This window comes from Natronomonas halophila (genome assembly GCF_013391085.1).
In the GTDB taxonomy this organism is placed as follows: domain Archaea; phylum Halobacteriota; class Halobacteria; order Halobacteriales; family Haloarculaceae; genus Natronomonas; species Natronomonas halophila.
Map to the genome: position 1 here is coordinate 115343 of NZ_CP058334.1, position 220917 is coordinate 336259.

Here is a 220917-nt window from a genome sequence, read left to right on the forward strand (position 1 = left end):
CAATGCACGCTCGATGACCTCTCGATGGACCCCGACGAGGAGGAGGTCGCGGGCCTGATGTGGGTGCCCTACGAGCGCCTCTACGAGAACCCGAAGTGGTACCGCCAACTGCGCCTTTGCCCGTGGTTCGAGATCGCGATGCGCCGCGATTTCGCCGAAGAGTAACCGACGGTACCGCTTTTTCGCCCCGTTTTCGACGCTCCTGAGTGCCGTATCCCACACCACAACAGCAATTATTGCCGTGTCTTTTTGACAAACGTACGTTTTGATTGTGGGTAGGACATGGCGTAACACGTCAATAATAGCGAGAAAAGCTTTACATATTTTCGAATAATACTCGAAATCGACCACTATGTCCACAGACCAGGTTCGGGACGCGGTGGCAATGTATCTGAACGAGTCCCTGACCGAAGCGGAGGCCGCCCGACGTGCCGGCCTCTCGCGGGCACAGTTCCGACAGTACGCCCGTACCTGTGGACTCGCCCTTCAGGCCTCGGAATCCGACGTCAACGCGGCGGATGCCGACACAGAGGCGGCCTCGCTACGGGGTTAATCCAACAGTCGCGAGAGTTCGGCGGCCGTTTCTGCTTCCAGTGACCGGACGGTATCGACGATAGCCGTCCGTCGCTCGGCGTCGTAGGCATCGGCCAGCACGTGGAACTTCTCCTCGACGACGCCCCACGAGGCCGGCTTGGCGGGATGGCCCGTCGGCCATTGGACCTCGGCTTCGTGTTTCGCGCCGTCACGCGCGGTGACAGTCACCCGGGACGGGAGTTCGCCGATGCCGACCCGCTCGTCGAAGTAGTCGGTGCTCGTTATCTCGACGGCGTCGGCGACTGGCCGGAGGTCGGCCCGCTCGCCGGGGTGGACGGTTACGTCGCGGTCGACCAGCGCCGCGGCGATGGCGCGGGCGTCGATTTCCGGAACGGCCTCGGCGTATGTTTCGACCGATACGTCGTCGATATCCGCGGGGTCGAAGGCCGTATCCTCGGCCACGTCGAGAGCGGCTTCGGTGGCCGCCTGTGCGTGCGGGTGGCCGGCGTGAGGTCGTATCGCAGCGTCGCGCACGCGCTCGCAGCCGGGGTCGAAATCGAGGTCGAACTCCCCGACAAGGTCGGTCCAGCCGCCCTCGGCGCTGAAAGAGTCCGGGCCGACGACGCCGCCTTCGGCGAGCAGGCAGGCTTCGAGGCCACTGCGGGCGGCCGACCCGACGGCGATAGGGTCGAAGGGGCGTTCCTCGATGCCGAGCGTGCCGCGACTCGCCGCGAGGCCGATAGCGCTCGTGAGTTTGTCGACGGGAAAGCCCATCGCGCGTCCGGCCCCGGCCGCGGCCGCAATCGCGGCATGGGTCGCCGGATGGAACCCGTCCAGCGGCGCGTTCCACGCCAGTTCGCCATGGACTTCGTGGGCAGTAGCGAGGCCGGCGAGCAGGTCCTCTCCGGGGGCGCTGCGAACCTCCGCGGCGGCCAGCACGGCCGGAAGGGGCGCGGCGGCAGACGAGAGCGTCGGTGCGAGATAGGTCGCGCGGTTGCCGGCCTCCGTGAGCGCGGCGTTATACATCGCCGCGTCGGCAGGGGCGGCCTGTCGGTCGGAACCCCACAGGCGGCTTTCGGCCGCGTCGCTGCGACTCGCCACCGCGCGTCGGATTCCACCGGTCGGTTCGACGTCGAGGCTGGCGAGCGCGACGCCGACCGTATCGAGGACCCGACGCTTGGCGGCCGCTCGGACCTCGTCGGGCAACTCCTCGTAGGATACCTCCGCCGCGAACCCCGCGATGTCGACTGCCGATGGCATGACCGTAACCCACACAGCACGCGGGCAAAAGCGTTCGGTGGCACCGCCTGCCGCCGAACGTTCGGGCACCGCCGCAACCGCAGTCGCCCGCTACGGTCGCGTCGTCGCCCACACCGCGAGGATTCCGAGCACGACGGCCGGAATCATCGGCAACGCGAGATAGGTGTCCCAGAACGTGAGGCCGAACACGGACGGAGCGTAGGGGTAAGCGTAGATGATGCCCGGAATAAGCAGGAAGGCGACGAACACGGCCCCGACAAGTGCCCAGCCTCGCCAATCGAACTCCCGGTCAACGTCATTCGGGTGTGGGTGCTCATCGGGGGCGTCCGGCGACTCGTTGCCGGCGGGGCCGCTATCCGCCCCCGTCGATTCGCCGTCCGGCGCGTCGCCGTCGGCGTCCGGTTCGTGGACGTAGGTATCACTCATGCACGTCGGGGTCGTATTCGCTGTCCGGGACGACGACGACGGACCCGAAGCCCTCTCGGCCTTCGAGCATTTCGTGGGCGCGCACGACTTCGCTCATCGGCAGGACCTCGCGGATGCGCGGTTCGAAGGTCCCGTCGAAGACCTTCGCCATCACGTCGTCCATCTCGCCGGGCGTGCCCATCGTCGACCCGAGGATGTCGAGCTGCTTCCAGAACACCTTCGGGATGTTCGTCTCCGGGGAGATGCCGGAGGTGGCACCGCAGGTGACGATGGCGCCGCCGCGGGCCGCCACCGAAAGCGAGCCGTCCCACGTCGCTTCGCCGATGTGGTCGACGACGACGTCGACGCCGCGGCCGTCGGTAATCTCCTTGATTTCGTCGACGAAATCGTCCTCCTCGTAGTTGACGAGGTGGTCGGCACCGATGTCGCTCGCGTAGTCGAGTTTCTCCTCGGAGGACGCGGTGGCGAAGACCTCACAGCCCTCGTTAGCGGCAATCTGGACCGCAGCGTGGCCGACGCCGCCGGAGGCGCCGTGGACCAGCACGCTGTCGTTCTGCTGGATTTCAGCACGGGTAATGAGCATCCGCCACGCGGTCTGGAAGACCAGCGGGGCCGAGGCCGCCGTGACGAAATCGACGTCCTCGGGCAGGTGGATGAGGTTGTCCTCGTGGAGCGCCGTCTGCTCGCTGTGGACGCCGCGGACGTGCTCGCCGATCATCTTGAAGTCGACACACAGCGACGTCTCGCCTTTCCGGCAGAACTCGCATTTCCCACAGAAGACGTTCGGGTCAACGACCACCCGGTCACCCTCCTCGAAGCGGGTGACGTCCTCGCCGACCTCGTTGACGACGCCCGCGCCGTCGCTGCCCTGGATGTGCGGCAGTTCCTCCGGACTGGGCATCCCCTTGCGCGTCCAGACGTCGAGGTGGTTGAGACCGCCGGCTTTGATGTCGACGAGTACCTCCTCCGGGCCGATTTCGGGGTCCGGGAAATCGCCGTATTCCAGTACGTCGGTCGAACCGTGCTCTTCGTAGAATATCGCTTTCATAATCCCCCCTGTGTCCGCACCGTGCAAAACACTAGCGGAGAAAGCAAAGTGGACGGTGGACTTTACTCCGCGGCCATCGCAGTAGGCCTCATGGGCGATAATGCCACTCCCGCCGGCGGGAGTGAATCCGGACACGACGCGGGATATCACGAGCATGGTGACGAAGAGCACGAACACGATAGCCACGACCACGAACATGACCATGAACACGACCACCATCACCACGACCTCGAAGAACTGGGCATCGCCGTTCTAACCATTTCCTCGAGTCGCAGCATCGACGAGGATTCGGCGGGTGATACCATCATCGACATCGTCACCGACGCGGGCCACGAGGTGACGATTCGGGAACTCGTCGCCGACGACTACGACAAGGTCCAGGGCACCATCGACCGGTTCGTCGACCGCGAGGATACCGACTGCGTCATCACGACCGGCGGCACCGGCGTCACGCCCGACGATGTGACTGTCGAGGCGCTCGAACCGCTCCTCGAAAAACACCTTCCCGGCTTCGGCGAACTGTTCCGCCGCCTCTCGTACGACGAGATCGGGACGAAAGTCGTCGGCACCCGAACGGCCGCCGGCGTCGCCGACGGCGTCCCCGTCTTCTGCCTCCCCGGCAGTGAGGACGCCGTTCGACTCGGTACCGAGGAGATCATCATCGAGGAGGCGCCGCATCTCGCCGGACTGGCGAAACGCGAGGAGGAAGCGGACGAGGGGGACGACGCCGAGGACGACAGCGATGTCGACGAGGGCGAGAACGCGGACACCGAGGAATAGCTATTCGGAGGTCAATCGGTCGGCGTCCCCGATACCGTCGCGTCCGTACACGCGACTAACGTGGAGAACATCTGTGATTCGATGCGGCCGCCCTCCAGAATACTGACCTGCGTCCCGGAACTGTTACAGTCGAACCACGAGCGCGGCACGTCCGCCGTTTCAGCAGCCTCCATCTCCGGAACCCGAACGCGGAGTCGATACGTCGACGGTTCGAGCAGGGAACACTCGATGGCGGCGTCGGCCGCCAATTCCGAGGTGAGGTCGAGGACGGTTCGGTCGGCCGCCGCGTCGACGAGTCGAACCTCGACGGATGTGGTATCCGACGTCGCGTTCCACACGGACACTCCGTGCGGTTGGTTGTCCTCCGGGTCCGTGACACCCTCGCGACTGCCGACATCGAGTTCGGTCTGCACGCGGTCGGGGTCGAAGGACACGGAATCGTCGGCGCCGGGCGTGTCGTTCCCGTCGGTCGCGGAGTCCGGCAGCACCGGAAGCCGACCGACGAGCGGAGCGGACAGCACGGCCCCGCTGCCGGCGAGGAAGGTTCGGCGGTTCATATCCGGTCGTTCCGGCCGACAGGGCATAAGCTATCTCGAAGGTCAAAGAGCGGTTTGAACGGGTCGGTCGCGCCGGCCTCAGGGCAACGGACAGAGACTCGCCGTCAGAAGGGCGCGCTCGTCGCTTTCGTTCCGTGCGCCGTGTTCGACGCCGCGGGTGTTGTGGACGACGGCGGGCGCCGTCACGGTCTCCTCGGTGCCGTCCTGCGTGACGACGACCTCGCCTTCCAGCAGGTGAAAGACGTTCTCACAGTCGTCGTGGACGTGCGGGTCGAAGGCTCCGCCGGGACCGAGCGCGAACAGTTTCACCAGAACGTCGTCTTCAACGACGAGTTCGGCCGTCTCCACCTCGCCTTCGTCGGGCCGTACGTCGGATAGTTCGTTCATCGACATACCGGCCGTTTCGCCGCGACCCTTATAAATCGGTCCGCGCGTGGTTTTATCGGGCCGGCGGCCGACGTATCGGATATGAGCGACCTACTTTCCGACGACGAAATCGAGGCACAACTTCCCGACGGCTGGCACCGCGAGGACGACGAAATCGTCCGCACCTTCGGCTTCGAGTCGTATCTGGAGGGTGTCGGCTTCGCCGCCGGCGCGGGCGGCATCGCCGAGGAGGCCTTCCACCACCCCGAGATGACCATCGGCTGGCAGGAAGTCGAGGTGCGGCTGACGACCCATGACGCCGGCGGCATCACCGAGAAGGACATCGACCTCGCCGGGCGGTTCAACGAACTCGCCGACTGATGAGCGACGACGCTGAGGCCGGGGCGGATGCCGAGGCGGCCTACCTCTTCACGGTCCAACTCTACCTCGACGCCGAGGCCCCCGACGTGTGGCTCGACCCCGCTATCACCGAGACGACGATGCACAAGGCCGCGGCCGAACCGGGCGAGGAGGGCTGGATGTTCTTCCGGGACAACCTCTGGCGCGGGGAGATAAACAACTACGAGCACACCCGCCGGTTGGCCGAGGAAGCCCTCGGCATGGAGGTCCGGTCCATCGAGTTCCGCGAGTTGCGGGCCAGCGAGGCGTATTACGAGGACCTACAGGCCGAAATCGGCGAGCATCTCGACGCGTTCAAAGCCGACGACGCCGCGGAAGTGGTCAAGAAGTACCTCGGGTCGCGCGTCCACGTCCGGGAGTAGCGGTATGGCTTCTCAGGAGTAGTCCCCGACGCCGACGAGGCGCCGGCCCGATTAGACGGGGCTTACCAGCTCATCGGACCGAACTTCACGGATAGCGGCCCCGTCGTCGCTGAAAAGGGAGACATCCGACTGGAGTGGGACGCCCGTTCGTCGCCCGCAGAAGCCGTCGACTAATCGGAGATAGTCCTTCAACAATCCCGAAAGCACTTAACAACAAATGCCCTACTCACGTCCCCTATGACCGCATCGCCATACGACTACTGGGCGTTCGACCTCGACGGCACGCTCGTCGACGTGGAACCCGACTACGTCTACGACGTCTTCGGCCGCGTCGGCGACCGCATCGGCTACGGGTTCACCGACGAGCAGGCCGACGCCATCTGGCACGGCCTCGGCGGCTTCCGGAACGACCAACTCGACGCGTGGGGCGTCGACACCGAAGCGTTCTGGGACGCCTTCCACGCCGAGGAGGACCCGCAGGCCCGCGCGGAAGCGACCTTCCTCTACGACGACGCGGCGGTCGTCGGGCAACTCGACCAGCCGACAGTGTTGGTGACCCACTGTCAGGAATACCTCACCGACCCCGTCCTCGATAGTCTCGACATCCGTGATTGGTTCGATGCCATCGTCTGCTGTACCGAGGAAACCGGCTGGAAACCCGACCCCGAACCGGTCCACATGGCGCTCCGTGAGGCGGGCGCCGACGACGGCGAGGGCGTCCTCGTCGGCGACGGGCCACAGGACGTCGGTGCCGCGTGGAACGCCGGCCTCGACGGCGCCCACATCGAACGCCACGGCCACGAGCGCCGCGGGATGTGCGTCGTCGGCGACCACCGCCTCGAACGCGTCGACGAACTCGTCTCCGGTTCCTGACGAAATTTTAAGGGCACCGCCGTCGGTGGGTTTTGACGTGCCCTCCACGTCCGACCTGACAGCGGAGTCGCTGGATACGACCGTCGAACCGCTCGCCGACCGTATCGTTCTCGCCGCCGTTGCGGCGGTGTCGCCGATACTGCTGACGAGCCTGCTCATCGCCGGCTACGTCGGCCTCGCTGGCCCCGACACGGATATTCCACGAACGGTCATCGATACCGCCTACGGCGTCTCCGCGCTGGTGGTGCTCGGCGTGGTCTACGCCGCGCTCGGAAAGGCTGAATGGCGTGCGGCCATGCCGCTGACGACGCCGACGCGGGCCGAACTCGGCTTGACGGTCGTCTGCTTGCCGCTGGCTATCGGCGCCTTCGTCCTCGGCAGCACGGCCGGCGAACTGCTCGGATTCGAACTCTCCGGAATCAGCTACTCGCTGTCGAACACGCCGACGCTCGCGGCGGTCGTCTTCGGCGGTATCCTCGTCGCGCCGCTGGTCGAGGAACTGCTCTTTCGAGGATTGTTACTCGGAAGCCTGCTCGACCGCGGCCTGTCGCCGCTTTCCGCCGGCGTAGTCTCAGTGGTTCTCTTCGCGGCGATTCACCTCATCTCGCTCGGGCCCGCGGGCGTTCTCGCCATCGCCGGGTGGGCGATTTTCCCCACGCTGCTGCGACTCAAGTTCGACAATCTGGCGGGTGCGTGGCTACTCCACCTCGTCAACAACGTCTGGGCCTACGTCATCGTCGTCGCCCTCGGGTGGGCCTAGTCGTAGAGTTCGTCCGACAGCGGCAGTTCGAAATCCCCTTCCTCAACGGTATCGACGCCGAGGTCGAGTTCGAGCGCCTCGCTACAGTCGGGACACGGGAGCGCGAGCGTCGCCCGGAGCCCACCGTCGGCCTCGTAGAACTCGAGGATGTCGGCATCGCCCGGGTGCAGGTACTCGGCGTCCAGGTCGTGGTCACAGGACATACCCGAAGCGAGACGCCGGAACGCGTTAAAAGTATAGGCCAACTCGGGTTGGGCCACCTATCGGGCCTCGTAGCCCGGCAGGTCCGCGAACACGGATTCGGCGTCGGCGATGGCGTCGGCCAGCGACTGGACGCCGGGCTTGTCGGCGCGCTCGTCGGCCGCGAAGACCCGGACGGTCTCCTCGCCACAGAGGACGAAGTCCATTCCGAGGCGTTCGGCTGTCGCCCGGAGGCCGAGGCCGGCGTCGGCTTTCCCCGCGAGCACTTTTCGGGCGGGCGACTCGTGGGCGCGCACCGCGAAGTCGAAGCCGTCGATGGCCTCGACGAGGTCGTGGCGGTCGACGCCCCGCTCGTCGGCGAGTTCCGCGACGGCATTGCCGAGCGTCGTCCGCAGGCCGGCGTCGGTCGTCCGATTGACGAACCGCACCTCCTCGTCCACGATGTCAGCGAGGCCGTCGATGCCCTGCGGGTTGCCGGCGGGCACGACGAGCCCCCACTCGCGGGTCCAGCCCCCCAATTCGACGCCGTCAGCGGGTTCCGTGTCACCCGTCGTGACCGCGACGTCCGTAACCCCGTTCCGAAGTCGGCGGAGGCCCTGCCGCGCGCCGACCGAGAGATACCGCGGCCGGGTGACATCGTCGAGAAGCCGTGAGAGTGCAGGGTCGTCCTCCCCGGCACCGAAGACTGCAGGCGCGCGCACGTCCGTCGAGAACAACTGTACCTCGACGCGTTCGCCCTCGTCGAGGTACTCGACGTCCGGCGGGACGGCGACGACGCCGTCGGCCTCTACGAGACTCGTCGTCGCGCCGCTGCCCTTGTCGACGGGGTAGACGAGCGTGTTTCCCTCGCGTTGGGCGGCTTCGCCGCCTCCTCGGGCCGACTCCGTCGGCCCGCTCTCCACGAGGCCGGCCGGCATGTACCGCAAGCGCCCCTCGCTGTACCGTTCGCGGACCGCCATCGACCCTTCGACGGTCGCCGTCTTGGGTTCGGGCAGGCCAGCGGCCTCCCGAATCGCGGGCGCGACGAACGTCTGGAAGATGGTCAGCGCCGAGACGGGATACCCCGGCAGGCCGACGTACGCGGAGCCTTTGAGTCGGCCGACCAGCATCGGCTTGCCGGGCTTGACCGCGACACCGTGCAACAGGAGTTCGCCCGTCTCCTCGACGACGCGGTAGATGACGTCGACCGCGGATGCGGAGGTCGACCCCGAGGAGAGCACGAGGTCGCATTCCTCGGCGGCCTCCCGGAGCACGGATTCCATCGCCTCGTAGTCGTCGCCAGCATGGGAGTAGAGTTTCGCCTCGCCGCCGGCCTCCTCGACCGCCGTCGCGGTCGTGTAACTGTTGACGTCGTAGATTTCGCCCGCGTCGCTGTTCAGCGAGTCGCCGGGCCGGACGAGTTCGTCGCCCGTCGATATGATGCCGACCGTCGGCTTGCCGCGAACCGGCACCTCGTCGACGCCAAGCGCCGACAGCAGGCCGATTTCTCGGGGCGTCAGCACCGTTCCGGGGCCGAGCGCGCGCTCGCCGGCCGCGACGTCCGCGCCCGCGAACATCACGCGGTCGCCCGGCGCGAGCGACGTGCGCACCAGCACCGTGTCGCCGTCGGTGTCTGTTCGTTCGACCATCACCACCGCGTCGGCTCCCGGCGGGAGGACGGCGCCTGTCGATATTTCTGCACATTCGCCGGCGCCCACCTCTACGTCGGGTTCGGCACCGGCGTGGACCTCACCGACCAGTTCGAGTCGGTTCGGGTCGGCCTCGTCGGCGCCGAAGGTATCCTCGGCTTTGACTGCGTAACCATCGACGCTTGCGCGGTCGAACCCCGGCACGTCGAGTTCGGCGTCGATGCGCTCCGAAAGGACGCGGCCTCGTGCTTCGCGCAGCGGGACGGTCTCGTCCTCAGGTCGGAGGTCCAAATCCGCGATGACCTCGTGGGCTTCCTCGGGGTCGGCCAGGTCGCGGAACTGCTTTCTATTCATGGTACTCCCAGTTTTGGACCGCAACGGTTTCGCCTTCGGGAACCCCCTCCCGGCTTTCCTCGACGACGACCCAGCCGTCGGCCAAGGCGACGCTTGAGAGGACGCCCGAGCCGCTGGCGCGAGTGGGCGTCGCTTCGAGGCCGGATTCGGGCTCGTCTAATTTCACCCGCACGAACGTCCGAACGCCGGGTTCGCTTCGAATCTTTCGGGTCAGCGTCGCCTCCCGCGTCGGCGGCGGATTCAGCGGCATCCGACCGAGATGCTTGATAAGGGGCCGCAAGAACTGGACGGCGTTGACGATGGCCGCGACGGGATAGCCCGGCAGCATGACGACGGTGGTGTCCTGTACGCGGCCGAGCGCGACCGGATGACCGGGCTTGAGGGCGACGCCGTGGACGAGTATCTCGCCCAGTTCGTCGACCACCTCGGGGATGAGGTCCCGCTCGCCAACGGAGGAGCCGCCGGTCGTGACGACCACGTCGCGCGTCAGGTCCCGCTGGACGGCCGCCCGCAGGGCCTCGTGGTCGTCGGTCACGATGTTACGCCGCTTCACGTCGGCGCCCCAGCGCTCGGCGAGTCGCGAGACGGTAAAGCGGTTCGTCTCGATAACCTCGCCGGGGTCGGGGTCGGCCTGCACGAGTTCCTCGCCGGTCGGAATCACGGCGACTTCGGGTTCGGCGACGACTTCGACGGTGTCGATGCCGGTGGCCTTCAGCAGGCCGAGGTCTGAAGGGCGCAACTGATGGCCGGGGTCGTAGAGCCGCTGGCCCTCGTCGACGTCCTCGCCGACCGGCGCGACGTTTTCACCCTCGGCGACGGCGTCGAACACCTCCAGTTCGCCCGCGAGTTGTTCGGTCTGTTCGACCATCACGACGGCGTCTGCGCCCTCAGGCAGTTCGCTGCCGGTGTGGACCCGTGTTGCGGTGTCGGGGCCGACCGATTCGCCGGGGCGTAGGATGGCGGGCGAGCGGTCGGAAGCGCCGAAGGTGTCCTCCGCGCGGACCGCCCACCCGTCCATCGCGGCCCGTGGATAGTGGGGGACGTTCCGGGCGGCGTCGACCGGTTCCGCCAGCGTCCGGCCGTCGCAGACGGACAGCGACACCCGTTCGGTGCGGTCTATCGGGGCGATATCGAGCAGTTCCTCGCGGGCGGCGGCGACCCGCGTCCGCTCTTTGAATCCCGATTCGCGTACGTCGCTCATACCCCACTCTGGGGATGCAGGGGTGAAAAAGGGTGACTCCGCGGCACGCCGTCACACTCAGTTCGGCGCGACCAGAACGCTGCCGTCCCGGATGACGAAAAGCGGGTCGTGGCCGCCGAAGGCCGTCGCCATTCCGTCGCTCGTGTGTACCTCGACCGGGGCTTCGACGGCTTCGTCGAGAGCGTGTGTTTCGCCGGCCGCGAGGGTGACTGACTCCGTCCGAACGCCCGCACCGTGGACGACGACGTGGAGAGTCTCCGTCGAGGGCCCCTCGTTGTGGACGACGGGGCCACGCGTCGGTCCTGCAGTCGGGCGACTGGCTCCAGCCATCGTGTGAATAGTTACCACGACATTATAAGTGTCTTCGGGCTGGTTCGGCTCCCGATCCCGACGGCCGATTGGGACTTTCGCTCCGGTACGTGCAGTTGTCCGCCACCGGGGATTTTAACGCTCCAGCGGCCCTAGCCATGGGTATGCAACTTCGTGAGGCGTTGGGCGAACTCCCGGAGACGGTTTTTGCCGACCTGCTGGAGAACGAGGAGGCCTATCTGCTCGTCATCGACCTGCCGGGGTCGACGTCGGAGACCGTCGACGTCCGCCTCGAGGACGGCCGCCTTCGCATCGAGGCCCGCCGCGAGAAGGACGTCCCGCGGTCGTTCCGGTACGTGACCGAGGAACGGTCCCTCTTTCTGGATGCTGAACTCCCGCTGCCGTCGGACGTCTCCGGCGGCGGTGCCGAGGCGGAAGTCGAGAAAGGCGTCCTCACGATTCGCCTGCCGAAATCGACCGACGAGGGCGGCCAGCATATCCCCGTCTCGTGAGCCGGGACACGCGGCCGATAGCCGGCGGGATATCCACCCCGAGTGAGGTGTACCTGTGACGCTCCGCGCCTATCGACGGTTCGTCGTCGTCGCCTACCAGTTCCTGCCGCTGCTGCTCGCTTACGCCCGCGACCGCAACCGGTATTTCCTCTTCGGCCCCAGCCGGACGGTCTCGCCGGAAAAGCGCCGCGAACGGGCGGACTCGCTGCTGGAGTCGCTGGTCCGTCTCGGCCCCACGTTCGTCAAACTGGGCCAGTTGCTCTCGACGCGACCGGACGTCCTGCCCCCGGAATACATCGAGGTGTTCGAGAGCCTGCAGGACGACGTCCCGCCCGCGCCGTGGGCGGAGAGCCGTACGGTCCTCGAAAGCGAACTCGGCCCTGTTGACGAGGTGTTCGACGAGTTCGACACCGACCCGATAAGCGGCGCCAGCCTCGGACAGGTCTACATCGGCGAAATCGACGGCCAGCGCGTCGCCATCAAGGTTCGACGGCCGAACATCGAGGACCTCGTGGAGGCCGACCTCCGGGTCATCCGCTGGTCGTTGCCCATCCTGATGCGCTTCGTCAGCGAGACGCGCTCCTTTTCGCTGGAGACGCTGGCCGACGAGTTCGAGAAGACCATCCGCGAGGAGATGGACTACGAGCGGGAGCGCCGTATGCTCGAAGAAATCGGCGAGAACCTCGGCGACAACCCGGACGTCCGCGTGCCCGTCGCGCTCCCCGAGTTGTCGACTCGGCGCGTGTTGACGATGGAGTACGTCGAGGGGACGAAGATTTCACAAATCGACAACCTCGACCGACTGGGCGTCGACCGGACGGAACTGGCGACGACGCTCCAGCGGGTCTACCTCCAGATGATTATCGAGGACGGCGTCTTCCACGCCGACCCTCACCCCGGCAACCTCGCCGTTCAGGACGACGGCACCATCGTCTTCTACGACTTCGGCATGAGCGGGCGCGTCGACCCGTTCATTCAGGAGAAAATCGTCGACTTCTATCTGGCCGTCGCCCGTCAGGACACCGACGCCATCCTCGATACGCTCATCGAGATGGGGACGCTCAGCCCCGAGGCCGACCGCGAGGTCATGTCCAACGTCATGGAACTGGCCATCGCCGACGCCCGCGGGGAGGACATCGAACAGTACCGCGTCCAGCAAATCATCCAGCAGGTCGAGGACACCATCTACGACTTCCCTCTCCGCCTCCCACCGAACCTCGCGCTCGTCTTGCGCGTGGCGACAGTCGTCGAGGGTGTCTGCGTGACGCTGGACCCGGATTTCGACTTCATCGCCGTCGCGACCGACTACCTCCGCGACGAGGGCGTCCTCGAAGAGAGCGCCCGTGGCTACCTCCGGGGTCGCGGCGAGGAACTCCAGCACCTCGGCGAGTCGCTGGTTCGCGTGCCGCCAAAACTCGAATCGACGCTGGACCGGGTCGAACGCGGCGACGTCTCGGTCGGCGTCGAACTCGAAGACGACGAACCGCTCGAAAAACTGGCCAAACGACTGGTCGTCGGCATGCTGCTGTCGACGGGACTGCTGGCGACGACGGTCCTCTATGCCTTCGCCACCCTCGAAGCGACGGCTGTCGCGGCGGGCGTATCTGCCCTACTTGCGGGCCTGCTGTGGCGGTCGTTCCGCAAGCGCCGCGGCATCCGTGCCAAGCCGCAGTTCACGCGGCAGGCGATGCGCGAGCGGCAGGACGAGAAGTAACCGGGGGACGACGGGTTTTCACGGTGGTCTTGTTTAAAAGGATACGCCGGCCTCATGCAAGCGTCGTGAGAAGCAACACACGGAGGTTCCAGACGACGATGAGTGTCCCGAGGACCGCCAACCCCAGCGGCACGCCGACACAGTAGGGCTGGGGCGTGCGCCGCCAGACGACATAACAGCCCCCGAAAACGGTGGCTTTCAGCACGAGCATCGACCCGACGGCCGAATACTCGAAGAGGTACGCGGCGAGCGGCTGGAGTTCGACGACGCCCGTCAGTCGGAGTCCCACAGCCGTCGTCACCACGTCGCCGGCCCCGAAACAGAGAACGGCGATGCCCCACAACCCCATCACACCACGTCGAGGAATTGCCTCAACCCGCACGGGTTCGCCGCTCATGCCCCGGGATACGGCGAATACGACCATTGTAACATCCAGCTTACCCATGGAAATAGGCCGGTAAACAACGCCTTCCCGCGGCGAGTTCGGGCTGTCCACACGGGACTCGGACGGCGGCCTTTTGAGGCCGCCCGCCGACCTTCGAGTATGCAAATCGAACCGTTCGAACTCGAACGCTGGTTCGCCGAGGTCGAATCCGGCGCCGATATCATGCTCGCCGAAAGCGGCGTTCGCCCGCTCGAAGCGAGCCGCTTCGATACGGACCCCGGCGAGTTGGGCTACGTCATCCCCACCGCAGGCGACCCCGAATTCCGCGAGGCCATCGGCGCCCACCACGACCGAACCGCCGAGGAGACGATTTTCACCTGTGGGACACAGGAGGCCAACTTCCTCACATTCCTCTCGCTGGTCGATACCCACGCCGTCGTCGTGACGCCGACCTACGGGTCGCTCTCGGAGGTGCCGGCGGCGCTGGCCGAAACGACCGAAGTCCCCCTTTCGGACCTCGACTGGACGCTCGATGTCGATGCGGTCGCCGAAGCGATTCGCCCCGATACCGACCTCGTCGTCGTCAACAACCCGAACAACCCGACCGGCCGCTACCACGACGAGGACGCGATGCGTGCCCTCTACGACGTCTGTGCGGACAACGGAACCTACCTGCTCTGTGATGAGGTCTACCGCCTGCTGGACGAGGACCCACGGCCCCCCGTCGCGAGTTTCGGCCGCTACGGTATCTCGACTGCCGGCGTCTCCAAATCCTTCGGTCTCGCTGGCTTACGATTCGGCTGGCTCTGTGGCCCCGCGGCCGTCGTCGCCGCCGTCGAGAACTGGAAGGATTACACCACCATCTCGCCTTCGGCGTTCGGCCAGCATATTGCCCGACAGGCGTGGGACCGCCGGGAGGAATTACTGGCCGAGAACCGCGAGCACGCCGCGAAAAACCGCGAATTGGTCGTCGAGTTCCTCGACGAACACGACCTCGAATGGTCGAATCCCGACTGCGGGACCAACGCCTTCATCGAGGTGCCCGACGGCTTCGCTGGCGGAGAATCATTCTGCCGAAGCCTCGTCGAGGCCGAATCGGTCGTCCTCGCACCCGGCGAGGCCTTCGACCGCTCCGACTGGTTCCGCATCGGCTTCGGCCTGCCTCACGAGGAACTCGTCGAAGGGCTGGCACGCGTCGATTCGTTCCTCCAGCAACACGCCTGAGCGGACCTACACGCGCCGATAATCGCCAAGCCGCGTTCCGTCGAGCAAGTAAGCCTCGCCGTCGGCCAACCCCTCGGGCAGAAACGGTGAGAGGAACCCGTCGGCTTCGTTGACGAAGGTGCCACCCGAGCGGTCGTTAAACGCGGGGCAGACGACCATTCGGTCGCCCACCTCGTCGTACTCCGGAAAGCCCGCCGAGTCGATACCCCCTCGAAGCCAGACGCGCTCCGTTCGGCTACCGCCGACCGCGTCTTCGAGTCGGACCTGCGGGTGCTCGTGGGCGGTACACAGCGTCGGCGCGGCGGCGACTTCCTCGGCGGGCCACGTGTGGCCGTGACAGAACCCAACGTCGCCGATACGGGTTCCGGAGCCATCGACGACGTTCACGTCCGTGATGCCGTCTGCGACGGCCTCGATGTTTCCGTCGTGGTTGCCCTTCGTAATCGTGACCGGGACGCGCTCGGTGACCGTCTCCAAAAGCGTCTCCAGTTCGATGCGCTCGGCACCGGTCGGTTCGCCGATGGCGTCCGCGAGGTCACCCAAAAGGACGACGCGGTCGGCGTCGGTGTCGACCAACAACCGAAGAAGGCGCTCACGGCGTTGCTCGGCGTTGCTTCGGAGTTCGACGCCATCCAGTCGAAGGCCCACCTCGATGCCGGCGTGATAGTCGGCGACGACGAGGGCGCGCTCCGGCCCGCAGTCGGCGACGGCGGCCGGCCGGCCGGGCACCGGGTCGAGCATTCAGATGGACTTGAGCGTGCCGTCGGAGGGCTCGTAACACCGGCCGCTCATGAGGGCGTCCTGAATCGCCTCTTCGACGTCGTCGGCGGCGACACCGTGGGATTCGACGACTGCCTCGACGAGTTCGTCGTGGTCGGCACCGTCGCCCTCGTCGAGTTCTTCCATCGTATTCATGACGGCGTCTTCGAGGTCGACGTCTCCGGCGGCTTCGGCCTCTTCTTCAGTTCCCGTTTCTTCCTCGGCCTCCCCCTCGATGGGTTCGGCCGGCTCCTCGGTGTCTTCCGGTTCGGGTTCCGGCACTTCCTCGGATTCGGTCGCTTCGGGTTCCGATTCAATTTCACCCTCGGATTCGGGGGTCTCGATGCCGGCCTCCTCAACCTCGTCGGCCGTCGAGAACTCGGTGCCGTACTCCTCTTCGACCTGTTCGCGGGTCTCCTCGTCGAGGTCGAACTCTCCGGGGTCGAAGTCGTCCAGTTCCTCCTCGACTTCCTCGCGGACCTCCTCTTCGGATTCGAATTCGCCGGGTTCCTCGACGGTCTCGGATTCAGTCTCGGGTTCGGCCGCCGGTTCGGCCGTCTCTTCGGTCACTTCCTCGGTCTCCTCGATGGTCTCGGATTCGGCGGGTTCGGACGTTCCTTCGACTTCAGCAGGCTCTCCGGTCGCCGGTTCGGTTTCGACCTCCGTTTCCGCTTCGGCCGACTCCTCGGGTTCGGGTTCCTCGCTTTCCTCTTCGACCGTTCCCGGAGTGACCTCGGCCTCGTCTTCCTCGTCGACGCCGGCCGCGGCAGCCGCCGACGCCGGCGAGGGAGCACCCGACAGGTCGAGCGTCGCGAGGTCGCTGGCGTCGCCCATCCCCTCGTCGGGGGCGACGTCGAGTCGCCGGACCTCATCGCGCTCGCCCGCGACGACGCGGGCGGCATCGAGAGCGGTCTCCCGAAGCGCGTCGAGGTAGGCGGGCGTCGTGTCGTAGTAATCCAACGCGAGCGCGACGCCGTCGGCGAGGCGGTCGTCGATACCCTCCTCGACCAGCGCGGCGCGTAACTGGTCGCCGGAGAGTTCGGCCTCGATGGCCGAGGCCATGATTCCGATGCGGTCGATGGTCCGCTCGGCCGTCGTGACGACCCAGCGATCCCGGGTTTCGGCGTCGACCTCGCTGATTGATTCGGGCCGGACCGACGTGTAAATCTGGTCGCCGTCGTCTGGTTCGAAGGTTCGAGCCTTCCCGGAGAGGGAGACGAAGGTCGGCGGGTCGGCGCGTTCGAGAAAGGCCAGCGCTTCGGGTTGATACTGGCCGGCGTAACTGACGAAAGCGCCCGTCGGGTCGACGATACGCCCCCGAACCATCTCGGGGTTGACGTCGTCGACTTCAGTGAGGACGCCGACCGCGAAGAGGCGGTTGACCCGCGCGCCGGTCGGCGTGACGACGTAGTTCGGCGCGCGCTCCTCGTCGCTTTCGCTGTAGGAGAACTCCGCGTCGTCGAACTCGGCGGCGAAGAGGCGGTAGGCGACCTCCCGTCGTCCGGGGCCGGAGTCACTCATGCGCCCACCTCCGCCAGCAGGTCACGGGCGCGTGACTCGGGGTCGTCGTCGCTCTCGGCGAACTCCTCGGCGTCGAGGTTCGCACCGTATTCGTCGACCGACAGCGCGCCGCGAACGCGGTACTCGCCGCCGACCAGTTGCTCGCTGATGTCATCGGCGACGACTTCGCGGTCCATCGCATCGCGGGCGTGTTCCAGCGCTTCTTCGAGGGTGCCGCCGTAGATTTCCTCAGTCAACTCGCGGCCGAGGACGACGGTGACGGTGTCGGTGCCGTCATCGAGGATGGCCTTCACGCGCATGTCGTCCTCGGGGTCGACCTCGCCGTGGCTCCGACACTGGTCGTTCTGGACGACGCGGCCGCAGTCCGGACAGCGCTGGATGAGGCCGGAGCCGTCGCGGACGTCGATGACGTTGCCGACCAGTTCCACGTCGAAGACGCCGCCCGCGCCGACGGCCTCGCCGATGGTCATCCGGGTCGCCGAATCGCTGACTGCGACCTCGGAGGTCGGTTCGACCGTCGAGAACTCCGTGACGTTCACGGAGGGGACACCCCGGTACTCGCGGATGTAGACGTCCTCAAGCCGGACCGACTCGCCTTCGGCGATTTCGTCGTGGGGGTCCCAGTCAGTAAACGGGAGGCGGGCGGTCGAATCGCCCAGCACGCCGCTGAGGATTTCGGTCTCGCCGTCGCGGCCGTCGATGGTCTTGGATTCGACTTCGACGGCTTTCACTTCCAGCGTTCGGCCGCGGTCACCGGGTTCGAGGTCGATGAGGTCGCGTTCCCCGCCGATGTCGTAGGGGACTTCCAGCGGTTCGTCCCGCAGGGTGACCGTCGTCGATTCACCGAGGTTGAGTTCGGGGTCGCCCTCCCACTCGCGGACGCCGGCGTTGCCCGCGGTGATGGTGTCGCCGGGCGACAGCGAGAAATCGGTCCAGGCGGTGTAGGAGATGCGGCCGGTCTTGTCGGCCAACTCCCCCTCGAAGATGGTCTGGTCTTCGCCCTCGTAGCGAATCGAGCGCTTGCCGACCGTCAGCACGCGCGCGGTGACGGTGACGTTACCCATGTCGGGTTCGATGTCGTCGATGTCGGTTTCGGGCGGTTCGTCACTGCCGCCACCACCGCCGCCGCCGTCGCCGTACTTCCGGCGCAGGCTCTGTTTCGCCTCGTCCATCGGCACCGAATACGAGACGAGCTTCTCCAAGTCCTCTTTGACCTCCGCTTTGTCTACGCCGAGGCTGGAGGCGAGTTCCTCGGCAGCATCGTCTAAGCTCATCGAACGGACGTTGGTCAGGGGGCCCCAAAAGCGTTCGCGCCGAGCGCTGTAGCTACGGGTCTTGTCATCTAATCGGCCAGTGTATTTGAGTAATTACTGGCCTCGATCTTCGCGATTGTCTTGCATTATTGATAATGCTTAACACCCGGCAACACCGAGAGGGTAGTATGATGGACGATATCTTCGTCGCCCGACTGATGACTTCGGACCTGCAAACCGTTTCTCCCGACACACTCGTCGAGGACGCAGCCCAGTTGATGATCGACAGCGGCATCGGTTCCGTGCTCGTCGTCGACGAGGACAACGGACTGCGAGGCATCCTCACCTCGACGGACTTCGTTCATATCGTCAGCGAACGGAAGCCGAAAGACCAGACGCCGGTCTCGAAGTACATGAGCACCGACGTCGTCACGACCACCGCACAGACGCCCATCGAGGAGGCCGCCGACCTGATGCTCGAACAGGGGGTCCACCACCTGCCCGTCGTCGACGACACCGAGGGAGTCATCGGCATCATCACGACGACGGACCTCACCACCTACGTCGCCGGCCTCCAGACACAGACCGCCTGAATCCGGCGTTTTAAAGGTGAACCCTCAGGTGCCTGTCGAACGTCAGACGCCTGCCCGACGAGGCTTTTTGTAGTTCTGTAGTGAAGGGTTCAGTCCCTGACAATGTCGCCATCCGCGAGTGACCCCGAAGACGTGCCGATAGAGGTCAGTCTCGCTGCCGAGGAGACGGAGAACCCGCCCGTCGAGTCCGACACCCGTATCGATATCCTCGTCGAGAAGGAGGCCTATCCGACGGCCCGACTCGACGACGGCCGGTACGTCGCCTGGTGGTTCACGACCGATTGCCCGCCCGCGGACGACCCCGTAACCAGCGAGTGGGTCACGGCGCCGACCCGGTTCCTCGCGGCGGGTACGCTCCACGAACTCTGGGAGAACCCCGGCGTGATGGAGTCCCTCGACGCTTAATCAGGCGAGTTCGAACTCGATGCGGTGGACGTCGGCGCCTTTCGAGGTGTGGTCGATAATATCCACGCGCCCGATTTCGTCCAGTCGCTCGACGTGAGTACCGCCGCACGGACACATATCGAAGTCCTCGATTTCGACGACGCGAAGCGGGTCGACCGACTCCGGGATGAGGTCCAGAAGTGCCCGCCCTTCCGTGACGTTCTCCTCGACCTGTTCGCGCGGGCGGTTCTCCTTGGTAACCGAGTGGCCGCGGTCGATGACCTCGTTGGTCCGTTCCTCGATGAAGGCGATGTCCTCCTCGTCGAAGTTCGCTGGTTCGAAGTCGATGCGCGAGCGGTCCTCGTAGACCTGATTGCCCGCGGTCTCCGCGCCGTATTCGTCGAGGACGACCCGCGAGAGGACGTGCTGGGCGGTGTGCATCCGGGTCAGTTTCGCGCGGCGCTCGGCGTCGATTTCGGCATCGACGGTCGTCCCCTCCTTCGGGAGGTCGCCATCCAGCGATTCGATGCGGTGGCGAACGTCGCCGTGGTTCTTCCGGACGTCACCGATGTCGGCCCGACCACTGTCCCATTCGATGGTGCCGTGGTCCGCCGGTTGGCCGCCACCTTCGGGATAGAAGTACGTGCCGTCGAGAACGATATACTCCGGCGTCGCTTCCGTCACCGTGGCCGTAAATTCGGTCACATGGTCGTCGTTCGGTAGATACAGCAGGTCGGTCATGCGCGGGCGTTGAACCTGCAAGCGCAAGAAGCGGTCGGTCCAACTCGGGCGAGCGTACGACGCCTCCCCACCGCATCAAGGTCTGTTGGCACTTGACAGGGGCGTTTTATGTGGTTTCATGCCCAACGAATAATCGTATGCGAGAACTCAGCCGACGGCGATTCGTTCAGGCTACCGGCGCAACGGTTGCGGTTGGTGCGGTTGCCGGTTGTACCGGCGACAGCGGCAACGGGAACGGCAACGGGAACGGGAACGGTGACACGCCGACGCCCGGTGGCAACGGTGGCGACGTGCCGCAGGAAATCGCCGACCACCTCGACGGTGCGAACCTCTACGAGGGCTCCGTCGAGGACCTCACCGGTCAGGACGAGGTAACCGTGAACGTCGGCGCTGGCGACGGGCTGGCCTTCGACCCGCCGGCGATTCGCATCTCCTCGAGTACGACCGTCGTCTGGGAGTGGACCGGCGCGGGCGGCAGCCACAACGTCGCCTCCGTCGAAGGCTCCGAAAGCGACTTCACTAGCGACTACTCCAACGAAGAGGGATACACCTTCGAACAGTCCTTCGACAACACCGGCATCCAACTCTACGTCTGTGAACCCCACCAGACCCAGGGCATGAAAGGCGCCATCGAAGTCGTCGAATAATCGGACTAATCGGACTGCCGGCTTTCTTTTATACGTCGACCGCCTAGCCGTGGCCGTGAAACGAGTGACGGACCGGGTGTCGAACCCCTTCGGCATGCGAGCGCCCGGCGAACCGGCCGTCCACGGGTACGGCGACGCGAACGCTGATTTCCACGTCATCGGCGCCGATGCTGACACTCACGGCGGCGCCGACACCGGCGTTCCCTTCACGGACTCGACTGCCGGCAAGCGTCTGCAACGCGTCCTCCATTCGGTTGGCTTCGCGGCCGAACCGTACAGCGACGGCCCCGAGTTGACGAACTGCTACCTCTCCTATCTTCACCTCTCGCCCGGCGACCCCGCCGACCTCGAACGGTATCTCGACGCGGAACTCCGGGCCCTGAACGCCCACATCCTCCTGCCGGTCGGCGACGCTCCGCTGTCGTACGTTCTGGAGGAGTTCACGACCCAGGCGCGGAAACTCCCGCACGACGCCGACCGTCTCCACGCCAGCGAGGTCCGGGGCCGGGGCTTTCTGGTCGTCCCCGTCCGGGAGCCTGCCGACTGGGAACCGGGCGACGAGGAGGCCCTTATCGACCGATTGGCGGCGCTGCTCGATAGCGACTATCGACAGACGAAAGGCGTGGCGACGACGGTCGGCTAAGGAGAGCGTCCCTGCGATTACGCCCACTCGATGCGGAAGACTTCGGTATCGATTTGCTGGGATTCCTCGGTGTGGTGTTCGAACTGGCGCGGAATCTCGAACTCCGCGGCGAAAGCGTGGGTCACCTCGCCACCGTTGTCATCGGCGAAGGCTTCGACGAACTCCTGGCTGCCGGCGTTGTGGACGGAGTAGGAGACGGCCGCGACGTTGGCGGCGGTTTCGAGGAAAGCGCGATCGGCGCCCTCGCTGCCGGTCTGGGCGCCGAACGGCGGGTTCATGAGAACGGTCACTTCTTCATCGGGACACAGCGGCGCCCGCGTCGCGTCGGCCCGGAGCCACGCGACGTTGGTCATCGCGCCAACCCGGGTTTCGTTCTCGCAGGCGGTCGACAGCGGCGCCGGGTCGATATCGACGCCGAGAACGCGCTTCGGCCCGCGGAGGGCCGCCCCGAGTGCGAGCATCCCCGTCCCACAGCCGAGGTCGGCCACGGTCCGGTCTTCGATGTCGTCCTGCAGGTCCGCGACGTGGACGATGTGAGCCGCCAAATCGGGCGGCGTGTGGTACTGCTCCAGCGGCGCGCGTGGGTCCTCGAACCCCGCGACGACTGCCAACTCCTGTGCCAACCGTCGGCGCGTCGCGCCCGCCTTCCCGTCTGTCATGTCCCGCAATACTTACCAGAAATTCTTATAGGTTTGTGTATGTCTGTTGTTAATATCCCGGGGCGGGTCGGCCGACCGAGCCACGCGATAGTTTCTTTCTACCCCGTGTGTAACGACCAGTCATGGAGTGTCCCCGGTGCGGGGAGGACTTAGAGCGGTACGCCCTGCAGGGCCGGGAGGCGTTCGGCTGCAACGCCTGTGGCTACATCGGCGTCCCCGTCGAACACCGCGGGGAGTACGACCCGCCGGAATCGTGGGACGAGGCCATCTCCCGGTTCCACAACGTCGACCGCGTCGAATCGGTCACCATCGAGACGGCAGAGGACGACCCGACGCCGGAGTTCATCGACGAGGAGGGCGACACACTGGAACCCGCATTCATCCGCGTCGACGCCGGCAACGGGACCAACGGGGCACCCGACGCCGAGTTCGCGTGTGCAGTCTGCGGCGAGACGTTCGACTCGCGGGCGGCGTTGGATGGCCACAGCGCCGTACACACGGACGAAGAAAACGAGGCGTAAGGAAACGAGTTAGTCTTCGGCCTCGGCGGCCTCGGCTTCTTCCTCGTCGCCACCGCCGCCTTCCTCGGTTCGGGAGGCCACCAGCGCGCCACGGGCGACGCTGTAGAGCGGTTCGTCGGCCTTCCGGACGTCGCTGATGGAGAAGGGGATGTTGGCCTTCTCGAGGCGTTCCTCGAAGAGTTTCTCGAAGCCGGGCGGGCTCGCGGTACCGCCGGTGACGACGACGGGTACGTCGAGGCCCTCCTCGACGTCTTCCTCGTTGACCTCCTGGGCGACGTTCTCGATGACGTAATCGAGCAGGTTGTCGTAATAAATGGACAGCGCGCCCTCGACACCGCCGGCGTCGGTCGTGAAGTCCAGTCGGAAGTCGTCCTCCTTGATGGAGGTGACCTTGTCGATTTTCTCGCCGGTCGCGGTGGCGGTCTGTTCGTCGACCCAGTCGCCGCCGCGGGCCACGGAGAAGGTCATCACGGGGACCGCGTAGTAGGACAGACAGACGTTGGTCATCCCGGCGCCGAAGGAAATGCCCAGTCCCGTGAAGTTCGAGTCGGCCAACTCGGAGTAGATGACGGCCATGCCCTCGTTGATGGGTTCGGGGTCATAGCCCATATCGGCGAGGAACGATTCGAGGGTCTTCTGGTGGTACAGCGTCGAGAGGTCCGAGTCGATGGGGTCGGCGGGCGTCGAGAAGTGAATCCGCTCGTTGGGGCGGTCGGGTTCGCCGACCACCTGCTCGATGATGAGCTTGATCATCGGGATGGCCGACTGCTCCTCCGAAGAGAGGATACCGTGTTTCATCGGCCGGCGGGTTTCCTCGTTGAAGATGTTCGCGAAGTTCAGCGCGTCGTCGCCGACCACGTACACCTTGTCGTCCTTACGGATGTGGAGGACGTCCGACCGGGAGAGCATCCGCTCGGCCATGTCGCTGTATTCGATCTCGACAAAGGAGTTCCGCTGTGATACGAAGACGGTCTCGTTTCCTTCCTGCTGTGCCGAGACGATGTTCATCGTCCCGACGTCAATGCCGCGTGCCATGGAGGAAGGGGCGGTGGGTCGCTAATAAAGATACCTGCCAGTTCATACCATGCGTCTCGGGCACGGTTGTCGAAAATAGGGAGGAAAAGAACCGTTAGCCGCCGAGACGCTGCTTCAGACGTTCCCAGACGCCGTCGGGTTCGGCCTCGGCCTCCTTGCGCTGCTGCTCGCGGAGTTCCTGCAAGGCCGCCGCCTGGTCGTCGACGCTGTCACTCGTGTCGGTGCGGTTCTCGCCGCCTTTCAGGCCCTGTAGTGCGGAGAGTTGCTCGTCGACGCTTTTCGAGCGGTGGACGTTCGCCGAAGACTGGTCGAGGTTTTCGCCGTCCAGTTCGGCGTCGGGGGTGATGTTCAGCCGCTCGGTTTCGACCTTCTCGACGCCGCCCCAGTTGATTTCGGTGTTCGACATGGCCTCGTCGATGTCCTGCTGGACCTGCTCGTCGGTGACGTCGGGACCGGCGTCGGTTTCGGCCTCCTCGGCAGCGGTTCCGGGGCCGCCGCTGACTCGCTCGATGTGGTAACTGACGAGGGCGGCGCCCGTCGAGGCGAGGACGCTCACGACGCCGACCGCATAGATGGTGACGCCGCGGAGGCTGTAGTCGGCGCCGGCGTTCCAGTTGCTCGGATAGACGGAGACGAAGAAGGCGATAGCGGCGATGGTGACCACGAGGCCGACAGCGGCCACGTACAGCGCTCGGCGGTCGGCGGGCAACAGTACGACGACCGAAAACAGCACCAGCGGCAGGCCGAAGGCCCCGCCCGCGAAAGCGATTTCGCGGAGCCAGAACACCTCGCCCGCAAGGGCGGTTCGCTCGATGCCGAAAAGCAGCAATCCGATCAAGCCGAGGCCAAGGCCGCCGAAGAAGAGCGCGAAGCCGAGGTAAACGTCCGTACGCCGGTCCGGTTCCCCGATGTAGTTCCGATAGAGTGCGACGAGTCGGTCCTCGCCCGACCCGTCCGTGTCGGCGGTCGTCATTGGCACCCTCTTTCGAGCGGTGGCCTATGACTGTTTGGCCTCGAGCGACGCCGTGAGGTCGGCCCCACGGTCGACCGCTCGGGTCGTCCACTCGGCGACGCCCGCATAGAACAGATGGGCCCGTGCGACGGCACGGGTGTCACCGTCGCTCGACGAGGTACGGTCGGCCGTCTCCAGCAGCATCTCGCTGCGCTCGGCGAGATGTCGCTGAAGCGGCGTTCCGGAGGCCGCCGCTTCGATACCGTCGACGGCGTCCTCCTTGGCATCGATGACCGATTCGGCCGGTATCTCACCGTTCTCGAATCGGTCGACGGTTCGTGTGACCGCCGCATCGAAGGCGTTGAATTCCGTCAGATACGTGGCGATGTCGACGAGCAGTCGCACCGATGGCTCGCCGTCGTTGTCGTCGAGTTCGGAGAGCCAGCGTCGGCTTCGTCGGCCGACCTGAATCCGGATGTCCCGAACCCGGCCTTTCGGCGAGGCATCGTTCGGCGGGTCACGGTCGGCGTACGACTCCGCGATAGCTACGACTTCCTCACGGAGGTCCGCGAGGGCGGGCGGAATCGCGGTACGGAGCGACGGCGCCTCCGCGTCGGTCGCCGAGTCGTGCAGGGTGGCGATAGTCGACCGAGCCAGTCGGGTGCGTTCGACGCTCTGCCGAACCAACGCGAACGCCGTGTGTTCGTCCATACCGCCGTTGTCGGCGTCCGCCAGTTGCTCCCGTGCGTGGTCGAGATACCGAAACTCCGTCAGCCGGCGTTCCGCCTCGTAGAACATCGGCAGGTGGTCCCCGATGGGGCGTGCGATGCGGTAGGAAAACCGTTCGGTGAGCGCGTCGAGGGCGGCCTGCTCGTCTTCTATCATCGCTTCGATGGCCGCTCGGTCGACGGCGCCGGTCTTGGCCTCGATGTAGCCGAGCGCGAGGGCCACGTCACGGACCGTCGACTCGATTTGTCGTAGCGCGGCCTCGCCCCGGTCGGTCTCGCGGGCCGACTGGAGTCTCGCGTTCGCGTCCTCGACGATGTCGTTCGGGTCGTTCGGTATCGCCCGTCGCAGGCCGGTCAACTCGACATCGGGATTGGCTTCGGCCGCTGCGCGAAGGTCCGAAACGAGCGATTCCGCGTGTTCCAGTGCGTGGTCGAGTCGCTCATCGGAGACCGGCACGGCCGGCGGGAGGTCCGGCCACTCGATTTCGGCGGCTTCACGAAGGATTTCCGAACTGCTTCGGGGCACGTCCACCGGCGTGACCGTCGGGTAGTCGTCGCTCGTCGTCTCGTTGCAACCGGCGAGGGCGGCGAGCGTTCCCGCGGCACCGAGGAGGACGCGGCGGCGAGTGGAGGGCATCGGCAGAAACGTAGACAGCCGTCGATAAACGTTTTCTGGACGGAAGAAGGGCGTAGCCGCTTGACGGTTACCAGGTGCCGTGGAAGGTGTCGAATTCGAGGTCTTCGAGGTCCTTGTTGCCGACGGCGATTTCGTACTCGCCGGGCGTCAGCATCGGCTGTTTGAACTGCGGGCCGTCGTCGGTCGTAATCCGGGGACAGCCGGTGTTGACGTAGGCGTCCAGCCCGAAGTTGGTGAGGCGGTCCGGGGTCACCTCGTCCATCGTCAGCAGGTAAGCGTTCTCGTTGTTCTCGACGATTTCCTGGGCTTTCTCCCAGCGGCCCTGTCCGATTTTGGTGCAGTAGATGACGCCCCACTCCTCGGCGTCCATCGCCTTGTGGACGGAGGCGTATCGCTGCTTCATGAACTTCTCCGTGTCAGCAATTTTGACGACGTTGTTGACGGGGTCGGCGATGATGACCTTCTTGTCGGGGTGTTCCATCGCGAGGCCGAGGGGGTGGAACTTCCCGCCGCCGACGTAGAGAATCTGGTCGGCGTCGACGTCCGCGGAGGCGTAGTTACAGCCGAGGACCTGCCCCTCGTGGGTCAGGCGGTCGTCGCCACGGCGGACTTCGACCTCGTAGTCGCGCTCTTCGAGCCACGAGCGCATCTCGTCGAACTTGTTCATGTGCTGGGCCGTCGTCACGAGCCCGACTGCGGGGTCCTCGTCGGGGTCGGCGAGTTCCTCCAGGGACTCCTCCATGATGGGCGTGACTTCGACGTTCGAGAAGAGGGGGACGTAGATTATCTTCTCGGACTCCTTCATCGGGGAGTGGCCGAAGTGGACGAAGACGTCCGTCCGGCGCATGACCTCGGTGTCGAGGTCGCAGGCGCCGTAACAGGGCTGGCCCGAAATGAGGACGTTGACGTCCTCTGGAAGCAGTTCTCGCAGGTCGTCGGCGACGCGCGGGGCGCGTCGCTTGAGGCCTTCGGGGAACTGCAGACCGACGGTGCCGGCATCCCGCTCTTCGACCGCATCCACGATTCGGTCGAGTTCGTAGTCCCACGTCCGCTCGTGTCGGAGCGACATCCCGGTGTTCCGGAGGTCGCCCTCGGTTCGTTCCGAGGATTCCTGACTCATTGGACCTGAATAACCGTCGCGGACGTTTAATCTCCGCGCTTCGCCAACCGGAGTGATAGCTGCTCTCGTGGCCCGGCCGTCGGTTGTGGGTTCCGGCACCGCTGTATCCATCCGGCACCTCTTTAGGCGCGAGGCACAAAGCGCGGGTAATGAGCGTCGAGACGACTCCCGAAGGCGACCTTACGAGCGATGTCGACGAACTCGCAACGGAACTCGGCGAGGCCATCACGGACCTCCCGGCCTACCAGGAGTTCTGCGAAGCCAAAGCGGCCGTCGAGGCCGACGAGGAACTTCAAGAGGAGATTCGCGAGTTCGAACAGCTCCGCGAGGAGTTCATGATGGCACGACAGACGGGCGATGCGAGCAACGAGGATCTGCGTGAGCTTCAGTCGGCCCAGCAGGAACTCCACGAGAAGCCGAAGATGTCCGCGTATCTGCAGGCCCAGTCCGAAATCGAGCTGAAACTGCAGGAACTCAACGAAATCATCTCCGAACCGCTGGAAGTCGACTTCGGACAGAAGGCCGGCGGCTGCTGCGAGGACTAAGTTCGGTTCCGACCCCGAATCCGTATCGCCTTCCTTTTTGAGCAACCACCCTCAGTCACATCCATGAGCGTTCACTCCGACTGGGGCGATTGGCTGCCGCGGGCCGTCGAATCGGCCGACCCCGACGGCCTCGCGGTCTGGTATCTGGGCTGTAACGGCTTCATCCTGAAGGCCGACGACGGCACGACCGTCTTCATCGACCCGTATCTCGGGACGGGCGACCCACCGCGGACCGTGCGGATGATTCCGGTACCTTTCGCCCCCGAGGACGTCGCGGAGGCCGACGCCGTACTGGCGACCCACGAACACACCGACCACGTTCACGGTCCCTCGCAGGCGCCGATTCTGGCGGATACGGACGCCACCTTCTACGGGCCTTCGGCGTCGGCCGAAAAAGCGACGGCATGGACCGACGACTACGACGTCACCGACGACGATTTCGAGACCGTTTCGGAGGGCGATTCCCTCGACATCGGCGCCCTCTCTATCCACGTCGAACCGGCCAACGACCCCGACGCCGACCATCCGGTCGCCTACGTCATCGAGCACGACTCGGGGACCTTCTTCCACGGCGGCGACGCGCGGCCGAGCGACGGGTTCGAAGAAATCGGCGAGCGCTACGACATCGACCTCGGGGTCGTCGCGTTCGGTTCGGCGGGCATGATTCCGGACAAGCAGACCCGCGAGCCGAAGTACACACAGTGGTATGCCGACGAGAACATGGCCGCCGAGGCAGCGAATCAACTCCAACTGGACCGCCTGCTGCCGACCCACTGGGACATGTGGAAGGGCCTGACCGCCGACCCCGAATCGTTGCGGCACCACACGCGCAGTTTCGAGTACCCGCGGACGCTGGACGTCCTCGAAATCGGCGACTCGACGACCGTCTAAACGTGGTTTCTTTCGTTTCGATTATTAAGTCAGCCAATAGGGTTATTGAGGACCGTTCGCAGTACCCAGTATGAGCAACGTGGAATCCGAGGATATCGTCACTGTCTCCGAGGGTGGGGTCGTCGTCGAGAAGTCCTTCGAACCGGACGACTTCCCGGTGCCGGCTATCGCCTTCGTCGTGCGCTCCGAACGGGAAGAACCCGTTTCGCTAACGATGACCGATACCATCCCGGACCACATTCCGGGGGAGGACATCGGCTTTCACCCGAAGTACGGCTCCGAGTACTGGGAGGTCGAGGGGAACGAAATCGTCTTCGAGCGGGAGTTCGAGCCACACGAGGAGTACACCACGGTCTACGGCCTTCGAGCGGCCGATATGGACAACCCCGACCCGTTCATGTCCGAACCGACAATCGAGTCGGTCGACCCGCCGCTGGAGGAAGCCCCCGACGATGTCGTCGGAGATGTCGTCGACGGTGACGGTGAGGGCGACTCCGAGACGGACACGGACGCGAACGCCGACCAGTCCGGCGCTGATGACGTCGATATCGACATCGACGTTACCGGCCCGAACGACGAGGAGGGGGACGTCTCGATTCCCGACTCCGCAGTCGAGTCCGAAACGGACGCCGAAGCCGAAGCGGAAAGCGAGGACGACGATGACGACCCCGTCGAGCCGATAGACCTCGCCGAACCGGACGACGAGTCGGCGGATGGTACAGCAGGCGAAACGGCGGCCGAGGCCGACGCCGATGCGGATTCGGAGTCCGAGGGCGAATCCGACGACGAATCTGGCCCGGAGTCCGCAATCCGGTCGGTCCCCTCCGTCGGTAGCGAGGCGGCCGGAGCCGGTGCGTCGGCCGGTCTCGCGGCGACGCTAGCGGACGAAATCCGAAGCGGCGAGGTCGACGACGACGACCTCGACGTTCTTCAGGACGCCCTCGGCGTCGACCCGTCGAACAACAGCGTACAGACACGCATCGAACACCTCCAGTCCGAAGTCGCGGACCTGCAGGCCTACACCGAGGCCTTAGAGGAGTTCATCGACGAGAACGGCGACGCCCAGCAGGTCATCGAGGACATCCGCGAGGACTTCGAGTCGGCGACCGAGCGCCTCGACGAGATGGAAGAACAGACCGAAGAGGCGGTCGACATCGCCGAGTCCGTCGACGAGCGACTCGACGAGCGCATCGACGATACCGAAGCGCGCATCGACGAACTCCTCGAAGACGGCGAAGAGCGACTCGATACGCTCGCCGACGACGCCGAAGAACAGGTCGACGAGGTCGTCGAGTCCGCCGAGGAACGGGTCGACGACCTCGTCGACGAGGCCAAAGACCACATCGAATCGGAAATCGAGGAGACGACCGAGCGCATCAACGACATCGAGGACCGTGCTGAGGACGCGCTCGATGACCTCGAAAACGCGCTGGACGACCTCGAAACCACGGCCGAAGAGCGCGTCGAGGAGGAACTCGACGAACTGTGGATGGAAATCGACGAGGTCGCCGCGGAAGCGGCCGACACCGCCGACGAAGTCGAGGAACTCCGGGACGAACTCGGCGAGCAGGCCACCGAGCGCATCTCGGCGCTCGAAGCGGACATCGAGGACCTCGAAGACCAGATCGGCGAGGTCGCGGAACTCCGCGACCGACTGGCCAACGCCCTCGGACCGCTCGGCGGCGGTGGCGGTGGAGATGGCAGCGGTACCGACGACAGCGACGACGCGGAATAACGTTCCCGAACCAGTTTCGTTTTATCCGTCGACGGCGACAAGCCGATAATGACGACGATCCGTGTCGCCGTGCCGAGGAAGGGCCGGCCCCTCGAAGCCGTCCTCGAACGGGTCGCGGCCCTTGCGGATATCGAGGACCGCGCCGACGAGGTGGCCTCGACGCTCCGCTACGAGAAGGCGGTCACCAAGGACAAGCAGACCGCCGACCGAGACGTCTACGACCGGCTGGCGGCCTACAGCGATACAGACTCCTACGCCCCCGAATACACCCTCCTGCGGGACGCCCGCCCCGGGATGCCGCGACGGGTCGTCTTCGACAGTATGACCGTCGACATCGGCGAGCACGACCTCCAGTTGGTCGGCCGCGAGGAGCCGTTCCGCTCGCTGCGCAAACACGAGTTCGCACTCGGCTTCGACGCCGCCGACCTCGTCCTCGAGGAGGTCGTCCGCATCGACGCCGACCCCCTGTCGAGTCTGGACGAACTCAACGACCGCATCGACCCGAAGGACACCGACGTCCGCGTCGTCGGCGGCCTCGGCGATACGGTCTATCACACGCTGCTTTCGACGCCTGACGTCTGCGAGGACCCGACCCGCGAGTTCGTCGAGGACTACGAGGGCCCGCTCTGTATCTCACCGCGCTACGAGCGACTGGTGCGGGCGGTCCTCGGCAGCCGCGCGATGGAAGGCATCGACTTCCGCTATCCGGGCGACCGAGAAGAAGAAGCCGCCATCGCCTCGGTCGGCCTCGGCGTCTACCTGACGGTGACCGGGTCGACCGCACGGGACCACGGCCTCCGCATCGGCGAACAACTCTTCCCGAGTCAGACGGTCCTGCTCGAAAACCCCGCCGAAGCGGGCGACGGCGTCGAAGAAGTCGCCGAGAAAATCGTCGGCGGCGTCGAAACGACTGCGATTCAGTAGTCGGCTAGAGCGGCCCAGAACCCGCTACTCGAGCCGATATCGGAGCAGTGCCGCGACCCCGCCGAGGTTCGAGAGTTGCTGGCCGGGGTCGAACTCGTGGGAGAAGACGGTTACGTCGCCGCCTTGCCGTTCGACGGTGTCGATGAGTTCGTTGGCGTCGACGTCCCAGTCGCCTTCGCCCGCGCGTTCCTCACGGAGTCGCTTGTCGAGGATGAGCAGCGTCTCGACGGCGCCGTAGTCGGCGGCCTTCTCGACCTCCTCGATGCCATAGGCGGCCTTGGCGCCCTCCCCGATGCGCTCCATCAGTTCGTCGATGAGTTCTGCTTCCTCGGAGATGCGTGTCTCCGTCTGAATCCGGTCGACGGCCCCGCGTTTGAGCACCTCGTGAACGCCGCGTTCACCGACGGCGGCGGTGTCGACGGTCTGAATCTTGTCGACTACGTCAGGGGCGTTGTCCTCGACGTAATCCAGCGCGTCCTGTTTGGTGAATCCGGGGCCGGCGAGGATGATGGCAGGCGCGTCGAGCCGCTTCAGGACCTCGGTCAACTCCTCGAAGAGTTCGTCGCGGCCGCGGGCGTACTCGCCTTTGCCCGTCGTACCGGTAATCGTGGCGCGTTCCTCGACGCCGTACTGGGCGACGGTGTGGACGTGGGCTTCGCCCTCCTCGACGGTAGCGATGGCAACGTCGGGCTGTTCGGCGGCCTCGACGGCCTCCTGTAGTCGCTCCAGTTGGTCGACCTGCCAGACCTTCTCGATTTCGAGTTCGTCGTGTTCCTCGACATTGAATGTGTGATGGAACCCCAACTGGTCCTCGCGGGAGCAGTCGACGATTTCGCCGCCGACACGGAGGCGGTTTGCGAACTTGGCGAACTCGACGCTCTCGACGTCGATGCGGAGCCACATCGGTTCCCGCTGGCCGCCCGTATCCCGCATCTTGTCGTCGTCGCGCTGGATGCGGCGGGTCGTATCGCCCGAGACGAGGTCGCCGGGTTCCAGAATATACGTGAGGTGCCAGAGGTCGTCGAGGCTCTCGGGAACGACCGTAATCCGCTCCTTCCGCCCCTCGACGTCCTGGCGGTCGGCGATGCGCATACGGCTACTTCCGAGCGGCGGCGGTAAGTGCCCTGCTATTCGGTTGGCCGGACCGCCGACCTATTCGTTCACCATCGTACTGCCGCCGGGCGGACAGAATTCCTGAATCTTGTCGGCGCTGGCGATTTTCCGGACGAAACTCGTGTCCTCGAAGCGCTCGCGGAAGGTCCGATACAGGCGCTTCGCGATGTCGTTCTGGGCGTACTGGCCCGGTTCGATGCGAACCGACGTTTCGACCTTCGGTTCGATGGCCGACGGCGGGCCGCCGATGACCCGCGTGTCGGGTTCGCATTTGATGCCGATAGCGACCCCGACCGGCATGTCGCGGTAATACTCCCGGTCGCCGCGGATGACGAAACTCCCCTTCTCGATGTACTCGCCGCTTTCGGGCGTCTTCGAGACCTGTTCGGGGTCGACCTCGTAGACGTCGCCCTCGAACTTGCCGCTCTTCCAGACCGACGAGTAGGAGACGGCGAACTTCGCGGCCTCCCGTTTGCTGGATTCGGGGATGTCGATTTCCCGGGCGGCCTCGTCCGGCTCTGTGGCCTTTAGCACCGTCACGGGCGCGCCGTGGGCCTGCGCGTGGAAGAAGCAGTCCGACGGCTCCATGTACTTCTTGACCAGGTCCTCGTTCTGGTCGGCGTTGCGGCCGCCCAACACGAGGAAGCCGTCGCTCGTGCGGAACCAGCGGAACCGCTCGTACCACTTCTCGTCGTAGCGAACGGGCACCGACCCCATCGAGAGGTAGTCGCGCTCGACGTGCTCGGCTTCCTCTTCTTCGTCTTCCTCCTGTTCGCTTTCCTCCCACTCCTCCTTGCGCTGCTTGGCCTCTTCGAGGTCCTCGCGGGTGTCCTCGATTGCGGCCTCGGCACCCTCCATCTTCTCGCGAACGCGCTTCGACTCCTTATAGAGGCGGTCGGCGTTCTTCTCGACGCCCATCGCGGGGTCGATCTCGATTTGCTTGTCGTCGATTTCGATGGTGACGGTGCCTTCGGCCTCGTTGACGCCGACGACTGCTTCGGCGGCTTCGATGCCCTGCTCGGCACCCTGTTCGAACGTCTCCTCGATTTCCTCCCACCCGACGCCCTCATCGCGAGCGTTCTGGACCGTCGAGCAGATGTCGTCGACCAGGTCGTAGTTGCCGTAGAGGAGTTCGGCCTTCTGCTGTTCCTCCTCGGCCTGTTGTTCGTACTCCTCGATGGCGCCCTTCTGCTGTTCGATGATGCGCTTGTACTTCTCGATTTCCTGCTCGAAATCGGGGCGCTGGCTGCCGGGCTCCTCGGTGACTTCTTCGGCTTCCTGTTCGAGGCGATGGAAGTACTCGTCGATGGCGCCGTTGAAGTTCTCGAAGACTGTCTCGTCGTATCCTTCGGCCTGATGTTCTTCGAGCGGCAGCGGCGTCGCATCGACGACGTCGCCCTCGTCGTCCTCGTAAAGCCGGGGGTCCGTCCGACCTTCCAGAATCGGCTCTCGGAGGCGTTCCAGCGCGCCGAACAATGCCTCGTACTGCTCGTCGGTCGCGTCGGCAATGTCGACCGTTTTCTCGACGCCGGCGCGGATACAGAGTTCCTCGCCGTAGAGACCGCCGAAGTTCAGTTGGGTCGCCAGCGTCCGCACGAGGTCCGTATCCGACTGCTCCATCTTCGCCTTGAACGTCTCGTAATCGACCTCCATCGGATTAAACCGCTCGTCGGGATAGCCGTACTGGGATCCGGGCGCGACGGTTCGGGAGCGCAGACGAACGGTGTCGAGACAGTCGATGACCTCGCGGTCCTCGTTCATCACGGCGACGTTGCCGTCGCCAAACAGTTCCGCGACGACGAGCGTCGTCTGGTCCTCGCGCTCGAACCGGAAGGTGAGGATGCGGTCGAAGCCGTACTGCTCGACGCCCTCGAGGTTCGCGCCCGCGATGCGGTTTCGCATCATCATCGCGAAGTTCGGCGGCCGGCCGGGCGCGTCGGGGACGTGTTCCGGCGTCGCGACGTGGGCGCGCTTGGGGTCGCCCACCTCGATGATGAGTTCGATGCGGCCGCGGTCGTAATCCCGCATCTTCAGCCGCACCTTGTCCTCGCCGTAGAGATAGGCCTTGTCGACGACGGCGCCGGTGTAGTCCCGTAACTCGCCGACGAGGGCGGCGAGGTCGACGCTCGTCATCGCCCGCTTTCTGTCCATGTCTACGTCCTGACGCGGCCCGGAGAAAGGCCTGACGGGTTGCCGACGTGGTTCGCAACCGCTTAGGGGCCGCTGGCCGGACCGAACGGTATGGACGACCGTCTCGCCGCTCTCGCTGCCGTGCTCGTTGGTGCCTCGCTCGCCGTCGTCAGCCTCGCCGAGTACGTCCTGCCGGGTCGTTCGGTACCGCCGTACGAACCGCTGACGACTGGCATTCTCGTTCTTATTAGTGGTCTGCTGTTGCTCGCGGCCGGGGGGATGGCCGCTAAGGAGGCGCTGGATACTCTCGCGCTCCGGGCGGCAACCTCCGTCGGCCTGGTGACGCTGTTGCTTGCCGTGCTCCAACCTACGTCGTTGCTGTTCGGTGGCGTCTTCTGGCTGGGGCTGGTGTCAGCGACCCTAATCGGGGCTGGAACGTATCGAACGTTCGCAAAAGCAAATTGAGGTGGAAGTGGATCGTGCTCCTCAAAGAGCGTCGAGAATATTCAGGTACCCAGACCCGTAGAACGCTTTATCGTAGCCATCGGGGACCTCAGCTGCGCCTTTGAGTGCCGATTCAACCTGATTGGCGTTGTAATTCGGGTTTGCGCTTTTGACTAGTGCTGCGGCGCCAGCAACATTCGGTGCAGCCATCGAGGTTCCGGCCTTCCAGCCGTAACCGGGGGTCTGTGGAATCAGAAGCGCATCGCCTTCGAAATCCACTCCCGTATAAGTGATATCTACCGAATCATCTCGTCCGATGCCGCCACCGCTGTAGACGCCGACGCTTTGAACGAGTCCTTTACCGATGACATCTCTTGGATTCCCGGTCGGTGAGGATGGGTCGATGTCATTGTCAGCGAAAATCTCTTCGACGGAACCGGCTTCGAATACGCCACCGTACTCATCACCGAACGAGTCGCTTGCAGTCCATGAAACCGTTGTTCCGGAGTTTTCGTCTACCTGCCAGTCGATGACAACATAGTTAGTATCCTCTTCATCCCCATCACCGGGTACGACCACTTGCAGCGAAATCCAATCAGGGGCACCTCGTTCGTGGTCGGAACCAGTATTGTAGTCGACAGTCACGGTTTCCTCGCCGGTAAAGGTGGCTGTGCCGACACCGAAACGGACGCCACCGAACCCGACCGACGAGTACCAAGGGACATCGTCAGTCGTATACGGCGGGTCGCCTGAAACGGAGACCTCGCCGTAGAAATCCCCTCTCCACTCGGCTGTCACGGTCCCCGGATACTCGTCGGTTTTTGACCCGAACGTGCCCGAAACGAGTTCGCCGTTATGGGCGAAGACGGTATTGAAAACCAAATCTCGGAACCACGGAACACCCGAACCGATTGCACTGGGATCCGCGTCTCCTCCGGGCGCACCTAGTACGATGTCGTTCGTTCCGTAGTTGGTGTAGAATGCCGGACTCTCCGGAGGTTCAACGAGATCAGCTGTGTCACCATCACCATCAGCGTCCCATCCATATCCGATTGGGCCAGTCGCGGCGACGGAGAGGCCTTGGGCGCCTTCGTTCGGAAGGCTGATGAAGTTCTTGTCTTTTTGGAGGTCAGCACTGTCATTGCCTGCCGCGATTACCAGTAAGGTGCCTTCCTTGTTCGCATAGGTCATCACGCTGTTCAAAACCTTACCGTAGAACTGTCCCTGCCCTTGCCGAGGAACTGGATACGCACCCAAGCTTAGGTTCGCCGCGTCGGCGTTGATGTTCACGCTGTAGACGATCGCTGCGAGGATGTCCGCGAACGTCGCGCCTTCTCCGGAGAACACTCGACAGTCCACGAGTTCGGTCTTCGGTGCCGTGCCGTTGACACCGGTCCCTCCGCCGTTATCGGCAGCCACAATACCAGCAACGTGGGTACCGTGGTCACCGCCACCGACTGGGTTGTGGTCCCCCTCATCGTCGGTGAAGTTCTGCGAGAGCTTAGTATTAAGCGGTCCTTTGAGATCCGGATGCGTCTCAAGTACCCCCGTATCGATAATCGCCACTCGTGTCCCCTCGCCTTCCGTCGTCTCATGGGCCTTTGGCACGTTTAAATCGGCCTTGTCCCACTGGAGGAAGTCTCCGGGTTGTCCCTCGTAATCCGACGCATCGAAGGCCGGTACCTCGTCATTGACGTCCGGCTCGTTCAATTGAACCTCAATATCGGGCGCGTATCCCTTCACCCCACGAGCATCTTCCAACTCCGACTCGCTGCCGCGTACGACGGCGAAATCCACGCCGGGCATCTCGTGGACGACGTCCAGCCCCTTCAGGGCTTTTCTCCCCGAGGTTTCCACGATGAATCGGTCCGTCCGCGTACTGGCCACTACGGTCGAACCGGTTGCGATTCCACCCAATACGGCTCCACTAACTTTCAGAAAGGTCCGCCTGTTATGGTGTGTCATGCGATTACACCCCGAAATCTCAATCGGCCACGGCTTAGTTAAGCACTACGAAAAACCAGCTAATATCCGGTTTATTTTAAGTGAGGTGTGCCCTCGTCCAAGGCGAGAAATTTTGTGCGCTACCGTCGTTCATCCCGTATGCCGACCGAACTCCACGACGGCGTCTACGACATCACCTGCGTCGAACGGGAGACGAGCCGCATCCGTGCGTTCCTCTTCGAGGACGGCACGCTCGTCGACTGCGGCTTGCCCGATACGACCGAGGCGCTGCTGGACGGTATCGACGCCACGCCGGTCGAACCCGAACGCCTCGTCATCACCCACGCCGACGGCGACCACGTCGGCGGCTTCGACGCCGTCGTCCGCGACTACTGGGTCGACACCTACGTTCCCGAGGGAGTAGACCTCGATACCGAGTTCGACCCGGACCACCGCTACGGCGACGGCGACGAAATCGGCCCCTTCGAGGCGGTTCACGTCCCCGGCCACCGCGACCACCAGCACGCACTTATAAACGAGGAGGACGGTATCGCCGTGCTGGCGGACGCCGTCTCCGGGGCCGACCAGCGCGGGCTTCCGAAAGGCTACTTCCACCTGCCGCCGGGCGTCTACACCAACGACCTGAATCGGGCCGAAGAATCGCTCGAACGGTTGCTCGAATACGACTTCGATGTCGGATTAGTCTATCACGGCTCGTCGGTGCTATCGGGAGCCAGCGACAAATTGGACGACTACGTCTATCGGATACCTTGATTAAGGGCGAATCACCGCGACATCGACCCCAACCACCGCCATCCCTTAAGTATCGGCCCGAGAATACGTAACCGCTGAGCACTATTCCATGACCGCCACCACGAACACGATTTCTATCCTCCATGTCGACGACGAGTCGGAGTTCGCCGAGATGGCTACGACGTTTCTGGAGCGGGAGGACGACCGATTCGTCATCGAAACCGCTACGGGGGCCGACGAGGCGGTCGAGTATCTCGCCGACAACGATGTCGACTGTATCGTCAGCGACTACGACATGCCGGACCGGAACGGCATCGAGTTCCTCGGCACCGTCCGCGAGGAGTACGAGGACCTCCCCTTTATCCTCTATACCGGCAAGGGCAGCGAGGAAATCGCCAGCAAGGCCATCTCTGCCGGCGTTACCGACTACCTCCAGAAGGAAACCGGGACCGGACAGTACACCGTCCTCGCAAACCGGATTACGAACGCGGTCAAGCAGTACCGAGCCAAGCGCGAACTCGAAGCCAGCCAAAAGCGCCTCTCGCTTTTCATCGAACAATCGCCGCTTGGCGTTCTGGAGTACGACAACGAGTTCAATATCGTGGGCGTGAACGAGGCCGCCGAGGAGATACTCGGCTACTCGGAGGCGGAACTCCAGGGCGAGACCTGGGAGCAAATCGTCGCATCGTCCAGTTACGAGAACGTCGACGACGTCACGTCCGCGCTGGCCGAAACCGAAGGCGGCTATCACAGCGTCGACGAGAACGTTCGGAAGGACGGAGAGCACATCGTCTGTGAGTGGCACAACCGTGTGGTGACCGACGACGACGGGGAGGTGCTCGCCATCTTCTCGCTTTTTCAGGATATCACCGACCGGAAGGAACACGAGGAACGCCTCGAACGGAGCACGGCCCGACTCAAGGTGCTCTTCGAGAACTCCCCGGACATGATCGATATCCACACCGACGATGGAACCGTCATCGACGTGAACCAGCAGTTCTGCGAGGTCTTCGACCAGCCGAAAGAGGCCCTCGTCGGCCGGAAAGTCTGGGATATCGACCAGGAACTAAGCGCCGAGGAACTGCGGGACCTCTGGGATGGCATGGAAATCGGTGACCGAAGGGAACTCGAAACCGAGTTCGAACGCGACGACGGCAAGCGGTTCCCCGTCGAGGTTCACATTACCCGTCTCCCGGTCGAGGACGGAACCCGATTCATGGTCGTCTCCCGAGACATCACCGAGCGCCGGGAGCGACTGCGGGAGATTCAGACGCTCAACGAGCGACTCGAACTCGCCGTCGAGGGCGCCGGCCTCGGGGTCTGGGACTGGGACATGACGACCGATGCCGTGGAGTTCAACGAGCGATGGGCGACGATGCTCGGCTACACGCTGGACGAAATCGAACCGCACGTCGACGCGTGGGAAAGCCGTGTCCACCCGGACGACTTGGAGGGAGTCAACGAAGCACTGGAAGCCCACATCAACGGCGAGACGCCGCACTACGATACCGAACACCGGATGCGGACCGCGGCGGGCGACTGGAAGTGGATTCGGGACATCGGCAGAATCGTCGAACGGGACGAGGACGGTGACCCGGTCCGGGCGGTCGGTATCCACCTCGATATCGACGACCGAAAAAGGCGCGAACGGGAACTCGAACGGACGCGTGACCTGCTCGAACAGACCGAACACATCGCGGACGTCGGCGGGTGGGAAATCGATACGGACACCAAGGAGGTGTTCTGGACCGAACACCTCTTCGAACTCCTTGGTGGCCAATACGACGAGGAACCGCCGCTGTCGGAGGCCCTCGACGTCTACCACGAGGACGACCGGCCGGCCGTCGAAGCCGCCGTCGAAACGGCTCTCTCCGACGGCGACTCCTTCGACGTGAATGCACGGTTCCGCCGGCCCGATGGCGAGATTCGCTGGCTTCGGATTCAGGGAGAGCCGACGCTCGCGGACGACGAGGTGACCACACTCCGCGGGGCGGTTCAGGACGTCACCGAACAGCGGGCCCGAGAGCGTGACCTCCAGCGGGCCCGCGAGGAGTACGAGGAACTGTTCAACGGCATGAACGATTCCGCGTGGGTCATCGGCCTCGACGAAACGTTTCTGGCGGTCAACGAGGCTGCCGTCGACCGGACGGGCTACACCAGAGAGGAACTCCAGTCGATGGGGCCACACGATATCGACGTGGAACTCGAACCCGGCGAGATATCCTCTCTCGTTCAGGACATGCCGGACGACGGGGTGCAGGTCATCGAAACGGTTCACGAAACGAAGGACGGCAGACGAATCCCGGTCGAAATCAACTCCAGCCTGATATCCTATGAGGACGAGACGGCCGTGTTGAGCATCGCGCGGGACATCTCCGACCGGAAGCGGCGGGAACGGCAGTTGGAGGAGTTCGCCTCCATCGTCAGCCACGACCTTCGCAATCCGCTCACAGTCGCCCAAGGCTGGTTGGAAATCGCCCGCGAGGAAGGCGACGGCGACGCCGAATCCCTCGAACGGATAGGGGAAGCACACCACCGGATGAACCGGCTCATCGAGGACCTCCTCACGCTGGCACGCGAAGGCAACGACGTAGGCGAACGGGAGTCGGTCGATCTGGCCTCCTTCGTCGACCGATGTTGGAAGAACGTCGCGACGGCGGATGCGACACTACGGGTCGACATCGACCGAACGATTCGGGCCGACCCGACCCGACTCGAACAACTCTTCGAGAACCTCTTTCGGAACGCGGTGGAACATGGCGGCGACCAGGTAACGGTTACCGTCGGGGAACTCGATACCGGCTTCTACGTCGAGGACGACGGCCCGGGGATCCCGCCCGAGGACCGCGAGGACGTGTTCGGATACGGTTACTCGACCTCCGAAGACGGTACCGGCTTCGGTCTAAGCATCGTCAAGCAGATTGCCGAGGCACACGACTGGGATATCCGACTCACCGAGGGCACCGACGGCGGCGCACGCTTCGAAGTCATCGGCGTTCCCGCCGATTCGTGAGAACGAGAGTTCCGTAGAGCCAAAAAAGCCCGTCCGACGGGCGCGTTAAATCCCGAGCGTCGCTCGAAGCATGTCCCGCGTTCCGGGGCCCAGTCCGACCGCGAGGATGGCGATAAAGAGGATGTAGGCGTAGGTGGGGCTTTCCTCGAAAATCTGTTCGTCGAACACCCAGACGACGGCGACGGCAGCGGCGACTTTCAGCAGGAGGAACGGCCACGCCGTGCCGATAGAGTCGCTCAGCCATGCGGGTTGGACCGTGCTCGTGATGCGAACCGTCGCGGCGTTGATAACGTGTTTCGAACCGTAGGTCACCGGCAGGCCGAGCGCGTTGGCCCAATCGAGGCTCAGGACGTTCGCGATGCCGTCGACGCTGTGGCCCCAGACGACGAGGGCGCCCATCAAGCCCGTCCCGTCGTTGATGTACGGCGCGTACTCGTTGGAGGCCCACCAGAACAGCGCCGCGATGGCCGTCGCGCCCACGAGCGTGATAATCGAGACAGTCGGATAGAAGCCAACGACCTCCGAAGTCGCGGAGATATAGAGGAGGAAACCGACGGTCACCGCCAGCGTGAGGGCGCCGACACCGCCGAGGAACGGTTCGTACTCGTCGATGACGCCGCGGTTATCGAGGACGATGCCGACGATAAGCGCCGTCAGCGTGATGGCGAACATCACGAAGTAGATGAAGGGACTGATGATGACCGATACCTCGGGGTAGGGGATGAGCATCGGCAGGTCCTCGCGGACGAAGGTGGCGTTGACGTCCTCGACGACTCGGAGGGCACCGCCCAATAGCATGAACGGGAACAGCGCGAAGTAGAACCGCGGGGACATCTCCACGTCGAGGCGGTCCAGAAGGAAGTAGACGCCGACGAGCATGAAGATGAGCACGAGGGCGTAGCTAATCGTCGAAACCGTCGTATAGCCGGGCGTGACGACGATGCCGTCCGCCGAAGCACAGGCCGTCTGGCTGTAGAGTCGTTCGGTCGTGCCGCCGGAGCGGACCGCACACGTCGCCCCGTGGGCGTCGGCGTCCACCGGGCCGAAGAAGTAACGCCACAGGAAGCCGTCGTAGACGCGCTGGGGGAACGCGATTGCGGCACCGACGACGGCGACGAACGCGGTCACGAAGGCCGCCAGCCACGCGCGGGCGGGGTCGATTCCGTCGGAGGTGTTCATGTCCCATTGGCCGGACCGCGGTGGTTTCACGCTTCCGGTCGCTGTCGAGAGGCCCCGAGGCTACCGCTCGGCTTCCGCCTCGGCCTCGCGGGCCGCCTCCAGCACGAGGTCGTGGGCCTCCCCGTTCGAGGCCACGAGGCCGCGACTGTCGTGGCGCCACGACTCGCCATGGATGTCGGTGACCGTGCCGCCCGCGGCCTCCACGAGTCCCGCGCCCACGACGCTGTCCCAGGGGTTGGCTTCGACGTTCGTGACGACACCCTCCACCGCACCCGCCGCACACAGCGCGAGGGCGAGTTGTGCCGACCCGAACCGACGCATGTCGCCGAACCGCTCGACGATACCGCGGCAGGCCGCCGTATACTCCTCGCGGCGCTCGAAGGGCCACCAGACCGTCGGCACGACGGTGAACGCCTCGGGGTCGGCTTCGTCGCTGACCGAAATCGCCTCGCCGTTGCGGTAGGCCGCGCCGTCATCGAGCAGGTAGGTATCGTCGAGTGCCGGACAGACCGACGCGCCCGCGACGATTTCGCCATCGACCGTCGCCGCGACGCTGGTCGTCCACATCTGGATGCCGCGAACGAAGTTGTTCGTTCCGTCGATTGGGTCGATAATCCACGACGGTCCCGACTCAGGCACGTCCCGCAACTCCTCGTCTTCCTCGCCGACGATGGCGTCCTCGGGGTACTCCTCCCGAATCGCGGCGACGACCGTCTCCTGTGCGTCCCGGTCGGCCTGCGTGACCACGTCCGTCTTATCGCCTTTCGTCTCGACCGCAATTCCCTCCCGAAACGACCCGAGGGCGACGGCGCCGCCGGCCTCGGCCGCCCGGAGGGCACAGTCCGCGCGCTCGCTCATAGTCGGCCTGCGTTCGGCCCCCGGAAAGCGCCACCGATTTGCCGGACCGACGCCCACACGGAGTATGAACACGCTCGCGAAACGCATTCACAACCTCACGCCCAAAGACGTCGAACTGACCTTCGAGGACGGCGACTCGGTCCGCCTCGATATGCGCTCGGCGGAGTTCTTTCAGGAAGAGTTCCAAGGGGAGGGCACCGACCCTGAGGGAACGACCTACCGTCTCGTCTCGGACGGCGAGGACGACCCACTCGTGGCGGGCAAGGAAACCGACGAGGGGTGGGTATCGGTTGGCCAGGTAACTGACGTCGCTCCTGCCGAGGAGTAGCGCGGCGGGACCACGGTATTCTACTCGGGTGGGTCAGCACCGTCACCGAAACCGTCCCCGTAGGAATCGAGTACCTCTGTAATAGTGACCTCATACGCGTCGTACCACTCCGTCCATCGTTGCTTTGCCTTCTTGTGGTCTGCATCCGCGCCGAACGAATCGAGCGCGTCCAGTGACTCCCAGTAGTAGACGACGAGGGTTTCGTCGCTCTCCGGGTCGTTCCACGTGCGTTTGCCGCGATATTCGTCCATGTCTTCGGCGGCCGCCTGTACCCTGTCGTTCAATTCGTGGAACTCCTCGTCGTACTCCCCCGGGTCGATTCGAAAGGTGACAAGATACATCGATACCTGTTCAATCGTACAGGCGCAGCAAGAGGGTTCCCCTGTCGATGGACAGGCGGTACGACCGGCAGCAAAAAAGGCAGTTTCAGCCGACTCTACTTGCCTTCGAACTCGGGTTCACCATCACCCATGAAGGCCGTAATGCCCTCCATGAGGTCGTCGGTGTTGATGAGGTGGCCGAAGGCCTGCGCTTCGAGTTCGAGGCCGGCGTCGATGTCCTCCCAGCCACGGAGCATCGCGCGTTTCGTGAGTTTCTGGGAGATGGGCGGGCCCGCAGCGAGGTCGGCAGCGAACTCGTGGGCGCGCTCCTCGAACTCCTCGTTTTCGACGACTTCCGTGACGACGTCGTAGTCGTACATCGTCTCGGGGTCGTAGCGGTCGGCCGTGAAGACGATTTCCTTGGCGCGGCCGAAGCCGGCGATGCGCATCAAGCGCTGGGTCCCGCCCCAACCGGGCAGGAGGCCGAGGTTGTGCTCGGGCGTGCCGAGTTCGGAGCGCTCCGATGCGATACGGAAGTCGGAGGCGAGCGCGAGTTCGAAGCCGCCGCCGAGGGCGAAGCCGTCGATACCGGCGACGACGGGCATGTCGCACTCTTCGAGTTTGCCGAAGGTCTGCTGGCCCTTCCGGGAGAGTTCGATGGCTTCGAGCGGTTCGGCGTTGCCGGCCATCGAGGTGACGTCGGCGCCCGCCGAAAAGGCGCGGTCGCCCTTACCCGTGATGAGGAGGGCGCGCACCTCGTCGTCTTCCTCCAGCAGGTCGACGGCGTCGGCGAGTTCGTCCAGCAGGTCCGGGTTGATGGTGTTCATCCGGGCCTCGCGGTCGAGGACGATCTGGCCGACCATGTCGCCGGGGTAGCGAACCTCGATGTTCGTGAAGTCGACGCCTTCCTCTTCGTCGCCGCCGTGGAAGCCGCCCTCTTCGGCGGCCGCACGCAGGCCCTCGGAGGCCTCGTAGCGCGGGTGGCCGGTCTCCTCGGCGAGTTCGTCGAGGCGCTCGGCGAGGGCTTCGAGGCCGTGCTCGTCCGCGATTTTCGCGGGGCCGTCCGGGAAGCCGGCGCCCAGCATGACCGCCTCGTCGATGTCGGCGGGGTCGGCGACGTCGTTGCCGACGAGGTTGCCGACCTCGTTAGCCATCACGGCGATGAGGCGCTCGGCGACCTCGTCGCTGCCGGCGTCGGTCGGGATGTCGGCGCCGTCGCCGTCCTCGTAGTCGTAGACGCCTTCGCCGGTCTTCTTGCCGAAGCGTTCGTCTTCGACGAGTTCCTCGAGGAAGGGCGCGGGCTCGTAGGCCTCGCCCAGTTCCTCGTTCATGTATTCGAGGACGTGGAAGGTGACGTCGTGGCCGACCTGGTCGCCGAGTTCGAAGGTGCCCATCGGCAGGCCCATGTCGAACTTCGTCGTGGAGTCGATCTCCTTGACGGTGGCGACGTCGTCGCTGACCAGCCAGCAGGCCTCGTTCATCAGGGGCACGAGGATGCGGTTGACGATGAAGCCGGGCGAGTCCTTGCGGACGCGAACCGGCGTCTTGTCGAAGTCTTCCGCGAGTTTTTCGGTCAGTTCGAGGGTCTCCTCGTCGGTGTGGGCCCCGGAGATGACCTCGACCAGCTGCATCCGGACCGGCGGGTTGAAGAAGTGCATCCCGCAGAACTGTTCGGGTCGCTCGGTGACCTCCGCCAGTTCCGTGATGGAAAGCGAGGAGGTGTTCGAGGCGATGATGGCGTGTTCCGGCAGGTATTCCTCGACCTCGCCGTAGACGTCCTTCTTGATTTCCATCTGTTCGGGGACGGCCTCGATGACGAAGTCGGCGTCGCCGACGGCCTCCTCCATGTCGACGTAGGGCGTCACGCGGTCGATGGCGTTCTCGGCTTCCTCGTCGCTGATGCGTTCCTTCTCCGCGAGCTTCTGGAGGGACCACTCGATGTCCTCGTAGCCGCTCTGGACGAACTCCTCTTTGATGTCCCGCAGGTTAACGTTGTAACCCGCAAGCGCCGCAACTTCCGCGATGCCGTGGCCCATATTACCGGCGCCAAGCACCGCAATGGTCTCTATGTCGTCGAATTCCATTGTTACCGGGAGGATTGTCACTCTGAACCCGTTTCAACGTTTCCTTCTTTGCCCGTTTTCGCACGAACCACAACCCGAGACCGTCGATTCGGGGTTAACTAATATACGAAAACCGGCAATAGGAGGGAGAAGGGTTATGTGGCGCCATGCTGGCTTTCAATTATGGACTTTGCGCTTACCGACGAGCAAGAACAACTCAAAGAGGAAGTCAAGCGTTTCGCCGACAACGAGGTGCGGCCGAACGCCACCGAGTACGACGTCGAGGAGAAGTTCCCCCACGACATCGTCGACGAGGCAGCGAAGATGGGCCTGACCGGCGCGACCATTCCCATCGAGTACGGCGGTGCCGGCTACGGCGCCGTCGACTCCGTCCTCATCGCCGAGGAGCTGTTCGCCGCCGACCCCGGCATTGCCCTCTCCATTCTCGCTACCAGTTTCGGTACGGAAGCCATCCTCGAATACGGCACTGAGGAGCAGAAAGAGGAGTTCCTCGAACCCGTCGCGAAAGGCGACGCCATCTCCGGGGCCGCCATCTCCGAACCCGACACCGGCTCGGACGTCTCGTCGGTAAGCACGCGTGCCGAGAAGGACGGCGACGAATACGTCATCAACGGCAACAAGATGTGGATTACCAACGGCAGCGTCGGCGACTTCTTCGTCGTGCTGTGTAAAACGGACCCCGACGCCGACGGCCGCTATAACGGCTTCTCACAGATTATCGTCGAATCCGACCGCGACGGATTCGAAGCCGACAAGATTACCGGGAAGATGGGCATTCGTGCGTCCGACACCGCCGAACTAATCCTCGACGACGTGCGCGTCCCCGAGGAGAACCTCGTCGGTTCGGAGAACGCCGGCTTCTACCAGCAGATGAACTTCTTCGACGCCACCCGAACCGGCGTCGCCGCACAGGGTATCGGTATCGCCAAGGGTGCCGCCGAACGTGCCCTCGACTACGCCCAGGAACGCGAACAGTTCGGCCGCCCCATCGGCGACTTCCAGGCCATCCAGCACAAACTCGCCGACATGCACACCGAAACCGAGGCCGCCCGTAACCTCACCTATAAGTCCGCCTGGGAAGTCGACGAAGGCGGCTCGCCCAACACCATGCTCGCCTCGATGGCTAAGGAGTTCGCCTCCCGCACCGCCGTCAAGGCCGCCAACGAGGCCGTCCAGATTCACGGCGGGTCCGGCTACGTCAACGACTTCGACGTCGAGCGCTTCTACCGCGACGCCAAAATCACCCAAATCTACGAGGGAACCACCGAGATTCAGAAGATGATTATCGCCCGAGAGCTTCAGGGCAAGGGCTTCTAAACCCCGAACTTTTTGCACGGGCGCCTGCGGCGCCCGGCAAAAACTTCGATGAAAAAGACACGGCGGCCCTCCCGATTGTCGGGCCTTGGTCCCGCGCTCCCTCCGGTCGCGCGGTGAACCGCCTCGGGGGCCTTCGAAGAAGGCCCCGCTCGGCGGATGCTCCTCTCGTTTCCTGTTTCACTATTTTCAGCCAATCAGGTCGAAACCACTTTTAAACAGCCCCCGTATGTCCGACCATGACGCGGGTGTGTCTCGTCGGGAAGGAGGACGTCGAGTTGCGCTACGAACTCGTCAGTCGCGAGACTGCCCGGGAGGCGCTGGCCACTTACGAATTGAAAGAACCCTACCACAACACCGTCGCCGTCGAAACCGTCTCGCTCGGCGGCGCCGTCGCCCTTTTAAACGACCTCAACTGGTATCTCGTCCGCTTCGTCGACGAATCCCTCGTCCTGGAACCGTCCGTCAGCGACGAGGAGTGGCTCTCGCGGGAACTGGCCGAGGCCGTCCGTGACAACGAAATCGCCCCCGAAGACACCGGGCGCTTCCTGAAGGTCTTCGGCATTCGCGACGAGGAACTGCTCGAACCGATGTTCGTCACCCGAACCGGGCACGAACTCCCGGATTACGACCTCCACGAGGTCGACGAGACGCTCGTCGTTCGCGTCACCGAAGCCGAGTTCGGCGCCTGAATCGGAACTGGTTCCGAGGACGCAGTATATACGCGATGCGCTTTTGTACGGGATATGAACGCTTTCGCGTCCGCCGACCAGCGGAGCATCGAGGTCGACGGAACCCGGATTCGATACTACGTCGACGGCCCCGAAGAGGCCCGCCCGGTCGTCCTCGTCCACGGCGTCGGCATCGATTCGGCGACGGTTTCCTGGCGGGAAGCCTTCCACGAACTCGCCGAGGAATACCGCGTCTACGCGCTCGACTTGCCGGGGCACGGCGACAGCGACCCCGTCCCGGACGACGTGGTGCCAGATACGGACTACTACGCCGACGTTCTGGGCGAGTTTTTCGAGGCACTCGACGTCCTCGATGCGACGCTCGTTGGCGCCTCGACGGGCGGCGCCATCGCGCTCGATTACACCTTCGCGTCCCCGGCGCGGGTCGCCCGCCTCGTCCTCGTCGACAGTTACGGCCTCGATGACGAGGGGACGGGCGGCAAGCGCAGAGCCGCCTACGTGAAAACGCCGCTTGTCATGGAGGCGGCGTGGTGGCGACTGAAGCGCAGTCCGGAGTTCACCGAACGGACGCTTCGGGATATCGTCCATCCCGAGAACCTCGACGACCAACTGGTCGACGACGCCGTCGCGGAACTCCAGCGGCCGGACGCCGGCGACGCCTACCGCCGGTTCCAGCGCGCCGAAGTCGGCTGGTCCGGGTTCCAGACGAGTTTCGCCGACCGGATGGACGAACTGCCGGTGCCGACGCTGTTCGTCCACGGCAAGGACGACCCGCTGGTGCCCGCCGACCACGCCAAGCGCGCCTCCGACGCCGCGCCCGTCGCCGACCGCTTTTTCCTCACCGACTGCGGCCATCTGCCCTCGCGGGAGCACCCCGAGGCGTTCACCGCGCGCCTGCAGGCGTGGCTCGACCGGACCTAACGCAGCCGTCTAACAGCCGGCTACCGTCCGTATAACCGTATCGGCCAGCGGGCTTTTCCCTCCAGACCGGGAAGTGATAGTAATGAAAGACGACGACACCAGCCCGAGCCAGCGACGCGTCATCGCCCGACTACCGGAGGAGTATCGACGGCGGGAGGTCCTCGCCGTCGGCGGCGGCCTCGGTGCGACGCTGCTGGCAGGCTGTGTCGGCGATTCGCCGTCGAGCGACGAGGACGAACCGGGTACTGATTCCGGCGGGTCGGACGACGGAACCCAGAGCGGGGCCAGTTTCCGGCTCCTTATCAGCGACGCTCCGGCCGATATCGACGATTTCGACCGACTGGACGTCACCTTCGACAGCGCCCGCATCTTCGACGGCGGTGACGAGGACGACGATTCGGAAACCGAGACACCGGCAGAACAGGCGACAGAGACGCCGTCCGGAACGCCGGAGGCAACCGAAACGGAGGGAACAGCGGATGGCGGGACGACGGAGACAGAGGCCGAGGAAGACGAGGACGACGGCGAATCCGACGAAGACGGCGAGCGTGGATTCTACACCCTCGACCTCGATGACCCTACGGTCGACCTCACGCAGGTCGTCGGCGCCAAGGCCATGCCGGTCTTCGACGGCGAACTCGAACCCGGGACCTACCAGAAGGTGGAACTCAACGTAGCGAGCACCGAGGGCATCGTCGACGGCGAACCGGCGGCGGTGAAAGTCCCGAGCGAGAAACTCCAGATAACCAAACCGTTCGAGGTTCGCGCCGGCGAATCGCTCGATTTCGTCTTCGACATCAACGTCGTCAAGCGCGGCCAAGAGAACAGCTACATCCTGAAACCCGTGATTTCCCAGAGCGGCGTCGCCGGCGAGGACGTCGACGTCGAGGAAGTCGACGAAGACGACGACGATGACGAGTCGGAGGGAACCGAAACCCCGGAGGAGACGGAAACTCAGGAAGCGACGGAGACAACGGAAGCGACCGAAACCCCGGACGGAACCGAGACGCCGACTGCGACGCCGCAGGAAACGAGCGAAGGCGACAGTCAGTAAGCCGACGCAGTTGTCGTCCGAGGGCCGCCTCTATTCTTCCGGTTCGTCGAACATACCGGTCGACATGTAGCGCTCGCCGGAATCCCAGAAGACTGTGACGACGAGCGGGCACTCGTCGGGCACGGGGTCGTGGTCGACGGCCTCGCCTTCCTCGAGGATGTTCACGTCGTTGTCGGGGCCGGGACAGGCATCGGGGTCGATGCCCCGCTCCTCGGCGAGGCGTTCGGCGACCCGCTTCGCGGCGAGTAGAGAGCCACCGGAGGACTGGCCAACGAGGATGCCTTCCTCGCGGGCGAGGCGGCGACACTCGGCCTCGGCGGATTCGAGGTCGACGACCTCCACGTCGTCGAGCAGTTCGCGGTTCAGGTTCGGCGAGACGAAGCCGGGACCCATTCCCTGGAAACTGTCCTCACCGGTCTTCCCGCCGGTGAGTACCTCGCTGCCCTCCGGTTCGACACCGACGACTTCCATGTCGGGGAACGCCTCCTTGAGTCGGCGGCCGGTCCCGGAGATAGTGCCCCCGGTACCGATGCCCGCCACGAGGGCGTCGACGGTGCGGTCGCCGACCTGTTCGATGATTTCGGCGCCCGTCGTGTGGTAGTGTGCCTGCGGGTTCGCCGGGTTCTCGAACTGTCGGACCTGCACGAAGCCTTTCTCTTCTTCCAGTTCGTCGGCCCGATCCTTGGCGGCCGAGATATCGCCCTCGACGAGTTCGAGGTCGGCGCCGTAGGCGCCCATAATCTGCCGTCGTTCGGGTGATTTGGAGGCAGGCATGACGACGGTGATGTCGTAGCCCTTCGCGGCGGCGACCATCGAGAGGCCGATGCCGGTGTTGCCGGAGGTCGGTTCGACGATGGTATCGCCGGGTTCGAGTTCGCCGGCCTCCTCGGCGGCCTCGACCATGGCGAGGGCCGGGCGGTCCTTGGCGGACCCGCCGGGATTCTTCGATTCGATTTTCGCGGCGATGGTCGACCCGGGCGGGGATTGTACCTGTACCAGCGGCGAGCCAACGGTCTCGAGAATACCCCGTTTCATTGACCGGACGTTGGCAACCCCAATATAAGACCCCCGTGAAGGAGGGAACTCCTGCCGCCGTCGACACCGCGCCCCGGAGAAATCTCAGCCCCGGAGTTTGGTAAGCGTGAACACGTACATCGACTCACAGCTGTCGCATTCGATGTGTTTGGTGTCAGAGCCGGCGGGTTCGTCGGGATACCACCGGTTCTCGTGGCCACAGGAACATTCGAGTTCGAGTCTCATCGGCCCCTCCGTCGGCACACGTCACGACTGGATACAGCGCCCCGACGACCGACCGACCCGGCGACTGAAACGCCGGTTTCGATGGTCCCTCTCAACGTACCGACCCCATCAGACATATATTGAGACGTCGATACTCACCGATAAAAAGACAGGACTTGATAGACCATGTCGTCAGGTGGCAAATCACTGACGGACAGGACGGCCGCTCCACAACTTCTATTCGTCGCGGGCCGAAATCCCGGCTGAGATGGACGATGGCTCGGGGGTCGGAGCGACGCTCGCCGAACGCGTGGGCATCGACGCTCGTGCGCTGGCGGCCGCCCGCATCTATGTCGGCCTGCTGTTGTGTGTCGACCTGTTTTTGCGAGCGCGTGACCTCCGGGCGTTCTACACCGATTCCGGCGTCCTGCCGCGTAACGTCCACGCCGAACTCTATCCGACGCTCTCGCGAGTCTCGCTGCATACGCTGTCCGGGGAACTGTGGTGGCAGACGCTCCTGTTCGTCGTCGCCTTCGTGGTCGCCCTCTCGCTGGCGGTCGGCTACCGAACACGGCTGTCGACGGCCGTTTCGTGGGTGCTGCTGGCCTCCCTGCAGACTCGGAACTACTACGTCCTCAACGGCGGCGACAAGGTGCTGCTGGTGGTCCTCTTCATCGCCGTCTTTCTCCCGCTCGGTCGTCGCTGGTCGCTGGACGCGCGAGCAGGGCGGTCGACGTTCGATGGGGGCGACGGACAGGTGGTCGGCTTCGGGACGGCAGCCCTGCTGACACAGGTCGTCCTCATCTACGCGACCAACGCCGTCTTCAAGGTCCGAAGCGACGCCTGGATGGCCGGCGATGCCGTCCCGCGGATTTTTCAGGTCGAACGGTTCACGATTTTCCTCGGACCGTACCTGAACGAGTTCACGACGCTCCTCGTAGCCATCAACTGGCTCTGGATGGCGATGCTCGTCGCTTCGCCGCTGTTGTTGCTGACGCGGCGGTGGCTTCGCGCCGGCCTCGTCGCCCTCTATCTCGGCGCACATCTGGCGATGCGGCTGACGATGGACCTCGGCCTCTTCGCGGAGGCGATGTGGGCCGGGCTACTTGTCTTCCTGCCGCCAGTCGTCTGGGACCGCGTCGAAGCGGCCGTGATGCCGCTCGAAACGGGACTTTCGGATTGGCTCGACGACCGCCCGCGACTCGACGAGATGCTTCGACCCGCCGGTCCCGTAGTCCCCGCGCGTTTCCGCCGAGGCGTCGCGCGAGCGCTTCCCGTCCTTACCGCGACGATTCTCGTCGTCGGCCTCCTCTGGCAGGCGGCGGCCGTCGGCGTCGTGCCGACACCCGAAAACAGCCCCGCCGAACCAAAAGACCACAGTTGGAAGCTCTTCGCGCCGAACCCGCCAGATGGCGACGGCTGGTACGTCGCCACCGGTGAACTCGCCTCCGGGACTGAGGTCGGCGTCTACACCCACGCCGACACGAGTTTCGATCGGCCCGCCGATGTCGGCGAAACCTACCCGAACGCCCGCTGGCGCAAGTACCTCACCGACCTCCGATTCGGCAGCGACCACCGAATCGAGGCCTTCGCGGCGTACCTCTGTCGAAGCGGCGCCGAAACCCACGGCGAACGGATTACCGAGGTCGAACTCACCTTCGTCTACGAAGCCATCGAGACCGGCGACCGAACCCGACACGACCTCGGTACCTACCGCTGTCCGGGTGAATGACCGACCGCCGACGAGGGATTGAAGACGGCCGCGACGAACTGGCCGGTATGACCCAATCCGACGGCCGGGCGCCCGAGGCGCCACACGGCGTCGACCCGCTCTTCGAAGCCATCGCCGAGGAGATGGCGGCGTGGCTGGGCGACGATTCGACCGGCCACGACATCGCCCACGGCTGGCGCGTTTTTCATACCGCGATGGAGTTGGCCGACGATTACCCCCACGCCGACAGAGAGGTGCTCGGAGCGGCCGCCCTGACCCACGACATCCACCGCGCTATGGGTGCCGCGGCCGGTGAGTTCGTCCACCCCGAAGAGTCGCTGGACGAGGTCGAAGCCGTCCTCGCGGCCGTCGACTTCCCGCCCGAGAAGCGCGATGCCGTCCTCCACTGTGTCGCGCTCCACGAGGAGTACGAATTCCGCGAGGACGACCAAGGGGAGGCCTCGGAAGGTGCGAGTAGCGCGGAACGGAGTTCCGCGGACCGTTCGAGCGGGCGGGGCCCGCGAGAAGACGGGGAGGGTTGGCGACCCGCGAGCAGGGATGACAGGCGGGACGGCGACCGTATCGAGGTCGACCTCCTGCGGGATGCCGACAACCTCGATGCGATGGGGGCGGTCGGCGTCGCGCGCTGTTTCGTCTACACCGGCGCCCACGACCGGCCGATGTGGACGCCCGACTCCGACGAACCATCGGCTATCGACCATTTCCATGAGAAACTGCTGAACCTGAACGACGAGATGCACACCGACGCCGCCCGCGAAGTCGCGGAATCCCGCCACGACTTTCTGGAGACGTTCCTCGAACGATTCGAGGACGAGTGGTACGGTCGGGCGTAGTTTCCGCCTCGTGACCACCGGACGATTTCCGCCCGTAGCGCGGCCCTTAAGAAGCGTGCGACGAATCGATACGTATGGAACTGGAAACCATGCGGCCGAATCCCGTCTGGGATGCGGACTCCTACGAGGACGCCGTCGACACCTTCGAGGCTATCGCCGACGATATCGTCGTGAAGGTCTGGGGCGGCGACTGGTGTAAGGACTGCCGCTCGCAGTTGCCCGACTTCGGCGCCGCACTCGATGCGGCCGGCGTCGACAACGTCGAACACTACCCCGTCGAGAAGGAAGACGACGGCTCGAAGACCGGCCCGAAAGTTGATGAGTACGGCATCGAGTTGATTCCGACAGTCGTCGTCGAAAATGCTGACACTGGCGAGGAACTCGCACGGTTCGTCGAGGAAGAGGACGCCCCCATCGCCGTCTACCTCGCCGAACAACTCGAAACCCGCACCGTATAAGAACCCCTCCGAAGTAATTCCTCGACAACGGGAGTGAAAACTATGACGGACAGCGACAAGCCAACCATCTCGCGTCGACGGGTACTCGCCTCCGCTGGCGCGAGCGTCGCGGCTCTCGGGTCGATACCCGTCATCCATCAGGGCTCGGAGCTAACGAGCCCGGAAATCGTCGGCCACCGTGGCGTCGCTGGCCTTGAAGCCCCCAACACTATCGCCAGCATCCAACTGGCCGAACAACTCGGCGCCGACGGCGTCGCCCTCGACGTCCGACGGACCGCCGACGGGACGCTCGTGCTCTTTCACGACCCCGTCCTCGATATCTCGACGAACGCCAGCGGCCGCATCGAAACCACGACGGCCGAGGAACTGGCCGACGTGCGCGTCGACGGCGAGCCGATTCCGACGGTGCGGGAGGCCTTGCGCGTTATCGAAGACACGGAGATGTCGCTGTATCTGGAACTGAAGAAGGCCGGGTACACCGACCAGACGCTCGCACTCATCGAGGAGTTCAGCCTCGAATCCCGAACGACGCTGACCTCCTTTTTGACCGGCGCGCTGGCCGGGCTCGATACGGCACCGGTCGAGACCGGATTTCTCGGAAGCGCGCCGCATCCGGACCTCTTCGGGGACGCCCGGAAAACCGGCAGTTCCCTCGTGTTGAGCCACTACGTGCCCTACGGACTGGAATGGTTCGTCGAGGAGGCCAACCGCTGGGACCTGACGCCCGGCATCTGGGAGTTAGCCTCGACGGAGACCCACATCGAGGATTCCCTTTCCTACGACATCGGCGTGCTGATGACCAACCGCCCGGATATCGCGCTGGAGAAGGTGCGGTAGCGGGCCCGCGCTACAGGTCGGATCTCGCCCACGCCAGCGCCTCCGACAGGTCGTGTTTCGGTGGCGAGCAGGTAAAGTTCCGACACGCATAGACCGTCGGCCGGTCGTCGCGGGCCTCGCGGTTCGCCCAGATGGGCGGCACGTCATCGAAACCGAGTTCCTCAGTCCATTCCTCGACGCCCTCCTCGGTCGGCGGCCGGACGCTGATGAACCGCGACGGGAGATACGTCGCGGCGAGTTCGTCACGCCACTCGTTGGGCAGGCCGTCGGCGGCGACGGTCAACTCCAGCGCGCCGACCGCCCGGTCGTCGGCCGCAAGCACCAGCGCGGCGTGAGCCAGCGGGCTGGATTCGATTTTCGACGCGTGGGTTTCGAGGACCGATTCGGCCACCTCGGCGAAGCCCTCCTCGGGTGCAACGTGGGCCAGTGCCTCAAGCAGTTGTGCGGCCACGCCCGTGCTGGAGGGCGTCGAGGTGTCGGTCAATTCCTGCGGCCGAGCGACGAGCGACTCGCCGCCGGTCGGCGTGAAGTAGAGCGTTGCTTCCTCCTCGTCGTAGAAGGCATCCCGAATGACACGGCCGAGTTCGAGCGCGAACTCGAGGTACTCGCGGTCGCCCGTCGCCTGATACGTATCCAGCGCGCCGCGGCCGAGGAAGGCGTAGTCTTCGAGGTAACCCTCGATACCTACGTCACTATCCTTGAACCGCCGGTTGAGTCGCCTCTCGTCGGCGTCCCAGAGGTGCTCCCGGCAGAAGTCGACGGCCTCCTCGGCTGCTGCGGCGTATTCAGGGTCGAGCGTGATGGCGCCCTCGGCGAAGGCCGAGACCATGAGGCCGTTCCACCCGGCGAGAATTTTCTCGTCGCGGGGCGGTCGGGGGCGTTCCTCGCGGGCCTCGAAGACCTGTCGTTTCGCGCGTTCGATGCGTTCTTCGACGTCGTCGACGGCCATGTCGTATTTCGCGGCGAGTTCGTGCGGCGTCGCCGATTCGTTGAGGACCGTCTGTCCGTTCTCGAAGTTGCCGGCCTCGTGGACGCCGTAGCGGCCACAGAACAACTCGGCGTCCCGTTCGTCGTCGACGGCTTCGTGGACCTCGTCGGGCGTCCAGACGTAGAAGGCGCCTTCCTCGCGTTCGCCGGCTTCGTCCTCGCTTTCGGCGTCGAGCGTCGAGTAGAAGCCGCCGTCAGGATGAGTCATATCTCGCTCGACGAAGGCGAACGTCTCGCGGGTCACGTCGGCGTAGCGCTCGTCGCCGGTCAACTGGTAGCCGGCCATGAACGCTCGCGGGAGTTCCGCGTTGTCGTAGAGCATCTTCTCGAAGTGCGGGACTGTCCAGTTGCGGTCGACGCAGTAGCGGTGGAAGCCGCCACCGGCGTGGTCGTAGAGGCCGCCCGAAGCCATCGCGTCCAGCGCCTCGATGGCAACGTCGCGGTACTCCTCGCGGCCGGTCCGGTCGTAGGCCCGCAGGAGGATGTGGACCCGGCCGGGCTGGGGGAACTTCTGGCCGCGGCCCCAGCCGCCGTTGTCGCGGTCGGCCTGCTGGACGGCAGTGCTGGCCGCGGCGTCGACGAACTGGTCGTCGGGCGCCTCGCCGGGCTGGTCGGGCGTGTCTTCGAGCCGCCCCTCGACGGCATCAGTCCATTGCTGGGCGCGCTCTTCGAGACTTTCGCGGCCCTCCGGGTCCTCCCAGGAGGCGGCGACGTCGTCGAGAACCTGCCCGAAGGCGGGCATATTCTGTTTCGGTTCCGGCGGATAGTAGGTGCCCACCTGGAAGGGCTTGCCGTCGGGCGTGAGCCACACCGAGAGGGGCCAGCCGCCGCTTCCGGTGACCAGTTGGCAGACAGTCATGTAGACGCTGTCGACGTCGGGGCGCTCCTCGCGGTCGACCTTGACCGGGACGAAGTTCTCGTTGAGTTTCTCGGCGATGTCGGGGTCGGTGAAGCTCTCGTCTTCCATCACGTGACACCAGTGGCAGGCGGCGTAGCCGATAGAAAGGAAGATGGGCACGTCCCGCTCTTCGGCGAGTTCGCGGGCTTCCTCGTCCCACGGCTGCCACGCGACGGGATTGTCGGCGTGTTGCTGGAGGTACGGCGAAGCGGCCTCGTCGAGGCGGTTTTCCATATCGGTGCTACGGGCCGACCGTTACTAAACGCGGTGGGTCCGGCCAGCCCTGCTTTCGGGCTTACACCGGCCTGTTCTCGTCCGTGCCGAACTCCCGGCGGTAGACGTCGAGGACCGCCCGGAGCGAACTGATGACGACGGGGCCGATGAAGACGCCCATAAAGCCGAAGACGTAGACGCCGCCGAGGACGCCCAGAATGATGACCGCGGGGTTGAGCCGGGTTTCGGTGTACCGTTCGACGGCGATTGGCCGGAGGTAATCGTCGGTCAGGCCGACGACGATGGTTCCGTAGACGAAGAGGAAAGTGCCCGCGACGGGCTGGTTCGTGACGAGGAGGTACACCGCCGCCGGTCCCCACACCAGAAACGAGCCGATAATCGGCAGCACGGCGAGAAACACCATCACGACGGTCCAGAAGACGGCGTTCGGGATACCGACGGCGACCAGCCCGAAACCGGCGACGATGCCCTGAATGACGGCGACGAGGACATGGCTCACCAGCACCGCGTGGACGATGTCCTCGAACTCCGCGTACAGTTCCGTCTCGACGTGTGCCGGCAGGGGCATCGTCGCCCGGAGCCACGCGGCGAGGCGGTCGGCGTCCTTGAGCAGATAATACAGCAGAAACATCGTCAGGCCGAGGCCGATGACGATGTGCGTGACCGTTCCGAAAATCCCGAGGACGCCGTCGACAGCGCCGAACTGAATATCGCGGGCGACCGTCCGAAGCGTCTCCGCGAGGTCGACGTCGACGCCGGTCAGTTCCTCGACGCGCGCATCGAGTTGCGTGAAGCTGATTTCGCCGCGACGCACCCGTCCGAGAAGCGACGTGATGCTCCGGACCGTCGTCCGCAAGACGAACAGGACTGGAAGCACGACGACGACCGTCGCGCCGACAACGAGCGTCGTCGACGCGATTTCCGGGGAGACGTGTTCGGTAAGTCGGTCGTAGAGCGGTTTGAGCGGGTAGAACAGCAGTATCGCGAGGAAGACGAAATCCTGGAACGGCGAGACCAAAAGCACCGTAATCGCAAGCAGCAGGGCGACGAGTCCGAGCAGGACTGCTCGCGTCCGGTCCATTGTTGGTGGTAGATGCCGGCTATCCCCTAAAAGGGTTGGTGAGCGAGGGGTGTCGCGTGAGGTTCCGGCCCCGCCGCGTGATAGCGGGTTATTTGAGTCGCCGGACAGACGGGACGAACATGAAGCTCTCCCGCAGGGACGCGCTGCGTGCCGGTGGCGGCTTGCTCGCCGCGGCCGGCCTCGCCGGCTGTATCGAACAGCGTGTGACGCGCCGCGAAACGCGACTGGAGTCGAGCACGAACTGGGCGCTGAACCCCTCGGTCGAACGGTCGCTCGACGCCGAGGCCTTCGCGACCTACACCGACGACATGGCCGACCGCTACGGCGACAGCGGCGTCTGGGGACTGGAGGCCGAACAGCCCGACGACCTCGAAACGGCCTACGTCCAGCGGATGGTCGTCTCCCGGGAGACCCCCGGCCAGCCCGGCGGCACCGAATCCAGCCTCGACCCCGATGAGGTCGACCCCGACGCGCCGCTGCTCATCGTCGATGCCAGCGTCGCCGTCTACGCGGTCGGACAGAACCGCTATCGTTACTGGCTGTGGGCGGCCGCCGACGGCGGCGACGACCGACTCGTCCGGGACGTCTCCCTCTCGACCATCTCGACCAGCATCTCGCTTCGGGACGGCACCCTCACTGACGCCGCGACGGTTTCACAATCCGACGATGAAGGCGAGGTCACACTGGGCTCGCCGCCGTCGGGCCGGTTCCCGCTCAAGGAGACCACGAGCGCCATCGAGACCAACAGCGAGCGCCGCGAAGGCGGCTTCTACGACATCGAGTGGAGCGGCAGCGTCGACGGCGTTCAGTCGGTAAACGGCGTCTGCGAGGAGGAACGGCAGGGCGACCACGACTTCTTCTGGTCGGTCGGCGGCGGTTACACGCTCGAAGAACGCGTGTAGAACACACGTTCTTGCACAGATTCGTTCGCGAGAACAGCAACGTTTACACTTCTATGCGTGTCGGATACGCGTATGACCGAGACCGTGCTGCTCGTCGGTGGCGGCGGCCGCGAACACGCCATCGCCCGCGCCGTCGACGATTCGGCCGACGCGGAACTGTACGCCTGTGCCTCGAACCGGAACCCCGGCATCGCCTCGCTCGCCGAGGGCTTTTCCGAAATCGACGAGACGGACGCCGACGCCATCGTCGAGTACGCCGAGGACGTCGGGGCGACGCTGGCGGCTATCGGCCCGGAATCCGCGCTGAACGCCGGCGTCGCCGACGCGCTGGACGCGGTGGGTGTCTACGCCTTCGGCCCCCAAGAGGCAGAGGCCAGAATCGAGACGGACAAGGCCTTCCAGCGGGAATTCATGGCCGACCACGACGTTCCGGGGTGTCCCGACTTCGCCACCTTCGAGGACCCCGAGAAGGCCGCTGATTACATCCGCGAGTACGACGGCGACCTCGCTATCAAGCCCCGCGGCCTCACCGGCGGCAAGGGCGTCCGCGTCATCGGCGACCAGATTACGGAAGAGGAGGGCATCGAGTACGTCCTCGAGAGCGACTACGAGGAGTTCGTCCTCGAAGAGCGCCTCGTCGGCGAGGAGTTCACGATTCAGGCCTTCGTCGCCGACGGCCAGTATCGCGTCACCCCCGCCGTACAGGACCACAAGCGCGCCTACGAGGGTGACGAGGGGCCGAACACCGGCGGTATGGGCTCGTATAGCGACGCCACCTTCGAGTTGCCGTTCATGACGGAAGCCGACTACACCGAATCCGTCGAAGTCATCGACGCCGTCGTCGAGGCCATGCCGGACTACAAGGGCATCCTCTACGGCCAGTTCATGTTGACCGCCGAGGGCCCGAAGGTCGTGGAGTTCAATGCCCGCTTCGGCGACCCCGAGGCGATGAACACCTTGCCCGTGCTGGATACCGACTTCATCTCCATCCTGCAGGCCGCCCGCGACGGCGAGGAGTTGCCCGAACTCACCTTCTCGAATCAGGCGACGGTCTGCAAGTACGCCGTCCCCGACGGCTACCCGACCGACCCCGAAGCCGGCGCGAAGGTCAAAATCGACGCGGAGTCGGCCGGCGACGCGCTGCTGTTCTACGCCAGCGTCGACGCCCGCGAGGACGGCATCTACACGACCACCTCCCGCTCCTTCGCCGTCGTCGGCCTCGCCGACACGATTACGGGTGCCGAGGCCATCGCCGAGGAAGCCCTCGGGAAGGCCGGCGAGGAAGGCCTACGCGTGCGCCACGACATCGGCAAGGCCGACCTACTCCAGCAGCGCATCGACCACATGAACGAACTCCGCGGCGAGTAACTCGGGCGTCAGCGTCTTTCTGATGCGCCAGTCCGCCGAAGATAGGCGGTGACGGCGTTTGATTGCTACGTCTCAGTCGTCTTTTTCGGCGTCATCCTCGGGAAGAAGGTCGGTAGCATCCCGCTCGTATCGTGGTTTTTGGAGATACTGCTGAATCCGTTCTTGATCCGCCGATGTCAGTCTTGACTTGCTCACGGATGCGTTGGACGGCCGCTCACAATAGACGTTAATGCTTGGTATACCAACTACACGCCGGCATCGTGGCGGTTCGCGTACGACGGCACGGCGGATTCGAACGGCCCTTGCCCGCCTCAATCGTCGCCAGCGGCCCCGGAGCGGTCCGCACCCTCGATTTTCACCAGTTCCTCGACGGGCGGCAGTTCCGCGTCGGCGTCGGTGATGATTTCGATGCGGCGGGAGAGTTTCTCTTGGGCGTACTCGATGAGCGGCGCGGGGTCGGCGTCGGTATCGAACTCCGTCTGGACGGTGCCAGCCACAAGCGGCAGGAGGTCCGTCAGGGTACCCTGAACGATGGCGGGGTCGACGCCCTCCTCGGCGATGAGCTCTTGGACCTTCCGCATGCCGAAGCCGACGTGCCGCCCCTCGTCGCTGCGGATGCGGGTGATTCCTTCGATGAGGCCCTCCAAAACTACGTCTTCGGTGTCGTCGTCGTCCATCTCGCTCCACCCCTCGGGGCCGTCCTCGCCGAAGGTGGCCTGAAAGCCCCAGTAACCCGTCTGGGCCAGCACCGACTCGACGACCAGATGGTAATGACAGAACGCCTTCGCGCGGTTGGTCGGGGTGTCCTCCTCCAGCAGGCGGTGCATGGCGTCCTCGGTGCGGTCGAACAGTTCGACGTACTCCTCGGGGAAGTACCGCTGGTCGGTGGGGTTAGTGACCTCCCAACCCTTCGCCTCAGCGGCAGGATTGATGACGTTGCGCCAGTAGCGGTCGAAGAACTGGGTGTGTTTGGCCTCCTCGTAAATCTGGGAGGAGACGAACATCTGGTCGTTGATGTCCTCCAGCGTCAACATCAGTGGTGCGAGGTCCTCGGTGACCGCCTCCTCGCCCGCGCCGAACTTGGCGACCGACGCCCGGAAGGCCTCGAACTGCTCGAAGGACATATCGGAGTCGATAATCCGTTCGCGGTCCTGTTCCAGCAGTTCCTCGGGGATGTCCTCGTAGGGGTCCCAATGCCGATAGACGGCGTTGCGGAAGTAGCCACCCGAAAAGGACTCGGGGTCGATGCGCATCTCCCGGTCGGTGTCTCGTATCTGGGTCATAGGACTATGGTAGGGATACCCACGCTTGTCAGTTCCGCCTTCTTTCGACGCCCTATTTATAAACTGGCTGCGCCCCATATTTAAGCCGCGCCGCTCCGAGGCGGTGATATGCCAGCGAAAGCGAGCGGCCTCGGGTCGCTCAACGTGGTCGACGACTTCGACGGCGGCTTCGGCTGGATTTCCCATCCCCACGAGACGATGGAGCGGACCAGCCACGCCCTTGCCGGCGACGACGGCGTGTGGGCTGTCGACCCCGTCGACGCCGAGGGTATCGACGCCCGCTTCGAGGAGTGGGGCGGCCTCACGGGTGTTGTCGTCCTCTACAGTTACCATCGCCGAGACGCCGCCGCCATCGCGACCCGCCACGACGTGCCGGTCTATCTCCCCGAGGGGATGTCCGCGCTGTCGGCCGGCGATATCGCGGCCTCTGTCGAACGCTTCGAGGGGCGGCTTCCGGGAACCGACTATCAGCTTCGGCCGGTGACGAACCTGGGTCCCTGGCAGGAGTGGGCGCTCTGTGACGGCGAGACGCTCGTGGTTCCCGAATCGGTCGGCACCGCCGACTACTTCACCGCTCCCGGCGAGCGCCTCGGCGTCTCCTTGATGCGCCGACCGCTTCCGCCGACAGCCCTCGATACCACCGACCCCGAGCGTATCCTCTGTGGCCACGGCGAGGGTGTCTTCGCCGACGCCTCGGGAGAACTCCAGCGAGCGCTCGCAGAGGCCAGACGGACAGCCCCCCGGATGTACGTGCGGCACGCCCCGACGCTCGTCCGAAACCTCGTTGCGGCGACCCTGTGAATGCGGGCATGAGCCACGCTCACGCGTCGCGGGTGTGTACAAGCGGACGCAGGACACAACAAACTACATACCGTCCCACCGGCTACGTTCGTCCATGACCGAGGACGCCGAACATCGTCGCCTGGTAATCGCCGGGTCCGGCATCGCAGGGCTCTCCGCAGCCATCTACGCGGGCCGCTCGAACAACGAACCGCTCGTACTCGAAGGCCCCGAACCCGGCGGCCAGTTGACGCTGACGACCGACGTCGCCAACTACCCCGGTTTCCCGGACGGCATCAACGGCACCGAACTCGTGAACAACATGAAAGAGCAGGCCGAGCAGTTCGGCGCCGAAATCGACCACGGCGTCATCGTCGACGTCGAACCCGGCCAGCCCCACCGCATCGAACTCCGGGACGGCACCGTCTACACCGCCGACGCCTTCATCGCCGCCTCGGGCGCCTCCGCCCGCACGCTGGGTGTCCCCGGCGAGGACGAACTGATGGGCTACGGCGTCTCCACCTGTGCGACCTGTGACGGCGCCTTCTTCCGCGGCGAGGACATGCTCGTCGTCGGCGGCGGCGACGCCGCCTGCGAGGAGGCCGCCTTCCTCACCAAGTTCGCCGACACCGTCTACATCGTCCACCGCCGCGAGGAGTTCCGCGCCGAGGACTACTGGGTCGAACGCATCGAGGAACTCGAAGCCGAGGGCGACGTGGAAATCCTCACGAACACCGAACTCCTCGAAATTCACGGCAGCGAGGCCGAGGGCATCGAGGGCGTCACCCTCGCCAGCAACCCCACCGGTTACCCGAAGGACAACCTCGACGACCCCGAAACCGAGGAGTACGACATGGACGTCGGCGCCGTCTTCATGGCCATCGGCCACACGCCCAATACCGACTACCTAGAGGGCACCGACGTCGACCTCGACGAAACGGGCTACATCAATACCGAGGGCGGTTCCGGCGGCGGCCAGACCCGCACCGGCGTCCCCGGCATCTTCGGCGCCGGCGACGTCGTCGACCACCACTACCAGCAGGCCGCGACTGCCGGCGGCATGGGCGTCAAGGCCGCGCTGGACGCCGACGATTACCTCGAAGACCTCGAACGGGCCGAGGGCGCCACCGCCGACGCGGCGACTGCTGACGACGACTAACCGGACAGTTTCTCCTTTGGCGAGATAGGCCTGCAACAGCCACTAGACGCCGGAAAAGAGTTTTTGTATCTGAGTGCCGATTTCGCTCACCATGATGCCGTCTCCGTCCCGCCGTCGAATCCTCCAGACCAGCGCTGCCGGGGCCAGTTCGCTCCTGCTTCCGGGATGCAGTTCGTTCACCGAAGACCCGCAGTTCCGGAGTGGCTACACCCCGTCTCGACTTACGGAGCCGGTCGTGGAGGGAGGCCCCTCCCTCGATGAGGGGCCGACGCTGTTCGCTGCGGTTCTGACGAGCGAATCCGACGAAGCCGAACGGCTGGTAGCGGACCGGCTCCAGAGCCCGGAACGAGGTGAGTGGGTCGATATCGACTACGATACGTTCTTCGTCGCCGTCTTCATCTCACGAGTCGAGATTCCGCGACCGTCGTACGAATGCCCACTCAGCCGGCTCGAAGACGGCACCTTCGAGTTCCACCTCGGCTTCGATTCACGGCCCTCGATTGCGTCGGAGGAACTGTACACACGGCTCGAAAAGTGGGAACTGAACGGACACGACACCCCGACACAGGCCGCTGTTCGAGTGACCTACGAGGACGGACCGTCCGAACACGACTGTCTCGAGGCGTAACTCGGCAGCAGACGCTTCCCCGAGTCCCAGCGTCGAACGTCGCCGCCCACCAACGTCGAACCGAACGGGCAAGACGCGTACATTCGACCGGAAACCCCTTTTATCGCGGAAGTGAATCGAAGGTATGGCAGACGATACTGTTACCCTGCACATCGAGGGCCCGAATAACGAAGACGACGTGACGCTCCCCGAGGAGATGCTGGACCTGATGCGAGAGGCCGACGAGTCCGACGCCGAAATCGTCGGCGACCTCGCGCTGTTCTCCTGTGCCCAGCGAATCCACGCGACGGTCCACCACGCCGAGGGCGGCGACACCGAGGAGTACAAGGAAATCGAGGAGCAGACGATGGACCTCTTCGAGGAGCGCTTCGGCGCCTCCTACGCGGAACTGACCGGCCACCAGCACTAACGCGGCCGCTCACACCCTTTTATTTAAATAGCCGCTTAGCCGACGGTCCACCGAAGGACGACGCCGTCGTCCATACGCTCGACGCCGTCCAGTTCGAGGGCCGGGAAGTCAGCGACGAAGCCCTCGCCGTCAGCGAGTGTCGGCGCCTCGCGGCCACCGATAATCATGCCGCCGACGTAGACCGATAGCTCGTCGACCAGTCCGGCCTCGAACAGCGAGAAGATGAGTTCGCCGCCGCCCTCAACCATGATGCGGTCGAGTCCCTCGGCTTCCAGCGCCGCGAAGGCCGCATCGAGGTCGACGCGTTCGGCGCCAGCGACGATTAGGGAGGCGCCGGCCTCGTCCAGCGCCTCGCGGCGGTCGATACCTGCAGCCTCGCTGGTCAGGATGTACGTCTCGGGGTCGCCAGCCAGAATATCGGCATCCGCTGGCGTCCGACAGCGGGAATCGGCGACGATGCGGGCCGGCGGGGCCGCCTCGGGGCTTCGGACGGCAGCGCGGTGGGCCTCGTCGTAGCGCACCAGCGATGGGTCGTCAGCCAGCACCGTTCCGACACCGACCATGACGCCGTCGGATTCCGCTCGCAGGCGGTCGACGCGGGCGAAATCCTCGTCGCCACTTATTTTGATCTGCTCGCGCCGCCGCGAGGAGAGTTTCCCGTCAGCGCTGACGGCGGCGTTGACCAGTACGTGCATACGGCAGGGTGGGAGGGCCGCCGGCAAAACCGTTGGTCTTCGTCAGCGGAGGCGGGCCGCGAAGAACGTCCAGTCGTCGTCCGCGTCCTCGGCGGATGTCCCGTCGTCCTCCAGCGTCTCCGGAACGCCCCAGCTATCGGTTATCTCGAAGCCGGCATCGTGCAACTGTTCGCGCGTCGCCTCGGCACCAGCGATTTCCCACTCCATTTCGACGCCGCTGTCCAGCCAGTCGGGGTTCTCGCCGGCCCAGTGTTCGGTGCCCTCACAGACGAGAACGCGGCCGCCGGGGCGGAGCACCCGGGCGAACTCGTCGATAACCGTCCGGTGGTCGTCCATCGGGACGTGAATCAGCGACCAGTAGGCGACGACGGCGTCGAACGTCCCCGTTGCGAACGGCAAGGCTGTCATATCACCACGCACGAGCGCCGCTTCAGGGGCGTTCTCGGCCGCGAGTCGGAGTTGCTCGCCTGAAAAATCGAGGCCGACTGCCGACGCCTCATCAGTCAGGTGAGAGAGGACCGGCCGCCCGGGGCCGCACCCGGCGTCCAGAATTCGGGCCGACTCCGGAACCGCTTCGAGAAACGCCGACAGGGCGTCCATTCCCTGTCCCTCGCCGGAGCGATGGGCGGCATAGGCGTCCCCCAACTCGTCGTATCCCTGCCGGACGGCGTCTTTCTCGACCATAGCGGAAGACTGGCCGGGGGGTTTGAGTGTTTTCCGGAGGCGTGCTACTCCGCGGCACAGCGGTTCGGCCCGAGTTCCAGTTCGATGGCTTCCTCGTCGTCTTCGGGGGCGTCCTGCCCGCGGTTGATGGCGATAACCTGCTCGTAGTTCGGCGGCTTTTCCGGAACGGAGTCGGTGATGTGGGCGACGAACGACTCGCGGTCCCTGTCGAGCAACGCGAGGTTGGTCCGGAGGTGGCGAACCGTGGTCGACACCTCGCTGCCGGGGTCGAACGCATCGGAGGCCGGGTCGGCGTGGCCCGGAAGGACGGCGACGGAATCGGGTTCGGCCAGCAGGGTCCCGTGGAGTGAGTCGTAGAGCATCTCGGCGCCCGCCGCGGCGTCGGCGTCGCCGAACTGCAACTCGGTACGGCCGACGCTGTCGACGAAAACGGTGTCGCCGGTCAGCACCGCCTCGTCGCCGACGAGATAGCTCGCCATGCCGGAGGTGTGGCCGGGCGTAAAGAGGGCCTTGAGGTCGATATCGCCGACGCTGACGACGTCGTTGCGAGCGAGGGGTTCGTACTCGAAGGCCACGTCGCGTTCGGCGACGCGTTCGCCGAGGTGGTACGGAACGTCGAGTTCGTCGGCCAGTTTGCGGCCGCCGCTGATGTGGTCGGCGTGGATATGGGTATCGAGGACGCGTTCGATATCCCACTCACGTTCCTCGGCCACTTCCCGGTACTTCTCGGTGTGTCGGGACACGTCGATGGCCGCAGCAGCGCCGGTTTCGGGGTCGGCGACGAGATAGCCGAGACAGCCCTTGGCGCGGCGCTGCATCTGGACGATGGTCGCATCGCCAGCCGTTTCGACGTCGACCGCGCCGTAGACGGCGCTCCAGGCCCGCATCCCGCCCTCGACGTGGCGGACGTCCTCGTAGCCGGCCGTGACCAGTTCCTCGGCGAGGTGTTCGGAGGTGATTCCCTTCGCGCAGATGACGACGACGGAGTCGTCACGTTCGAGGCCGGTCTTCGATTGAAAGAGGTCGACGTCGAGGTCCGCGCCGGGTTTGAAGCCGCAGCGTTCGGCCGCAGGAATGTGCCAGCCCTCGAAATCCGCCTCGGGCCGCGTATCGAGGAGCGCGAATCCCCGGTCGCCGTCGAGGAGTTCCTTCAGCCGCTCGGCCGATATCTCCCCGGGCGCGCGCTCGGCTGTTCGTGTCATAGCGTGGTATTCGGTGCCAAATGTGGTAAAACTGCGGCCCGACCCCGAGGTTCCGTCGGCGTCAGTCCAGCAGGCCCCGGAAGGGCCGCAGCGGCAGCGGGACGTAATCGCGGTCGGGTTCGTAGCGGGCGAACGCGAGGCTGTTGGACATCACGGAGACGCTGGAAGCCGACATCGCCGCGCCAGCCAAGGCGGGGTTCAGCAGGCCCAGCGAGGCGATGGGAATGAGCGCGACGTTGTAGGCGAAGGCCCAGAAGAGGTTCTGCCAGACCTTCGCGATGGTCGCCTCCGAGATTCGCAGGGCCTTCAGCACGTCGGCGGGGTCCGAGCGCATCAGCGTCACGTCGGCGGATTCGATGGCGACGTCGGTCCCGGAGCCGATGGCGACGCCGATGTGGGCCGCCGTGAGCGCGGGCGCGTCGTTGACGCCGTCACCGACCATCATCGCGTTGGTCCCGTCGCCCTGAATGTCGTCGATGACGTCGGCCTTCTCGTCGGGCAGGACCTCGGCACGGACGTTGTCGGCGGGGATGTCGAGTTCCTCGCCGACCGCGGTGGCCGTCCGGTCGTTGTCGCCGGTGAGCATGTAGATTTCGTAGCCGCGGTCGGTCAGTTCCACGACCGTCCGTCGGGCGCTCTCGCGAACGGTGTCGGCCGTCGCGACGACGCCGATGACCTCGCCGTCGAGGGCGACGGCCATCGCGGTCTTGCCCTCCTTCTCGAGGCGTTCGAGCGTCTCGTCGACCGCGGCGGTGTCGATGCCGTGCTCCGAGAGCAGGGTTCGGTTGCCGACCAGCACCTCGCCGTGGTCGGTGGTCGCCGTCACGCCCTGACCGGGCACGTTCTCGAACTCGTGGGTCTCGCCGAGGTCGATGCCGCGGTCCTCGGCGCCCTCGACGATGGCCTCGCCGAGGGGGTGTTCGGAGCCGGATTCGGCGGTCGCGGCGACGTCGAGGACGAACGACTCGTCCTTCGCCTGGCGTTCGACGGCCGCGCCGCCGTCCGGTGCCGCCTCGCCATCGACGCCGCCGTCGGGGACCGCACCGCCGACGACTTCGACGTCCGTCAACTGCATCTCGCCTTCGGTCAGCGTGCCGGTCTTGTCGAAGACGATGGCCTCGACGTCGCGGACGCGTTCGAGGATGTCGCCGCCCTTGAACAGGACGCCGTTCTTAGCGGCGATGGTCGAGCCCACCATCGTCGCCGCGGGCGTCGCAAGCCCGAGCGCGCAGGGACAGGCCACCAGCACCGCCGACGCGAAGACGATGACCGAGAACTCGAAGACGGGGACGCCACCGATGACGGGGCCGCCGCCGACGGGGGCCCACAGCGGCAGGGCGGTCGCAAGGCTGTATAGCTGGTCGGGGAAGAGGAACCAGAGGATGCCCCAGAGAATCGCGTTCGCGAGGACGGCGCTAACGAAGTAGGCCGAAACCACGTCGACCAGCCGCTGGATGTCGGGCTGGCGGGACTGGGCCTCCTTGACACGGCGAACGATTTGCTGGAGGGCGGTGTCCTCGCCGACCTGCGTGGCCTCGACCACGAGAACGCCGTTCTCGTTGACCGTCGACCCCGCGACCTCGTCGCCGGGGCTCTTCTCGACGGGGACGGACTCGCCGGTCAGCATCGACTCGTCGACCGCAGAATCGCCCTCGACGACCACGCCGTCCGTGGGGATGCGCTCGCCGGGGCGGACCTTCATCCGGTCGCCGACCTCGACTTCGGAGACCGGGACGGTGACCTCCTCACCGTCTCTGATGACGGTCGCCTCGTCGGCTTCCATCCGGAGGAGTTCGCGCAGGGCGTCGGAGGCCTGTGCCTTCGAGCGGGCCTCCAGCCAGTTGCCGAGCGTGATGAACCACAGGATGAACGCGACGGCCTCGAAGTAGAGCCCACCCGGGATATCGAGCAGGAGGACGGCCACGCTGAACGTGTAGCCGGCGGTGGTGCCGACCGCGACCAGCGTGTCCATGTTGGCGGTTCGGTTCTTCGCGGCCTTGTAGGCGCCAACGAGGAACTCCTTGCCGAGCGTCGCCATCAGCAGGGTCGCGATGGCGAACTCTATCCAGCCGAACGGGACGCCGAGCAGGGATTCGGGCGCCGACAGCGGCGTCACCATCGTCGCCATCAGGTAGATGAACGGCGCGGTCAGAACCCCGCCACCGATAACGAGTCGGCGCTGTTTGCGGAGTTCGCGCTCGGCAGGGGATTCGCCGTCCTCGGCGTCTGCGTCACCTTCGGTCTCACGAACGGCCTCGTAGCCCGAGTCGTCGATGGCGTCGTAGGTCGCTTCGATGGAGAACTCCTCGGGGTTGTATTCGACGGTCGCCTCGTCGGTCGCGTAGTTGACGTCGGCACGCACCACACCCGGAACGTCGTCGAGGGCGCCCTCGACGGTCTCCGAGCAGTTCGTACAGTGCATCCCGACGATTTCGATGGTCCGGGTTTCGGCGTGGGGTTCGTAGCCCGCCGACTCGATGGCGTCGTAAATCTCGCTAAGTGACGCCGACTCGGGGTCGTATTCGACGGTTCCCTCGTCGGTCGCGTAGTTGACCGACACCTCATCGACGCCATCGAGGGATTCGACCGCCTCGGTGACCGTCTCCGAGCAGGTCGAACAGGACATCCCGCCGATGGTCAGTCGTTCCCGTCTGGTCATATCTATACGTAGGGGTCCCGTATTCATGCGCTTTGTCCCTTAAAATGTGGCGCTCAGGCACACGCTCACCTTGACTTCGAAAGTAAATCTGGGAAAAGGGCTTGATACAAAAGGAAAACTCTACGCGCCTTCCTTCAGTTCGTCGTACCGTTCCGTGAATCGGGCCTCACAGGACTCACAGCAGAACTCGTAGCGTTCGCCGCCGATACGAGCGGTGACGCCCTCGTCGGTGACGGTATTGCCGCACTCAGCACAGTCCAGTCCGAGTGTCGCTTCACCGAGGCCTGCCTGCCGGTCGGTCGCCACGAGCGGCGTGGCCTCCACACTCTCGACAGCGCCCGTCTCGAAGGCCGCGGCGAGATGCGTTTCGACGTCGCCGTCGGGCACCGTCGCCACGACGAACAGGCGGCCCTCGGCGGTGACGAACACCTGTTCGACCCCCGAGCAGTCCGCCAGCGCCTCCCGAACCGTCGTCGTCTCGCCGGGCGTCGTCTCGAAAGTGACTGCCATGCGGACGCCTTCTCGGAGTTTCGAGCGGTCGAGGTCGACGGTAAACCCCTCGATGACGCCCACTTCTTTGAGGCGGTCGATGCGGTCGCTGACCGCCGGCGCCGAGAGGTCGACCTTCTCGGCGAGGTCGCTGTAGGGGCGGCGAGCGTCCTCCGACAGCAGCCGAAGGAGTTCGTGGTCCGTCTCGTCGAGGTCGCGCATGGTCGTGCTTGCAGGCGTGCTTATAAACCGGTTTCGTCGCCGTTAGTCGAACCCTTCGGCGTACTCGAAGTCGATATCGCGAGCCTCGGGGTGGGTGCCGTCGAACCGAATCTGCCAGCCGTGAAGTTCAGTCGGGTCGTTGAGGGCGTTGTTCAGCGTCGTGCGGACGGCCAATACGTCGACGCCGTAGAAGTCGTTGGGAACGTCGTGGAAATACTGGAGGGCCGTCCGAAACAGCGACCGCATCCCGTCGTCGTCCTCGAAGTCGAAGTGCTTGTAGGCGCCGGCGGCAACCTGAACCATTCCGTGAAGAAAGGCGCTTTCGGTCGTTCCGCGACCGTAGTTGTACCACTCGTGTTCGAAGCAGTCGTGGGATTCGTGGAACTCGCCCGCATTGAAAAGGCGGACGCCGTGTTCGGTCGCCCGCCGGAGCGTGGCGTGCTCCCAGCGGCCGTCCGCGCGCCACCCCGTCGGCTCTCCGGCGGGCGGGCCGACGGTCGGGTCGCGGGTGTGGTCGTCCATCAGGCACAGATAGGGCGGCCAGCGGCTAAAATCACAGGTCCTTCGCGATGCCGCGGAGGCCGTTCATCCGCTCGCGCTTGCTCCGGATGTCGTCCGCGGACATGACCTCCGAGAGCCGCGTCGTTCGAACGTGTTCCGTGACCGTCTCGACGGCGTGCTGGTCGATTTCGACGCTTTTGAGGTACTCAGCGACGGCCTCGACTTCCTCGTCGGTCGCCTCGCGGCCGCCGTCGGCGCCCGTAATCGACCACGCGAGGTCGCGGGCGTCGGTCTTCTCGTCCCGCAGGTAGGCGCCGCCGGCCAGCGCCAGCGTCTTCGTCGTCAGCCACGGGACGATGTCGCGATTGCCGTATTCGAGGTCGTCGACGAGCAGGGCCTCGGCCTTATCCGAGAGGGCGAACTGGTCGCGTCCCTCCCGGCCTTTGGAGATGTCGATTTTCCACTCGTTTTCCTCGAAGACGAGATACGGAGAGATAGCCATACCACCGCTTGTCGCCCGAGGTATTTTTGTCACGCGCTTTCGGCGGCGAGCGCCTGCCGGTAGGACAGCACCGCGGGATAGGCGACGATGACGCCAACCGTGTAGTAGCCGAGCGTTCGACCGAGCGCCGCGAGGAGGACGCCCGTACTACCGTAGACGACCAGCGCACCCGCGAAAAGCGCGAGGAGCGCGAGGGCGTGGGCGACCGCGAACTTTCGGCGCTGTTCGGCCGTTTCGAATATCCCGCCAGCGACCGTCAGCGATATCGGGAGCGCCCACCGGCCGGCCAGATAGCCGATTTGTAGGGGCCACGGAAGCGTTTCGGAGGGGAGCGCCTGAACGCCTCCGGCGACCGAGACCGCGACCGCGAGGAAGGTCACCGCGACCAGCGTCGCCTTCGCTCGCGCGGTCGGTTCGCTGTCGGACCGTGCAAGGGCGATGCTACCGACGGAGACGGCGACGTACGCGAAGAGGAGCGCGACGACGTGGCCCTGCCGGAGGAATCGCACCTCTACCGCCGCGATGATGACGAGGGCGACAGCGCCCGTGACCGCGAGGTCCCGCCGCGACATCTCCGGCATACCTGCCGACTGTGGGGCCGTGGGCAAGTACGTTCCGACGGACTGTCGGGGATTCGTGGGAATCGGACCGTCAATACGGGGAGGTACACTTTTGTGTCATCCAATGACACGCGTTAGTGCGACTCTCCACTATAGAGTTGACCCAACGATGGCAGATACGACAGACCAAATTGTGGAATTATTCGAAGCCGGTGGTATCGAGACGGTGTTCGGGTTCCCCTGCGAACAGATGGACCCCTACTATTCGAGCCTCGCTGACTCGTCAGTGCGGCACGTTCTGGCTCGCAGCGAGGCGAGTGCGGCGCTGATGGCCGACGGCTACGCACGGGCGAACCGAACGATTGGCGTCGTCGACGGCGTCGGCGGGCCGGGTGCGGCATATATCGGCGCCGGTCTCTGTGAGGCCGACGGTGCATCGAGTCCCGTGCTCGCGCTCACCGGTGATAACGAACGTGACATCCGCGGCCGAGAGGTCATACAGGACGCCGACAACGAGGCGATTCTGGAGCCGTACGCGGACACCACGTTCGACGCCGAATCGGCTGACCGTGCCGTCGAAGCCGTCGATGCAGCGATTCGGCTGATGACGACGGGCGTCCCGAAACCAGCACACGTGAACCTTCCCGGCGATGTACTGGTCGAAGACTCCTCGTACTCGCTGCCCGACGACGTTCCGGCGTCGTATCCAGCCGACCGTCCGGAACCGAACGCTGAACGCGTCACGGCTGTCGTAGAGAAACTCGACGAGGCGGAGACGCCGGTCATCCTGGCCGGCGAAGGCGTGGTTCGGGCCGGCGCATCGGAACTCCTGACCGAGTTCGCGACGCGAACGAACACGCCGGTCGTCACGTCGATAAACGGCAAAGGCGCGGTCGCCGAAACCGAACCGTTCGCACTCGGCGTGGCCGGGCGATGGGGCTTCTGTCAGGTCGCCAACGACGCCCTCTCGGAGGCGGACCTCGTCGTCGGCCTTGGCACCCGCTTCAGCGACCTCACGACCGTCGGCTGGTCGCTGCTCGACGAGAACGCCGACGTGGTCCACGTCGACCTCGACGAAGCCTGGCTGGGGAAAAACTACGAGGCCGACGTCGCGATTCACGCCGACCTTCGAGCCACCCTCGCCGCCCTCCTCGAATCGGCCGATGCCGACTACGACGACCGCGAAAGCCGCATCGAGTCTCTCGATGCCGACCGGGCCGAATGGCGTCAGTCCCATGCGGACGACCTGACGAGCGACGCCGCACCCGTCGCTCCCGCTCGCGTCGTCGAGGAGTTGAACGAACGTATTCCTGCGAACGGTGTCCTCGTCAGCGCGACGAGCTATTCGGGCTTTTTCAGCGGCGCCTTCTACGAAGTCGAAGAACCGGGTCTCGGATATCTGCAGGCGCGTGGAAGCGACGGCATCAACGCCAGCCTCCCGCAAGCACTCGGCGTGCAGGCCGCTCGGCCGGAAACGCCCGTGGTCGCGCTCTCCGGGGACGGCGGCATCGGATACCATATCTCCGACCTCGAAACGGCCGTCCGCGAAGACCTGCCGCTGACGGTCGTCATCTTGAACAACGATGGCCTCGGCTCCTCGAAGGCGAGTCAGGTCGGTACCGACAACTTCCAGCTCTCGACTGACTTCGAGGACGGGGTCGATTACGCCGCCGTCGCCCGCGGGTTCGGATGTCGCGGCGCCCGAATCGAGACCACCGAGGAACTCCTCGAGGAACTGCCGGCCGCCATCGACAGCGATGAACCGACGTTGCTCGACGTGCAGGTCGACCCGTACGCGGTTCCGCCGGTGCTCGTGTAGGTCTCGGCCCTCGATTAGAATACGGGGTCGTACACGCGGCCACCGGTTTCGTCGTGGCGAGTCCGAAGCGTCTCTCGGAGCGCCTCCCGACCGAACATCTCTTCGAGGTCGAAGGGGCCGATTTCGCTGTCGCCGCCGCGTTTCAATATCTCGTTGACCGTCTCCTGGTCGGCGACACCGTCGTCGACGAGTCGGTGTGCTTCGTTGACGAGCGCTGCGAGAATCGGCTGGATGTCGTGTGGCTCCTCCGGCGTCGGAATCTGACATCCCTGGTCGTCCCACTCGAAGAACCCTTCACCCGATTTCTTACCCAGGCGCCCGTCATCCACCATCGTTTCCATACGGCTCTGGATTTCCGCCGGTGGCGCATATCGGTCACCGTAGACCTCGGAGAGGTTCTCGACCGTCGCGAGATGGACGTCGAGGCCGATGAGGTCGATGAGTTCCAGCGGCCCGCGGTCGAACCCGACGTTCGTCGCCGCGACGTCGATTGCTGCTGGCTCGGCATCCAACAGTTCCCATGTCGCCGCACACTTGATGCTCGCCGACAGACGTGAGAGTCCGTTTGCCCTGTATTCCTGATCGAGACGTATCGGCTTCCGGTCGATAGCAGTGGCCACGTTCTCGGCGGTTTCGAGCGTTTCGTCGCTGGCCTCGTCGCCCGAAATCTCGACCATATCGCGCCGGAGAGCCGGGTTCGCGAAATGGAACAGCACGACGCGCTCGGGATGGGACATCTCCGCGGCGATGTCGCCCGGCGTCAGTGAGGACGTGTTCGTTCCGATAACCGCGTCGGCGGCGAGGACGTCTTCGAGCGTTTCCACCACGTCCCGCTTGAGGCCGAGTCGCTCCGGAACCGCCTCGACGACGAACTCGGCATCCGAAAGCGCCGAGAGGTTCGGGTCGTAGGTGATACGGTCGGCGGGGGTGCCGGAGATGTCGATGCCACCGGCCCGCAGCTCGTCGGCCAGTTCGGATTCGTGATACGTCCGTGCAGCGGCGAGGGCGTCCGAATCGACGTCGACGAGCGTGACCTGATAGCCGGCGTTCGCCAGCAGGCCGGCGATATCGCGGCCCATGAGCCCGGCCCCGACGACCCCGGTGGTAGTGACAGACATTATCTCGGGTGCTCCTTCGAAGACGTGTCCCGTACGCCGTAATAATTCATTCGGAGATGGTAGTAGAGGAGCCCGCCGGCCAACAGCAGTATCCAGACGCCGAAAAGCAGCGTCGACTGCACGGCCAAAAGCAGGAGCAATAGCAGGTTGAGCGGTACCGCGAGAAGCGCCATTCCGTACACCACCCGCATCGAGAGGGGAAACGCCGTCGGGTCGAACTCGGGCGGCCGTCTCCGAATCACGCTAATGGCGGCGGCCATCACCGCGGTGACGACGAAGGCCCCGCCGAACGCGAGCATCGTTCCGAGGTCGTCGAACGGAAGCGGCGCGAGCAACACGACGGCACTCAGGACGTAGGTCCCGAGAAGCGTCCAGTGGGCGGTGCCGAATCGGTCGTTCGTCATGCCTAGAATCTCCGGGAACACCCCGGCGTCGGAGAGCGCCTCGGCGTATCGCGGAATCAGGATGAACGTCGCGTTCAGACTGGTCGCGACAGCGAACAGCGCTCCACAGACGATAAAGACCGTCCGGAACGCCGGCGAGAGGATTTGTTGGGCGACGACCGATAACGTCTGGCCCGTCATCGCATCGACACCGACCGTTCCGACAGCGACCACGGCAACGGAGACGTACAGCAGGAAGACGATAGGGATACTGACGAGGAAGGATTGTGGAATCGTCACCGTGGCATCGCGGAGGTCACCGCCGAGGTCGATGACGAAATTCGCGCCGAGACACGTAAAGTAGAGGACGCCGGCACCGACCAGGATACCAGTAGTACCGCTGGCGAAAACCGGCGTGAGGTTCGCCGTCTCGATAGCCGGTATCCCCTGTACGACGAACGCCCCGAGCGCAACGAGCAACCCCAGAAACATGAGTAACTGTACCCGTGCCGCGAGTCGAATCCCGAAGAGGTTCAGCACGAAAAAGAGCGTCAAAATCAGCAACCCGGTCGTAGTCGTCGACATCGAAACGAACGGTGTCAGGTATTCGCCAGCGGTAAGCGCGTACAGCGGCAATCCGCCCGCGAACATACTGATTCCCAGCCCCCACGCCGCCAGAAACGCGAGCGTCGGCGAAACGAACCGGGCCGGATACCGATAGTGACCGCAGGTCGTCGGGAACGTCGCCCCGAGCATCGCCGTCGGAACGAGTCCGAGGACGGCAATCGTCATCGCAACGGCGAACGAGATCGTCACGCCCGCTCCCGCAAGCCCGACACCGACACCGATCAGGGCGAAGAGCGCACCCCCAACGATGAGACCGACTTCGATGGCAACGGCATCCAGCAGGCCGATGGAGCCGTCTCCTTGTTGAGTGCTACTATCTGTCACGGGGCGCTCTTTACGGGACTACTACAAATAACTGACCGCTCGGACCCTGTTCGGCCGAGAGACCGTATCCGCGTATCGATGCCGCGGCAACGCCTGCATCCGAAGTCCGAAGGGAGGGAAACCGGAGCGTTGAAACCGGACGGAGGCATTAGGCCGAGGTGCGTGCGAGGGTAGCCAAGCCCGGAAACGGCGGCGGACTCAAGATCCGCTCCTGTAGAGGTCCGAGGGTTCAAATCCCTTCCCTCGCACTGCCCAAACAGTGCGGAAGACTCCCTCTCGGGGGCGTCTTCCCTCGCAACATTCCTCATAACGCGACGCCGACAGCGACAGCACCGTGTCGGTTCCGAAACCCAAAACCGCCCGAGGCGCGTACCTGAAATATGGTCGGCTCTCGAACGCTGACGGCGCTTGCGGGCCTTGCGGTGAGCATCGCGCTCAGCGTCGGCCTGTATCTCTACACTGGGTCGTTCCTGTTTTTCCTCTTCGTGCCGTTCGTCCCGTTCCTTTTCAAGCGAACGGGCGAGGAAGCCGCCGAGCGACCGCCGATAAAGGAGTGTGACCGCTGTTCGTTCCGTACGCGTGACCCCGAATTCGAATACTGTCCACGCGACGGCAGTCGGTTGCACGAAGGCAGCGACTACTGAGCAACAGACACCGAAACTGCCGACGCGCTTAACCGCCGGCCGGGAGAACCCCCGACTCGATGGAACAGTTCGGTACCGGGCTGCTGGACGGCAACGTGGTCGCCCTCGGATTGGCGGCGCTTTTAGGGCTGTTTCTCGGCCTCGAACGCGAGTGGTCCGACAAGTCCGCGGGTGTGCGGACGTTCGCGCTGGTGAGCCTCGTCGCCGCGGTCTTTACCATCCTCGACCAGCCGCTGTTGCTGGTCGCCGGGGCGTTGCTCGTCGTCGTCATCGGCGGGATGCTTGGCATTCAGGGCATCCTCGCCGAAGGCGACGCGCTGTCGTTGACCACGTCGGTGTCGCTGCTGGTCACCTACGGCGTCGGCGCACTCGTCGCCTCGGGCTACATCCTCGAGGGCGTCACCGTCGCCGTCGTCTCCTCGCTGCTGCTAGTCTTCAAGCAGGAACTCCACGGCGTCGCCGACGAACTCTCGAAGGAAGAGGTCCAGGCCAGCGCGGAGTTCGCCATTCTCGCCTTCGTCATCTATCCCCTGCTTCCGGCCGAATCCCGAACCATCTCGGTGCTCGATGCTTCCGTGGACATCGAACCGCGCGTCGTCTGGCTCATGGTCGTCTTCGTGGCCGGCATCGGCATCGCCAACTACGCTATCGTCCGGCTCTACGGCGGGCGCGGCATCGCTGTGACGGGATTTTTCGGCGGTTTCGCCTCCTCGACGGGTGTCGTCGGCGCGATGCTGGACCACGTCAACCAGCATCCCGACGCATCGAAATACGGCGTCGCAGCGGTGTTGTTGTCGAACGCGTCGATGGCCATTCGGAACCTCGCTATCGCGCTGTTCTTCACGCTCGGGGCCGGCGTCCTCGTCGAGGCAGCCATCCCGCTCGGTGCGGTGGTCGTCGGGGCCGTCGTCGTCGCTTTCGTCACCGCCGACTGGTCGGAATCCGTAGAGATGGACCTTGGGACGCCGTTCACGCTCCAGTACGCGCTCGGTATCGGCGCGCTCTTTCTGGTCGTCCTGCTGGCCGGCGGCTTCGCCGAGGCGCTCTTCGGGACCGGCGGCCTCTATGTGGCCGCGATTATCTCGGGACTCGTCTCCAGTGCGGGCGCGACCGCGTCGGCCGTCGTCCTCTACTCGAACGGGCAGGTCTCGTCCGACGAGGCCGTCATCGCCATCCTGCTGGCCTCCGCGGCGAGCATCCTCGTCAAGGTCGGGATGACCGCCTTCTCGCCGAACCGAGAGTTCGCCCGCGGCGTCACCGTCGGGAGCACCGTTCTGCTCGTCGCTGCGGGCGTCGTCACCGGCGTGATGGTCTTCCTGTAGCGCCCGGCAATATTAACAGCCGTCTGGCCCTACCTTAGTCATGGACCGCGAGACGGTAGCGCCGCAGGTCGACGAAATTCCCGGACCGAAGGCCAAAGAGCGGGTCGAGTACCACGGCTCCTTCGCCGCGCCGAGCACGTACGTCTACGAGTTCGTCTGGGACAGCACCGCCCCGGCGACCGGGCCGTTCTGTACCGACGCCGACGGCAACGTCCTGATGGACTTCACGGGCCACGTCGCCGCCGCGCCGCTGGGCTACAACAACCCCGACCTGCTGGAGCGAATGGAGGAGTTCGACGTCGTCGACCCGCTCAAAATCGCCGGTCAGGACTTCTATACGACCGCCGGCGACCCGGGCAACATCGACTACCCCGGGCCGGCCGAGTTGATGGACCGGCTGACCGACGTCTCGCCCGATTACATGGATACGGTCTTTCTCTCGAACTCCGGGGCCGAAGCCGTCGAGAACGCGCTGAAAATCTGCTATGACGACACGGCCGGCAAATACGGCATCACCTTCGAGGGCGCCTTCCACGGCCGGACGCTTGGCACCCTCTCGTTAAACCGCTCGAAGGAGGTCTACCGCCGGAAGTTCCCCGAGTTGGGCAGCATCCACGACGTGCCGTTCTGCCGAGACAACGGCTGTTCGCCGGCCACCTGTGAGTGCGGGTTCTTCGCGGGCGATACCTCGCAACTCCGCCGGATGCTCCACCCCAAGACCGGCCACGTCAACGCCGACGAGGTCGCCTATCTCATCATGGAGCCGATTCAGGGCGAAGGCGGCTATCACGTCCCCAGCGACGCCTTTCTCGAGGAGGTCGCCGACATCTGCGAGCAACACGACATCCTGCTCATCGCCGACGAGATTCAGTCCGGTATCGGCCGGACGGGCGAGTTCTGGGCCTCCGACGACTTCGCCATCGAACCGGACGTCATCTGTGCCGCGAAGGGTGCCCGCGTCGGCGCGACCATCGCCAGCGAAGACGTCTTCCCCAGCGAGAAATCACGGCTGTCATCGACGTGGGGCGCCGGCGACATCATCGACTCGCTGCAGGGCGCGCTGACTATCGACGTCATCCGCGAGGAGAACCTTATGGACAACGCCGTCGAGCGCGGCCAGCAGGCGAAGGACGAACTGGCGGATGCGGACTTGCCGAACGCCATCGACGTCCGGGGCAAGGGCCTGATGCTCGCAGTCGAGTTCGACACCAAGGAGCGCCGCGACGACGTCCAGGAGGCGGCGATGAAACGCGGGCTGTTGACCCTCGTCTGTGGTCACAAAACGCTCCGGTTGCTCCCGCCGCTGGACGTCCGCGAGCGCGAGATATCGATGGGCGTTCGATTGCTCTCGGAAGCCGTCGAGGCGGCCGCATAACCGGTTTCTCGCGGCGGTCGGGGCGAAATCGGCAACCCCGTACTTTTTAAAGCCAGGGGGCAAATGTCCATGTAACCGAGCAACGGTCGCCCCGGACTCATGTGGGCGACCGGCAGTTGCTGACGGGAGACGGCTGGCAGGGCTTGTGTGCGTGGCAGCGGCCACGCGGGCCTTGTCGGTTCCGACCGTCGGCCCACCGACTCCGTCGGTGTCGCGTCCGTCACAGACGGCCGTGTACATGGCCGGTCGCCCACTGGTAAGTCCGCCTGCGACCCCTCGGAGGATAAACCATGGAAATCGAAATCGCAACCATTGGCGGATACGAGGAAGTCGGCCGGCAGATGACTGCCGTCCGCGCCGGCGACGACGTCGTCGTCTTCGACATGGGGCTGAACCTGTCGAAGGTCCTCATTCACGACAACGTAGAGACCGAACGAATGCACAGTCTGGACCTCATCGACATGGGGGCCATTCCGGACGACCGCGTCATGTCCGAACTCGAAGGTGACGTGCAGGCCATCGTGCCCACGCACGGCCACCTCGACCACATCGGCGCCATCTCGAAACTTGCACACCGCTACGATGCCCCCATCGTCGCGACGCCCTTTACCATCGAACTCGTCAAACAGCAGATCGAGGGCGAAGAGAAATTCGGCGTCCAGAACGACCTCGTGAAGATGGACCCCGGCGGCACGATGTCCATCGGTGACGACTGCGAACTCGAGTTCGTCAACGTCACCCACTCCATCATCGACGCCATCAACCCGGTCCTCCACACGCCCGAGGGCGCCGTCGTCTACGGCCTCGACAAGCGGATGGACCACAACCCGGTGCTGGGCGACCCCATCGACATGGACCGGTTCCGCGAAATCGGTCGCGAGGGCGTGCTCGCCTACATCGAGGACTGTACCAACGCCGGCAAGAAGGGCAAGACGCCCTCCGAGTCCGTCGCCCGCGAACAACTGAAAGACGTGATGTACTCGGTGCAGGATTACGAGGGTGGCATCGTCGCCACCACGTTCTCCAGCCACATCGCGCGTGTCAAGAGCCTCGTCGAGTTCGCCGACGATATCGGCCGCCAGCCCGTTCTGCTGGGCCGCTCGATGGAGAAGTACAGTGGTACTGCCGAACGACTGGACTTCGTCGACTTCCCCGATGACCTCGGGATGTACGGCCACCGCAAGTCGGTCGACCGCACCTTCAAGCGGATTATGGAAGAGGGCAAGGAGAACTACCTCCCCATCGTCACCGGCCACCAGGGCGAACCCCGCGCGATGCTGACCCGGATGGCCCGCGGCGAGACGCCCTACGAACTGGACAAGGGCGACAAGGTCATCTTCAGTGCCCGTGTCATCCCCGAACCGACCAACGAGGGCCAGCGCTACCAGGCCGAGAAGCTTCTGGGTATGCAGGGCGCCCGCATCTACGACGACATCCACGTCTCCGGCCACCTGAACACGGAAGGCCACTACGAGATGCTGCAGGCCCTCAACCCCGAGAACGTCATCCCGGCCCACCAGTCGATGGAAGGCTTCGCGCCGTACGTCGACCTCGCGCGGAACGAGGGCTACCAGCTCGGTCGTGACCTCCACGTCACGGAGAACGGCAACATCATCCAGCTGACGGAATGACGACCACAGGACGCGTCGAGAAGGCGCTGATCGACCGCCGCGAAATCGTCAACGAGGCGATTACGGAGCAACTGCCGATTCAAAAGCCCGAGCGGCTCTACTCCGCGTCCCGCTACCTGCTGGACGCGGGTGGCAAACGCCTGCGGCCGACCATCCTGCTGCTCGCCGCCGAATCGATTTCGGACGTCGAGCCGCTTAGCGACGATTATCGGGCGTTCCCCTCCCCGGTCAACGGTGACGTGGACGTGCTTTCGGCCGCCGTCTCCATCGAGGTCATCCAGTCGTTTACCCTGATTCACGACGACATCATGGACGACGACGACCTCCGACGTGGCGTGCCGGCGGTCCACCGCGAGTACGACCTCGAAACCGCGATTCTGGCCGGCGACACGCTCTACTCGAAGGCCTTCGAGTACATGCTCGATACCGGCGCGCCCGCCGAAAAGAGCGTCGAGGCCCTCGACGAACTCGCGACCACCTGCACCGAAATCTGTGAGGGGCAGGCGCTGGACGTCGACTTCGAGGACCGGTCGGACGTCTCGACCGATGAATACCTCGAGATGGTCCAGTTCAAGACGGCCGTCCTCTATGCCGCGGCCGCCTCGATTCCAGCCATCCTGCTGGGCAGCGACGAGGAGACCGTCTCCGAACTCCACGGCTACGGCCTCGATATCGGCCGCGCCTTCCAGATTCAGGACGACCTTCTCGATTTGACCGTCTCCAGCGAGCAACTCGGCAAACAGCGTGGTTCCGACCTCATCGAGGGGAAACGGACCATCATCACGCTACACGCCCGCGACAACGGCGTCGACGTCGACAACCTCGTCTCCGAGGACCCGACCGAGGAGGAAATCGAGGACGCCGTCCAGACGCTCGAAGACGCCGGCAGCATCGACTTCGCCCGCGAGATGGCCCAAGACCTCGTCGAAAGCGGGAAGGACCGCCTCGAAGTCCTCCCCGAGAACGAACCCCGCGAACTGCTCGAAGACATCGCGGATTATCTGGTCGAACGCGGGTACTAAAACCCACTTTTTGCACGAGAACGTGGGTCGCGGCGTTGCCGCGACCCCGGTTCTCGGTGAAAATATGCGCGCCTCCTTCCAGCCGTGGCGCTCCCTGCGGTCGCGCCGCGTTAGTCAGTCGGCGCTACGGCGACTCGCTTTGCTCACGGCTCACTTCGTTCGCCGTTCGCATTTCCGAGACGCTCCCTACGGTCGCGTCTCGCTATCGCTCGTCGCCGGGAACCGCGAGCGCTTCGCGCTCGCGGATGCTCTCTATCCTATCTTTTATAAGCGATAGCGCGGCCAGAGGGCCCATGACCTGATATCGGGTGGCTATCCGCCGAGGCGGTCGTGTGGAATACGGATAGCCGAGTTGATGGAGCGTTCCACCTATTCGCTATACGCCGACACTCCGGGGTCGTGGGATTCGTGGTAAGAGCTTTGAGGGTAGTGGTAAATATTGGCTGTCACAGCATGAAGCGAGAGATGCGTACCACGGATTTCCTGGATAGGGCCGTCGACATCTACGACGACGTGACGGGGGTCGTCGCCCACGATGGGACCGAATACACCTACGCGGAGGTCAACGACCGTGTTAACCAGTTGGCCCATGCCCTCGAGGAGCGAGGGGTCGACAAGGGCGACCGCGTGGCGCTTCTGGCGCCGAACACCCACTACTTCATCGAGACGCTCTACGCGACGAACAAGCTGGGGGCCGTGTTCGTCCCGATGAACTACCGGCTGACCGCCGGCGAACTGGACTACATCCTCAACGACTGTGCGGCCGACGTGGTCATCGCGGATTACGACTTCGCGGAGAACATCGAACCCATCCGCGAGGACGTGCCCGCCGAACACTTCATCGGCTACGAGGCCGACCGCATCGACGGCGAGTGGGACGACTACGAGGACCAACTCTCCGGTCAACCGACCGCCGAACCCGACCGTCCGGACATCGCCGAGGACGACGACGCAAGTATCAACTACACCTCGGGGACGACCGGTGACCCGAAGGGCGTCGTCCGAACGCACCGGACCGAACACTGGCACGCGCTAGTGCTCAACCAGCACATGGAGATTCGCGACGACGACACCTACCTGTGGACGCTGCCGATGTTCCACTGCAACGGCTGGGGCCACACCTATGCCATCACCGGCACCGGCGCGACCCACGTCTGCCAGCGGACCTTCGACGCCGCGGACACCCTCGAGCGCATTCGCGACTACGACGTCAGCTTCCTCTGTGGAGCGCCGACGGTCCTGAACAACCTCATCCAGTTCTACGAGGACAACGACGGCGACGCCGTAACGACTGGAAGCCGCGACGTGCGTATCGCGACCGCCGGAAGCGCCCCCGCAACCGCGACGATAGAAACCATCGAAGACGAGTTCGACTGGCGTATTATCCACATTTACGGCCTCACCGAGACGGCGCCCATCATCACGACCAGCAACTCGCCGCGACGGTTGGCCGAGCGGGGTCGGGACCTGAAGGTCAAACAGGGCTCGGAGACGCTCTGTACCGACGTACGTGTCGTCGACGAGGACGGTACCGACGTCCCCCGTGACGGGACGACTCTCGGCGAAATCGTCGTCAAGGGCAATCAGGTGATGGACCGCTATCTCAACAAGCCGGAGGCCACCGAGAAAGCGTTCAACGACCGCGTCTCGGGCTACTTCCATACCGGCGACCTCGCGACCATCGACGAGGACGGCATGGTCGCGATTCAGGACCGCCGCAAGGACATCATCATCTCCGGCGGCGAGAACATTTCCTCGATAGAGGTCGAGGACGCCCTCTACGACCACGAGGACATCATGAAGGCCGCCGTCATCCCGGTCCCCAGCGAGAAATGGGGTGAAACGCCCAAAGCCGTCGTCGTCGAGCGGCCCGGCGCCGACCTGACGGAAGACGGGGTCATCGAGTTCGTCAAGGGGCGACTGGCGAACTACAAGGCACCGACCAGCGTCGATTTCGTCGATGACTTCCCGGAGACGGCGACCGGGAAGGTCCAGAAGTACGAACTCCGCGAGCGGTACTGGGACGACGAGGAACGGCGGGTCGGCCAGGAGTAATCGAGGCCCCTCGCGGGCGCACCGTCGCCGGCCGGAATCCCGGTAGGTTTTGACCCTCCCCGCGGTAGATGCCGGTAATGGACGACGACCTCCGCGAGCGCATCGAACGCGAGGCCGAGGTGGCCGCGCTGTTCAACGCGCTCAAACACGACAGCGACGCACAGGTCGGCGCGATTATGGGACCGCTGATGGGCGAAAACCCCGAGTTCCGCGAGCACGGCGACGAGATTCCCGGTATCATCTCGCCCGCCATCAATCGCGTCAACGGCCTCTCGGCCGAGGAGAAACGCGAGCGTCTCGAGGAACTGGCCCCCGAACAAGTCGAGGAACTGGAGGCCGAAGACGAGGAGGACGACCAGCCGCTGCCCGACCTCCCGAACGTCGAGGAGTACGACGACGTCCGGATGCGGTTGGCGCCGAACCCGAACGGCCCGTGGCACCTCGGCAGTGCCCGAATGCCCGCCGTCATCGGGACCTACAAGCAGATGTACGACGGCTGGATGCTCTGTCGGTTCGACGACACCGACCCCGAGACGAAACGGCCGGACCTCGACGCCTACGACGAGATTCTGGAGGCTATCGACTACCTCGGCTTCGACCCCGACGAGGTCGTCAAGGCCTCCGACCGCGTCGAACTCTACTACGACTACGCGCGCGAACTCATCGAGAAGGGCGGCGCCTACACCTGCACCTGTAGCGGCGAGGAGTTCTCCAACCTGAAGAACAACGCCGAACCGTGCCCGCACCGCGACAAGGACGCCGAGACGACCTTAGAGGAGTTCGAGGCCATGGTCGACGGCGAGTATTCGTCCGGTGACATCGTCCTCCGGGTCAGGACGGATATCGAACACAAGAACCCGGCACTGCGCGACTGGGTCGCCTTCCGGATGGTCGATACGCCCCACCCGCGCGATGAGGCCGCCGAGTACCGCTGCTGGCCGATGCTCGACTTCCAGTCCGGTATCGACGACCACGAGTTCGGGATTACGCATATCATCCGCGGTATCGACCTGCAGGACTCCGCGAAGCGCCAGGGGTTCGTCTACGACTACTTCGACTGGGAGTACCCCGAGGTGCTCCACTGGGGCCACGTCCAGATCGACGCCTACGACGTCTCGATGTCGACCTCGACCATCAAGGAGAAAATCGAGCAGGGCGAACTCGACGGCTGGGACGACCCACGTGCGCCGACGGTCGCCAGCCTCCGCCGCCGCGGCATTCGCGGTGAGGCCATCGTCGACGCGATGGTCGAACTCGGCACCTCGACATCGAACGTCGACCTTGCGATGTCCTCGATTTACGCGAACAACCGCGAACGCATCGACGACGAGGCCGACCGTCGGTTCCTCGTCCGGGACGGCGTCGAAAAGCCCCTCCTGGGCGGCCCCGAGGAGGCCAATCCGCCGCTGCATCCGGACCACGAGGAACGCGGCACCCGCGACATCCCCGTCGGCGGTGCCGTGCTGGTCGAACCCGGAGACGTACCACCGAACGGCAAGCGCATCTGGCTGAAGGGTCTCGGCCCCGTCCGCCACACGCGCGATGCCTTCGAGTTCACCGACGACGACCTCGATATCGTCCGCGAGGAGGGCGTCGACGTGGTGCATTGGGCACCGGCCGACGACAACGTTCCCGTCCGCATGCGGACGATGGAGGGCGACGTGTCGGGCCACGCCGAACCCGGCCTCGCCGACTACGAATCGGACGAGATGCTCCAGTTCGAGCGCGTCGGGTTCGTTCGAGTAGACCGCGTGGCGCAAAGCGCCACGGAAGGGTCGAGCGGCGACGAGCCGCGAGACCGCCACGACGACGAGGAGACGGTCACCTACTTCGCGCACCCGTGAGTCCGGGAACGCTTAAGTAGTGGCCGTGACTGTTGATAGGTAGCAATGGCCATAGACCCGAACTTCGAGGAGAACCGCCAAAAGGAGGGCCAGGAACACGGCGTCGACGTGTGGGGCCCCACCGAGCCACCGGAACAGCTCGGCATCCGTGGGACGCACGTCGCGGTTGATTTCGACATCTGCATCGCCGACGGGGCCTGTCTCGAAGACTGCCCAGTAGACGTCTTCGAGTGGGTCGATTCGCCCGACCACCCCGAAAGCGAAATCAAGGCCAACCCGACCAACGAGGACCAGTGCATCGACTGTATGCTCTGTGTCGACGTCTGTCCCGTCGATGCCATCGACGTCGACCCCGGTCGCGCCGGCCGTATCTAACTCCCCTCCCCCGGTTTTCGCTTTCAGATACCCCCTCGTAGAACCGCCGCTAGCGGTGCTATTCGTCAAATAATCGACGGAAGCGGCTGGAAAAACTATTAGGTCCAAGCGGTAGTTCTTGCCGTGAGGGTCTAGGTACCAATGGACACACTTGTGCTGACGAAAGGCGTTCCGGACTTCCGCGAGGGGCAGGTCTCCTTCGACGAGGACGGCCACCTCGAACGCGGCAAGACGCCGACGGTGATGAACCCGAACGACGAGTTCGCCTTACAGGCAGCGCTACAGACAAAAATCCGTCACGGCGGGACGGTAAGCGTGATGAGTATGGGACCGCCCGGCTACAAGGACGTACTCCGGGAAGCGATGGAATCCGTCTACGCGGACGACCTGTATATCCTCTCGGACCGGGAGATGGCCGCCGCCGACACGTGGGCCACCTCCATCACGCTGGCGACCGGCATCGAGAAGATGGGCATGCCGGACCTGATTTTCGCCGGGTTCAAAACCGCCGACGGGGAGACGGGCCACACTGGCCCCCAGACCTGCTGGGCGCTGGATATGCCCATCATCACCCACGTCATCGCCCTGGATATCGACCCCGACGAGGGAGAACTTCGCGCGAAACGGCTCGTCGAGGGCGACATCGAGGAGGTCGAAACCGTCGAGGTCGACCTCCCGGCCTTCGTCGTCGCCGACCCCGAATTCGAACCCTCCTATCGGACCGCGGGCGAGCGATTGACGCTGAAGGACCTCCGCGAGGAGACACAGGAACGCGCCGCAAACTACGAGGACTACCTCACCGAGTGGAACCAGCAGGAACTGAATCTCGACCCCGACTACATCGGCCTCGACGGGTCGCCGACCATCGTCTCCGGCGTCGATCCGATTCCGAAGGCTCCCTCCGAGCGGGAAGCGACGATGGTCGAGCCGCACGACGCCGAGGAGATGGGTGAGATACTGGACGTGATGGAACCGTTTACGCAGGGCGAATCCCCGACGGAGGCCGATTAAGATGGCGCTTGACCCATCCGACTACACGATTCAGGAACTCGGCCCGGAGATTCAGGACGTCGAGGACCTCGACGAACTGCGGGAGATTCTGGCGGCCGAACGCGACGGCGAGGACAGAGCCGGCGCCAAGAAACTCATCGAGAGTCGCATCGAGAAGTTCGAGGCCGAAGACGGGGAGGACGACGGCGAAATCGACCTCGACGATATGTCACCGGCCGATATCGCCAACACGGTCCGGGACATCGACGATGTCGAACGACTCGAAGCCCTGCTTGAGGAAGAAAAAGCCGGACAGGACCGCAAGGGCGTCAAAAACCAGATTCAGAACCGCATCGACTCGGTACAGGGCAGCGAGGAAGACGACGAAGAACTCGAGGCTCTGCTGCCGCCCGAGGAGAAGCATCCGGACCTCGACCACCCGACGGCGGACAAAGAGCACGTCCGGGCGCTGGAGGACGGCGACTACCGCGACATGTGGGTCTACTGTGAGACCCAGCAGGGCGAACTCCTCGACGTCTCCCGGGAGATGCTCGGGAAGGCCCGCGAAATGATGGACGGCTACGCCGAGCAGTATGGAGATGAGGAGCGCGTCGTCGCGGTACTCATCGGCGACGACGTCGAACGCCTCGCCGACGAGTGTATCAGTTACGGCGCCGACGTCGTGGTCTACTACGAACACCACGAACTCGACCGGTTCCGACACAAGTCCTACACCGAGGTGTTCTGCGATATGGCCCGCGGCGCCGGCCACCCGTTCGGCCGCGAGGACCGCCAGAAGGAGACGTGGCGCGACTACGACGAACCGCGATATCTCCTCTTTCCGGCGACCCACAACGGCCGGGACCTCTCGGCGCAGGTGCAGGCCGAACTCGATTCGGGGCTCGCATCGGACTGTTCGGGCCTCTACATCGAAAACGAGGTCATCTCGAACCCGGCGAAAGTCCGCCGTGAGGGTGAAAAGGAGGAGTTCGAACGCGTCCTACACATGAAGCGGCCGGACTTCTCGGGCTTCGAGTACTCGACCATCCTCTGTCTTGACAACCCCAACCGGGAGTTCCATCCGCAGGGCGCCTCCGTGATTCCGGGCAGTTTCGAGGTGCCGGACCCCGAACCCGAACGCGAAGGCGAGGTCATCGAACACGACATCGACCTCGACGACGACTGGCTCCGCGTCGAAATCACGGAACACGACACGCTCGACCCGGGCGTCGACCTGACTGGTCACAACGTCATCGTCGCGCTCGGTCGCGGCATCGGCGACGACCCGACAAAGGGCATGGAACTCGGCCTTGACCTGGTTGATGCCTTCGAGGACGCCGAACTCGGCATCACCCGCGGTATCGTCACCTCCTCGTATGACTTCGACGGCCACGTCGAACAGTACTCCAAGGAGGAACGACAGATCGGCGAGACCGGACAGGTCGTCGAACCAAACCTATACATCGCCGCCGGCATCTCGGGAGCCATCCAGCACAAGGTCGGCATGGACGAATCCGACACCATCGTCGCGATCAACACGAACACGGAGGCCGATATCCGTGATTTCTCGGATTACTTCATCGCCGGCGACCTCTTCGAGGTGCTGCCGCGGCTGACCGAGGCGCTGGAGGACGGCGAACTGAACGTCGAAGCGCTTGCAGATGGGGGACCGGCCCCCGACGGAGGTGACGACTGATGGTGGAACGTGAACATTACGAAGCGGTCGTCGTCGGCTGTGGCCCCGGTGGCGCAGCGGCGGCGGCCCGACTGGCCGACGCAGGTGTCGAAACGCTGGTCCTCGAACGCGGTGTCGAGGCCGGCTCGAAGAACGTCTCCGGCGGACTCATCTACGGCGAGGAGTCCGCACCCTACACTATCGACGACCTCTTTCCGGACTTTCGGGAGGAGGCCACCGACCGCCCGGTGACGGAGTACCACCTCCACAACATCGCGGGGTCGAAGGTCAAATCCTTCGACATCACGCCGCTGCACGAGCACGACACGGAGTGGTCCGACGCCGTATTGCGCCGCCACATGGATTCGTGGCTGGCCGAACGGGTCCACGAACGCACCCGAGAGACCGGCGGCGGCCTCCTGACCGAAGTGCGAGTCAACGGTCTGCTGCGTGAGGGCGGCGAAATCGTCGGCGTCACCTGCGACGAAGTCGACCCGATAACGGCCGACATCATCATCGCCGCCGACGGCGTCAACTCCGAATTGGCCCGCGATGCCGGCCTGATGGACTGGGAGGAACCCGAAGAGTGGTTCCAGGGCGTCAAAGCCGTCGTCGATATGCCGGCAGAGGAAATCGAAGACCGGTTCGAAATCGGCCCCGACGACGGGGCGGCCCACCTCTTTTCGGGCGACCTCTTCGAGGGCGTCCGCGGGGGTGGCTTCCTTTATACGAACGACGACTCGCTGTCCATCGGGACCGTATTCCACCTCGACAGCCTCGCCGCCGAGCGCGCGGAACCCCACCAACTGCTCGATGCACTGTTGACCCATCCGCTACTGGGCCAGTGGTTCGGCGAGGGCTACGACGAACGCGAGTACGCCGCGAAACTGGTGCCGGACTCCAAGAAAGTGGCCCACACCTCGCCCCACAGGGACCGACTCTGTCTGGTCGGCGACGCCGCCGGCCAGATGCAGGCACAGGGGCCGATAATCAAGGGTATGAACCACGCGGTGACGGCGGGCGCACTCGCCGCAGAGGCGTTCGTCGAGGCCCGAGGCCGCAACGAACCCCACGCGGCGGGTGACTACTACGAGAAGAAACTGAAGGACTCGGGCACGATGAAGAAACTGCGGCCGCCGCAGTATAAAGCCGCCAGCGCGTTCGGCGAACACGACGCGGTGACGGGACTTACCGATGCCGTCATCGACTCGCCGGTCGGCAAACTCGGCCTCAAGGCCTTCGACAAGGCCGGCCTGCTCGAACGGCTCTACAGTTCGCCGTTCATGGCCGAGGCGATTCCGGACACGCGGACGCCCTACGTCACCCTGCCAACGGTCATCGCCGAGACGCTGGGCGACCACGTCGCGGAGACCAACGACGTCGAACCGCCGGACCTCGCGGACCGAATCGGCGGGTTGACCTACAACACCGACGTGGGCAACCCCCACATCGAACTGCTCGACGAGAGTTACGAGGCCAGCGGCGTCGCCGTGACGGCCTGTCCGGTCAGCGCGAAGGACTTCGGCGGCGGCTGTTACCGCGAGGAGGAGGTCCAGCGCAACGGCAGCGAGGAGACCGTCGTCAGCCTCGACACCCAACCGTGTGTCGAATGCGGTACCTGCGCCATCGTGGCCGATACCGACTGGGACCATCCGCGCGGTGGCAAAGGCGTCGAGTTCAAGGACGGATGAGCGGCGTTTCCGACCGCATCGAAACGCTGGCCGAACGCGCCCGTCGCGACCGGGAAACTTTCGAACCGCCCCCGGACCCGCCCGACGAGGAGGCCGCGATGAGGTATCTCACGGAGGGCGTCGGCGACGTCGTGGCGCTCTACATCGAGGCCCGAACCGGCGAGCGGGTACGGTTCGACGACGCCGAGTTCGTCCTGCTGGAGCGGGCACTCAACGACTGGTTCGAACTCTATGCGGCCTGCTACGGGTCGGACCTCGATGCGGCCTTTACCGTTCGGGAGGTCGCCGAACTCGTCGTCGAGACCCACAGCATTCGGGAAGCGGCGCTCCTGTTGACGCGGATTCCCGAACGGGACCAGCGGGAATCGTGGCGCCACCCGGACGATTGATATAATATTTAACTAGTTCGGTCGCGGCAATCTTTATATACTGTTCCTTGTTACCTCGTACCATGCAGTTCTCCGACGAACTCGAATTCAGTCACCGGGACCGCAAGGACATCTACGAGTACATCGAGCGGTACGGGACCGTCGACTACGAGGAGGCTCGTCGGTCGCTGGATATGAGTCCGGAGGCCTTCGGCCACCACGTGGCGGTACTCCGTCGGGACGGGATTATCACCCGGACGGACGACGAGGAACTCCGGGTCGCCTTCGAGGACGAAAGCGAGGAGACCTACGTCGACGAGGGACTGGAGGTAACGATTCGACAGGCCCGCGAGGACGACCTGACCGGATTGGTCGGCGCGATTCGGGAGGCCATCTCGGATAAGACCTATATCGAGGGCGAAACCGTCGCCGACATCGTCGAAAGCGAGAACGTCCTGCTTCGGCACAACGAACTGCAGAAACGCGTCTTCTTCGTCGCGACGGTCCACGGCGACGTGGTCGGGTGGGTCCACATCAACGCCCCCGAAGTCGAGAAGCTCGAACACACCGCGGAGTTGACCGTCGGCGTCATCGACGAGTATCGGGGCCACGGCATCGGGTCGAAACTGCTCGACCACGGCGTCGACTGGGCGCTGGATAACAACTTCGAGAAACTCTACAACAGCGTCCCCTCGACCAACGAGGACGCCATCGAATTCCTCGAATCCCGCGGCTGGGAGACCGAGGCCACCCGGAAGAAGCACTACAAAATCGGCGACGAGTACGTCGACGAAGTGATGATGGCGAAGATGCTCGCCTGACGCCATCGCAGCCGCGTTTTCCGCTTGCAGCGCCGCCTACAGCAGGTCGCCGTCCAGCGGGTCGGCCACGACGCCGTCCTGCTGGGCCAGCGACCGCGCGTGGGCCGCACAGACGACGCGGTTTTCCGCCCACGGGACGTGGAGGCGGACCGCCGCCTCCCGCTCACATCCTTCCTCCGTACACTCCATGCTGTCCCTACGCGGGGCCACCTAACAGCCGTTTGGGTTATAAAAAGACGACGAGCAGAAACCCCGCGAGAACCGCCGCCGTCACCAGCACCTGCATGGCCGTCGAGGCCAGCACGCCGACGGTCGCGTAGGCCGCCGCCCGAAGGCCCAGTTCGACGTCACCGTGGCGATGGTATTCGAGGGCGAAGACCGTCCCCGCGACGCCGACCAGCAAGCCGAGTGGCCCGAGAACGACCAACAGCGGAAGTGTCACGACGGCCGCGATGGCGGTCGTTCGGAGCGAGGCGCCGCCGGCGTTGGCCGCGAGTGCGCCGCCCAGCCAGTCGAAGACCAGCGCGAGCGCGCCGAGGCCGAGCAGGGCCAGAAGGGCGAGTATCCCGGGGTCGCCGGTAGCGTACCAGTAGTAGCTGACGCCCGCCATCGACAGCCCACCGCCCGGAACCAGCGGAACGAAACTGGCGACGATACCCGCGACGAGCAGGACGAGGGCGACGGCGAGTGGGTCGACTGGAAGCATCGCTACGACCGGCGCCTCCGATAGGGGGCCCTCATCGGTATCGGTCCGCCTCCGCATCGGCGATATCGTTTCCGTATCGGTCGACGAGCGGCTGGACGGCGTCGCCGAGCGCGCGCATACACTCCCGTTCGGAGACGTATCCGAGATCGTCGGTCGTTTCGCCCCACGACCACGTCTGGAGGACGCGCCTGACGAGCAGGCGCTCGGGGGTGGGGGCGTCGAGTGCGCCGTCGACGAGCGCGCGCAGCGCCACCTGTCGGAAGCCGCTCGGGGCGATATCGTAGAGTCCCGGGCCATACGCGGCGCTGGCGACGACCCGCCATTCGTCGTCGGTGAGCGACAGCGGAGCCTCCCCGTCGGCGGCTCTGAGTGCTTCCCTGACCATGTCGGGGTCCGCGTCATCGAGGGCATCGGCCAGGACGTCCGGAACCCGCCGGCAGAACCACGACGTGTGGCGGTCGGTGAGGGCCTCGCCCGCATCCGAGAGCGGCTGTAACATGAGCGCCGAGTACTCGCCGCTGGTGTCGTTGCGCGTCGTCGAGAGATGGACCGTCGCGTAGTCGTTGGTGGCCCAGAAGGCGAGGAGTTCGGGCGTGGCGCCGTAGCCGACGCCGAGATAATCGACCGGGTCGAACCGACCGAGCGGCGAGCGCGCGCCGTCGGCGTCGAATTCGGCTTCGATAGCACCGAGCAGGTGCGACCCGAGCCCCCGTGAACGGACGGCATGGTGGGTCGCGATGCGCATCACGCGCAGGCCGACTGGGACGGCCGCGTCGATATCGCGGAGTTGACTCGTCAGGACGTCCGGAAGCATGTTCCCGCGGACCCGAGCACCCTCGTACATGTCCTCGCGGGTCTCGTCGGAGAGGCCCCCCTCGCGTGCGAGCAGGGCGACGGCGACGACGTGGCCGCCGTGGGTCAGCGCGCGCAGAGCGATGTTCGGGGCATCGAGCAGGCGCGCGAGGTCGTCGGGTTCCGTTCGGTAGTGGGCGTTGACCAACAGGCCAAACGTCTCCCGGAGGCGCGGTTCGTCCTCAACCAGTTCGGCGGGGTCGAGCCGTTCGTAAGCGACAGAATCGGGCGTCGCGTCCGCGACCAGTTGGTCGGCGGGCGGGGAGGCATCCAAAAGGAGCGCCCGAAAGAGCCACGTCTCGATGGGGTCCGGTGCGGCATATCGAATCGGGTCCGAAAGCCGCTGGAGCGTCACTTCGTGGCTCTCGTCGAGCCGACCGCGGAAGCGCACGTCGAAGCCGCGGCCGGCGCCCTCGTAGCCGTGGACCGTCGTCGCGAAGCAGGCGCTCGGGGCGACCGACAGCAGCGATTCGAGCATCCGCACCGAGAGGGCCGCGGCCTCGTCGACGACGAGAACGTCCGCCGATTCCTCGACGGCGTCGGCGGGTTTGCGATATCGGATTCGCCCTTCGCCCTCCGCTCGGAGTTCGGGATGGCCCTTCCCCTCGCGAGCGTCGGCCGCGAGACAGTCGAGTCCGTCCAGCGTCTCGCTGGCCCGCTCGAAGAGTTCGGCGGTGTTCCGGTAGGAGGGCGCGGTAACGAGCACGTCCCGGCCCTCGGTGGCCAGTGCGGCCGCCGCGAGGCCCGCAGCGCTTGATTTCCCACGGCCGCGGTCGGCCTCAAGTACGACCGCCTGTCCCTTTTCGCGGAGGTTCTCGCAGGCTTCGACGGCGTCTCGCTGGTCGGCGGTCAGACAGCGCTCGTAGACGGCGCGGGGAAAGGCGGCGTCCTCGGGGATGTCGAAGCCCTCCGAAGCAAAGCGTGGCGAGGGGTTGGTCAGCCCGTCGTCGCGGACTGTTCCGTCGCCGACGTCGACGATAGCGATACCCCGGTGTGCGCGCAGGGTGTCGACGAGGCGACGGCGGAAGACGCCCGACACGTCGTCGAGGCCGAACGGCGGGACGGCGAGCGTCTCGTCGAAGCCGTCGCGGCGGTCCGGCCACTCGTCGAGAAGTGGGGTCAGCAAGACGAGCAGGCCGCCACCGTCGACCGCGCCCGCCGCCCGACCGATGGCGTTCGGGCGGCAGGCGTCGTGGCAATCGACGACCACGCAGTCGTTGGTCGTCCCGAGCAGTTGGTCGGCCTGCTTCGGCCGGATGGTTCGGGCCGAGACGCCGATACCCTCCCGCTCGGAGAGGACGACGGGCTTGCAGTCGACGGCTTCGCAGACGGCCTCGGCGGCCGCATAGCCGGCTTCGCGGGCCCCTGCCAGCACGACGAGGCGGCGCTCGTTGGTCGCTTCGGCCTCCGCGCGGAGCGAGCGGGCCGTCTCACGAACCGCGTCCATGTCGGGTGGGAGGGGGCGATACCGGAAGGCTCCACCGATTGACCGAACCCTATGAGGCCCCCCGCTGAAGCCGAGGTATGGCTACGAACCGCCAATGGCTACTGGAGAGTCGGCCGACCGGCGAACCGACGATGGAGAACTTCGAGATGGTCGAGACGGACGTTCCCGACCCGGGCGCCCACGAGGTACTGGTCCGGACGCTCTACATGTCCGTCGACCCCTATATGCGCGGGCGGATGCGCGATGCCGAATCCTACGCGGAACCGTGGGACGTCGGCGACACGATGAAAGCCGGCGTCGTCGGCGAAGTCGAGGAATCGAACCACCCCGACTTCGAGGCGGGCGACGTGGTGACGGGGCAACTGGAGTGGGCCGATTACGCCGTCGCCGAGGGCCGGGACCTCCGACAGGTCAACCCCGAACACGGGCCGATATCGACCGCACTCGGCGTGCTCGGGATGCCCGGCGTGACTGCCTACTTCGGGACGACCGATGTCGCGGAGCCGAAACCCGGCGACACCGTCGTCGTGAGCGCGGCCGCGGGCGCCGTCGGCAGCGTCGTCGGCCAGATAGCCGACCTCAACGGCTGTCACGTGGTCGGCATCGCGGGCGCCGACGAGAAAATCGAGTGGCTGAAATCGGTCGGCTTCGACGAGGGCATCAACTACAAGGAGGAAGACGTCGCGAGCGCGCTCCGTGAGGCCTGTCCGGACGGGGTCGACGTCTACTTCGACAACGTCGGCGGGCCCGTCACCGACGCCGTCTGGCCGCTGTTGAACGTCCGCGCCCGCGTAGCCGTCTGCGGGCAGATTTCGCTGTACAACGAAGAGGAGATTCCGACCGGGCCGCGAAAACTCGGCAAACTCATCGAGTCCCGCGCGACCGTCGAGGGACTACTCGTTCGCGACTACGAAGACCGGTGGGCCGAGGCTCTGACTCGGCTCTCGACGTGGGTCGCCTCGGGCGATGTCGAATACCGCGAGAACGTCGTCGAGGGGCTGGACAATGCCCCGGATGCGTTCCTCGAACTCTTCGAGGGGACCAAAATCGGCAAGCAACTCGTGAAGGTCGGCGAACGCAGCGACGCCTGAGTTTCACCTTTCGTTCTTTTCGTGTGGTGTGTTACTAAGCAACACCCTTATTCGGCCGAGTAGTTAATCGTTAATCATGGCAAATACATCGTTCGATGACGGCGACTACGAGGCGTATTACCGGGAAATCAGCGACGGATGTGACTGTATGGAGCTGTGGGAGTGTCTCTCGAAACGCCGGCGCGGCTGGACCAAACCGGACCAGCGCCGATAGTTCCGGTTCCCGGCACGATTGGCCGGTTCGTCGGCGAGGGCTGACGCGTAATTTGTAAGAGTTAAATGTCGGCGCGCCGGACCACAGTGTATGAGCAGCGAGAGTTCCGAACGGCGGGCACGCAAGTGCATCTCCTGTGGGATTAACATCTCCGGGACCAGCGCCGCGAAGTTCAAGTGCCCGGACTGTGGGCACCTCATCTTCCGGTGTTCGAAGTGTCGCAAACAGAGCAACCTCTACGAGTGCCCCGACTGTGGGTTCATGGGTCCGTAAACATGGGAAAAGTAGCCGCCAAAATGAAGGTCATGCCGCAGAGCCCCGAGGTTGACCTGGACGACCTCCAGGAACGCCTCGAGAACGTCCTCCCCGAGGGCGCGAAAATCAGCCGCGTCGACCGCGAGGACGTCGCGTTCGGCCTCATCGCGATGTTCCCGACGGTCATCATCCCTGACGAAGCCGGCGGCACCGACGCCGTCGAGGACGCTTTCGCCGACGTCGATGGCGTCGAAAGCGTCGACGTCGACGAAGTCGGTCGAATATAACTCGGCCACTTCTCCGCGTTTTCCCGACCGACCAGCCGCCGGCTCGGCGGCCCGTTTTGACCCGTACTTTGATAATCACTAGCTCGATATAGGCGAGATACGGCGGCCGTCGCCCACGGCGGTGGGCACACGGGGAAGGAGCGCCGCCGGAACGCACCTTTTATGTGTCGCACCTGATTAGGTCTCTTCAAGAATGCCTAGTTCGAATGGTCCACGGAAGGGAACTCGTAACAAACTCAAGAACAAGCCCCGCGAGCGAGGTACGTCCCCGCCGCAACACTTCATCGAGGAGTACGACGAAGGCGAGAAGGTCCATCTCGACATCGACCCCTCGGTTCCGGACGGCCGCTTCCACCCGCGTTTCAACGGCAAGACCGGCGAAGTCGCCGGTAAGCAGGGCAGCGCGTTCAAGGTCCTCATCAAGGACGGCGACGTCGAGAAGACCCTCATCGCAAGCCCCGCACACATCCGTCGCCAGCAGGAATGACGATCTTCAAGGAAATCGTCGACGAGGAGTTCATGACCGTCTCCGAGGCCAAGGACGTCCTCGCCGACATCGAGGCCGAGCGCGCGCTCGACGAAGAGCGGGAGATGCCCTACGAACTCGCGCGTGCCATCGAGCACGTCAACCGGTTTGCGGTCCTCGACGCCGAGGAATCCGTCGAACTGGCCGAGGAACTGCTGGAACTCGAGAAGGTCGACGCGGCGACGGCCTACAAGATCACCGACCTCCTTCCGGAGGACCGCGACGAACTCCGTTCGGTCTTCGCACAGGAGCGGTACTCCCTTTCGGGCGACGAACTCGACGAAATCCTCGATATCGTCGTGAAGTACGCCTGAGACTGCCGCACACCTTTTCGAATCGTCGTTTCACGATGCCACCCGCGAGGAGTTCGACCGCTTTCGAGTGGCGAGTCATCGCGAGAGGACTCCGACAGTGCGAGTCAACACCTGTTTTAAATACGGCCTTCCCCTAATCGAAGTATGAGCAACGCCGGCGCCGACGATGCCGAACCCACGACGGCGGTCGTTTTGGACTTCATGCCCCGGGGACGTCCCGAGGACGACCGCCCGCAGTATCAGAAATCACCGGTCGCGTTCGCGCTCGGCGAATCGGATTTCCGGCTCGTCGAGATAGCGCTCGCCGACGACGCCCACGTCAACATCGGCGACCGCATCCAGATCGACCCGCCGAGCGAGAAAATCAAGGACCTCACCGATATCGACTACGAGGACCTCTCGAGTACGGCCCAATCCGAGGTCGAATACGCCGTCGATACCATCATCGACGCCGACGAAGAGCGGTTCGTCGACTTCTACAACGACGCCCAGCCGATTACCACGCGGCTTCACGTCCTGAACCTGCTGCCGGGTATCGGCAAGAAACTGCGGAACAACGTCCTCGATGCGCGCAAGCGCAAGCCCTTCGAGAGCTTCGAGGACATCGAAGACCGCGTCTCAGGCCTACATGACCCCCGAGAGGTGCTCGTCGAGCGCATTCTCGAAGAACTCCAGAAGGAAGACCTCAAATATCGGATTTTCGCCCGGCGCGAAGCCGAGTAACGCGGGCCGACGCTTTTTGCGGAATCGAATGGTGAACGATATACGGCGCCACCGTTTAGCCCGCGGTATGCGCGACCCCGATGCGCTCCTCGCCCGCGCCAGCGTGCGCGGCGACCCGGAGCGCGACCAGCACTTCCTCGTCGACGACCGCGTCCTCGACCGGTTGCCGGGCTATCTCCCCGACGATGCCGACACCTCCTACGTCCTCGAAATCGGTGGCGGGACCGGCGCGCTCACCGACCGCCTGCTCGCAGTCGCCGACGAAGTCACCGTCATCGAACGTGACCCGGCCCTCGCCGCGTTCCTCCGCGAGGAGTTCGCCGACGAGATTGCGGCCGGGGAACTGACCGTCATCGAAGGCGACGCGCTGGAGGTCGATTTGCCCGATTTCACGGCCTCCGTCTCGAACCTGCCCTACGGCGTCTCCTCGGAGATTACTTTCCGACTGTTGCCCGAGGGAAAGCCGACCGTCCTGATGTTCCAAAAGGAGTTCGCCGAGCGGATGGCGGCCGACCCCGGAACCGACGAATACGGCCGCCTGTCGGTGACCGCGGGACATTACGCCGAGGTCGAAGTCGTCGAACCGGTGCCGAAGGAGGCCTTTTCGCCGCCACCGGCCGTCGAAAGCGCCGTCGTTCGGACGACGCCCCGCGAGCCCGAATACGAGGTGCCGAACGACGAGGCCTTCATGAAACTCGTGCGGGCGGTGTTCACCCAGCGCCGGAAGACGATGCGGAACGCGGTTCGGAACACGGTCCACATCTCGGACATCGAGAACCCTGATGCTGTCGTCGAGGAGGCCGGCGAGGAACTGATGGGCAAACGTGCGGGCAACGTCCCGCCCTCGGAATTCGCGCGACTGGCCCGTATTGCCGACCGCGTTGCCTGAACCCCCGCCTGCGCGCGTAGCGACTCACCGACGAAAACTTGTCACCCCCGGTCCAACGACCCCTTACCAACGGATTTCGCGCTACTATGTCCGGACTCATACTTCTCCAACTGTACTGGGACGTCATCTATCGCATCCAGCTAATCTTCAACACCAGAACGGCCCAGTACGCGGCGACTATCGGGGCCGGCGTCGGATTCGTCCTGTTCGTCGCGCTGCTCTACCGTGTTGCCGGGCCTCTGAAGGAACGCTACGACGACGACGGCGTCGAGATACTGCTGGCGCTACTCGGCACCGTCGCCGCCATCGCCGCCAGCCTGTTCGTCACCGCCGTCTGGCGTGAGTTCCTCACCCTGCTCGGAACGTTCGGCGAGTTCGGGTTCACGCCGAAACGAGGGATTCTCCTGCTGGTCTCCTTCGTCGTCCTCGCGGTCACCTACACGCTGACCCGGATCACGAAACGCCTCATCAAGTTCGGCTCGGGCCGCGTCGAACTGACGCCCCACCAGCGGGAACTGGTCCATCACCTCGTCCAGATCTGGCTCTTCCTGACGGCCTTCGCGTTCATCTGGTTCCTCTGGGACCTCAGGGCGTCCGACATCCTGCTCGGGGCCGGCGCGCTCGGCATCATCATCGGATTCGCCGCCCGGAAGACCCTCGCCGACGTCCTCGCGGGGTTCGTCCTCCTCTTCGCCCGGCCCTTCGAGGTCGGCGACTGGATTTCCATCGGCGACCGCGAGGGCATCGTCACCCAGATTACGATTTACAACACCCAGATTCGGACGTTCAACGAGGAGCACGTCCTCGTCCCGAACGACAAGGTCAACGACAGGGAGGTCATCAACTACTCGAAGACCGACCGCCTGCGGCTGATAACGAAGGTCGGCGTCGACTACGAGACGGACCTCTCGAAGGCGATGACCGTGGCGGCCGACGCGATGAACAACTGTGAAACCGTCGCGTCCACGCCCGCACCCGACGTCATCCTCGATTCCTTCTCCGATTCGTCCGTCGTGCTCCGCCTTCGCTACTGGATTACCCGGCCGACCATCCAGCAGAAGTTGAGCGCCCAAAACGAGGTGGTCCAGTCGGTCAAGGCCGCCTTCGAGGAGGAAGGCATCAAAATTCCCTACCCCCAGCGCGAACTCATGGGCCGAGAGGAGACCGACGGCTTCCGCATCTCGGCGGACACGCAGGTCGACGTGGGGGACGAAAACGTCGAGCAAGCTGTCCGCCGCGTCTCCAAGGCCGACAGCGAGCGGGTCGAAGAGGCCGTCGAACGCGTCTCCGACCTCGATGACCCGACCGTCGTCGAGGAACCCGTCGAGAACCGGTACGGGGGCGACGGGGGGCCGGACCAGGAGGCCGAGGACGGCGAAGACGCCGAAGAAGAGGAGGAAGAAGAGGAGTGACGCTTTCGGACCGCCGCGAGATGCCGACGGTGTACGAACCGGCGGAGGACTCCCGCCTGCTGGCTGACGCTATCATCGACCGAATCGACGCCGACGAGCGCGTGCTGGAGGTCGGAACGGGGTCGGGCTACGTCGCCGCCCGCGTGAGCGAGGAAACCGGCGCCCGCGTCGTCGGGTCGGATATCAATCCCGAGGCCTGCCGCCGCGCCCGCGAGGAGGGCCTCGAAGCCGTCCGGGGGAACCTGACCGACCCCTTCCGGCGGAATAGTTTCGACGTCGTCTGTTTCAATCCGCCCTATCTGCCGACGCCGCCCGAACAGGAGTGGGACGACCCGCTGGAACACGCGCTGTCGGGCGGCGAGGACGGCCGCCGTCTTATCCGGCCGTTCCTCGCCGACGTGGGTCGTATCCTCCGACCGGACGGTCGCGTCTACCTGCTCGTTTCCTCGCTGACGGATATCGACGCCGTCGCGAAACTCGCCGATGACGCGGGGATGGAGACCCGAGAAATCGCCGAGGAATCCTTCCCCTTCGAGCGACTCGTCACGCTGGAGATTACTCATAGGAATTCCTAAGTAGGAAATATTAAACGCCATCATGGCGTAGCCGCACGTAATGACGGAGGTACTCGCAACGACGCCCGGCCTGTTCCCGTTACAGGATTGGGCGAAGGACGAGCTATCGGATCTGAAAGGCCACCAGAAGGACGACCTCATCTCGGGCGACGAGTCGGGCGACATCGTCGACGCCTACGAAACCGCCCGCGAGGAAGTCGTCGAGCGACAACTCGAAGCCGGCCTCGACCGCGTCGTCGAGGGCCAACTCCGGTGGGACGACATGCTCGCCCACCCGCTGTGTGTCCACGACAACGTCGAGACCCGCGGCATCGTCCGCTACTACGACAACAACAACTTCTATCGAGAGCCTGTCGTTTCGGGTGACCTCTCGTTCGACGGCGACATCGCCGACGAGATTGCGTCTGCGGCCGATGTGAATCAGGCGGTTCTGCCCGGCCCCTACTCGCTTGCGGACCTCGCGACCGACGAGCATTACGGTGACGACGCCGCGTTCCTCGATGCAGTTGCCGACTTCCTCGCCGACGAGGCCGACGCCATCGAGGACGTCGAGACGCTCTTCCTGCTGGAACCCTCGCTCGTCGAGAACGCGCCCGAGGAGGGCGAAGACGAGCGCGCAAGCGCGGCCATCGACACCGTCGCGAACGCCGTCGATACCGAAGTCGTCGTCCAGACCTACTGGGGCGCCATTCCGGAGAAGCCCTACGCCCATCTGATGGACGCCGACGTCGACGCCATCGGCTTCGATTTCGTTTCGGACCACGAGACGAACCTCTACAACATTCAGGAGTACGGCACCAAGGACTCCATCGCGCTGGGTGTCGTCGACGGCCAGAACACGTTGGTCGAGACGCCCGAGGAAATCGCCGAGCGCATCGAGTGGGTCGACGACAACATCCCCGCCCAGGAGTTCGACACCGTCTACGCGACGAGCAACACCGAACTGTTCTACCTTCCTGAAAACAAGTTCGAGGAGAAACTCGACACGCTTGCCGACGCCACCGAAGAGGTGTCCCTATGACTGCCAACCTGCTTTCCGACACGCGCGAACAGTTCCGCCCCGAGGACCACCCGACCGACCACTTCCTGTTGACGACCGTCGTCGGTTCGTATCCCAAGCCCAAGTGGCTCAACCGGGCGAAGGAACTGAAAGAGGACGAGGACCACGGCTTCGACGAGGAGGACCTCGACGAGGCACTCGACGACGCCGCCCGTCTCATCACGAACGAGCACGTTCGTGCCGGCCTCGACGCCGTCGTCGACGGCGAGATGCGGCGCAACGAGATGGTCGAGTACTTCGCCCACCGCATCGACGGCTACGAGTTCAACGGCCCGGTCAAGGTCTGGGGGCACAACTACTTCGACAAGCCCTCCGTCGCCGACGAGGTCGAATACGACGAACCGTGGCTCGTCGACGAGTTCGAGTTCACCACCGGCGTCACCAACCGCCCGGTGAAGGTCCCGATTACGGGCCCCTACACGCTCGCATCGTGGTCCTTCAACGAGCACTACGAAACCGAGGAGGAACTCGCCTACGAACTCGCCGACCTCGTCAACGAGGAAATCGAGAAGCTCGTCGAAGCGGGCGCCCGCTACATCCAGATCGACGAACCCGCGCTCGCGACCACGCCGGACGACCACGCCATCGTCGGCGAGTGTCTCGAACACATCGCCGACGGCATCCCGGAGAACGTCCGTCTCGGCCTCCACGTCTGTTACGGCGACTACTCGCGTATCTACCCCGAGATTCTGGACATGCCGGTCCACGAGTACGACCTCGAACTCGCCAACGGCGACTACGACCAACTCGGCGTCTTCAAGGAACACGAGTTCACGAAGGACCTCGCGCTGGGCGTCGTCGACGTTCACACGACGGACGTCGAACCCGTCGAGGAGATCAAGGAGAACATCAAAAAGGGCTTCGAGGTCGTCCCCCCGGAGCGTCTGACCGTCTCGCCGGACTGCGGTGTCAAACTCCTGCCCCGTGAGGTCGCCTACCAGAAGATGGAGAACATGGTACAGGCCGCCCGCGAAGTCGAGGCCGAACTCGATTCCCGCGAAATCACCGTCGGCTACGCTGGCGAGTAAGGCCGCCGCTCACTTTTCGGGGCTTCGAACGAAAAGAAGACCGCCCTATTCTTCGACTAATTCCGCCACTGCGTCCGCCTCGCCGTCGTCCTCATCGTTGACGAGCAGTTCGACCAGCAGCGTAATGACGCCGGTCACCGCCAGCAGGACGCCCTCGACGCGCGTCAGGGAGACGAACCAGTCGCTCGGTTCGAGGTCCTCGGGGTTCTCGTAGCCGACGAGGACGAAGCGCGTGAGGAAGTCGATGGCCTTCTCCGGGAAGGCAGCGACGAAGCCGCCGTACACGACTGCGAGTACGTTCCAGAACATACCCGAGGCTACGTGGCACGGAAATAAAAAGCCGGCCGTCGCAGCCGAAAAATTACTCGTAGAGCCAGGTTTCGTCGTTGCGCTCGTAATCGATGAGTTCCTCGTCGTCGAAGAACAGGTCGATTTCGCGCTCGGCGGAACCGGGTTCGGTGTCGGAACCGTGGATGACGTTGCGACCCAGGTCGATACCGAGGTCACCGCGGATGCTGCCCGGCGGCGATTCGGCGGGGTCGGTCTCGCCCATCATGCTCCGCACCTGTGCGACCGCGTCCTTGCCTTCCCAGACCATCGCGAAGACGGGACCCGAGGTGATGAACTCGACGAGGTCCTCGAAGAAGGGCTCGTCGGAGAGGTCCGCGTAGTGTTCGCGGGCGTGGTCGTCGTCCAGTTGCATGAACTTGCCGGCGACCAGTTTCAGGCCGCGGTCCTCGAATCGGGAGACGACCTCGCCGATGAGACCACGGTGAACGCCGTCCGGCTTGACCATGACGAAGGTTCGTTCGCGGTCGGACATTCAGGCCTCGACCTCCTCTTCGTCTTCGTCGCCGTCGTCCTCGGAGGCTTCGGATTCCTCGTCCTCGTCGGAATCGGCTTCCTCTTCGGCGGCTTCGAGGTCGGGCGTCTCGTCGACGTCCTCCTCGGTGTCAGCTTCTTCCTCGGCCGCTTCTTCGGCCTCGGCTTCCGCTTCTGCTTCCTGCTCGGCAGCCGTTTCGGCGGCCGATTTGGCTTCGGCCTCGGCGGCCTCGCCCGCACCGCCGGTCCACTCGAGGTCGCGCGGTTCGCGCCCGAGGTCGGCGTTCTTCTCGCACTTCGCGGAACAGAAGTGCGTGATACGGCCGCTGTTGGCGACGTACATCGTGCCCGTGCCGGGCTCGATGTCGTCACCGCAGTAGTCACATTCTCGTGTCTGTGGCATGGGTTATTGGCCTCCGATGGAGTCGGCTTCACGAGCCGTCTCGCGAAGCTGGAGCACGTCGCCGACGCGCACCGGTCCGAGGACGTTTCGGGCGATGATGCGGCCCTGATTTTCGCCCTCCTTGATTCGGCACTTGACCTGCATGGCTTCGCCGTGCATGCCGGTCTTCCCGACGATCTCGATTACTTCGGCAGGGGTCGCGCCGTCCCCTTCTTCTTCAGCACTCATCCTTGGTCACCTACCGGAGTTCCTCGACTTTCTCGGCGATGTCTTCGACATCTTCCTCGGCCTCGCCGGCGTCAACGATGGCGGCGGCGGCGCTGCCGACTTCGAGACCGGCGGCGTGGCCGATGTCGTCCTGTTCGCTCACGAAGACGAACGGGACCTCCTTCTCGTCGGCGATTTCCGGGAGGTGCATGACGACCTCTTCCGGGCTGACGTCTTCGGCGATGAAGACGAGTGCAGCGTTGCCTCGCTCGACGGCTTTGGTGGTCTCGTTCGTTCCTTTCTTTACCGAGCCGGTGTCCCGGGCGACCTCAAGGGCCTCGATGGCGTCGTCTTCGAGGTCAGCCGGCACGTCGAAATCTACGTATACTGACATTATTTTGTAGCACTCCTCCTACGCGCGGGCTCGCGCTCCCCCGCCGTCGAACCGTACCGTCGTGGGCGTCCCACGACGCGGTTCTCGTGCCCCGACGGCACGCGTTTGTCCTTTTCCGGCTAGGAGCATCACAACCCCGCGTAGGCTGTACTCCATCGTACATCACCACCGCATAAAAGCGCTTATGAACTGACGCGTGCGTGCGAACCGTGAGCAGGGGCGCTGTGGGAACGCTCCCCAGCGACGGGTGGTCCCGTCGCGCTCACGTCGGCTACACAGCAACGTTCACTATCGCCGGTAGTATCGTGGTTCTCGGCGCCGGACTGGCGGCCGCGACGAAACGTTCAATCACACAGAATTCCTATAATCGAAATATAGTTTTTCGATATAGGAATATCTTTTCTGATAGAAGCAAACTTTAAGGGTGTGGCGAGCCTACTAGAACCTGTATGAGCACCCAGAAGTCCGTCCGTCGTCAAGCCGGGAGCATCGAGGAAAGCGAGGCGCTCCGCCTCGATGAGGACAAGGCCGAGCAGATCGTCGACGCGCTGAACACCGACCTCGCGGCGACGTACGTCCTCTATCATCAGGTGAAAAAGCACCACTGGAACGTCGAAGGCGCGGAGTTCCTCGGTATCCACGAGTACCTCGGTGAGGTCGCCGCGGACCTCGAAGCGGGCGCGGACATGCTCGCCGAGCGCGCCCAAGCTATCGGCGGCGTTCCCCTCTCGGGCGGTTCGACCTTCGAGGAACACGCGCCCATCGAGCCCGAGGGCGAGGACGTCTACGACATCCGAACGTCGCTGGAAAACGACATGGAAGCCTTCGGCGTCATCATCGAGTCCCTCCGGGACCACATCGAACTCGCCAATGACCTCGGCGACTACGCCACCAAGGAACTCCTGCGTGAGACCCTCGAAACGGTCGAGGAACACGCCCACCACCTCGAACACTACCTCGAGGACGACTCGCTGGTCCTCGAATCCGCAACGAAGTAAGAGACGGACGACGTTTTTTGAAGCTTATCGCTCGACGTCGACGGTGTAGTCGGTCGCTATCCAGCCGTCGCTGTTGTCCGGTTCGGTAAAGACCGTCTTCTCCGGGGAGGTCGAATGAACGCGGAGACCGACGGCCGTCTGTTCCTCATCGGGAGTTGCTGCCATTACCACTCCCTCTGACCCACGTGTGCTAAAAGTTTTTGGTGGGCCTAAACATCTGCCGTCTCCCCGAGTTCCGGGAGTCGACCATACCGTTTTGCCCGCACCGTTCGAAACCGCCCCTATGGACGACACAGAGCCGGACCTCGCCGACGCTGCCGACGACCTCGCCGAGACGCTGGAGGCGCTCCGCGAGGAACTCCGAACGCCGCCGCGCGGGCCGCTCGGCCTCCCGCGACCGCCCCGCCCCGGCGAACTGCTGTCGCTGACAGAGCGGTATACCATTCCCGCGCTCATCGCTCTCCTCGAAACGAACGTCCGCCTGCTCGAACTGCTGGCGGCAGCCATTCGACTCGCACAGGGGCGACCCATCGACGCCGAGACGAAGACGCGCCTGAAAGCAAGCGAGTTCGCCGTCGCCAGCGGGCGGGAAGGCGTCGACCGCCTCACAGCCGCGAGTCGGACCACGCTCGAAAAACTCGACGACGCACTGGCCGACCTCCAGGAGGCCGCAGCAGAGGGCACACCTGAAAACCCCGAAGCCGAACGCCTGCTGAAGCAGGCCCGCGAACTGCGAGCGGAAATCGACGACCGACTCGCCGAGGTGGATGAACGTGAACGAACCGATATCGACGTCCGAAGCGAGGACGCCGACGAATCCGCCAGCGAGTCCTCAAGCGAGTCGGTCGACGTCGACGCCGAACTGGCCTCCCTGAAGGAGGACATGGACGACGACGATGAGGGTGAAACTCCAAACAGCAAGTAAATTTATACGGAGACCGGTTGTCGTGGTAACATATGCCAGTTGACGACGGCAGCAGGTTCCGGTTGTTCCTGCGCGAGGACGCCCAGTCGCCGATAGCCGACCAGCAGGCCCGCCTCCGCGCGCGGCTGGAACGGGCCGTCGACCCCGGCCGTCTCTCGGTCACCTATCATCCGGCGCGGCTGCCACGCGAAAGTCGAGCGGCCCCCCTCGAATGGTACGGGAGGGTCCGCGAGTGGGCCGAGTCATCGGGCTTCTCGCTGTCGCCGTTCTTCGAGAGCCGAGCGACTTACGACCCGGAAGCCGACGATGTCCGCGAGATGGTGTCGCTGCCGGTGCTGTGGCTCGTGCTCACGGAAGGTGAGTCCGTCCGGGCGGCCTACCCGCACGTCGAGGACGCCGTCGTCCCGGTATCGTCGGCTATCGACGACCTCGAATCAGCCGAGGCTCCGTCCCGGGTCAACGACGCCGCCGACTGACCTATTCGACCGGTTCGAACCGGTAACCGTCCCACTCCTGACTCTCGGGTTCGCGAATGCCCGCCTCGGGGTCCCGCAGTTCCTCACAGTAGACCGGTTCGACCGTATCGCCGATTTCGACGTCCTCGGTGGTCAGCTGCCCGAGCGCGCGCACGGGCGTGCCATCGACATCGAACTCAACGATGGCGAGCGAGTTCGGCTCCCGGACGCCCGGCGGCGTGGAGTAGGAGGTCGTCCACGTCACGACGTCGGCGGTATACTCGCTCAAATCGACCGTCTCGACCGGTTCGCTGCCGTCCGGGCCGACCGGGTGGCCCGGGTACGTTATCGACCCGTCCTCGTAGCGGTAGGCTTCCATCGTCATTGTCGTCCCTCCATGATGACCGTGGTTACGCAGTTCCCGAACCCGCCGACGTTACACGCCAGTCCGACGTCGGCGTCGACCTGTCGGTCGCCCGCTTCGCCGATAACCTGCTTATAAATCTCGTAGCCCTGTGCGACGCCCGTCGCGCCGAGGGGATGGCCCTTCGATTTCAGGCCGCCCGAGGTGTTTATCGGCAGTTCGCCGTCGCGTTCGGTCTCGCCGTTTTCGACGGCTTTCCACGCTTCGCCCTCCTCGGCGAAGTCGAGGCCCTCCATCTGGAGGAACTCCAGAATGGTGAACATGTCGTGGAGTTCCGCCACGTCGACGTCCTCCGGGCCGAGGTCGGCCATTTCGTAGGCCTTCTGGCCGGATTCGACGACGCCGCCCATCGTCAAGGGGTCCGCGCGCTCGTGGACGACGTGGGTGTCGGTCGCGCCCGCGACTCCCGAGACGACCGCGTATTCGTCGGCATACTCCCGAGCCGTTTCGGCCGGACAGAAGAGCAGCGCCGAGGCGCCGTCGGTGATGGGACAGAAGTCGTAGAGTCGCAGGGGGTCGGCCACAAGCGGCGATTCCATGGCCGTCTCCACGTCGATTTCCTTGCGAAACTGCGCGTGAGGGTTCAGTGCGCCGTTGGCGTGGTTTTTGACCGCCACCTTCGCGAGACTCTCACGGGGCGCGTCGTGTTCGTCGAGGTACTTGCGCGCGGTCAGGCCCGCAAACGAGGGCAGCGTCACACCGTGTTTGTACTCGACGGGATGGGTCAGCGAGGCGATGACGTCGGTCGATTCGCCGGTGGTCTTGTGGGTCATCTTCTCGCCGCCGACGAGCAGCGTCATGTCGCTGGCGCCGCTGGCGATGGACTGCCAGGCGGCGTAGATGCCGGCCCCGCCCGAGGAGGAGGTCTGGTCGACGCGTTTCGTGTAGGCCGGCATCGCCGCGAGGTCGTGGGCGAGGGCGTTCGGCACGCCCGTCTGGCCCTCGAACTCGCCGCTGGCCATGTTCGAGACATAGAGATGGTCGACCTCGTCGGACGATACGCCGGCGTCGTCGAGACACGCCTCACCGGCCTCGGCAAGGAGTTCGCGAACCCAGCTATCCCGCTGGCCGAACTCCGTCATCGAGGCACCGATGACTGCTACGTCGGACATGTGTGGGACTGTTCGCGGGCCCACCCTAAGCGTTCGGGACCGATGGCCCACGGAAAACGACCCTTATGTGTTACCACACACCGCTATCGAGCGGAAGGATTTTTGGCCTGCCTAAACAATGGTGAGGTAATGATAGCTCTCGCGTCGGACCGAGCGTCCCTCGGAGGTGGGCCACGTGTCTAGCGGGTCGGCGAACCTGCAGGGTGCCGACGTCGACCTCTCGGTCCCCGAATCCGAACGGACCGTGCTCGAACTCGACGGCATCGAAAAGTCGTTTAATGGCACCCGCGTCATCCGCGACCTCTCGATTTCGGTCGAGGACGGCGAACTCATGACACTGCTGGGCCCCTCCGGCTGTGGCAAGACGACGACTCTCCGTCTCATCGCCGGCCTCGAACGCCCCGACGGCGGCATCGTCCGCATCGACGGCGAGTCCGTCTCCGGGTCGGAGTTCGTCGCGCCCGAAGACCGCGACGTCGGCGTCGTCTTCCAGGAGTTCGCCCTCTTCCCGCACCTGAGCGCGCGCGAGAACATCGCCTTCGGCATTCAGGAATGGGACGAGGCCGAGCGCGAAGAACGCGTCGACGAACTGCTGGAGTTGGTCGGCCTCAAGAGCCACGGCGAGAAACACCCCGAGGAACTCTCCGGCGGCCAACAGCAACGGGTCGCCCTCGCGCGGTCCTTGGCGCCCGAACCGAGCGTCCTCCTGCTGGACGAACCCTTCTCGAATCTCGACGTCGACCTCCGTGTCGAGATGCGCGAGGAAGTCCGTTCCATCCTCAAGAAAGCCGGCGTCACCGCCATTTCGGTCACTCACGACCAGGAAGAAGCCATGTCCATCTCCGACCGCGTGGCCGTGATGAGCGAAGGCCAAATCGAACAGGTCGGTACGCCCGAAGAGGTCTTCCAGCAGCCGAAATCCCGCTTCGTCGCCGGCTTCCTCGGCCACGCCTCGTTCGTCTCCGGGCGCGTCACGGACGACTGTGTCGAAACCGGTGTCGGCTGTGTCCCGCTGGACCGCATCAACGGCCTCACCGAGGAGTACACCGGTTCGCAGATCGACCTCATGGTCCGACCGGACGACGTGTACGCCGAACCCGCCGACCCCGCCGAGGCGAACGGCGAAGTCGTCCACCGACGGTATCTCGGGCCGACGGTGCTGTATCGCGTCGAAATCGACAGTGGCGACGTCGTCGGTTGTATGCACAACCACGCCGACCAGGTGTCGCTGGACGAACCCGTCTTCGCCAGCCTCGATGCGGACCACGACCTCGCGTGGTTCCCACGCGGCGAGCGGAAGATGGCTGACGGCGGCCAATAAGAAGGCTGTTTTCGCTGTTTTACGGCTATCCGATTACCGAAGGTCGGCCGCACCCGGTTCGATTTCTTCCCGGTGTCGGGTCGCCGGGCTCGCGTAGTCGGTTTCGGGCGGTCGGTCGAAAGGACGGCGTTCGGAGCGGTCGCCGCCGTCGGCGTACAGGGTCGGCGTCTCGGTCGTGGGCGATTCGGGGACGAGCGGTGCGTTGTGAGGTTCGGGTGACTGCATGGTTCTGGTGGGTTGGCAGGGGAATACTCGAAAGGCGATGCTACTCGGAAAATTAGGGGCGTACGCGTACACGTACAGCGGGGAGCATCGCGTATCCAACCCTCATACGCGATTAATAATAAACGTTCATGCTAGTGTGGATTTCGCCGCGGCGAATCTCCGTCAGTCCTCCGAGGGCGGGTAGATGACGATTTCGCCGTCGGCGGCTATCGTGATGTGGTACTCCCCGAGCGGGAAGGTGACCGACCCCGTACAGCGTTCGCTGCCGGGGATGGGCGCAAAGAGCTTTTCGAGGCCGGCGGGGTCGATCTGTTCGTACAGCGGCGGGAGGTCGAGGCCCTCGCAGTCGGCCGCTTCGCTGACCGCATCGAGAACGGCCGTCGAGAGCGACCCTGGACTGCTCCAGTTGTAGTTCGTCCGGTAAACCCCGGATTCGGGGTCGTATTCGACAGGGCCGCCGTCCTCCGTAGTCACGACCGACCCTCACGGATGGAGACACCTGAACCTTTGGTCTGGAAGGGAAGTATCAATAGTCGTCACCCATCTCACTCGAACGTGAGCCTCACGCTCGCTTTCGAGTTGGCCGCCGCCCGCCGCCTCGCGGACCCCGAAGGCGCCGTCGCCGATGCCCGAACATGGAGCGACAACGTCGGGTTCGTGACCGACCGGCCTCCGCACGTCCTCACGAAATTCACCCGCGACAACCACATCCGCAACGATTTCCAGCCGGCAGTCGAGCCAGCGGCCGAGACCCTCGCCCATCTCCTCGACCACTTCGAGACCGACCGATTCGTCCTCGTCGCCACCGAGGCCGATACTGCCCCGGAGGGCTGGGAGTACCAGCACATCGAAGCCGCAGCCGAACGCGCGGACTGGGAACTTCGCGAAGCATCGGCGGGGACGAACGAAAACGAGGAGAACGAGGACACGCACGCGACCCGCGAGCGCGACGACTGGCCGTAACCCGGTTTTCTATATCGCCCGGAACGCGAGCACGGCAGCCATCGCCACGGCGAGCGAGACGAGGAGGTTGTCCGTCCTCCAGGCGACGACTGCGGCCAGCCCCGCGGCGGCCCACTCCGGCGGGCCCCCACCGGCCAACTCCGGCGCAACGATAGCGACGATAATTGCTCCCGGCAGCGCCTCCAAGCCGACTTCGGCGCGTTCGCTCAACTCGATGCGTCCGAGCAGCCAGAGGCCCCCCACCTTCGTCGCGTAGGTGACCAGTACCATTCCCGCAATAACGCCGACTACGAGCGGGTCGAGGTCAATCATGGCGAATCACCGCCACGAGACAGCCGGCGAGGCCACCGAGGAGGATATACCACCGTCCGGGCAACATCTCGGCCCCCAAGATAGCGAAACCGGCCGCAACCGCCCACGGGGCCAGGTCCTCGCGGCCCCGCCAGAGACCGACCGCGATGATCACGAAGATGCCCGTCAGGACGAAATCCAGCCCGTACCGCTTGGGGTTGCCGACCGCGCCCCCGGCTGCGGCGCCGATGGCCGTCGTCGCGACCCACAGAACCCAGATGGAGAGGCCGGCACCGAGCAGGAACCCGCCACGACCGGACCCTGTCCGGAGGTCGGCGATGGAGAGTGCCCAGCTTTCGTCGGTCACGAAAAAGAGGCTCCCGTAGGACTGCAGCGGCGACAGGTCCTCGAACCACGGCCGGAGCGATGCGCCCATCAACACGTAGCGGAGATTGACCACGAGCGTCGTGACGACGATAGCGACGACGGGCAGCGGCGCGTCCCACAACTCGACGGCGATGAGTTGGGATGCGCCAGCGAGCACGGTCGCGCTCATCAACGTTGCCTCGGCAACCGAGAGACCGGCCTGTCGGGACAGAACGCCGAAGGCAATACCGTAGCCGCCGACGCCGACCGCGACGGGGAGACAGGTCCGAAACCCCGCGACGACGTCCGACCGCTCGAAGGAAACCGACATACGATAGTGTCGTCTTCGCTCCCGCTTGGATGTTGCGTGAGGCTGAAACGCAATACCACGGTTTCTCACATCGGACACAACCGACCTATGGCAGCGGGACTGAACCCCTCGAATGTCGTCTCTCACACATCGCTGAGCCCCGCCATTCGATATATCAATATACAATTTATGAGTTGCATCTACAGCAGTGATAAGTGGTAAACAATCCAACAATAATTATTTGACATTTTGAAATCTGTAGTTTCGAGAGGTTTGAGAACAATACAGGAAGCAGGGAGTCGCTATCGTAATAGGTGCTGTATAGCGTTCTGAGCGGGTGTGTCGTCAGGCTGCTGGAACGCCTACGAGAATACCAAGATGCGTACAGCAAGGCAGAGGGCCCGATACTGAAGGCTATTTCCCACCGCCCTGTCTGGAAGGTAAGTGGTGTATCCGCCCCCAACAACGTGAACGACGGCAATAGCCACGGTTCTGGCTGAAATACGTTCGATATCGACAACCCACCTCAGCAATCTCACGTTGTTCGATGAGGAGAGTCACCCCCGTACGACTATCGGCCAGTATTCGAACCGGCCTACGACAGGCACCTGTAAGGGTCTTAAAAGCCAGTTGCTGCCCCTATAGGGATGTTAGTCAGTATAGAGCCAGGAGGCGAGGCAAGCCCAGAGCCTTCTGCTACGCATGCCACCTAAAGGAGGTTCAGAAACTGAGTCGGCTTCGAGAAGGTACTATCAGGTAACCCAACCACCGATGCCAACCGATTCACCCCTCGGCCCCACTTCAGAGCATAGCAACGAAACAGATTGTTCGGTCGACGAGTTACCGAATGTAGATCCAGCAAGAGCTTCGGATGCTACTCGAACCGGATTCTGACCACGAGATAGCGACAGGTTTATCTAAATTTTATCGTCCAATATAGCCCCCATAGTAGAAATATGAATTAGATACGCCGATAACCACCCACCACCCACCGATTTTGGAACCCATATTCGTTGATAAGGGTCTTTATCGGCGTGTCTGACGTAAATTGATAATCCCCCCGTTCGATGGGCGGAACATGAGCAGTGACGGTGAGCGCGTCTCGGTTCAGACCTACGTGTCGTCGAGTCAACGAGAGTTGTGGCGCGAGGAAGCCGACGACCTCGATATGAGCCAGGCCGAGTACGTTCGAACGATGATTCAGGCCGGACGGCGGAGTTTCAGCCTCGATACGGCCGATTCTTTAAATACCGAACCCCGAAACGCCGACGAACCCTCTTCTTCCAACGCTACCCCTGGGGTCGACGGTCTAAAAGACCGCATCCTCGACGTCCTCGATTCGGAAGAGTTCGCCGATTGGGACACGCTCCTGGCTGGCGTGACCGACGATATCGAGGAGCGACTCGAAGAAGCGATTCAGGAACTGGATGCAGAGGGTCGTATCAAGCACTCCCCACGACGTGGATACACGGTGGTCGACGATGGTCGTTGAGGAACAGGCTGCGGAACCGGAGCCGGACGACCCCGTAGCCTACTTCCTGCAGGACATGACCTTCCACGGACGAAGCGAGCGTACCCGCGAGGCCTACGAGCGTGTCCTGCGGGGCTTCGAATCCTTCGTCGTCGGCCAACGCGGCACCTCGCTTCCGGACGCCACCCAGCGGGAGTGTATGGCCTGGGTTCACTCCCTGCGGGGGGACCACGCGTCGAGTACGGTCGCCTCCTATGCCTCCTACGTCCACCGGTTTTACGCCTATATGACCCAGGTCGGGACCTTCGAATCGAACCCGATGGCGCTGGTGACCGAGGAGATGGACGAATCCATCGATACAGACCCCGCACGCCGGGAAATCTCGGTCGAGGAGATGCGGGCGTTCGTCGCCGCCATCTCCCATCCCTTGGAGCGGGCACTCGTCGGGACGCTGCTAAAGACCGGGATGCGTGTCGGCGAATGCTGTAACCTCGACTTACGAGACGTCTACCTCAATGATTCGGAGGTTCAGGCAGCCTACGACGTCGACCCGCGAGCGGCGCTCGACGGCCGGCCGAATTCGATTTACGTCGCCAGCGAGCCGGCCCGCGGCGAGGTGTACAACGGCGAAGAACGAACAGCGTCGAACAAGCGCAAACGTGACACCGTGATTCCCATCGATTCGGAGCTGAAACGCCTGCTGAAGGCGTGGCTGGCGATTCGGCCGGATACCGCATCCCCGGCACTGTTCTGCTCGACGAGCGAATGGGGCACCCGAACGACGCCTTCGATGGTGCGTTCGACCGTCGCCGAACGGGCCGGTGAGCGCGGTTGGTATCGCGAGGGCGGCGATGCCGAGGAGAACGTTACTCCCCACTACTTCCGGCATTTCTTCACCACGCATCTCCGGGACAGAACCGGGGACAGGGGCATCGTCAAGTACCTTCGCGGCGACGTCGCCAGCGACATCATCGATACCTACACCCACAACTGGGGCGACAGGGTCCGCGACGTCTACGAGACGAACATCTACAGTCTCCTCTGACACTGGATAGAGGGTCGAAATCCCGTATTTCCCGCATCTCTCCCAATTTTGTTGTATCTATTAGGACAATATTCTGTCGCATACTCACGTTATAAACTGTATGGTGCTATATAGAATTGAATTTCAGTGGCCACACGAGAGAATGTCCAAAATACAACAGAGGGAGCCGCTACCATCGGATATCCGAACCGTGCACCGCCACCGGCTTCGACGCACCAAAAGTTAACATCGGTTCGACTACCGTCTCCGGATGACGAATGGCCGCCGAAACCCAGTCGTGTTCGTTTTCGCTCGACCCGGATGCCGCAGATTACGACCATCCAGCCGGTGAACTACCCGATGGGGATATCGAGGACGGCGAGTGGACCTGTCCCCACGAATCGCTCGACGGCTCCGACCGGTGTCTCATCCATCTCGACCCCGGGGAACGGCCGGCAGATATCGACGAGACAGCCTGGTTTCTGAACGCCATCGAGGCGAGCGAACGGCAGGACAACCAGCGTACCACACGTCATCGAAAGCAGTTCATCGGCGGGCGGTTTCGGAACCTCGACCTGGGGTCGACGGTCATCGACGGGACCGATAACTACCCGCTGGATTTCAGATACGCCCACATCGGGACTCTCGATTGCTCCGACGTGACGATTACCCACGATATCGACCTCGGCCTCGCGCGGGTGAGCGGCACCGTCTCGATGGATGGCAAATACGAGGAGATTCGCGGTGTCGGTGGGCAGTTCAACGACGTGGTTCTGGACGGCGTGGAGGTTGAAACGGTTGATTTCCGGGATGCCTGTATCGATACCGTCTCCATCGAAAGCGGCACGGTCGAGCGCTGTGATTTCCGACATGCCGCCGTCCGGGATTTCGACGGGGGCGAAGCGACCTTCGATCGCGTGAACTTCGATTTCGCCACGGTCGGTGCGTTGGCCTGTCCGTTCGCGGAGTTCGGAATGGTCGATTTCGACAGCGCGACGTTCGAACTCGCGGACTTCTACTTCGCCGAGTTCGGGCAGGCGGATTTCCGCGGCATCGCCATGGACGAAGCCGTGTTCAAGGGCGTCGACATGGATGGCGGCTATTTCAACGAGAGCAGTTTCGGCATCTCGAACTGGATCGGCTTCGATACGGGCAACGCCTACTTCAACGGGAGTACCTTCGACGAAGTCTCCTTCAGAGGGTGTGGCCTCGGCTCCGCGTCCTTCCCGGATTGCCATTTCGGCTGGGCGAACTTCCAGGAAGGCGAACTCGGTGACGCCGACTTCAGCAAATCGACGCTCGAACAGGTCTCGTTCCGCGGCGCGACGTTCGAGGGAATGGCTGATTTCCGGGATATCGACGTGGCCGGCGCATTGAACTGCCGAGATACGGTCTTCGAGGACCTCCGTATCCGTCCGGACTGTCGGCGACCGCCCGGTGACGCGCTAATCGCTCTGGACAGGAGCGAGATACCCGACGGAGTCCTCGAACAACCGGATAGCGGCCGGGCGATCTACGACCTTCGAGACGCGGTGGTCGGTGATATTGCCTTCGAGAACGGCACGCGCGACGACCCACTTATCGACAAGATTCGGTTTCTCCGGACGGAGTTCGACGGCTTCGATTTTCGGGATAGCGACGACCTCGACCTCAAGCCCAGCGCCTACGCCATCCATCGGATGTTCGACGGCGCGGAGACTCTTGCCTCCCGGCTGCTTCGCTACGGGCTCGTTCTGACAGAAATCCGAACCCGAGAGGAAGCGCCGATGCCATCCGAACGAACTAACGACGACGGTTTGCGCGCTCGCGCATGGGATGCCACCGACCCCCACGGCAAATCCTCGGCCGCGCGACCGGTCTACTCCGAAATTCCGCCCGGCGACCTGGAGACGACCTACCTCTTGGCCAAGAACGGCGCGAACGCGCGCAACGACAACGAACCGGCCTCACAGTTCTTCATCCGCGAGATGCGACAGCGTCGGTACCAACACGCTGGCCTGTTTGCGGATGCGGACACGCTGGGTGGACGGGTCAGACACGCAACGAACTGGATCCAGAACGGAACCCTCGGGATGACATCCGGGTACGGGGAGCGTCCGGGGCGCGTCATCTACACCTCCGCGGCGATAATCTCGGTGTTTACCGGGATTTACTATGCACTCGCGCCGAATCTCTATCCGTCCGCTGCGGATTACGCCATCCTGAGTATCGGTTCCTTCGTGACCCTCGTCGTCGGGCGCGCTGCGGAGATTCCCGTCACGTCCCTGAACCTCCTGAGCCAGATCGAGGCGTTCCTCGGCGCGTTCCTCATCGCGCTGTTCGTCTTCACGCTCACGCGATCCATACACCGTTAATTGCTATATTTAATACGCCCCGACGCGGGGTGTTTTTGACCGATGGCCCGCATCCAGTAGGCATGCCGAAGGATACCCGCGAGTTGCCACGGCAACTGGAAGCCGCCTTCGAGGATTTGCAGTACCCCATCGAGGACGAAGCGGATTTCGCCGCGGTGTTTCCCGACTGGGCGAGTCGGCGCGTCGAAACCGACGACGTGTCGCTGTCGCCGAGCGAACTGTATCGAGCGCTCCCGGACGACGAGTTCCCGTACGAAACGGCCGACGAACTGATAGCCGCGCTGTTGTCCGAACTCGATTACGAGGCGTAACTACGCCTCATCCAGCAGGCCGTTCAGTAACGTTTTGGCGAGGCCCTTATCGAGCGGGTCGTTGGCGTTGCCGCAATGTGGCGACTGGACACAGCCCGGACAGCCGTCCTCACAGGGACAGGAGGCGAGCATATCTCGGGTCGTTTCCATCAGCCCCTCGATATCCTCGTATCCGGTCCGAGCCAAGGCGACACCGCCCGGATAGCCGTCGTAGATGAAAATCGTCGCGGCGCCGGTGTGTGGATGCAGCGGCGTCGAGAGCCCGCCGACGTCTCGCCGGTCACAGAGCACCGTCGTCGGGAACATCGAAATCATGGCGTGCTCGGCGGCGTGAATCCCGCCGGGAAGGTCGCCGCCTGCTTGTAGCGCCTCCTCCATATCGGGCGGCAGCGCGAAGTAGAGCGCCCGCGTCCGGAGGCTGGTTTCGGGCAGGTCCAGTTCCTCGCTGCCCATCGGCTGACCGCTGGAGGAATCGAACCGCTGGAAGCCGGTAATCTGCTTGCGCATCTCGACTTCGGCGAACCGGACGGTTACGTCCCCACGGGTATCGAGCGGTTGTGCGGTGAGGTCCTCCTCGACGGTGATGGTCTTGTCGTGGAGCACCCGGGTGAAGTAGTCGGCCCACGTCGTCTGGAGTTGGGCGACGTCGTGGGTCAAATCCAACTCGGTCACCTCGTAGGTTCGGCCCTGATGGTGATAGATGGCGCCGGGATGGGCGTCCCGAAGCGCGTCGTCGAAGGAGAGTTTCGCGATAGTGTCGCCGTTCGGGCCTCGCAGTTGGATTTCCCGGTCGTCGACGGTCCGCAGGCTCATGTCGTACTGTGGCTGTGGGCCGTCGTTGAGCCAGCGAACGCCCTCGCTCGTCTCCCGACGCGAGAGCAATCCGTCGTCGGTCAGGTCGCCGACCACCTCAGGGAAACGGTCGCCGAAATAGCGGTCGTCCTCCGGCCGGAGCCACGACTCGTCGGCGGCCGACCGGACGTGCGGCGGCATGAGCCGGTCGTTTTCGGGGTTCGTGACCGCCTTCTCCGGACTGCCCTCGAAGAACGCCTCCGGATTGGACATCAGGTACTGGTCGAGTTGGTCCTCGCCGGCGACCATCGCGACAAGCGAGGGGTCGGTGCCACGACCCGCACGCCCGGCCTGCTGGAAGGCGGCCATCCGGGTGCCGGGATACCCGTCCAGTATCACTGCGTCGAGGCCGCCGATATCCACGCCCAACTCAAGGGCGTTCGTACTCCAGACGCCGCGGACGTCGCCGGACTGCAGGCCCGCCTCGATTTCCCGCCGACGGTCGTCGGTCAGTGCGGCCTGATAGGCCTCGATATTCCGCGCGAGGTCGGCCTCGCCGCGGTCCCGGAGCGTGCTGGCGCTCTTGGAGGCGTACCGTTCGGCCGTCTGTCGCGCGCTCGTGAAGACGAGCGTCTGGTAGCCCCTCGAAACGAGGTCACAGAACAGCCGCTCGGTTTCGGTGTGGCTGGAGCGTCGGCGGCCGCCGCCGGCCTCGTCGCTGCCCCAGCCTCCCTCGTCGTACTCCGGCGGGTTCCACAGCAACCAGTGGGTCGGCCCCGTCGCGCTGTCGTCGGTATCCACCAGTCGGATGCCGTCGGGGTCACGGCCCGTCACCGTCGCGGCGTGCTCGACGGGATTGCCGATGGTCGCCGAACAGCAGACGAAGTCGGGGTCGGCGCCGAACTCCTCGCAGAGGCGTCGAAGCCGCCGGAAGACCAGCGAAACGTGGCTGCCGAAGACACCGCGGTACTCATGGACCTCGTCGACGACGACGGTTTCCAGCCGCTCGAAGAACCACTTCCAGAGCCGACGGGCATGCGGGAGGAGGCCGTAATGCAGCATATCGGGCGTACACAGCAGCACGGTCGGTTGACGCTCGCGAACGGCCTCCTTCTCGCTTCGGGACTGCCGGCCGGTGTACTGGTCGACGGTGACGCCGCTGCCGAAACCGAGGCCGTCGGCGAGGGTCGACAGCGTCTCGGTCTGGTCGTTGATGAGAGCCACCTGCGGGGCGAGATACAGCGTCGTCGCGCGGCCGTCCATCGCCCGCTCGAAGGCGGGGACGGTGTAGGCGAGGCTCTTGCCGCTGGCCGTCTCGGTGGCGATGACGGCATCGTCGCCGTCACGGACGGCTTCGATTGCCTGTGCCTGATGGCGATAGAGGCGGTCGATGCCGCGGTCTTCGAGGGCGCTTGCGAGGCGGCTATCGAGGTCGATATCGGCGAATCGAGGGTCGCTCCCGGGAAGCACTTCGTGGGCGCGAATCTGGTCCTCGTAGTAGGGGCGGTCCCGAAGCCACGCGACGGTTTCGTCCACGGGCGTTGTAGCGGCCGGCCAGTCCTAACGGTTCCGCCTGCGGCGCGTTCTTCGCCGACATAAACCGTCCCGTCTAATGAAGGGCCGGACTGACGTGGCAAAGCGCTATTGGGACTTCTCATACTGGGGTTCGACATGCGTTACGTCGAGTTACAGATACGGCCCGAAGGACGGCGGTGGTTCCATCCGGTCGACGAACACATCGCCAAGGACCCGGACCTTCGCCACGGGCCGATTCACAACTACAACCTTCTCGACGACGGAACGGTCGTCCTCCTCTATGAAATCTACGGGCCGAAGGACCGCATCGACGAACTGCTCGAAACACACGGCACGGGCCTGAAACGCGACACCACGAAAGTCTCGGAGAACACCCTCGTGTGGGCCCACCTTGACCCCAGCGAGGTGGTCGGCGACCTGTTCGAACTCACGAACCACTACAGCATCGTCGTCGATACGCCCATCCGGTTTACCGACAACCACAGGCTCGATATCGTCATCGTCGGCGACCCCGCCGTCATCCGCGAGATGTTCGAGGACGCCCCCGAGAACGCACAGGTGACAGTCGAGAAGACCGGCGATTACCAGCCGAAAACCGAGCGGCTCTTTACGGACCTGACCGCCCGCCAGCAGGAGGTCCTCATCGCCGCGCTACGGGCCGGCTACTACGACGACCCGCGCAACGCGACCTACGACGACATCGCTGAGATGGTCGGCTGTAGCGCCACGACGGTCGGCGAACACCTCCGGAAAATCGAGCGGCGCATCATCCGGGAGATCGCGCCCGTAAGCACGTGAGTGCTGACGGGGAGGGGATGCATGTGGCGGTTCGTACAGCACTCGTGTTCCAGACCGGTTGCTGTACGCGGGGGATATGTCGGGTATCCCGCGGTCGAAACCGGGTGACCTCTCGAAATCGGGAGAGTTTATCGGGCCATTCGTCACGAGACAAAGCATGTAATGGCCCCAACTTGTTTACGGACCTGAGGACTACCAACCGCAATGAGTGTAGCGCCGATACGGGTTCTCTGCGTCGACGCCGACGCCGGTTTTGCCGATATGACTGCGGCCTCCCTCGAACGCGACGACCACTTCACCGTTCTCACGGAAACGGATGTTGACGGCGGCCTTGCTCGCCTGGACGAGGAACCCATCGATTGCATCGTTAGTGACTACGAAATGCCCACCATGGACGGTCTCGGCTTTCTCAGGGCCGTTCGTGAGACCAGACCCGAACTTCCATTCATTCTCTTTACTGCCAGAGGCTCCGAAGACGTCGCAGAAAAAGCCATCAGAGCCGGCGTCTCCTCGTACATTCAGAAGGAAGGCGAAAAGAGCAACTTCACCGTGCTGGCCAACCGTATCGAAAACACGGTCAGCCAATACCGCGCACAACAACGAGCCAGCCAACTGGAACGGAAATACGAGTTGGTCGCCCAAACAGCAACCGACGCCTTCTGGACGGTTGACCCACAATCGAACTCGGTTACGCTCAGCGACGGCATCGAACAGTTCGGATACGCCCCCGATACGGACCTCGACAGGGAGTGGTTTTTCGAGCGGATACATCCCGATGACCGTGACCGGATTCGCCAACACGACGACAAACTCTTCCAGCGGGATAAAGCGGCCTTCGATGAACTGACCGACGACCGCGGTCAATATTCGGTCGAGTACCGGTTCCAACGGGAGGACGGGACCTTCGCCGAGTGTCGCGAGCGTGGAACGCTCCTCTTCGAAGACGACGACCCGGTACTGATGGTCGGGACGATGGCCGACATTACCGACCGGAAGGACAGAAAGGAACAGTTGCAGCATTATCGAACCCTGACACAGACGGCCTCAGACGCCGTTGTCAGAATGGACACGGAGAGTATAATCCAAGACGTCAACCCGGCAGTCTCGGGGATATTCGGTTATAGTCCCGACGAGCTGATCGGTGAATCCATCACGAAGGTCATGTCGGATGACATGGCCGAAGACCACCTTCGAGGCTTGCAACGCTATCTCCGAGATGGCGAGCGCAGCCTCGATTGGGAGTATATCGAACTGACCGGCGTTCACGCCGATGGCACCGAGGTACCCGTCACGATTTCGTTTGGCGAATACGAACACGGCGGTGACCACTACTTCACTGGCATTATTCGGGACATAACCGAGCGTAAAGCGCGTGAGCAGAAACTCAGGGAAACCGCCCACCGCCTCGAGGCGATTCTGCAAACAGTTCCCTCCGGTGTCTTCATGTGGGACCTCGATGGCGAAATTTTGCTCTTGAACGAGTTTGCCCGCAAGATAGCTGGGCTGGAGGGTTCGGATGAGATGGTGGAGGGCCGACCCATGACGGGGGTTTTCCCGGAACCGCTCGCCGACCAGGCACACGAAACCCAGCAGCGAGTACTCGACGCGGAAGGTGTCATCGAGGTTGAGGAGGAGGCCTCCGTTGCGGGTGACACCCGGACGTATAAGACACTCAGCGGGCCAGTCTACGACGACGAAGGCGAAATCAAAGCGACCTGCGGAATCGCCACGGACATCACCGATCAGAAGCGACGCCAGCAGGACCTCGAACGGGAGACCGAGCGGCTCGAACGGTTCGCCAGCGTTCTCTCACATGACCTCCGGAGTCCGGTCAGCGTCGCACAGGGGTATCTCGAACTGGCACAACAAGAGTACGACTGTGCCGACCTCGACAAGGTAGAGGAGGCGCTGCATCGCACCGACTCGATTATCGATGACGTACTGACACTGGCCCGTGAGGGAGACAGGGTAACGAACACGACGACAGTATCAGTACAGGACGTCGCTGTCGAAGCGTGGAATTCTGTCGAGCATAGCGCAGCGACGCTCGATATGGCGGATTCACCGTCGGTTCAGTGCGACCGTCAACGGGTACAGCGGCTCTTCGAGAACCTGTTCCGAAACGCCATCGAACACGGAGAGAGTGACGTGACTATCCGCGTGGGAGCGTTGGCCGAGGGTGATGGGTTCTATGTCGAGGACGATGGGCCGGGACTGCCAGACACGGACAGTGACCGGTTGTTCGAGTGGGGATATTCGGCCGATGATGGAACCGGGTTCGGGTTAGCCATCGTCGAACAGATCGTCGAGGCCCACGGGTGGACGATTGCAGCGGCCAATCGGGGCTCCGGCGGTGCGCGTTTCGAGATAGAACTGGGCCAAACCAGTCGATAAAGGAGCCAGCTAACCGGCCGCCTTACCACCAAGAGCGTCAGGCGAACGTTCGTTTCTGTGTACCGTCTACGATGATAGCGCCGTCCCCTTCGATTTGTACGGCATGGTTCGGGAGTTCGAACTGGAGAACCCATGAATCGTCCTCATGGTCGTCCAAACGCCGGATAGCCTCCGTAGAGATCTGGTCTTCGAGGACGATTTCCAACTCCTCCGGCTCCTTGTCTTTCGCGTCCGCAACCGCCGCAGTAAGTTCAGGTAGAAGCGTCACTCCTTGCTTATCAATACGCTCCGAGCGGCAAGTTAGTTTTGATAGATATCCGTATTTACCGCGATGCCAGCGAAGCCAAGACGAGGGAGTAGACGGAGGCATCTATCGGAGCATCGGTCACTCGGTACGCAACTCCGACCGTGTCGATTCATCAGCCCCGCCTATCCGAACCCCCGACCGATAACTACGCATCCCGCTTCGAGAGGTCGATGGTCAGGCCGTCGCGGGCCATTCGCACGTCGCCGTTGAAGTTGGCTTCGACCGCCTGAATCATCTCGTCGTGTTTGCCCTGCGTGTGCGGGTAGAGGTGAGTCAGGTAGACGCGGCCGATGTCGTGGCCAGCAAGCGTTTCGCCGAGTTGCGTCGGCGTCGGGTGGTTGTCGACGTCGACCTCGTCGGGGAACGAGCAGTCGTGCAGCAGGACCGCGGAGCCATCGGCGAGATCCGCAATCGCGTCGCTGGCCTCCGTGTCCGCGGAGAACGTGAAGACGGCATCCTCCGTTTCGAAGCGATAGGCCAGACAGTACATCGAGTGAATCGTCTCGCTGGCCTCGATATCGTAGCCGGCGACGGTATGCTCGCCGGGGCCGATTTCGCGAAAGGTGAGGTCGAAGCGGCCCTCCATGTAGTCGTGGACGCCGAGCAGGTCCTCGACGAGGTCTTGAGTCCCTTCGGGACCGACGATTTCGAGGTCGGTCTCGCCGGCCAGCCAGCGGGCTTTCAGGAGTGCCATGAGGTCCGAGACGTGGTCGAGGTGGTGGTGGGTCAGGAGAACGGTGCCGATGCCCTCGTAGCCCACGTCGGTTTCGGCGAGGCGATGGAGTGCGCCGCTGCCGCAGTCGACCAGCAGGGGGTCGGCGCTGCCGTCGGGGTCCTCCAAGAGAAGGCCGGTCTGGACCCGGTCGCCGGTCGGCATCGCCGCACCCGTCCCGAGGAAAGTCACGCGCATGGTCGGAGCGTCGACGGCCGGCGGCAAGTGCCCTGTGGTGCGGCGCGACAAAACCCACTTGCCCGTCCGGGCCCTCGTGATTCGTAGATGGGGACCGAGGGCGCCGAAGCCGAGGCCGATTCGCGTCGGCTATTGGACAGCTACGACTTCGCGTACGACACCGAGTCGGTCGACATAGACGACGCCGAGGCGTTCGCCCGCCTCGACCCGGCCGTTCGGGAGTGGTGGATCGAGCAGTTCGGCGCGTTCGTCCCCGACAACGGCGGTTTCTTCACGCCCCCGCAGAAGGGTGCGATTCCCCGCATCGACGACGGAACGAACACGCTGGTCTGTGCGCCGACGGGGTCCGGCAAGACCCTCGCGTCCTTTACCGCGATTATCAACGACCTCTTCGACCGCGCCGAGAGCGAGGACGGCCTCGACAACAGCGTCTACTGCCTCTACATCTCGCCGCTGAAATCCCTCGCCAACGACATCCACCGAAACCTCGGCGAACCGCTGGACGGCATCACAGAGAAACTCGACGACCGCGGCGAGTCGGTCGAAATCCGCCACGCTATCCGTCACGGCGACACGAGCGACAGCGACCGCCAGAAGATGCTGCAGGAGACGCCGCACATCCTCAACACGACGCCGGAAACGCTGGCCATCCTGCTCAACAGCCCGAAATTCAAGGAGAAACTGGAGACGGTCGAATACGTCATTGTCGACGAGATTCACTCGCTGGCGGAGAACAAACGCGGCACGCACCTCTCGGTGTCGCTGGAACGGCTGGAACGCCTCTGTGAGACTTCGCCGACGCGAATCGGCTGTTCGGCGACGGTCGAACCGCTCGACACGATGGGCGAGTTCCTCGTCGGCGGCACCTACGACGAGGAATCCGGCGAGTGGACGCCCCGGGAGTACGACATCGTCGACGCCCGCTTCGTCCGGGACTTCGATATCGAGTTGAGTTGTCCGACGGACGACCTCATCAATACGCCGCGAGACGTAGTTTCCGAGCGGTTCTACGGGCAACTCGACGACCTCGTGGCCGACCACACCAACACGCTGGTCTTCACGAACACGCGGTCAGGTGCCGAACGCGTCCTCACTAACCTCCGGGAGCGCGGCGACTACGACGAGTCGAACTCCGGGTGTCACCACGGGTCGATGTCGAAGGGCGAACGGAAGCGTATCGAGGAAGGTCTCAAAAGCGGCGAGTTGGACGTGGTGACGACTTCGACGTCGCTCGAACTGGGCATCGACATGCCACACGTCGATTTGGTGGTGCAGGTCGGCTCGCCGAAATCCGTCGCCGCGATGCTCCAGCGCGTGGGGCGGGCCGGCCATCAACTCGGACAGACGGTCAAGGGTCGCGTCATCGCGCTGGACCGCGACGAACTCGTCGAGTGTGCGGTCATGCTTAAAAAGGCCGAGGAGGGGTTCGTCGACCGCGTGTTCGTCCCCGAGAACGCACAGGACGTCGCCGCCCAGCAGGTCTACGGCATGGCCATCAACGGCCCGCTTCCGGAGGCCGAAATCCGGGAGACGCTGCGGAGCGGCTACCCCTACCGTGCCTACGACGACGCCGACTACGAGTCGCTGTTCCGCTATCTGACGGCCGACTACGACGGGATGGAGGACAAGAACGTCTATCCGAAGGTCTGGCGGGACGATAACGACCCACCGGGCGGGGAGTATCACTACGACGAGTTCGCCCCCGGAACGCCGCTGGTTGGCAAGCGCGGCCGCCTCGCGCGGGTCATCTATATGACCAACATCGGGACCATCCCCGACTCGTTCAGTTGCGACGTCATCGTCCGTTCGGGCGACGAGTGGGTCGGCCAACTCGACGAGGAGTACCTCGACACGCTCGAAAAGGGCGACGTGTTCGTCCTCGGCGGGTCGAACTACGAGTACAGTTATCGCCGCGGGTCGAACGTCTACGTCGACCGCACGAGCGCTCGCGCGACCGTGCCATCGTGGTTCTCCGAGCGATTGCCCCTCTCGTATGACCTCGGCCGCGAGATTCTGACCTTCCAGCGCGAACTGCTGACGCGGTTCGAAGACAGGGGTGCCTCCGCTGTCCGCCGATGGCTCCGGGAGTTCCCGCTGGACGAAAACACCGTCCGCGCTATCACGCGAATGTTCGAGGCACAGGTCGACTACGCCGGCATCGGGAGCGTCTCGACTGACCAGCGCTTGTCTATCGAAGTCGAACTCGACCGGGAGGAGTACCGGCGCAACTACTACGTCCACGCCAACTACGGCCGGCGGTTCAACGAGGGCCTCTCGCGACTGCTGGCCTATCGGTGTGCCCAACAGGCCAACACGAACGTCAAGGTGGCCGTCGCCGACCACGGATTCACCCTCTCGATGCCGCTCAACCGAAAGGTCGACATCGACGGCATCATCGCCGATATCGACCCCGAGGACGTGCGTTCGGACCTCCGGGCCGCCCTTGACGGGACCGACCTGCTCAAGCGTTACTTCCGCATCAATGCTACTCGCTCGTTGATGATTCTGAAGCGGTACAAGGGCCACGAGAAGTCCGCCAGCCAACAGCAGGTCTCCAGCGAGATGCTGCTCGGGTTCGCCGAGGGCAAGGAGAACTTCGCCGTCATGGAGGAGACCTACCGCGAGATCCTGGAGGACAAACTCGCCGTTGGCGCCGTCGAAACCTTCGTCGCGGGCGTCGCGTCGGGGAACATCGACGTGGCCATCCAGCAAGTCGACACGCCGACGCCGCGGGCCTTCGGCCTCGCGACGCTGATGGCAAGCGACGTGGTTCTGGCCGAGGATGAATCGGCCGTCCTGCAGGAGTTCCACGACCGCGTGATGGAGGAAATCGACGAGAGCGACGAAACGAGCGGCGTGAGCGCCGGCACCGACTAACGAAGCAGCGTATTCAGCGCGTCGGGGACGACCAGGACGTCGCTTCCCGGTTCGATGGCGTCCTCGACCGAATCGCGGGCGTGCATGAGACAGTCCCCGACCACGTCAGGCGCTTCGCTGTTCGTCACGTAGACGTCGTGGTCCCGGAGCGCTCGCGCGACGACGAAGGCGCGTTGAGCGCCCGGTTCGTAGCCAGAACGCATCTCTCCGTAGAGCGCCTCGGCGCTTTCGGCGCTGGAGAGCCACTTATAAAATCGTTTCTCACCGGTCCCTTCGCCAGCGCCCTCCGGCAGTTCGGCCGGTACGACGACGCGACCCCCCGCTCGGAGCGGGTTGTTGGCGCCGAGAATCACGTAGGTCGCCGCGCGGGTCGCCTGATAGAGGTTGGCGTCCTTCGGCGAGCCGACGCCAGCGACGACGGCGTCGTATTCGTCGTCGATGTCGACCGACAGCGCTGCTTGAGCGCTCTCTGCGAGGCCCCGAACGACGAGTCGCGGCAGGCCAGCGGTTACGTCCAGAATACCGGCAGGTCCGTGAGTGACGTTTAGACAGAAATCCAGTCCACACAGGTCTCCGGCCTCGTCAACGGCCTCGCGGAACGGGTTGTCATCGATGCGCCCGAGACGAACGCCCTCCTGTGAGAGCATATCCGGGCCGTGCGTGTAGCGAATTAGTGGTTCGCCGCCGGCGCCGATGGCAACCGTCTTGCCGCCGCCGGAGAAGCCGGCGTACTGGTGGGGTTCGACCATCCCTGTCGAGAGCACGCGGTCGGCCATCGCGACGCGGCGGTTCAGTTCGATAGGCGTCCCGTCAATCTCGCCGACTTCGACCGTATCCTCAGGGTCGTGATTCACGGCGAGGTCAGCGTGCTCGCCAAGCATCTCAGCGAGTTCTTCGTCGGTCATCGGCCGATGGAGGCCCAGTCCGACGACGATGGTCACCTGCTCGCGATAGACGCCGACGCGCTGGAGTTCCGCCAGCAGGACGTCGACAAGGGTGTCGTCAGGCGTCGCGCGAGTGATATCCGTGACGACGATGGCGATAGTGTCGTCGGCGGCGACGTATTCGGTGAGTTTCGGGCCGTTCGGTTCCTGAAGTGCCGCCTCCGCAGCCCCCCTGACGTCGATGGCCTCGCCGCCCGGCGGGTCGGCGACCGTCACGTCGCAGTCGGGAAGGGCGACCGAAATCGTGCCGTCCCCGAGGGGGACCTCGAAATCGGTCATCGGATTAGCCCTTGATATTGCAGATGGGGTAGACGCGGGCGACCTTGTCGCCGATGCCGAGTTCGTCGCTGACCCGGACGACTTCGTCGACGTCCTTGTAGACGCCCGGCGCCTCCTCGGCGATTGTCGCGCCGCTTTGGGCTTTCACGTAGACTTCCTGTTCTCGGAGGTCGTCCTGAACGTCGCCGCCCCAGAACTCGTTTTTCGCCTGCGTTCGGCTCATCAGGCGGCCGGCACCGTGGGCGGTCGAACCAAAGGAGATGTCCAGCGACTCTTCGCCGCCACAGAGGACGTAGGAGCCGGCGCCCATGCTACCGGGGATGATGACCGGCTGGCCGACGTCGCGGTAGGCCTTGGGCACCTCGTGGCGGCCGGCCGGGAACGCCCGCGTCGCGCCCTTGCGATGGACGAACAGTTCCTTGTCCTCGCGGTCGACGGCTTCGCCGTCTCCCACCGGTCGGCCCTCCGGCCCGACCCCGACCTCGTGGACCTCCTTCTTGGCGATGTTGTGGGACACGTCGTAGAGCAGGTCCATCCCGAGGTCCTCCCAGTCCTCGTCGAAGACGTCCTCGAAGACCATCCGTGTCTGGTAGGTGAGGAGTTGGCGGTTGACCCATGCGAAGTTGATGGCCGCACACATCGCGTCGTAGTAGTCTTCAGCGAGTTGGGAGCCGGCGGGCGCGGCGGCGAGTTCCTTATCAGGCAGTTTCGACAGCAGGCCGCTGTGGGCCTGTTCGATGTCCCGGAGGTAGTCGTTGCAGACCTGATGGCCGAGGCCACGGGAGCCACAGTGAATGAGGACGACCACCTGGTTCTTCCGGAGGCCGTAGGCCTCGGCGATGTCCTCGTCGAAGACGTCGGTCACGCGCTGGACTTCGAGGAAGTGGTTGCCCGACCCGAGCGAGCCGAGTTGATTGCGGCCGCGGTCCTTGGCCTTTTTCGAGACGGCGTCGGGGTCCGAATCGTGGCGGACGCCCTCGTCCTCGCAGTGGGCGAGGTCCTCGGCGACGGCGTAGCCCTCCTCGTGGGCCCAGTCCATGCCGCGGTCGAGAATCGCCTCCATTGTATCGGAATCGCCCTGTACGACCCCACCGCCGCCGAGGCCCGAGGGGATGGCGTCGAACAGCGCGTCGACGAGTTCCTCCTCTTTGCCCTGCACGTCGGCGTAGGTGAGGTCCGTCTTGACCATCCGGACGCCGCAGTTGATGTCGTAGCCGACCGCTCCGGGCGAAATACAGCCGTTTTCGGCGTCGATGCCCGCGACGCCGCCGACGGGGAAGCCGTAACCCTGATGGGCGTCGGGCATCGCGATGGCGTACTTCTCGATACCCGGCAGGTGGGTCGTGTTCTTGAGTTGTTCGAGCGATTTGTCGTCGGCGATTTCCTCCAGCAGGGCCTCGCTGGCGAAGACGCGCGCCGGGACGCGCATGCCGCCTTCGGGCGGGATTTCCCAGACGTAATCCCGGACCTTGTGGAGCGTGATATCGCCGGCTTCGAAGGTAGTCATACCTGCGGGTTCGCTCCGCGCGGCCCAATAAGTTACGACCCGGCGCCGTCCGCGAATCAGACGTCGAAGACGACGTAGGCCCGCCAGCCCTCCGTCGTTTCCTCCAGTTCCATCTCGGAGTAGGTGACGGCCTTGATTTCGCGGGCGGCCACGGCATCCAGCGGAATGCCGTGGGCGTAGGCTTCGAGCACCCAGTCACCGTTCCAGTGGACCCGCGCCTCGTGGTTGGCCGGCAGGACCCCACGAACGTCGCGCTCGTAGATGAGTTCGTCCAGATAATCGAAGAGCAGCGCCTCCTTGGATTCTGCCTGCAGGCCGATGGGAAAGCGCTCGGCGTCGACAGCCTCGGGGTCAGGCACCGACTCGCAGTGGGCGGCAGTGAGTCCAGCAGCGACGTCGGCGAACACCGCATCGAGGGAGTCGCCGGTGGCTTCGACGGCGATATCGGCGGTGTGCTCTCTGAGAGTGAAACTCATCGGTCCTCGCTGGTCGGGCTATCCGAAGTTCGGTTCTCGCCCAGGTTGGAGCCTTTGATGTCGTCGATGGTATTGACGTTGCTGAGTTGGCGGAGTTGTTCCTCGTCGAGGTCGGCGAGGTCGTCGGATTCATCGCCGAAGACGACGCCGCTGGTGACGATGGAGCGAATCCCCTGCTCGACGGTGAGGTCGACGTCGACGACGCGTTCCTGAGAGACGTGGATGACGAACCCGCCCATGACGGGGTTCGGCGCCATCGGCATGAACAGCGTAATCATGTCCTCGTTACCGGTGTCCTCGGCGACGACCTGCGGCGTTTCGGCGGTTTTGAACGCGACGACGTAGGAGTCCTCGCCGGGGTATTCGACCAGTTTGACGTCCTGAAAACTGTCGGTGTCGGAGTCGAGGAGGAGGTCGCTCATCTCGTTGAAACTGGTGTAGACCGAGCCGATTCCGGGGACGGACTCCATGAACGCGTCGAACTGCGAACTCATGCGGCCGCTTTCGGAGCCGTATTCGGCGACCAGCCCGATGGCGATGACGAGCATGAGGAAGATGACGATGGTCAGCGAGAGGATCAGGGAGTCGCTGTCTGTTCCGAACAGCGGCGTCTGCTGGACGGCGCCGACGAACGGCGACAGGGCGTTGGCGATAAAGCTGATGACAAAGGAGATGACCAGAAGCGTGACGACGAGCGGCAGGAGGATGGCCAACCCCGATATGAACGACCGTCTGAGGACCTCCTTGGGGTCCGGACGCTCCGACATGACCTTCTCGGCGGCCTCGATATCGGACGGCGAAGACGGCATGCGAGAACGAACTCGGGGGCTACGTGAAAGCCTTGCGGAGCCTCGGGCAATCGTGTTCGGGGGGCTGAGACCATACGAATGCGGAGGGGCGACGCCAGTTGCCGGCAGTGAACCGAGCCCGTCGACACCGAATATTCAGAATCGGTATCGTCTCCGAACACCGCCTTTGTCGGAGTGCCAAACATTTTGACCGCACCGTGAGAACAGAACGGTGCGAGGGGGTTCCTCGCGTGGGAAAGCCTGACGACCCGGTCGTGGCGTCGAGGGCACCCTGGCCAGACCGGGTCGTCACGGTCCCGCTTCGAGTCCGCGCTCGTCGGCCCGCGACGAGCCTTTTAATGCACTCACCCGCTGAGGGGTGGGTGTGTTCGGCGCCGAAGCCTACGACCGAGAGATAACCGTCGAGGATGCGGCCGTCGAGCGACTGCTCGATGTCGGCCCCGAGGACGTCGATGCCGCGCCGGAACTCTCCTTTGCGCGGAACGTCTTCGTCCCGCTGACGACCGCCTGCCGCTATACCTGCACGTACTGCACCTACTACGACCCGCCGGGGCAGGCCTCGCTGCTGTCACCCGACGAAGTACGGGACATCTGCGAGCGCGGCGCCGACGCCGGCTGTACCGAGGCGCTGTTTACGTTCGGCGACGACCCCGACGACCGTTATACCCGGATTCACGAGCAGTTGGAGGAGTGGGGCCACGATTCGATTCACAGCTACCTCCGGGAGGCCTGCGAAATCGCGCTTGACTGCGGCCTGCTTCCCCACTCCAACCCCGGCGACCAGACCCGCGAGCAGATGGAACTGGTCGCCGACATCAACGCTTCGATGGGCGTCATGCTCGAAACCACGGCGGAGGTGCAGGCCCACGGCGGCCCCCGAAGCAAGAATCCCGGCCAGCGGCTCAACACGCTGGCCGTGGCGGGCGAGTTGGGCGTCCCCTTCACCACGGGCATCCTCGTCGGCGTCGGCGAGGACTGGCGGGACCGCGCCGAAAGCCTGCTCGCCATCCGCGAACTCCACGAGCGGTACGGCCACATTCAGGAAGTCATCATCCAGCCTGTCGTGAACAACGAGCGCTGGCAGGAGGGGTCGCCGGATATCGACGACATGCGCCGCGTGACGGCGATGGCCCGGTTCGCCTTGCCCGACGAGATTAGCGTCCAGTCGCCGCCGAACCTCGCGCCCGTCGGTGAGTTGCTGGATTGCGGAGTCGACGATCTGGGCGGCGTCTCGCCGGTCACCGACGACCACATCAATCCCGACTACAAGTGGCCCGCCCTGCGCGAACTGGAGGATATCGCCGAGGAAGCGGGCGTCCCCCTCACCGAACGCCTGCCGGTCCACGAGCGGTTCATCGAGGAAGGGTGGCTCTCCGAGCGCATCGAAGGCGAACTCCGGGGCGAAACCGATGCTAGTCGGCGTTATCGGGAGCGACTGAGCGATGGCGCAGCGGCGAAGTTTTCTACCTAAGGAGAGGCGTCCCGTCGGCGTTCGGGCCGAGTTTCGGCCCGACGTCGGCCTCATCGTCGATGACGCGGCGCTGTTCGTAGTCGGTCGACCGTTCGACGGGCACGCGGCCGATGGAGCGAATCATGTCGGCGTACTCCTGAAAGGAGCGGAACTCGCCGTAGTCGCCGCCCGCGCGCTTCGTAATCTCCTCGGAGAGAATCGTCCCCATGAAGTCGTCGGCCCCGCAGTTCAGCATCTTCAGACCCTGCGTGTCGCCGTACTTGACCCACGAGGACTGGATGTGGTCGACGTTGTCGAGATAGAGTCGCGAGACGGCAATCATCAACTCGTCCTCGTCGGTCGTCGCGCCGTCCTCGACCATGCCGCGCTCCTTCAGCGGCGTGTCGTGGTGGATGAAGGAGAGCGGAACGAACTCGGTTATTGCGTCGGTCTCGTCCTGTAGGTCGCGAATCCGGTCGAGGTGCATCGCGCGGTGGGCCTCGTTGTCGACGTGGCCGTACATGATGGTCGCCGTGGTATCGAGGCCGACCGATGCGGCGGCTTCCATCGCTTCGACCCACTCGTCGGCGCCGACCTTGCCGGGACAGATGAGTTCCCGAACCTCGTCGACGAGGATTTCGGCGGCCGTCCCCGGCACCGAATCGAGGCCGGCGTCCTTGAGACGCTCGAAGACCTCCTCGTAGGACCAGTCGGTGCCGCGGCGGGCGTGGTAGGCTTCCTCCGGCGTCATCGAGTGGACGTGCGCACCCGTGGCGCTCATCGCTTCCATCTGCTCGACGTAGGTTCCGGGGTTGGTTTCGTAGGCTGCCGGGGGCTTGTAGTTCAACTCGCCCGCCTCTGCGAGCGACTCGGTCTTGGCCTCCAGTATCTCCCGGTGTTCCTCGTCGAGGGCGAAGGCGGGATGGAGGCCCGACACCGACGTCACCTCGTAGACGCCGCGGTCGACGGCGTCAGAAACGATATCGCGGGACTCCGCGGGCGTCTTCGTGAAGCCCGCGTTCTCGCCCTCGTAGTCGGCCTCGAAGCGCTGGGCGGCGTCCTTGAAGTTGCAGAACAGACAGCCGACGTTGCAGGCGGTCGTGACGTTGTTATTGATGTTGGCGACGAAGGTGACCTCCTCGCCGACCACCTCGGCGCGGCGGCGGTCGGCGGCTTCGAGGACCCGCTCTTTCCGCTGGAGGTCGATGCCCTCAGTGTCGGTACCGGTCGTCAGCAGTTCGATGCCGTCATCGATATCGAGGCGGTCGCCGGCCCGCGCCTTCGCTAAGGCGTTCTCAAAGGACTGGTCGGTTTCGGGCCGGTGGTCGAAGGCGAACTCCTCGCGGGGGACGTTCGCCGACGCCTCGAACGCATCCATATCACCTCCTTCTTTTCGAGCGTGAAAACCCCCACGGGTACCGGCGATTCGGTCAATCGATTCGCTTCCTCGCCGGGGTCAGAGGCTCCCGTCGACGGCCGTCTGCATCGCGTCGCTGTTGTAGGCCTCGCCGTAGTCGCCGTCGGGGGTCATCGCGATGACGCCCGCGGAACCGTCGACGAGGTCACCGAACTCGGCGAGGGCGGCGTCGGCCGCCGCCTGTGCGTCGAGACCGTCCTCGAGGAACTGGCTGACGCGACGGGAGAGGTTCAGGCGGGCGATGTCCTCGCCGGCGCCGGTCGCCGAAACGCCGCCCACTTCCGAGCAGTAGAAGCCGGAGCCGATTTGCGGGACGTCGCCCACGCGGCCGGCTAGGGCGAGCCATCGGCCGCCCGTCGAGGTGGCCGCGGCGATGTTGTCGCCGTCGGTCGCGACCGCGCCGACAGTGTCGTGGTCGCGGTCCGCGGGGGTGTCGGATTCCGTGCTTGTCCCCGTCCCTGCATCGAGGCCCTGCTTGCCTTCGGGGTCGCCACCGAACCGCTCGGTGACCCACTCGGCGTGGCCCTTCTTGTCGCCTTTGGGGTACTCTTCGAGGTCGTCCCACTTTTCCTGCATCCGGTCGGACCACAGGTCGACGCCCGTCTCGATGCCGTAGGCTTCGGCAAGGTCGACGGCGTGGACGCCCGACAGCAGGACGTGCGGTGTCTCCTCCTTGACGACGCGAGCCACGTCGATAGCCGCCTCGACGCCGGGCATACTGCAGGCCGCACCGGCCTCGCGGTCGTCGGTCATCAGACCCGCGTCGGTCCGGATGAAGCCGTCCGACTGAACGGCCGACCCGACGCCGGCGTTGAACCACGGGTCGGATTCCAGCGTTCGGATGGCGGCTCGGACCGCGTCGGTCGGGTCTTCCTCGTCGGCGCCCGCCGCGGCCGCTTCGTCGAGTACCGCCTGTCGCTCTTGGGGTTCGTCGGGCGGGCTTCCGGCACCGCCGTGGACGATAACGCGCATATCCCTGACTCGGGGCGATGGCGAGTTACGCGTTGTGCCTCGCACGGTTCCGAACGGCCGCCCAACTGGGGGATTCCTTCCCGGTTGTTCATGCAAAATTCGCCGAAGGAACGGTACGCCTTTCAGGGGGCCGGTAGAAATCCCCGCGTATGGGATACGACAAAGTGGAGGTGCCCGAGGAGGGCGAGAAAATCGAGGTAACGGAGGACGACGAACTCGTCGTACCTGATGACCCTATCATTCCCATCATTCACGGGGACGGTATCGGGACGGATGTCGGGCCGGCAGCCCAGAAAGTGCTGCAGGCAGCCGCTGACGCGACCGGACGCGAGATTCACTGGATGCGCGTCTACGCCGGCGAATCCGCCCGCGAACGCTACGACGAGAACCTGCCCGAGGAAACCGTCGACGCGATTCGGGAATACAAGGTCGCCATCAAGGGCCCGCTGACGACGCCCGTCGGCGCTGGCTTCCGCAGCCTCAACGTCGCGCTCCGCAAGAAGCTCGACCTCTATACGAACATCCGGCCGACCTACCACCTCGACGGCGTCCCGTCGCCGGTCAAGCGACCGGAGCAGATGGACATGGTCTCCTTCCGGGAGAACACCGAGGACGTCTACGCCGGCATCGAGTGGGAAGCCGGCACCGACGACGTCGAGAAGGTCCGCGACTTCGTCGAAGAGGAGATGGGCTTCGATTCGACCATCCACGACGGCCCCGTCGGCATCGGCATCAAGCCGATTTCCGAGTTCGGCACCAAGCGCCTCGTCCGCAACGCCATCGACTACGCCCTCGAAAACGACCGCGATTCGGTCACGCTCGTCCACAAGGGCAACATCATGAAGTTCACCGAGGGCGCCTTCCGCGACTGGGGCTACGAGGTCGCCGAAGAGGAGTACGGCGACGAGGTCATCACCGAGGACACGCTCTGGGAGGAGCGTGACGGCGAACAGCCCGAGGACGCCGTCGTCGTCAACGACCGCATCGCCGACAACATGCTCCAGCAAATCCTCACCCGGACCGACCAGTACGACGTGCTGGCGCTGCCGAACCTCAACGGCGACTACCTCTCGGACGCCTGTGGCGCCCAGATCGGCGGTCTCGGCATCGCGCCCGGCGCCAACATCGGCGACGGCCGCGTCCTCGCCGAGCCGGTCCACGGCTCCGCGCCCAAATACGCCGGCCAGGACAAGGTCAACCCCTCCGCGATGATTCTCTCCGGCCGTATCATGCTCGAACAGATGGGCTGGGACGACGCCGCGGACCTCGTTCGCGACGCCGTCGAACAGACCATCTCCTCGAAGAAGGTCACCTACGACATCGAACGCCAGATCGAAGGCGGCGAGAAACTCGCGACGAGCGAGTACGCGCAGGAAGTCGTCGACAACCTCTACGACCTCGCCTAGGGTTGTTGTAGACGGTTTTGCGTTTCTTATTTCGATTCGCTGCTTCCGTCGTATGTTTATAAATAGAGCTTGGCGACTTCTCGACCGCAAACAGCCGGAAAGCCCTCGGCTCGCTGGCGGTCGCTGAGCGGCATATCCTCGCTCCGCTCGGATAGAGGTCGCTCAGCGACTAAACTGGACGCCACCGGGCTCACGGGTCGCTCCGCTCCCCGTTCGCCCATATCGAGACGCTCACTCCGTTCGCGTCTCGCGCGCCTCGCCCTTTCAATCCTCCGAGGAGCCGCACGGCGCCTGCCCTTCCCCGGGTCGCGAGGGTCGCCGAGAGCGACCACTCGCTCCCGGCCAATTATCCATTCAATAGGCGCGCGCTGGGCGACCGCCGCGAACGCTCCCGTGAGCGGCGGTCGAACGACACCGTGTGAGGGACGACCGACTGAGCGCAGCGAAGGAGGGAGTCGGCTGGGGAGGTGTGTGGTGCGGTCCTTGGCGGAATCGAAGGGCGAAGTCGGCTGGCGACGAAGTGGAGTCGCTAAGCGGGCTCTATCCGAACGAAGTGAGGATATCCCGCTTAGCGACCGCCAGCCGACTGAGGGCTTCGGGGGTGACGGTCCCTTTTGAGTAGTGGACCTCAAAATACTCGGATTTAAATAGTCCTAGGCAGGGTCTTCGGCGACTTCGATAACCTCCAGACGCACGTCCTCCTCGGGCACGCCCAAGCGCGCGAACTGGGTGCGGACGTGCTCTTTGGCGGCTTCGATGGCGTCGCCGCGCTCCTCGAAGCCGCGCGGCATCGGCGACTCGAAGGCGACCTGAATTTCCTCGCCGTCGATGGTCTGGGTCGTGCCGCCGCTTTCGACCCGGTAGAAGGCGTCGCAGACCCACACGTAGGGCGCGTCGTCGTCCGGCGCACCCCGAAACTGCGGTGAGTCCTCGCCGCGCTCGTAGAGCGTCCCGGTGAGCGCCGTCCCCCCGGCGTGCCCACGGATGTGAAGCATACGCACGCTATGTGACTACCGGATAAAAACCGTGCGCCGAACGGGGTGTTTGCCGGGGGTCAGGCCTCGGCGTCGGCCATCGCAACGTAGGTGTGGGTGTCCTCAACCCCGTCGAGGTTCTGGATGCTGGTGGCGGCGATGTCCTTGACGTCGGCCGGCGAGGGCACGTCGACTTTGGCGATGAGGTCGACGTCGCCAGCGACTATGTGGGCCGAAACGACGCCCTCGATGTCCTCGATGTCCCGTTTGAGCCGGTCCGCCTCGCCCGTGTGTGCTTTGACCATGACGTATGCGACGACCATGTCAGGCACCTCCCGCGGCAACCGCGTGGTCGGTTTCACCGACGATAATCTGTTCGACGTCCCGGAGCACGCTGAAGTCGGCGATGACGACGACCCGGTCGCCGACTTCCAGCGAGACGTCGCCGGTCGGCAGTGCCAGCGATTCCGATTCTTTGCCGAACGCCAACACCCGTGCGTCGGCGGGCAACTCCAACTCCGAGAGGGTGTAGCCCCGCATCGGGGAGTCCTCGGTAACCGTCAACTGGACGAGTTGGAGGTTCTGGGCGATATCGGCGACGGCGCGGACGTTCCCGCCGACCAGCGCGTTCTTGGCGGCGATGGCGCCGAGCCGTTCGGGGTAAATGACCTCGTCAACGTCGGAGGCGTATTTGCTGATGACGTATTCGCGGTAGTCGTCGTCGACCCGCAGCACCGTCCGGCAGTTGTGGGATTTGGCGATCATACAGGCGATGACGTTGACGGTGAAGTCCCCGGAGAGTCCCGCGAGGCCGTCGGCGTCTTCGAGACCGACCGCGTCGAGGGTCTCCTCGTCGCTGCCGTCGCCCTGCACTACCTCGAAGCCCTCGTCCCGCAGCCGCTCGACTTTCGTCTCCTCGGGCTCGATGAGCGCCACGTCGTGGTCCTCCTCGCGCAGCACGCGGGCGGTTCGCATCCCCACGCGGCCGGCACCAACGATAACGAATCTCATGGATGTCCCTACGGCGACCGGGCCCAATAATGTTACTCCGTCACAAGGTGGATGCGCCAGCCGAGCGGCGTAACTGTCGAGCCGCATCAGCAACCGCGGTGTCGCCTCTCGCTGCACGACCGCTGGCCCGGTTCCGTCCGAGCAGCCGTGGGGCGGGGCCCAGCGGGATACCTGAAGACCGCACCGCCACGCTCGGCAGTCGTATCGGAACACTGCCCCTCGGGCGGTGGAGTTATATTTACCCGATTCCAATCTCGTGATAGTGAGTGTCACCGTCGATACGCGTGTCATCGGGACCGGGGATGACGCTTTCGTGGACGACGCCTGGGAGTTGAAAGAGCGCATCCGTCACGCGGAGGGCGTGCTCAAACAGCGCCACGGCTTCTTCACGGACGCCTACCGCCGCTCCCGCGTGTATGCCCTCGTCGAGCCGCAGTACGACGGGGAGCAGTTGGTCGGCTTTGCCGCGACCCGACGGGACGGCTACATCCTGTTTCTCGCCGTCGACCCCGAATACCGCGGTGAGGGCTTCGGTCGCCGGCTCGTCGCAGCGGTCGCCGAAGACCACAGTTCGGTCACCTGCCACGCGCGTGCGACCAACGACGACGCGCTTGCCTTCTACGAGCATCTCGGCTTCGAGATTCAGCGCCGCATCGACGGCTACTACGAGGACAACGGCGACGCCTACTATCTCCGTCTGGGGGAAGGCGGGCTTGCGGAGAAACTCTCGAAGTTCATGCCCGGCAAGTAAACGGTTCGGCCGAACCGAAAGCAGGGAGCGAACGACGCCCCGATTCCGTCGAATGCCTAATTATTGAGCCATTACCTCGATACATAGCTCGCCGTTTCATTCGCGTATGAGCACGCAACACCGGGTTACTATCGCGACGATAGACGAGCCGCTGGAGACGGTCGCCGAGCGGCGGTACGAGCCCGCAGAGACGGACCGATTGGTCGGGACGCTCGTCGATGCCATCGTGGAGGCGGAGGGAATCTCCGACCGGGATTTCCTTTCGCCGCCGCTCTACGACGCTATCGACGTCGAGGCGCTCGAACGGACGTTGTTCAGAGACCCCGAGGAGTTCGATTCGTGTCAAGTGGACGGCTTCGTCAGGTTCCAGTATCTCGACTACACCGTGACCGTCGAAGGCGACGGGCGGATTACGGTCTATACGACCCCCGCGAATCCCGACCGATAAACGCCCCTATAGTCGAGCCGTTTCGGGCGACGTTCTGTGTGACGAACTCATCTGCTATCCACGGAGGGCAACGCTTTTTCGCCCGAGTGTCGAAAGCGGGCTATGGACGGCCGCACCCGCGATTACTTGAGAGGTCGGTTCGGCGACCACTACCGCCGGGTAGAGGTCCCGACGCCGCCTGCCGCCAACGAGCGCGAGTGGGGCTACATCACCTGGAGCGAGGGCGGGACGACGATGGTCCGCCACCACTCCCATCTCGATTTGGTTGGCGGCGGCGACCTTGAGGACTTCCTCGCCGGCGAGCGCCCGCGACACGTCTACTTCTCGGCGGGCCGCTACGACGACCCCGGCGCCTCCAGCATGGGCGGGAAGGGCTGGCGCGGGTCGGACCTCGTCTTCGACCTCGACGCCGACCACCTGCCCGGCGTCGACCCCGAGGAGGACAGTTACGCCGACATGCTGGCGGTCTGTAAGGACGCACTCCTTCGCCTGCTGGACCTACTGGAGAACGACTTCGCCTTCGACGATATGACGGTCGTTTTCTCGGGCGGCCGCGGCTATCACGTCCACGTTCGGGACCCCGGCGTCCTCGAACTGAGTCGGGCGGCCCGCCGCGAGATCGTCGATTACGTCCTCGGCGAGGACGTCGCATTCGAGGACATCGTCACGACGGAAGCCGTCGCCGGAAGCGCCGGTCGGAAGTCGCCCGCCCAAAAGCGTTCGCTGCCCGACGGCGGGTGGGCGGGCCGGACCCGAGAGCGACTGACTGCCTTCCTCGACGAACTCCTCGCGATGGACGAAGCCGACGCTCTGGAGCGCCTGCAGGAGTTCGAGGGTATCGGACAGGGGAAGGCACAGGCCGCGCTGAACGCCGCCCAGAACAACCGCGAGCAAATCGAAGCCGGGAACGTCGACGTGCATCCGGCGGTCCACAGCATCGCCAAGCACCTCTTCGGGGAGGTACTGGAGGCTGGCAGCGCGCCAATCGACGAACCCGTGACGACGGACATCAACCGACTGATTCGGCTGCCGGGCAGCCTCCACGGCGGCAGCGGCCTCGAAGTCACGCATATCGACCGTGACGCCGTCGAGGAGTTCGACCCGCTCGTGGACGCCGTCCCCGAAACGTTCGTCGGCGAGGAGATAACGGTCTACGCCCGCGAGGAGGTGACGGTCGAACTGCGGGGGGAAAGCTTTAGGCTCACGGAGGGTGTTGCTTCCGTCCCAGAGTACGTCGGCGTGTTCGCGATGGCTCGCGGGCACGCAACAAAGGCAGGAGAATGAATCTCGACGAACTACAATCCGTGCAGGCCCGAGAGCGGCAATCTAGCGACCTCCAGCACCTGCGTTCGTCGTTCTATCGGGAAGTCGGCGAGTTCATTCAGGAGTTGACACAGGAGCGCGCCCAAGCCGTCGACCGCGCCGACGACCCCTTCTCCTCGTCCGAAGTCCGCCAACTCTCCAACGACATCGAGACGGCCGAACAGACCGTCGAGGCGATATACGAACGTCGCGTCGGCAAGGTCGTCAAGAAGGCCTCCATCGCCGCCGCGGGGATGCCCGTCGACACCGACGGCCTCACCGACGAGGAGGCGTCGCTTTTCGACGACCTCGTGGTCCGTATCGAGAACAACCGTGAGAACGTGCTGTCGGTGCTCGACGGCAATGCGCCCTCCGTCTCATGCTCGGTAGATTCGACCGAAGACGACCACATCGGCACTGAGATGGAGTCCCCGAGCGCGTCGCCCGCGCCGGATTCGGACGCGACGCCAGAGATAGACGCTGGCTCAGACCCGACCCCCGACACCGAGGGCGTCAGCGCGGCGGACCTGATGGGCAGCGGGCCCGACGAATCGGCCGACCCAACAGGAGCCTCGCCCGCCGCTTCGGAGGCGGAGACGGAAGCAGAATCAACCGCGTCGAGCGAACCGACGGCCGACAGTACGCCCGACCCTGATGCCGACGCCCTGACGGCGACGGAGGCCTCCGAGTCGGCGCCACCTGAAGAGCCGCCCGCGCCAAACTTGGAGGCAGGAGGAGGTTCCCCAACAGAAGTCCAACCGGACGATGCCCCGCCCGGCGTCGGTTCGGAGGAGACGTCGGGCTCCAAGGAGCGAACTTCGGCCGACCCGTCGGCGACCGACGAATCGACGGACGAGAGCAGCAACATTCCGGGACTTCCCCGGACCACGGTTCGCATCACCGACGACATCGGCGAGGTCGTCGGCGCCGACAACCGGGATTACGACCTCGGGTCCGAGGACGTCGTCACGCTTCCGGAACCAAACGCCGACGTGTTAGTTGATAAGGGCGCTGCCGAACGCCTCGACTGAGACGCCTTATCGGTCGACTTCACCCATAATCGTATCCAGACTGCCGATAGTCGCGATGAGGTCCGGAACGTATTCGCCTTCCGACATCTCCGGGAGCGCCTGCAGGTTGGAGAAGGAGGGGCCACGAATCTTGAACCGGGCGGGTTTCTCGGTGCCGTCCGAGCGGATGTAGATACCGAGTTCACCCTTGGCGGCCTCGACGGCCCGATAAATCTCGGTATCCGGGTCGGGCTTGATGGTCCGCGGGACGTTCGCTTGCACCGTTCGCTCCTCGTCGGGCCACGACTCCAGCAGGTCGACACACTGATTGACGATTTTCGCCGATTCGGCGATTTCTCCGAGGCGGACCCCCACGCGGGCGAAGTTGTCACAGCCGTCGTCGGTGACGACGTCCCAGTCGAGTTCCTCGTAGTAGCCGTAGGGGTCGTCCCGCCGGAGGTCGTAATCGACGCCCGAACCGCGGGCGACCGGGCCGGTACAGCCGTAGGCCTTCGCCCGTTCGGGCGGCAGTTCGCCGACGCCGACCGTCCGGACCTGGAAGAGTTCGTTGCTGGTGAGCAGGTTGCGGTATTCGGTCAGTTTCTCGGGGAGGCCGTCGGTGAACTCCCGAGCCTTCTCGAAGAACTCCTCGCGAGGGGACGGGATGTCCCACGCGACCCCGCCGAGGCGGAAGTAGTTGAACATGAGCCGTTGGCCCGTGAGGTCCTCGAGGAGGCCCTGGGCGAGTTCACGGTCCCGAAACGCGTACTGGAAGGCGGCGGTGAACTCCCCGACGACGTCCAGCGCGTAGGTGCCGATAGCGAGGAAATGCGAGAGGATACGACTCAACTCGGCGGCCATCGTTCGGATGACCTGCGCGTAGTCGGGCACCTCGATATCGGCCAGCGTCTCGGCGGTGCGGGCGTAGGCCCACTCGTTGAGGATGCCGCCACCGCCCCAGTCCCAGCGGTCGGGGTAGGGCATTATCTGGTGTCGGTAGGTCCCCTGCTGGCACATCTGCTCCTCACAGCGGTGGATGTAGCCGATATCCGGGTCGACATCGGCCACGACTTCGCCGTCAAGCGTCACCGCGAGGTGGAGGACACCGTGGGTCGCCGGGTGGTGCGGGCCGACGTTGACGAGCATGGTGTCACCCGTCTCGTGGTGTTCCTGTAGGGGGTTCTCGTGGCGACGATAGGGGACGACCTGCGGCGATTCGGGGTCGTACTGCGGGTCGAGCGGGTGGCCCTGCCACGTCTCGGGCAGAAGAATCCGTCGGAGGTCAGGGTGGTCCTCGTAGGGAATCCCGACGAGGTCGTAGGCCTCGCGTTCGTGCCACTCGGCGGTCCGGTAGACGCCGGCGGCCGACTGGCTTTCGGGGGCGTCGCGGGGCGTCGGGACGACGACGCTCAGTTCGTCGGTTGGGTCGTCGTACTTTCGGAGGTGATAAATCGTCTCGTAGCGGTCGTCGTAGGCCTGCCCCGTCACACAGGCACAGTGGTCGTAGTCGAGTTCCTCGCGGGCGACTTCGAGGGCGTCGGTCACTTCGTCGGCCCGGACGACTACGGCGGGGGCGTTCAGATGTGTTTCCGTCGTGACAGCGTACTGTCGCAAGGGCGCCGGAACCGCCTCGGTCTCCGGGCGGGCCTGCTCTACAGTCTCCATCGACATACGCGGGCAGACGAACTCCATCGGGTTCTGAATACAGCCTCATCCGCTAGGATATTTTAATACGGATTCCGAACGCCCTGCCGTGAAATCCCTCCGCTGTACGCTCCGGTTCGAGGAGTCGGCGATGCATCCGATTCATCGGCGGCTCGTGACCGATGACGCGCTGGTTTCCGACCAACTCCTGCACAGCCATCGCGCGGAGAATGGCCCGGATACGCTGCTGTTCTACGTCGAGGGGGACCACGATGCGTTCGTCGACGCGCTCGATGCGACCGAACGAATCGTCGAGTATCGCATCGCGCCGCTGGGCGACGATGCCTGCTACGCCTACGTCCGCGAGGAATCGACGGAGTTCGATGCGCAACTGGAAGGGGCCTTCGAGCGCCCCGGGCTCCTGTTGATTCCACCCGTGGAGTTCCGCAGCGACGGGACGGCCCGATTCACCGTCGTCGGGGAACCCGAGGCGCTCCAGACCGCTCTCGAAGACGTGCCCGCAGAGGCCAAAATCGACATCAACCGCATCGGTGATTACGACGCGCCGCCGTCGACGGCCGACGCCACACTCACCGACCGTCAGCGCGAAGCCGCCGCTGCGGCCTTCGAGTTGGGGTACTACGACGTGCCGCGCGAGGGGTCGGTTTCCGATGTCGCTGATCGGTTGGACTGTGCCCCGGGAACGGCCTCCGAACACCTCCGGAAGGTCGAACAGCAGGCCGTTGCGGCGATGCTGGAGCGGGTCCCGTAGCCACCTAAAAGGGCCGTCGGCTACAGTTCGCCTTCCTCGGCGAGTTCAGTCAGCGCCTCGCGGGCGGCGGTGACGGCCTTCTCCTTTTTCGCGGGGTAGGCCTCGACCTTCGCGCGGAACATGAGGCCGGACCCGAGTTCGACGTCGCCGTTGAAGGCGGCCTGCTTGTCCAACTGGATGAAGAACGCGCAGTTCTCGTCGATGCGCTGGTCGAGTTCGTCCATGAGGCGGTCGATGTCCTCGAACTCCGCGAGTTTCGAGAGGGCGTGTCGCATCTCGTCGGCGCGTTCGAGGCGTGCCGAGAGGACGAGGATGCGGTCGCCGTGGTGGCCCTCGCTTTCTTCGCGTTCGATGTCGACATCGTCGGGGAGAAACGTCCGCAGCGCCGCCTCCACCCGTTTTTCGTCCTCCGTGGAGTAGCAGAACGTCCGGAGGTCGACGTAGTGGAATGGGACGGCGCTCATCGGCTCACTCTTCGTCGTCGTCTTCGTCGGCGGCTTCCAGCGAGTCCTCGGGGATGCCGGCTTCCTGGCCTTCCTCGAACTGGACGATGTAGGTGTTGTCACCGAACATCGTCTCGGAAACCTGCGTCACTTCACCGGTTTCGCCGTCGTAGTCGCTGTGTTCGTCGTGCAGAACGACGTTATCGCCTTTCTCGAATGCCATACTCTCGCTTTTCGCCGATGCGGAAAAAGCCCGTCGTTTCGCCGTGCGAACGCTTTTTTAGACATGGGTCGAACTGGCGGGTATGCATACCGTACGCGACACGTCCCTGGACCGCCCGCCGACAGCCACGCCACGGGAGCAGCGATGACCGCCGTCGACGGCCTCTGGTATCTCGCGGACGAGGCCGCCCAGCGCGCCGAACAGGCGTACCACCGCGCTGCTGACACCTACGGCGCGGGCCGTCTCGAACGCACCTATCGCAAGCGGGTCTCCCGCGGCCGCTTTCGCACCCTCGCCGAGCGCATCCAGCACTGCGGCGCACCCTACGGCGCACACACGCTGGTCTATCGCCCGTCCGGCGAACTGCTGGTCGTCCGCCACGAGGGCGTCGACATGTGGGTGTTGCCCGGCGGCGGCGTCGACGGCTCCGAATCCTTCCGAGAGGCCGCCGAGCGCGAACTCGACGAGGAGGCCGGCATCGACGCCGCCTACGAGGGGCTGGCGATGTTGAACCGCGTCGAGATCTCCTGTGGCGAACACGACACATGGGGCGTCCTCCCGGTCTTCAGTGCAGAGGCGAAAACGACCACGCCCACCGTCGCGGACCCCGACGACGAAATCAGCGAGGCCCGATGGTTCGAACCGGAGGCGCTTCCCGAGGATACTCGGGACCGCGAGGACCTCATCGACGCCGTCCGCGCTATCGCCTGACTTAAAAAGGAGTTCCCAGTCTACCACTCGACGCCGTCGCGCTGGTCGGCGTCCATCCGGCGGAGCGCCGCCCGCGCGTTCGAGGCTTCGTAGCCGAAGAGGACCGTTTCTGCGTATTCCTCGGCGACGTCCGCTGCGTGAATCAGGTCGTCGATATCCACGTCGACCGCGTAGAGCTCGATGCTGACGGGCGTGTCGAGTCGGTCGACGAATCCACTTGCGATGGTCTCCAGCCAGTAGGTCGTCCCGTAGTGGGTGTCGTAGAGCGGGACGACGAACTCGTCGATGAGCGGTTCGATGGCGTCGAGGTCGATGCCGGCCCGCTCGTAGAGGTGGCCCTCGTAGGGGTCCGGATACAGCGTCATGTACGTCTTGCCGGGGATGCGGTCGCTCGCTTCCTCGACGAAGTCGGTGATGACGTCGGCGCGCCACTCGTAGCGGTCCTCGACGCCCGTCTCCTCGGGCGGCGGCCCCTCGCCGTTCTCGTGGCGCGTTTCGACCCACTCCTCGAAGCGCTCGTTACAGCGGTCGCAGTAGCAGTATTCGGCCCGGGGAAAGCCGATATCGTCCAGTCGGATGTCGGGATTGACCTCCGCGCAGTCCTCGATGATCTCCAGCAGGCCCTCGCGGTAGCCGTCGTGGGTCGGGCAGATGTAGGCCCAATCGAAGTAGGTGCGGTCGCGGGTAGCTTTCTGGCCGTCGGGGTCGACGGGGACGAGTTCGGGGTTCTCCTCGCCGGCCGCGTTGTCGCCGAAGCAGGAGATCATGCTCACCGCTTCCTCGATGGGTTCGGCCGACCGACCCGAGACGTCCTTGACCTCGTAGAAGGCGCTGTCGAAATCCGGCCACCGGGCCTCCTCCTCGTTTCGCGTGACGACGCCGTACATACCCGTAGTCGTCTCTCGGCGTGGGTAAGTCGTTCGGAAAAGGTAGTTGGAAAGCGATGCGACGGACCGTCGTCCCCACCGTGGCGTTACCGCTTTTTGACGTAGAGCAGAGCGGCCGCGGCGACGAGGACCAGGGCGAGTACTTTCTTCGACATACAGGGCATATCTCGGCGGCCGGGAGCATAGTCTTTCCGCCGTCGCTACGCGACGCTGATGTGGGCCGCCAGCGAGTCCCGGATGATGGTATCGCAGTAGGCACAGCGGACGCCCTCTTCGAGGACCTCGAAGCGGGATTCGACCGGCTCGTTTTCGGTCGTGATGCAGTTTGCGTTCGGACACGAGAGGACGCCGGTGACCGCCTCGGGCCGGGAGACGCGGTGTTTCTCGATGACGTCGAAATCCCGGACGATGTTGATGGTCGCCGCGGGCGCGATGAGCGACAGCACGTCCACCTCGTTTTGGCTCAACTCGCGGCCTTCGACTTTGACGATGTCCTTGCGGCCGAGGCGGTCCGACGGGACGTTCATCCCGACGCTGACCTCCTCGCCGGAGGAGCCGTCGATGCCGAGGATGGCGAGGACGTTGAGCGCCTGTCCGCCGGTGATGTGGTCGATGACGGTGCCGTTCTCGATTTTCGAGACGCGGAGTTCGGTTTCGGTCATAGTATCTCGTCTAGAAGCGCCATTCGGACGGGAACGCCGTTGTGTGCCTGTTCGAAGTACGTCGCGTGGTCGGTGTCGTCGACGTCCGGCGCGATTTCGTCGACGCGCGGCAGCGGGTGCATGACCGTCAGGTCGTCTTTGGCGGCCTCCAACATCTCGGCGTCGATGCGGTACTGCCCCGCGACCTGCCGATATTCGTTCTCGTCGGGGAAGCGCTCGCGCTGGATGCGCGTGACGTAGAGCACGTCCAGCGTCTCGAGTACCTCCTCGATTTCGGTGTGTTCGCGCACCTGCGCGCCAGATTCGTGCAGGTCGAAACGAACGCTTCGGGGCAGCCGGAGGCTCTCGGGGCTGATGAAGTGCTGGCTCACGTCGAAGTTCGTCAGCGCGTGGGCCAGCGAGTGAACCGTCCGACCGTATTTCAGGTCGCCCATGATGCCGATGGTGAGGTCCTCGAACCCGGCGTTTTCCCGGATGGTGTGGAGGTCCAGCAAGGTCTGAGTCGGGTGCTGTCCGGCGCCGTCCCCGGCGTTGATGACGGGCACGTCGACGAACTCGCTGGCCAGTTTGGCCGCCCCCTCGGAGGGATGGCGCAAGACGACCGCATCCGTGTAGCCCTCGATGACGCGGACGGTGTCCGCGAGGCTTTCGCCTTTCTTCACCGACGAGGATTCGACGCTGCCCATATCGACGGTGTCGCCGCCCAGTCGCTTCATCGCGGTATCGAAGGACATCTTCGTCCGCGTGCTGGGTTCGAAAAAGCACAGGCCCAGCAGGGTGTCCTCGCGGGCATCGGCGACCGCGCCGGGGTCGTCGGCAATCTCGGCGGCTCGGTCCAACACCGCCTCGATATCATCACGCGATAACTGTTTCGCGCTGATGAGGTGGTCGTGACGCATTAGGGAAACACCCGGCGCGGACGCTCTTGAATCCCCCGACCAATCGCGACTTCGCCCATGAGTACCGTGCTGAAGGCTCACGTTGGGCAGTAACGGGGCCATTAGCCCGAAAGCTTAATCGGCTGGCTCCCGCATTAGGGTCCATGAGCGAGCGGCTTCGGACCGGAATCGGTGTCCTCGACAGGAAGCTTAACGGAGGGATTCCGGCCGGAAGCATCGTCGCGCTCACCGCTCAGCCCGCGAGCCAGGCGGAACTGTTCCTGTACGAACTGACCGCGACTCGCGGCACGCTCTACATCTCGCTGGACCGGACCGGCGATTCCGTCTCGAACAGCATTACCAACTCCAATACCGAGACGGGCGACCCGACGGTCCGCGACGTGACCGGTGACGCGCCGCTCGATAACGCCGCCAAACTCGTGTCCGCGCTACCCGAGAACTCCAATCTCATCATCGACCCCGCGGACGTGCTCGAACGGCAGGAAGCGACCCGCTATCGGAACTTCCTGAACGAACTCCAGAACCACATCTACAACACCGAGAGCCTCGCAATCCTCCACTGTCTCGATGGCCACGATATCCCGCCGCTTCGGGACACCACCGAACACATGGCGGACCTCGTCTTCCAACTGAAGACCTCCATCAAGGGCGACCGCATCGAGAACCATCTCGCAGTCCCCAAGTTCCGCGGCGGGCAGGCACTGTCCGACATTATCAAACTCGAACTGGCCGACGAGGTCGACATCGACACGAGTCGGGATATCGCCTAGAACACCCACTTTTTGCACCTCCTTCGCGCGCCTGCGGCGCGCTCAGTCGGGCAAAAACGTGGGGAAAATATGCGCGCCTCCTTCCAGCCGCGAGCCTTCGCTTCGCTCAGGCTCGCGTTAGTCAGTCGGCGCTACGCTGGCTCCCTTCGGTCGCCAGCGGGAACCGCCTCGGGAGCGACCATCGGACGCCTCTTCGGCGGATGCTCTCACCCTTCCATTTATAAACAAAGCCGAGACCAGACGGCCCATGCTCTGAGCAGTCGCCGATGGCCCGACGAGGCGGGAGCACGGTGAACGGGTCATCGCTGGAACACACCGTCTGTTCGCTACTTCGCCAACGGTCAAGTACCCGGCCCGCCCAACTACGGGTATGGAACTCTTCGGAACCGCCGGCATCCGTGGGGACGTCCAGACGGACGTCACCCCGTCGCTCGCACTCGCCGTCGGGCAGGCGGCCGCCGTGGACGGCGACGAATTCGTCGTCGGCCGTGACGGCCGCGAAACTGGGTCGGCGCTCGTCGCCGCCGTCGAAGCAGGACTCGAAAGCGGCGGCGCTGACGTGACCCGACTTGGGCAGGTCCCGACACCGGCGCTAGCCTACGCTTCGCAGGGGCGCCGAGGCATCATGGTCACCGCCAGCCACAACCCGCCGACTGATAACGGGTTGAAACTCTTCGTCGACGGCACCGAGTACGACCGGGATGCCGAGACTGCAATCGAGTCCCGGGTCGAAGCCGGCCCGAAACTCGCCGATTGGGACGACTGGGGCGATACGTCTCGCTCGGACCTACTCGGCGAGTATCGCGAGGCGGTCACCGATTACGTCCGCAACCTCGTGGGTAGCGCCGACGGGATTCGCGTCGCCGTCGACTGCGGGAACGGCATGGCCAGTCTCGCGGCCCCGCAGGTACTCCGCGAACTCGGCGCCGACGTCGTCGCGCTCAACGCTAACGTCGACGGCCACTTTCCCGGTCGAGAATCCAAGCCCACGCCGGAGAGCCTCGAAGATCTGCGGGCGTTCGTCGCCGACGGCGAGTTCGACCTCGGAATAGGCCACGACGGCGACGCTGACCGACTCGTCGTGGTCGATAGCGAGGGCGACGTCATCCACGAGGATACGGTCTTGGCCATCGTCGCGGGGTTCTACGTCCGAGCGAGCGATGCTGGCGACCCCGTCGTCGTGACGACGCCGAACGCCTCGGCGCGCATCGACGACCACGTCGAAAGCGTCGGGGGTCGCGTCGAACGGGTCCGCCTCGGCGCGCTTCACGAGGGCATCGCCGCCGTTCGCGAGGAAGGAAGCGAGGACACCGCAGTCGTCTTCGCCGCGGAGCCGTGGAAACACGTCCACACGCAGTTCGGATTGTGGATAGACGGCGTCGCCAGCGCGGCGCTGGTCTCGGCCCTCGCCGCGAGCGAGGGACTCGATTCGCTCCGCGAGCCGATTACGGAGCGTCCGTATCGGAAGGTCAGCGTCGACTGTCCCGACGAACGGAAATCAGCAGCGATGTCGCTGCTGGAGTCCCGACTCCCCAACGCGTTCCCCGAGGCGGCCGTCGACACGGAGTACGGCGTCCGCCTGACGTTCGAGGACGCATCGTGGACGCTCGTCCGTCCGAGCGGCACGGAGCCGTACATGCGCATCTACGCGGAAAGCGATGCTGTCGACGCGCTGGTCGATGAGGTCGTCGAAATCGTCGAAGGGGCTATCGCCGACGCCGGCGATACCGCGTAGGACAGGCTATTTGCGCCCGGCGGCCGACGCTCCGGTATGGACGACAGGGAACTGCTGGAAACGGCCCGCCAGGCCGTCGACGACTCGTATGCCCCCTACTCCGAGTACCGCGTCGGCGCAGCGCTCGAAACTGACGATGGGACCGTGTATACGGGCTGTAACATCGAGAACGCCAACTACTCCAACAGCATCCACGCCGAGGAACTGGCGCTCTCGAAGGCCATCGAAGCCGGCCATCGTTCCTTCGAGCGCATCGCCGTCAGCAGCAGCAAGCGCGACGGCATTACGCCCTGCGGGATGTGCAGGCAATCGCTGCGGGAGTTCTGCGATGACGACCTACGAGTCATCTGTGAGAACGAGGAAACCCCGGAGGCTAAACCGGTGGTGTACACCCTCGGCGAACTCATTCCGAACACGATTTCCCCGGAGACGCTCGAATGACTGGGGATAGCGAAGACCCGAACGACGACCTCCAGTATCACATCGAACTGGCCGACGGCGACGTCGATGGGCCGGTCCTCCTGCCGGGGGACCCGGACCGCGTCGAGGTCATCGCAGACTACTGGGACGACTACGAGGAGCGAGCCCGCCACCGCGAATACCGGACGCTTTCGGGCGCCTACGACGGGGAGCCCGTCTCCGTCACATCCACGGGTATCGGCTCGCCGTCGACGGCCATCGCCGTCGAGGAACTCGCCCGCGTGGGCGCCGAGACGTTCATCCGCGTCGGCTCCTGCGGTGCGATTCAGCCGGAAGTCGACATCGGCGATTTGGTCATCACGACCGCTGCCGTCCGCCAAGAGGGCACCAGCGACGAATACGTCCGTGAGGACTACCCGGCGGCGGCCCACGACGAGGTCGTGACGGCACTGGTGACGGCGGCTGAACGTCTCGGCTACGACTACCACCTCGGCGTCACCTGTTCGACCGATTCCTTCTATGCCGGCCAGTCCCGGCCCGGATTCGAAGATTTCCGTGCCGCCGGCTCGGAGGAGCGAATCGAGGCGCTTCAGGAGGCCGGCGTGCTGAACTTCGAGATGGAGGCCAGCGCCATCATGACGCTGGCGAACATCTACGGCCTCCGTGCGGGAGCGGTCTGTACGGCCTACGCCAACCGCGTCACCGGCGAGTTCCGGACGGAGGGCGAGGGTCGGGCCGCCGAAACGGCATCGCTGGCAGCGTCGATTCTCGCGAAGATGGACCGAAAGAAGGCCGAATCCGGCGTCGACCACTGGCACGCCGGCCTGTCGATTCCCGAGGACGAGGCGTAGGTTAGAACTCGTACTCCCCGACGCCATCGGGGTAATCGGTGTCGTCCTTCTCCGGTCGGTCCGTCGGTCCGCGGGTTTCCGCCGCGCAGTCCGTGCAGAGCCCGGTTTCTCGGTCGTAGTGGTCCTCACAGACCAACTGCCCACAGCGGTCACACTGGTCCTCGATGCTGGCAGCCTCGCAGATTTCACAGAGCCCCGAGACGCTCATGTCAGTCGATTGGACGGCCATCCGGATAAACCCCGAACTTACTTTCGGGGAGGCCCAACTGCGGGTGTGCAGCAAGACCGGCTCGTCTTCGGATTGACCGTCCTGTTTGCGGCCATGACCGCGCTCGTCGCCGCGTTGAGCCTGGTCCTCTGGGAGCCGGTACTCCTCGTGATGCTCGTGCCGCTGGTAGTGCTGACCTACGCGTTCTGGTATCGCTCGTCGGGCAAACTCCGGGAGCGAATCGCCCAGTCCGGAACGCGCTCCCGACGAGGGGCTGGCACAGAAACGGGCGGGTTCGGGGCGGGGCCACGAGAGGGGTTCGAGAGTGCCCGCGGACAGCGCGCTCGGGAGGCGTGGGAGCGACGACAGCGGCAACAGCGGGCCGGCGGTGCTGCCGACGGGGGCGGCCGCCGTGCCGGCCCGCAGCCGTCGCCCTCAATCAGCAAGGCGGAGGCGTATCGACGCCTCGGCCTCGACCCCGGGGCCGACGAAGCCACAGTCAAGCGGGCTTATCGCGAGAAGGTAAAGGAAGTCCATCCGGACCGCGGGGGCGACGAAGAAACCTTCAAGAAGGTAACTGAGGCTTACGAGACGCTGACCGAGTAGACGCTAGTCGTCCTCGTCGAGGTAGTGGAGAACGCCGGCCACGTCCCGCTGGACGGTCGGGCTTTGCCATTCGTCGCCGAGGTCAGCGACGATGGCGCCGACGTCGTCCTCGTGTTCGTTCCGCTTTTCTCGCAGGAGGTCGACCCACTCGGGGAGCATCGCCTCGTAGCGGTCAAGTTCGGCAACGGCGTCGTCGCCGCCCGGGCCGACGTGGCCGTAGAGGTTCTTTTCGGGGTCGTAGGCCCGCAGGCGGTCGACCGTTTCGAGGTTCGCTTCGAGGTCGAAGCCCGGCGGGGGCGTCGTCGGTCGCATCGCGCCCGCGAGGTGCATCCCGGCAGCGTCGATGGAGAACATGGCCTCAGTTTTGGGGTCGTAGGCCGCGAAGTGATGGGGGGCGTGGCCCGGCGCGTCGATGAGTTCGAGTTCCCGGTCGCCGATATCGACGCGTTCGCCGTCGGCGACCGTGTGGCACCGGTCGGCGTCAAGGAGTTTCGGTTCACCGTAGGCGTTTTCGACACCCATCGCGCGGTCGACGCTCCGTTTGAGGCGCGCGAGTTGGTCGGGGTCCGTAATGTAGGGCAGGCCGCGCTCGTGGACGTGGAACTCGGCGTTCGGGAGTTCGGCGGCGAGGTGGCCGGCGCCGCCCGCGTGGTCGAGATGGACGTGGGTGACGAGGACGTGTTCGACCTCGGTTCGGTCGATGCCGATGCTGTCGAGGGCGTCGTAAATCTTCTCGGGGGAGTTCGCCGACCCGGTGTCGACGATGGTCGGTTGGGGCGCGTCGATGACATAGAGGGTGAGCGCGCCGGGCGACCCCATGAGGTGTGGGTCGACGGTGTAGATGTCCCCGAGGGCGTGGGTGACTGCCATACGCCGCGGTACGACAGGCAGGGTTTTGATACCTGCGGCGTCCCGACTGTGAGTATGCAGCCGCTGGCCGCCGACATCGACGGCACGCTCACACGGTCGGACAAGTCCATCGACCCGCGAATCTTCGATGCGATTCGGGAATGGGAGGCGCCGGTGGTCATCGCAACCGGCAAGTCGTTCCCCTATCCCGTCGGCCTCTGTGAATTTCTCGGGGTTCCGCTGAACGTTATCGCCGAAAACGGCGGTGCCGTCTACATCGAGAAGGCCGACGAAGTCGTCTACAACGGCGACCCGGAAGGGGCGAAGGCGGTCGCGACCGAGTATATCGAGGCGGGCCACTCGCTTGGCTGGGGCGAGGTCGACATGGTCAACCGCTGGCGGGAGACGGAGGTCGCTGTCGCCCGCGACCAGCCGTTGAAGCCGCTGGAGCGAATCGCCGCCGACCACGGCATGGACGTGGTCGATACCGGCTACGCCTACCACGTCAAGGCGTCGGAAGTCGACAAGGCGACGGGGCTGAAAACCGCGGCCCGACTCTTGGACCTTTACCCGGAGGAGTTCGCCGCCGTCGGCGATTCGGAGAACGACGCCGAGATGTTCGAGGTCACGGGTCGGTCGTTCGCGGTGGCGAACGCCGATGAGACGGCGAAAGCGGCGGCCGACGAGACGACGGAGGCGAGTTTCGCCGACGGCTTTCTGGAGGCGCTGGAACGCCTCCGGGAAGAGACCTGATCACGACAGGCCGGGCTTCGGTTCGGACCCATCAAAGTGTTGGCCGGGCCATCCTGACAGCCGCTTGAACCATGAGTAACGTCGCCTACGGGGGATTCCCGGGGAAGGCTTTTATCGGTGTGGTTGTTATCCGCACACAGAAATGAGCGCCGACCGGGCCGCGCTCCGTCAGGCCCTGGAGGAGGGCGAACGGGAGGGCGGCAGCGTCGAATTCAAAGAACGGCTCACACGCGGAACGCACCTTGCTGACGGACGTCTCGAATCCCTCGTCGCCCAGTTGCGACACCGCATCCTCTCGGGGGACGGCGAGGCGACCTACGTCGTCGGCGTCACCGACGACGGCGGTATCGCCGGTATCTCGCCGGAGGCCTTCTCCGAGTCGATGGACGTCCTCTCCCTTTTGGCCGAGGAGGCGGGCGCCCACATCGAGGACGTCGAGACGTGGGGCGTCAGCTCCGACGGGACGGCCGCCAAACGGGGCGCCGGTCCAATCGACAGCAAGGCCGACGAGAACGGCCTTGTCGGCGTGGCGACGCTCAAAGAAGGCGCCGTCCTCGACGTCGACGACGACCACATCGTCGTCGGGACCGCCGGCCACGTCGACCACGGCAAATCCACGCTCGTCGGGTCGCTGGTGACCGGCGACCCCGACGACGGTCAGGGCGGGACGCGTGGCTTCCTCGACGTCCAGCCCCACGAGATGGAACGCGGCCTTTCGGCGGACCTCTCGTACGGCGTCTACGGCTTCGACGACGAGGGCGCAGTCCGGATGGACAACCCCCACCGAAAATCCGACCGGGCGCGGGTCGTCGAGGAGGCGGACCGACTCGTCTCCTTTGTCGACACCGTGGGCCACGAACCGTGGCTCCGGACGACGATTCGCGGTCTCGTCGGGCAGAAACTCGATTACGGCCTGCTCGTCGTGGCGGCCGATGACGGCCCGACGAAGACGACACGCGAGCATCTCGGCATCCTGCTGGCGACCGAACTGCCGACCATCGTCGCGATTACGAAAGCCGACATGGTGAGCGACGAACGGGTCAGTGAGGTCGAACGCGAGGTCGAACGCCTGCTCCGGAACGCCGACAAGACGCCGCTGCCGGTCGAACGGCACGGCGTCGAGGCAGCCATCGAGGAGATAAACGAGCAGGTCGTTCCCGTGCTGACGACCAGTGCAGTGACGATGGAGGGCCTGCCCGTCCTCGACGAACTCTTCGAGCGCCTGCCGAAGACGAGCGCGACGGAGGGCGACTTCTCGATGTACATCGACCGCACCTACAGCGTGACCGGCGTCGGCCCCGTCGCTTCGGGGACTATTCGCTCCGGCAGCGTGCAGGCGGGCGACGAACTGCTCGTCGGGCCGCTGGCGGACGGCACGTTTCAGGAGGTCGAGGTCCGCTCCATCGAGATGCACTACCACCGGGTCGACGAGGCCTCGGCGGGCCGCATCGTCGGCATCGCCCTGAAGGGCATCAACGAGGCCGACCTCGACCGCGGGATGGTGCTGTTGCCGCGGGATGCGGACCCCGACCCGGTCCGGGAGTTCGAAGCCGAGGTGATGGTCCTGAACCACCCGACCCGTATCGACGACGGCTACGAGCCGGTCGTCCACCTCGAAACCGTCAGCGAGACGGTGTCCATCCACCCGGAGGGCGGCCAACTGCTGCCGGGCGATTCCGGGATGGCGACGATTCGGTTCAAGTTCCACCCCTATCTCGTCGAGGAGGGCCAGCGGTTCGTCTTCCGCGAGGGCAGTTCGAAGGGCGTCGGCACGGTGACGGACGTCACGCCTGTCGAGTAAACGCCGAGAAATCCCTTCCTGATTTTATTTTCTCGAAACGCGACTCGAAATCGGTGTTATCGGTTTTTATACGGAGGGTATCGTGGGTGATGTGATGAACGCACACAGTTCGGTTCGCGTGGTACTGGGGATTATGGTCGCCGTCGCGTTCCTCTTCGGGGGCGTCGCGTCGGCGTCGGCCTGTCAGGGATTACTCGACTGTGACGGCGATACGACGCTCGAAACCGGCGAGGAGAAGGAGGACGTCTATCTCAGTCAGGGCGTCTCCGGCGACGCCGACAACGTGACGGACCCCGGTAACTTCACGACACGCCACGGCGCCCACGTCTACGTCAACAGCGGTTACGTGAACGCCGGCGCGTCCGTCAGCGTCGAGAAGCCCTGAAACGCCTCGGTTTTTATAAATCAGTAGCGGTCCGTTCGGAAAGCAGCGACGGGAACTCCGAAAGCGTCGAGAGGGTGTAATCCGGCTCCGGGTCGGCGGGTTCGTCGCTGTCGGGCACCCACACCGACCCGAGGCCGGCCGCCCGAGCGCCGGCGATATCCGACTGCAGGGAGTTGCCGACGTGGAGCGTCCGGTCGGGACTCGCGGACAGTTCCGATAGCGCCGTCTCGAACGGTTCGGGGTGTGGCTTGGCCGGCGCGTCGTAGCCGGCGTAGACGACCGTATCGAAGGCGTCATCCAGTCCGATGCCGGCGAGTTTCTGTGATTGCATCTCGGGCGCGCCGTTTGTCACGACGCCGACGGGCAGTCCCTCGACAGCCGACAGGGCCTCTTCGACGCCGGGGAGGGGTTCGACGTTGGCGTGGTCGCGTTCGGCAGCGTAGGCGCGTGCGACCGTGCGGCCGGTTTCGGGGTCTCGGCCCTTCGTCTCGGCGATGGCCGCGAAACACCGCTCGCGGAGGTCGGCCATCGAGTCGCTGTCGTCGACGAACTCGGGGTAACGGTCGTGGTACTCCGAGAGGGTGATGAAGGGGTCGTGGCCCGTCCGCTCGAAGGCCGCATCGAGGACGTCCGCGCCCGACCGGCGATACCGGCAGAGCGTGTCGTCGATATCGAAGAGGACCGCGTCGAGTTGCACACCCGGATTGAGGACTCAAGCGGCAAAACCGCTACGGGGGCGAAATCGCCTTTGGCGTTGAGGTCCAATCGGTAAATATGAGCCATCGAACGATTTCGGTCACCGACATGGCCTGTACCGGCTGTGAGGAGAACGTCGAGGACGCCCTCGAAGCCCTTGACGGCATCTCGGCTGTGGAGGCCGACCACGAGGCGGATACCGTCGAAATCGAAGCCGACGACGGCGTCTCCGACGAGGAGGTCGCCGCAGCCATCGAGGACGCTGGCTACGAAGTGGCCGGGTGAGCCGCCACCGCCGACGAGACGCCTGCGATTCTCACACGGGGGAGCGGTCCGCTTAATCCGCTGGGACACGAAACGAGGACAATGAGTCAGGGGCGAGCCACGGGGACGGGGATGGACGCCTTTTCACACCTCCATCCGGACGTCCGCGCGGCCCTCTCGGAACGTGGTTTCTCGACGCCGACGGAGCCACAGCGAAAGGCGATCCCCGCGCTGTCCTCGGACGAGCACGGACTGGTCATCGCACCGACCGGCTCCGGCAAGACCGAAACCGCGATGCTACCGGTGTTTTCGGCAATCTGTGAGCGCGAGCACCGCCACGGGTTGCAGGCCCTCTACGTCACCCCTCTCCGCGCGCTCAATCGCGACATGCGCGAGCGCCTCGACTGGTGGGGCGAGACGCTGGATATCGATATCGACGTCCGCCACGGCGACACGACGGACTACCAGCGGAGCAAGCAGGCCGAGAACCCGCCGGACGTGCTCGTGACGACGCCCGAAACGCTGCAGGCGATGTTCACCGGCGAGAAACTGCGCCGGGCACTCGCCGATATCGAACACGTCGTTATCGACGAGGTTCACGAACTCGCCGCCTCGAAACGCGGCGCGCAGCTGACCATCGGCCTCGAACACCTGCGGGAACACGCCGGCCCGTTCCAGCGTATCGGCCTCTCGGCGACCGTCGGCGACCCCGAGGAGGTCGGGCGCTTTCTGACGGGCGACCGCGGCTGTTCCATCGTCGAAGTCTCGGCAGGGTCGAACATCGACGTCGAGGTGCGTGAACCCGAAATCCACCCCGAAGACCACACCACCGCAAGCGAACTGATGACAGAGGCGTCAGTCGCCAGCCACGTCCGTGTCATCGACGAACTCGTCTCCGAGCACGAGTCGACGCTAGTCTTCGTCAACACTCGGCAGACCGCGGAGGGTCTCGGTTCCCGGCTGAAAGCCTACGGGACGGACATCGGCATCCACCACGGCTCGCTGTCGAAATCCGCGCGCATCGAGGTCGAAGACCGATTCAAGGCGGGCGAAATCGAGGCGCTGATGTGTACCTCCTCGATGGAACTCGGCATCGACGTCGGCAGCATCGACCACGTCGTCCAGTATTCGAGTCCCCGTGAGGTCCGGCGCCTGCTCCAACGTGTCGGTCGTGCCGGCCACCGCCGCGATGAGGTTTCCTCGGGGACGGTCATCACGACGCGACCGGACGACACGTTCGAAGCGCTGGCCATCGTCGACCGCGCCGAGCGCGGCGACGTCGAGGACGCGGGCATCCACCACGCCAGCCTCGATACCGTCGCCAACCAGATTCCGGGGCTGCTGATGGGCTTCGGCGAACTCTCGGCGGCGCGGGCCTACGACATCGTGACGCGAGCCTACCCGTTCCGGAACCTCCCCGAGGAGGATTTCAAGGCCGTCGTCCGCGAACTCTCGGAGAACCGCATCCTGTGGCTCGACGAGAGCGAGGACCGACTGGAGAAGTCCGGCGGAACGTGGCAGTACTTCTACGCCAACCTCTCGATGATTCCCGACGAGGCCAACTACACCGTCAAGGACATGGCCTCGGGGGACCCGGTCGGCACCCTCGCCGAGCGCTTCGTCGTCACTTTCGCCCAACCCGGTGAGACGTTCATTCAGGGCGGCGAGATGTGGCGAATTACGGAAATCGACGACGAGGAAGAGGAAGTCCTGGTGACGCCCATCGAGGACCCGGCCGGCGAGGTACCGTCGTGGGTCGGCCAGGAGATTCCGGTCCCCTACGACGTCGCCCAGCACGTCGGCCGGACGCGGGCGGAGGCTCGCCAGCGCTTCGACGAGGGGTGCGAGGCCGACCAGAGGGAGGCCTCGAAAGGGGCGAACGGGGAGCGTGAGCGACCCGTGAGCCGCGAGACGGTCGCCCGTGGTCTCGCCGACCGCTTCCCGACGGATGAATACACCGCGAGTCAGGCACTCGACCCCGTCGAGAAACACGAGGACGCGATGCCCTCCGACGAGCGAATCGTCGTCGAGGGCTATGGCCGTGAAATCGTCGTCAGTGCCGCCTTCGGCCACACCATCAACGAGACGCTGGGTCGCCTGCTCTCGGCGCTTATCGGCCAGCGAACCGGCTCCTCGGTCGCGATGGAGGCCGACCCCTACCGTATTGAACTCGAAGTGCCGGGCGGGACGACCATTGGTGACGTTGTCGAGGTACTGGAAGACACCGACCCTGACCACGTCGGCCAGCTCATCGAGTTGAGCCTCAAGAACAGCGACTCGCTCAAGTTCACCTTGGCACAGGTCGCCGCGAAGTTCGGCGCGCTCAAACGCTGGAAAGGCAAGGGCTCCAGCCAGAACCGCTTCGGGAAGGACCGCCTGCTGAAGGCGCTGGAGGACACGCCGATTTACGACGAAGCCATTCGCGTGGTCCTCCACGAGCAACTGGATGCCGACGGCGCGAGCGACGTCCTCCGGCGGCTCCAGGACGGCGAACTCAGTCTCAAAACTGTCGGCAACCGGACGCCGTTGGGTCGTGCCGGCCGGTCGTCGGGTCGTGAACTGCTCTCGCCGGAGAACGCCGACGCGTCGGTCATCGAGACGGTCAAAGAGCGGATTCAGGGCGACCGCGTGCTGCTGGCGTGTCTCCACTGTAACGACTGGGACCGCCGCCAGCAGGTCCGCCGCGTCGACGACCAGCCGGAATGTCCCAAGTGCGGGTCGACGCGTATCGCCGCGCTGAATCCTTGGGCCGACGAGGTGCTGGAATCGGTCCGGAGCGGCGACAAGGACGAGGAACAGCGGAAACAGACCGAACGTGCCTATAAAGCCGCTAGCCTCGTCCAGAGCCACGGCAAGGAGGCCGTCATCGCGCTTGCGGCCCGGGGTGTCGGCCCCCGGAACGCCGCCTACATCATCAACAACCACCGCGAGGACGAGGAGGATTTCTACCGGGACATCCTCCAGCGGGAACGGCAGTACGCGAAGACGAAGTCCTTCTGGGACTAACAGATACTGTAGGTGACGTAGAACTCGCCGTCCTCGGCTATCGCGACGAAGGCGTTTCCGTAGCACTCGCTGGTTTTGACGGTCGCCGATTCCCGCTTGTTGCCGCGTTCGGCGGCGATGACGAACTCTTCGATGCCGTCGGGATTGGCCCGTTCGAGGTTGTAGACGTCACGGTCCGTTTCAGGGGCTACCTCGCGGGTCTCCTCGTAGACTATCCCCCCGGATTCGCGGCTGATTTCGAGCCTGATAGTCTGTGCCTCGTCCGACCGGTTTTCGATACCGACATCAAGGTCGGGGTCCGGTTCAGTCATCGGGTCCTCGTGAGGCGGCGGGTTCTCGGGCGGCGTTCCGGATGGTGAGGGAGCCGCGTCATCGGTCGGGTCCTCAGCGCTGGGCATGGACCCATCGAGACAGCCGGCGAATCCGGCGATGCCGATCCCACAGCCGGCGAGGAATCGTCGTCGTTCCATACCGATGGGGTTGCGTGGGACTGATAAGTGCCTTCAGAAGGCCCAAACGCGCGTTTGACCTACGCTACTGCTCGCGAACGTGTTCCATCGCCGCATCGAAGTGCTCGCGGCGAATCGTCACCTCGCCCGCCCGGTCGGCGGCTTCCTCGGGGCCGAGTTCGGCGGCGTGTTTTCGAATCGCCCGCATTGAAGCCTCTCGGACCAGCGACTCCAGTTGCGCCCCGGAGAAGCCGTCGGTGTCGGCCGCGATGGCATCGAGGTCCACATCGTCGGCAAAGGGTTTTCCTCGGCCGTGAACCGCGAGAATCTTCCGGCGGGCCTCACGGTCCGGGTTCGGCACCTCGACGTGCGTTTCGAGGCGGCCCGGTCGCAGGAGCGCGGGGTCCAGCGCCTCCCGGCGGTTCGTCGCCGCCAGCACGACCAGGTTGGGGTTGTCCGACAGGCCGTCGAGTTCGGTCAACAGTTGGGAGACGACGCGTTCGCTGGCCTCGCTGGAATCGCCGCGGACGCCGGCGACGGCGTCGATTTCGTCGAAGAAGACGATTGCCGGGGCGGCCTGTCGCGCCCGGTCGAACACCTCCCGGACGGCCTTCTCGGATTCGCCGACGTACTTGTCCAGCAGTTCGGGGCCGGCGACGCTGACGAAGTTCACGTCGCTTTCGCCGGCCAGCGCCCGCGCGAGAAGTGTCTTGCCGGTCCCCGGCGGGCCGTGAAGGAGGACGCCGGAGGGCGGCTCCGTACTCGTCTCCTCGAAGAGCGCGCCGTAGGAGAGCGGCCACTCGACGGCCTCGGTGAGGACCTGTTTGGCCTCGTCGAGGCCACCGACGTCGTCGAAGGTGGTGTGTGGCGTCTCGGCGACGTGTTCACGCATCGCCGAGGGGTCGACCGCGGCGAGGGCGGCCTCGAAGTCCTCACGAGTGATGACCAGTTCCTCGCGGTCGTCGCGGGCCCGGAGCGCGCGCATGGCGGCCTCCGTCGCCAGCGAGTGGACGTCCGCGCCGACGAAGCCGTGGGTGCGGGCAGCGAGTCTGTCGAGGTCGACGTCCTCTGCCAGCGGCATCCCCCGAACGTGGACGTCGAGGATTTCGCGGCGGCCCGCCTCGTCGGGAGCGCCGATTTCGATTTCGCGGTCGAAGCGACCGCCACGGCGGAGGGCCGGGTCGATGGCGTCGACGCGGTTGGTCGCGCCGATGACGATGACCTGTCCCCGGCTTTCGAGGCCGTCCATCAGCGTCAGCAGTTGGGCGACCACGCGGTTCTCCATGTCGGCGTCCTCGTCGCGGGTGCCCGCGATGGAGTCCAGTTCGTCGATGAAGACGACCGCGGGTTCGTTCTCGACTGCTCGCTCGAAGGTCTCTCGGAGTTGCTCCTCGCTTTCACCCTTATATTTGGAGACGATTTCGGGGCCGTCGATGACCTCGAAGTGGGCGTCGACTTCGTTGGCGACGGCCTTGGCGATGAGCGTCTTGCCGGTGCCCGGCGGGCCGTACAGCAGGACGCCCGACGGCGGGTCGACGCCGAGTTTGCGGAACAACTCGGGTTCCGACAGCGGGAGTTCAATCATCTCCCGGACCTGTTCGAGTTCCTCGTCGAGGCCGCCGATATCCTCGTAGGTGGCGTCGGTTGTCGCGGTCACGTCCGCCCCGTCGCCGCCGGTCTGGGCGGCGTCCGGTTCCTGCTGGCTGCCCACGTCAGGGCTGGCTCCGCCGACTGAGCCGTCCGAAACTTCTCGGACGCGAACCGTCGTTGTGTCGGTGACCCGGACGGTTCCCTCCGGGCTGGTTTCGGCGACGGTAGCCCGGACGCCCGGCCGTTCGAGTCGGAGTGCCTCGCCGGCACGCAGTGGCCGGTCGCGCAGGTCGCTCGTCACCGCGTCGAGCAGGTCGTCATCGACGGGAACGGGGAGTTCGATGAGGACGCGGTCGGCGTCCTCGACGGAGACCGGTTTGACGGAGACCATATCACCGACGTTGGCGCCGGCGTTCGCGCGGGTGTCGGCGTCGATGCGGATGACGCCGTCCTCTCCGCTGGCCGGCCAGACTTTCGCGACCGTCGGTCGGTCGCCCTCGATGACGACGGTATCGCCGCTGAGAACGCCGAGCGCACGCCGGGCGGATTCGGGCAGGCGCGCGACACCGCGACCAGCGTCTCGCTTTTCGGCACCCCTGACGGTGAGGGTGACCCGATTGTCCATGGAGGGTGTGAGGCCGCCCACGGCTTTACCGTTCCGCCGTCACCGACCCCGGCCGCTCGTTCAGAGAAACGAATATACGTCCGCGCGGTACAATATCACGCATGGTCGCGACCACAGAGCGGGACGGGTCGACGTGGTACGAGTGTGAAGAATGCGGGTTGCTCTTCGATGACCGCTCCGATGCGAAACAGCACGAATCCACCTGTGACGCGGAGGAACCCAGTTATATCCAGTAGCGTTCGCCCGGCGTTACGGAGCCGTGGTGTCCGACCGCTGTCGTGAAGCCGCGTTTACGATAGGTGGCGTTACCATCCGAGTTCAGTGGGCGCTTTTCGGCGTTGGACGGGAGTGTAAGATAACGGATTCCGGAACAGTGGTGCCTGATTCGTATTTATACGCCGACCGACTCGGTTCGGCCGGACCGACCTCTCACCCGTAACCGGGCCTCAACTGTCGGGCTCGGAACGAATCTTGGTTACCGTAATCAGATAGTCGGCACCGCAGTCACACCGCACCCGGTCGTCTTGGTTGTCGAACGGTACTCGCGCCCCGCATGCACAACTGAGTTCCCCGTGTTCGATCATAGGTCGTCACAAGCGGGTAAAGGTACATCCCCATCCGTCCCCATCCCGCTTGCACCTACCTAGTCCGAGTATTGCAGTATTAATCTTCGGGACACCACATAGTATAAAATAACAGTCATAGACCAGTGTTCGAACTGATGGACCACAAACGAATGCTTAGGTGACGCTTCGAATTCCGCCGCGCTTCTCGGCGAAGAAGTGACCGTACATCACCTATAAGCGTTCGCGGTGTTCCGCGACCAACCGCTCGGCCTCCTGCCGGTTCTGGGTGGCCGTCCACCGCACTTGCTCCCCGTCGCCGTAGCCCAGTGCCTCCTTCAGGCTGTCCCGGAGCGGGCCGTGGTCGACGGCGATGACGTTTCCGTCGCCGTCCCCGAGTTCGTAGACGCCGTAGCGGTCGGGGACCTTTCCGACGGTCGACCGCTCCAGCGGTTCCCACGCCTTTTTCAGTGGCATGGTCAGTCCTCGCGGTCGGCGTCGCCCGTGCCCTCGGCGTGGTCCTCTTTGACGAGTTCGTAGGACGCTTCCCCGCGTTCGTCCTCCGAGAAGACGAACACGCGGCCGCGGGCGGTTTCGGGGTCGGCCGTAATCTCGGTGCGGTAGCCGTGGTTTTCGGCGTCGACGCCGGGGAACAGCGACGCTTCCTCACCGCGGTCAACGATGACGCGGCCGACGCCGGTCGATTCGAGGATGTCGTCGTGGGTCCGCCGGTCGTTGACGTAAACCATCACGCCCTCCTCCTCGTCGGGCGAGGTGACCAGTACGTGGACCTCCTTTCCGGGACCGGTGACGACCGACTCCTCCTTTTTCGTCGGCACGCCGTGATAGAAGACCGTCCGCCCGTCGAGATACTCGACTTCGATACCCTCGCGTTCGAGCGAGATGCTGATCGTCTCGGGGGCGATATCGCTTCGCTGGGTCATTGGCGGTGCTAGCGCGGGCGGCGGCAAAAGGAAGGCGATTGCCCGCGAGACCGAAGGCACCCATAGCAGGACATTTCCCGCGGTGACGCCTGCCGTCGGTATGTCGAACCCGAACGCCCACCACGTCGGACTCACCGTCTCTGACCTCGACCGCGCGCTCGAATTCTATCGCGACACGCTCGGCTTTCCCGTTCTCGACCGCTTCGAGGTTTCCGGGGAGGCCTTCGCCGACGTGACGGACATCGACAGCGCCGCCGGGTCGTTCGTCCATCTCGATGCCGGCGACGTCCGCCTCGAACTCGTCGAATACGAACCCATGGGCGCGGACCACACGCGACCAGATATCAACCAGCCCGGCGCGGCCCACCTCGCGTTGGCCGTCGAGGACGCCGACGCGGCCTTCGAGGCGTTACCGGAGTCGGTTGAGCAGGTCGGCGGCCCCCGGACGACCGACAGCGGCACGCGCCTCGGTTTCGTCCGGGACCCGGACGGCAATCTCGTGGAACTGCTGGAGGCCTAAGGTGTCGGCTTGCGCTAACCGCCACCAATTTGTAGCCGCCACGGTGAGGGTAGCCTGATGGATGGTCGCGCAGTCGCCCCGGCGGCGGGCACCGTACTGAACGCGCTGGCGAACGGCTACGGCGCTGCCTTCGCCATCGACGCCTACACCGAGGCGACGGTCGAACTCGACGGCTCCGGCGAGGTGACCGGTGAGGTTGCGGAAGCGCCCGACGCCGACACCGCGCTTATCGAACGCTGTGTCGAGCGGTGCGTCGAACGCTTCGGCGACGGCGAGGGCGGCCACGTCCGCACCGAAAGCGAGATTCCGATGGCCGCCGGCCTCAAAAGCTCCAGCGCCGCGGCCAACGCGACGGTGCTGGCGACGCTGGACGCTCTCGGCGCCGGCGACGAACTCGACCGCGAGGACGCCTGTCGCATCGGCGTTGAGGCCGCCCGCGATGCCGGTGTCACGATTACGGGCGCCTTCGACGACGCCTCGGCGTCGATGCTCGGCGGCGTCACCGTCACGGACAACACCGAGGACGAACTCCTCCGACGGGACGAACCCGACTGGGACGTCCTCGTCTACACGCCCGACGAACGGGCCTTCTCCTCGGACGCCGACGTCTCCCGGTGTGAGAAAATCGCCCCGATGGCCGACGTCGTCTACGAGTTAGCGATGGACGGCGACTACGAGCGGGCGATGGGCGTCAACGGCTTTGCCTTCTGTGCCGCCCTCGGCTTCCCGAGCGAGCCAATCGTCGAGGCGATGCCCGAGGCCGCCGCCTCGCTTTCGGGTACCGGGCCGAGTTACACCGCCGTCGGCGACCGCAAAACGCTGCAGCGACTCGAAGACATCTGGAACGAACGGGACGGACATACATGGCTGACAACAACGCAAACGACGGGAGCAACGACGAAATGAGCGACGAGACCGACTTCCGCGGCGACCCCGCGGAGATGGACCTCGACGAACTCCGCGAGGAGATACGGACGATTGACCAAGAAATCGTCGAGTTAATCGCCCAACGAACCTACGTCGCCGACAGTATCGCCGAGGTCAAACGACAGCAGGGTTTGCCGACAACCGACGAATCGCAGGAGGAAGCCGTTATGGAGCGGGCCGGCGAGAACGCCGAACAGTTCGACGTCGATGCCAACCTCGTGAAGGCGATTTTCCGGCTGCTCATCGAACTGAACAAAGTAGAGCAGCGGGAAAGTAGGTAGCTGAGAGAACGGCTGTTACGGGGCTTCTAGCTGTATATTAGTGGATTGGATGTCGATTCTTGACGCCGCCTCACAAATTTTGGGCTCGATGAGCAGTCGGAAGATTCGACCAGATCTGTCGTTCTCGCGGTCACGACAACTGCTAGTGAGTGCCTCGCTTCGTTCAGTTAGTACCCTCCTCAGTCCGAAGTTATTCCTCGTCAGGTGGTTCGAGTGGGACTCGTCCGACCTCAATCTCTTCGTAGTCTTTCTCGGACGAGAGCACGTCCATCCCACGCGTTTCCGCAGTCGCTGCGTGGAACGCGTCGAACGACGTCATCCCCTCGTCGTAGTAGTTAACGGCTTTCAGAACGACCTGTTTCTCTTCCTCGCTCTGCACCGGGACGAGTTCGAGCAGGTTCGCCACCAGCGGAACGTAATCGAACTCGTATCGTTCCCGGGCGAGGAGGAGTTCGAGGTACGAGAACGGTGATGTCTCGACGTCGTACTCCGCGAGGGCGTCCTTTGCGGAGCCCTGCAACCAATCGGAATCTTTGGCGAGTGCGAGCAGAAAATCCGTTTCGACGTACACCGTCATCTGTCGCCGCCGGCTTTCTCAGCTTCGTCTTTCGCCTCTGCCTCGATGTCCTCTCGGATATCCTCAACGGGTGCATCGTGAAGCTCACCTGCCGCTTCGCGGACAGCGGCGAGTGGGTCGTCCGCGACCGGGATCAGTTCGATTCTGTCCTCGTACATGACGATGTGATACTTCTGGCCGTACTTCTCGCGCACCTCCTTCGGGATGTACAGCCGCCCCTGTGCATCCGTTTCTGCTGACATAGAGAAGTATATGTTACCACAGACAAAGAATCTTACCATCAGACTGAGACTGATGGTTCAAACAAGATTTTTTCAATAGTGCGTATGGTGGCTTTCAGCTATCTGAACAAAGTCGATCAACGGGAGTCTCGGTAGCTCACAACGCGGATTTGTACTATAATTTCACGTTAGAATGGCCTGATTAGCTGCTCGGTAGAGCCCGCAGATGTTCCGGTTATGTTAGTTGCGGCCATGGTGTTTCCTCTCGGCCTACAAGTCGTAAATGAACCTATCAATTAGCCAGTTGGCGATAAAGAGTCCTGCGCAAAAGACGACTGATAAAAGCGTACCGGCGAGCGTACCAAACTGCTTCTATCCGATGAGGAACCCAACGCCCACGATAAAACTGCCAATAATGATTCGCCAGTCCATCTCTTAACTATCGAAGTGGGAATGATAAGCACACGCTTCTTACGCACCGTCTCGGAAGGCTGCTACTATCCTGACACCCACGAGACCGTAGACGAACCCGATGAGACCGAGATAGAATCCAGCGTAGAGAGCCCATCTCTCGCCCATTATATCCGGGGACAATATGGTGAACCCCCCATAAAGTGCGAGGAGGATGGCGAACAGTTCAAGCAGGAGGGCTTTTTGAACGGACATCTCGGTGGGTGTATCTTTTTGGCCATCAATAAATCTCTAATGTCTATCCTCCCTGTATCGCTCACGATGGCTGATTTGCCTCTACTGGGCGTTCCAGCGAGGATCGACTGAATCGACTCCGAAAACGAGCGTACGTATCTATCGGAGACCTTTAGCGGTGAGGAAGGCTACTCCTATCGCAACGACCCCACCAATCAGGAATCCAACGCCAGATTCTAAAACAACGTAAAGGGGGCATCCAATTCCAAAAAACGCCAACCCGGTAGCGGCAAGAAGTATCCTGAACTTCGTGTCGATAACTGCCATCTCTTCGAATCGACTCATTTGCTAAACCACTTGACAGCCGTTTAATATATCGCTTGGGTTGGCTAATTCGGCCCCTCTATCGACCGATTCGCATATCTCTGTTCAGGGAAACCCGTAGATTGGCGACCGGTGGCCTACTGCGCTAATCTGCGCGATGCGATCGAGTTCCCGACGTTCGACCGCGACGAACTGGTTGCCCTCCTCGAAGCCGAGGAGGACATTCGCCAGGGGCGAATCATGAGCGCCGAGGAGGCGCGCGAGCGGTTCGGCACGGACGGCGATGAGTGAGGCGACTGGACGTGGGAACTCTCATCGAAGGCCCAAGACGACCTCGCCGCGCTCGACTCCCACGAGCAAGACCGTATTCTCGACAAACTCGACGAAATCGTCGATTCGCCGTGGCGCGACCCACCCGATTACGGCGAACCACTCCAGAACAGTCCACGGAAGAAAATGCGCGTTGGTGGGTTCCGTCCCGCCGTGACGTTCCGTCAGAACGAACGGCGCATCGTGGTTGTTCGAATCAAGCGCCGTGGTGGTGCATACACCGCCGACGATGACTGAGTATACGGCGAAGGAAGCGGCAAGATAGACGAAATCCGTAACGTCAGTCCGAGACCTGAGCAAAGTTGAGCAGCGCGGGTCTCGGCAGCGCACAATATGTGTTTTTACAACACTTTATTTTATACTATACACTAACGATTATATCCTCAGTAGAGCCTGCAAAGGCATCGCAATCGGTGAGTGTTGCTCGGTGAAATTAGGGACAACACCTAAGACCGGGACGTATGAACACCAGTCATACTTCTTCCTCTATGAGTTCATTCACCTTTGAGGGAATCACCGTTCTTCACGTTGACGATGAACCCGGATTCACGGAACTGGTTACAGACTTCCTCAAACGTGAAGATTCGACGTTAGCGATCTGTAACGCGACAAGCGTAGACGAGGCATTATCGATTCTTCAGGAGACGGAAATCGACTGTATCGTGAGCGACTACGATATGCCGGGAAAGGACGGGCTTGACTTCTTGGAACTGGTTCGGGACGAGTACCCGAAGCTGCCATTTATCCTGTTTACAGGTCGCGGTTCAGAACAGATTGCGAGTGAGGCGATTTCTGCTGGCGTCACTGAGTACCTCCAGAAAGAAGGCGGGTCAGAGCAATACAAGATTCTCGCCAATCGAATCCGAAATTCCGTCCAGAGCGTTCGTGCCGAGGAGGCTGTTAAACGAACGGAGGAACGCTATCATAACTTGGTGGATACGGCCCCGATTCCGATTGTTCTGTTTAATCAAGAGAGACGTGCCGTCTACTCGAATGAGGCAGCGGTGGCGTTCCTCGATGCCGATTCACACGCCGAGATAGAAGGAAAACGAATGGTCGATTTTCTCCATCCCGACGATAGAGATGTCGCACTCGAACGCTTCGAGCGACTCATGGCCGAAGACCAGTCATTGCCCGAGTTAGAATTCCGAATCAAGACTATTGACGGTGAAATCAAACCTGCGACAGTTGCGACTGCTCACGGCTACTACCATGGAGAGGAAGTCGGTCAAGTAATGGTCTATAAATGAGCCATTCTACGATATCGACCGATTCACATCTCTCTGTTCAGGGGAACCCGTCGTAACTCGATAGACACCGACCCGCAGCGACAGACATGGTTTCAGCCCAAAAACGGCTTGGCGATTCTGGCGTCGTTTCGGTCCCCTCACGAGGAGCCGTATCTGTTAGCGGAATAAACTCGGTAAGACAGCAGATTGGCGGGTACAGACCCGCCTTAGACAGGGATATTAGGCATCGCCCAGTATCCATCGTTGAATGCCCTCCTCTCCACCCTTCGTCGACCCGGCCACAGGCGAACTGGATATCGCTCAGATTATCTCGGAAGCCGTTCCGCTCGGCCGACTCATCGGCTTGTTCGCCGTAATCGGGTTCATCCCGTTCAGTATCGGGGCCTTCGGATACGGAAATTCAACCGTCGGGGTGGTCTTCGTGCTCCTCGCACAGTTCGTTCTCGCCGTCGGTGCCGGTGTCGTTCTCATCTACGTCATCGTTCGCGGTACGCAACTGGCCGAGGAGTAAGTCCCCCGAACCAAGCATCCTCAGTCTTCGGCAGCGGCCCCTGCAGTGGGGCGACCATCGATGTCGTCGAGGGGTTCGTCACCTTCGGCTATGTCGTCGACGGCGTCCTGAATCTCGTCCGTTCGGGGCCGGCGGTCGACGCGCTCGTTGACCGCTTCGAGCCGGTCGATGACCTCGTCGATGTCCTCGCTGAGCGTCTCCTCGACGTTCTCAGCGACTTCCTGAGACATCCACTCGGGGTCGAAGCGGGCCATCTTCCAGGCGACGTGAATCGCATAGGAAACGAGCACGCCGAGGCCGAACGCGATGCCGATTTCGTTTCGGACGACGATGATGAGCAGGACCGAAACGAAGATGATGGCTCCGTAGGCGAGGTCGGTCAAGTAGTCTACACGGCGTGGTTTCATCGGTGTGTTCCGTACATGGTGTGGTGTTTGTCGGGTGTCGCTTGCCGCTTATCGAGCGGAACGCTATGCGAGCGATGGTCGCAAAAATCGGATATAGTCTACCGGTGCCGTAAGGCGTCGGTAGTCAGTTAAGCGCGAACGACGTTCGTCGCGCGGGGGCCCTTGGGGGCGTCCTCGATCTCGAATTCGATTTCGGTGCCTTCGGTAAGGTCCTCGCCGCCAACGTCCTCCATGTGGAAGAAAACGTCCTCGTCGGAGTCCTCAGTCTCGATAAAGCCGTAACCGCCTGTGTCGTTGAAGAAATCAACAGTTCCGTTAGCCATTGCAATTAAATAGTGACCTGCGACACGGATAAGGGTTTGTATATGAATACTCGACACCCGATTTAGCATAAATTCGTATTCCAAATATCGGTTCTGATGGTCGTTCGAACACGCACTTATTCAATACGGAGCAAACATCACGGTAGAGGCAGAAAGGCAGTGGGCCTCCCGGTTTCAGAATCCACGCAGTCGTGCGAATTTACCGATGGGTCTCGAACCAGTCGACGGCGAAATCGACCAGTTCTGGCTGACTGAGGAGTGTCGCGTCGGCGGCACCAACCGACCCCTTCTCGGCGCCGAACTCGGATTCGAAGGCCGCGCCGACGTCCTCGAAATCCTCCGTCGTCGTCACGATGTCGTCGTAACTGACCATCACGCGCTCGTCGTCCTCGATGACTGGCGCTCGGTGACTGACGTGCTCTTTCTCGAAATCAGCGCGGTGTTCGGCGAGATGCAACGACGTGTTGACGTCGTGACCGACGCCGAGCAGAAGGACGCGGCCGTCGCGGTCGTAGACCTCGGCGAGCGGCGACCCATCGCCGAGGCCGTAATCGTAGCTGTGGTCGGCGACGATTGCGTCGGCGTCGGCACCCCACGCGGCAAAGGAGCATTCGGGGTGCCGGCTTCGGACTGCGTCGGGGAACGTCCGGAAACACTCGGGGACCGCACCGACGCCACGCGAGGGCGTCGCCTCGGGACGGAACGGCGGCAGCCGCTCGGGCATCGCCTCGACCCATGCGTCGGGAATCGGCGGGTTCGACCACTTCGCGGAATCGCTGTACTGGGGCGAATGCGTCGGCACGACGAGCGTTCCCTCCTCGGTGACCGCCCGCTGAAGACCTTCAACGACGGCTTGCTGTTGGCCGGCGACCCACCCTAGCGCGCTCATCGAGGAATGGACGATGAGCGTCTCGCCGGCCTCGACACCGAGAGCACGGCAGTCGGCAGCGATATCGTCGACGGTGACGGGGCTTTCGACCCGCTCGATGGCAGCCTGCTCGGTCATACGGACGGCCATGTGGCGGGGGATTGAGTATCTTCCCCGGGCGTGGGTATTTGTGGCACCGGGCCGACAGGTTGGGTATGCCCGAGTGGAAGACGGACGCGACCGACCCCATCATGCGCGTGCTGTATCAGGCCGGCGTCGCCCTGTCGCCGCACAGCATCGTCACCAACATCAAGGAGTACGCGGGCGAGGCACCGTCCATCGTGGAGACCCAGGAAACGCTGGAAGCCCTCGAAGCGGAGGGCATGGTCCGGCGACTGGACCGCCCCGAGGAATATTACGTCATCACCGACCACGGCGCGGATTACGTCGAGACCGAAATCGACGCGGAAGCGTTCGGCTACGTCGACTGATTACTCCGAGTAGGTCTCAGCGAGGCCGTCCAGCGCCTCGTGGTGGGTCGTCGTATGTGGCGCGGTCAGCGGCGAGACGCTGACCCGTCCCTCGACGACGGCCCGGCGGTCGCTGCCGAGCGGGTCGGGAATGTCGCCTTCGGCCATCCGCTCCCAGATGCGGTCGTGGATGGTGACGGTTTCGCCGTCGCGTTCGGCGTCCATCTGGTAGACGTGAGAGGGACGCGTAATCTCCATGTCGGCGTGGCCCTCCTCCGACGGGAGCGGCGCGTTGACGTTGAGGTAGTCCGCGTCCTCGAAGACGCCGACGTTCATCGCGTGGTCGATGAGATACCGGACCGCGCGGGTGGCCTCCCGGAAGTCCTCGGGGTCGGCCTCGAAGTCCTGAAAGGAGATGTCGCCGACCGGGAAGTAGACGGAGGCGGCGATGGCGGGTACGCCGAAGAACGCCGCCTCGACGGCCGCGGAGACGGTGCCCGACCGCCCCAGAACGTATTCGCCGAGATTGGCACCCGCGTTGACGCCGGCGACGACGAGGTCTGGGTCGAGGTCCAGGGCGCCGATGCCGGCGATGACACAGTCGGTCGGCGTCCCGTCGACGGCGTAGCCGAACTCGTGGTCGTGGAGTTCAACGTGTTTCGAGTGTTGGCGGCCGACCGCGCTCTGGTCGGTTGCCGGCGCCAGCGTGGTCACGTCGGCGATGGCATCGAGTTCCTCGTAGAGCGCCCGAATCCCGGGCGCGTCGATGCCGTCGTCGTTCGTGAGCAGGATATCCATACCGGTGGTGTGGGCCGCCCTCGCAAAAGTTCATCGCACGCACTCCGGAGTTTCGATATCGACGGGGCCGACCCGACCGGCGGACGCCGAGAACATGTTCGCCATAATCGATAATCGCCGAGCGCAGCGGCCTTCGGGTATGCTGGATACCGATACCCTGTTCGACCGTGAGACACTGCTCGACATTCTGGTCAACGTCGTTCCGGTTGGGATTCTACTCTTCTTCACGCTCCTCTTCCTCGGCTACGGGTCCTACCCGAGCAATACACTGGTCACCGTGGTCCAGCTATCGCTCATCCTCATCCCCGTGGTCGTGGTCGTCGTCATAACCTATTACGCGGCGAAAGCGGTCACGAAAGCCGAACAGGCGGGCGGCGACGAGATACCGCCCGGATATTCGTGGGCCGACGCGGAGATGACCCCCGAAGCCGACGACGATTAGGCCGATAGCTGGCGGGTCGACAATCGCGGCACGTCCATCACTCCACGACGTACGACTGGTGGTCGCCGCGGGTGCGCACGTCGACGAACTGGTGCCGTGCTGTCTCTCCGACGGTGCCCGCAAACGAAACGTCGCTGCCGTCCTCGCCGTAGACCTCGTTTGCCCCCACGAGGTCGTGGTCCCGAAGCGATTCGACGATATCCGACGGTACTGCTCCGTCCTGCTGTAAGTCGAGAACAAGCAGTTGGTCGGTAAAGCTCTTCGCGAGGAACGCGTCGGCGACGGCGTCGTGTTCGCGGAGTTCGGAAGCGAGGCCTCGGAGTTCCGCGTCCCGGTCGGTCATCGGTGAACGCGTCGGCCGTCGTCGCCGAAGTCCCTGTTGCGAACATGTTCAGACGGCCGACAGCGCCCTACGTGAGTCGGTCGACGACCGTCTCGGCGTCGACGACGAGGTTGTAGGCCTCCTCGTCGTCGTTCCACAGCACCAGTACGTTCTCGAAGCGGAGCAGCGAGCCGTAGGGCGCCCGTGCGAGCGCCTCGTTGAGCGCCGATTCGCGCGTCAGCACGGCGTAGTTATCGACCGTCTCGGAGCCGTCGCTGATTTTGAACAGGGGGTTGCCCTCCTCGGCGAGGTTCGGCGAGAGTTTGAGCGCGTCGAGGTCGATACGCTCGGTGACGTGGGCTTCCATGTCGGCCATCTTCGCGACCTGCTCGGGGTCGGGCGTGTACTCGATGGCTCGCTTGCCGTCGGTCCGCAGGAGGAGGTAGGCGAACTGCACATCGGTGTTGAGATACGTTCCGTCGCCGCTGGCCACGAGGCCGCGCCGGTCGTCGTCAGCGCCGCCGACGGCCGCCCGGTCGAGGCGGCTCTGAAAGGCCGGCGGCTCGATATCGGGTTCGCGTCGGAACGTCCAGCCGCGGTCCTCGGGGTCCTCGTCGGGCCAGAGCCGAACCGTCGGCGCGTAGACGGTTGCGTCGGGCCGCCGGTCGACGAGGTCGCGTTCGATTTCACGGAGGCGCGTGGCGGTCCGTTCCTCGGCCGGCGAGATGGCCAACAGGGTCCCGTCGTCGGCCAGCGCGTCGAGATACCGTTCGGCGACCGAAACGGGGTCGTCGAGTTCCGAGAGGACGTTCGCGAAGACGAGCAGGTCGTACTCCGTTCCGTCTTCGGGGTCGAACTCCTCGGCCCGCTCGCGGTGAATCGTCGTCCGGAAACTGGGATGAGTGTCGGCCAGCATATGTTCGAGGACGTCCGCAGCGGCGCTCGGTTCGACGGCGTCGTAGTCGACGAGGACGCCATCCGGCAGGAAGTCGTGGAGGCCGAGGGCGGGGCCGCCGGTTCCCGCGCCGACTTCGAGGACGCGGAGGTCGTGGTCCAGCAGGCCGTCCCGTGCGAGTTCGTAGAGGACGTACTGGATGGCGGCGTAGTAATCCGGCAGGTGGTAGACCCCGTAGGCCAGCGCAGTCTCTTCGTCGTAGTCGACGTCGACGTCAGCGAAGTAGGCCTCCTTCAGGTCGTCGATGCGGCCTCGGAGGGCGTCGCCGCTGTCGCCGTCGGGCCACCCGGGGCCGTACTTCTCGACCAAGAGGTCCTCGAAGCGGCGCGCATAGGGTTCGGGGAAACGTTCGACGCCGTGGAAGTCGACGTCTATCGGGCCCTCCTCGATTGGGACGAAGGTGCCGTCCTCGCGTTCGCGGATACCCAACTCGAAGGCGTGTTCGCGGAGGGTCTCCCGGACGACGGCCGGATGTGGCTGGCTCTCGATGTATTCGTATATCTCATCTGGGTCGATGGGACGGACCTCTCGGAGGTAGCGTGCGTTGTCGATGATGGCGTCTGTGTCGGTCATTTGCTGGCGTCCTCGTAGCGGTCGATGAACGTCTCGCGGTCGGCTTCGGCGAGTTCTCTGGCGGCCTCGGCGACGGCCTCACGGCCCGCGAACCGCTCCTGAATCTCGGCGTACACCTCGGGCGTGCCGTCGACCATCTGGTCGACCAACTCCTCCAGCGGCGCCGACAGCGTCGTGTGGAACCGCGGGTCGACGTCGTCGGCTGCCAGCGCGTAGGCGAGAACGGCGGTGTGGGCCTTCGCTTGAACCGTCTCCATCGCCCGGTCGTGTTCGGTGGGCGTCGTCTCGAAGACGTCGTTGCCGGCCGCAGTCAGTGCGTCGCAGATGCCGTCGATGACGGGCCCCTCGCGGTCGATGACGACGGGGACGTTCCCCGGGGCGTTCGACGCCGAAAACAGCGGGTGGAAACTCGCCCGCTCGCGCTCGGTGGCGTGGTCGGCGAGCGCGGCGACCGAATCGCGCATCTCGCCGGAGACGTCGACGACGGCCTCGGTCGCCTTCCCGGCGTGGTCGGCGATGGCCTCGGGAACGGCCGTCATGGGAACCGCAATACAGACGACCTCGAAACGCTCGTCGGTGTCCAGCGGGACCGTCGTGGCGTCGTCGCGTTCGGCGGCCGCCGCTTCGGCGACGTCCGGGTTCCGGTCGGCGAACGCGACGGCCTCGGCGCCGCTGTGGCGGGCGAACCACCGGCCCATCTCCCCGGCACCGACGACGAGCAGTTGCATGGGCACGGGTAACCACGGCCGACTCAAAAGGGGTTCGGGATTGCCATCCGTTTCGGCGCCCCTGCGGGCAGCTATCGGAGGTTTCGGCGCGGCTCCGAAGGTAGACGGCGGCTCAGGAGTAAGCGTCGTCACAAGGGGCTCGGAGCGGGGGTACGAGCCTCATCATAGCCGCCGAGGGACGGTAGGTGCGGGCGGCTTTTGTACCTTACCAGTCCGCCGGGGCACCAGCGTCAGTGGCGGACCGCTATTCGAGGACCCGGAAGTCGTTCTTCCCGCAGGTGCAGTTCGAATCGCCGAGCGCGCGGACCGTCCCACCGGCCCGTATCTCGACTGGGCGAATCGTTCCGCAGTCCTCACAGACTGCGATACCGCTCCGAGATTCGTTGCTGCTCGACATATCTGTACCATCGGACGCCCGGCTCTAAGAGGTGTGTTACCAATCGACAGTCGAAGTGTCCTGAAGATATAAGGGAGTTGCCGTAGCCGGCCCTTTCTCAGAGCCGCAACGACTTCTCGTAGTCGGTCAGATTCTCGTGGCCGTCCTCGGTGACGACGACGATGTCCTCGATGCGGACGCCGCCGACCTCGGGGTCGTAGAGGCCGGGTTCGACCGTGACGATGTGTCCGGCTTCGAGTTCGTTGTCCTGCTCGGAGACGCGCGGGAACTCGTGGATGTCGAGGCCGACGCCGTGGCCGGTGGTGTGGATGAAGCCGGTTTCGGTCGTCTCGTCGGCCCGCAGCGTCGGCAGGCCCGCATTCTCGTAGACGTCACAGACCGCGTCGTGGACCTCGCTGCCGGTGACGCCCGCCTCGATGGCGTCGAGGGCGGCTTCCTGTGCTTCAAGCGTCAGGTCGTACCACTCGTCGATGGTCTCCGAGGGTTCGCCGACGCAGAATGTTCGGGTCATGTCGGCGTAGTAGCCCGTCTCCTTCGAGCGCGGGAAGATGTCGATGATGATGGCCTCGTCGGCTTCCAGCGGCCCGGAGCCGCGGTCGTGGGGGTCGGCAGCATCGGCACCGCAGGCGACGATGGTCTCGTCGAGCGCACAGCCGTGCCGGAGGAGTTCGATTTCGATTTCCTGTTTGACCCGCTCGGAGGTCAGCGGGTCGCCCTCGTAGACGAGCGTGCCGTCATCGACGTCCGCCGCGGCGAGCAGTTCCTCGGCGCGGGCCATCGCCGCCTCGTTTGCCTTCTGGGCCTCGCGGATGTGTTCGACTTCCTCGTCGGTCTTGGTCGCGCGAATCGACTCGATGACGTCGTCGGTGTCGGCCTGTATTTCGACACCGAGATTGCGGAGGCCGTCGGCGACCCCAAGCGGGAAGTCGGCGGGCGCGGCCACCGACGACGCGTCGTGGGCATCGAGGAACGATTTGAGAGTCCGGTATTCGCCCTCAGGGCGGCCGTACTCGTCGATGTTGGCGCGGGCGTCGTACTCGGAGTGGCGTTCGACGCTTTCGGCGCGGGCGTTGCGCTTGGCGCGGCCGTACTCCAGCGCCGAGACGAGCAGGTGGTTTTCGCCGGTATAGAGCGTGACGAAGGGGTCCGGGGCGGTAAAGCCCGAGAGGTATCGCTGGTTTGAGTCCTCGCCGTCGGCCTTGATGAGGTAGCCGTCGACGTCCGCCTCGTCGAGATAGTCGTCGAGTTTCGAGAGGTCCGGGTCCATACCGACATCGCGGGGCGGCGTGGTAATAGGGATTGTCGTCGCCATCGGTAGCCTCTTTTCGCCGCCCGTCGACGGCCCGGTATGGACGTACACATCTCGCCGTCGACGGTACACGGGACGGCCCGAGCGCCGCCGTCGAAGAGCTACACGCACCGCGCCATCCTCGCGGCCGGCTACGCGGGCGGCGCCGTCGTCAGGAACCCGCTTTTCAGCGCCGATACACGCGCGACGATGCGTGCGGTCGAGGCCTACGGCGGCTCGACGACCGAACTCGATGACGGCGACCTCGAAGTCGTCGGCTTCGAGGGCGACCCGGAGACGCCGGCCGACGTCATCGACTGCGCCAACAGCGGAACCACGATGCGACTGACCGCGGCAACCGGCGCGCTCGTCGACGGCCTGACCGTGCTGACGGGCGATTCGTCGCTTCGCTCCCGCCCGCAAGGCCCACTTTTGGACGCGCTGAAACAACTCGGCGCTCGCGCGGAATCGACGCGCTCGAACGGCGAGGCGCCGCTAATCGTCGGCGAGGGTGTCGTCGGCAGCGAGGTGTCCATCCGCGGCGACGTCTCCTCACAGTACATCACCGCGCTGCTGATGGCCGGAGCAGTCACCGAGGAGGGCGTCGACGTTGACCTGACGACGGACCTCAAATCCGCGCCCTACGTCGACATCACGCTGGAGGTGCTGGAGGACTTCGGCATCGAGGCGGAGGTACTCGGTGGCGACGACTCCGAGATTCAAGCGGCCGGCGCCGACGGCTTCCGCGTGCCGGGCGGCCAGAGTTACGAACCCGATGACGGCGAGTATCACGTTCCCGGCGACTTCTCGTCGATGTCGTATCTGCTGGCGGCGGGTGCGCTGGCGGCCGAGGACGAACTCGTCGTCGAGAGCGCTTACCCGAGCGCGCAGGGTGATTCAGCCATCGTCGGCATCCTCGAAGACATGGGTGCCGCCATCGACTGGGACCGCGATAACGGCGTCATCACCGTCGCGCAGTCCGACCTGCAGGGCATCGAGGTCGGCGTCGCCGACACGCCGGACCTCCTGCCGACCATCGCCGCGCTGGGGGCCGTTGCCGAGGGAACGACCCGGATTACCGACTGCGAGCACGTCCGCTTAAAGGAGACCGACCGCGTGGCTGCGATGGCCTCGGAACTCGAAAAGATGGGCGTCGACGTCGAGGAGTACGAGGACGAACTCGTCGTCCACGGCGGCGGCCTCGAAGGGGCGACCGTCGAGGGCTACGAGGACCACCGCATCATCATGGCGCTGGCGACGGCCGCGCTGGTCGCCGACGGCGAGACGACAATCGAGGGCGCCGACCACGTCGACGTCTCCTTCCCCGATTTCTTCGAAGTGCTTTTCCACCTCGGTGCGGGCGTCGAGCGGTAAGGGCCGGAATCCCCCAACTCAGACTGTCCGGACGAACCGACGTAGGGTGGTCCCGTCTTCGGCCTTGAGTTCGACGACGAAGGTCGCTCCGTCCCTGGTTTCGGTCAGTTCGTCGCGCTGGATTTCGAACGCGTAGGGCGGGCCGTCGACTCGCTGGAGTCGCTCCCCGCCGGAACTGACGACTGCGTGGTCGAACCCGTTGGGCTCTTCGAGGGTGCAGGAGATGGTCTCCTCGCCGGACTCACAGACCAGGTCGGCGGTCACGTCACCGCCGCCGGAATCGGTGAGCCCCCCCGAGAATTCAAGCATCATGACGCCCGGCGTGAGGGTGCCGAGAACGACCACCAGTGCGATGAACACCGAGAGGTTGAGTTTGGAGCCGTTGCGGGCTATCCACCGTCGCACGCCGCCGTCGGCCGTCCGTCGGAGCCGGATAACGCCCGGGACGACGAGGAAGTGGGTCAGCGGCCCCCACGCGATGACGAGAAAGCCGTAGGCCATCACGTAGGTGAGGAAATCCCACTCGGGAACGTAGGAGTGAAGGACGTTCGCGCCGCTCCAGATGGCGAGGCCGAACATGACGAGGCCGCCGCTTTTCAGCCAGCGCCAGGCCGGCGTGTTGGCGTAGTAGACGCTCAGCAGGTCGCGCCACGCCTGACCGAGGATGCGGCGGGCACCCGACGTCGCGTGAGTGTGGAATCCGGAATCGGTCATCGGTTTGGAATCGTGTGGTGTGGTTCGAAGGCAGTTCGAGAGTCGGTCAGAGGCCGATGGCCCACAGTTCGGTGAGCAGGTACCAGTTGAGGACGTAACTGGCGACGAAGACGGCCATGAACACCAGACAGAGGGTGAAGGTCCCGCGCATGTCGTAGGCGTGGACAGGCTTGCCGCCGTCCGAGCGGAGGCCGCCCTCCGGCAGCAGGTCGTCGTTGTCGCCCTCGTTGATGCGGTCACCGAAGAGCAGCGACCCGACGGCGACCGCGACGAAGCAGACGCCGCCGAGAATCGCGAGGACGGCGAATATTCCGAACACCGCAAAAAGCGGCGTCGCGGCCGCGAGGCTGAAGTCGCTCCCGGGGATGTTCCGGACGACCTCGGCGGTCCGCCGCGGGACGCCGTAGAGGATGCCGGCGTACATCATCATTATCGTCGCGATACCCATCGCGCCAGCGTATGCGTAGGGCGTAAGCATCGCGAGGAAGCCCGAGACGAACTGACGCTGGAACATGGTCCGGACGACGAAGAAGACCAGCCCCATGAACGCCAGCGTCGTCCCGAGCGCGACGGTGGCGTGGAAGTGACCGACCGCGGCGAAGGTGTTGTGCCAGGTCATGTTGACCTGCATCTGACCCATCACGACGCCGGTGATGCCGCCGAGGAACCCGAAGAGGATGACGCTGAAGGTGATGGCGGCGAAGATGGGGTTCTTCCACGGCGCGGAGGTGAGCCAGCCGAAGAGGCCGCCGCCGAGGCCGCGCCGCCGCCGGCCGACCTCGATGCCGGCCGGGATGGCGAAGGCGTGAATCATGCTGGCGAAGGCGGCGCCGTAGAACGCATACGAGGTGTTCCAGATGCGCCAGTTGGCGGAGATGCCGGGGTCAACGAGCAGGTGGTGGGCCGCGCCCATGTTGATGAAGAACAGATAGAGGATGAAGGCCGACCGCGAGACCTTCTCGCTGACGACGACGGCCCCGCCGACGACGTGGGTTAGGAAGTACCAGACGGTAATCATCGCCACGAGGTTGATCTGCTGGGTGCCGTGACCCACAATCCAGTAGAGGTGTCGGTAGACGCCGGCATCGGCCGTCGCGATGAATTCGAGGCGCCACGCCAGCGCGTAGCCGAAGGCGGCGATGCCGCCCAGAATCGCCTCGACAGCGATGATACCTGTGACGAACGCGCCGAACGCGATGAGCGGCAGCGTCGCCTCGGGCCGGCCACGCTTTTCCTTCCAGATGGTGACGAAGAAGGGCAGCGCGGCGATGGTCGCGCCGACGAGGAAGAGGATGGCCATCCCGTAGAACAGCGAGGAGACCGGCAGCGGGACGTAGGCGGTCAAAAGCGGCGCCTGGTTCGGCGCTTCGGTCGTCCAGATGCTGTAGTTGACGCCGATTGCGCTCACGACCATCGTCACCCACCCGGCGGCCGCGACCTTGGTCCACGGGAGCCGTCGCCCGAGAATCATCGGGCCGCCCACGTAGAGGATGGCGATTTCCATGAACACCATCCAGAAGATGAGCAGGTTCCACGCGTGCATGCTGAGGTGGGTGTAGTAACTGCTGGGTTCCAGCAGGCCGACCAGTTCCCACCGCGTCATCGCGACGTTAAAGGCGAAGATACCGCCGACGACGAGCGCGATGACGGCGGTCAGGCCGAAGAGTTTGACGTACTTCTCGGCCGAGCGGTGGATGTCGAGGCCGGTCACCGAACACGTCCGGAAGCCGTCGGGGCCGTAGTCGTTCTCGAAGAGGTCGGTGATTCGCGCCAGCATGTTAGCCCTCCTCCACGACGAGCGTGCCGTGCATCGTTCGGTGGCCCTCTCCACAGAACTCGTTGCAGATGACGTGGTACGTGTCGGGTTCGTCGAAGGTCATCGGTATCACCCACTCCGTGTCGGGGTAGACCTGCAGGTTGATCTGCTGGCTCAGGGTTCCTTCGGGCCGTATCGAGAAGCCGTGCTGGACGTCGTAGGAACCGATGTGGAAGTCGTATTCTTTCCCGGTTTCGAGGACGACCGGCAGGCCGTCCCAGAGGTATCGCATCGCGCCGATGTAGACGTCGTCGCCCGGCGGGACGAGGCCGCGGTCGGTATCCTCGGCGGCGTTCTTGTACTCGGAGACGCGCTGGCGGTACTCCTCGGAACTGACGTCGTAGGTCGTGCCGGTCGGGTTCTGGTCGCCGAACTCGGTGAAGCCGCGCATCCAGCTGAAGATACCGATAGACCAGATGCCGGCGATGCCGAGCCACATCGACTCGCGGCGGCTCACTGGTTCGTCCCACCAGTTGCCTTCGGGGGGTTCTGTCGGTGATGTCATGGAATCACCTCGGCGTGGCCGCGAGGATATCGAGCAGGCCCCATCCGACGTAGGAAAGTAGGAAGAACACGAACGCCGCCGCGGCGAGGAGCCAGATACGGTTGTAGAGTCGTTGCATGAAGGGCGCCGAATCGGTATCAGTTGCTGTCTCTGGCATGGTCACATATGAGCGATTTGACCGATGGGTCAATGGTGATTCTCGCGTACATGTTCGGGATTCGACCGCCGAACGCCTCTCCCGGCCGGGTTAGACCAGGACAGTCTCGACGAGTATCGCGACGAGCAGAAGCCCGAGGAAGGCGTTCGAGGCGTGGAAACTCCGCATCGTCGCCGAATAGGTTGGCTCGCGGTACTGCCACACGATACTGACGAGGAAGACGGCCGCTCCGACGACGACGGCAGCGGCGTAGACGATGCCGAGGCCAGCGACCGCGCCGAGGCCGGCCGCGGTCAACAGCGTCGCACCCAGCGCGTAGCCGATGCGTCGACGCGCCGGGGCGACGCCGTGGACGACGGGCACCATCGGGTACGAGGCGGCGCCGTAGTCGTCCCGGTGGGCGATGCCGAGGTTGTAGAAGTGACTCGGCGTCCAGAAGACGACGACAGCAGCCAAGAGGAGCGCAGGAATCCCGATACCGCCCGTGACGGCAGCCCAGCCGATGACGGCCGGAAGCGCGCCCGACCCGCCGCCGATGGCGATGCTCCAGGTCGTGTTCGGCTTCAGGAGGACCGTGTAGACGACACTGTAATAGAGTATGGCGGCGACAGTCAGGCCGGCCGCGAGGGGGTTCACGAACGCGAGCATGACCGCGATAGAGGCGGCGGCGAGGCCGAGGCCGAAGCAGGCCGCACCGCGCGGCGTCACCCGACCCGAGACGAGCGGGCGGTCATCGGTCCGACCCATCCGCTTGTCACGGTCGCGCTCGTAGAGGTGGTTGAACGTCCCCGAGGCGCCGACCGCGAGGATGCCGCCGCCGAGCGTCGCGGCGACGGTCGTCCCGTCGAGACGGGCGCCGGTCGCAGCGGCCAGACCCATCCCGCCGAGCGCGAGCAGACAGAGCAGCCACATGAGCCGCGGTTTCGTCAGGGCGAGATACGCTCTGACCGTCGCTACGATACCGTCCCGTGGCGGCGTCGACGTGGAATCCGCCTCCGCCCCCGAATCCGACCGGCCGGGGCGTTCTATCGAATCGGCACGCTGGTCGGTATCGAGGTGTCCGATGAGGGCCACGAGCAGCGACGCGAAGATGACCATCGCGAGCAGGAGATGTGTAGATGCGAGCGGAACGCCCGCGTAGGTGGCCGCACCGACGCCGGCCTGCAGGGGGTAGAGCAGGCCCGCAACGGCGACGGAAGCCCGGACCTGTCGCGAGGCCGTCGCGTGCCACACGCGCCAGACGACGAACGCGAGGGCGGCGCCGACCGCCACCGCGAGCAGGTGGTGAAGCGTCGCCACGGTCGTCGACGATTCCAGCGCCGCCGTCGTCGCCCCGAGGACGACGAGGGCGTAGGTACCGACGGTCGTCGCCGTAAGGGCGTTCGTGAATCGCGGCCTCGACATGCACGGAACGACGGCCCGGCGAAACAGGCCAGTTTCCCGGAACATGTTCGGATGTCGAGTATCCGGCGCGGAGTCGAGACCACGTAGCTATCGGTACTGTAGGGCGCGGCCTAATTTATAAGGGAAAACGTTCAGGTGGGGAGGTGCGGAAGGGTGAGATGCGTTGGTTCGACAGCCCTCAACCGACGCGATTGCTGGTCCACCTGGGAACACCTGGTATCCCTGTTCCCACTTTCCGAACGACCGCCCCGAGTAGCCTCGGGACCGCTATACGTCGTTGCCGAAGCCGTGTGCGCCGTTGCGGCCCTTCGTCGTCTCGTTTACTTCCATGAACTCCGCGTTCTCCCGGGCGGTCTGCAGGTCGTGGGCGCCCGCATACGAGAACCCGGAGCGAATGCCGGCCGCGAACTCGTCCAGTCGCGGGGCGACGGGGCCGGTGTATTCGGTCAGCGACTCGACGCCCTCGTCGGCCTCGATGTCGGCCTCCTTGTCCTCGCGGTCCTCGGCGGCCGCCGCCGTCGACATCCCACGGGAGCGCTTGTACTCCTTGCCGTCGACCTCGACGACTTCGCCGGGGGCCTCCTCACAGCCGGCGAAGAAGCCGCCCATCATGACCGCGTCGGCGCCGCCGAGCAGCGCCTTGACGGCGTCCCCGGAGGTCCGGATACCACCGTCGGCGATGACGGTGACGTCGTGCTTCTGCGCCTCGGCCGCACAGCGTTCGACGGCCGTGAACTGCGGCACGCCGAAGCCGGTGACCTCGCGGGTGGTACAGTGGGAGCCGGGGCCGACGCCGACCTTGATGCAGTCGGCGCCGGCGGCCGCGAGGTCCTCGACGCCCTGCCGGGTCACGACGTTACCCGAACACAGCGGCGTCTCGGGGAACGCTTCGGCGAGTTCCGCGGTCGCCTCGATGGTCCGTTCCATGTGGCCGTGGGCGACGTCGAGGACGACCATGTCGACGCCCGCCTCGACGAGCGCGCGTGCTCGCTCGACGTAGTCCTCGGCGATACCGACCGCGGCGGCGACCTGCAGGCCCTCGTCGGCGACCGACGCGACCATCTCGGCCTGCCGGTCGACCGAGAGGAAGCGGTGGAGGACCCCGAGGCCGCCCCGTTGAGCGACCCCGCGGGCCATCGCCGTTTCGGTGACGCTGTCCATCGCAGCGGTCGTCACCGGAACGGCGAGTTCGAGTCCGTCCGCCAGTTCCGTCGAGAGGTCGACGTCGCTACGGCTGTCGACCGGCGACCGCTGGGGTACGAGCAACACGTCGTCATACGAGAGTCCCGTTTCGTAGGGCATACGCAAACCTTCCAAGCATAACTCATCGTCACGTATAAGCACATCGGAACGGCGAACTCGTGAGGCCCGCCTTGCGCCATTGAAAAGTCTAAACCCCCGGCGTCCCGAGGGTCCGTCAATGAACGGCAACCGCTTCGGTCGGCTCTTTCAGGTGACCACGTTCGGCGAGAGCCACGGCGACGCGATGGGCGTCACCGTCTCCGGCTGTCCCGCCGGCGTCGAACTCGACGAGGAGGCCATCCAGTACGAACTCGACCGCCGGAAACCCGGCCAATCGAAAATAACGACCAGCCGCGGCGAACCCGACGAGGTGACCATCAACTCCGGCACGCTGGAGGGCTACACCACCGGCACCCCTATCGGGATGGTCATCCAGAACAAGGACGCCCGCTCGGGCAAGTACGAACCCTTCATTACCGCCCCCCGACCGTCCCACGGCGACTTCACCTACTCGGCGAAGTTCGGCACGCGCAACTGGGGCGGCGGTGGCCGCTCCTCTGCTCGCGAGACGGTCAACTGGGTCGCGGCCGGCGCCATCGCAAAGCAGGTCCTCGAACAGTCCGACCACGACGTCCAGATTAAGGCCCACGTCAACCAGATCGGTGATATCGAGGCCCCGGACATCTCCTTCGAGGAGATGCTCGAACACAGCGAGGACAACGAGGTCCGGTGTGCCCACCCCGAAACCGCCGAGAAGATGCGCGAGCGAATCGACGAGTATCAGGAAGCCGGCGACTCCATCGGTGGCTCCATCGAGTTCGAGGTTCGCGGCGTCCCGCGCGGTCTCGGCGCCCCGCGGTTCGATTCCTTCGAGGCCCGCCTCGGCAAGGCCATGATGTCCGTCCCTGCGACGACGGCCTTCGAGTTCGGTCTCGGAAAGGAAGCCCGCACCTACACGGGCAAGAACCGTAACGACGAGTGGACCTTCTACGAGGGCGACCGCGACGACGTCGTTGCCGAAGAAGGCGACCCCATCCCCGTCGAGAACGACCACGGCGGCCTGCAGGGCGGTATCACGACCGGCCTGCCCATCTACGGCGAGGTGACGCTGCACGCGCCGACCTCGATTCCGAAAGCCCAGCAGACGGCCGACTGGGAGACGGGCGAAATCGTCGACGACGCGAAAGTCATCGGCCGCCACGACCCCGTACTGCCGCCGCGCGGCGTCCCCGTCGTCGAGGCGATGCTCTATCTGACCGTGCTGGACTTCATGCTCCTCGGTGGTCGCATCAACCCCGAGCGAATCGACGACCAGCCCGGCGAGTACGACACCGACTACCACCCGTCGAACCCGCAAAACGAGTAGATTTGTTACTCCCGTAATGGGTCTTCGCCCGTTACGTGGAACGTCTCTCCGTCGTATTCGACGGTCGTTTCGAGGCTGTCGTAGCCGGTTGTGTGGCCGACGACGTGGCGGTCCGCCCGGAGCGTAATCCGTTCGACGCCCTCCGTGAACAGCGGCAGGGTGTTCCGATAGCCTCGCATCGGCTGACGGAAGAGCTGTTCGGGGATGAGCCGTCGGTCCGCGTCGGTGCCCTCGGCCCGCTCGAAGACGATTTCGGCCTGCGGGGGATGTTCGTCGTCGTTCCACTCCGGCATCGTCACGACGAGGTCCGCCCCATCCCGTTCGATAGTCACGTCGTCGTCCGGTTGCGGGGAGACGGCCGGTGCATCGAGGTCGAAGAGCGCGGCCTGTGTTTCCTCGTCGCGGCTGTGCCCGACGCGGTAGGCGTACCGCCCGCCGCCGAGATAGCCGGCACTGCGCCCCTCGTCGCAGGCCATCGCATCACCGTGGAACAGGGACAACTCCGAACGGTTGGTTTCGCCCGGCTGAACGTTCGAAAGCGGCTGCGGAATCCCCCATGGGTCGATACGGAACCATTCGCCGTCGACGAGTTTGAACAGCGTCCAGTCGTAGGGGTTGCCCGACAGCCGCTCGTAACTCCGGTTTCGGAGTTCGAATTCGATGCAGGCGGGCGCCTCGACGCGCTCGGTGGAGGGCTGAAGGTAGACGGCCGTCGAGGCGTCGGCCTCGTGATACCACGCCGTCGACTCGCCGTGGGGCAGTTCGGGAACCTCCGTGCCCGCGTGTGCCGAGTCCTCGGCCGGCCCCGGCGATTCGGTGTCCCACACCGAGATGGTGAATCCCTCTCCCTGGTAGCGGAACCTGTATTCGCCGACACCGAGCGGTTCGTTGCTCGTATCGTCACTTCCGACGAGGTAGTACTCGCCGAGGATGGCCTCGTCGGGCGCGAGCGTGACCGTCTCGGGAAGCCACTCCCGGCCCGAACTCGCCAGTCGCCAGTAGCCCGCATCGTCCTGGGCGACTCCGGGCACCGATTCGACGAGGTCGTGGTTTTCCGTCGGTGCGAGATACGCCGTCCCACCCCGCTCCCCGTCTTCGGTCTCTCGGTGCGTGCTCGGCGAGTCCCAAAAACCCGGAATCCGGCGCAGGTGGAACGTCTGCTCGAAGCCGTTGTGGTTCCGAACGAGCGCGTGGACGACCGCGGGCGAGTCGTCGGTCGCCGGTTCGGAGATGCCGTAGGTCGTCCTGACGCGGTCGTTGATGGTCCGGGCCCCGAACACCGCGACCGTCAGCGGGACGTTCTCGAAATCGACCACGCGGCGCTCACGGAGGTCCTCCGCCGAAACCGACGGCTCCTCGGACGGGTCAGGCGATTCCGTCGGCGTCTCGGTCGGGCCATCGGTCGGCGTGTCGGTGGTCGGTGTACTTCGCCCGCTGTTGTCGAACGTACAGCCGCTGAAGAGGGCGATTCCCGTCGTCGCGAGGAATCCACGGCGGTTCATATTCCGAGTACGCCCCCGCCTAAGAATAAGTCTCGTGGACGGTCAAACGGGCGTTTGATACATCGGTCGCGCCGCTGGCCGGGGATTCACGAGAGAATACGGTGGGACTGGGATTTGAACCCAGGAACCCCTTCCGGGGACCGGTTTTCAAGACCGGCGCAATGGGCCGCTCTGCCATCCCACCATATGTCGGAGTTCTCGTCGGTCGTTGTAAGACTTATCGGTCCTCTACCGACATCTGTATTCCAGACTGATACCGCTCTGGTTTGAATCGGTTCATACTCATTCCCCTGCTGTAGCGAGGGATTCTGAGAGGCGGTATTCCGAGGCGTCGTTTTGTCTTTGGTTAGCCTCTCCGTCTAACCGTAGCGTCATTTCTCGGGAGGGAGCATCTTCAATCGGAATAAAATAGAGGGCATCAGTCTCCGGTTGTCTGATGAGAAACGCATCGATTTCTCCATCATAACTCCGGTTTGCATGATGGCCGGAAGTATTGTACTCCGTACTACACGCTTTAAAAACCAGAGCACCATCATCGGTCATCCAACCAGTCTTACACTGGATACGGAGCAAATCATTCCCAGTGTCAACAATCAAATCATATCGAGAAGTCTCCCCGACCGGCGTCGAGACAGTGAACCCCATCCTCTTCAACTCTGCAACTGCTATCGCTTCCGTAATATCTCCCCTCTGTTTTGTGTTCACACCCCAGATATTTACCCCGAAATATTATTAAATTATCCTCAACTAATCACCGAACAATCGACAACCCCTCGTCGTCGGCTTCCACGACGAGGTCCGATTCGGCCGCCCACTCGGCGAAGTGTTTCGGAACGATTCCGGTTGCCTTCCGGCGCGTTCGGACCTGCGTCAGCGCGTCCGCCAAGTCCGCACCCGTCTCGACGTACGTCTTCTGCTGTTCGAATTCGACGTCCAGACCCGCGTCGAGACACCGGTCGACGACCGTTTCGAGGGCCGGCGGCGCGAAGCAGTCGGTGAAGTCGATGGCCTCGCCGAAGGCCGCATAGTAGACGCGACCGCCCGGCGACGGCGCGACGACGGCGTCCGTGCTCCGGAGTTTCATCGCCCCTTCGTCGATTTCCGTTCGGGCGAGAAACGCAGCCTCGGGGCGGGTGATACCGACCGAACTGGCCTCCTCGTTTTCCAGCAGGTGCGTCGCCGTATTGCCGACGCGTCCCGCGAACGTCTCGCCGACCTGCACCTCGAAGCGCGCCTCCTCCATATCGACGATATCCTCGATGACGGTTCGGATTTCGGCCTCGCTGTCCTCGACTGCGACGTCGAGGTCATCCTCGCTCCGGTAGTTCACGAGCAACTCGCCGCCGCTTTTCTCGACGGCCGTGACGGTATCCCTCAGAAGCGCCTTATATAACTCGACGGCTTCGGTCTCCGAGACCGGTGTGGTCTCCACGAGTTCATCGAGTACCTGACCGGGTTTCGGCGGGTCACAGAGGACGGCGACGGTGGTCATACCGACATAACTCGCGGCAACGTCTTGAGTTTTATAATCCCACCCTCGGACACTCACCTATGGACTGGACGAAACCGGTGTCGTTCCTGTTTGCCCTGCTCGTCGCCGCCATTGCGGTCGGCGGGGTCGTCGAACTGCTCCGAACAACGCTCGTAGGTGAGTACGTCACCGCCTCCGTCGCCACCCTCGTGGTCGTCGGCATCATGCTGGTGGCCACCATCTTCGTCGGCGCGAAAAACCGCCAGTGGCTGGCGAATCCCGAGTCCTACTTCTGACGAACTTTTTGCACGGGTCGGCTTCGCCGACCCGGCAAAAACTTCGATGAAAAAGACACGGCGCCCCTCCCGATGGTCGGGGCTTGGTCCCGCGCCTCGCTACGCTCGGCGCGGTGAACCGCGAGCGCTTCGCGCTCGCGGACATGTCCACTAGTTCTGTCCCACCAGTCTACACAAGAACTTCTCTACAACAGTTTAGCAAGAATTCAGGTTAGTATCCGCCGAGCGGGGCGTTTGAAAAACGCCCCCGAGGCGGTTCCCGGCGCCGAACGAAGTGAGGCGCCGTAGCGACGAGTGACCACCGCACGCCGTCAGGCGTGCGACGGGAACGAGTCGCGCATATTTTCACCACGTTTTTGCCGCGGAGCCGGGTCGCGCCCCGTAGCGGGCGCGACCGGCGGAGCGTGCAAAAAGTGGCTAGAGTTCGTCCGCGATTTCGTCGGCGTCGATGTCGGCTTCTTCGAGGGCTTCCTCGATGTCGACGTCCTCGGGGGCGCCGCCGGCTCCGCCCATGCCGCCCATCATACCGCCCATGCCCATTCCCATGCCGGAGCCATCGAGGACTTCCTCGATGACGATGCGGTCGATGCTGGTCAGGTCGATGACCTGCTGTGCAATCTGCTGTTTCTGCATCATCCACTGCTGGTTCATCGCCAGCTGGGGCGTGGATTCGACGTAGAGGGTTTCCTTCTCGACCGTCTCGGTGATGGTCTCGGGTTCGGCGTCCTCGTCGTCGTCCTCGTCGGGTTCTTCGACGCGAGTTTCCTCGACCTCGTCGGTCTCGACCCACATCTCGAGGTCGACGTCGAGGAACATACCGAGCAGGCCTTTGGCCTTCTCGAGGTCGTCCTCGACCTGTTCGAGGATTTCGTAGTCGTATTCGATGTCCTCGCCGGCCAGCGGGTGGTTGAAGTCCACGCGTGCGCGGCCGCCGATGATGGTCTCGAGGACGCCCTGTTCGCCCTCGATCTGGACGCGGGCGCCGGGGTAGCGGTCGTCCTCGTCGATCTTGTCGGCGGAGACGGTGCGGACCTGCTCTTCGTCGTACTCGCCGAAGGCGTCCTCACCGGAGACGACGACGCTGCCCTCGTCGCCGACGTCCTTGCCGCGGATGTCGTCTTCGACCTGGGGGAAGAGGTGGCCCTCGCCCAGCACGATGACGCGGGGTTCGAAGGTACCCTGGTCGGCGACGCCTTCCTCTTCGGCGACCTCTTCGTCGGTCGTGTCGACGAGTTGGTCGTCCTCGACGGTGCGGGCGGTGTAGGCGAGACGGATGAAGTCGCCGTCCTGCAGGCCCTCGGCTTCCGCTTCGGCCTCGACGTCCTGCTCCTCGGTCTCGGTTTCGGTCACTTCTTCGGCGGCATCCTCGGCCGCGTCGTCGGTCTCCTCGACCTCATCGGGTTCATCACTCATACTGTGAACGTCAGTCGTCGCACCCTTAACAATCACGTTTCCCGTTCGGCGAGCCACGGCGCTTTTACTCGTGCCGAGCGACGGAGCGGGTATGTATGAAGTCGAACTGAAAGTGCGGGCCGACCACGAGCCCGTCCGCGAGCGGTTGGCGGAACTCGATGCCGAACCACAGGGCATCGTCGAGCAGGTCGACACCTACTACGACCACCCGGTCCGGGATTTCGCCGAAACCGACGAGGCCCTGCGCATCCGCCGAGAGACCTACGAGGACGAGTCGACCGCTCGGGTAACGTATAAAGGTCCGCTGGTCGAGGAAGCCTCGAAGACCCGCGAGGAGTGGGAGACGGGCGTCGACGACGGCGAGACGATGGCGAGCATCCTCGACGAACTCGGCTTTGCGCCGGCCGCGACCGTCGAGAAGATTCGTGAGCGGTTCAGTTGTGACGGCTACACGGTAACGCTGGACAACGTTGCCGGCCTCGGCGAGTACGTCGAAGTCGAAACGGAAGCCGAAGAGGAATCCATCGACTCCGCACGCGAGGGCGCGATTCGACTACTTCAGGACCTCGGCCTCGACGCCGACGAACAGGTCCGGACCTCCTATCTCGGCCTGCTGCTCGACGAGAGCGCGTAGATATACCTACTGGTAATTAGTGTTGTGCGTTTGGTTTCCGTAAGTTATAGAACCGCCCGAGAGGTACGATGGTGTAATGAGCGAGCGAAACATTCGCGTCGAGCCGGTCGACGGCCGCGCGGTCGAAGACCAGGAAGTCGAAATCGTCGAGCGGAAGGGCCTCGGGCATCCGGACTCCATCTGTGACGGCATCGCCGAACACGTCTCGCAGGCGCTGGCCCGCGCCTATCTGGACCGTGTCGGCAAGGTACTTCACTACAACACCGACGAGACGCAACTGGTCGCCGGCTCCGCCGCGCCGGCCTTCGAGGGCGGCGAAGTCATCGAACCTATCTATCTGCTTATCACCGGCCGCGCGACAAAGGAGTATCAGGACCAGCGGATTCCGGCCGAAACCATCGCGCTTCGGGCCGCCCGCGAGTACTTCGCCGAACACTTCCCGCTTCTCGATTTCGGCACCGACATCATCGTCGACGTCAAGCTTGGCGAGGGCTCCGGCGACCTCCAAGAGGTCTTCAGCGAGGACGGCGCGCAGGTCCCGATGGCCAACGACACCTCCTTCGGCGTCGGCCACGCGCCGCTGACCGAAACCGAGAAAATCGTTCTCGAGGCCGAAAAACAGCTCAACGGCCACTACAGCGACGACAACCCCGTCGTCGGTCAGGACATCAAGGTCATGGGCAAACGCGAGGGCGACGACATCGACGTGACAATCGCCGTTGCGATGGTCGACCGGTACATCGAGGATATCGACGATTACGACGACGCCGTCCGCGACGTCCGTGAATTCGTCGAGGAACTCGCGACCCGCTTTACGGACCGCTCGGTCAACGTCCACGTCAACACCGCCGACGACTACGAGGAGGGCTCTATCTACCTGACGACGACCGGCACCTCCGCCGAACAGGGCGACGACGGCTCCGTTGGCCGCGGCAACCGCGCCAACGGCCTCATCACGCCGAACCGCTCGATGTCGATGGAGGCCACCTCCGGGAAGAACCCCGTCAACCACATCGGGAAAATCTACAACCTCCTGTCGACGGACATCGCCGAAACCGTCGTCGACGAAGTCGACGGGATTCGAGAGATTCGTATCCGTCTGCTCTCCCAGATCGGCCAGCCCATCGACCGCCCCCACGTCGCCGACGCCAGCCTCGTCACCGAGGACGGCGTCGAAGTCAGCGACATCGAAGACGAGGTCAGCGACATCATCGACCGCGAACTCGGCGACGTCTCCTCGATTACCGAGCGCGTCATCGACGGCGAGCTAACGACGTTCTGAACGGGCGGCGAGACGGTGGGGCCGGTGGGCCCTTAGAACTGTTTGAGGTTCTGGAGGTCGTGTTCGGTGCGAGCGAACTCCGAGAGGGGGCGACTCGCGTGACAGTTCGGGCAGTTGAACGTCCGGGCTGGGTCGGGAAGGTCGCTTGGAGAATCCTGCCAGTTCTTACCACATTCGGGACACAACAGTCGGACGTACGTTTCCATACCGGGGCATCGTCGGGGAGGTATGAAAACCTTTGTCACGCATTACCTTTCCGAGTCGGTGCTGTCGCTCGTGGTTCGAACGACTCGATAGAAGGGACCGCGCTCACGTCGGCAGTTATTATAAAAACGAAGCCGCAAACTCACATCCCGAACCGGACGAGTCGTCGCCTTACGCGGTGGCGACTTCGGCCGCCTCGAGGAGTTCCTTGTAGCGGTTCCGAATGGTGACCTCGGAGATGTCAGCGACCTCGCTGACCTCGCTTTGGGTCACCTTGTCGTTGCAGAGCAGCGCGGCGGCGTAGACGGCCGCGGCGGCAAGGCCGACGGGCGATTTGCCCGACAGCATGCCGGATTCGCGGGCCGCCTCGATGAGTTCGCGAGCGCGGCGTTCGACTTCGTCCTCGAGGTCGAGGTCGGAGACGAACCGCGGGACGTAGCTTTCGGGGTCGGCGGGCTTGACCTCGAGGTTGAGCTCCCGGATGATGTAGCGGTACGTCCGGGTGAGCTCCATCTTGTCGACGCGGGAGACGCGTTCGACCTCGTCGAGGCTACGGGGAACGCCGGCCTGTCGGGCGGCGGCGTACAGCGACGCCGTCGAGACGCCCTCGATGGAGCGGCCCGGCAGGAGGTCGTCCTGCAGCGCGCGGCGGTAGATGACGGAGGCGGTCTCGCGGACGTTGTCCGGGAGGCCAAGCGCCGATGCCATCCGGTCGATTTCGCCCAGCGCCTGCTTGAGGTTGCGCTCCTTGGAGTCGCGCGTCCGGAAGCGCTCGTTCCAGGTGCGGAGGCGCTGCATCTTCTGACGCTGGCTCGAGGACAGGGAGTTCCCGTAGGCGTCCTTGTCCTGCCAGCCGATATTGGTCGACAGGCCCTTGTCGTGCATCATGTTCGTCGTGGGTGCGCCGACGCGGGACTTCTCGTCCTTCTCGGAGCTGTCGAAGGCACGCCATTCCGGACCGCGGTCGATGTTGTCCTCTTCGACGACGAGGCCACACTCACTACAGACGGTCTCGCCGTGCTCGGTGTCCGCTTCGAGGCGGGAACCACACTCGGGACAGGTCAGTTCGGACTCGTCGGCTTCTTCGGACTCTGCCTGCTGGGTACTCTCGGTTCGATTCTCGTCCGTGTAGGTTCGGATACTTGTGTCGCTCATGATGGATGTGATGGAGTACGGTCGGCACCGGAGGAGGAAAACCCAAGAAATCCGGGACCGTTCTTCCTAACATACTGTTAGTTCGAAAGGTACTTAAACCTTTCGCCGGCTTTGGCAGTCAAACAGCCGTTAGAAGACGTCTGAAGGCATTACGTGTGTTAGCGAGTAACGCGTGATTTGGGTTACCACACCCCGATTAACATATAAGCCTTACTACGGACTCCTCTGCCGGTGGTTCGACCGTCAAAAGAAAAACCGCTGGTGGATGCCACGCCGCGTGGTTGTCGTTCAGTTCAGTCGGCGGACCGCGAAGACCGAGCCGATGATGGCCAGCAGCGCAACGACTGCGCCGAAGCCGGCACCGTCACCGTCGGACATGCCGTCGGCGTCGTTGCCGCCGCCCATCGTTTCGGTCCCTTCATTCATACTTTCGACCGTCAGCGAGGCGTCGTCGACGACCGCGCTCCCGTCTGCGGTGTAGGGGCCGTCGCTTTCGCCTTCACTGGAGACGAAGTCGTATTCCTCGTTGCCGTTCGTATCGAGGTGGGGCATGGCGACTGCCGTGCCGTCCTCCTCGTAGGAACTGTCCAGCGACACCTCGATGTCGGAGTGCTGGCCGGCTTCGAGGTACTCGCTCGTGCCACGGACGCTGTCGAAGACCGCGCCGTCAAGCACGGAGCCGTCGTGGATGGTGACGAACCCGCCGTGGGACAGCGACGCGCTGTCGACCGTCACGGTGCTGCCGTCGGTGGTCTGGTCGCTGATGGAGACCTCCGCGGTCTGGACTGCCGAAACGTTCGCCGCGGCGACCACGGCGCCGCCACCGGCGACGTACGGCGCGTCCTCGGCGGCCTCACTGGAGACGAAGTCGTACTGCTGGTTGCCGTTCGTGTCCTGATGCGGCATCGCCACGAAGGTGTCCTCGCCGCCGGGCACCTCGTCGATCTCGACTTCGACGTTCTGGTGCGTGCCGGGGGCGAGGTACTCGCTCGTGCCACGGACGCTGTCGAAGACGTCACCGTCGAGGACTGTCGAGTCGTGAATCGTCACGAAGCCACCGTTGTGGAGCGTGACGTTGTCGACCGTGACAGTGTTCTCGACGTTCTCCTGGCTGGAGAAGGACACCTGCGCGAGCACGCTCATGCGAGCGGTGTCGACGACTGCGCCGCCAGCGTAGGTGTAGGGACCGTCGTCGGCGCCCTCACTGGTGACGAAGTCGTACTGCTCGTTGTCGTTCGTATCCTGGTGGGCCATCGGAACCACCGTCTGGGACGTCTTCAGCGGTTCGTCGAGCTGAATCGTGACGTTGTGGTGGTGGCCTGCTTCGAGGTACTGGCTCGTGCCACGGACGCTACCGAGGGTTTCGCCGGCGAAGAGCGAGGAGTCGTGAATCGTCACGAAGCCGCTCTCCGCGAGGTCGACGGTGTCGACGACGACCGTGTTACCGTTCACACGCGCGTTGTCCATGCTCACTTCCGCGGAGATGGTCGCGTTGGCCGTGTCGACGACCGCGTCATCGTCGTCGGTCGTGTACGGGCCGTCGTTTTCGCCTTCGCTGTCAGCGAAGTCGTATTCCTGATTGTCGTTCGTGTCGCGGTGGGCCATCGGGACGAGGGTGTCGTCCTCTTCGAGCGGTTCGTCGAGGTGGATGCCCACGTTCCGGTGGAGACCCGGTTCGAGGTATTCGGAAGAGCCACGGATGCTACCGAAGACCTCGCCGTCGAGGACTGTCGAGTCGTGAACCGTCACGAAGCCACCCTCAGCGACGAACACCTCGTCGACGGTAACGTAGTGGCCGGAAGTCGCGGTGTCGTTCATCGTGACCGTGGTCTCGTCGGTCGGCGTCACGGCCGCGGTGTCGAGGACGGCTTCATCCTGGTCGTTGACGAAGGGGCCGTCCTCACCGCCCTCGGATTCCGCGAAGTCGTACTGCTGGTTGTCGTTCGTATCCTGGTGGGCCATCGGAATGAGGGTGTCCTCGTTCTGGAGTTCGTCGTCCAGTTGGACCCGAACGTTCTCGTGGACGCCGGCTTCGAGGTACTGGCTCGTGCCACGAATGCTGTCGAAGGTTGCGCTATCGAGCAGCGAGGAGTCGTGAATCGTCACGAAGCCGTCCTCGGAGAGCTCGACGCGGTCGACGACGACGGAGGAGCCGTCGGTCGGCTGGTCGCCCATCTGGACCGTCGCGCTGACGGTCACGTTGGCGGTGTTGACGACCGCCTCACCGTCGGCGGTGTAGGGGCCGTCGGCTTCCCCGCTGCTGGAGACGAACGAGTAAATCCGGTCACCGTCCGTATCACGGTGCGGCATGGCGACGAGGGTGTCGTCCTCGGCAAGCGGCTCGTCGAGGGTCACGGTGACGTTCTCGTGGGTGCCCGGCTCCAAGTAGTCGGAGGAGCCACGCACGCTCGTGAAGACGGCTTCGCCGCCGTCGAGGACGGTCGAATCGTGGATGGTGACGAACCCGCCGTCGGGTACCGTCACTTCGTCGACGACGACCGTCGTGCCGCCGGAGGTCTGTTGGGAAATCGTTGCGTCTGCGGACTGACTCTGGGCGCCGACCGTTCCGGCGAACCCGAAGGCCACGCCGCTCGTGACCAGCAGGAACGCCATTAGGACAGCACCTATGCTACGATGCATGGGTATACCTTCTCAAACATATAAAAAGGCGTTTGCCGAACTAAGGCCCAAATTCATCCCAGAGGAATACAGAATCGACAGAAGAGACTCCATTCCGTCCGGTTCGTGTTCGCATCGCTACGGGAAGGTTTCGCTGAAATGATGTTATAAAACAGTTACCGGGCGACGGCGGGGGTTCGGTAGGCCGTGTCTACCGACGTGATGGAACCGTTCGGATGGGAAGGGCGGTCAGTCCCAGGTGACCCACGTCAGGAAGGCCAGCCCGATGAACTGGAGCACGCGGAGCAACGCGAGGGCGGTCTGGGCGATGGGCGGGACCATCTGGTCGTTGTGAATCCAGGCGTTCAGTCCCGGATGGAGGATGAAGAAGTAGACCATCATCAGGTTCTCCCCGAGGAGGAAGAAGCTGAACATGACCAGCCCCAGCGTGTGTTTCGAGCGGATTTGCCACCAGTTGCGGCCCCAGACGTAGAGGAGCCCGGCAAGTAGGACGGTATTCAGGACGGCGAAGACCTGCACGATACGTACGAGCACTATACATCACCTTCCAATCTGACGTACATATACACTTTCCCAAATTCACCCATATTAGGTCACCTTCTCCAAGATTTCCTCGACGGTGTCCCAGTGGACCCGCGTCGATTCGCTCGGCAAGTAGACCTTCCCGTAGTCGTCGCCGCTGTCGGTGACGACGTTGTTGTCTTCGAGCACCTCGAGATGGTGTCTGACCGTCTTGTAATCGAGTTCGAGGTCCTCAGCCAGTTGATTGGCGTTTCGCGGCCGCTCGTCCAGCGCCCGCAGGATGCGGGCGCGGTTCGCCCCACCCCGAGTTCCGGAGAGCACATACCAGAGGGCCGCCTCCATTACCAACGCACACACAGGCATCCGACGTAAAAGAGGGGGATTCCGGCGGGTCTAGACAGTAAAAAGGTGTCCCTCAGTTGGCACCTCAAAGATGCCCATTCGCGCACCCGCGTCCATCCACCCATGCCCGTACGAGAACGACGCCAGCGCGTTCACGAGGTCGTCCTCCTCGCGGAAGTGCCGGCCGTCTTCGAGATACGACCGGGCCATCTCCTCGTATTCCAGCGCGGCGTCGTGCAGCGGCGTTCCTTCCTGCGGGGCGATTTCGGCGGCGTCCAGCGCCTCCGCCAGCAGTCGCTCGTAGCGGTCCGTTTTCTCTTCGAGGTCGGCGGCCATAGCGAGGGTATCGACCGCCTACTAAAAGAGTACCAGCATCGGTTTTCGAGTAAGGAGATTCCTAAACGGTCGAACAGAGGGGCGGGTAAAACAGACGTTAGCATCCGCGAGCGAACGGAGTGAGCGAGCGGTTCGCGGCGCCGAGCGAAGCGAGGCGCCGTAGCGCGCCAGACCGGCGGAGCGTGCAAAAAGTGGCTAGTTCCCAGCTGCCGACCGCGCGCCGCAGGCCTCACACCGGAGCAGTTCGGCGCCGTTTTCCTTCTCGATACGCGTGTCCGGAAGGCCACACTCCGGGCAGATGACGTAGCCGTCGACGTATTCGTCCATGGCCTCCTGAACCCGGTTGCGACGGAACTCGCCGGTCAGGCGGAGCCGCCCCCGTTCGTCGATGGTCGCGGAGGTCCCGAGTTCGTTCTGGAGGTATTTCATCACGTGGTCCTCGGTGCGGTCCAGCGTGTCGATAGTGGACTGGAAGTTCTCGTAGACAGTGACGTTGCCCTCCTGTCGGACGTCCGGGTCGGGAAGGTCGAAGCGGCTTGCGGCCTCCTCGATATCGGGCGTCTCCTCGATGGCGCGGTCGAGTTGCTCTTCGTAGTCCATGACTACTCTTTTCCCCTCCTCGGGGAAAAATTTTCCCAGAAATCGACAGCCCTTGCCGGAAATCCGAAACCGTTGGTAACGATACGCACGGAGCGTCTATCGGGGATATGTGTTAACCTGTGTCAGGATAGTTCTATATGTCCCGAGTCGCTACGCGCATATGACCATGAAAAAGCAGGAGCTCATTCATCTCCACGGCCTGCTTGCAGAGGTATGCAACCACTACGAGCAGGTAGCCGATTGTGAAGTCGAACACCAGAAATACACCGAACTCGGCGTTCGACCGACATCGATCCACAAATCAAAAACCGACCACAAGGCAGCTGTTTTCGCGCTCGCTGACGGACTCACTGAAGAGATGAGCTCGGAAGCCGAGACGCCGGTCTCCGCAACGGCCGACTAACCTCGCCGATAGCGCGGCGGTTCTCTCAGAACGCAACACCCGACAGCGGCGCTACTCGTCGATCAGTTCCTCGAACTCCGGGAGGACTTCGTCGTCGTCCTCGCCGTCGGAGTCCGTCTCCGACGTTTCGGCGGCCTCCGCTTCCTCCTCGTCCTCTTCGAGGACCTCGATTTCCAGAACCTCCAGCGGGATGTTCTTGAGGCGTTTGCCGATCTCCTTGCGGGCGATTCGGGCGGCGTGTTCGTCGCGCTCGACGTTGAAGACGGTCATCTCCAACTCCAGTGCGACCAACCCCTCGTCGGCCGCGATGAACGCGGGTTCGAGTTCGTCCGCACAATGCGGACAGTCACGGCTCCCCATGCTGATCTCGACGTAGTTAAGGTCGGGATTCAGCATCTCCCCCGTCTTCGAAATCGCGATTCGCACCGCCTCGTCGGCCGTTGATACGTCGTACACCGGTACCGCGGCTTCGACGACGACTCGGCAGTCCATGTTAGTCATTAACGTCCGAACCGACATGAAGGTTCGGCCGCACGCGATTTGGGACTCACGACCACTCATCGGCGGGACTCGAAAGGCCGAAACCACCCGACACCTACGGGTAGGTATGGAAACGGGGACGATTCCGATAGCGGACCTCGACGGCGGCCTCGATTTGCAGTCGACCGTCGAGAGCGGCCAGTCGTATCTGTGGCGCCGCGAGGACGACCGGATGTACGAAACCGACGCGGCCCACGGCGGCGACGCGTGGTATTACACCGTGCTTCCGGCGACCGAAACCGGGACGAACGAACCCGAAGTCGTCCGCGCGCGCCAGACCGACGGCCGTCTCGACTGGGAAGCGTCCACGCCCAATGCACCTGCCCACCTCGAACACCTGCTCCGACTCGACGACGACCTCGATGCAATCATCGACACGACGCCGGAAGACCCGCTCATCGACCGCGCCTACGAGCAGTACGGCGGGCTCCGTCTCGTCCGGGACCCGCCGTTCGGCTGTCTCATCTCCTTCATCTGCTCAGCACAGATGCGCGTTTCCCGGATTTACGGGATGGTGACGACGCTGGCCGAGGAGTACGGCGATTCGGTCGCCTTCGACGGCGAGGAGTACCACGCCTTCCCGACGCCCGAACAACTCGCTGAAGCGACCGAAAGCGAACTGCGGGACCTCTCTCTGGGCTACCGTGCGCCCTACGTCCAGCGGACCGCCGAGATGGTCGCCAGCGGCGAGGCGACGCCGGAGGAAGCACAGGGACTGGCCTACGAGGACGCCCGCGAATCGCTGACCCGCTTCGTCGGCGTCGGCGACAAGGTGGCCGACTGCCTCCTCCTGTTTTCGCTCGGCTATCTGGAGGCCGTCCCGCTGGATACTTGGATTCGGACCGCCATCGAGGACTACTACCCGGACTGCGAACGCGGTTCCTACACAGACACGTCTCGCGCTATCCGCGAGCAGTTCGGCGGCGATTACGCCGGCTATGCTCAGACGTACGTGTTCCATTACCTCCGCAACGGCGGCGAGTAATCCGGCGTCACCCCCCACGCGGACCTGACGTTTTTGAAGAATCCCGCACCATGCACGCCCATGAGCGACCGAACCCGCGCGCACGTCTTCGTCTCCGGGACGGTACAGGGCGTTTACTACCGAGCGACCACTCGCGATACGGCCCGCGAGCGTGGCGTCGACGGCTGGGTCAAGAACCTCGAGGACGGCCGCGTCGAAGCCGTCTTCGAGGGCGACGAGGACGCCGTCGAGGGGATGGTCGAGTGGTGTCACACGGGCAGTCCGCAGGCCCGCGTCGATGACGTCGAGGTCGAATACGAACCGCCGGAGGGCCTCGATGGCTTCGAAATACGGTACTGACACGCCGGAAAAATTACCCCCTGACCGCACGAAGCCTCACGTATGATAACGAGCGAGGAGATGGCTGTCGTCGACGCGAACGCCGAGGCCCTCGGCGTGCCTCGCAAGCAGTTGATGGAGTCGTCGGGCAACGCCGTCGCTCGCGTCGTTCGCGAGCACGCCGCTCCGGGAGATTCCGTGACGCTGGTCTGTGGCCGCGGGAACAACGGCGGCGACGCCTTCGTCACCGCGCGGTTCCTCTCGGAGTTCGACGTTACCGTGCTCCTGCTCGGCCGACCTGAGACAATCCGGACCGACATCGCGCGCGAGAACTGGGACGCCCTGCAGGAAGCCGAAATCGACGCCCGAACGGTGACTGATTCGGCCGGTTTCGACCTCGACGCTCCGGACGTCGTCGTCGACGCGATGCTCGGAACGGGCGTCACCGGCGCGCTCCGTGAACCCGAGGCGACCGCCGCGCAGGCCATCAACGCAACCGAGGCGACGGTCGTCTCCGTCGACGTCCCCTCCGGGGTCGACGCCGATACCGGCGAGGCGCCGGGTCCGGCCGTCGAGGCCGACCACGTCGTCACGTTCCACGACGAAAAGCCGGGACTCGCGGACCTCGATGCGGACCTGACCGTCGCCGATATCGGCATTCCCGAAGCGGCCGAACTGTTCGTCGAACGGGGCGACCTCCAGCGACTCTCGCGGGACCCGACCGGACACAAGGGCGATTTCGGCTCCGTCCTCGTTGTCGGGGGCGGCCCCTACACCGGTGCACCGGCGCTGTCCGCACAGGCCGCGCTCCGGGCGGGCGCGGACCTCGCCTACGTCGCCTGTCCCGAACCCGTCGCCCGCGAGGTACAGGGCTACAGCGAGAACCTCATCGTCGAAACGCTCCCCGGCGACTACCTCGCGCCGCCGCACGTCGAGAAGTTGCTGCAGTCGGCCGAGGACGCCGACTGTGTCGTCTTCGGTCCGGGCCTCGGCGACCAGGACGTGACGCTGGAGGCCGTCGCGGACTTCCTCGAGGAGTTCTCGGGCACCGCAGTGGTCGACGCCGACGCCCTGCAGGTCGTACCCTCTGTCGAGACCGACGCGACGCTCGTCTGTACGCCCCATCAGGGCGAGTTGCGGAAGATGGGCGGCGAGACCGACGACGACTGGCGCGAGCGTGCGGACCTCGTAGCAGACTTCGCCGACGAACTCGGCCACACGCTGCTGGTCAAGGGTGCTTACGACGTCATCTCGGACGGCGAGACGACCCGCATTAATCGGACGGGCAACCCCGGGATGACCGTCGGCGGTACCGGCGACGTTCTCGCAGGCGCGACGGGCGCGCTCGCTTGCGTGCTCGACCCCGACGATGCGGCCCCCCTCGCCGCCTACGCCAACGGCCGGGCCGGCGATATCGTCGTCGACGAGCAGGGCTACGGTCTCACGGCGACGGACCTCTTCGAAGCCCTCCCGCGGGCGCTGTGGCCCGACGAGTGAGGGGCCTCCAGTCCGCTTCGACCCCGGTAGTTTTTCGCGCCGTGACTCTCACGTTCGGGTATGAGCGACGAGTCCGACCTCACGCACGTGACCGACGAGGGCGACGCCCAGATGGTCGACGTCGGCGACAAGCCCGACACGGCCCGGCGGGCGGTCGCCCGCGGGAAAATCAGTCTCGAATCGTCGACGGTCGACGCGATTCGGGACGACGGCATCGAGAAGGGCGACGTGCTCGCCGTCGCCCGCGTCGGGGCGATTCAGGCCGTCAAACACACCTGGGAGACGGTTCCGATGTGCCACCAGATTCCGATTACGAACGTCGACACCGATTTCGAACTCGGCGAGGACCACGTGTCGCTGACCGTCGCCGTCGAGACGACGGGTAAGACCGGCTGTGAGATGGAGGCCCTCGAAGGCGTTACGACCGGCCTCAACACGGTCTGGGATATGGTCAAAGCCGCCGAGAAGGACGACGCGGGGCAGTATCCCGGAACGCGCATCTCCGATGTCGAAGTCGTTACGAAGGAAAAACGGCGGCTGGACGGGGAGTGACGGGTGGGAAGTACCGGCCGGTTAGAATAAATCCCGAAGCAAGCGTTATTCCGCCGTCGCGGGAACGAGGTCGCCCGCCTTCGCCCGGGCCTGTTCGACGATAGCGGGCCGAGCCTCGAAGTCGACGACGACCTGTTCGCCGTAGTCGACGTCTTCGACGTGGGCGTGGTCGTGGAGCCACGAGACGAGGCTCATCGTATCGTCGGCCATCGGGATGACGAGGCGTTCGTGGAGCCAGTCGGGGAGTTCGGCGTCGATGCGGGCCCGTAGTTCCGCGATGTTCTCACCGTCCTTCGCGCTGACGGCGACCGGGTCGGGCGCCAGCGCGTTCAGCGCGTCCTTCTTCCGTTCGAGTTCCTCGTCGTCGATTCTGTCTATCTTGTTGAGGACCGTTACGATGGGCGCCTCGTTGCGCTCATAGAGGGTGTCGTGGGAGGTCACCAGTTTCTCGCGAATCTCCTCGACGGAGTCGGAGACGTCGACCACGAGCAGGACGAGGTCGGCCCGATAGACCTCCGAGAGCGTCGATTTGAACGATTCGACGAGCCAGTGCGGGAGGTCCGAGATGAAGCCGACGGTGTCGGTGACCAGCACGTCGCGGCGGTCGAACTCCGCGCGTCGAGTAGTGGTTCCGAGCGTCGTGAACAGCCGATTTTCGGATTCGGCGGTCGCATCGAGGTCCGGGTGGAGACCCTCGTTTTCGTCGATATCGAGGTCCTCGGAGAGTCGGCGCAGTAGCGTCGATTTGCCGGCGTTGGTGTAGCCCGCCAGCGCGACGAGGTCGAAGCCGGATTCCCGACGCTGTTCGCGGCGGTGTTCCTCGGTCTGCTCGATGCGTTCGAGTTCGTCCTTGATACGGCTTATCTGGGCCTTGATGTCCTGTTCGCGGGACTCGTCGTACTCACCGAGGCCCATGAAGCCCGGTCGCTCGTCCCGTTTCGCGAGGGAGGCTTTCGCCTCAGCGCGCGGGAGTTCGTACCGCAGTTCCGCGAGTTCGACCTGTAGTTGCGCCTTCTTGGTCTGGGCGCGCTGGCCGAAGATATCGAGGATGAGTTTGAAGCGGTCCAGCACCTCGACGCCCTCGGGGAGTTCGGTCCCGAGGTTGTACATCTGGTAGGGGCCGATGCGGTTGTCGAAAATCACCGTCGTCGCGTCGCTGTCGGCAACGACGGTGGCCAACTCCGCGACCTTCCCCTCCCCCATGTGGAGTGCGGGGTCCTCCTTTCGGGTCTGGGTCACCTCGCCGACGACGGTGTAGCCGGCCGCGCGAGCGAGGTCACGTACCTCTTCCGTATCGGGGTCTCCGTCGTCGACGCGCTTGGCGACGACGGCCTTTCCGTTAGTCCCTGTCACTTACTATAGGATAGATGGCCACGGTATTTAAGCACCCGGACACCGTGTGATTCGTTGACAGTCGTGGCTATCGAGTCGAGATTTCGTCTTCGTCTTTGACAACCCGCGTTTCCGCCTCGCCGCTGGTCTCCTCGTTGACGAGGTCGTAGAACTCGTTTTGGAGGCCGGCCGGGAACTCCATGACACCGACCCACGACCCGTCTGATTGCCATTCCTCGCTTTTGAGGTCGCCGAACTGCCGGATTTGCGCCTGTGCGCTGCCGGCGTAGTCGGCGGGCACCTGTACCGCCATCACCACCTCGTCGAAGCGGATGGGGATGACCGGCCGCAGGTCGTCCAGCGCCTCGTCGACCTGCTGTTCGACGGGTTCCATCGGGTCAACCTGGAAGCCCGCCTCTTCGAGGGCCCGTTCGATGCGTTCGGGCGGGTGTGGCGCGTCGTCCATCTGCGGGTTCACCGCGTTGCGCGCGATTTTGTTGACGAGCTGTTTGTGCTTCTGCTCCTGCATCTCGCGGCGCTGTTCGGCCGTAATCTGGATTTCCCCCTGCTTGATGACCTCGGGGATGATTTCGAGGGGGTCGGTCGTCCCGAAGACCTCTTCGAGGGCGTCCTCCGGCGGGCGGTCACCCGAGGAGGCGTCCTCGAAGACGTCCTCTGCGGCGATGACGTCCTCCAGGTCGCCGTCGAACTCGCCGCGTTTGATGGCCAGCGCCGCGTCGGGGTCGACGAGCACCTCGAACCGCTGTCCGTGGGATTCGAGACGGGCGGTGACCGCCTCGTCAAGGGATATCATACGTCTCGCTACGGGCGGGCGGGGCTAAAAGGTGTTTACAAAAAGGCGGGTCGAAAACAGCGGCGGCGCGCTCAGGTCTGCTGGCCGATGAGGACGTTTTGGTCCTCGCTGCCGACCGTCGAGGATTCGCTGCCGACTTCCTTGTTCTCGCCGGCATCGGGGTCGACTGCCACGGCCTCTGCGGGTCCGAAGGTGTACGGGCCGGACGCACCGGGGGATGCCGGGGCCTCGACGAAGTAGGTGAACGTCTCCGTGTCGTCGCCCGAAACGTCGCTCGAATCGACGGTCTCGTCGCTGACGTTCCCCGCATTGTCTTTGCGCACGAGTTGGATGCGAGTACGGCCGTCCTCCGTCTCCCCGTCGACGACTGCGTCGCTGTACTCGGTCTGCAGGGACCACTCCGACGGAATCACGTCGTAGAGTTCCGCCTCGTCCGTGAGGTCGTCGTTGAAACTCTCGAGGGTCACGTTGACCTCGTTGGTCTGCCCACCGAGGAAGACCGACCCATCGTCGCTTCGGGTCCCGGTCGCCGTGAAGTCGACGACCGGGTCATCGAACCGTGCGGCCGGCGAGAAGCCGACGTTGAAGTCGAAGTTCGCTTGCACGTCGTAGCCGTTGACGACGCCGGGGATGTTGACGATTTTCGCGACGACGTAGAAGGTTCGTTCGGTGGGTTCGTCCCGGGAGCCACGCGGGACGCTGACCGAGACGGAGGCCGACCCCTGTTCGCCCTGGTCGCTGGCGACGATGTTCGGTTCACCGTTCTGGCTTGGGTTCTCGGCGTCGTAGACGAACAGGTCGAGGTGCGGACTGCCCTTCGCCATTCCGTCGTTGCCGCCGCTGTAGTCGTCGAACTCGATTGAAGCCGTGAAATCCCCGCCCGGAACGGTCACGTAGCCGGCGACCGCGCGGGAGTCCTCGGGGATGTACGTCCCGACGGATTCGCGGTACTCTTCGTCGTAGTCGCTGTCGCCCAGTTCCGGGAACACGTCATCGCCGAAGAGGTTCCGGGAGACGGCGTCGACGGCGGCGTCGGGGTTCGCACGTCCGAAACCCTCGTAGGGGTCGCGGCCGCCGTGGGTGTAAACCGGCGCGTGCGGTGGCGACTTCGCGGCGTGGTAGGGAGCGGCCGTAAAGGCCGTCTCGGAGGCCGTCGCGAGGATGACCTGCTTGAGGCGGTAGGTCCAGTCGAGCGCATCGCCCTTGTCCATGTTCGCCAGTTCCTCCGGCGTCGGCAGTTGGATGGAGTCGGGCGCTTCCTCCTCCATCGCCTGCGCGACGAGTCCGGAAACGCCACAGACGTACGGCGAGGCCATCGACGTGCCGCCGAGGGACGCGTAGTCACGCGGCGGGTCGTTGGCGTCGAAGGATTCGTCGGGACTCGCAGCGCTGACGGACCGGACGAGTTCGTAATAGGAGGGAACCGGGTACGGCGTTCCGGCCACGCCCGTTCCGAGCAGGACCAGGAAGTCGTCGATGTCGCCGCCAGGGGCCGTCACGTCGGGCTTGCGGTCGACGTCGTTTTCGTCCTCGTCGATTGTGCCGACGCCACCCGCGGAGTACGGCGTCAGTCCGTCGAACGGGCCGGTCGCGGCGACCGAAATCGGCTCGTCCATGCCCGCAGGGACGCTGTTGCCGTTGGCGGGCGTCATGAAGTTACCGGCGGCGGCGACTGGCAGGATGCCGGCCTGTGCGATGTCCTTCAGCGACGCCGGCGTCTCATCGAGGGTGCCGCCGAAGGCACCGAGCGGGAGCCCGTAGGCGTAGCCCCACGACATGTTGACCGCGCGGATGTTGAACGTCTTCGCGAACTCCTCGGCGTGGTTGCCGAGGTCGACTGTCGGGCCGCTCAGACCCTGCAAGCCGACAAGCGACATATCCGGCGCGAGTCCGGGATGGACCGTCTGTGGGCCGCCCTCGGCGCGGGCACCCTCGGTGACTTCGGCCGGCGGGATGTAGGAGCCGTAGGCGATTTCCTTGAGTCGGCCGGTGGTCGGGTTACCGTTCTGGGCCTGCTGGGCCGCGGGCGCCGCCGCGTTCGTCTCCATCGGACGGACCCGAACGGTGTAGGTCGCCGTTCCCGAATCGTGAACCGCGGGTTCGTCCGCGATAATGCTATCCAGTCGGAGCGGCGACTCGTGGACTATCTCGTCGTCGAGAACGATTTCGACCTTGACGTTCTCGCCGAGGGCCGACACGAACACCGACGACGTCGCGTGGACGTCAACCTCGTATTCGATGAAGTCGCCAGGCAGAAGGATGGCCTGTGGCTTGTCGACCTCCGTGTTATCGTAGTCGATGGCCGACCCACGGCCCGTCCCGGTCATGATGCCCGCACAGTGGGAGCCGTGGCCGTTGGGGTCACGCGGCCTGTCGAAGTTGCCGTAGCGGCCGCCGGCGTCGTACCAGCCGACGGTCTTCGGCATCGGTTCGTCGCTGTCGTCGTCGAGGAACGCGAAGGGGTCGTCGGCCGGCTTCAGTTCACCGGAAACCTCGAACAGCGAGAGGGTAACCCGGAAGTCACAGTTCGTGTTCGTGTACTGCTCGGCGACGAACCGGTATGTCGCCTCGGGGTCGATTTCGACGCCCGAGAGCGTCTCGGGCATCCCCGCCGTCGCCGCTCGGGCGACTTCCGACCACGAACCGTCCGGCCCCTGAATATCCAGCCGGAGTTCGAGGTCGTTCGTGTTGTCCTGATAGGGACTCCAGTGGAGTTCGGCGGCGAGCTGGACGGGGTCGCCGCTTTCGGACAGTTGCTCGGTCACCACGGTGCTCGGCACGAACGGTTCGGTCGTCACTTCCGATCCCTCGACGAAGGTTCCGGGACCGGCAGTTCCCGTTCGGAACTCCTCGATTTGGTCGCCAATCTGAGTGATATCACGGTCGCTCGCTTCGGGGTCGATGAGGCGAAGCCCGTCGTCCTCGATGAGAGCAGTAACCCCGTTGAACGGCCCGAGTTCGGGGTGGCGGGCGCTGATACCGGAGTCTGTCAGCGCCAGCGTCCGGTCGGGGCGGCCACGGAACCCGCGGTCCCAGACCTTCTGGGCTTCGACAGTCCGCCAGTTGAGCAGGCGACTGTCCAGTTCGAAGTCCTCGGCGGCCGCCGAACCGGCCGCGCCGAGTCCGAGGGCGCTGGCTCCGGCCATCGCCCCGGAGGCTTTCATGAACGTTCGCCTCGAAAACGCGTTTTCGTCGTCTTCCATCGGGTTCTTAGACATACGTAGCTACCCGAGAGGTCGAACTACCCCGAATAAGGGATTCTGACAAAACCGTCCAAAGGATACGACCCCGACGAACGGGTCGGGTTGGCAACTATGCAGTCCCGTCACCGGTCGCTATCCCGTTTGGAGAATCGAGAAAACGGCGAGTCGGGTTATTCCTCGTCTTCGTCGGCCAGCAGACCGTGTTCGGTGAGATGACTCTCAATCTCCTCGTCGGAGAGTTCGACGAAGTTCTCGTCGTCGACGGAGATGGTTGCCAGACCGATGCCCTCCGGGCGGAGTTCGTTGTCGTTGACCGACGCGAGCGCCTCCAGCGCGAGGCCGACGCCCTCATCGAGCGTGAGTTCCTCGTTGTAATGTTCTTCGAGGTAATCCTCGATTTCGCCGCGGTCGGCGCCGACAGCGAGCGCCTGCCACTCGTAGGGGGTCCCCGAGGGGTCCGTCTCGTAGAGGCGGGGTTCGCCGTTCTCGATGCCGCCGATGATGAGCGCGACACCGAAGGGGCGGGCGCCGCCGACCTGCGTGTACTGCTGGATGTGGTCGGTGACGGCCTTCGTCAGCGTCTCGACGCCGATGGGTTCGCCGTACCGGAGTTCGTTGACCTGTGCCTGACGGCGCGCGAAGTCGATGAGTTGGCGGGCGTCGGCCACGTGGCCGGCGCTGGCGATGCCGATGTGGTCGTCGGCCTTGTGGATTTTCTCGACGCTGGTGCGTTCCATCAGCGGCGAGCGGATGCGTTTGTCCACGGCCAGCACGACGCCGTCCTCGGTGCGAACACCGATAGACGCCGTCCCTCGCTTGACCGCCTCGCGCGCGTACTCGACCTGGTACAGACGTCCGTCCGGGGAGAAGATGGTAATCCCCCGGTCGTAGGCCTGCTGCTGCGATTGTCCCTGCATTGTTAGGTATCCTGAATATCGAATGCTGTCGCGCCCACGCGGCCGCCGGCCATTTCGACGTCGACCCGGTCGCCCCGGATGACGGCCTGCCGGTCGGAACCCGCGAACGCGACGGTTCTCTCTTCGATTTCTTCCCGCGGGCGTCCTATATACTTTTCCTCACAGGCACGTACCGTCCCGCTAACGCCCCGAACGAAAACGCCCAACGGCTGGCCGTCGAGTTCCGAAATCGTCGCGAGAACGGCCCGCAGGCGCTCGGTCTCGCCACGGCGGGCCCGGATGACCGCCTCACCCTCACCGTCCTCGAAACGGAAGTGGAGGACGCTCCCGTCGAGGTCGGCACTCCCGGCATCGCCGATGAGGTTCTGGGCCGCGAACCACAGTTCCCGCTGGAAGGACCGACGGTCGATATCGGCATCGGGCCAGGATTCGAGGCCGACAGCCAGATACCGCCACCGCGGCCGGAGGTGTTTCGGGAGATGCTTCACGCCGCCGAGTTCGGAAGCGAGCGGCAAAGAGCCAGCGGTTCAGGGGCGTGGCCGTCCGCAACTATTTTGTTAGGAGATTTACGTTTAAACTTTTAACCATGGTAAACAATGGATACGGTATGTCCACGAAGCGAGGGCGAAAGGAGGGGCTACAGCCACTACTCGGTGCGGCTGTCATCGTCCTCGTGAGCCTCGTCGTTGCGTCGGTGCCGGTTTACGACATGTGGACCGACGTTCTCGACGGGAAGTCCCTCCTTAGCACGACGTTCGAGAACTTCCCCCTTCTGGGGCTGTCGACAGCCATCCTTGCCGGCGGGGTCCAACTGTATCTGTCGGGATGGGGTCCGGAGTACGTCCACACCATCGTCGCGTGGATGCTGTCGAGCGCTGCCTTCGTCACCGTGCTTTTCGTCTTCATCATCGCTATCCAGCAGTACCTGCAGGACGAACTCCGACCGCTCATCATCGCTGCCGACGCCGTCGTGGTCGCGGCGCTCGGCGGCCTCCTCATCGGCGTCAGAACCGCCGAACGGGAACGGGCCGAGGGGAACCGCTTCGACGCCCTCTTCGATAACGTCCCGAACCCCGTCGTCGAAACCGAGTTCGAGGACGGGACGGCCATCGCCCGGCGTATCAACCCGGCGTTTACCGACGTGTTCGGCTTCGGGCAGTCGGAAATCGTCGGTGAACCGCTCGAAGAGTACATCGTCCCGCCGAACGGCGATATCAACCCCGTCGAGAAGACCGGCGACGACCGGGACTCCCCCGTCGACGTACTGGACCAGGAGACCATCGAACTCGAAACGATACACGGTCGCCGGGAGTTCATCCGACTGACCGTGCCCGGCGAGGCCGACGGTGCCAACGGCTACGGCATCTACATCGACGTGACCTCCCAGAAGCAGCGACAGGAACGACTCGCCGTCCTCGCACGTATCCTCCGACACGACATCCGGAACCGCGTCAGCGTCATCCTCGGATATACCCAGTATCTCGCCGACCAGGTCAGCGGGTCGGACGCGGAGAAACTCGAACGCATCGACGAGGCCGCCTCGGAACTCGCGAGCATCAGCGAACGGACGCGAATCGCCGAGGACTTGGCCGTCGAATCGACCGACCAGCGCACGATACGCCTCCGGCCGACCGTCGAGGAAGCCATCGAAGAACTCCCCGACATCGATGCCGACCCGCGAATCCGCGTAGACGTCCCCGAAGGGGCCTGTGTCAGGGCCACGACCGACCTCGGGACGGCAATCACCGAAATCGTCGAGAACGCCATCGTCCACAACGACGCGTCGACGCCCGAAATCGATGTCACGGCCGAACGAACCTACGACGGCGAGTATTACGAACTCCGCATCGATGACGACGGCCCCGGAATCGACCCCAGCCTCTACGAAGTCGTCCTCGGCGAGCGGGAGCGCTCGAAGGTCGACCACTCGAACGGACTGGGTATCTGGCTGGCCTACTGGGTCTGTCGGGCCAGCGGCGGCGAACTCGAATTCGAATCGGACGACGGTGGCACCGCCGTCATCCTCCGGATACCGGCGACAGACTGCGCCGACGACGCCGTCGTCTCCCACCCACACAGCAGTCGCCGCCCCGACGAGTAGGCCGCCTCAGCCGTCGTCGTCCGTCTCGATGCGAACCCCGGGTTCGATGTAGGCGTCGGACTGTCGGCGTCGGTTGCGTTCCACGATATCGCCCCACGCGTTCAGCCCGATTTCGATGGCCTCCCGGTCGAAGCCGACGGTTTCGCCGACGGCGAGCAACTCCCGCGGGCCGCGCAACTGGAGGTGGCTATAGGGGTCGGCGGTCACGACGTAGGGGACGTCGTACTGGTCGACGAGTTCCCGGAGTTTGCGGAGCCCCTGAATCGCCTGCACGCGCGGGCCGCCGTCGGCGCGGAACACCCGGCCGAAGTTGAACTCCATGTGGACGCCGTTCTCGGCGGCGGCCTTCGCCAACACGTGATTCACGTCGCCGTCGCGCATCGGATGGGCGAGGACGTCCACCTTCGGTTGTTCGACGGCGAAGCGATTGAGCGACCCGCCGTGGACACAGATGACGTCCCGCTTCGAGCGATAATTCCCGATGAGGCCGCTGGCCTGGCCGGCCTCGTCGGTTCGGATTTCGATGCCAGCGGCCACGTCGATGTCGTACTCTTCGCCGATAGCCGCGGCGTCGTATTCGGTCTGGGCGTCGCCGTGATTGCGAACGACTACCCCGTCGTAACCGTACTCGGCGGCTGTCTTGGCCAGCCGAGCGACGGTGGCTTCGCCGTCGGGGTGTGCGTGGACGCCCTCGTACATGGCCGTGAATCGGTGCGGCCCGCTCTTTTGTGTTGTGTCTCGCCACGAGTCACGGGCGTCGCTGCCGCGGGGTCAGAGGACGTCCGACCACAACTCGCGGTCGGGATAGCGGTCCCCGCGGTCGGCAAGCGGGAAGACGACCACGTCGTCGGCATCGAAAGCCCCGCGTCGGTCGAGGCGGTCGATAAGCGCCGCACACCCGCCGCTGGATGGGCCGACGAGGAACTCGCCGTCGACGCGCAGGTGGTCGCGGACGGCGTCCTCGGACCACTGCCCCGCATCCCGAATCGGAATCTCGTCGGCGTGTCGCTCCCGGAGCAGGCGGGCGAATTCGTGAGCCTCCGGCGTGTCGACGACGTGGTTGTCGTCGACGACGGCGGGGTCGTAGTTCGCCGGGACGAACTTCTCGGGGACGTGCATGGCCTTGAGCCCCGCGATGTCGTGGGCGCTGTCGGCCGGTTCGTAGCCGTGGACCGAGACGCCGCGGTCGGAGAGGGCCGTCCCGACGCCGACGACGGTGCCGGCCGACCCCATGCCGCCGACGAAGGCCGTCACCTCACCATCCGTCTGGCGGTGAATTTCGACGGCCGTCGTGGCCGCGTGAACGGCCGGATTCGCCGGGTCCGAATACTGGTCGAGCTTGTGGTATCGGTCGGGAAACTCGGCAGCGAGGCGGTCCCGCTTCTCGACGAAGGCATCGTAGCCGCGGTCGCTTGATACCGTCCGCACCTCGGCGCCGGCGTCCCGAACCGCGTCCAGTTTTCCCCGACCAGCGTCGTCGGGTGCGACGATTTCGACGTCGTAGCCCCGTTCGGTGCCGATACGAGCGACTGCGGCCCCGGTGTTGCCGCTGGAAGCCTCCAGAACCGTCGGATTACCGTCGAGGTCGCCACGGGCTTCGGCGGCATCGAGCATCGCCTTGGCGATGCGGGCCTTGACCGACCCGCCGCCGTGGGGCATCGACCCGAGATTGAACCACTCGGCCTTTCCGTAGACGGTCGGCGCGACGCCGAGGTCCAGTTCCACGAGCGGCGTCCCGCCGATTTCCGCGAGGTCCATACCCGACGAATCGCGGCGGGCAGCCAAAAGCCTGGGGCAGCCCCGACACGTCGTCCGAACGGCGGACGGACAACCTGAAGCGACCGGCCGGCCAAACGCCCGATATGACCGATACGGACGTAATCGTTGTCGGCGGGGGCGCGACGGGCGTCGGAATCGTCCGCGACCTCGCCATGCGCGGCCTCGACGTGACGCTCTTCGAACGCGGCGGCCTCGGGTCCGGAACCACCGGCCGCTCACACGGCCTCCTGCACAGCGGCGCCCGCTATGCGACTGCCGACCCCGAAGGCGCGGCCCACTGTATTCAGGAGAACCGCATCCTCCGTGACATCGGCGGCGCCGCCATCGAGGAAACCGGCGGCCTGTTCGTCCAACTGGACGAGGACGACCCCGACCATTTCGAGGCCCGAATCGAAGCCTGCCGCGAGTTGGATATCCCCGCCACGGAACTGTCGGCGAGCGAAGCGCGTGACCGAGTGCCCGAACTCACGGTGGACCTCCAGCGCGCCTTCGAGGTGCCGGATGGCGCCATCTACCCCTCGCGACTCGTCGCGGCAACGGCCGAAAGCGCCCGGCAGCACGGCGCTACGCTCCGGACGAACACGCCGATAGAGGACATCCGTATCGAGAACGGCCGTGTCGTCGGCGTCGAAGCCGACGGCGAGTTCGTCGCCGCGGACCACGTCGTCAACGCCGCGGGCGCATGGGCCGGCGAGATAGCCGCGATGGCAGGCCTCGACATCGAGATGGCACCGACGAAGGGCGTCATGGTCGCGGTCGACCGACCGACCGTCACCCCCGTTATCAATCGCTGTCGGCCGCCCACGGACGGCGATATCGCCGTCCCCCACGAACACGGCGTCATCCTCGGGACGACGAGCACGCCAGTCGACGACTCAGACGCGGCGACCGAGGACGACGGCGACGCATCTAGCGAGGCCGTCGCGGCGATGCTCGAAGAGGGCGCCGCCATGCTACCGGCAGTCGCCGAGGCGGATATCAACCGCGTCTACTGGGGCGTTCGCCCGCTGTACGGCGGCGCCGACGGACACGGTCGGGATGCATCCCGTGGATTTCAGATATTCGTCGGCGCCGAGGATGGTCGGCCGGGCATGACGACGGTCACCGGAGGCAAACTCACGACCTACCGGCTGATGGCCGAAGCGGTCGCTGACACCGTCTGCGAAAGTCTCGGCATCGACGAACCGTGTCGAACTGCCGAGGAGTCGCTGCCGGCCGGCGACGCCGATACTCTCGACGCTCTCGTCGCGGAGTTCTGTACCAACCACCCGGCCGACGAGGACGTCGTTTGAACGACTTAAGCTGTCTCTGCGTTCCTGTCGCCTGCTTCGGGACTCGTCGCATGTAGGAGCCGATACCGTCCGGCGACTGCGCCGACGAGGAACCCGGTGAAGTGGGCGACGAGCGCAACACCCGGCGAGGCCGTCGCGAGGGTGAGCAGACCACCCAGTACGCCGAAGATGAGTAGTGTGCCACGGAAGCCGAGAGACACCCACGAAAGCACGCGGTTCGATGCGGGGTTCCCGACGAGCAGGTAGCCGAACAGCCCGAAGATGGCGCCGCTAGCCCCGATAACCGACCCGCTGCCGAACGGCGCCATGACGGCGACCTGCGCGATTCCAGCCAGCGCTCCCGAAACGACGAAGAAGGCGTGATAGCGAAGCGGCGTCGAGAGATACGCCACCGCCGGTCCGACGACGGCCAAGGCGATAGTGTTGGCCGCCAGATGGCGGAGGTCCGCGTGGGCGTAGACGCTGACGACGAGCGTCCACGGCTGGTGGTCGAGGGGCAGCGCGAGCGTGAAGACGGACGCACTGAGGCCGACAGCGGTTCCGTAGACCTGCGTGAGGAAGACGACGGCGAAAAGCGCCAGCGTCGTCATCGTCGGATAGCCGTCCATACCCCTGATTCGAACGCGTCCGATTTCAACGCCGCGGCCGAGGCGTCAGTATTCGAGGTCGTCGGTGTAGTAATCGAGCACGAAGACCACGCCCGCACCGACCACGAGCGGGCCGAGGACCACGAGCGCCACGGTCGCCGCCGACCCCTCGACATTCGTCGCGACCTCGGTAGCGGGCAACCGGAGCGCCCCGAGCATCAAGCTGACGAGGAAGACGAGTGTTGCTTCCCGATATCGGTCCAGTGCCGCCCGGACCGCGTAGGCGACCGAGAAGACGCCGACGACCGCGCCGCCGAGGAAGACCGCAAGCGGCGGCAGCGTCGACAGTAGTGGCCCCGTATCCCCGCCAACCGCGGCGATAACACCCTCGAAGGCGCGCCGCGGCAGGCCGCTGATGTATTCGTATTGACCCAACACGAGCAGGAGGAAAGCGCCCGAAATCCCCGGCAAGACCATCGCCGAGATACCGATTGCGCCGGCGACGAACAGCATCGGCAGCGAGGACCCGGTCGCCCCGTTCAACGCGGGGTCGGTAACCGCGAAGGCGAGGAGAAAGCCGACGACGCCGACGACTGCGCGCCGCGGCGTTCGGGCGTCGACGTGTCGATAGAGAACGACCGCCGACGCCGCGATAAGCCCGAAGAAGAACGCGTAGGTCGGTGCGGGATACTCGACGACGGCGGTATGCATCACCGTCGCGATGGTCGCGGCCGCCGAGAGAACGCCCGCGCCGAGGACGCAGAGGAAGGGCACGTCCATCCGAACGAGTTCGTCGGTCAGGGTGGCCCGCCCCTCGACAGTATGGATTCGCAGCAGTTCGCGGACGACGCTCGGTTCGAAGGAAGTAAGCGCAGTAATGAGTCGCTCGTAGATGCCGACGATGACGGCGATGGTCCCACCGGAGACGCCGGGGACGGTATCGGCGGCGCCCATGCAGGCGCCCTTCAGGTAGACGGTTAGCCACGCCCGAACGCCGGTTGGTGAGTCCATCGAGGTGCGTTACTCGGAAGTGCTGTTACCGCTGTTCTGTTGGCCGGTCTGGGGCGTGCGACCCTCCTGAAGGTCGACCTGCACGGTGGTGTCGTTCTCGCCGAGGACCTGTCCCTCGGTCACCTCCGCGGGCGCACTCCAGGGCGTCCCGAGCGGGCTGTCTTCCTCGCTTTCGACCGCGAGGAACTCGTAGGAGCTGTTCGCACGCACGGAGACGTTCGTGTAACCGGCGTCGGTTCCGTACTCGTCGTAGCCGGTCGTCGAGTAGGGGACCGTCATCTCCCAGTTACCCTCGTCGTCGGTCTGGGCGAACTGGTTGTAGACGAACGTTTCGCCGGTCGAGTCGATCTCCATCACGACGCTGGCCTGGACCTCGGTGTTGGCGGGACCTGTTCCCTCGATTTTCGCACCCTCGACGCGCTCGAAGGTCTTCACCCACGAGTGCTGCGGCACATCTTCCCACCGCTCACGAGGGACGGTGGCCCGGACGAGGGGTGCTGGTCGGTCGTATTCGCTGGCGTGGACCAGTCGGAAGTGCTCGAGGGCTTTGATGCGCTCGCTGGGCTGGCCGAAGACACCACCGTGGATGGCATTTGGATCCTGTTGGGCTGCCTGACGGGCCTCCTCCGAGGAGTTGTACGGTTCATATAGCTGTTCTTCATCCGGTGTGGCGACGCCCGCCGTGGAATTGTATTGGTCGAACCGCATGACGAACCGCGATGGTTCCATCGCACTGCCGTGGTGCTGATAGAGCCGGACGCGCATGCTCTCGAAGCCACGCTGGGTCTCGGCACCGTACAGCGGCCGGCCAGTCTGTGGGTCGATGACGGTTACGCCGACGTCACCGTCACTGACGTTGTGCTCGGATTCGAAGGCGGTCGGCGCGTTGTACTTGAGCGTGCCGGCGAAGCCGAGCTGGTAATCGACCATGACGTAGCGGACGCCCTCGCCCTCACTGCTGTCCTCTTCGAGTATTTCGAGGGATTCGGTTTCGTTGTCCGCGAGCAGGAAGTCGGCGGACTCGGTGGCGTGCTGCTGGAATGGGTTGGCGACCGGGATTCGCTCGCCGCGAGTGGTGATGTAGTGGCCGTAGTCCCACCACGCGAGGACGCCGTATTCGCCGTCCTGGTACTCGAAGTCCTGAGTCGGCTCGTAGGTGCCGTAGTACTCGAGACGGGTGTCCTCCGCGCCACTACCGTATGCGCCCGGCGCGGGCGTGTTCTCATTCATCCAATCGAGGCTGCTATCCCATTGCTGCATGCTGCCGGGCTGTGAGGATTGGTCCGCAGCACTGACCGTCGCGCCGGTTGCGACGAGGGGGCCGGCGACGACGAAGAGGATGGCGACGACGATGAGGATCTGATACGGTTTGACGTTCGCGATGTCGCGTCGGACGTCGTCGAGGTCGACGAAGTTGTAGATCCAGCCGACGAGGACCGCGTTTCCGGCACCGACTGCCGCCACGAAGTAGTAGTCGAAGCGGTTCTGGGTGAGCGTAAAGAGCAGCATCATCACCGCAAACACGAGGACGAGAAGCTGTTCCGCACGGGGGCGTTCGGCGGCGAGTCCCTGGTAAGCGAGCAGAACGAAGCCCCCGAGCGCGGTGACGAAGGCGAGGCCGTAGCTTCCGTAGAAGAACTGTCCGGGGTTCGAGACGGCCTGTGCCTCGCCGACGGTTGCTGCGGTGTCGGTCGAGCCGAGGCCGGCGATTCGGAGAACCTGTCGGGTGAAGTAGTCAATAACATCAGGCGCTGCAATCGCCACGACGCCGATTGCAACGAGGCCAACGCCGAGAATACCTGCAGGATAGGCGATTCGGGGCACGTCGTCGAGACGGTCCCAGAACCGGGCGACGGCCGCCATGAATACGGTCCCGAACGCGACTGCGAGTGCGAGGAACGGTTGGGCAACGGAGATGCTGGTCGTTTCGAACCCGGAGGCACCCATAAAGGGAAGGAGTAGAACCGCGGCGACGAGCATGGAGACGGTCGCCGGGATGGCAACGTGGTCGGGGCTGTAGCCACGGACGAACTCCGCCGAGAGGTGGACGAACAGGAAGACGGCGAAGATGCCGAAGAGGAACATCGCCGGCGGCCAGACGAGAATCGTCAGCACGATAGCGATGCCGAAGGCGACGCCCCACTTCAGGGGACGTTTCAGGAGGTCGAACTCCCGGGTTTCGATGAACTCGTATATCGGTTGCTCCCGCTGAGCGACGGTCACCATGACCATCCCGATCCAGAGAGCGACGAACGCGCCGAGCGCCTCGGCGATGTGGTGGTCGAAGAAGCCGGCGACACTGCGGGAGAGGAAGCTTCCCGGCGTGAGCGCCAGAATGACGACGCCGATGAGGCCGCCGAACCGACCGCCCAGGCGCTTGCCGATGAAGTAGACCGGGATGGCACAGAGCGTGCCGATGACCGGTACTGCCATGAGCGTGGTCATGACGATGGTCGATTGGTCGGGCGACCCGAAGCCGACGATGAGCGCCGCCGTCGCGACGACCTGGTCGAACAGCGTGCCGAACTGCCCGACCTGTTGGCCGGCGTCGAAGCCGGTCCAGGGGTCGAACGGCATGGTGAACGGGTAGTTCTCGATGACGTAGTTCGTAGACCGGTAGTGGTAGAACGGGTCGTTGCCGCGGTAGAGCGGCTGGCCGTCCGGGCCGATATGCCGGCTATAGTGGCGCACCCGGACCCACAGCATGAAGACCATGAGGGCTGCGAGAACGGGGATGTGATACAGTTGGTATACCGTGTCGATTTGGGACTCGTAATCGTCGAGTCGTTCCTCGAGTTGGTCCCACCGCTTACTCATTGCACTGACACACTGGCAAAACGCGCATAAGCCTTTTCCATTGGGCGTCGAAGGGGCCGTCCCGACGCCGCCCGTGCCCCGCCCGAAACTCAGCCTTTTTAGGGCTCGGTGTCGCACCTACAGGCGATGCCCGACCGCGACGACGTGTGTGTCCTCCTGCCGACGCTTAACGAGGCCGAGACCATCGGGACCGTCATCGACGGGTTCCGCGAGGCCGGGTTCGACCATATCCTCGTCGTCGACGGCGACTCCGAAGACGATACGCGAACCATCGCTCGCGAGCACGGTGCGGACGTCATCATCCAGTCGGGAAGCGGCAAGGGACAGGCCGTCCGCGAAGGCGTCGACCACATCGACCAGCCTTACGTGCTGATGGCCGACGGCGACGGGACCTATCGGCCCGAAGATGCTGACCAGATGCTGGACCCGCTGTTCGACGGGCGGGCCGACCACGTCATCGGAAACCGCTTTGCGGACATGGAAGACGGCGCGATGACGCGGCTCAACAAGGTCGGCAACCGCCTGATAAACCGCCTGTTCGGCGTGGTTCACGGTCGGAAACTGAAGGACATCCTCTCTGGGTATCGGGCATTCACCCGCGAGTCCTTCGAGCGGTTCCAGTTGGACGCCGACGGGTTCGGTATCGAGACCGAACTGGCCGTCGAATGCGTCCGGCAGGGCCTTGAGACGGACGTCGTCCCGATTCGCTACCGGGCCCGCCCCGGCGGGTCGGAGACGAACCTCCACCCACTGAAGGACGGTGGGCGAATCATCCTGACCCTCTATACGCTCGCACGCACGAACAACCCGATTTTCTACTTCGGGAGCGTCGCCTTCGTCGGGATGTTCCTCGGCGTCGGCCTCGGCGGGTTCGTCGGCTACGAGTACTTCGTTAACGGCATTTCCCGGGAGGTTATGGCGCTTTTGTCGGCGTTCACGATTCTCCTGTCGGTCCAGATTCTGATGTTCGGCGTCCTTTCGGACGTCATCGTTACGGTCAACCGCGAGCAGGCCCGGCGACTCGACGACATCTCCGACCGACTCCGCGATATCGAGGACGACTAGAAGGGAAGCATCGCGCGGAGTCGGCCAAAAACGGAGTTTCCCGCGCGTTCGCGTTCGGCCTCGAAAATCGGATGCAGCACGTTCAATAGCTCCTGTCTTGTTTCGAAGCGTTTGATGTGCGTGTTGTCGAGCGCGCGCTTCAGGGAGATGGTATCACCCGCGGCGTCGTACGGAATCCCGGGATTGCCGAGTTCCTCCAGAAGCGTCTCCTGTGTGACCGGAAACGTCAGGTCCGCGTTATCGAGATGTGCGTCAAGCGCCGCGATGCCGAACGCGACGGCTTCCGGCTCCTCGTCGTCGCTCTGCTGTGGTGGCCGAACTCCCATTACCCCTCGCTAACAGCCACACCACCGTAAAGGCCTACGGAGTCGGACAAGCGCGGGGAACGGTTCGGCCAGTTGGACAACGCCTATCCGCTCGGACCCCCTCCGAGTCGGTATGACCGATTACACGACGGTGTCCATCCCCAAGGAGTTGGCCGACCGCGTCGAGGAAACCATCGAGGGAACGAGCTTTTCGTCGACGAGCGACCTCGTCCGCTTTCTCCTGCGGAGCATCGTTATCCAGCACCAACAGCACGATGAACTGACCGAAGCCGACTTCGACGAGATTACCGAGCAACTGCAGGAACTCGGCTACCTGGAGTAATCGCCGCCGTCGACCTGTCCTGCCGGTGGTTCAGCATCGACGATATCTAGCGGCTGTTCCTCGCCGGAACGATTGAAGGCGGCGACGCTGTCCTCGTCGTAGGGCGGCACCGCAATGAGAACGACCCGATGGAGGTCATCCGCCGTCGTCAATTCGAGGTGGCCCTCGGGGTGGGAGAGAAACCGGCCGTCCGAATCGGGCGTCGAGAGGTCCATGCCGAAGACGGCCGTAACCGACCCGCCCGTATCGGGGAGGTACATATCCGTGA

239 protein-coding genes, 2 tRNA genes and 2 pseudogenes (2 of these 243 only partly in view) are annotated in these 220917 nt (G+C 64.4%); 118 read left to right on the forward strand and 125 right to left on the reverse strand.

All coding sequences use genetic code 11. The features are described from left to right. Together HWV23_RS00495 and HWV23_RS00500 are read left to right on the forward strand one after the other, a co-directional pair. Positions 1–165, forward strand: partial view of an NUDIX hydrolase gene (locus tag HWV23_RS00495; RefSeq protein ID WP_178288456.1) — the end only. Its footprint begins 444 nt before the window's first position; the window shows 165 of its 609 coding nt (coding positions 445–609); the start codon falls outside the window, past its left edge; it ends in the stop codon at positions 163–165. A gap of 187 nt (positions 166–352) precedes the next feature. Next, positions 353–553 (forward strand): DUF7317 family protein, encoded by a 201-nt coding sequence (locus tag HWV23_RS00500; protein WP_178288458.1) that lies wholly within the window; start codon positions 353–355, stop codon positions 551–553. On the opposite strand, the gene HWV23_RS00505 is transcribed toward HWV23_RS00500, so the two are convergent. The 3 genes from HWV23_RS00505 to HWV23_RS00515 form a co-directional block, all read right to left on the reverse strand. Then, entirely contained in the window at positions 550–1794 is a 1245-nt protein-coding gene (locus HWV23_RS00505) for an MmgE/PrpD family protein (RefSeq protein ID WP_178288460.1), read from the reverse strand. The two genes, HWV23_RS00500 and HWV23_RS00505, sit on opposite strands and share 4 nt — an antisense overlap. Before the next feature lie 90 nt (positions 1795–1884). Continuing rightward, positions 1885–2220, reverse strand: coding sequence for a DUF7977 family protein (locus tag HWV23_RS00510; RefSeq protein WP_178288462.1), 336 nt, complete (start codon positions 2218–2220; stop codon positions 1885–1887). Further along, a complete protein-coding gene (locus HWV23_RS00515) occupies positions 2213–3268 on the reverse strand; it encodes a zinc-binding dehydrogenase (protein WP_178288464.1) in 1056 nt (351 codons plus the stop codon). Before HWV23_RS00515 ends, HWV23_RS00510 begins: the two co-directional genes overlap by 8 nt. Positions 3269–3358: 90 nt before the next feature. On the opposite strand from HWV23_RS00515, the gene HWV23_RS00520 reads away from it, so the two are divergent. After that, on the forward strand, positions 3359–4048 hold the full coding sequence (locus HWV23_RS00520; RefSeq protein ID WP_178288466.1) for a MogA/MoaB family molybdenum cofactor biosynthesis protein: 690 nt from the start codon (positions 3359–3361) through the stop codon (positions 4046–4048). A gap of 11 nt (positions 4049–4059) precedes the next feature. On the opposite strand, the gene HWV23_RS00525 is transcribed toward HWV23_RS00520, so the two are convergent. After that, positions 4060–4605, reverse strand: a complete 546-nt coding sequence (locus tag HWV23_RS00525) for a hypothetical protein (RefSeq protein WP_178288468.1) — start codon at positions 4603–4605, stop codon at positions 4060–4062. Between the two features lie 78 nt (positions 4606–4683). Continuing rightward, complete coding sequence (locus HWV23_RS00530) at positions 4684–4998, reverse strand: cupin domain-containing protein (RefSeq protein WP_178288470.1); 315 nt, start codon at positions 4996–4998, stop codon at positions 4684–4686. A gap of 75 nt (positions 4999–5073) precedes the next feature. On the opposite strand from HWV23_RS00530, the gene HWV23_RS00535 reads away from it, so the two are divergent. From HWV23_RS00535 to HWV23_RS00550, 4 genes are all read left to right on the forward strand, one after another. After that, positions 5074–5352 (forward strand): 4a-hydroxytetrahydrobiopterin dehydratase, encoded by a 279-nt coding sequence (locus HWV23_RS00535; protein ID WP_178288472.1) that lies wholly within the window; start codon positions 5074–5076, stop codon positions 5350–5352. Beyond that, positions 5352–5753, forward strand: a complete 402-nt coding sequence (gene lwrS, locus HWV23_RS00540) for an LWR-salt protein (RefSeq protein ID WP_178288474.1) — start codon at positions 5352–5354, stop codon at positions 5751–5753. The genes HWV23_RS00535 and lwrS overlap by 1 nt, the downstream gene beginning before the upstream one ends. 237 nt (positions 5754–5990) lie before the next feature. Further along, the gene (locus HWV23_RS00545; protein ID WP_178288476.1) at positions 5991–6626 is read left to right on the forward strand and encodes an HAD family hydrolase; all 636 of its coding nucleotides are present in this window, start codon (positions 5991–5993) and stop codon (positions 6624–6626) included. A 37-nt stretch (positions 6627–6663) separates the two neighbouring features. Beyond that, the gene (locus HWV23_RS00550; protein WP_211693290.1) at positions 6664–7386 is read left to right on the forward strand and encodes a CPBP family intramembrane glutamic endopeptidase; all 723 of its coding nucleotides are present in this window, start codon (positions 6664–6666) and stop codon (positions 7384–7386) included. On the opposite strand, the gene HWV23_RS00555 is transcribed toward HWV23_RS00550, so the two are convergent. From HWV23_RS00555 to HWV23_RS00570, 4 genes are read right to left on the reverse strand one after another with little or no spacing between them, the layout of a single operon-like run. Next, positions 7383–7589, reverse strand: coding sequence for a hypothetical protein (locus tag HWV23_RS00555; RefSeq protein WP_178288480.1), 207 nt, complete (start codon positions 7587–7589; stop codon positions 7383–7385). The genes HWV23_RS00550 and HWV23_RS00555 overlap by 4 nt on opposite strands. Positions 7590–7646: 57 nt before the next feature. Next, positions 7647–9569 carry a molybdopterin biosynthesis protein gene (locus tag HWV23_RS00560; protein WP_178288482.1) on the reverse strand — a complete coding sequence of 641 codons (1923 nt, stop codon included), beginning with the start codon at positions 9567–9569 and terminating at the stop codon, positions 7647–7649. Continuing rightward, a complete protein-coding gene (locus HWV23_RS00565; protein WP_178288484.1) occupies positions 9562–10770 on the reverse strand; it encodes a molybdopterin molybdotransferase MoeA in 1209 nt (402 codons plus the stop codon). The genes HWV23_RS00560 and HWV23_RS00565 overlap by 8 nt, the downstream gene beginning before the upstream one ends. Positions 10771–10827: 57 nt before the next feature. After that, positions 10828–11100, reverse strand: a complete 273-nt coding sequence (locus tag HWV23_RS00570) for a hypothetical protein (protein ID WP_178288486.1) — start codon at positions 11098–11100, stop codon at positions 10828–10830. A 143-nt stretch (positions 11101–11243) separates the two neighbouring features. On the opposite strand from HWV23_RS00570, the gene HWV23_RS00575 reads away from it, so the two are divergent. Together HWV23_RS00575 and HWV23_RS00580 are read left to right on the forward strand one after the other, a co-directional pair. Beyond that, positions 11244–11591, forward strand: coding sequence for an Hsp20/alpha crystallin family protein (locus HWV23_RS00575; RefSeq protein ID WP_178288488.1), 348 nt, complete (start codon positions 11244–11246; stop codon positions 11589–11591). A gap of 55 nt (positions 11592–11646) precedes the next feature. Next, a complete protein-coding gene (locus HWV23_RS00580; protein ID WP_178288490.1) occupies positions 11647–13305 on the forward strand; it encodes an ABC1 kinase family protein in 1659 nt (552 codons plus the stop codon). A gap of 52 nt (positions 13306–13357) precedes the next feature. Here HWV23_RS00580 and HWV23_RS00585 read toward each other — a convergent pair whose 3' ends face one another. Further along, positions 13358–13654 carry a DUF5658 family protein gene (locus tag HWV23_RS00585; protein ID WP_178288492.1) on the reverse strand — a complete coding sequence of 99 codons (297 nt, stop codon included), beginning with the start codon at positions 13652–13654 and terminating at the stop codon, positions 13358–13360. A 195-nt stretch (positions 13655–13849) separates the two neighbouring features. On the opposite strand from HWV23_RS00585, the gene HWV23_RS00590 reads away from it, so the two are divergent. Further along, positions 13850–14914 carry a pyridoxal phosphate-dependent aminotransferase gene (locus HWV23_RS00590; protein ID WP_178288494.1) on the forward strand — a complete coding sequence of 355 codons (1065 nt, stop codon included), beginning with the start codon at positions 13850–13852 and terminating at the stop codon, positions 14912–14914. A 6-nt stretch (positions 14915–14920) separates the two neighbouring features. Here the strand turns inward: HWV23_RS00590 and HWV23_RS00595 are convergent, their stop codons facing one another. From HWV23_RS00595 to HWV23_RS00605, 3 genes are read right to left on the reverse strand one after another with little or no spacing between them, the layout of a single operon-like run. Next, positions 14921–15655, reverse strand: coding sequence for a metallophosphoesterase (locus HWV23_RS00595; RefSeq protein WP_178288496.1), 735 nt, complete (start codon positions 15653–15655; stop codon positions 14921–14923). Next, positions 15656–17194 carry an RPA family protein gene (locus HWV23_RS00600; RefSeq protein WP_178288498.1) on the reverse strand — a complete coding sequence of 513 codons (1539 nt, stop codon included), beginning with the start codon at positions 17192–17194 and terminating at the stop codon, positions 15656–15658. Further along, positions 17191–18468 carry a Single-stranded DNA binding protein gene (locus tag HWV23_RS00605; RefSeq protein ID WP_178288500.1) on the reverse strand — a complete coding sequence of 426 codons (1278 nt, stop codon included), beginning with the start codon at positions 18466–18468 and terminating at the stop codon, positions 17191–17193. The genes HWV23_RS00600 and HWV23_RS00605 overlap by 4 nt, the downstream gene beginning before the upstream one ends. 170 nt (positions 18469–18638) lie before the next feature. Here HWV23_RS00605 and HWV23_RS00610 point away from each other — a divergent pair, with 170 nt between their 5' ends. Together HWV23_RS00610 and HWV23_RS00615 are read left to right on the forward strand one after the other, a co-directional pair. Next, complete coding sequence (locus HWV23_RS00610; RefSeq protein ID WP_178291583.1) at positions 18639–19040, forward strand: CBS domain-containing protein; 402 nt, start codon at positions 18639–18641, stop codon at positions 19038–19040. A 102-nt stretch (positions 19041–19142) separates the two neighbouring features. After that, entirely contained in the window at positions 19143–19445 is a 303-nt protein-coding gene (locus tag HWV23_RS00615) for a hypothetical protein (RefSeq protein ID WP_178288502.1), read from the forward strand. Here HWV23_RS00615 and HWV23_RS00620 read toward each other — a convergent pair whose 3' ends face one another. Further along, positions 19446–20165: an alanyl-tRNA editing protein gene (locus HWV23_RS00620; protein ID WP_178288504.1), complete on the reverse strand. Its 720-nt coding sequence runs from the start codon at positions 20163–20165 to the stop codon at positions 19446–19448. Between the two features lie 137 nt (positions 20166–20302). Between HWV23_RS00620 and HWV23_RS00625 the strand changes: the two genes are divergently transcribed. Beyond that, the gene (locus HWV23_RS00625) at positions 20303–20812 is read left to right on the forward strand and encodes a halocyanin domain-containing protein (protein WP_178288506.1); all 510 of its coding nucleotides are present in this window, start codon (positions 20303–20305) and stop codon (positions 20810–20812) included. 55 nt (positions 20813–20867) lie between these two features. After that, positions 20868–21455: a uracil-DNA glycosylase family protein gene (locus HWV23_RS00630; RefSeq protein ID WP_211693292.1), complete on the forward strand. Its 588-nt coding sequence runs from the start codon at positions 20868–20870 to the stop codon at positions 21453–21455. Positions 21456–21472: 17 nt separating this feature from the next. Here the strand turns inward: HWV23_RS00630 and HWV23_RS00635 are convergent, their stop codons facing one another. Further along, positions 21473–22114, reverse strand: coding sequence for an METTL5 family protein (locus HWV23_RS00635; protein ID WP_178288508.1), 642 nt, complete (start codon positions 22112–22114; stop codon positions 21473–21475). Between the two features lie 122 nt (positions 22115–22236). Between HWV23_RS00635 and HWV23_RS00640 the strand changes: the two genes are divergently transcribed. Further along, positions 22237–22635 carry a transposase gene (locus tag HWV23_RS00640; RefSeq protein ID WP_178288510.1) on the forward strand — a complete coding sequence of 133 codons (399 nt, stop codon included), beginning with the start codon at positions 22237–22239 and terminating at the stop codon, positions 22633–22635. 9 nt (positions 22636–22644) lie between these two features. Here HWV23_RS00640 and HWV23_RS00645 read toward each other — a convergent pair whose 3' ends face one another. The 4 genes from HWV23_RS00645 to dph2 all read right to left on the reverse strand — a co-directional run bounded on the left by HWV23_RS00645 (position 22645) and on the right by dph2 (position 27107). Continuing rightward, a complete protein-coding gene (locus tag HWV23_RS00645; protein WP_178288512.1) occupies positions 22645–23670 on the reverse strand; it encodes a disk-shape morphogenesis protein volactin in 1026 nt (341 codons plus the stop codon). Positions 23671–23764: 94 nt separating this feature from the next. Continuing rightward, entirely contained in the window at positions 23765–24643 is an 879-nt protein-coding gene (locus tag HWV23_RS00650; RefSeq protein ID WP_178288514.1) for a cell division protein CdpA domain-containing protein, read from the reverse strand. Between the two features lie 24 nt (positions 24644–24667). Beyond that, complete coding sequence (locus HWV23_RS00655; protein WP_178288516.1) at positions 24668–25987, reverse strand: hypothetical protein; 1320 nt, start codon at positions 25985–25987, stop codon at positions 24668–24670. A gap of 67 nt (positions 25988–26054) precedes the next feature. Further along, positions 26055–27107 (reverse strand): diphthamide biosynthesis enzyme Dph2, encoded by a 1053-nt coding sequence (gene dph2, locus HWV23_RS00660; RefSeq protein ID WP_178288518.1) that lies wholly within the window; start codon positions 27105–27107, stop codon positions 26055–26057. Positions 27108–27256: 149 nt separating this feature from the next. Between dph2 and HWV23_RS00665 the strand changes: the two genes are divergently transcribed. The 4 genes from HWV23_RS00665 (at position 27257) to HWV23_RS00680 (ending at position 31202) form a co-directional block, all read left to right on the forward strand. Beyond that, the gene (locus tag HWV23_RS00665) at positions 27257–27652 is read left to right on the forward strand and encodes a YlbF/YmcA family competence regulator (RefSeq protein WP_178288520.1); all 396 of its coding nucleotides are present in this window, start codon (positions 27257–27259) and stop codon (positions 27650–27652) included. Between the two features lie 63 nt (positions 27653–27715). Further along, complete coding sequence (locus HWV23_RS00670) at positions 27716–28543, forward strand: MBL fold metallo-hydrolase (protein ID WP_178288522.1); 828 nt, start codon at positions 27716–27718, stop codon at positions 28541–28543. Positions 28544–28613: 70 nt separating this feature from the next. Beyond that, on the forward strand, positions 28614–30278 hold the full coding sequence (locus HWV23_RS00675) for a coiled-coil domain-containing protein (RefSeq protein ID WP_178288524.1): 1665 nt from the start codon (positions 28614–28616) through the stop codon (positions 30276–30278). Between the two features lie 48 nt (positions 30279–30326). Continuing rightward, positions 30327–31202 carry a phosphoribosyltransferase HisG-related protein gene (locus HWV23_RS00680; RefSeq protein WP_178288526.1) on the forward strand — a complete coding sequence of 292 codons (876 nt, stop codon included), beginning with the start codon at positions 30327–30329 and terminating at the stop codon, positions 31200–31202. A gap of 24 nt (positions 31203–31226) precedes the next feature. On the opposite strand, the gene HWV23_RS00685 is transcribed toward HWV23_RS00680, so the two are convergent. Both HWV23_RS00685 and rqcH read right to left on the reverse strand, forming a co-directional pair. After that, complete coding sequence (locus tag HWV23_RS00685) at positions 31227–32294, reverse strand: mRNA surveillance protein pelota (protein WP_178288528.1); 1068 nt, start codon at positions 32292–32294, stop codon at positions 31227–31229. Between the two features lie 60 nt (positions 32295–32354). Then, on the reverse strand, positions 32355–34466 hold the full coding sequence (gene rqcH / locus HWV23_RS00690; protein WP_178288530.1) for a ribosome rescue protein RqcH: 2112 nt from the start codon (positions 34464–34466) through the stop codon (positions 32355–32357). A 90-nt stretch (positions 34467–34556) separates the two neighbouring features. Here rqcH and HWV23_RS00695 point away from each other — a divergent pair, with 90 nt between their 5' ends. After that, positions 34557–34910, forward strand: a complete 354-nt coding sequence (locus HWV23_RS00695) for a hypothetical protein (RefSeq protein ID WP_178288532.1) — start codon at positions 34557–34559, stop codon at positions 34908–34910. 21 nt (positions 34911–34931) lie between these two features. Here HWV23_RS00695 and HWV23_RS00700 read toward each other — a convergent pair whose 3' ends face one another. Then, entirely contained in the window at positions 34932–36854 is a 1923-nt protein-coding gene (locus HWV23_RS00700; protein WP_178288534.1) for a S8 family peptidase, read from the reverse strand. A gap of 138 nt (positions 36855–36992) precedes the next feature. Here HWV23_RS00700 and HWV23_RS00705 point away from each other — a divergent pair, with 138 nt between their 5' ends. After that, positions 36993–37607 carry an MBL fold metallo-hydrolase gene (locus HWV23_RS00705; protein WP_178288536.1) on the forward strand — a complete coding sequence of 205 codons (615 nt, stop codon included), beginning with the start codon at positions 36993–36995 and terminating at the stop codon, positions 37605–37607. 88 nt (positions 37608–37695) lie between these two features. Then, complete coding sequence (locus HWV23_RS00710; protein WP_178288538.1) at positions 37696–40599, forward strand: PAS domain S-box protein; 2904 nt, start codon at positions 37696–37698, stop codon at positions 40597–40599. 45 nt (positions 40600–40644) lie between these two features. Here HWV23_RS00710 and HWV23_RS00715 read toward each other — a convergent pair whose 3' ends face one another. Together HWV23_RS00715 and HWV23_RS00720 are read right to left on the reverse strand one after the other, a co-directional pair. After that, positions 40645–41778, reverse strand: coding sequence for a DUF63 family protein (locus tag HWV23_RS00715; RefSeq protein ID WP_178288540.1), 1134 nt, complete (start codon positions 41776–41778; stop codon positions 40645–40647). Positions 41779–41838: 60 nt separating this feature from the next. Beyond that, positions 41839–42636, reverse strand: a complete 798-nt coding sequence (locus HWV23_RS00720) for an inositol monophosphatase family protein (RefSeq protein ID WP_178288542.1) — start codon at positions 42634–42636, stop codon at positions 41839–41841. Between the two features lie 64 nt (positions 42637–42700). On the opposite strand from HWV23_RS00720, the gene HWV23_RS00725 reads away from it, so the two are divergent. After that, on the forward strand, positions 42701–42964 hold the full coding sequence (locus tag HWV23_RS00725; protein WP_178288544.1) for a DUF8072 family protein: 264 nt from the start codon (positions 42701–42703) through the stop codon (positions 42962–42964). 20 nt (positions 42965–42984) lie between these two features. Here HWV23_RS00725 and HWV23_RS00730 read toward each other — a convergent pair whose 3' ends face one another. Both HWV23_RS00730 and HWV23_RS00735 read right to left on the reverse strand, forming a co-directional pair. Next, positions 42985–43305, reverse strand: a complete 321-nt coding sequence (locus HWV23_RS00730) for an antibiotic biosynthesis monooxygenase family protein (RefSeq protein WP_178288546.1) — start codon at positions 43303–43305, stop codon at positions 42985–42987. A gap of 95 nt (positions 43306–43400) precedes the next feature. Continuing rightward, positions 43401–45368, reverse strand: coding sequence for a 3-hydroxyacyl-CoA dehydrogenase/enoyl-CoA hydratase family protein (locus tag HWV23_RS00735; RefSeq protein ID WP_178288548.1), 1968 nt, complete (start codon positions 45366–45368; stop codon positions 43401–43403). 162 nt (positions 45369–45530) lie between these two features. Here HWV23_RS00735 and HWV23_RS00740 point away from each other — a divergent pair, with 162 nt between their 5' ends. The 4 genes from HWV23_RS00740 to HWV23_RS00755 all read left to right on the forward strand — a co-directional run bounded on the left by HWV23_RS00740 (position 45531) and on the right by HWV23_RS00755 (position 49349). Next, positions 45531–46685, forward strand: a complete 1155-nt coding sequence (locus tag HWV23_RS00740) for an acyl-CoA dehydrogenase family protein (RefSeq protein ID WP_178288550.1) — start codon at positions 45531–45533, stop codon at positions 46683–46685. Between the two features lie 236 nt (positions 46686–46921). Beyond that, positions 46922–47374, forward strand: a complete 453-nt coding sequence (locus HWV23_RS00745) for a DUF5804 family protein (protein ID WP_178288552.1) — start codon at positions 46922–46924, stop codon at positions 47372–47374. Between the two features lie 54 nt (positions 47375–47428). Further along, the gene (locus tag HWV23_RS00750; protein WP_178288554.1) at positions 47429–48295 is read left to right on the forward strand and encodes an alpha/beta fold hydrolase; all 867 of its coding nucleotides are present in this window, start codon (positions 47429–47431) and stop codon (positions 48293–48295) included. Between the two features lie 82 nt (positions 48296–48377). After that, positions 48378–49349, forward strand: a complete 972-nt coding sequence (locus tag HWV23_RS00755; RefSeq protein ID WP_178288556.1) for a DUF4382 domain-containing protein — start codon at positions 48378–48380, stop codon at positions 49347–49349. A 30-nt stretch (positions 49350–49379) separates the two neighbouring features. Here HWV23_RS00755 and HWV23_RS00760 read toward each other — a convergent pair whose 3' ends face one another. Then, complete coding sequence (locus HWV23_RS00760; protein WP_178288558.1) at positions 49380–50384, reverse strand: PLP-dependent cysteine synthase family protein; 1005 nt, start codon at positions 50382–50384, stop codon at positions 49380–49382. Between the two features lie 84 nt (positions 50385–50468). Then, entirely contained in the window at positions 50469–50609 is a 141-nt protein-coding gene (locus HWV23_RS00765) for a hypothetical protein (protein ID WP_178288560.1), read from the reverse strand. Positions 50610–50856: 247 nt separating this feature from the next. Between HWV23_RS00765 and HWV23_RS00770 the strand changes: the two genes are divergently transcribed. The 4 genes from HWV23_RS00770 (at position 50857) to HWV23_RS00785 (ending at position 54448) form a co-directional block, all read left to right on the forward strand. After that, positions 50857–52320, forward strand: a complete 1464-nt coding sequence (locus HWV23_RS00770; protein WP_178288562.1) for an HTTM domain-containing protein — start codon at positions 50857–50859, stop codon at positions 52318–52320. After that, positions 52317–53153, forward strand: coding sequence for an HD domain-containing protein (locus HWV23_RS00775; RefSeq protein ID WP_246282711.1), 837 nt, complete (start codon positions 52317–52319; stop codon positions 53151–53153). The genes HWV23_RS00770 and HWV23_RS00775 overlap by 4 nt, the downstream gene beginning before the upstream one ends. 74 nt (positions 53154–53227) lie before the next feature. Beyond that, on the forward strand, positions 53228–53611 hold the full coding sequence (locus HWV23_RS00780) for a TlpA family protein disulfide reductase (protein ID WP_178288564.1): 384 nt from the start codon (positions 53228–53230) through the stop codon (positions 53609–53611). Between the two features lie 42 nt (positions 53612–53653). Next, complete coding sequence (locus HWV23_RS00785; protein ID WP_178288566.1) at positions 53654–54448, forward strand: glycerophosphodiester phosphodiesterase; 795 nt, start codon at positions 53654–53656, stop codon at positions 54446–54448. Positions 54449–54458: 10 nt separating this feature from the next. Here HWV23_RS00785 and HWV23_RS00790 read toward each other — a convergent pair whose 3' ends face one another. Together HWV23_RS00790 and HWV23_RS00795 are read right to left on the reverse strand one after the other, a co-directional pair. Then, on the reverse strand, positions 54459–56567 hold the full coding sequence (locus tag HWV23_RS00790) for a thioredoxin domain-containing protein (protein ID WP_178288568.1): 2109 nt from the start codon (positions 56565–56567) through the stop codon (positions 54459–54461). Positions 56568–56628: 61 nt separating this feature from the next. Continuing rightward, positions 56629–57648, reverse strand: coding sequence for an AI-2E family transporter (locus HWV23_RS00795; protein WP_178288570.1), 1020 nt, complete (start codon positions 57646–57648; stop codon positions 56629–56631). Positions 57649–57767: 119 nt separating this feature from the next. On the opposite strand from HWV23_RS00795, the gene HWV23_RS00800 reads away from it, so the two are divergent. Both HWV23_RS00800 and purD read left to right on the forward strand, forming a co-directional pair. Then, on the forward strand, positions 57768–58550 hold the full coding sequence (locus HWV23_RS00800; RefSeq protein ID WP_178288572.1) for a twin-arginine translocation signal domain-containing protein: 783 nt from the start codon (positions 57768–57770) through the stop codon (positions 58548–58550). 72 nt (positions 58551–58622) lie between these two features. After that, positions 58623–59918 carry a phosphoribosylamine--glycine ligase gene (purD, locus tag HWV23_RS00805; protein WP_178288573.1) on the forward strand — a complete coding sequence of 432 codons (1296 nt, stop codon included), beginning with the start codon at positions 58623–58625 and terminating at the stop codon, positions 59916–59918. A 311-nt stretch (positions 59919–60229) separates the two neighbouring features. Here the strand turns inward: purD and HWV23_RS00810 are convergent, their stop codons facing one another. Further along, positions 60230–61201, reverse strand: a complete 972-nt coding sequence (locus tag HWV23_RS00810; protein ID WP_178288574.1) for a ferritin family protein — start codon at positions 61199–61201, stop codon at positions 60230–60232. A 108-nt stretch (positions 61202–61309) separates the two neighbouring features. Here HWV23_RS00810 and HWV23_RS00815 point away from each other — a divergent pair, with 108 nt between their 5' ends. The 4 genes from HWV23_RS00815 (at position 61310) to HWV23_RS00830 (ending at position 64177) form a co-directional block, all read left to right on the forward strand. Next, the gene (locus tag HWV23_RS00815; RefSeq protein WP_178288575.1) at positions 61310–62002 is read left to right on the forward strand and encodes a hypothetical protein; all 693 of its coding nucleotides are present in this window, start codon (positions 61310–61312) and stop codon (positions 62000–62002) included. 94 nt (positions 62003–62096) lie between these two features. Next, the gene (locus HWV23_RS00820; RefSeq protein ID WP_178288576.1) at positions 62097–63140 is read left to right on the forward strand and encodes an NAD(P)/FAD-dependent oxidoreductase; all 1044 of its coding nucleotides are present in this window, start codon (positions 62097–62099) and stop codon (positions 63138–63140) included. Between the two features lie 91 nt (positions 63141–63231). Next, positions 63232–63768: a hypothetical protein gene (locus HWV23_RS00825; RefSeq protein ID WP_178288577.1), complete on the forward strand. Its 537-nt coding sequence runs from the start codon at positions 63232–63234 to the stop codon at positions 63766–63768. Between the two features lie 124 nt (positions 63769–63892). Continuing rightward, a complete protein-coding gene (locus HWV23_RS00830; RefSeq protein ID WP_178288578.1) occupies positions 63893–64177 on the forward strand; it encodes a DUF7545 family protein in 285 nt (94 codons plus the stop codon). A 35-nt stretch (positions 64178–64212) separates the two neighbouring features. Here the strand turns inward: HWV23_RS00830 and HWV23_RS00835 are convergent, their stop codons facing one another. From HWV23_RS00835 to HWV23_RS00870, 8 genes are all read right to left on the reverse strand, one after another. Beyond that, positions 64213–64872, reverse strand: a complete 660-nt coding sequence (locus HWV23_RS00835; RefSeq protein WP_178288579.1) for a 2,5-diamino-6-(ribosylamino)-4(3H)-pyrimidinone 5'-phosphate reductase — start codon at positions 64870–64872, stop codon at positions 64213–64215. Between the two features lie 42 nt (positions 64873–64914). Further along, a complete protein-coding gene (locus HWV23_RS00840; RefSeq protein ID WP_178288580.1) occupies positions 64915–65556 on the reverse strand; it encodes a class I SAM-dependent methyltransferase in 642 nt (213 codons plus the stop codon). 44 nt (positions 65557–65600) lie between these two features. Then, positions 65601–66758, reverse strand: a complete 1158-nt coding sequence (locus HWV23_RS00845) for an MBL fold metallo-hydrolase (RefSeq protein ID WP_178288581.1) — start codon at positions 66756–66758, stop codon at positions 65601–65603. A 61-nt stretch (positions 66759–66819) separates the two neighbouring features. Then, positions 66820–69417, reverse strand: coding sequence for a heavy metal translocating P-type ATPase (locus tag HWV23_RS00850; RefSeq protein ID WP_178288582.1), 2598 nt, complete (start codon positions 69415–69417; stop codon positions 66820–66822). A gap of 120 nt (positions 69418–69537) precedes the next feature. Next, the gene (locus tag HWV23_RS00855; RefSeq protein ID WP_178288583.1) at positions 69538–70128 is read right to left on the reverse strand and encodes an AsnC family transcriptional regulator; all 591 of its coding nucleotides are present in this window, start codon (positions 70126–70128) and stop codon (positions 69538–69540) included. A gap of 42 nt (positions 70129–70170) precedes the next feature. Next, the gene (locus HWV23_RS00860; RefSeq protein WP_178288584.1) at positions 70171–70650 is read right to left on the reverse strand and encodes a DUF309 domain-containing protein; all 480 of its coding nucleotides are present in this window, start codon (positions 70648–70650) and stop codon (positions 70171–70173) included. 31 nt (positions 70651–70681) lie between these two features. After that, complete coding sequence (locus tag HWV23_RS00865) at positions 70682–71131, reverse strand: hypothetical protein (protein ID WP_178288585.1); 450 nt, start codon at positions 71129–71131, stop codon at positions 70682–70684. A gap of 29 nt (positions 71132–71160) precedes the next feature. Further along, the gene (locus HWV23_RS00870; RefSeq protein WP_178288586.1) at positions 71161–71712 is read right to left on the reverse strand and encodes a hypothetical protein; all 552 of its coding nucleotides are present in this window, start codon (positions 71710–71712) and stop codon (positions 71161–71163) included. A 148-nt stretch (positions 71713–71860) separates the two neighbouring features. On the opposite strand from HWV23_RS00870, the gene HWV23_RS00875 reads away from it, so the two are divergent. Then, positions 71861–73510, forward strand: a complete 1650-nt coding sequence (locus HWV23_RS00875; protein ID WP_178288587.1) for a thiamine pyrophosphate-binding protein — start codon at positions 71861–71863, stop codon at positions 73508–73510. 14 nt (positions 73511–73524) lie between these two features. On the opposite strand, the gene HWV23_RS00880 is transcribed toward HWV23_RS00875, so the two are convergent. Both HWV23_RS00880 and HWV23_RS00885 read right to left on the reverse strand, forming a co-directional pair. Further along, entirely contained in the window at positions 73525–74628 is a 1104-nt protein-coding gene (locus HWV23_RS00880) for a 3-hydroxyacyl-CoA dehydrogenase (protein ID WP_178288588.1), read from the reverse strand. Then, the gene (locus HWV23_RS00885; protein ID WP_178288589.1) at positions 74628–75962 is read right to left on the reverse strand and encodes an APC family permease; all 1335 of its coding nucleotides are present in this window, start codon (positions 75960–75962) and stop codon (positions 74628–74630) included. Before HWV23_RS00885 ends, HWV23_RS00880 begins: the two co-directional genes overlap by 1 nt. Positions 75963–76126: 164 nt before the next feature. On the opposite strand from HWV23_RS00885, the gene HWV23_RS00890 reads away from it, so the two are divergent. The 14 genes from HWV23_RS00890 to HWV23_RS00955 all read left to right on the forward strand — a co-directional run bounded on the left by HWV23_RS00890 (position 76127) and on the right by HWV23_RS00955 (position 91775). After that, positions 76127–76210, forward strand: a tRNA-Leu gene (locus HWV23_RS00890). Between the two features lie 132 nt (positions 76211–76342). Then, positions 76343–76606, forward strand: a complete 264-nt coding sequence (locus HWV23_RS00895; protein WP_178288590.1) for a hypothetical protein — start codon at positions 76343–76345, stop codon at positions 76604–76606. Between the two features lie 59 nt (positions 76607–76665). Beyond that, the gene (locus tag HWV23_RS00900) at positions 76666–77928 is read left to right on the forward strand and encodes an MgtC/SapB family protein (RefSeq protein WP_178288591.1); all 1263 of its coding nucleotides are present in this window, start codon (positions 76666–76668) and stop codon (positions 77926–77928) included. 40 nt (positions 77929–77968) lie between these two features. Next, positions 77969–79303, forward strand: coding sequence for a class-III pyridoxal-phosphate-dependent aminotransferase (locus HWV23_RS00905; protein ID WP_178288592.1), 1335 nt, complete (start codon positions 77969–77971; stop codon positions 79301–79303). Positions 79304–79593: 290 nt separating this feature from the next. Further along, positions 79594–80934, forward strand: coding sequence for a ribonuclease J (locus HWV23_RS00910; RefSeq protein ID WP_178288593.1), 1341 nt, complete (start codon positions 79594–79596; stop codon positions 80932–80934). After that, complete coding sequence (gene idsA3, locus HWV23_RS00915; protein WP_178288594.1) at positions 80931–81956, forward strand: geranylfarnesyl diphosphate synthase; 1026 nt, start codon at positions 80931–80933, stop codon at positions 81954–81956. Before HWV23_RS00910 ends, idsA3 begins: the two co-directional genes overlap by 4 nt. Before the next feature lie 453 nt (positions 81957–82409). Then, a complete protein-coding gene (locus HWV23_RS00920) occupies positions 82410–84011 on the forward strand; it encodes a long-chain-fatty-acid--CoA ligase (RefSeq protein WP_178288595.1) in 1602 nt (533 codons plus the stop codon). 77 nt (positions 84012–84088) lie between these two features. After that, positions 84089–85855 carry a glutamate--tRNA ligase gene (locus tag HWV23_RS00925; protein WP_178288596.1) on the forward strand — a complete coding sequence of 589 codons (1767 nt, stop codon included), beginning with the start codon at positions 84089–84091 and terminating at the stop codon, positions 85853–85855. A 45-nt stretch (positions 85856–85900) separates the two neighbouring features. Beyond that, positions 85901–86230 carry a 4Fe-4S dicluster domain-containing protein gene (locus HWV23_RS00930; protein WP_178288597.1) on the forward strand — a complete coding sequence of 110 codons (330 nt, stop codon included), beginning with the start codon at positions 85901–85903 and terminating at the stop codon, positions 86228–86230. Positions 86231–86371: 141 nt separating this feature from the next. Beyond that, complete coding sequence (locus tag HWV23_RS00935) at positions 86372–87241, forward strand: electron transfer flavoprotein subunit beta/FixA family protein (RefSeq protein WP_178288598.1); 870 nt, start codon at positions 86372–86374, stop codon at positions 87239–87241. Between the two features lies 1 nt (position 87242). After that, positions 87243–88916 carry an electron transfer flavoprotein subunit alpha/FixB family protein gene (locus HWV23_RS00940; RefSeq protein WP_178288599.1) on the forward strand — a complete coding sequence of 558 codons (1674 nt, stop codon included), beginning with the start codon at positions 87243–87245 and terminating at the stop codon, positions 88914–88916. Beyond that, positions 88916–90586, forward strand: coding sequence for an FAD-dependent oxidoreductase (locus tag HWV23_RS00945; protein WP_178288600.1), 1671 nt, complete (start codon positions 88916–88918; stop codon positions 90584–90586). Before HWV23_RS00940 ends, HWV23_RS00945 begins: the two co-directional genes overlap by 1 nt. Continuing rightward, entirely contained in the window at positions 90583–90975 is a 393-nt protein-coding gene (locus HWV23_RS00950) for a DUF8055 family protein (RefSeq protein ID WP_178288601.1), read from the forward strand. The genes HWV23_RS00945 and HWV23_RS00950 overlap by 4 nt, the downstream gene beginning before the upstream one ends. Before the next feature lie 62 nt (positions 90976–91037). Further along, positions 91038–91775 (forward strand): GNAT family N-acetyltransferase, encoded by a 738-nt coding sequence (locus HWV23_RS00955; RefSeq protein ID WP_178288602.1) that lies wholly within the window; start codon positions 91038–91040, stop codon positions 91773–91775. A gap of 36 nt (positions 91776–91811) precedes the next feature. Here HWV23_RS00955 and HWV23_RS00960 read toward each other — a convergent pair whose 3' ends face one another. From HWV23_RS00960 to tmcA, 3 genes are read right to left on the reverse strand one after another with little or no spacing between them, the layout of a single operon-like run. Next, positions 91812–91964 carry a DUF8014 family protein gene (locus HWV23_RS00960; RefSeq protein ID WP_178288603.1) on the reverse strand — a complete coding sequence of 51 codons (153 nt, stop codon included), beginning with the start codon at positions 91962–91964 and terminating at the stop codon, positions 91812–91814. Positions 91965–92001: 37 nt separating this feature from the next. Then, positions 92002–92481 (reverse strand): DUF456 family protein, encoded by a 480-nt coding sequence (locus HWV23_RS00965; protein WP_178288604.1) that lies wholly within the window; start codon positions 92479–92481, stop codon positions 92002–92004. A gap of 31 nt (positions 92482–92512) precedes the next feature. After that, positions 92513–94780, reverse strand: coding sequence for a tRNA(Met) cytidine acetyltransferase TmcA (gene tmcA, locus HWV23_RS00970; protein ID WP_178288605.1), 2268 nt, complete (start codon positions 94778–94780; stop codon positions 92513–92515). 77 nt (positions 94781–94857) lie between these two features. Here tmcA and HWV23_RS00975 point away from each other — a divergent pair, with 77 nt between their 5' ends. From HWV23_RS00975 to HWV23_RS01030, 12 genes are all read left to right on the forward strand, one after another. Next, positions 94858–95871 carry an NADP-dependent oxidoreductase gene (locus HWV23_RS00975; RefSeq protein WP_178288606.1) on the forward strand — a complete coding sequence of 338 codons (1014 nt, stop codon included), beginning with the start codon at positions 94858–94860 and terminating at the stop codon, positions 95869–95871. Positions 95872–95947: 76 nt separating this feature from the next. Continuing rightward, positions 95948–96085, forward strand: coding sequence for a hypothetical protein (locus HWV23_RS00980; RefSeq protein ID WP_178288607.1), 138 nt, complete (start codon positions 95948–95950; stop codon positions 96083–96085). 90 nt (positions 96086–96175) lie between these two features. Further along, on the forward strand, positions 96176–96358 hold the full coding sequence (locus HWV23_RS00985; protein ID WP_178288608.1) for an HVO_2753 family zinc finger protein: 183 nt from the start codon (positions 96176–96178) through the stop codon (positions 96356–96358). Positions 96359–96360: 2 nt separating this feature from the next. Then, entirely contained in the window at positions 96361–96627 is a 267-nt protein-coding gene (locus tag HWV23_RS00990) for an elongation factor 1-beta (RefSeq protein WP_178288609.1), read from the forward strand. 193 nt (positions 96628–96820) lie between these two features. Continuing rightward, complete coding sequence (locus HWV23_RS00995) at positions 96821–97114, forward strand: 50S ribosomal protein L21e (RefSeq protein WP_178288610.1); 294 nt, start codon at positions 96821–96823, stop codon at positions 97112–97114. Next, the gene (locus HWV23_RS01000) at positions 97111–97467 is read left to right on the forward strand and encodes an RNA polymerase Rpb4 family protein (RefSeq protein WP_178288611.1); all 357 of its coding nucleotides are present in this window, start codon (positions 97111–97113) and stop codon (positions 97465–97467) included. Before HWV23_RS00995 ends, HWV23_RS01000 begins: the two co-directional genes overlap by 4 nt. Positions 97468–97611: 144 nt before the next feature. Beyond that, positions 97612–98190 (forward strand): DUF655 domain-containing protein, encoded by a 579-nt coding sequence (locus HWV23_RS01005; protein ID WP_178288612.1) that lies wholly within the window; start codon positions 97612–97614, stop codon positions 98188–98190. A gap of 67 nt (positions 98191–98257) precedes the next feature. Beyond that, on the forward strand, positions 98258–99079 hold the full coding sequence (locus HWV23_RS01010) for a 16S ribosomal RNA methyltransferase A (protein ID WP_178288613.1): 822 nt from the start codon (positions 98258–98260) through the stop codon (positions 99077–99079). An 86-nt stretch (positions 99080–99165) separates the two neighbouring features. Next, complete coding sequence (locus HWV23_RS01015) at positions 99166–100491, forward strand: mechanosensitive ion channel family protein (RefSeq protein ID WP_211693294.1); 1326 nt, start codon at positions 99166–99168, stop codon at positions 100489–100491. Further along, positions 100488–101066 carry a HemK2/MTQ2 family protein methyltransferase gene (locus HWV23_RS01020; protein WP_178288614.1) on the forward strand — a complete coding sequence of 193 codons (579 nt, stop codon included), beginning with the start codon at positions 100488–100490 and terminating at the stop codon, positions 101064–101066. The genes HWV23_RS01015 and HWV23_RS01020 overlap by 4 nt, the downstream gene beginning before the upstream one ends. Positions 101067–101106: 40 nt before the next feature. Next, positions 101107–102087, forward strand: coding sequence for a methionine synthase (locus tag HWV23_RS01025; protein ID WP_178288615.1), 981 nt, complete (start codon positions 101107–101109; stop codon positions 102085–102087). Beyond that, positions 102084–103154: a methionine synthase gene (locus HWV23_RS01030; protein WP_178288616.1), complete on the forward strand. Its 1071-nt coding sequence runs from the start codon at positions 102084–102086 to the stop codon at positions 103152–103154. Before HWV23_RS01025 ends, HWV23_RS01030 begins: the two co-directional genes overlap by 4 nt. Positions 103155–103199: 45 nt before the next feature. Here HWV23_RS01030 and HWV23_RS01035 read toward each other — a convergent pair whose 3' ends face one another. Genes HWV23_RS01035 through rpl7ae form a run of 5 tightly spaced genes read right to left on the reverse strand, consistent with a single transcriptional unit; the run spans position 103200 to position 104980 of the window. After that, positions 103200–103463, reverse strand: coding sequence for a DUF6199 family natural product biosynthesis protein (locus HWV23_RS01035; protein ID WP_178288617.1), 264 nt, complete (start codon positions 103461–103463; stop codon positions 103200–103202). 52 nt (positions 103464–103515) lie between these two features. Further along, positions 103516–103977, reverse strand: a complete 462-nt coding sequence (gene ndk, locus HWV23_RS01040; protein ID WP_178288618.1) for a nucleoside-diphosphate kinase — start codon at positions 103975–103977, stop codon at positions 103516–103518. After that, the gene (locus HWV23_RS01045; RefSeq protein ID WP_178288619.1) at positions 103978–104379 is read right to left on the reverse strand and encodes a 50S ribosomal protein L24e; all 402 of its coding nucleotides are present in this window, start codon (positions 104377–104379) and stop codon (positions 103978–103980) included. It lies immediately after the preceding gene. Positions 104380–104382: 3 nt separating this feature from the next. Then, positions 104383–104607: a 30S ribosomal protein S28e gene (locus tag HWV23_RS01050; RefSeq protein WP_178288620.1), complete on the reverse strand. Its 225-nt coding sequence runs from the start codon at positions 104605–104607 to the stop codon at positions 104383–104385. Positions 104608–104617: 10 nt separating this feature from the next. Further along, positions 104618–104980, reverse strand: a complete 363-nt coding sequence (gene rpl7ae / locus HWV23_RS01055; RefSeq protein ID WP_178288621.1) for a 50S ribosomal protein L7Ae — start codon at positions 104978–104980, stop codon at positions 104618–104620. 449 nt (positions 104981–105429) lie between these two features. On the opposite strand from rpl7ae, the gene dpsA reads away from it, so the two are divergent. Then, entirely contained in the window at positions 105430–105978 is a 549-nt protein-coding gene (gene dpsA, locus HWV23_RS01060; protein ID WP_178288622.1) for a DNA starvation/stationary phase protection protein DpsA, read from the forward strand. Between the two features lie 24 nt (positions 105979–106002). Here the strand turns inward: dpsA and HWV23_RS01065 are convergent, their stop codons facing one another. After that, the gene (locus HWV23_RS01065; RefSeq protein ID WP_178288623.1) at positions 106003–106143 is read right to left on the reverse strand and encodes a hypothetical protein; all 141 of its coding nucleotides are present in this window, start codon (positions 106141–106143) and stop codon (positions 106003–106005) included. Positions 106144–106261: 118 nt separating this feature from the next. Here HWV23_RS01065 and HWV23_RS01070 point away from each other — a divergent pair, with 118 nt between their 5' ends. Then, on the forward strand, positions 106262–106903 hold the full coding sequence (locus tag HWV23_RS01070) for a DUF7547 family protein (protein WP_178288624.1): 642 nt from the start codon (positions 106262–106264) through the stop codon (positions 106901–106903). Between the two features lie 32 nt (positions 106904–106935). Beyond that, complete coding sequence (locus tag HWV23_RS01075; RefSeq protein WP_178288625.1) at positions 106936–107379, forward strand: HTH domain-containing protein; 444 nt, start codon at positions 106936–106938, stop codon at positions 107377–107379. A gap of 1 nt (position 107380) precedes the next feature. Here HWV23_RS01075 and HWV23_RS01080 read toward each other — a convergent pair whose 3' ends face one another. Continuing rightward, positions 107381–107743 carry an OB-fold domain-containing protein gene (locus HWV23_RS01080; RefSeq protein WP_178288626.1) on the reverse strand — a complete coding sequence of 121 codons (363 nt, stop codon included), beginning with the start codon at positions 107741–107743 and terminating at the stop codon, positions 107381–107383. After that, positions 107740–108894, reverse strand: coding sequence for a thiolase family protein (locus HWV23_RS01085; protein WP_178288627.1), 1155 nt, complete (start codon positions 108892–108894; stop codon positions 107740–107742). The genes HWV23_RS01080 and HWV23_RS01085 overlap by 4 nt, the downstream gene beginning before the upstream one ends. Before the next feature lie 175 nt (positions 108895–109069). Between HWV23_RS01085 and HWV23_RS01090 the strand changes: the two genes are divergently transcribed. Then, on the forward strand, positions 109070–110215 hold the full coding sequence (locus HWV23_RS01090; RefSeq protein WP_178288628.1) for an ABC transporter ATP-binding protein: 1146 nt from the start codon (positions 109070–109072) through the stop codon (positions 110213–110215). Positions 110216–110248: 33 nt separating this feature from the next. On the opposite strand, the gene HWV23_RS01095 is transcribed toward HWV23_RS01090, so the two are convergent. Next, complete coding sequence (locus tag HWV23_RS01095; RefSeq protein ID WP_178288629.1) at positions 110249–110440, reverse strand: hypothetical protein; 192 nt, start codon at positions 110438–110440, stop codon at positions 110249–110251. A 162-nt stretch (positions 110441–110602) separates the two neighbouring features. After that, positions 110603–110914 (reverse strand): HalOD1 output domain-containing protein, encoded by a 312-nt coding sequence (locus HWV23_RS01100; RefSeq protein ID WP_178288630.1) that lies wholly within the window; start codon positions 110912–110914, stop codon positions 110603–110605. Positions 110915–110995: 81 nt separating this feature from the next. Here HWV23_RS01100 and HWV23_RS01105 point away from each other — a divergent pair, with 81 nt between their 5' ends. Beyond that, complete coding sequence (locus tag HWV23_RS01105; protein ID WP_178288631.1) at positions 110996–111403, forward strand: DUF7124 domain-containing protein; 408 nt, start codon at positions 110996–110998, stop codon at positions 111401–111403. Positions 111404–111412: 9 nt separating this feature from the next. Here HWV23_RS01105 and HWV23_RS01110 read toward each other — a convergent pair whose 3' ends face one another. After that, positions 111413–111715, reverse strand: a complete 303-nt coding sequence (locus HWV23_RS01110) for an AzlD family protein (protein WP_178288632.1) — start codon at positions 111713–111715, stop codon at positions 111413–111415. After that, the gene (locus HWV23_RS01115; RefSeq protein WP_178288633.1) at positions 111708–112391 is read right to left on the reverse strand and encodes an AzlC family ABC transporter permease; all 684 of its coding nucleotides are present in this window, start codon (positions 112389–112391) and stop codon (positions 111708–111710) included. The genes HWV23_RS01110 and HWV23_RS01115 overlap by 8 nt, the downstream gene beginning before the upstream one ends. A gap of 1057 nt (positions 112392–113448) precedes the next feature. On the opposite strand from HWV23_RS01115, the gene HWV23_RS01120 reads away from it, so the two are divergent. The 4 genes from HWV23_RS01120 to HWV23_RS01135 all read left to right on the forward strand — a co-directional run bounded on the left by HWV23_RS01120 (position 113449) and on the right by HWV23_RS01135 (position 117530). Continuing rightward, on the forward strand, positions 113449–113862 hold the full coding sequence (locus tag HWV23_RS01120) for a DUF5805 domain-containing protein (protein WP_178288634.1): 414 nt from the start codon (positions 113449–113451) through the stop codon (positions 113860–113862). Beyond that, positions 113852–114886: a tyrosine-type recombinase/integrase gene (locus HWV23_RS01125; protein ID WP_178288635.1), complete on the forward strand. Its 1035-nt coding sequence runs from the start codon at positions 113852–113854 to the stop codon at positions 114884–114886. Before HWV23_RS01120 ends, HWV23_RS01125 begins: the two co-directional genes overlap by 11 nt. Before the next feature lie 257 nt (positions 114887–115143). Next, complete coding sequence (locus HWV23_RS01130; RefSeq protein ID WP_178288636.1) at positions 115144–117219, forward strand: pentapeptide repeat-containing protein; 2076 nt, start codon at positions 115144–115146, stop codon at positions 117217–117219. A 62-nt stretch (positions 117220–117281) separates the two neighbouring features. Next, positions 117282–117530: an MTH865 family protein gene (locus HWV23_RS01135; RefSeq protein WP_178288637.1), complete on the forward strand. Its 249-nt coding sequence runs from the start codon at positions 117282–117284 to the stop codon at positions 117528–117530. Here the strand turns inward: HWV23_RS01135 and HWV23_RS01140 are convergent, their stop codons facing one another. Then, positions 117531–119858 (reverse strand): DEAD/DEAH box helicase, encoded by a 2328-nt coding sequence (locus HWV23_RS01140; RefSeq protein WP_178288638.1) that lies wholly within the window; start codon positions 119856–119858, stop codon positions 117531–117533. Between the two features lie 135 nt (positions 119859–119993). Here HWV23_RS01140 and HWV23_RS01145 point away from each other — a divergent pair, with 135 nt between their 5' ends. Beyond that, positions 119994–120656 (forward strand): helix-turn-helix domain-containing protein, encoded by a 663-nt coding sequence (locus tag HWV23_RS01145; RefSeq protein WP_178288639.1) that lies wholly within the window; start codon positions 119994–119996, stop codon positions 120654–120656. A 204-nt stretch (positions 120657–120860) separates the two neighbouring features. After that, on the forward strand, positions 120861–123050 hold the full coding sequence (locus HWV23_RS01150) for a PAS domain S-box protein (RefSeq protein WP_178288640.1): 2190 nt from the start codon (positions 120861–120863) through the stop codon (positions 123048–123050). A gap of 37 nt (positions 123051–123087) precedes the next feature. Here the strand turns inward: HWV23_RS01150 and HWV23_RS01155 are convergent, their stop codons facing one another. Next, positions 123088–123318 carry a HalOD1 output domain-containing protein gene (locus HWV23_RS01155; RefSeq protein ID WP_211693297.1) on the reverse strand — a complete coding sequence of 77 codons (231 nt, stop codon included), beginning with the start codon at positions 123316–123318 and terminating at the stop codon, positions 123088–123090. Between the two features lie 184 nt (positions 123319–123502). Then, positions 123503–124267: an MBL fold metallo-hydrolase gene (locus HWV23_RS01160; protein WP_178288642.1), complete on the reverse strand. Its 765-nt coding sequence runs from the start codon at positions 124265–124267 to the stop codon at positions 123503–123505. An 87-nt stretch (positions 124268–124354) separates the two neighbouring features. Here HWV23_RS01160 and HWV23_RS01165 point away from each other — a divergent pair, with 87 nt between their 5' ends. After that, positions 124355–127144 (forward strand): ATP-dependent helicase, encoded by a 2790-nt coding sequence (locus HWV23_RS01165; protein WP_178288643.1) that lies wholly within the window; start codon positions 124355–124357, stop codon positions 127142–127144. On the opposite strand, the gene HWV23_RS01170 is transcribed toward HWV23_RS01165, so the two are convergent. Genes HWV23_RS01170 through HWV23_RS01185 form a run of 4 tightly spaced genes read right to left on the reverse strand, consistent with a single transcriptional unit; the run spans position 127141 to position 131159 of the window. Beyond that, on the reverse strand, positions 127141–128367 hold the full coding sequence (locus HWV23_RS01170; protein WP_178288644.1) for a lactate racemase domain-containing protein: 1227 nt from the start codon (positions 128365–128367) through the stop codon (positions 127141–127143). The genes HWV23_RS01165 and HWV23_RS01170 overlap by 4 nt on opposite strands. Positions 128368–128371: 4 nt before the next feature. Further along, the gene (locus HWV23_RS01175) at positions 128372–129874 is read right to left on the reverse strand and encodes an RtcB family protein (protein ID WP_178288645.1); all 1503 of its coding nucleotides are present in this window, start codon (positions 129872–129874) and stop codon (positions 128372–128374) included. A gap of 56 nt (positions 129875–129930) precedes the next feature. After that, positions 129931–130350, reverse strand: a complete 420-nt coding sequence (locus tag HWV23_RS01180) for an archease (protein ID WP_178288646.1) — start codon at positions 130348–130350, stop codon at positions 129931–129933. Beyond that, the gene (locus tag HWV23_RS01185) at positions 130347–131159 is read right to left on the reverse strand and encodes a DUF502 domain-containing protein (protein ID WP_178288647.1); all 813 of its coding nucleotides are present in this window, start codon (positions 131157–131159) and stop codon (positions 130347–130349) included. The genes HWV23_RS01180 and HWV23_RS01185 overlap by 4 nt, the downstream gene beginning before the upstream one ends. Positions 131160–131523: 364 nt before the next feature. Here HWV23_RS01185 and cofG point away from each other — a divergent pair, with 364 nt between their 5' ends. Beyond that, the gene (cofG, locus tag HWV23_RS01190; RefSeq protein WP_178288648.1) at positions 131524–132630 is read left to right on the forward strand and encodes a 7,8-didemethyl-8-hydroxy-5-deazariboflavin synthase subunit CofG; all 1107 of its coding nucleotides are present in this window, start codon (positions 131524–131526) and stop codon (positions 132628–132630) included. Here the strand turns inward: cofG and cofH are convergent. Together cofH and HWV23_RS01200 are read right to left on the reverse strand one after the other, a co-directional pair. Next, complete coding sequence (gene cofH, locus HWV23_RS01195; protein ID WP_178288649.1) at positions 132623–133987, reverse strand: 7,8-didemethyl-8-hydroxy-5-deazariboflavin synthase subunit CofH; 1365 nt, start codon at positions 133985–133987, stop codon at positions 132623–132625. The genes cofG and cofH overlap by 8 nt on opposite strands. 78 nt (positions 133988–134065) lie before the next feature. Next, positions 134066–134998, reverse strand: a complete 933-nt coding sequence (locus HWV23_RS01200; RefSeq protein WP_178288650.1) for an isoaspartyl peptidase/L-asparaginase — start codon at positions 134996–134998, stop codon at positions 134066–134068. A 149-nt stretch (positions 134999–135147) separates the two neighbouring features. Here HWV23_RS01200 and icd point away from each other — a divergent pair, with 149 nt between their 5' ends. Next, positions 135148–136404: an isocitrate dehydrogenase (NADP(+)) gene (gene icd / locus HWV23_RS01205; protein WP_178288651.1), complete on the forward strand. Its 1257-nt coding sequence runs from the start codon at positions 135148–135150 to the stop codon at positions 136402–136404. A gap of 653 nt (positions 136405–137057) precedes the next feature. On the opposite strand, the gene HWV23_RS01210 is transcribed toward icd, so the two are convergent. From HWV23_RS01210 to HWV23_RS01220, 3 genes are read right to left on the reverse strand one after another with little or no spacing between them, the layout of a single operon-like run. Continuing rightward, positions 137058–137399: a DUF7113 family protein gene (locus HWV23_RS01210; RefSeq protein WP_178288652.1), complete on the reverse strand. Its 342-nt coding sequence runs from the start codon at positions 137397–137399 to the stop codon at positions 137058–137060. Positions 137400–137458: 59 nt separating this feature from the next. Next, positions 137459–137701 (reverse strand): Lrp/AsnC family transcriptional regulator, encoded by a 243-nt coding sequence (locus HWV23_RS01215; protein WP_178288653.1) that lies wholly within the window; start codon positions 137699–137701, stop codon positions 137459–137461. A 1-nt stretch (position 137702) separates the two neighbouring features. Further along, a complete protein-coding gene (locus tag HWV23_RS01220) occupies positions 137703–138389 on the reverse strand; it encodes a potassium channel family protein (protein ID WP_178288654.1) in 687 nt (228 codons plus the stop codon). A 262-nt stretch (positions 138390–138651) separates the two neighbouring features. Here HWV23_RS01220 and HWV23_RS01225 point away from each other — a divergent pair, with 262 nt between their 5' ends. The 4 genes from HWV23_RS01225 to HWV23_RS01240 all read left to right on the forward strand — a co-directional run bounded on the left by HWV23_RS01225 (position 138652) and on the right by HWV23_RS01240 (position 141921). Beyond that, positions 138652–139140, forward strand: a complete 489-nt coding sequence (locus HWV23_RS01225; RefSeq protein ID WP_178288655.1) for a GNAT family N-acetyltransferase — start codon at positions 138652–138654, stop codon at positions 139138–139140. Positions 139141–139246: 106 nt separating this feature from the next. Then, positions 139247–139588 carry a HalOD1 output domain-containing protein gene (locus tag HWV23_RS01230; RefSeq protein ID WP_178288656.1) on the forward strand — a complete coding sequence of 114 codons (342 nt, stop codon included), beginning with the start codon at positions 139247–139249 and terminating at the stop codon, positions 139586–139588. 102 nt (positions 139589–139690) lie between these two features. Next, positions 139691–140872, forward strand: coding sequence for a DNA primase small subunit PriS (gene priS / locus HWV23_RS01235; protein ID WP_178288657.1), 1182 nt, complete (start codon positions 139691–139693; stop codon positions 140870–140872). Continuing rightward, complete coding sequence (locus HWV23_RS01240; RefSeq protein WP_178288658.1) at positions 140869–141921, forward strand: DNA replication complex subunit Gins51; 1053 nt, start codon at positions 140869–140871, stop codon at positions 141919–141921. Before priS ends, HWV23_RS01240 begins: the two co-directional genes overlap by 4 nt. A 6-nt stretch (positions 141922–141927) precedes the next feature. Here the strand turns inward: HWV23_RS01240 and HWV23_RS01245 are convergent, their stop codons facing one another. Continuing rightward, entirely contained in the window at positions 141928–143592 is a 1665-nt protein-coding gene (locus HWV23_RS01245) for an NADH-quinone oxidoreductase subunit D (RefSeq protein WP_425487432.1), read from the reverse strand. 61 nt (positions 143593–143653) lie between these two features. Between HWV23_RS01245 and HWV23_RS01250 the strand changes: the two genes are divergently transcribed. Further along, positions 143654–144316 carry a helix-turn-helix domain-containing protein gene (locus tag HWV23_RS01250; RefSeq protein WP_178288659.1) on the forward strand — a complete coding sequence of 221 codons (663 nt, stop codon included), beginning with the start codon at positions 143654–143656 and terminating at the stop codon, positions 144314–144316. A gap of 20 nt (positions 144317–144336) precedes the next feature. Here HWV23_RS01250 and HWV23_RS01255 read toward each other — a convergent pair whose 3' ends face one another. Both HWV23_RS01255 and HWV23_RS01260 read right to left on the reverse strand, forming a co-directional pair. Next, complete coding sequence (locus HWV23_RS01255; RefSeq protein WP_178288660.1) at positions 144337–144780, reverse strand: RNA-binding protein; 444 nt, start codon at positions 144778–144780, stop codon at positions 144337–144339. Between the two features lie 4 nt (positions 144781–144784). Continuing rightward, the gene (locus HWV23_RS01260; protein ID WP_178288661.1) at positions 144785–144982 is read right to left on the reverse strand and encodes a DUF1918 domain-containing protein; all 198 of its coding nucleotides are present in this window, start codon (positions 144980–144982) and stop codon (positions 144785–144787) included. Between the two features lie 144 nt (positions 144983–145126). Between HWV23_RS01260 and HWV23_RS01265 the strand changes: the two genes are divergently transcribed. Next, entirely contained in the window at positions 145127–145693 is a 567-nt protein-coding gene (locus HWV23_RS01265) for an NUDIX hydrolase (protein WP_178288662.1), read from the forward strand. A 20-nt stretch (positions 145694–145713) separates the two neighbouring features. Here HWV23_RS01265 and HWV23_RS01270 read toward each other — a convergent pair whose 3' ends face one another. From HWV23_RS01270 to pyrB, 3 genes are all read right to left on the reverse strand, one after another. Then, a complete protein-coding gene (locus HWV23_RS01270; RefSeq protein ID WP_178288663.1) occupies positions 145714–146580 on the reverse strand; it encodes an alpha-amylase family protein in 867 nt (288 codons plus the stop codon). Positions 146581–146780: 200 nt separating this feature from the next. Further along, positions 146781–147242 (reverse strand): aspartate carbamoyltransferase regulatory subunit, encoded by a 462-nt coding sequence (gene pyrI / locus HWV23_RS01275; RefSeq protein ID WP_178288664.1) that lies wholly within the window; start codon positions 147240–147242, stop codon positions 146781–146783. Beyond that, a complete protein-coding gene (gene pyrB / locus HWV23_RS01280; RefSeq protein ID WP_178288665.1) occupies positions 147239–148141 on the reverse strand; it encodes an aspartate carbamoyltransferase in 903 nt (300 codons plus the stop codon). The genes pyrI and pyrB overlap by 4 nt, the downstream gene beginning before the upstream one ends. A 143-nt stretch (positions 148142–148284) precedes the next feature. Between pyrB and HWV23_RS01285 the strand changes: the two genes are divergently transcribed. The 4 genes from HWV23_RS01285 (at position 148285) to HWV23_RS01300 (ending at position 151917) form a co-directional block, all read left to right on the forward strand. Further along, positions 148285–148911 carry an RAD55 family ATPase gene (locus HWV23_RS01285; protein WP_178288666.1) on the forward strand — a complete coding sequence of 209 codons (627 nt, stop codon included), beginning with the start codon at positions 148285–148287 and terminating at the stop codon, positions 148909–148911. A gap of 370 nt (positions 148912–149281) precedes the next feature. Beyond that, positions 149282–150646 carry a phosphohexomutase domain-containing protein gene (locus HWV23_RS01290; RefSeq protein WP_178288667.1) on the forward strand — a complete coding sequence of 455 codons (1365 nt, stop codon included), beginning with the start codon at positions 149282–149284 and terminating at the stop codon, positions 150644–150646. Positions 150647–150682: 36 nt separating this feature from the next. Beyond that, positions 150683–151087, forward strand: a complete 405-nt coding sequence (cdd, locus tag HWV23_RS01295) for a cytidine deaminase (protein ID WP_178288668.1) — start codon at positions 150683–150685, stop codon at positions 151085–151087. Continuing rightward, positions 151084–151917: a nucleoside phosphorylase gene (locus HWV23_RS01300; RefSeq protein WP_178288669.1), complete on the forward strand. Its 834-nt coding sequence runs from the start codon at positions 151084–151086 to the stop codon at positions 151915–151917. Before cdd ends, HWV23_RS01300 begins: the two co-directional genes overlap by 4 nt. Position 151918: 1 nt before the next feature. Here HWV23_RS01300 and HWV23_RS01305 read toward each other — a convergent pair whose 3' ends face one another. Then, positions 151919–152125: a hypothetical protein gene (locus HWV23_RS01305; protein ID WP_178288670.1), complete on the reverse strand. Its 207-nt coding sequence runs from the start codon at positions 152123–152125 to the stop codon at positions 151919–151921. Between the two features lie 66 nt (positions 152126–152191). Here HWV23_RS01305 and HWV23_RS01310 point away from each other — a divergent pair, with 66 nt between their 5' ends. Continuing rightward, the gene (locus tag HWV23_RS01310; protein ID WP_246282712.1) at positions 152192–152731 is read left to right on the forward strand and encodes a J domain-containing protein; all 540 of its coding nucleotides are present in this window, start codon (positions 152192–152194) and stop codon (positions 152729–152731) included. 3 nt (positions 152732–152734) lie between these two features. On the opposite strand, the gene HWV23_RS01315 is transcribed toward HWV23_RS01310, so the two are convergent. After that, a complete protein-coding gene (locus HWV23_RS01315; protein ID WP_178288671.1) occupies positions 152735–153601 on the reverse strand; it encodes an MBL fold metallo-hydrolase in 867 nt (288 codons plus the stop codon). Between the two features lie 54 nt (positions 153602–153655). Between HWV23_RS01315 and HWV23_RS01320 the strand changes: the two genes are divergently transcribed. The 3 genes from HWV23_RS01320 to HWV23_RS01330 all read left to right on the forward strand — a co-directional run bounded on the left by HWV23_RS01320 (position 153656) and on the right by HWV23_RS01330 (position 156519). Then, entirely contained in the window at positions 153656–154333 is a 678-nt protein-coding gene (locus tag HWV23_RS01320) for a phosphoglycolate phosphatase (protein ID WP_178288672.1), read from the forward strand. Between the two features lie 142 nt (positions 154334–154475). Further along, complete coding sequence (locus tag HWV23_RS01325) at positions 154476–156134, forward strand: GTPBP1 family GTP-binding protein (protein WP_178288673.1); 1659 nt, start codon at positions 154476–154478, stop codon at positions 156132–156134. Positions 156135–156228: 94 nt separating this feature from the next. Then, positions 156229–156519, forward strand: coding sequence for a hypothetical protein (locus HWV23_RS01330; RefSeq protein WP_178288674.1), 291 nt, complete (start codon positions 156229–156231; stop codon positions 156517–156519). Between the two features lie 13 nt (positions 156520–156532). Here HWV23_RS01330 and HWV23_RS01335 read toward each other — a convergent pair whose 3' ends face one another. After that, positions 156533–157216 (reverse strand): HAD family hydrolase, encoded by a 684-nt coding sequence (locus HWV23_RS01335; protein WP_178288675.1) that lies wholly within the window; start codon positions 157214–157216, stop codon positions 156533–156535. Positions 157217–157293: 77 nt separating this feature from the next. Between HWV23_RS01335 and HWV23_RS01340 the strand changes: the two genes are divergently transcribed. Both HWV23_RS01340 and HWV23_RS01345 read left to right on the forward strand, forming a co-directional pair. Further along, the gene (locus HWV23_RS01340; RefSeq protein ID WP_178288676.1) at positions 157294–157500 is read left to right on the forward strand and encodes a heavy-metal-associated domain-containing protein; all 207 of its coding nucleotides are present in this window, start codon (positions 157294–157296) and stop codon (positions 157498–157500) included. An 81-nt stretch (positions 157501–157581) separates the two neighbouring features. Then, a complete protein-coding gene (locus HWV23_RS01345) occupies positions 157582–160485 on the forward strand; it encodes a DEAD/DEAH box helicase (RefSeq protein WP_178288677.1) in 2904 nt (967 codons plus the stop codon). Here HWV23_RS01345 and HWV23_RS01350 read toward each other — a convergent pair. Together HWV23_RS01350 and HWV23_RS01355 are read right to left on the reverse strand one after the other, a co-directional pair. Next, a complete protein-coding gene (locus HWV23_RS01350; protein ID WP_178288678.1) occupies positions 160482–160955 on the reverse strand; it encodes a hypothetical protein in 474 nt (157 codons plus the stop codon). The two genes, HWV23_RS01345 and HWV23_RS01350, sit on opposite strands and share 4 nt — an antisense overlap. A gap of 64 nt (positions 160956–161019) precedes the next feature. Next, the gene (locus HWV23_RS01355; protein WP_178288679.1) at positions 161020–163149 is read right to left on the reverse strand and encodes an AAA family ATPase; all 2130 of its coding nucleotides are present in this window, start codon (positions 163147–163149) and stop codon (positions 161020–161022) included. Positions 163150–163250: 101 nt separating this feature from the next. Between HWV23_RS01355 and HWV23_RS17140 the strand changes: the two genes are divergently transcribed. Next, the gene (locus HWV23_RS17140; protein ID WP_281362677.1) at positions 163251–163385 is read left to right on the forward strand and encodes a DUF7128 family protein; all 135 of its coding nucleotides are present in this window, start codon (positions 163251–163253) and stop codon (positions 163383–163385) included. Positions 163386–163946: 561 nt separating this feature from the next. Here the strand turns inward: HWV23_RS17140 and HWV23_RS01360 are convergent. Next, entirely contained in the window at positions 163947–164189 is a 243-nt protein-coding gene (locus HWV23_RS01360; RefSeq protein ID WP_178288680.1) for a DUF7508 domain-containing protein, read from the reverse strand. A gap of 2 nt (positions 164190–164191) precedes the next feature. After that, positions 164192–164656: a DUF5796 family protein gene (locus tag HWV23_RS01365; RefSeq protein WP_178288681.1), complete on the reverse strand. Its 465-nt coding sequence runs from the start codon at positions 164654–164656 to the stop codon at positions 164192–164194. A 100-nt stretch (positions 164657–164756) separates the two neighbouring features. On the opposite strand from HWV23_RS01365, the gene HWV23_RS01370 reads away from it, so the two are divergent. The 3 genes from HWV23_RS01370 to HWV23_RS01380 are packed head-to-tail and all read left to right on the forward strand — an operon-like array spanning position 164757 to position 166384. After that, a complete protein-coding gene (locus HWV23_RS01370; protein ID WP_178288682.1) occupies positions 164757–165176 on the forward strand; it encodes a VOC family protein in 420 nt (139 codons plus the stop codon). Between the two features lie 57 nt (positions 165177–165233). Beyond that, positions 165234–166082: a shikimate kinase gene (locus HWV23_RS01375; RefSeq protein WP_178288683.1), complete on the forward strand. Its 849-nt coding sequence runs from the start codon at positions 165234–165236 to the stop codon at positions 166080–166082. Next, positions 166079–166384, forward strand: coding sequence for a chorismate mutase (locus tag HWV23_RS01380; RefSeq protein ID WP_178291588.1), 306 nt, complete (start codon positions 166079–166081; stop codon positions 166382–166384). Before HWV23_RS01375 ends, HWV23_RS01380 begins: the two co-directional genes overlap by 4 nt. Positions 166385–166574: 190 nt before the next feature. On the opposite strand, the gene HWV23_RS01385 is transcribed toward HWV23_RS01380, so the two are convergent. From HWV23_RS01385 to HWV23_RS01400, 4 genes are all read right to left on the reverse strand, one after another. Beyond that, on the reverse strand, positions 166575–166961 hold the full coding sequence (locus HWV23_RS01385; protein WP_178288684.1) for a PIN domain-containing protein: 387 nt from the start codon (positions 166959–166961) through the stop codon (positions 166575–166577). After that, complete coding sequence (locus HWV23_RS01390; RefSeq protein WP_178288685.1) at positions 166958–167203, reverse strand: AbrB/MazE/SpoVT family DNA-binding domain-containing protein; 246 nt, start codon at positions 167201–167203, stop codon at positions 166958–166960. The genes HWV23_RS01385 and HWV23_RS01390 overlap by 4 nt, the downstream gene beginning before the upstream one ends. Before the next feature lie 450 nt (positions 167204–167653). After that, positions 167654–167848 carry a hypothetical protein gene (locus HWV23_RS01395; RefSeq protein WP_178288686.1) on the reverse strand — a complete coding sequence of 65 codons (195 nt, stop codon included), beginning with the start codon at positions 167846–167848 and terminating at the stop codon, positions 167654–167656. Between the two features lie 138 nt (positions 167849–167986). After that, positions 167987–168172, reverse strand: coding sequence for a hypothetical protein (locus HWV23_RS01400; protein ID WP_178288687.1), 186 nt, complete (start codon positions 168170–168172; stop codon positions 167987–167989). A 129-nt stretch (positions 168173–168301) separates the two neighbouring features. On the opposite strand from HWV23_RS01400, the pseudogene HWV23_RS01405 reads away from it, so the two are divergent. The 4 genes and pseudogenes from HWV23_RS01405 to HWV23_RS01420 all read left to right on the forward strand — a co-directional run. Then, positions 168302–168442 (forward strand): annotated as a pseudogene (locus HWV23_RS01405) (ribbon-helix-helix domain-containing protein); the annotation flags it as partial. 6 nt (positions 168443–168448) lie between these two features. Then, positions 168449–168718: pseudogene (locus tag HWV23_RS01410) on the forward strand (type II toxin-antitoxin system RelE family toxin); the annotation flags it as partial. Between the two features lie 251 nt (positions 168719–168969). Continuing rightward, positions 168970–169731, forward strand: coding sequence for a PAS domain-containing response regulator (locus HWV23_RS01415; protein WP_178288688.1), 762 nt, complete (start codon positions 168970–168972; stop codon positions 169729–169731). Between the two features lie 247 nt (positions 169732–169978). Then, a complete protein-coding gene (locus HWV23_RS01420; protein WP_178288689.1) occupies positions 169979–170242 on the forward strand; it encodes a hypothetical protein in 264 nt (87 codons plus the stop codon). Between the two features lie 20 nt (positions 170243–170262). Here HWV23_RS01420 and HWV23_RS01425 read toward each other — a convergent pair whose 3' ends face one another. From HWV23_RS01425 to HWV23_RS01435, 3 genes are all read right to left on the reverse strand, one after another. After that, complete coding sequence (locus HWV23_RS01425; RefSeq protein WP_178288690.1) at positions 170263–170649, reverse strand: hypothetical protein; 387 nt, start codon at positions 170647–170649, stop codon at positions 170263–170265. A gap of 128 nt (positions 170650–170777) precedes the next feature. Next, positions 170778–170972: a cold-shock protein gene (locus HWV23_RS01430; protein WP_178288691.1), complete on the reverse strand. Its 195-nt coding sequence runs from the start codon at positions 170970–170972 to the stop codon at positions 170778–170780. A gap of 199 nt (positions 170973–171171) precedes the next feature. Further along, positions 171172–171978, reverse strand: coding sequence for an AAC(3) family N-acetyltransferase (locus HWV23_RS01435; RefSeq protein ID WP_178288692.1), 807 nt, complete (start codon positions 171976–171978; stop codon positions 171172–171174). Between the two features lie 77 nt (positions 171979–172055). Here HWV23_RS01435 and HWV23_RS01440 point away from each other — a divergent pair, with 77 nt between their 5' ends. Then, entirely contained in the window at positions 172056–172331 is a 276-nt protein-coding gene (locus tag HWV23_RS01440; protein ID WP_178288693.1) for a hypothetical protein, read from the forward strand. On the opposite strand, the gene surE is transcribed toward HWV23_RS01440, so the two are convergent. Further along, positions 172332–173108, reverse strand: coding sequence for a 5'/3'-nucleotidase SurE (gene surE, locus HWV23_RS01445; protein ID WP_178288694.1), 777 nt, complete (start codon positions 173106–173108; stop codon positions 172332–172334). Between the two features lie 139 nt (positions 173109–173247). On the opposite strand from surE, the gene HWV23_RS01450 reads away from it, so the two are divergent. Then, entirely contained in the window at positions 173248–173550 is a 303-nt protein-coding gene (locus HWV23_RS01450) for a DUF6684 family protein (protein WP_178288695.1), read from the forward strand. 37 nt (positions 173551–173587) lie between these two features. On the opposite strand, the gene HWV23_RS01455 is transcribed toward HWV23_RS01450, so the two are convergent. The 5 genes from HWV23_RS01455 to HWV23_RS01475 form a co-directional block, all read right to left on the reverse strand. Further along, the gene (locus HWV23_RS01455) at positions 173588–173893 is read right to left on the reverse strand and encodes a hypothetical protein (protein ID WP_178288696.1); all 306 of its coding nucleotides are present in this window, start codon (positions 173891–173893) and stop codon (positions 173588–173590) included. Positions 173894–173960: 67 nt separating this feature from the next. Next, the gene (locus tag HWV23_RS01460; protein WP_178288697.1) at positions 173961–175400 is read right to left on the reverse strand and encodes a small ribosomal subunit Rsm22 family protein; all 1440 of its coding nucleotides are present in this window, start codon (positions 175398–175400) and stop codon (positions 173961–173963) included. Further along, the gene (locus tag HWV23_RS01465; protein ID WP_178288698.1) at positions 175397–176128 is read right to left on the reverse strand and encodes an NAD(P)-binding domain-containing protein; all 732 of its coding nucleotides are present in this window, start codon (positions 176126–176128) and stop codon (positions 175397–175399) included. The genes HWV23_RS01460 and HWV23_RS01465 overlap by 4 nt, the downstream gene beginning before the upstream one ends. Positions 176129–176372: 244 nt before the next feature. Then, positions 176373–176525: a hypothetical protein gene (locus HWV23_RS01470; RefSeq protein ID WP_178288699.1), complete on the reverse strand. Its 153-nt coding sequence runs from the start codon at positions 176523–176525 to the stop codon at positions 176373–176375. 97 nt (positions 176526–176622) lie between these two features. Next, the gene (locus HWV23_RS01475) at positions 176623–177792 is read right to left on the reverse strand and encodes a M24 family metallopeptidase (protein WP_178288700.1); all 1170 of its coding nucleotides are present in this window, start codon (positions 177790–177792) and stop codon (positions 176623–176625) included. An 81-nt stretch (positions 177793–177873) separates the two neighbouring features. On the opposite strand from HWV23_RS01475, the gene aroA reads away from it, so the two are divergent. Then, positions 177874–179187 carry a 3-phosphoshikimate 1-carboxyvinyltransferase gene (gene aroA / locus HWV23_RS01480; RefSeq protein ID WP_178288701.1) on the forward strand — a complete coding sequence of 438 codons (1314 nt, stop codon included), beginning with the start codon at positions 177874–177876 and terminating at the stop codon, positions 179185–179187. An 18-nt stretch (positions 179188–179205) separates the two neighbouring features. On the opposite strand, the gene HWV23_RS01485 is transcribed toward aroA, so the two are convergent. From HWV23_RS01485 to HWV23_RS01510, 6 genes are all read right to left on the reverse strand, one after another. Continuing rightward, positions 179206–179901, reverse strand: coding sequence for a hypothetical protein (locus HWV23_RS01485; RefSeq protein ID WP_178288702.1), 696 nt, complete (start codon positions 179899–179901; stop codon positions 179206–179208). 46 nt (positions 179902–179947) lie between these two features. After that, a complete protein-coding gene (locus tag HWV23_RS01490) occupies positions 179948–181678 on the reverse strand; it encodes a cytochrome c oxidase subunit I (RefSeq protein WP_178288703.1) in 1731 nt (576 codons plus the stop codon). A 1-nt stretch (position 181679) separates the two neighbouring features. Next, complete coding sequence (locus HWV23_RS01495) at positions 181680–182222, reverse strand: cupredoxin domain-containing protein (RefSeq protein ID WP_178288704.1); 543 nt, start codon at positions 182220–182222, stop codon at positions 181680–181682. Between the two features lie 4 nt (positions 182223–182226). Continuing rightward, complete coding sequence (locus tag HWV23_RS01500) at positions 182227–182379, reverse strand: hypothetical protein (RefSeq protein ID WP_178288247.1); 153 nt, start codon at positions 182377–182379, stop codon at positions 182227–182229. Positions 182380–182469: 90 nt separating this feature from the next. After that, positions 182470–183783 (reverse strand): heme o synthase, encoded by a 1314-nt coding sequence (cyoE, locus tag HWV23_RS01505; RefSeq protein ID WP_211693299.1) that lies wholly within the window; start codon positions 183781–183783, stop codon positions 182470–182472. 267 nt (positions 183784–184050) lie between these two features. Further along, entirely contained in the window at positions 184051–185085 is a 1035-nt protein-coding gene (locus HWV23_RS01510; protein ID WP_178288706.1) for a guanosine monophosphate reductase, read from the reverse strand. Positions 185086–185203: 118 nt separating this feature from the next. Between HWV23_RS01510 and aroC the strand changes: the two genes are divergently transcribed. Beyond that, positions 185204–186391 carry a chorismate synthase gene (gene aroC / locus HWV23_RS01515; RefSeq protein WP_178288707.1) on the forward strand — a complete coding sequence of 396 codons (1188 nt, stop codon included), beginning with the start codon at positions 185204–185206 and terminating at the stop codon, positions 186389–186391. Positions 186392–186396: 5 nt separating this feature from the next. Here aroC and HWV23_RS01520 read toward each other — a convergent pair whose 3' ends face one another. The 4 genes from HWV23_RS01520 to HWV23_RS01535 form a co-directional block, all read right to left on the reverse strand. Further along, positions 186397–187893, reverse strand: a complete 1497-nt coding sequence (locus HWV23_RS01520) for a hypothetical protein (protein WP_178288708.1) — start codon at positions 187891–187893, stop codon at positions 186397–186399. Positions 187894–187992: 99 nt separating this feature from the next. Next, positions 187993–188077: transfer RNA gene (locus HWV23_RS01525), tRNA-Ser, on the reverse strand. 98 nt (positions 188078–188175) lie between these two features. Beyond that, a complete protein-coding gene (locus HWV23_RS01530) occupies positions 188176–188598 on the reverse strand; it encodes a group I intron-associated PD-(D/E)XK endonuclease (protein WP_178288709.1) in 423 nt (140 codons plus the stop codon). A 46-nt stretch (positions 188599–188644) separates the two neighbouring features. Continuing rightward, a complete protein-coding gene (locus tag HWV23_RS01535; protein WP_178288710.1) occupies positions 188645–189385 on the reverse strand; it encodes a hypothetical protein in 741 nt (246 codons plus the stop codon). 59 nt (positions 189386–189444) lie between these two features. Here HWV23_RS01535 and HWV23_RS01540 point away from each other — a divergent pair, with 59 nt between their 5' ends. Further along, positions 189445–189660 carry a hypothetical protein gene (locus HWV23_RS01540; RefSeq protein ID WP_178288711.1) on the forward strand — a complete coding sequence of 72 codons (216 nt, stop codon included), beginning with the start codon at positions 189445–189447 and terminating at the stop codon, positions 189658–189660. 417 nt (positions 189661–190077) lie between these two features. On the opposite strand, the gene HWV23_RS01545 is transcribed toward HWV23_RS01540, so the two are convergent. Next, positions 190078–191073: an FKBP-type peptidyl-prolyl cis-trans isomerase gene (locus HWV23_RS01545; RefSeq protein WP_178288712.1), complete on the reverse strand. Its 996-nt coding sequence runs from the start codon at positions 191071–191073 to the stop codon at positions 190078–190080. A gap of 91 nt (positions 191074–191164) precedes the next feature. On the opposite strand from HWV23_RS01545, the gene cyaB reads away from it, so the two are divergent. Both cyaB and HWV23_RS01555 read left to right on the forward strand, forming a co-directional pair. Beyond that, positions 191165–191707, forward strand: a complete 543-nt coding sequence (cyaB, locus tag HWV23_RS01550; protein WP_178288713.1) for a class IV adenylate cyclase — start codon at positions 191165–191167, stop codon at positions 191705–191707. Positions 191708–191783: 76 nt separating this feature from the next. Further along, positions 191784–192989 (forward strand): methionine adenosyltransferase, encoded by a 1206-nt coding sequence (locus HWV23_RS01555; protein ID WP_178288714.1) that lies wholly within the window; start codon positions 191784–191786, stop codon positions 192987–192989. A 32-nt stretch (positions 192990–193021) separates the two neighbouring features. Here HWV23_RS01555 and HWV23_RS01560 read toward each other — a convergent pair whose 3' ends face one another. From HWV23_RS01560 to HWV23_RS01590, 7 genes are all read right to left on the reverse strand, one after another. Continuing rightward, entirely contained in the window at positions 193022–193195 is a 174-nt protein-coding gene (locus tag HWV23_RS01560; protein WP_178288715.1) for a DUF7836 family putative zinc-binding protein, read from the reverse strand. A gap of 169 nt (positions 193196–193364) precedes the next feature. Further along, positions 193365–194348 (reverse strand): transcription initiation factor IIB, encoded by a 984-nt coding sequence (locus HWV23_RS01565; protein ID WP_178288716.1) that lies wholly within the window; start codon positions 194346–194348, stop codon positions 193365–193367. A 288-nt stretch (positions 194349–194636) separates the two neighbouring features. Further along, the gene (locus tag HWV23_RS01570; protein WP_178288717.1) at positions 194637–196988 is read right to left on the reverse strand and encodes a DUF7282 domain-containing protein; all 2352 of its coding nucleotides are present in this window, start codon (positions 196986–196988) and stop codon (positions 194637–194639) included. Positions 196989–197216: 228 nt separating this feature from the next. After that, positions 197217–197522, reverse strand: a complete 306-nt coding sequence (locus tag HWV23_RS01575; RefSeq protein WP_246282714.1) for a DUF8036 family membrane protein — start codon at positions 197520–197522, stop codon at positions 197217–197219. Positions 197523–197576: 54 nt separating this feature from the next. Continuing rightward, positions 197577–197852, reverse strand: coding sequence for an ArsR/SmtB family transcription factor (locus HWV23_RS01580; protein ID WP_178288718.1), 276 nt, complete (start codon positions 197850–197852; stop codon positions 197577–197579). Positions 197853–197903: 51 nt separating this feature from the next. Continuing rightward, complete coding sequence (locus HWV23_RS01585) at positions 197904–198188, reverse strand: DUF357 domain-containing protein (RefSeq protein WP_178288719.1); 285 nt, start codon at positions 198186–198188, stop codon at positions 197904–197906. A 195-nt stretch (positions 198189–198383) separates the two neighbouring features. Further along, positions 198384–198788 (reverse strand): translation initiation factor IF-2 subunit beta, encoded by a 405-nt coding sequence (locus tag HWV23_RS01590; protein WP_178288720.1) that lies wholly within the window; start codon positions 198786–198788, stop codon positions 198384–198386. Between the two features lie 166 nt (positions 198789–198954). Between HWV23_RS01590 and HWV23_RS01595 the strand changes: the two genes are divergently transcribed. Further along, entirely contained in the window at positions 198955–199191 is a 237-nt protein-coding gene (locus tag HWV23_RS01595) for a UPF0058 family protein (protein ID WP_178288721.1), read from the forward strand. Positions 199192–199242: 51 nt separating this feature from the next. On the opposite strand, the gene HWV23_RS01600 is transcribed toward HWV23_RS01595, so the two are convergent. Continuing rightward, the gene (locus tag HWV23_RS01600) at positions 199243–199683 is read right to left on the reverse strand and encodes a DUF555 domain-containing protein (protein ID WP_178288722.1); all 441 of its coding nucleotides are present in this window, start codon (positions 199681–199683) and stop codon (positions 199243–199245) included. A 115-nt stretch (positions 199684–199798) separates the two neighbouring features. Between HWV23_RS01600 and HWV23_RS01605 the strand changes: the two genes are divergently transcribed. From HWV23_RS01605 to moaC, 4 genes are read left to right on the forward strand one after another with little or no spacing between them, the layout of a single operon-like run. Next, positions 199799–200716 (forward strand): DNA-3-methyladenine glycosylase family protein, encoded by a 918-nt coding sequence (locus HWV23_RS01605; protein WP_178288723.1) that lies wholly within the window; start codon positions 199799–199801, stop codon positions 200714–200716. A 60-nt stretch (positions 200717–200776) separates the two neighbouring features. Then, positions 200777–201055: an acylphosphatase gene (locus tag HWV23_RS01610; protein ID WP_178288724.1), complete on the forward strand. Its 279-nt coding sequence runs from the start codon at positions 200777–200779 to the stop codon at positions 201053–201055. Between the two features lie 42 nt (positions 201056–201097). Then, on the forward strand, positions 201098–202531 hold the full coding sequence (locus HWV23_RS01615) for an NAD(P)H-hydrate dehydratase (RefSeq protein WP_178288725.1): 1434 nt from the start codon (positions 201098–201100) through the stop codon (positions 202529–202531). A 60-nt stretch (positions 202532–202591) separates the two neighbouring features. Next, a complete protein-coding gene (gene moaC, locus HWV23_RS01620; protein WP_178288726.1) occupies positions 202592–203083 on the forward strand; it encodes a cyclic pyranopterin monophosphate synthase MoaC in 492 nt (163 codons plus the stop codon). 45 nt (positions 203084–203128) lie between these two features. Here the strand turns inward: moaC and hflX are convergent, their stop codons facing one another. The 5 genes from hflX to HWV23_RS01645 form a co-directional block, all read right to left on the reverse strand. Beyond that, positions 203129–204436, reverse strand: coding sequence for a GTPase HflX (gene hflX, locus HWV23_RS01625; protein WP_178288727.1), 1308 nt, complete (start codon positions 204434–204436; stop codon positions 203129–203131). A 67-nt stretch (positions 204437–204503) separates the two neighbouring features. Further along, positions 204504–205229, reverse strand: a complete 726-nt coding sequence (locus HWV23_RS01630) for a ribosome assembly factor SBDS (protein WP_178288728.1) — start codon at positions 205227–205229, stop codon at positions 204504–204506. 71 nt (positions 205230–205300) lie between these two features. Then, on the reverse strand, positions 205301–208447 hold the full coding sequence (locus HWV23_RS01635; protein ID WP_178288729.1) for a S8 family serine peptidase: 3147 nt from the start codon (positions 208445–208447) through the stop codon (positions 205301–205303). A 155-nt stretch (positions 208448–208602) separates the two neighbouring features. After that, complete coding sequence (gene psmA, locus HWV23_RS01640) at positions 208603–209349, reverse strand: archaeal proteasome endopeptidase complex subunit alpha (protein WP_178288730.1); 747 nt, start codon at positions 209347–209349, stop codon at positions 208603–208605. Positions 209350–209351: 2 nt separating this feature from the next. Next, on the reverse strand, positions 209352–209837 hold the full coding sequence (locus HWV23_RS01645) for an Rpp14/Pop5 family protein (RefSeq protein WP_178288731.1): 486 nt from the start codon (positions 209835–209837) through the stop codon (positions 209352–209354). A gap of 119 nt (positions 209838–209956) precedes the next feature. On the opposite strand from HWV23_RS01645, the gene HWV23_RS01650 reads away from it, so the two are divergent. Next, complete coding sequence (locus HWV23_RS01650) at positions 209957–211450, forward strand: sensor histidine kinase (RefSeq protein ID WP_178288732.1); 1494 nt, start codon at positions 209957–209959, stop codon at positions 211448–211450. 6 nt (positions 211451–211456) lie between these two features. Here the strand turns inward: HWV23_RS01650 and HWV23_RS01655 are convergent, their stop codons facing one another. Beyond that, entirely contained in the window at positions 211457–212149 is a 693-nt protein-coding gene (locus HWV23_RS01655; protein WP_178288733.1) for an RNase P subunit p30 family protein, read from the reverse strand. A gap of 72 nt (positions 212150–212221) precedes the next feature. After that, positions 212222–213208, reverse strand: coding sequence for a PLP-dependent cysteine synthase family protein (locus HWV23_RS01660; RefSeq protein ID WP_178288734.1), 987 nt, complete (start codon positions 213206–213208; stop codon positions 212222–212224). 104 nt (positions 213209–213312) lie between these two features. Between HWV23_RS01660 and HWV23_RS01665 the strand changes: the two genes are divergently transcribed. Continuing rightward, positions 213313–214521 (forward strand): FAD-dependent oxidoreductase, encoded by a 1209-nt coding sequence (locus HWV23_RS01665; protein WP_178288735.1) that lies wholly within the window; start codon positions 213313–213315, stop codon positions 214519–214521. Between the two features lie 5 nt (positions 214522–214526). Here the strand turns inward: HWV23_RS01665 and HWV23_RS01670 are convergent, their stop codons facing one another. Genes HWV23_RS01670 through HWV23_RS01680 form a run of 3 tightly spaced genes read right to left on the reverse strand, consistent with a single transcriptional unit; the run spans position 214527 to position 218936 of the window. Then, complete coding sequence (locus tag HWV23_RS01670) at positions 214527–215129, reverse strand: rhomboid family intramembrane serine protease (RefSeq protein WP_178288736.1); 603 nt, start codon at positions 215127–215129, stop codon at positions 214527–214529. Between the two features lie 45 nt (positions 215130–215174). Next, positions 215175–216119, reverse strand: a complete 945-nt coding sequence (locus tag HWV23_RS01675) for a DUF368 domain-containing protein (RefSeq protein ID WP_178288737.1) — start codon at positions 216117–216119, stop codon at positions 215175–215177. Between the two features lie 9 nt (positions 216120–216128). After that, complete coding sequence (locus HWV23_RS01680) at positions 216129–218936, reverse strand: oligosaccharyl transferase, archaeosortase A system-associated (protein WP_178288738.1); 2808 nt, start codon at positions 218934–218936, stop codon at positions 216129–216131. Positions 218937–219062: 126 nt separating this feature from the next. Here HWV23_RS01680 and aglJ point away from each other — a divergent pair, with 126 nt between their 5' ends. Further along, on the forward strand, positions 219063–220001 hold the full coding sequence (aglJ, locus tag HWV23_RS01685; protein WP_178288739.1) for an S-layer glycoprotein N-glycosyltransferase AglJ: 939 nt from the start codon (positions 219063–219065) through the stop codon (positions 219999–220001). Here aglJ and HWV23_RS01690 read toward each other — a convergent pair. Next, positions 219998–220327, reverse strand: a complete 330-nt coding sequence (locus HWV23_RS01690) for a hypothetical protein (RefSeq protein WP_178288740.1) — start codon at positions 220325–220327, stop codon at positions 219998–220000. The two genes, aglJ and HWV23_RS01690, sit on opposite strands and share 4 nt — an antisense overlap. Positions 220328–220439: 112 nt before the next feature. Between HWV23_RS01690 and HWV23_RS01695 the strand changes: the two genes are divergently transcribed. Next, positions 220440–220649 (forward strand): ribbon-helix-helix domain-containing protein, encoded by a 210-nt coding sequence (locus HWV23_RS01695; RefSeq protein WP_178288741.1) that lies wholly within the window; start codon positions 220440–220442, stop codon positions 220647–220649. Here the strand turns inward: HWV23_RS01695 and HWV23_RS01700 are convergent. Then, on the reverse strand, positions 220637–220917 hold the 3' portion of the coding sequence (locus HWV23_RS01700; protein ID WP_178288742.1) for a JAB/MPN domain protein-containing protein. 139 nt of this gene lie beyond the right edge of the window; 281 of the gene's 420 nt are visible here — the last part of the coding sequence; its start codon lies beyond the right edge, outside the window; its stop codon occupies positions 220637–220639. The two genes, HWV23_RS01695 and HWV23_RS01700, sit on opposite strands and share 13 nt — an antisense overlap.

Excerpts from the sequence above, each read along its gene's own strand:
- cyaB (WP_178288713.1), top strand. The coding sequence starts at position 191,165 with ATGTATGAAGTCGAACTGAAAGTGCGGGCCGACCACGAGCCCGTCCGC.
- HWV23_RS01320 (WP_178288672.1), top strand. The coding sequence starts at position 153,656 with ATGCAGCCGCTGGCCGCCGACATCGACGGCACGCTCACACGGTCGGAC.
- HWV23_RS00815 (WP_178288575.1), top strand. The coding sequence starts at position 61,310 with ATGCCAGCGAAAGCGAGCGGCCTCGGGTCGCTCAACGTGGTCGACGAC.
- HWV23_RS01610 (WP_178288724.1), top strand. The coding sequence starts at position 200,777 with ATGAGCGACCGAACCCGCGCGCACGTCTTCGTCTCCGGGACGGTACAG.
- HWV23_RS00500 (WP_178288458.1), top strand. The coding sequence starts at position 353 with ATGTCCACAGACCAGGTTCGGGACGCGGTGGCAATGTATCTGAACGAG.
- HWV23_RS00845 (WP_178288581.1), bottom strand. The coding sequence starts at position 66,758 with ATGACACGAACAGCCGAGCGCGCGCCCGGGGAGATATCGGCCGAGCGG.
- HWV23_RS00870 (WP_178288586.1), bottom strand. The coding sequence starts at position 71,712 with ATGCCGGAGATGTCGCGGCGGGACCTCGCGGTCACGGGCGCTGTCGCC.
- moaC (WP_178288726.1), top strand. The coding sequence starts at position 202,592 with ATGAGCGACGAGTCCGACCTCACGCACGTGACCGACGAGGGCGACGCC.
- HWV23_RS00715 (WP_178288540.1), bottom strand. The coding sequence starts at position 41,778 with ATGAACACCTCCGACGGAATCGACCCCGCCCGCGCGTGGCTGGCGGCC.
- HWV23_RS01370 (WP_178288682.1), top strand. The coding sequence starts at position 164,757 with ATGTCGAACCCGAACGCCCACCACGTCGGACTCACCGTCTCTGACCTC.
- HWV23_RS01120 (WP_178288634.1), top strand. The coding sequence starts at position 113,449 with ATGAGCAGTGACGGTGAGCGCGTCTCGGTTCAGACCTACGTGTCGTCG.
- HWV23_RS01065 (WP_178288623.1), bottom strand. The coding sequence starts at position 106,143 with ATGGCAGCAACTCCCGATGAGGAACAGACGGCCGTCGGTCTCCGCGTT.
- HWV23_RS01495 (WP_178288704.1), bottom strand. The coding sequence starts at position 182,222 with ATGACATCACCGACAGAACCCCCCGAAGGCAACTGGTGGGACGAACCA.
- HWV23_RS00725 (WP_178288544.1), top strand. The coding sequence starts at position 42,701 with ATGAACACGCTCGCGAAACGCATTCACAACCTCACGCCCAAAGACGTC.
- HWV23_RS01590 (WP_178288720.1), bottom strand. The coding sequence starts at position 198,788 with ATGGACTACGAAGAGCAACTCGACCGCGCCATCGAGGAGACGCCCGAT.
- HWV23_RS01440 (WP_178288693.1), top strand. The coding sequence starts at position 172,056 with ATGCCCGAGTGGAAGACGGACGCGACCGACCCCATCATGCGCGTGCTG.
- HWV23_RS00935 (WP_178288598.1), top strand. The coding sequence starts at position 86,372 with ATGGACACACTTGTGCTGACGAAAGGCGTTCCGGACTTCCGCGAGGGG.
- HWV23_RS01455 (WP_178288696.1), bottom strand. The coding sequence starts at position 173,893 with ATGACCGACCGGGACGCGGAACTCCGAGGCCTCGCTTCCGAACTCCGC.
- HWV23_RS00745 (WP_178288552.1), top strand. The coding sequence starts at position 46,922 with ATGACGCGGGTGTGTCTCGTCGGGAAGGAGGACGTCGAGTTGCGCTAC.
- aglJ (WP_178288739.1), top strand. The coding sequence starts at position 219,063 with ATGCCCGACCGCGACGACGTGTGTGTCCTCCTGCCGACGCTTAACGAG.
- icd (WP_178288651.1), top strand. The coding sequence starts at position 135,148 with ATGGGATACGACAAAGTGGAGGTGCCCGAGGAGGGCGAGAAAATCGAG.
- HWV23_RS00600 (WP_178288498.1), bottom strand. The coding sequence starts at position 17,194 with ATGAGTGACTCCGGCCCCGGACGACGGGAGGTCGCCTACCGCCTCTTC.
- HWV23_RS01500 (WP_178288247.1), bottom strand. The coding sequence starts at position 182,379 with ATGCCAGAGACAGCAACTGATACCGATTCGGCGCCCTTCATGCAACGA.
- HWV23_RS01535 (WP_178288710.1), bottom strand. The coding sequence starts at position 189,385 with ATGACCACCGTCGCCGTCCTCTGTGACCCGCCGAAACCCGGTCAGGTA.
- HWV23_RS01170 (WP_178288644.1), bottom strand. The coding sequence starts at position 128,367 with ATGACCGATTTCGAGGTCCCCCTCGGGGACGGCACGATTTCGGTCGCC.
- rpl7ae (WP_178288621.1), bottom strand. The coding sequence starts at position 104,980 with ATGTCAGTATACGTAGATTTCGACGTGCCGGCTGACCTCGAAGACGAC.
- HWV23_RS01085 (WP_178288627.1), bottom strand. The coding sequence starts at position 108,894 with ATGTCCGACGTAGCAGTCATCGGTGCCTCGATGACGGAGTTCGGCCAG.
- HWV23_RS00940 (WP_178288599.1), top strand. The coding sequence starts at position 87,243 with ATGGCGCTTGACCCATCCGACTACACGATTCAGGAACTCGGCCCGGAG.
- dpsA (WP_178288622.1), top strand. The coding sequence starts at position 105,430 with ATGAGCACCCAGAAGTCCGTCCGTCGTCAAGCCGGGAGCATCGAGGAA.
- HWV23_RS01390 (WP_178288685.1), bottom strand. The coding sequence starts at position 167,203 with ATGTCAGCAGAAACGGATGCACAGGGGCGGCTGTACATCCCGAAGGAG.
- HWV23_RS01050 (WP_178288620.1), bottom strand. The coding sequence starts at position 104,607 with ATGAGTGCTGAAGAAGAAGGGGACGGCGCGACCCCTGCCGAAGTAATC.
- HWV23_RS00975 (WP_178288606.1), top strand. The coding sequence starts at position 94,858 with ATGGCTACGAACCGCCAATGGCTACTGGAGAGTCGGCCGACCGGCGAA.
- HWV23_RS00555 (WP_178288480.1), bottom strand. The coding sequence starts at position 7,589 with ATGTCCTGTGACCACGACCTGGACGCCGAGTACCTGCACCCGGGCGAT.
- HWV23_RS00570 (WP_178288486.1), bottom strand. The coding sequence starts at position 11,100 with ATGGCTGGAGCCAGTCGCCCGACTGCAGGACCGACGCGTGGCCCCGTC.
- HWV23_RS01210 (WP_178288652.1), bottom strand. The coding sequence starts at position 137,399 with ATGCTTCACATCCGTGGGCACGCCGGGGGGACGGCGCTCACCGGGACG.
- HWV23_RS01595 (WP_178288721.1), top strand. The coding sequence starts at position 198,955 with ATGAAAAAGCAGGAGCTCATTCATCTCCACGGCCTGCTTGCAGAGGTA.
- HWV23_RS01460 (WP_178288697.1), bottom strand. The coding sequence starts at position 175,400 with ATGACCGACACAGACGCCATCATCGACAACGCACGCTACCTCCGAGAG.
- HWV23_RS01630 (WP_178288728.1), bottom strand. The coding sequence starts at position 205,229 with ATGATATCCCTTGACGAGGCGGTCACCGCCCGTCTCGAATCCCACGGA.
- HWV23_RS00760 (WP_178288558.1), bottom strand. The coding sequence starts at position 50,384 with ATGAAACGGGGTATTCTCGAGACCGTTGGCTCGCCGCTGGTACAGGTA.
- HWV23_RS00515 (WP_178288464.1), bottom strand. The coding sequence starts at position 3,268 with ATGAAAGCGATATTCTACGAAGAGCACGGTTCGACCGACGTACTGGAA.
- HWV23_RS00720 (WP_178288542.1), bottom strand. The coding sequence starts at position 42,636 with ATGAGCGAGCGCGCGGACTGTGCCCTCCGGGCGGCCGAGGCCGGCGGC.
- HWV23_RS01345 (WP_178288677.1), top strand. The coding sequence starts at position 157,582 with ATGAGTCAGGGGCGAGCCACGGGGACGGGGATGGACGCCTTTTCACAC.
- HWV23_RS01080 (WP_178288626.1), bottom strand. The coding sequence starts at position 107,743 with ATGACGATGGAAGCCTACCGCTACGAGGACGGGTCGATAACGTACCCG.
- HWV23_RS00830 (WP_178288578.1), top strand. The coding sequence starts at position 63,893 with ATGGCAGACGATACTGTTACCCTGCACATCGAGGGCCCGAATAACGAA.
- HWV23_RS00535 (WP_178288472.1), top strand. The coding sequence starts at position 5,074 with ATGAGCGACCTACTTTCCGACGACGAAATCGAGGCACAACTTCCCGAC.
- HWV23_RS01160 (WP_178288642.1), bottom strand. The coding sequence starts at position 124,267 with ATGCGCGTGACTTTCCTCGGGACGGGTGCGGCGATGCCGACCGGCGAC.
- HWV23_RS01045 (WP_178288619.1), bottom strand. The coding sequence starts at position 104,379 with ATGCCACAGACACGAGAATGTGACTACTGCGGTGACGACATCGAGCCC.
- HWV23_RS01430 (WP_178288691.1), bottom strand. The coding sequence starts at position 170,972 with ATGGCTAACGGAACTGTTGATTTCTTCAACGACACAGGCGGTTACGGC.
- HWV23_RS01580 (WP_178288718.1), bottom strand. The coding sequence starts at position 197,852 with ATGGAGGCGGCCCTCTGGTATGTGCTCTCCGGAACTCGGGGTGGGGCG.
- HWV23_RS01135 (WP_178288637.1), top strand. The coding sequence starts at position 117,282 with ATGCCGAAGGATACCCGCGAGTTGCCACGGCAACTGGAAGCCGCCTTC.
- HWV23_RS00585 (WP_178288492.1), bottom strand. The coding sequence starts at position 13,654 with ATGGGGTTGTGGGGCATCGCCGTTCTCTGTTTCGGGGCCGGCGACGTG.
- cdd (WP_178288668.1), top strand. The coding sequence starts at position 150,683 with ATGGACGACAGGGAACTGCTGGAAACGGCCCGCCAGGCCGTCGACGAC.
- HWV23_RS01255 (WP_178288660.1), bottom strand. The coding sequence starts at position 144,780 with ATGAGCGCCGTCCCATTCCACTACGTCGACCTCCGGACGTTCTGCTAC.
- HWV23_RS00615 (WP_178288502.1), top strand. The coding sequence starts at position 19,143 with ATGTCGCCATCCGCGAGTGACCCCGAAGACGTGCCGATAGAGGTCAGT.
- HWV23_RS01260 (WP_178288661.1), bottom strand. The coding sequence starts at position 144,982 with ATGGCATTCGAGAAAGGCGATAACGTCGTTCTGCACGACGAACACAGC.
- HWV23_RS00520 (WP_178288466.1), top strand. The coding sequence starts at position 3,359 with ATGGGCGATAATGCCACTCCCGCCGGCGGGAGTGAATCCGGACACGAC.
- HWV23_RS00575 (WP_178288488.1), top strand. The coding sequence starts at position 11,244 with ATGCAACTTCGTGAGGCGTTGGGCGAACTCCCGGAGACGGTTTTTGCC.
- HWV23_RS01375 (WP_178288683.1), top strand. The coding sequence starts at position 165,234 with ATGGATGGTCGCGCAGTCGCCCCGGCGGCGGGCACCGTACTGAACGCG.
- HWV23_RS01650 (WP_178288732.1), top strand. The coding sequence starts at position 209,957 with ATGTCCACGAAGCGAGGGCGAAAGGAGGGGCTACAGCCACTACTCGGT.
- HWV23_RS01240 (WP_178288658.1), top strand. The coding sequence starts at position 140,869 with ATGAATCTCGACGAACTACAATCCGTGCAGGCCCGAGAGCGGCAATCT.
- HWV23_RS00985 (WP_178288608.1), top strand. The coding sequence starts at position 96,176 with ATGAGCAGCGAGAGTTCCGAACGGCGGGCACGCAAGTGCATCTCCTGT.
- HWV23_RS00735 (WP_178288548.1), bottom strand. The coding sequence starts at position 45,368 with ATGGAATTCGACGACATAGAGACCATTGCGGTGCTTGGCGCCGGTAAT.
- HWV23_RS00775 (WP_246282711.1), top strand. The coding sequence starts at position 52,317 with ATGACCGACCGCCGACGAGGGATTGAAGACGGCCGCGACGAACTGGCC.
- HWV23_RS01165 (WP_178288643.1), top strand. The coding sequence starts at position 124,355 with ATGGGGACCGAGGGCGCCGAAGCCGAGGCCGATTCGCGTCGGCTATTG.
- HWV23_RS01490 (WP_178288703.1), bottom strand. The coding sequence starts at position 181,678 with ATGCTGGCGCGAATCACCGACCTCTTCGAGAACGACTACGGCCCCGAC.
- HWV23_RS00635 (WP_178288508.1), bottom strand. The coding sequence starts at position 22,114 with ATGACAGACGGGAAGGCGGGCGCGACGCGCCGACGGTTGGCACAGGAG.
- HWV23_RS01125 (WP_178288635.1), top strand. The coding sequence starts at position 113,852 with ATGGTCGTTGAGGAACAGGCTGCGGAACCGGAGCCGGACGACCCCGTA.
- HWV23_RS00910 (WP_178288593.1), top strand. The coding sequence starts at position 79,594 with ATGGAAATCGAAATCGCAACCATTGGCGGATACGAGGAAGTCGGCCGG.
- HWV23_RS00645 (WP_178288512.1), bottom strand. The coding sequence starts at position 23,670 with ATGGCACGCGGCATTGACGTCGGGACGATGAACATCGTCTCGGCACAG.
- HWV23_RS00700 (WP_178288534.1), bottom strand. The coding sequence starts at position 36,854 with ATGACACACCATAACAGGCGGACCTTTCTGAAAGTTAGTGGAGCCGTA.
- HWV23_RS01415 (WP_178288688.1), top strand. The coding sequence starts at position 168,970 with ATGAGTTCATTCACCTTTGAGGGAATCACCGTTCTTCACGTTGACGAT.
- purD (WP_178288573.1), top strand. The coding sequence starts at position 58,623 with ATGACCGAGACCGTGCTGCTCGTCGGTGGCGGCGGCCGCGAACACGCC.
- HWV23_RS00930 (WP_178288597.1), top strand. The coding sequence starts at position 85,901 with ATGGCCATAGACCCGAACTTCGAGGAGAACCGCCAAAAGGAGGGCCAG.
- dph2 (WP_178288518.1), bottom strand. The coding sequence starts at position 27,107 with ATGAGTCAGGAATCCTCGGAACGAACCGAGGGCGACCTCCGGAACACC.
- HWV23_RS00950 (WP_178288601.1), top strand. The coding sequence starts at position 90,583 with ATGAGCGGCGTTTCCGACCGCATCGAAACGCTGGCCGAACGCGCCCGT.
- HWV23_RS00505 (WP_178288460.1), bottom strand. The coding sequence starts at position 1,794 with ATGCCATCGGCAGTCGACATCGCGGGGTTCGCGGCGGAGGTATCCTAC.
- HWV23_RS01215 (WP_178288653.1), bottom strand. The coding sequence starts at position 137,701 with ATGGTCGTCGCATACGTCATGGTCAAAGCACACACGGGCGAGGCGGAC.
- HWV23_RS01385 (WP_178288684.1), bottom strand. The coding sequence starts at position 166,961 with ATGACGGTGTACGTCGAAACGGATTTTCTGCTCGCACTCGCCAAAGAT.
- HWV23_RS00655 (WP_178288516.1), bottom strand. The coding sequence starts at position 25,987 with ATGCCCTCCACTCGCCGCCGCGTCCTCCTCGGTGCCGCGGGAACGCTC.
- HWV23_RS01470 (WP_178288699.1), bottom strand. The coding sequence starts at position 176,525 with ATGTCGAGCAGCAACGAATCTCGGAGCGGTATCGCAGTCTGTGAGGAC.
- HWV23_RS01300 (WP_178288669.1), top strand. The coding sequence starts at position 151,084 with ATGACTGGGGATAGCGAAGACCCGAACGACGACCTCCAGTATCACATC.
- HWV23_RS00990 (WP_178288609.1), top strand. The coding sequence starts at position 96,361 with ATGGGAAAAGTAGCCGCCAAAATGAAGGTCATGCCGCAGAGCCCCGAG.
- HWV23_RS00545 (WP_178288476.1), top strand. The coding sequence starts at position 5,991 with ATGACCGCATCGCCATACGACTACTGGGCGTTCGACCTCGACGGCACG.
- HWV23_RS01670 (WP_178288736.1), bottom strand. The coding sequence starts at position 215,129 with ATGGACGGCTATCCGACGATGACGACGCTGGCGCTTTTCGCCGTCGTC.
- HWV23_RS01660 (WP_178288734.1), bottom strand. The coding sequence starts at position 213,208 with ATGGACCTCGCGGAAATCGGCGGGACGCCGCTCGTGGAACTGGACCTC.
- HWV23_RS00855 (WP_178288583.1), bottom strand. The coding sequence starts at position 70,128 with ATGCGCGACCTCGACGAGACGGACCACGAACTCCTTCGGCTGCTGTCG.
- HWV23_RS01220 (WP_178288654.1), bottom strand. The coding sequence starts at position 138,389 with ATGAGATTCGTTATCGTTGGTGCCGGCCGCGTGGGGATGCGAACCGCC.
- HWV23_RS01635 (WP_178288729.1), bottom strand. The coding sequence starts at position 208,447 with ATGTCTAAGAACCCGATGGAAGACGACGAAAACGCGTTTTCGAGGCGA.
- HWV23_RS01180 (WP_178288646.1), bottom strand. The coding sequence starts at position 130,350 with ATGAGTTTCACTCTCAGAGAGCACACCGCCGATATCGCCGTCGAAGCC.
- HWV23_RS01400 (WP_178288687.1), bottom strand. The coding sequence starts at position 168,172 with ATGAGTCGATTCGAAGAGATGGCAGTTATCGACACGAAGTTCAGGATA.
- HWV23_RS01200 (WP_178288650.1), bottom strand. The coding sequence starts at position 134,998 with ATGCGCGTTATCGTCCACGGCGGTGCCGGAAGCCCGCCCGACGAACCC.
- HWV23_RS00685 (WP_178288528.1), bottom strand. The coding sequence starts at position 32,294 with ATGCGCATCGCCGACCGCCAGGACGTCGAGGGGCGGAAGGAGCGGATT.
- HWV23_RS00790 (WP_178288568.1), bottom strand. The coding sequence starts at position 56,567 with ATGGAAAACCGCCTCGACGAGGCCGCTTCGCCGTACCTCCAGCAACAC.
- HWV23_RS01075 (WP_178288625.1), top strand. The coding sequence starts at position 106,936 with ATGCCAGTTGACGACGGCAGCAGGTTCCGGTTGTTCCTGCGCGAGGAC.
- HWV23_RS00595 (WP_178288496.1), bottom strand. The coding sequence starts at position 15,655 with ATGCTCGACCCGGTGCCCGGCCGGCCGGCCGCCGTCGCCGACTGCGGG.
- HWV23_RS01570 (WP_178288717.1), bottom strand. The coding sequence starts at position 196,988 with ATGCATCGTAGCATAGGTGCTGTCCTAATGGCGTTCCTGCTGGTCACG.
- HWV23_RS00750 (WP_178288554.1), top strand. The coding sequence starts at position 47,429 with ATGAACGCTTTCGCGTCCGCCGACCAGCGGAGCATCGAGGTCGACGGA.
- HWV23_RS01600 (WP_178288722.1), bottom strand. The coding sequence starts at position 199,683 with ATGGACTGCCGAGTCGTCGTCGAAGCCGCGGTACCGGTGTACGACGTA.
- HWV23_RS00905 (WP_178288592.1), top strand. The coding sequence starts at position 77,969 with ATGGACCGCGAGACGGTAGCGCCGCAGGTCGACGAAATTCCCGGACCG.
- pyrB (WP_178288665.1), bottom strand. The coding sequence starts at position 148,141 with ATGCGTCACGACCACCTCATCAGCGCGAAACAGTTATCGCGTGATGAT.
- HWV23_RS17140 (WP_281362677.1), top strand. The coding sequence starts at position 163,251 with ATGGTCGCGACCACAGAGCGGGACGGGTCGACGTGGTACGAGTGTGAA.
- idsA3 (WP_178288594.1), top strand. The coding sequence starts at position 80,931 with ATGACGACCACAGGACGCGTCGAGAAGGCGCTGATCGACCGCCGCGAA.
- HWV23_RS01475 (WP_178288700.1), bottom strand. The coding sequence starts at position 177,792 with ATGGACCCGGACCTCTCGAAACTCGACGACTATCTCGACGAGGCGGAC.
- HWV23_RS00680 (WP_178288526.1), top strand. The coding sequence starts at position 30,327 with ATGACGACGATCCGTGTCGCCGTGCCGAGGAAGGGCCGGCCCCTCGAA.
- HWV23_RS01095 (WP_178288629.1), bottom strand. The coding sequence starts at position 110,440 with ATGCAGTCACCCGAACCTCACAACGCACCGCTCGTCCCCGAATCGCCC.
- HWV23_RS01545 (WP_178288712.1), bottom strand. The coding sequence starts at position 191,073 with ATGAGTGATGAACCCGATGAGGTCGAGGAGACCGACGACGCGGCCGAG.
- HWV23_RS00695 (WP_178288532.1), top strand. The coding sequence starts at position 34,557 with ATGGACGACCGTCTCGCCGCTCTCGCTGCCGTGCTCGTTGGTGCCTCG.
- HWV23_RS01510 (WP_178288706.1), bottom strand. The coding sequence starts at position 185,085 with ATGCCCTACGAAACGGGACTCTCGTATGACGACGTGTTGCTCGTACCC.
- HWV23_RS00705 (WP_178288536.1), top strand. The coding sequence starts at position 36,993 with ATGCCGACCGAACTCCACGACGGCGTCTACGACATCACCTGCGTCGAA.
- HWV23_RS00530 (WP_178288470.1), bottom strand. The coding sequence starts at position 4,998 with ATGTCGATGAACGAACTATCCGACGTACGGCCCGACGAAGGCGAGGTG.
- HWV23_RS01175 (WP_178288645.1), bottom strand. The coding sequence starts at position 129,874 with ATGACTACCTTCGAAGCCGGCGATATCACGCTCCACAAGGTCCGGGAT.
- HWV23_RS01270 (WP_178288663.1), bottom strand. The coding sequence starts at position 146,580 with ATGTACGGCGTCGTCACGCGAAACGAGGAGGAGGCCCGGTGGCCGGAT.
- HWV23_RS01365 (WP_178288681.1), bottom strand. The coding sequence starts at position 164,656 with ATGACCCAGCGAAGCGATATCGCCCCCGAGACGATCAGCATCTCGCTC.
- cofH (WP_178288649.1), bottom strand. The coding sequence starts at position 133,987 with ATGGATGCGTTCGAGGCGTCGGCGAACGTCCCCCGCGAGGAGTTCGCC.
- HWV23_RS00640 (WP_178288510.1), top strand. The coding sequence starts at position 22,237 with ATGGAGTGTCCCCGGTGCGGGGAGGACTTAGAGCGGTACGCCCTGCAG.
- HWV23_RS01450 (WP_178288695.1), top strand. The coding sequence starts at position 173,248 with ATGCTGGATACCGATACCCTGTTCGACCGTGAGACACTGCTCGACATT.
- HWV23_RS00925 (WP_178288596.1), top strand. The coding sequence starts at position 84,089 with ATGGACGACGACCTCCGCGAGCGCATCGAACGCGAGGCCGAGGTGGCC.
- HWV23_RS00900 (WP_178288591.1), top strand. The coding sequence starts at position 76,666 with ATGGAACAGTTCGGTACCGGGCTGCTGGACGGCAACGTGGTCGCCCTC.
- HWV23_RS00610 (WP_178291583.1), top strand. The coding sequence starts at position 18,639 with ATGGACGATATCTTCGTCGCCCGACTGATGACTTCGGACCTGCAAACC.
- HWV23_RS01585 (WP_178288719.1), bottom strand. The coding sequence starts at position 198,188 with ATGGCCGCCGACCTCGAAGAGAAAACGGACCGCTACGAGCGACTGCTG.
- HWV23_RS00780 (WP_178288564.1), top strand. The coding sequence starts at position 53,228 with ATGGAACTGGAAACCATGCGGCCGAATCCCGTCTGGGATGCGGACTCC.
- HWV23_RS01290 (WP_178288667.1), top strand. The coding sequence starts at position 149,282 with ATGGAACTCTTCGGAACCGCCGGCATCCGTGGGGACGTCCAGACGGAC.
- HWV23_RS01690 (WP_178288740.1), bottom strand. The coding sequence starts at position 220,327 with ATGGGAGTTCGGCCACCACAGCAGAGCGACGACGAGGAGCCGGAAGCC.
- HWV23_RS01285 (WP_178288666.1), top strand. The coding sequence starts at position 148,285 with ATGAGCGAGCGGCTTCGGACCGGAATCGGTGTCCTCGACAGGAAGCTT.
- HWV23_RS01025 (WP_178288615.1), top strand. The coding sequence starts at position 101,107 with ATGACGGAGGTACTCGCAACGACGCCCGGCCTGTTCCCGTTACAGGAT.
- aroA (WP_178288701.1), top strand. The coding sequence starts at position 177,874 with ATGGACGTACACATCTCGCCGTCGACGGTACACGGGACGGCCCGAGCG.
- HWV23_RS01555 (WP_178288714.1), top strand. The coding sequence starts at position 191,784 with ATGAGCGAGCGAAACATTCGCGTCGAGCCGGTCGACGGCCGCGCGGTC.
- HWV23_RS01675 (WP_178288737.1), bottom strand. The coding sequence starts at position 216,119 with ATGGACTCACCAACCGGCGTTCGGGCGTGGCTAACCGTCTACCTGAAG.
- psmA (WP_178288730.1), bottom strand. The coding sequence starts at position 209,349 with ATGCAGGGACAATCGCAGCAGCAGGCCTACGACCGGGGGATTACCATC.
- HWV23_RS01655 (WP_178288733.1), bottom strand. The coding sequence starts at position 212,149 with ATGTACGAGGGCGTCCACGCACACCCCGACGGCGAAGCCACCGTCGCT.
- HWV23_RS00860 (WP_178288584.1), bottom strand. The coding sequence starts at position 70,650 with ATGGACGACCACACCCGCGACCCGACCGTCGGCCCGCCCGCCGGAGAG.
- HWV23_RS00625 (WP_178288506.1), top strand. The coding sequence starts at position 20,303 with ATGCGAGAACTCAGCCGACGGCGATTCGTTCAGGCTACCGGCGCAACG.
- tmcA (WP_178288605.1), bottom strand. The coding sequence starts at position 94,780 with ATGGACGCGGTTCGTGAGACGGCCCGCTCGCTCCGCGCGGAGGCCGAA.
- HWV23_RS00560 (WP_178288482.1), bottom strand. The coding sequence starts at position 9,569 with ATGAATAGAAAGCAGTTCCGCGACCTGGCCGACCCCGAGGAAGCCCAC.
- HWV23_RS00945 (WP_178288600.1), top strand. The coding sequence starts at position 88,916 with ATGGTGGAACGTGAACATTACGAAGCGGTCGTCGTCGGCTGTGGCCCC.
- HWV23_RS01030 (WP_178288616.1), top strand. The coding sequence starts at position 102,084 with ATGACTGCCAACCTGCTTTCCGACACGCGCGAACAGTTCCGCCCCGAG.
- HWV23_RS00605 (WP_178288500.1), bottom strand. The coding sequence starts at position 18,468 with ATGAGCTTAGACGATGCTGCCGAGGAACTCGCCTCCAGCCTCGGCGTA.
- HWV23_RS01615 (WP_178288725.1), top strand. The coding sequence starts at position 201,098 with ATGATAACGAGCGAGGAGATGGCTGTCGTCGACGCGAACGCCGAGGCC.
- aroC (WP_178288707.1), top strand. The coding sequence starts at position 185,204 with ATGAACGGCAACCGCTTCGGTCGGCTCTTTCAGGTGACCACGTTCGGC.
- HWV23_RS00525 (WP_178288468.1), bottom strand. The coding sequence starts at position 4,605 with ATGAACCGCCGAACCTTCCTCGCCGGCAGCGGGGCCGTGCTGTCCGCT.
- HWV23_RS01695 (WP_178288741.1), top strand. The coding sequence starts at position 220,440 with ATGACCGATTACACGACGGTGTCCATCCCCAAGGAGTTGGCCGACCGC.
- HWV23_RS00755 (WP_178288556.1), top strand. The coding sequence starts at position 48,378 with ATGAAAGACGACGACACCAGCCCGAGCCAGCGACGCGTCATCGCCCGA.
- HWV23_RS00820 (WP_178288576.1), top strand. The coding sequence starts at position 62,097 with ATGACCGAGGACGCCGAACATCGTCGCCTGGTAATCGCCGGGTCCGGC.
- pyrI (WP_178288664.1), bottom strand. The coding sequence starts at position 147,242 with ATGACCGAAACCGAACTCCGCGTCTCGAAAATCGAGAACGGCACCGTC.
- HWV23_RS01130 (WP_178288636.1), top strand. The coding sequence starts at position 115,144 with ATGGCCGCCGAAACCCAGTCGTGTTCGTTTTCGCTCGACCCGGATGCC.
- HWV23_RS01330 (WP_178288674.1), top strand. The coding sequence starts at position 156,229 with ATGAACGCACACAGTTCGGTTCGCGTGGTACTGGGGATTATGGTCGCC.
- HWV23_RS00825 (WP_178288577.1), top strand. The coding sequence starts at position 63,232 with ATGATGCCGTCTCCGTCCCGCCGTCGAATCCTCCAGACCAGCGCTGCC.
- HWV23_RS00620 (WP_178288504.1), bottom strand. The coding sequence starts at position 20,165 with ATGACCGACCTGCTGTATCTACCGAACGACGACCATGTGACCGAATTT.
- HWV23_RS01115 (WP_178288633.1), bottom strand. The coding sequence starts at position 112,391 with ATGTCGGTTTCCTTCGAGCGGTCGGACGTCGTCGCGGGGTTTCGGACC.
- HWV23_RS00880 (WP_178288588.1), bottom strand. The coding sequence starts at position 74,628 with ATGTCTGTCACTACCACCGGGGTCGTCGGGGCCGGGCTCATGGGCCGC.
- HWV23_RS00800 (WP_178288572.1), top strand. The coding sequence starts at position 57,768 with ATGAAGCTCTCCCGCAGGGACGCGCTGCGTGCCGGTGGCGGCTTGCTC.
- HWV23_RS01325 (WP_178288673.1), top strand. The coding sequence starts at position 154,476 with ATGAGCGCCGACCGGGCCGCGCTCCGTCAGGCCCTGGAGGAGGGCGAA.
- HWV23_RS00875 (WP_178288587.1), top strand. The coding sequence starts at position 71,861 with ATGGCAGATACGACAGACCAAATTGTGGAATTATTCGAAGCCGGTGGT.
- HWV23_RS00850 (WP_178288582.1), bottom strand. The coding sequence starts at position 69,417 with ATGACCAGACGGGAACGACTGACCATCGGCGGGATGTCCTGTTCGACC.
- HWV23_RS01565 (WP_178288716.1), bottom strand. The coding sequence starts at position 194,348 with ATGAGCGACACAAGTATCCGAACCTACACGGACGAGAATCGAACCGAG.
- HWV23_RS01360 (WP_178288680.1), bottom strand. The coding sequence starts at position 164,189 with ATGCCACTGAAAAAGGCGTGGGAACCGCTGGAGCGGTCGACCGTCGGA.
- ndk (WP_178288618.1), bottom strand. The coding sequence starts at position 103,977 with ATGTCCGACCGCGAACGAACCTTCGTCATGGTCAAGCCGGACGGCGTT.
- HWV23_RS00980 (WP_178288607.1), top strand. The coding sequence starts at position 95,948 with ATGGCAAATACATCGTTCGATGACGGCGACTACGAGGCGTATTACCGG.
- HWV23_RS00770 (WP_178288562.1), top strand. The coding sequence starts at position 50,857 with ATGGACGATGGCTCGGGGGTCGGAGCGACGCTCGCCGAACGCGTGGGC.
- lwrS (WP_178288474.1), top strand. The coding sequence starts at position 5,352 with ATGAGCGACGACGCTGAGGCCGGGGCGGATGCCGAGGCGGCCTACCTC.
- HWV23_RS00955 (WP_178288602.1), top strand. The coding sequence starts at position 91,038 with ATGCAGTTCTCCGACGAACTCGAATTCAGTCACCGGGACCGCAAGGAC.
- HWV23_RS00810 (WP_178288574.1), bottom strand. The coding sequence starts at position 61,201 with ATGACCCAGATACGAGACACCGACCGGGAGATGCGCATCGACCCCGAG.
- HWV23_RS01420 (WP_178288689.1), top strand. The coding sequence starts at position 169,979 with ATGCCCTCCTCTCCACCCTTCGTCGACCCGGCCACAGGCGAACTGGAT.
- HWV23_RS00965 (WP_178288604.1), bottom strand. The coding sequence starts at position 92,481 with ATGCTTCCAGTCGACCCACTCGCCGTCGCCCTCGTCCTGCTCGTCGCG.
- HWV23_RS01395 (WP_178288686.1), bottom strand. The coding sequence starts at position 167,848 with ATGTCCGTTCAAAAAGCCCTCCTGCTTGAACTGTTCGCCATCCTCCTC.
- HWV23_RS01230 (WP_178288656.1), top strand. The coding sequence starts at position 139,247 with ATGAGCACGCAACACCGGGTTACTATCGCGACGATAGACGAGCCGCTG.
- HWV23_RS00765 (WP_178288560.1), bottom strand. The coding sequence starts at position 50,609 with ATGAGACTCGAACTCGAATGTTCCTGTGGCCACGAGAACCGGTGGTAT.
- HWV23_RS00740 (WP_178288550.1), top strand. The coding sequence starts at position 45,531 with ATGGACTTTGCGCTTACCGACGAGCAAGAACAACTCAAAGAGGAAGTC.
- HWV23_RS01560 (WP_178288715.1), bottom strand. The coding sequence starts at position 193,195 with ATGGAAACGTACGTCCGACTGTTGTGTCCCGAATGTGGTAAGAACTGG.
- HWV23_RS01340 (WP_178288676.1), top strand. The coding sequence starts at position 157,294 with ATGAGCCATCGAACGATTTCGGTCACCGACATGGCCTGTACCGGCTGT.
- HWV23_RS01005 (WP_178288612.1), top strand. The coding sequence starts at position 97,612 with ATGAGCAACGCCGGCGCCGACGATGCCGAACCCACGACGGCGGTCGTT.
- HWV23_RS00840 (WP_178288580.1), bottom strand. The coding sequence starts at position 65,556 with ATGGTCGAGAAAGACGCCGTCCGGCAGGGATACGACGAGTTGGGGGAC.
- HWV23_RS01150 (WP_178288640.1), top strand. The coding sequence starts at position 120,861 with ATGAGTGTAGCGCCGATACGGGTTCTCTGCGTCGACGCCGACGCCGGT.
- HWV23_RS01000 (WP_178288611.1), top strand. The coding sequence starts at position 97,111 with ATGACGATCTTCAAGGAAATCGTCGACGAGGAGTTCATGACCGTCTCC.
- HWV23_RS01540 (WP_178288711.1), top strand. The coding sequence starts at position 189,445 with ATGGACTGGACGAAACCGGTGTCGTTCCTGTTTGCCCTGCTCGTCGCC.
- HWV23_RS00795 (WP_178288570.1), bottom strand. The coding sequence starts at position 57,648 with ATGGACCGGACGCGAGCAGTCCTGCTCGGACTCGTCGCCCTGCTGCTT.
- HWV23_RS00710 (WP_178288538.1), top strand. The coding sequence starts at position 37,696 with ATGACCGCCACCACGAACACGATTTCTATCCTCCATGTCGACGACGAG.
- HWV23_RS01185 (WP_178288647.1), bottom strand. The coding sequence starts at position 131,159 with ATGCCGTCTTCGCCGTCCGATATCGAGGCCGCCGAGAAGGTCATGTCG.
- HWV23_RS00730 (WP_178288546.1), bottom strand. The coding sequence starts at position 43,305 with ATGTATCTTGTCACCTTTCGAATCGACCCGGGGGAGTACGACGAGGAG.
- HWV23_RS01305 (WP_178288670.1), bottom strand. The coding sequence starts at position 152,125 with ATGAGCGTCTCGGGGCTCTGTGAAATCTGCGAGGCTGCCAGCATCGAG.
- HWV23_RS01520 (WP_178288708.1), bottom strand. The coding sequence starts at position 187,893 with ATGAACCGCCGTGGATTCCTCGCGACGACGGGAATCGCCCTCTTCAGC.
- HWV23_RS01350 (WP_178288678.1), bottom strand. The coding sequence starts at position 160,955 with ATGGAACGACGACGATTCCTCGCCGGCTGTGGGATCGGCATCGCCGGA.
- HWV23_RS01315 (WP_178288671.1), bottom strand. The coding sequence starts at position 153,601 with ATGGCAGTCACCCACGCCCTCGGGGACATCTACACCGTCGACCCACAC.
- HWV23_RS01425 (WP_178288690.1), bottom strand. The coding sequence starts at position 170,649 with ATGAAACCACGCCGTGTAGACTACTTGACCGACCTCGCCTACGGAGCC.
- HWV23_RS01665 (WP_178288735.1), top strand. The coding sequence starts at position 213,313 with ATGACCGATACGGACGTAATCGTTGTCGGCGGGGGCGCGACGGGCGTC.
- HWV23_RS01465 (WP_178288698.1), bottom strand. The coding sequence starts at position 176,128 with ATGCAACTGCTCGTCGTCGGTGCCGGGGAGATGGGCCGGTGGTTCGCC.
- HWV23_RS00510 (WP_178288462.1), bottom strand. The coding sequence starts at position 2,220 with ATGAGTGATACCTACGTCCACGAACCGGACGCCGACGGCGACGCGCCG.
- HWV23_RS01245 (WP_425487432.1), bottom strand. The coding sequence starts at position 143,592 with ATGGAGTTCGTCTGCCCGCGTATGTCGATGGAGACTGTAGAGCAGGCC.
- HWV23_RS01110 (WP_178288632.1), bottom strand. The coding sequence starts at position 111,715 with ATGATTGACCTCGACCCGCTCGTAGTCGGCGTTATTGCGGGAATGGTA.
- HWV23_RS00865 (WP_178288585.1), bottom strand. The coding sequence starts at position 71,131 with ATGGCTATCTCTCCGTATCTCGTCTTCGAGGAAAACGAGTGGAAAATC.
- HWV23_RS00920 (WP_178288595.1), top strand. The coding sequence starts at position 82,410 with ATGAAGCGAGAGATGCGTACCACGGATTTCCTGGATAGGGCCGTCGAC.
- HWV23_RS01145 (WP_178288639.1), top strand. The coding sequence starts at position 119,994 with ATGCGTTACGTCGAGTTACAGATACGGCCCGAAGGACGGCGGTGGTTC.
- HWV23_RS00650 (WP_178288514.1), bottom strand. The coding sequence starts at position 24,643 with ATGACGACCGCCGACACGGACGGGTCGGGCGAGGACCGACTCGTCGCA.
- HWV23_RS00960 (WP_178288603.1), bottom strand. The coding sequence starts at position 91,964 with ATGGAGTGTACGGAGGAAGGATGTGAGCGGGAGGCGGCGGTCCGCCTC.
- HWV23_RS00565 (WP_178288484.1), bottom strand. The coding sequence starts at position 10,770 with ATGAGCGACGTACGCGAATCGGGATTCAAAGAGCGGACGCGGGTCGCC.
- HWV23_RS00670 (WP_178288522.1), top strand. The coding sequence starts at position 27,716 with ATGAGCGTTCACTCCGACTGGGGCGATTGGCTGCCGCGGGCCGTCGAA.
- HWV23_RS00785 (WP_178288566.1), top strand. The coding sequence starts at position 53,654 with ATGACGGACAGCGACAAGCCAACCATCTCGCGTCGACGGGTACTCGCC.
- priS (WP_178288657.1), top strand. The coding sequence starts at position 139,691 with ATGGACGGCCGCACCCGCGATTACTTGAGAGGTCGGTTCGGCGACCAC.
- rqcH (WP_178288530.1), bottom strand. The coding sequence starts at position 34,466 with ATGGACAGAAAGCGGGCGATGACGAGCGTCGACCTCGCCGCCCTCGTC.
- HWV23_RS01265 (WP_178288662.1), top strand. The coding sequence starts at position 145,127 with ATGACCGCCGTCGACGGCCTCTGGTATCTCGCGGACGAGGCCGCCCAG.
- HWV23_RS01380 (WP_178291588.1), top strand. The coding sequence starts at position 166,079 with ATGAGCGACGAGACCGACTTCCGCGGCGACCCCGCGGAGATGGACCTC.
- HWV23_RS01035 (WP_178288617.1), bottom strand. The coding sequence starts at position 103,463 with ATGTTCTGGAACGTACTCGCAGTCGTGTACGGCGGCTTCGTCGCTGCC.
- HWV23_RS01485 (WP_178288702.1), bottom strand. The coding sequence starts at position 179,901 with ATGACCGATTCCGGATTCCACACTCACGCGACGTCGGGTGCCCGCCGC.
- HWV23_RS00675 (WP_178288524.1), top strand. The coding sequence starts at position 28,614 with ATGAGCAACGTGGAATCCGAGGATATCGTCACTGTCTCCGAGGGTGGG.
- HWV23_RS01010 (WP_178288613.1), top strand. The coding sequence starts at position 98,258 with ATGCGCGACCCCGATGCGCTCCTCGCCCGCGCCAGCGTGCGCGGCGAC.
- surE (WP_178288694.1), bottom strand. The coding sequence starts at position 173,108 with ATGGATATCCTGCTCACGAACGACGACGGCATCGACGCGCCCGGGATT.
- HWV23_RS00835 (WP_178288579.1), bottom strand. The coding sequence starts at position 64,872 with ATGCACGTACTGGTCAACGCCGCCGTCAGCGCTGACGGGAAACTCTCC.
- cyoE (WP_211693299.1), bottom strand. The coding sequence starts at position 183,783 with ATGTCGAGGCCGCGATTCACGAACGCCCTTACGGCGACGACCGTCGGT.
- HWV23_RS01355 (WP_178288679.1), bottom strand. The coding sequence starts at position 163,149 with ATGGACAATCGGGTCACCCTCACCGTCAGGGGTGCCGAAAAGCGAGAC.
- HWV23_RS01435 (WP_178288692.1), bottom strand. The coding sequence starts at position 171,978 with ATGACCGAGCAGGCTGCCATCGAGCGGGTCGAAAGCCCCGTCACCGTC.
- HWV23_RS00590 (WP_178288494.1), top strand. The coding sequence starts at position 13,850 with ATGCAAATCGAACCGTTCGAACTCGAACGCTGGTTCGCCGAGGTCGAA.
- HWV23_RS01015 (WP_211693294.1), top strand. The coding sequence starts at position 99,166 with ATGTCCGGACTCATACTTCTCCAACTGTACTGGGACGTCATCTATCGC.
- HWV23_RS00665 (WP_178288520.1), top strand. The coding sequence starts at position 27,257 with ATGAGCGTCGAGACGACTCCCGAAGGCGACCTTACGAGCGATGTCGAC.
- HWV23_RS00995 (WP_178288610.1), top strand. The coding sequence starts at position 96,821 with ATGCCTAGTTCGAATGGTCCACGGAAGGGAACTCGTAACAAACTCAAG.
- HWV23_RS01680 (WP_178288738.1), bottom strand. The coding sequence starts at position 218,936 with ATGAGTAAGCGGTGGGACCAACTCGAGGAACGACTCGACGATTACGAG.
- HWV23_RS01070 (WP_178288624.1), top strand. The coding sequence starts at position 106,262 with ATGGACGACACAGAGCCGGACCTCGCCGACGCTGCCGACGACCTCGCC.
- HWV23_RS01605 (WP_178288723.1), top strand. The coding sequence starts at position 199,799 with ATGGAAACGGGGACGATTCCGATAGCGGACCTCGACGGCGGCCTCGAT.
- HWV23_RS00895 (WP_178288590.1), top strand. The coding sequence starts at position 76,343 with ATGGTCGGCTCTCGAACGCTGACGGCGCTTGCGGGCCTTGCGGTGAGC.